The sequence below is a fragment of the Pseudomonas sp. SORT22 genome (assembly GCF_018417635.1).
Classification (GTDB): domain Bacteria; phylum Pseudomonadota; class Gammaproteobacteria; order Pseudomonadales; family Pseudomonadaceae; genus Aquipseudomonas.
In genome coordinates this window covers 4740654-4971339 of the sequence record NZ_CP071007.1, presented here as the reverse complement: position 1 = coordinate 4971339, position 230686 = coordinate 4740654, and the positions used below count along the sequence as shown (strand labels likewise).

General features: G+C 63.3%; 203 protein-coding genes and 1 pseudogene (1 of these 204 running past the window's edge). 105 read left to right on the top strand and 99 right to left on the bottom strand.

Features of this window, described 5'->3' with window-relative positions; translation table 11 throughout:
* Positions 1-47 precede the first annotated feature (47 nt).
* Entirely contained in the window at positions 48-1196 is a 1149-nt protein-coding gene (locus JYG36_RS22760; protein WP_093388096.1) for a pyridoxal phosphate-dependent aminotransferase, read from the top strand.
* Positions 1184-1975: an amidohydrolase gene (locus JYG36_RS22755; RefSeq protein WP_213602364.1), complete on the top strand. Its 792-nt coding sequence runs from the start codon at positions 1184-1186 to the stop codon at positions 1973-1975. The genes JYG36_RS22760 and JYG36_RS22755 overlap by 13 nt, the downstream gene beginning before the upstream one ends.
* Before the next feature lie 75 nt (positions 1976-2050).
* Here the strand turns inward: JYG36_RS22755 and JYG36_RS22750 are convergent, their stop codons facing one another.
* The gene (locus tag JYG36_RS22750; RefSeq protein WP_213602362.1) at positions 2051-4606 is read right to left on the bottom strand and encodes a PepSY domain-containing protein; all 2556 of its coding nucleotides are present in this window, start codon (positions 4604-4606) and stop codon (positions 2051-2053) included.
* A 104-nt stretch (positions 4607-4710) separates the two neighbouring features.
* Positions 4711-7002 carry a TonB-dependent receptor gene (locus JYG36_RS22745; RefSeq protein WP_045196234.1) on the bottom strand — a complete coding sequence of 764 codons (2292 nt, stop codon included), beginning with the start codon at positions 7000-7002 and terminating at the stop codon, positions 4711-4713.
* Positions 7003-7218: 216 nt separating this feature from the next.
* Between JYG36_RS22745 and JYG36_RS22740 the strand changes: the two genes are divergently transcribed.
* From JYG36_RS22740 to JYG36_RS22730, 3 genes are read left to right on the top strand one after another with little or no spacing between them, the layout of a single operon-like run.
* A complete protein-coding gene (locus JYG36_RS22740; protein ID WP_213602360.1) occupies positions 7219-7899 on the top strand; it encodes a Fe2+-dependent dioxygenase in 681 nt (226 codons plus the stop codon).
* Between the two features lie 3 nt (positions 7900-7902).
* A complete protein-coding gene (locus JYG36_RS22735; protein ID WP_093388102.1) occupies positions 7903-8661 on the top strand; it encodes a tetratricopeptide repeat protein in 759 nt (252 codons plus the stop codon).
* Between the two features lie 30 nt (positions 8662-8691).
* The gene (locus JYG36_RS22730; RefSeq protein ID WP_213602358.1) at positions 8692-9252 is read left to right on the top strand and encodes a hypothetical protein; all 561 of its coding nucleotides are present in this window, start codon (positions 8692-8694) and stop codon (positions 9250-9252) included.
* 83 nt (positions 9253-9335) lie between these two features.
* Here the strand turns inward: JYG36_RS22730 and JYG36_RS22725 are convergent, their stop codons facing one another.
* Positions 9336-10499: a type III PLP-dependent enzyme gene (locus JYG36_RS22725; RefSeq protein WP_036993923.1), complete on the bottom strand. Its 1164-nt coding sequence runs from the start codon at positions 10497-10499 to the stop codon at positions 9336-9338.
* A gap of 648 nt (positions 10500-11147) precedes the next feature.
* On the opposite strand from JYG36_RS22725, the gene JYG36_RS22720 reads away from it, so the two are divergent.
* From JYG36_RS22720 to JYG36_RS22710, 3 genes are all read left to right on the top strand, one after another.
* On the top strand, positions 11148-11636 hold the full coding sequence (locus JYG36_RS22720) for an RNA polymerase sigma factor (RefSeq protein ID WP_045196243.1): 489 nt from the start codon (positions 11148-11150) through the stop codon (positions 11634-11636).
* Positions 11637-11653: 17 nt separating this feature from the next.
* Positions 11654-12628 carry a FecR family protein gene (locus JYG36_RS22715; protein ID WP_213602356.1) on the top strand — a complete coding sequence of 325 codons (975 nt, stop codon included), beginning with the start codon at positions 11654-11656 and terminating at the stop codon, positions 12626-12628.
* Positions 12629-12736: 108 nt separating this feature from the next.
* Positions 12737-15175 (top strand): TonB-dependent siderophore receptor, encoded by a 2439-nt coding sequence (locus JYG36_RS22710; RefSeq protein WP_045196248.1) that lies wholly within the window; start codon positions 12737-12739, stop codon positions 15173-15175.
* A 45-nt stretch (positions 15176-15220) separates the two neighbouring features.
* On the opposite strand, the gene JYG36_RS22705 is transcribed toward JYG36_RS22710, so the two are convergent.
* The 4 genes from JYG36_RS22705 to JYG36_RS22690 are packed head-to-tail and all read right to left on the bottom strand — an operon-like array spanning position 15221 to position 18657.
* Positions 15221-16375: an osmoprotectant ABC transporter ATP-binding protein OsmV gene (locus tag JYG36_RS22705; protein ID WP_195885715.1), complete on the bottom strand. Its 1155-nt coding sequence runs from the start codon at positions 16373-16375 to the stop codon at positions 15221-15223.
* Complete coding sequence (locus JYG36_RS22700; RefSeq protein WP_045196252.1) at positions 16372-17019, bottom strand: ABC transporter permease; 648 nt, start codon at positions 17017-17019, stop codon at positions 16372-16374. Before JYG36_RS22700 ends, JYG36_RS22705 begins: the two co-directional genes overlap by 4 nt.
* A 1-nt stretch (position 17020) precedes the next feature.
* A complete protein-coding gene (locus JYG36_RS22695; protein ID WP_045196254.1) occupies positions 17021-17929 on the bottom strand; it encodes a glycine betaine ABC transporter substrate-binding protein in 909 nt (302 codons plus the stop codon).
* A 14-nt stretch (positions 17930-17943) separates the two neighbouring features.
* On the bottom strand, positions 17944-18657 hold the full coding sequence (locus JYG36_RS22690) for an ABC transporter permease (protein ID WP_045196256.1): 714 nt from the start codon (positions 18655-18657) through the stop codon (positions 17944-17946).
* 449 nt (positions 18658-19106) lie between these two features.
* Here JYG36_RS22690 and JYG36_RS26870 point away from each other — a divergent pair, with 449 nt between their 5' ends.
* The 3 genes from JYG36_RS26870 to JYG36_RS22675 all read left to right on the top strand — a co-directional run bounded on the left by JYG36_RS26870 (position 19107) and on the right by JYG36_RS22675 (position 21270).
* On the top strand, positions 19107-19268 hold the full coding sequence (locus JYG36_RS26870; protein WP_249744450.1) for a type II toxin-antitoxin system RelE/ParE family toxin: 162 nt from the start codon (positions 19107-19109) through the stop codon (positions 19266-19268).
* Positions 19252-19581 carry an XRE family transcriptional regulator gene (locus JYG36_RS22680; RefSeq protein ID WP_093388115.1) on the top strand — a complete coding sequence of 110 codons (330 nt, stop codon included), beginning with the start codon at positions 19252-19254 and terminating at the stop codon, positions 19579-19581. The genes JYG36_RS26870 and JYG36_RS22680 overlap by 17 nt, the downstream gene beginning before the upstream one ends.
* A 105-nt stretch (positions 19582-19686) precedes the next feature.
* Complete coding sequence (locus JYG36_RS22675) at positions 19687-21270, top strand: peptide chain release factor 3 (protein ID WP_093388118.1); 1584 nt, start codon at positions 19687-19689, stop codon at positions 21268-21270.
* A gap of 42 nt (positions 21271-21312) precedes the next feature.
* Here JYG36_RS22675 and JYG36_RS22670 read toward each other — a convergent pair whose 3' ends face one another.
* From JYG36_RS22670 to JYG36_RS22605, 14 genes are all read right to left on the bottom strand, one after another.
* Complete coding sequence (locus JYG36_RS22670) at positions 21313-24750, bottom strand: dermonecrotic toxin domain-containing protein (protein ID WP_213602352.1); 3438 nt, start codon at positions 24748-24750, stop codon at positions 21313-21315.
* 95 nt (positions 24751-24845) lie between these two features.
* Positions 24846-25925: a polyamine ABC transporter substrate-binding protein gene (locus JYG36_RS22665; protein WP_213602350.1), complete on the bottom strand. Its 1080-nt coding sequence runs from the start codon at positions 25923-25925 to the stop codon at positions 24846-24848.
* A gap of 55 nt (positions 25926-25980) precedes the next feature.
* Complete coding sequence (locus JYG36_RS22660) at positions 25981-26322, bottom strand: cupin domain-containing protein (RefSeq protein ID WP_213602348.1); 342 nt, start codon at positions 26320-26322, stop codon at positions 25981-25983.
* A gap of 31 nt (positions 26323-26353) precedes the next feature.
* Positions 26354-27760, bottom strand: a complete 1407-nt coding sequence (locus JYG36_RS22655; RefSeq protein ID WP_213602346.1) for an NAD(P)/FAD-dependent oxidoreductase — start codon at positions 27758-27760, stop codon at positions 26354-26356.
* A gap of 61 nt (positions 27761-27821) precedes the next feature.
* Positions 27822-28631, bottom strand: a complete 810-nt coding sequence (locus JYG36_RS22650; protein WP_093388127.1) for an AraC family transcriptional regulator — start codon at positions 28629-28631, stop codon at positions 27822-27824.
* 144 nt (positions 28632-28775) lie between these two features.
* Complete coding sequence (locus tag JYG36_RS22645; RefSeq protein ID WP_045196272.1) at positions 28776-29744, bottom strand: peptide ABC transporter ATP-binding protein; 969 nt, start codon at positions 29742-29744, stop codon at positions 28776-28778.
* A complete protein-coding gene (locus JYG36_RS22640) occupies positions 29744-30712 on the bottom strand; it encodes an ABC transporter ATP-binding protein (protein WP_045196592.1) in 969 nt (322 codons plus the stop codon). The genes JYG36_RS22645 and JYG36_RS22640 overlap by 1 nt, the downstream gene beginning before the upstream one ends.
* Before the next feature lie 10 nt (positions 30713-30722).
* A complete protein-coding gene (locus JYG36_RS22635; protein WP_045196274.1) occupies positions 30723-31652 on the bottom strand; it encodes an ABC transporter permease subunit in 930 nt (309 codons plus the stop codon).
* A 10-nt stretch (positions 31653-31662) separates the two neighbouring features.
* A complete protein-coding gene (locus JYG36_RS22630) occupies positions 31663-32673 on the bottom strand; it encodes an ABC transporter permease subunit (protein ID WP_036993941.1) in 1011 nt (336 codons plus the stop codon).
* A gap of 74 nt (positions 32674-32747) precedes the next feature.
* Positions 32748-34343, bottom strand: a complete 1596-nt coding sequence (locus tag JYG36_RS22625; RefSeq protein ID WP_045196276.1) for an ABC transporter substrate-binding protein — start codon at positions 34341-34343, stop codon at positions 32748-32750.
* 72 nt (positions 34344-34415) lie between these two features.
* Positions 34416-35741: an OprD family porin gene (locus tag JYG36_RS22620; protein ID WP_213604478.1), complete on the bottom strand. Its 1326-nt coding sequence runs from the start codon at positions 35739-35741 to the stop codon at positions 34416-34418.
* Between the two features lie 225 nt (positions 35742-35966).
* Positions 35967-37559, bottom strand: a complete 1593-nt coding sequence (locus JYG36_RS22615) for an ABC transporter substrate-binding protein (protein WP_213602344.1) — start codon at positions 37557-37559, stop codon at positions 35967-35969.
* 254 nt (positions 37560-37813) lie between these two features.
* Positions 37814-39439 (bottom strand): ABC transporter substrate-binding protein, encoded by a 1626-nt coding sequence (locus JYG36_RS22610; RefSeq protein WP_045196280.1) that lies wholly within the window; start codon positions 39437-39439, stop codon positions 37814-37816.
* Between the two features lie 314 nt (positions 39440-39753).
* Positions 39754-40473, bottom strand: coding sequence for an SIMPL domain-containing protein (locus JYG36_RS22605; RefSeq protein WP_093388139.1), 720 nt, complete (start codon positions 40471-40473; stop codon positions 39754-39756).
* Between the two features lie 202 nt (positions 40474-40675).
* On the opposite strand from JYG36_RS22605, the gene JYG36_RS22600 reads away from it, so the two are divergent.
* Both JYG36_RS22600 and JYG36_RS22595 read left to right on the top strand, forming a co-directional pair.
* Positions 40676-41932 carry an ATP-binding protein gene (locus JYG36_RS22600; protein ID WP_045196284.1) on the top strand — a complete coding sequence of 419 codons (1257 nt, stop codon included), beginning with the start codon at positions 40676-40678 and terminating at the stop codon, positions 41930-41932.
* A complete protein-coding gene (locus tag JYG36_RS22595) occupies positions 41932-42492 on the top strand; it encodes a response regulator transcription factor (RefSeq protein WP_010223415.1) in 561 nt (186 codons plus the stop codon). The genes JYG36_RS22600 and JYG36_RS22595 overlap by 1 nt, the downstream gene beginning before the upstream one ends.
* A 59-nt stretch (positions 42493-42551) precedes the next feature.
* Here the strand turns inward: JYG36_RS22595 and JYG36_RS22590 are convergent, their stop codons facing one another.
* Positions 42552-42743 (bottom strand): hypothetical protein, encoded by a 192-nt coding sequence (locus JYG36_RS22590; RefSeq protein ID WP_213602342.1) that lies wholly within the window; start codon positions 42741-42743, stop codon positions 42552-42554.
* A 14-nt stretch (positions 42744-42757) separates the two neighbouring features.
* Positions 42758-44398, bottom strand: a complete 1641-nt coding sequence (locus JYG36_RS22585; RefSeq protein WP_213602340.1) for a phospholipase — start codon at positions 44396-44398, stop codon at positions 42758-42760.
* A 182-nt stretch (positions 44399-44580) separates the two neighbouring features.
* On the opposite strand from JYG36_RS22585, the gene JYG36_RS22580 reads away from it, so the two are divergent.
* Together JYG36_RS22580 and JYG36_RS22575 are read left to right on the top strand one after the other, a co-directional pair.
* Positions 44581-45522: an AEC family transporter gene (locus JYG36_RS22580; protein WP_093388147.1), complete on the top strand. Its 942-nt coding sequence runs from the start codon at positions 44581-44583 to the stop codon at positions 45520-45522.
* Positions 45523-45574: 52 nt separating this feature from the next.
* Positions 45575-46948 carry an amino acid permease gene (locus tag JYG36_RS22575; RefSeq protein ID WP_045196293.1) on the top strand — a complete coding sequence of 458 codons (1374 nt, stop codon included), beginning with the start codon at positions 45575-45577 and terminating at the stop codon, positions 46946-46948.
* A 22-nt stretch (positions 46949-46970) separates the two neighbouring features.
* Here the strand turns inward: JYG36_RS22575 and JYG36_RS22570 are convergent, their stop codons facing one another.
* The 6 genes from JYG36_RS22570 to gatC all read right to left on the bottom strand — a co-directional run bounded on the left by JYG36_RS22570 (position 46971) and on the right by gatC (position 52134).
* Positions 46971-47348 (bottom strand): carboxymuconolactone decarboxylase family protein, encoded by a 378-nt coding sequence (locus JYG36_RS22570; protein WP_045196295.1) that lies wholly within the window; start codon positions 47346-47348, stop codon positions 46971-46973.
* 10 nt (positions 47349-47358) lie between these two features.
* Entirely contained in the window at positions 47359-48402 is a 1044-nt protein-coding gene (locus tag JYG36_RS22565; protein ID WP_045196297.1) for a calcium/sodium antiporter, read from the bottom strand.
* Positions 48403-48464: 62 nt separating this feature from the next.
* Positions 48465-48836, bottom strand: coding sequence for a septal ring lytic transglycosylase RlpA family protein (locus JYG36_RS22560; RefSeq protein ID WP_093388150.1), 372 nt, complete (start codon positions 48834-48836; stop codon positions 48465-48467).
* Positions 48837-48921: 85 nt separating this feature from the next.
* A complete protein-coding gene (gene gatB, locus JYG36_RS22555) occupies positions 48922-50367 on the bottom strand; it encodes an Asp-tRNA(Asn)/Glu-tRNA(Gln) amidotransferase subunit GatB (RefSeq protein ID WP_045196301.1) in 1446 nt (481 codons plus the stop codon).
* Between the two features lie 11 nt (positions 50368-50378).
* The gene (gene gatA, locus JYG36_RS22550) at positions 50379-51830 is read right to left on the bottom strand and encodes an Asp-tRNA(Asn)/Glu-tRNA(Gln) amidotransferase subunit GatA (protein ID WP_213602337.1); all 1452 of its coding nucleotides are present in this window, start codon (positions 51828-51830) and stop codon (positions 50379-50381) included.
* Positions 51831-51846: 16 nt separating this feature from the next.
* Positions 51847-52134, bottom strand: coding sequence for an Asp-tRNA(Asn)/Glu-tRNA(Gln) amidotransferase subunit GatC (gene gatC / locus JYG36_RS22545; RefSeq protein WP_045196305.1), 288 nt, complete (start codon positions 52132-52134; stop codon positions 51847-51849).
* Between the two features lie 202 nt (positions 52135-52336).
* On the opposite strand from gatC, the gene mreB reads away from it, so the two are divergent.
* The 8 genes from mreB (at position 52337) to tldD (ending at position 63479) form a co-directional block, all read left to right on the top strand.
* Positions 52337-53374, top strand: a complete 1038-nt coding sequence (mreB, locus tag JYG36_RS22540) for a rod shape-determining protein MreB (protein WP_008371426.1) — start codon at positions 52337-52339, stop codon at positions 53372-53374.
* A gap of 215 nt (positions 53375-53589) precedes the next feature.
* The gene (gene mreC, locus JYG36_RS22535) at positions 53590-54609 is read left to right on the top strand and encodes a rod shape-determining protein MreC (protein ID WP_502937494.1); all 1020 of its coding nucleotides are present in this window, start codon (positions 53590-53592) and stop codon (positions 54607-54609) included.
* Positions 54609-55097: a rod shape-determining protein MreD gene (mreD, locus tag JYG36_RS22530; protein ID WP_045196310.1), complete on the top strand. Its 489-nt coding sequence runs from the start codon at positions 54609-54611 to the stop codon at positions 55095-55097. The genes mreC and mreD overlap by 1 nt, the downstream gene beginning before the upstream one ends.
* 35 nt (positions 55098-55132) lie before the next feature.
* On the top strand, positions 55133-55735 hold the full coding sequence (locus JYG36_RS22525; RefSeq protein WP_093388159.1) for a Maf family protein: 603 nt from the start codon (positions 55133-55135) through the stop codon (positions 55733-55735).
* Between the two features lie 80 nt (positions 55736-55815).
* The gene (rng, locus tag JYG36_RS22520) at positions 55816-57273 is read left to right on the top strand and encodes a ribonuclease G (protein ID WP_045196314.1); all 1458 of its coding nucleotides are present in this window, start codon (positions 55816-55818) and stop codon (positions 57271-57273) included.
* Positions 57274-57361: 88 nt separating this feature from the next.
* On the top strand, positions 57362-61177 hold the full coding sequence (locus JYG36_RS22515; RefSeq protein WP_213602335.1) for a YhdP family protein: 3816 nt from the start codon (positions 57362-57364) through the stop codon (positions 61175-61177).
* Positions 61178-61185: 8 nt separating this feature from the next.
* The gene (locus tag JYG36_RS22510; RefSeq protein ID WP_045196318.1) at positions 61186-62037 is read left to right on the top strand and encodes a carbon-nitrogen hydrolase family protein; all 852 of its coding nucleotides are present in this window, start codon (positions 61186-61188) and stop codon (positions 62035-62037) included.
* Between the two features lie 2 nt (positions 62038-62039).
* A complete protein-coding gene (gene tldD / locus JYG36_RS22505) occupies positions 62040-63479 on the top strand; it encodes a metalloprotease TldD (protein WP_093388168.1) in 1440 nt (479 codons plus the stop codon).
* Positions 63480-63521: 42 nt separating this feature from the next.
* Here the strand turns inward: tldD and yjgA are convergent, their stop codons facing one another.
* Positions 63522-64043, bottom strand: a complete 522-nt coding sequence (gene yjgA / locus JYG36_RS22500) for a ribosome biogenesis factor YjgA (protein WP_045196322.1) — start codon at positions 64041-64043, stop codon at positions 63522-63524.
* A gap of 108 nt (positions 64044-64151) precedes the next feature.
* Here yjgA and pmbA point away from each other — a divergent pair, with 108 nt between their 5' ends.
* From pmbA to JYG36_RS22470, 6 genes are all read left to right on the top strand, one after another.
* A complete protein-coding gene (pmbA, locus tag JYG36_RS22495; RefSeq protein ID WP_045196325.1) occupies positions 64152-65498 on the top strand; it encodes a metalloprotease PmbA in 1347 nt (448 codons plus the stop codon).
* A 118-nt stretch (positions 65499-65616) separates the two neighbouring features.
* Entirely contained in the window at positions 65617-66018 is a 402-nt protein-coding gene (locus tag JYG36_RS22490) for a FagA protein (protein WP_082075425.1), read from the top strand.
* The gene (locus JYG36_RS22485; protein ID WP_213602333.1) at positions 66011-67387 is read left to right on the top strand and encodes a class II fumarate hydratase; all 1377 of its coding nucleotides are present in this window, start codon (positions 66011-66013) and stop codon (positions 67385-67387) included. Before JYG36_RS22490 ends, JYG36_RS22485 begins: the two co-directional genes overlap by 8 nt.
* A 27-nt stretch (positions 67388-67414) precedes the next feature.
* Positions 67415-67876 carry a DUF2753 family protein gene (locus JYG36_RS22480; protein WP_093388174.1) on the top strand — a complete coding sequence of 154 codons (462 nt, stop codon included), beginning with the start codon at positions 67415-67417 and terminating at the stop codon, positions 67874-67876.
* Position 67877: 1 nt separating this feature from the next.
* A complete protein-coding gene (locus JYG36_RS22475; protein WP_213602331.1) occupies positions 67878-68489 on the top strand; it encodes a superoxide dismutase in 612 nt (203 codons plus the stop codon).
* 11 nt (positions 68490-68500) lie between these two features.
* Entirely contained in the window at positions 68501-69394 is an 894-nt protein-coding gene (locus JYG36_RS22470) for a ZIP family metal transporter (protein ID WP_045196335.1), read from the top strand.
* 14 nt (positions 69395-69408) lie between these two features.
* Here JYG36_RS22470 and JYG36_RS22465 read toward each other — a convergent pair whose 3' ends face one another.
* The 10 genes from JYG36_RS22465 to JYG36_RS22420 form a co-directional block, all read right to left on the bottom strand.
* Positions 69409-69681, bottom strand: a complete 273-nt coding sequence (locus JYG36_RS22465; protein ID WP_045196337.1) for an HPr family phosphocarrier protein — start codon at positions 69679-69681, stop codon at positions 69409-69411.
* A 20-nt stretch (positions 69682-69701) separates the two neighbouring features.
* Positions 69702-70556, bottom strand: coding sequence for an RNase adapter RapZ (gene rapZ, locus JYG36_RS22460; protein ID WP_045196339.1), 855 nt, complete (start codon positions 70554-70556; stop codon positions 69702-69704).
* A gap of 2 nt (positions 70557-70558) precedes the next feature.
* The gene (gene ptsN / locus JYG36_RS22455; RefSeq protein ID WP_045196342.1) at positions 70559-71023 is read right to left on the bottom strand and encodes a PTS IIA-like nitrogen regulatory protein PtsN; all 465 of its coding nucleotides are present in this window, start codon (positions 71021-71023) and stop codon (positions 70559-70561) included.
* Positions 71024-71035: 12 nt separating this feature from the next.
* Positions 71036-71344, bottom strand: a complete 309-nt coding sequence (gene hpf / locus JYG36_RS22450; protein ID WP_010223385.1) for a ribosome hibernation-promoting factor, HPF/YfiA family — start codon at positions 71342-71344, stop codon at positions 71036-71038.
* Positions 71345-71425: 81 nt separating this feature from the next.
* The gene (locus tag JYG36_RS22445; RefSeq protein WP_045196344.1) at positions 71426-72919 is read right to left on the bottom strand and encodes an RNA polymerase factor sigma-54; all 1494 of its coding nucleotides are present in this window, start codon (positions 72917-72919) and stop codon (positions 71426-71428) included.
* Between the two features lie 179 nt (positions 72920-73098).
* A complete protein-coding gene (lptB, locus tag JYG36_RS22440; protein WP_038996944.1) occupies positions 73099-73824 on the bottom strand; it encodes an LPS export ABC transporter ATP-binding protein in 726 nt (241 codons plus the stop codon).
* The gene (gene lptA, locus JYG36_RS22435; RefSeq protein ID WP_045196347.1) at positions 73825-74349 is read right to left on the bottom strand and encodes a lipopolysaccharide transport periplasmic protein LptA; all 525 of its coding nucleotides are present in this window, start codon (positions 74347-74349) and stop codon (positions 73825-73827) included.
* The gene (lptC, locus tag JYG36_RS22430; RefSeq protein WP_045196349.1) at positions 74336-74911 is read right to left on the bottom strand and encodes an LPS export ABC transporter periplasmic protein LptC; all 576 of its coding nucleotides are present in this window, start codon (positions 74909-74911) and stop codon (positions 74336-74338) included. The genes lptA and lptC overlap by 14 nt, the downstream gene beginning before the upstream one ends.
* Before the next feature lie 8 nt (positions 74912-74919).
* Positions 74920-75444: a KdsC family phosphatase gene (locus JYG36_RS22425; RefSeq protein WP_045196351.1), complete on the bottom strand. Its 525-nt coding sequence runs from the start codon at positions 75442-75444 to the stop codon at positions 74920-74922.
* Positions 75445-76419 (bottom strand): KpsF/GutQ family sugar-phosphate isomerase, encoded by a 975-nt coding sequence (locus JYG36_RS22420; RefSeq protein WP_045196353.1) that lies wholly within the window; start codon positions 76417-76419, stop codon positions 75445-75447.
* 244 nt (positions 76420-76663) lie between these two features.
* Here JYG36_RS22420 and JYG36_RS22415 point away from each other — a divergent pair, with 244 nt between their 5' ends.
* From JYG36_RS22415 to JYG36_RS22350, 14 genes are all read left to right on the top strand, one after another.
* Positions 76664-77473 carry an ATP-binding cassette domain-containing protein gene (locus JYG36_RS22415; RefSeq protein ID WP_045196354.1) on the top strand — a complete coding sequence of 270 codons (810 nt, stop codon included), beginning with the start codon at positions 76664-76666 and terminating at the stop codon, positions 77471-77473.
* A complete protein-coding gene (gene mlaE, locus JYG36_RS22410; protein ID WP_045196357.1) occupies positions 77473-78270 on the top strand; it encodes a lipid asymmetry maintenance ABC transporter permease subunit MlaE in 798 nt (265 codons plus the stop codon). The genes JYG36_RS22415 and mlaE overlap by 1 nt, the downstream gene beginning before the upstream one ends.
* A complete protein-coding gene (gene mlaD / locus JYG36_RS22405) occupies positions 78270-78737 on the top strand; it encodes an outer membrane lipid asymmetry maintenance protein MlaD (RefSeq protein WP_010223376.1) in 468 nt (155 codons plus the stop codon). The genes mlaE and mlaD overlap by 1 nt, the downstream gene beginning before the upstream one ends.
* Before the next feature lie 9 nt (positions 78738-78746).
* Entirely contained in the window at positions 78747-79397 is a 651-nt protein-coding gene (locus JYG36_RS22400; protein ID WP_045196359.1) for an MlaC/ttg2D family ABC transporter substrate-binding protein, read from the top strand.
* Complete coding sequence (locus JYG36_RS22395; RefSeq protein ID WP_213602329.1) at positions 79394-79699, top strand: STAS domain-containing protein; 306 nt, start codon at positions 79394-79396, stop codon at positions 79697-79699. Before JYG36_RS22400 ends, JYG36_RS22395 begins: the two co-directional genes overlap by 4 nt.
* Positions 79700-79814: 115 nt before the next feature.
* Positions 79815-80054 carry a BolA family protein gene (locus JYG36_RS22390; protein ID WP_010223373.1) on the top strand — a complete coding sequence of 80 codons (240 nt, stop codon included), beginning with the start codon at positions 79815-79817 and terminating at the stop codon, positions 80052-80054.
* Positions 80055-80077: 23 nt separating this feature from the next.
* A complete protein-coding gene (gene murA, locus JYG36_RS22385; RefSeq protein ID WP_010223372.1) occupies positions 80078-81343 on the top strand; it encodes a UDP-N-acetylglucosamine 1-carboxyvinyltransferase in 1266 nt (421 codons plus the stop codon).
* Positions 81344-81450: 107 nt separating this feature from the next.
* On the top strand, positions 81451-82086 hold the full coding sequence (gene hisG / locus JYG36_RS22380) for an ATP phosphoribosyltransferase (RefSeq protein ID WP_213602327.1): 636 nt from the start codon (positions 81451-81453) through the stop codon (positions 82084-82086).
* Positions 82087-82221: 135 nt separating this feature from the next.
* Positions 82222-83547 (top strand): histidinol dehydrogenase, encoded by a 1326-nt coding sequence (gene hisD / locus JYG36_RS22375; protein ID WP_213602325.1) that lies wholly within the window; start codon positions 82222-82224, stop codon positions 83545-83547.
* Between the two features lie 2 nt (positions 83548-83549).
* On the top strand, positions 83550-84596 hold the full coding sequence (gene hisC / locus JYG36_RS22370; RefSeq protein ID WP_093388186.1) for a histidinol-phosphate transaminase: 1047 nt from the start codon (positions 83550-83552) through the stop codon (positions 84594-84596).
* A gap of 106 nt (positions 84597-84702) precedes the next feature.
* A complete protein-coding gene (locus tag JYG36_RS22365; RefSeq protein ID WP_213602323.1) occupies positions 84703-85353 on the top strand; it encodes a FadR/GntR family transcriptional regulator in 651 nt (216 codons plus the stop codon).
* Positions 85354-85368: 15 nt separating this feature from the next.
* Positions 85369-86652, top strand: coding sequence for a CynX/NimT family MFS transporter (locus JYG36_RS22360; RefSeq protein ID WP_213602321.1), 1284 nt, complete (start codon positions 85369-85371; stop codon positions 86650-86652).
* Between the two features lie 88 nt (positions 86653-86740).
* A complete protein-coding gene (locus JYG36_RS22355; RefSeq protein WP_093387155.1) occupies positions 86741-87211 on the top strand; it encodes a nuclear transport factor 2 family protein in 471 nt (156 codons plus the stop codon).
* Positions 87212-87250: 39 nt separating this feature from the next.
* Positions 87251-87550, top strand: a complete 300-nt coding sequence (locus JYG36_RS22350) for a GIY-YIG nuclease family protein (protein WP_045196374.1) — start codon at positions 87251-87253, stop codon at positions 87548-87550.
* Here JYG36_RS22350 and yejK read toward each other — a convergent pair.
* On the bottom strand, positions 87531-88538 hold the full coding sequence (gene yejK, locus JYG36_RS22345) for a nucleoid-associated protein YejK (RefSeq protein WP_045196375.1): 1008 nt from the start codon (positions 88536-88538) through the stop codon (positions 87531-87533). The genes JYG36_RS22350 and yejK overlap by 20 nt on opposite strands.
* Before the next feature lie 408 nt (positions 88539-88946).
* Here yejK and JYG36_RS22340 point away from each other — a divergent pair, with 408 nt between their 5' ends.
* Positions 88947-89228 (top strand): HU family DNA-binding protein, encoded by a 282-nt coding sequence (locus JYG36_RS22340; protein ID WP_009398256.1) that lies wholly within the window; start codon positions 88947-88949, stop codon positions 89226-89228.
* Between the two features lie 51 nt (positions 89229-89279).
* Here the strand turns inward: JYG36_RS22340 and rlmF are convergent, their stop codons facing one another.
* The 5 genes from rlmF to JYG36_RS22315 all read right to left on the bottom strand — a co-directional run bounded on the left by rlmF (position 89280) and on the right by JYG36_RS22315 (position 95652).
* Positions 89280-90242: a 23S rRNA (adenine(1618)-N(6))-methyltransferase RlmF gene (rlmF, locus tag JYG36_RS22335; protein WP_093387145.1), complete on the bottom strand. Its 963-nt coding sequence runs from the start codon at positions 90240-90242 to the stop codon at positions 89280-89282.
* A 101-nt stretch (positions 90243-90343) separates the two neighbouring features.
* A complete protein-coding gene (locus JYG36_RS22330) occupies positions 90344-93190 on the bottom strand; it encodes a valine--tRNA ligase (RefSeq protein ID WP_213602319.1) in 2847 nt (948 codons plus the stop codon).
* Positions 93191-93325: 135 nt separating this feature from the next.
* Positions 93326-93673 (bottom strand): hypothetical protein, encoded by a 348-nt coding sequence (locus tag JYG36_RS22325; protein ID WP_045196382.1) that lies wholly within the window; start codon positions 93671-93673, stop codon positions 93326-93328.
* A gap of 5 nt (positions 93674-93678) precedes the next feature.
* Entirely contained in the window at positions 93679-94107 is a 429-nt protein-coding gene (locus JYG36_RS22320) for a DNA polymerase III subunit chi (protein WP_093387140.1), read from the bottom strand.
* A 51-nt stretch (positions 94108-94158) separates the two neighbouring features.
* The gene (locus tag JYG36_RS22315; RefSeq protein WP_045196387.1) at positions 94159-95652 is read right to left on the bottom strand and encodes a leucyl aminopeptidase; all 1494 of its coding nucleotides are present in this window, start codon (positions 95650-95652) and stop codon (positions 94159-94161) included.
* A gap of 280 nt (positions 95653-95932) precedes the next feature.
* On the opposite strand from JYG36_RS22315, the gene lptF reads away from it, so the two are divergent.
* Both lptF and lptG read left to right on the top strand, forming a co-directional pair.
* Complete coding sequence (lptF, locus tag JYG36_RS22310; RefSeq protein ID WP_045196390.1) at positions 95933-97048, top strand: LPS export ABC transporter permease LptF; 1116 nt, start codon at positions 95933-95935, stop codon at positions 97046-97048.
* Positions 97041-98102 (top strand): LPS export ABC transporter permease LptG, encoded by a 1062-nt coding sequence (gene lptG / locus JYG36_RS22305; protein ID WP_045196392.1) that lies wholly within the window; start codon positions 97041-97043, stop codon positions 98100-98102. The genes lptF and lptG overlap by 8 nt, the downstream gene beginning before the upstream one ends.
* Positions 98103-98154: 52 nt before the next feature.
* On the opposite strand, the gene JYG36_RS22300 is transcribed toward lptG, so the two are convergent.
* The 12 genes from JYG36_RS22300 to arcD (JYG36_RS22245) form a co-directional block, all read right to left on the bottom strand.
* Complete coding sequence (locus tag JYG36_RS22300) at positions 98155-98643, bottom strand: RDD family protein (RefSeq protein WP_093387135.1); 489 nt, start codon at positions 98641-98643, stop codon at positions 98155-98157.
* 97 nt (positions 98644-98740) lie between these two features.
* On the bottom strand, positions 98741-98953 hold the full coding sequence (locus JYG36_RS22295; RefSeq protein ID WP_007931076.1) for a cold-shock protein: 213 nt from the start codon (positions 98951-98953) through the stop codon (positions 98741-98743).
* Positions 98954-99301: 348 nt separating this feature from the next.
* Complete coding sequence (gcvT, locus tag JYG36_RS22290; RefSeq protein WP_213602317.1) at positions 99302-100426, bottom strand: glycine cleavage system aminomethyltransferase GcvT; 1125 nt, start codon at positions 100424-100426, stop codon at positions 99302-99304.
* 28 nt (positions 100427-100454) lie between these two features.
* A complete protein-coding gene (locus JYG36_RS22285; protein WP_195885742.1) occupies positions 100455-101831 on the bottom strand; it encodes an L-serine ammonia-lyase in 1377 nt (458 codons plus the stop codon).
* A 100-nt stretch (positions 101832-101931) separates the two neighbouring features.
* Complete coding sequence (gcvP, locus tag JYG36_RS22280; protein WP_213602315.1) at positions 101932-104787, bottom strand: aminomethyl-transferring glycine dehydrogenase; 2856 nt, start codon at positions 104785-104787, stop codon at positions 101932-101934.
* Positions 104788-104796: 9 nt separating this feature from the next.
* Positions 104797-105180 carry a glycine cleavage system protein GcvH gene (gene gcvH, locus JYG36_RS22275; protein ID WP_045196405.1) on the bottom strand — a complete coding sequence of 128 codons (384 nt, stop codon included), beginning with the start codon at positions 105178-105180 and terminating at the stop codon, positions 104797-104799.
* Positions 105181-105454: 274 nt separating this feature from the next.
* Positions 105455-106963 carry a transcriptional regulator GcsR gene (gene gcsR, locus JYG36_RS22270; RefSeq protein WP_093387118.1) on the bottom strand — a complete coding sequence of 503 codons (1509 nt, stop codon included), beginning with the start codon at positions 106961-106963 and terminating at the stop codon, positions 105455-105457.
* Between the two features lie 145 nt (positions 106964-107108).
* On the bottom strand, positions 107109-107474 hold the full coding sequence (locus tag JYG36_RS22265; RefSeq protein ID WP_213602313.1) for a DUF5064 family protein: 366 nt from the start codon (positions 107472-107474) through the stop codon (positions 107109-107111).
* A 54-nt stretch (positions 107475-107528) separates the two neighbouring features.
* Entirely contained in the window at positions 107529-108458 is a 930-nt protein-coding gene (arcC, locus tag JYG36_RS22260; RefSeq protein WP_093387115.1) for a carbamate kinase, read from the bottom strand.
* Positions 108459-108588: 130 nt separating this feature from the next.
* Complete coding sequence (locus tag JYG36_RS22255) at positions 108589-109599, bottom strand: ornithine carbamoyltransferase (RefSeq protein WP_045196413.1); 1011 nt, start codon at positions 109597-109599, stop codon at positions 108589-108591.
* Between the two features lie 78 nt (positions 109600-109677).
* On the bottom strand, positions 109678-110934 hold the full coding sequence (gene arcA, locus JYG36_RS22250) for an arginine deiminase (protein ID WP_045196415.1): 1257 nt from the start codon (positions 110932-110934) through the stop codon (positions 109678-109680).
* Between the two features lie 33 nt (positions 110935-110967).
* On the bottom strand, positions 110968-112395 hold the full coding sequence (arcD, locus tag JYG36_RS22245) for an arginine-ornithine antiporter (RefSeq protein ID WP_045196417.1): 1428 nt from the start codon (positions 112393-112395) through the stop codon (positions 110968-110970).
* A gap of 442 nt (positions 112396-112837) precedes the next feature.
* On the opposite strand from arcD (JYG36_RS22245), the gene arcD (JYG36_RS22240) reads away from it, so the two are divergent.
* On the top strand, positions 112838-114265 hold the full coding sequence (arcD, locus tag JYG36_RS22240; protein WP_045196419.1) for an arginine-ornithine antiporter: 1428 nt from the start codon (positions 112838-112840) through the stop codon (positions 114263-114265).
* 31 nt (positions 114266-114296) lie between these two features.
* On the opposite strand, the gene JYG36_RS22235 is transcribed toward arcD (JYG36_RS22240), so the two are convergent.
* The 9 genes and pseudogenes from JYG36_RS22235 to gap form a co-directional block, all read right to left on the bottom strand.
* A complete protein-coding gene (locus JYG36_RS22235; RefSeq protein ID WP_213602311.1) occupies positions 114297-115652 on the bottom strand; it encodes a CoA transferase in 1356 nt (451 codons plus the stop codon).
* Between the two features lie 49 nt (positions 115653-115701).
* On the bottom strand, positions 115702-116457 hold the full coding sequence (locus JYG36_RS26865; protein ID WP_371128687.1) for a methyl-accepting chemotaxis protein: 756 nt from the start codon (positions 116455-116457) through the stop codon (positions 115702-115704).
* A gap of 102 nt (positions 116458-116559) precedes the next feature.
* Positions 116560-117630: pseudogene (locus tag JYG36_RS26860) on the bottom strand (PDC sensor domain-containing protein); the annotation flags it as partial.
* A gap of 298 nt (positions 117631-117928) precedes the next feature.
* A complete protein-coding gene (locus JYG36_RS22225) occupies positions 117929-118354 on the bottom strand; it encodes a YbaN family protein (RefSeq protein ID WP_045196600.1) in 426 nt (141 codons plus the stop codon).
* Between the two features lie 60 nt (positions 118355-118414).
* Positions 118415-119029 carry a biliverdin-producing heme oxygenase gene (locus tag JYG36_RS22220; RefSeq protein ID WP_093387105.1) on the bottom strand — a complete coding sequence of 205 codons (615 nt, stop codon included), beginning with the start codon at positions 119027-119029 and terminating at the stop codon, positions 118415-118417.
* A gap of 134 nt (positions 119030-119163) precedes the next feature.
* Positions 119164-121758 carry a TonB-dependent receptor gene (locus JYG36_RS22215; RefSeq protein ID WP_213602309.1) on the bottom strand — a complete coding sequence of 865 codons (2595 nt, stop codon included), beginning with the start codon at positions 121756-121758 and terminating at the stop codon, positions 119164-119166.
* 119 nt (positions 121759-121877) lie between these two features.
* On the bottom strand, positions 121878-122840 hold the full coding sequence (locus JYG36_RS22210; protein WP_093387096.1) for a FecR family protein: 963 nt from the start codon (positions 122838-122840) through the stop codon (positions 121878-121880).
* A 93-nt stretch (positions 122841-122933) separates the two neighbouring features.
* On the bottom strand, positions 122934-123446 hold the full coding sequence (locus JYG36_RS22205; RefSeq protein WP_093387092.1) for an RNA polymerase sigma factor: 513 nt from the start codon (positions 123444-123446) through the stop codon (positions 122934-122936).
* 84 nt (positions 123447-123530) lie between these two features.
* Positions 123531-124532 (bottom strand): type I glyceraldehyde-3-phosphate dehydrogenase, encoded by a 1002-nt coding sequence (gene gap, locus JYG36_RS22200; protein WP_045196433.1) that lies wholly within the window; start codon positions 124530-124532, stop codon positions 123531-123533.
* Positions 124533-124801: 269 nt separating this feature from the next.
* Here gap and edd point away from each other — a divergent pair, with 269 nt between their 5' ends.
* The 10 genes from edd (at position 124802) to JYG36_RS22150 (ending at position 136555) form a co-directional block, all read left to right on the top strand.
* On the top strand, positions 124802-126628 hold the full coding sequence (edd, locus tag JYG36_RS22195) for a phosphogluconate dehydratase (RefSeq protein ID WP_213602307.1): 1827 nt from the start codon (positions 124802-124804) through the stop codon (positions 126626-126628).
* A complete protein-coding gene (locus tag JYG36_RS22190; RefSeq protein WP_093387076.1) occupies positions 126625-127578 on the top strand; it encodes a glucokinase in 954 nt (317 codons plus the stop codon). The genes edd and JYG36_RS22190 overlap by 4 nt, the downstream gene beginning before the upstream one ends.
* Before the next feature lie 40 nt (positions 127579-127618).
* Complete coding sequence (locus JYG36_RS22185) at positions 127619-128317, top strand: response regulator (protein WP_045196602.1); 699 nt, start codon at positions 127619-127621, stop codon at positions 128315-128317.
* On the top strand, positions 128298-129755 hold the full coding sequence (locus JYG36_RS22180) for an ATP-binding protein (protein ID WP_283817154.1): 1458 nt from the start codon (positions 128298-128300) through the stop codon (positions 129753-129755). The genes JYG36_RS22185 and JYG36_RS22180 overlap by 20 nt, the downstream gene beginning before the upstream one ends.
* Before the next feature lie 145 nt (positions 129756-129900).
* Positions 129901-131160 carry an ABC transporter substrate-binding protein gene (locus JYG36_RS22175; protein ID WP_093387067.1) on the top strand — a complete coding sequence of 420 codons (1260 nt, stop codon included), beginning with the start codon at positions 129901-129903 and terminating at the stop codon, positions 131158-131160.
* 89 nt (positions 131161-131249) lie between these two features.
* A complete protein-coding gene (locus tag JYG36_RS22170) occupies positions 131250-132158 on the top strand; it encodes a carbohydrate ABC transporter permease (RefSeq protein WP_045196443.1) in 909 nt (302 codons plus the stop codon).
* Positions 132151-132996 (top strand): carbohydrate ABC transporter permease, encoded by an 846-nt coding sequence (locus JYG36_RS22165; RefSeq protein ID WP_045196445.1) that lies wholly within the window; start codon positions 132151-132153, stop codon positions 132994-132996. Before JYG36_RS22170 ends, JYG36_RS22165 begins: the two co-directional genes overlap by 8 nt.
* 5 nt (positions 132997-133001) lie before the next feature.
* Positions 133002-134156: an ABC transporter ATP-binding protein gene (locus JYG36_RS22160; protein WP_045196447.1), complete on the top strand. Its 1155-nt coding sequence runs from the start codon at positions 133002-133004 to the stop codon at positions 134154-134156.
* A 54-nt stretch (positions 134157-134210) separates the two neighbouring features.
* Positions 134211-135557, top strand: coding sequence for a carbohydrate porin (locus JYG36_RS22155; protein WP_045196449.1), 1347 nt, complete (start codon positions 134211-134213; stop codon positions 135555-135557).
* Positions 135558-135700: 143 nt separating this feature from the next.
* The gene (locus tag JYG36_RS22150) at positions 135701-136555 is read left to right on the top strand and encodes a D-hexose-6-phosphate mutarotase (protein WP_213602304.1); all 855 of its coding nucleotides are present in this window, start codon (positions 135701-135703) and stop codon (positions 136553-136555) included.
* Here JYG36_RS22150 and hexR read toward each other — a convergent pair.
* Positions 136548-137408, bottom strand: coding sequence for a DNA-binding transcriptional regulator HexR (hexR, locus tag JYG36_RS22145; RefSeq protein ID WP_176794343.1), 861 nt, complete (start codon positions 137406-137408; stop codon positions 136548-136550). The two genes, JYG36_RS22150 and hexR, sit on opposite strands and share 8 nt — an antisense overlap.
* A 213-nt stretch (positions 137409-137621) precedes the next feature.
* On the opposite strand from hexR, the gene zwf reads away from it, so the two are divergent.
* The 5 genes from zwf to JYG36_RS22120 all read left to right on the top strand — a co-directional run bounded on the left by zwf (position 137622) and on the right by JYG36_RS22120 (position 142155).
* Positions 137622-139091 (top strand): glucose-6-phosphate dehydrogenase, encoded by a 1470-nt coding sequence (gene zwf / locus JYG36_RS22140; protein ID WP_195885756.1) that lies wholly within the window; start codon positions 137622-137624, stop codon positions 139089-139091.
* Positions 139078-139791, top strand: coding sequence for a 6-phosphogluconolactonase (gene pgl / locus JYG36_RS22135; protein WP_213602302.1), 714 nt, complete (start codon positions 139078-139080; stop codon positions 139789-139791). The genes zwf and pgl overlap by 14 nt, the downstream gene beginning before the upstream one ends.
* 17 nt (positions 139792-139808) lie before the next feature.
* Entirely contained in the window at positions 139809-140483 is a 675-nt protein-coding gene (locus JYG36_RS22130; RefSeq protein WP_213602300.1) for a bifunctional 4-hydroxy-2-oxoglutarate aldolase/2-dehydro-3-deoxy-phosphogluconate aldolase, read from the top strand.
* A gap of 173 nt (positions 140484-140656) precedes the next feature.
* Positions 140657-141388 (top strand): monalysin family beta-barrel pore-forming toxin, encoded by a 732-nt coding sequence (locus JYG36_RS22125; protein WP_213602298.1) that lies wholly within the window; start codon positions 140657-140659, stop codon positions 141386-141388.
* 56 nt (positions 141389-141444) lie between these two features.
* Positions 141445-142155 (top strand): monalysin family beta-barrel pore-forming toxin, encoded by a 711-nt coding sequence (locus tag JYG36_RS22120; protein ID WP_213602296.1) that lies wholly within the window; start codon positions 141445-141447, stop codon positions 142153-142155.
* A 66-nt stretch (positions 142156-142221) separates the two neighbouring features.
* On the opposite strand, the gene JYG36_RS22115 is transcribed toward JYG36_RS22120, so the two are convergent.
* From JYG36_RS22115 to JYG36_RS22085, 7 genes are all read right to left on the bottom strand, one after another.
* On the bottom strand, positions 142222-143580 hold the full coding sequence (locus JYG36_RS22115) for a coiled-coil domain-containing protein (RefSeq protein ID WP_213602294.1): 1359 nt from the start codon (positions 143578-143580) through the stop codon (positions 142222-142224).
* Between the two features lie 4 nt (positions 143581-143584).
* A complete protein-coding gene (locus tag JYG36_RS22110) occupies positions 143585-145024 on the bottom strand; it encodes a DUF6384 family protein (RefSeq protein WP_213602291.1) in 1440 nt (479 codons plus the stop codon).
* Positions 145024-146163 carry a hypothetical protein gene (locus JYG36_RS22105; protein ID WP_045196463.1) on the bottom strand — a complete coding sequence of 380 codons (1140 nt, stop codon included), beginning with the start codon at positions 146161-146163 and terminating at the stop codon, positions 145024-145026. The genes JYG36_RS22110 and JYG36_RS22105 overlap by 1 nt, the downstream gene beginning before the upstream one ends.
* A gap of 158 nt (positions 146164-146321) precedes the next feature.
* The gene (gene leuA / locus JYG36_RS22100; RefSeq protein ID WP_093387016.1) at positions 146322-147995 is read right to left on the bottom strand and encodes a 2-isopropylmalate synthase; all 1674 of its coding nucleotides are present in this window, start codon (positions 147993-147995) and stop codon (positions 146322-146324) included.
* A gap of 311 nt (positions 147996-148306) precedes the next feature.
* The gene (locus JYG36_RS22095; protein ID WP_093387011.1) at positions 148307-149131 is read right to left on the bottom strand and encodes a M23 family metallopeptidase; all 825 of its coding nucleotides are present in this window, start codon (positions 149129-149131) and stop codon (positions 148307-148309) included.
* A gap of 3 nt (positions 149132-149134) precedes the next feature.
* Positions 149135-150514 carry an exodeoxyribonuclease VII large subunit gene (gene xseA / locus JYG36_RS22090; RefSeq protein ID WP_213602289.1) on the bottom strand — a complete coding sequence of 460 codons (1380 nt, stop codon included), beginning with the start codon at positions 150512-150514 and terminating at the stop codon, positions 149135-149137.
* Positions 150515-150634: 120 nt separating this feature from the next.
* Positions 150635-151519, bottom strand: a complete 885-nt coding sequence (locus JYG36_RS22085) for a LysR family transcriptional regulator (RefSeq protein WP_213602287.1) — start codon at positions 151517-151519, stop codon at positions 150635-150637.
* 102 nt (positions 151520-151621) lie between these two features.
* Here JYG36_RS22085 and JYG36_RS22080 point away from each other — a divergent pair, with 102 nt between their 5' ends.
* From JYG36_RS22080 to guaA, 4 genes are all read left to right on the top strand, one after another.
* Positions 151622-152404, top strand: coding sequence for a sulfite exporter TauE/SafE family protein (locus JYG36_RS22080; RefSeq protein ID WP_502937491.1), 783 nt, complete (start codon positions 151622-151624; stop codon positions 152402-152404).
* An 18-nt stretch (positions 152405-152422) separates the two neighbouring features.
* Positions 152423-152980, top strand: a complete 558-nt coding sequence (locus tag JYG36_RS22075) for a sugar ABC transporter ATPase (protein WP_045196470.1) — start codon at positions 152423-152425, stop codon at positions 152978-152980.
* 85 nt (positions 152981-153065) lie between these two features.
* Positions 153066-154535, top strand: coding sequence for an IMP dehydrogenase (gene guaB, locus JYG36_RS22070; RefSeq protein WP_045196472.1), 1470 nt, complete (start codon positions 153066-153068; stop codon positions 154533-154535).
* 126 nt (positions 154536-154661) lie between these two features.
* Positions 154662-156239, top strand: a complete 1578-nt coding sequence (gene guaA, locus JYG36_RS22065; RefSeq protein ID WP_045196475.1) for a glutamine-hydrolyzing GMP synthase — start codon at positions 154662-154664, stop codon at positions 156237-156239.
* Positions 156240-156304: 65 nt separating this feature from the next.
* Here the strand turns inward: guaA and JYG36_RS22060 are convergent, their stop codons facing one another.
* The gene (locus tag JYG36_RS22060; RefSeq protein WP_213602284.1) at positions 156305-159232 is read right to left on the bottom strand and encodes a membrane-targeted effector domain-containing toxin; all 2928 of its coding nucleotides are present in this window, start codon (positions 159230-159232) and stop codon (positions 156305-156307) included.
* A 210-nt stretch (positions 159233-159442) separates the two neighbouring features.
* Between JYG36_RS22060 and JYG36_RS22055 the strand changes: the two genes are divergently transcribed.
* From JYG36_RS22055 to tadA, 3 genes are all read left to right on the top strand, one after another.
* Positions 159443-162058 (top strand): membrane-targeted effector domain-containing toxin, encoded by a 2616-nt coding sequence (locus JYG36_RS22055; protein WP_213602282.1) that lies wholly within the window; start codon positions 159443-159445, stop codon positions 162056-162058.
* A gap of 130 nt (positions 162059-162188) precedes the next feature.
* On the top strand, positions 162189-163565 hold the full coding sequence (locus tag JYG36_RS22050) for a multicopper oxidase family protein (RefSeq protein ID WP_213602280.1): 1377 nt from the start codon (positions 162189-162191) through the stop codon (positions 163563-163565).
* Positions 163565-164047 carry a tRNA adenosine(34) deaminase TadA gene (gene tadA / locus JYG36_RS22045; RefSeq protein ID WP_093386979.1) on the top strand — a complete coding sequence of 161 codons (483 nt, stop codon included), beginning with the start codon at positions 163565-163567 and terminating at the stop codon, positions 164045-164047. The genes JYG36_RS22050 and tadA overlap by 1 nt, the downstream gene beginning before the upstream one ends.
* 24 nt (positions 164048-164071) lie before the next feature.
* Here the strand turns inward: tadA and mltF are convergent, their stop codons facing one another.
* Complete coding sequence (gene mltF, locus JYG36_RS22040) at positions 164072-165532, bottom strand: membrane-bound lytic murein transglycosylase MltF (RefSeq protein WP_045196482.1); 1461 nt, start codon at positions 165530-165532, stop codon at positions 164072-164074.
* A 246-nt stretch (positions 165533-165778) separates the two neighbouring features.
* On the opposite strand from mltF, the gene purL reads away from it, so the two are divergent.
* Both purL and JYG36_RS22030 read left to right on the top strand, forming a co-directional pair.
* Positions 165779-169678 carry a phosphoribosylformylglycinamidine synthase gene (gene purL, locus JYG36_RS22035; protein WP_093386975.1) on the top strand — a complete coding sequence of 1300 codons (3900 nt, stop codon included), beginning with the start codon at positions 165779-165781 and terminating at the stop codon, positions 169676-169678.
* 3 nt (positions 169679-169681) lie between these two features.
* Positions 169682-169993: a YqfO family protein gene (locus JYG36_RS22030; RefSeq protein WP_213602278.1), complete on the top strand. Its 312-nt coding sequence runs from the start codon at positions 169682-169684 to the stop codon at positions 169991-169993.
* A 91-nt stretch (positions 169994-170084) separates the two neighbouring features.
* Here JYG36_RS22030 and nagE read toward each other — a convergent pair whose 3' ends face one another.
* The 9 genes from nagE to tatA form a co-directional block, all read right to left on the bottom strand.
* On the bottom strand, positions 170085-171752 hold the full coding sequence (gene nagE, locus JYG36_RS22025; protein WP_093386962.1) for an N-acetylglucosamine-specific PTS transporter subunit IIBC: 1668 nt from the start codon (positions 171750-171752) through the stop codon (positions 170085-170087).
* 12 nt (positions 171753-171764) lie between these two features.
* Positions 171765-174305: a phosphoenolpyruvate--protein phosphotransferase gene (gene ptsP / locus JYG36_RS22020; protein ID WP_213602276.1), complete on the bottom strand. Its 2541-nt coding sequence runs from the start codon at positions 174303-174305 to the stop codon at positions 171765-171767.
* A 19-nt stretch (positions 174306-174324) separates the two neighbouring features.
* Positions 174325-175347, bottom strand: a complete 1023-nt coding sequence (locus JYG36_RS22015; RefSeq protein WP_195885772.1) for an SIS domain-containing protein — start codon at positions 175345-175347, stop codon at positions 174325-174327.
* Positions 175337-176434, bottom strand: a complete 1098-nt coding sequence (nagA, locus tag JYG36_RS22010; protein WP_195885773.1) for an N-acetylglucosamine-6-phosphate deacetylase — start codon at positions 176432-176434, stop codon at positions 175337-175339. The genes JYG36_RS22015 and nagA overlap by 11 nt, the downstream gene beginning before the upstream one ends.
* Before the next feature lie 10 nt (positions 176435-176444).
* On the bottom strand, positions 176445-177176 hold the full coding sequence (locus tag JYG36_RS22005; protein ID WP_123565693.1) for a GntR family transcriptional regulator: 732 nt from the start codon (positions 177174-177176) through the stop codon (positions 176445-176447).
* A 195-nt stretch (positions 177177-177371) separates the two neighbouring features.
* The gene (locus tag JYG36_RS22000) at positions 177372-177728 is read right to left on the bottom strand and encodes a hypothetical protein (protein WP_249744376.1); all 357 of its coding nucleotides are present in this window, start codon (positions 177726-177728) and stop codon (positions 177372-177374) included.
* A gap of 65 nt (positions 177729-177793) precedes the next feature.
* Entirely contained in the window at positions 177794-178573 is a 780-nt protein-coding gene (tatC, locus tag JYG36_RS21995) for a twin-arginine translocase subunit TatC (RefSeq protein WP_093386934.1), read from the bottom strand.
* The gene (gene tatB, locus JYG36_RS21990) at positions 178573-178851 is read right to left on the bottom strand and encodes a Sec-independent protein translocase protein TatB (RefSeq protein WP_045196499.1); all 279 of its coding nucleotides are present in this window, start codon (positions 178849-178851) and stop codon (positions 178573-178575) included. The genes tatC and tatB overlap by 1 nt, the downstream gene beginning before the upstream one ends.
* Complete coding sequence (gene tatA / locus JYG36_RS21985; protein ID WP_213602274.1) at positions 178851-179075, bottom strand: twin-arginine translocase TatA/TatE family subunit; 225 nt, start codon at positions 179073-179075, stop codon at positions 178851-178853. The genes tatB and tatA overlap by 1 nt, the downstream gene beginning before the upstream one ends.
* A gap of 143 nt (positions 179076-179218) precedes the next feature.
* Between tatA and gspK the strand changes: the two genes are divergently transcribed.
* Entirely contained in the window at positions 179219-180184 is a 966-nt protein-coding gene (gene gspK / locus JYG36_RS21980) for a type II secretion system minor pseudopilin GspK (protein ID WP_213602272.1), read from the top strand.
* A gap of 24 nt (positions 180185-180208) precedes the next feature.
* On the opposite strand, the gene JYG36_RS21975 is transcribed toward gspK, so the two are convergent.
* Positions 180209-182257 carry a PhoX family protein gene (locus JYG36_RS21975; protein ID WP_093386927.1) on the bottom strand — a complete coding sequence of 683 codons (2049 nt, stop codon included), beginning with the start codon at positions 182255-182257 and terminating at the stop codon, positions 180209-180211.
* Between the two features lie 237 nt (positions 182258-182494).
* Here JYG36_RS21975 and JYG36_RS21970 point away from each other — a divergent pair, with 237 nt between their 5' ends.
* The 12 genes from JYG36_RS21970 to gspN are packed head-to-tail and all read left to right on the top strand — an operon-like array spanning position 182495 to position 193135.
* Positions 182495-184126, top strand: coding sequence for a bifunctional UDP-sugar hydrolase/5'-nucleotidase (locus JYG36_RS21970; RefSeq protein ID WP_213602270.1), 1632 nt, complete (start codon positions 182495-182497; stop codon positions 184124-184126).
* Entirely contained in the window at positions 184123-184548 is a 426-nt protein-coding gene (locus JYG36_RS21965; RefSeq protein WP_093386916.1) for a pilus assembly protein PilZ, read from the top strand. Before JYG36_RS21970 ends, JYG36_RS21965 begins: the two co-directional genes overlap by 4 nt.
* Positions 184549-184551: 3 nt before the next feature.
* Entirely contained in the window at positions 184552-186504 is a 1953-nt protein-coding gene (gene gspD, locus JYG36_RS21960; protein ID WP_213602268.1) for a type II secretion system secretin GspD, read from the top strand.
* A 5-nt stretch (positions 186505-186509) separates the two neighbouring features.
* A complete protein-coding gene (locus JYG36_RS21955; RefSeq protein WP_213604470.1) occupies positions 186510-187958 on the top strand; it encodes a GspE/PulE family protein in 1449 nt (482 codons plus the stop codon).
* Positions 187959-187961: 3 nt separating this feature from the next.
* Entirely contained in the window at positions 187962-189164 is a 1203-nt protein-coding gene (gspF, locus tag JYG36_RS21950) for a type II secretion system inner membrane protein GspF (protein WP_213602266.1), read from the top strand.
* A 14-nt stretch (positions 189165-189178) separates the two neighbouring features.
* The gene (gspG, locus tag JYG36_RS21945) at positions 189179-189613 is read left to right on the top strand and encodes a type II secretion system major pseudopilin GspG (RefSeq protein WP_093386906.1); all 435 of its coding nucleotides are present in this window, start codon (positions 189179-189181) and stop codon (positions 189611-189613) included.
* A gap of 2 nt (positions 189614-189615) precedes the next feature.
* Positions 189616-190050, top strand: a complete 435-nt coding sequence (locus JYG36_RS21940; RefSeq protein WP_213602264.1) for a prepilin-type N-terminal cleavage/methylation domain-containing protein — start codon at positions 189616-189618, stop codon at positions 190048-190050.
* Positions 190047-190415 carry a type II secretion system protein GspI gene (locus tag JYG36_RS21935; RefSeq protein WP_045196520.1) on the top strand — a complete coding sequence of 123 codons (369 nt, stop codon included), beginning with the start codon at positions 190047-190049 and terminating at the stop codon, positions 190413-190415. Before JYG36_RS21940 ends, JYG36_RS21935 begins: the two co-directional genes overlap by 4 nt.
* A complete protein-coding gene (locus tag JYG36_RS21930; RefSeq protein WP_045196522.1) occupies positions 190412-190999 on the top strand; it encodes a prepilin-type N-terminal cleavage/methylation domain-containing protein in 588 nt (195 codons plus the stop codon). The genes JYG36_RS21935 and JYG36_RS21930 overlap by 4 nt, the downstream gene beginning before the upstream one ends.
* Positions 190999-192108, top strand: coding sequence for a GspL/Epsl periplasmic domain-containing protein (locus tag JYG36_RS21925; RefSeq protein WP_213602262.1), 1110 nt, complete (start codon positions 190999-191001; stop codon positions 192106-192108). Before JYG36_RS21930 ends, JYG36_RS21925 begins: the two co-directional genes overlap by 1 nt.
* On the top strand, positions 192105-192491 hold the full coding sequence (gene gspM / locus JYG36_RS21920) for a type II secretion system protein GspM (protein WP_213602260.1): 387 nt from the start codon (positions 192105-192107) through the stop codon (positions 192489-192491). Before JYG36_RS21925 ends, gspM begins: the two co-directional genes overlap by 4 nt.
* Positions 192488-193135: a type II secretion system protein N gene (gspN, locus tag JYG36_RS21915; protein WP_213602258.1), complete on the top strand. Its 648-nt coding sequence runs from the start codon at positions 192488-192490 to the stop codon at positions 193133-193135. The genes gspM and gspN overlap by 4 nt, the downstream gene beginning before the upstream one ends.
* A gap of 13 nt (positions 193136-193148) precedes the next feature.
* Here gspN and JYG36_RS21910 read toward each other — a convergent pair whose 3' ends face one another.
* The 4 genes from JYG36_RS21910 to JYG36_RS21895 all read right to left on the bottom strand — a co-directional run bounded on the left by JYG36_RS21910 (position 193149) and on the right by JYG36_RS21895 (position 200632).
* Positions 193149-197621 (bottom strand): hemagglutinin repeat-containing protein, encoded by a 4473-nt coding sequence (locus tag JYG36_RS21910; RefSeq protein WP_213602256.1) that lies wholly within the window; start codon positions 197619-197621, stop codon positions 193149-193151.
* A 28-nt stretch (positions 197622-197649) separates the two neighbouring features.
* The gene (locus tag JYG36_RS21905; RefSeq protein WP_502937489.1) at positions 197650-199347 is read right to left on the bottom strand and encodes a ShlB/FhaC/HecB family hemolysin secretion/activation protein; all 1698 of its coding nucleotides are present in this window, start codon (positions 199345-199347) and stop codon (positions 197650-197652) included.
* A 151-nt stretch (positions 199348-199498) separates the two neighbouring features.
* Entirely contained in the window at positions 199499-200056 is a 558-nt protein-coding gene (locus tag JYG36_RS21900; RefSeq protein WP_045196533.1) for a L,D-transpeptidase family protein, read from the bottom strand.
* Between the two features lie 21 nt (positions 200057-200077).
* The gene (locus JYG36_RS21895) at positions 200078-200632 is read right to left on the bottom strand and encodes an NUDIX hydrolase (RefSeq protein WP_213602252.1); all 555 of its coding nucleotides are present in this window, start codon (positions 200630-200632) and stop codon (positions 200078-200080) included.
* Positions 200633-200766: 134 nt separating this feature from the next.
* On the opposite strand from JYG36_RS21895, the gene JYG36_RS21890 reads away from it, so the two are divergent.
* The 5 genes from JYG36_RS21890 (at position 200767) to purT (ending at position 203938) form a co-directional block, all read left to right on the top strand.
* The gene (locus JYG36_RS21890; protein ID WP_213602250.1) at positions 200767-201366 is read left to right on the top strand and encodes a CoA pyrophosphatase; all 600 of its coding nucleotides are present in this window, start codon (positions 200767-200769) and stop codon (positions 201364-201366) included.
* 43 nt (positions 201367-201409) lie between these two features.
* Positions 201410-201934, top strand: coding sequence for a gamma carbonic anhydrase family protein (locus tag JYG36_RS21885; protein WP_045196537.1), 525 nt, complete (start codon positions 201410-201412; stop codon positions 201932-201934).
* On the top strand, positions 201934-202137 hold the full coding sequence (locus tag JYG36_RS21880; protein ID WP_045196539.1) for a DUF1289 domain-containing protein: 204 nt from the start codon (positions 201934-201936) through the stop codon (positions 202135-202137). Before JYG36_RS21885 ends, JYG36_RS21880 begins: the two co-directional genes overlap by 1 nt.
* A gap of 63 nt (positions 202138-202200) precedes the next feature.
* Complete coding sequence (locus tag JYG36_RS21875; RefSeq protein WP_093386864.1) at positions 202201-202668, top strand: 7-cyano-7-deazaguanine/7-aminomethyl-7-deazaguanine transporter; 468 nt, start codon at positions 202201-202203, stop codon at positions 202666-202668.
* 88 nt (positions 202669-202756) lie between these two features.
* Positions 202757-203938, top strand: coding sequence for a formate-dependent phosphoribosylglycinamide formyltransferase (purT, locus tag JYG36_RS21870; RefSeq protein ID WP_213602248.1), 1182 nt, complete (start codon positions 202757-202759; stop codon positions 203936-203938).
* Positions 203939-203997: 59 nt separating this feature from the next.
* Here purT and JYG36_RS21865 read toward each other — a convergent pair whose 3' ends face one another.
* From JYG36_RS21865 to JYG36_RS21855, 3 genes are all read right to left on the bottom strand, one after another.
* Complete coding sequence (locus JYG36_RS21865; protein WP_213602247.1) at positions 203998-205302, bottom strand: MFS transporter; 1305 nt, start codon at positions 205300-205302, stop codon at positions 203998-204000.
* Positions 205303-205569: 267 nt separating this feature from the next.
* Positions 205570-206784: a transporter associated domain-containing protein gene (locus JYG36_RS21860; RefSeq protein WP_213602246.1), complete on the bottom strand. Its 1215-nt coding sequence runs from the start codon at positions 206782-206784 to the stop codon at positions 205570-205572.
* A gap of 13 nt (positions 206785-206797) precedes the next feature.
* On the bottom strand, positions 206798-207610 hold the full coding sequence (locus JYG36_RS21855) for a cytochrome C assembly family protein (RefSeq protein WP_045196549.1): 813 nt from the start codon (positions 207608-207610) through the stop codon (positions 206798-206800).
* A 196-nt stretch (positions 207611-207806) separates the two neighbouring features.
* Between JYG36_RS21855 and ffh the strand changes: the two genes are divergently transcribed.
* From ffh to JYG36_RS21825, 6 genes are all read left to right on the top strand, one after another.
* A complete protein-coding gene (gene ffh / locus JYG36_RS21850) occupies positions 207807-209183 on the top strand; it encodes a signal recognition particle protein (RefSeq protein ID WP_038996825.1) in 1377 nt (458 codons plus the stop codon).
* Between the two features lie 238 nt (positions 209184-209421).
* A complete protein-coding gene (gene rpsP, locus JYG36_RS21845; protein ID WP_028942918.1) occupies positions 209422-209673 on the top strand; it encodes a 30S ribosomal protein S16 in 252 nt (83 codons plus the stop codon).
* A gap of 5 nt (positions 209674-209678) precedes the next feature.
* Positions 209679-210215 carry a ribosome maturation factor RimM gene (rimM, locus tag JYG36_RS21840; RefSeq protein ID WP_093386845.1) on the top strand — a complete coding sequence of 179 codons (537 nt, stop codon included), beginning with the start codon at positions 209679-209681 and terminating at the stop codon, positions 210213-210215.
* 3 nt (positions 210216-210218) lie between these two features.
* The gene (trmD, locus tag JYG36_RS21835) at positions 210219-210971 is read left to right on the top strand and encodes a tRNA (guanosine(37)-N1)-methyltransferase TrmD (RefSeq protein ID WP_045196554.1); all 753 of its coding nucleotides are present in this window, start codon (positions 210219-210221) and stop codon (positions 210969-210971) included.
* Between the two features lie 43 nt (positions 210972-211014).
* Positions 211015-211365 carry a 50S ribosomal protein L19 gene (gene rplS / locus JYG36_RS21830; protein WP_038996821.1) on the top strand — a complete coding sequence of 117 codons (351 nt, stop codon included), beginning with the start codon at positions 211015-211017 and terminating at the stop codon, positions 211363-211365.
* Between the two features lie 95 nt (positions 211366-211460).
* On the top strand, positions 211461-211868 hold the full coding sequence (locus tag JYG36_RS21825) for an acyl-CoA thioesterase (RefSeq protein WP_045196557.1): 408 nt from the start codon (positions 211461-211463) through the stop codon (positions 211866-211868).
* Positions 211869-211942: 74 nt separating this feature from the next.
* Here JYG36_RS21825 and JYG36_RS21820 read toward each other — a convergent pair whose 3' ends face one another.
* Complete coding sequence (locus tag JYG36_RS21820; protein WP_093386840.1) at positions 211943-213739, bottom strand: cation:proton antiporter; 1797 nt, start codon at positions 213737-213739, stop codon at positions 211943-211945.
* A 76-nt stretch (positions 213740-213815) separates the two neighbouring features.
* Here JYG36_RS21820 and xerD point away from each other — a divergent pair, with 76 nt between their 5' ends.
* From xerD to JYG36_RS21790, 6 genes are all read left to right on the top strand, one after another.
* Positions 213816-214712, top strand: a complete 897-nt coding sequence (xerD, locus tag JYG36_RS21815) for a site-specific tyrosine recombinase XerD (RefSeq protein WP_213602245.1) — start codon at positions 213816-213818, stop codon at positions 214710-214712.
* A 150-nt stretch (positions 214713-214862) separates the two neighbouring features.
* The gene (gene dsbC / locus JYG36_RS21810; protein ID WP_045193700.1) at positions 214863-215591 is read left to right on the top strand and encodes a bifunctional protein-disulfide isomerase/oxidoreductase DsbC; all 729 of its coding nucleotides are present in this window, start codon (positions 214863-214865) and stop codon (positions 215589-215591) included.
* Between the two features lie 79 nt (positions 215592-215670).
* Entirely contained in the window at positions 215671-216975 is a 1305-nt protein-coding gene (locus JYG36_RS21805) for a homoserine dehydrogenase (RefSeq protein WP_093386830.1), read from the top strand.
* 105 nt (positions 216976-217080) lie between these two features.
* A complete protein-coding gene (gene thrC, locus JYG36_RS21800; protein WP_045193698.1) occupies positions 217081-218490 on the top strand; it encodes a threonine synthase in 1410 nt (469 codons plus the stop codon).
* Between the two features lie 89 nt (positions 218491-218579).
* A complete protein-coding gene (locus tag JYG36_RS21795) occupies positions 218580-222176 on the top strand; it encodes a transporter substrate-binding domain-containing protein (protein WP_502937485.1) in 3597 nt (1198 codons plus the stop codon).
* An 84-nt stretch (positions 222177-222260) separates the two neighbouring features.
* Positions 222261-223481 carry an EAL domain-containing response regulator gene (locus tag JYG36_RS21790; protein ID WP_213602244.1) on the top strand — a complete coding sequence of 407 codons (1221 nt, stop codon included), beginning with the start codon at positions 222261-222263 and terminating at the stop codon, positions 223479-223481.
* Positions 223482-223488: 7 nt separating this feature from the next.
* Here the strand turns inward: JYG36_RS21790 and JYG36_RS21785 are convergent, their stop codons facing one another.
* On the bottom strand, positions 223489-224151 hold the full coding sequence (locus JYG36_RS21785; RefSeq protein WP_045193697.1) for a response regulator: 663 nt from the start codon (positions 224149-224151) through the stop codon (positions 223489-223491).
* Between the two features lie 138 nt (positions 224152-224289).
* Here JYG36_RS21785 and JYG36_RS21780 point away from each other — a divergent pair, with 138 nt between their 5' ends.
* The gene (locus tag JYG36_RS21780) at positions 224290-224586 is read left to right on the top strand and encodes a DUF3509 domain-containing protein (RefSeq protein ID WP_093386810.1); all 297 of its coding nucleotides are present in this window, start codon (positions 224290-224292) and stop codon (positions 224584-224586) included.
* 159 nt (positions 224587-224745) lie between these two features.
* Here the strand turns inward: JYG36_RS21780 and JYG36_RS21775 are convergent, their stop codons facing one another.
* Entirely contained in the window at positions 224746-225633 is an 888-nt protein-coding gene (locus JYG36_RS21775; protein WP_093386805.1) for a TIGR02285 family protein, read from the bottom strand.
* 44 nt (positions 225634-225677) lie between these two features.
* Positions 225678-226877: a CaiB/BaiF CoA transferase family protein gene (locus JYG36_RS21770; protein ID WP_093386800.1), complete on the bottom strand. Its 1200-nt coding sequence runs from the start codon at positions 226875-226877 to the stop codon at positions 225678-225680.
* Between the two features lie 130 nt (positions 226878-227007).
* Between JYG36_RS21770 and JYG36_RS21765 the strand changes: the two genes are divergently transcribed.
* From JYG36_RS21765 to JYG36_RS21755, 3 genes are all read left to right on the top strand, one after another.
* The gene (locus tag JYG36_RS21765) at positions 227008-227547 is read left to right on the top strand and encodes a YaeQ family protein (protein ID WP_045193694.1); all 540 of its coding nucleotides are present in this window, start codon (positions 227008-227010) and stop codon (positions 227545-227547) included.
* A gap of 54 nt (positions 227548-227601) precedes the next feature.
* The gene (gene recJ / locus JYG36_RS21760; protein WP_093386795.1) at positions 227602-229311 is read left to right on the top strand and encodes a single-stranded-DNA-specific exonuclease RecJ; all 1710 of its coding nucleotides are present in this window, start codon (positions 227602-227604) and stop codon (positions 229309-229311) included.
* A gap of 117 nt (positions 229312-229428) precedes the next feature.
* Positions 229429-230535, top strand: a complete 1107-nt coding sequence (locus JYG36_RS21755; RefSeq protein WP_195885800.1) for an NADH:flavin oxidoreductase/NADH oxidase — start codon at positions 229429-229431, stop codon at positions 230533-230535.
* 85 nt (positions 230536-230620) lie between these two features.
* On the opposite strand, the gene JYG36_RS21750 is transcribed toward JYG36_RS21755, so the two are convergent.
* A protein-coding gene (locus tag JYG36_RS21750) for a type II toxin-antitoxin system HicB family antitoxin (RefSeq protein WP_093386790.1) crosses the window boundary here: on the bottom strand, positions 230621-230686 show its 3' portion. It continues 267 nt past the right edge of the window; only the last 66 of its 333 coding nucleotides appear in the window; its start codon lies off the right edge, out of view; it ends in the stop codon at positions 230621-230623.

Below are 230686 nucleotides of genomic sequence, written 5' to 3'. Positions count from 1 at the left end.
AGACCGCGCCGCCTCGAGCCGGATAGTGCTGCAGGAAAGAGGGCTCCATGATCAGTAGCAAGTTGCCGAACGTCGGCACTACCATCTTTACCACCATGTCCCAGCTCGCCGCGCAAACCGGCGCCTTGAACCTGTCCCAGGGTTTCCCCGATTTCAACGGCCCGCAAGCATTGCTCGATGCGGTCGGCCGGCATGTCAGTGCCGGGCACAACCAGTACAGCCCCATGACCGGCTTGCCGGCCTTGCGCCAGCAGGTGGCGAACAAGATCGCCCGCAGCTATGGCGTCAGCGTCGATGCCGAGCATGAAGTGACCATCACCCCGGGTGCCACCGAAGCGATCTTCTGCGCCATCCATGCAGTGATCCGCGCAGGCGACGAGGTCATCGTCTTCGATCCCAGTTACGACAGCTATGAGCCCTCGGTAGAGCTGGCCGGCGGGCGTTGCGTGCATGTGCAACTGAGCGATGGCGAGTTTGCCATCGACTGGCAGAAGCTCACCGACGCCCTCAGCCCGCGTACGCGGATGATCATCCTCAACTCGCCGCACAATCCTAGCGGCGCCTTGATCAGCCGAGATGATCTGGACAAGCTGGCGCTGTTGATCGCCGACCGCGATATCTACCTGATCAGCGACGAAGTCTACGAGCACCTGGTGTTCGACGGTGTACAGCACGCCAGCGTATTGGCCCACGAGGCGCTGTATCAGCGTGCATTCGTGGTCAGCTCGTTCGGCAAGACCTACCACGTCACTGGCTGGAAAACCGGTTATGTGGTGGCGCCAGCAGCACTCAGCACCGAGCTGCGCAAGGTCCACCAGTACGTCAACTTCTGCGGCGTGACCCCGCTGCAATGGGCGCTGGCCGATTTCATGGCCGCGCACCCCGAGCATGTCGAAGAGCTGCCGGCCTTTTACCAGGCCAAGCGCGACCTGTTCTGCGAATTGCTCACGCCTTCGCGATTTCAGTTCAAGCCCACCCCGGGTACGTACTTCCAGTTGGTGGATTATTCGCACATTCGCCCGGATTTGAACGACGTCGAGATGTCGCTGTGGCTGACCCGCGAGCATGGCGTGGCGACCATTCCGGTGTCGGTGTTCTACCAGCAACCCATCCCCGCGCAGCGCCTGGTGCGCCTGTGCTTTGCCAAACGCGAGGAGACGCTGCGTCAGGCAGCGGAAAAACTATGCGCGATCTGAGTAGCCTGCCCAACCTGAACATTGCGTTGGTGCAGACCAGCCTGGCCTGGCACGACCGCCTGGCCAACTACGAGCATTTCGAAGGCCTGCTGGAACAGGCTCGTGGCGCCGACCTGATCATCCTCCCGGAGATGTTCACCACTGGTTTTTCCATGGACTCCGAAAGCCTCGCCGAGCCCGAGAACGGCCCGACCTACAAGTGGCTCAAGAGCCAGGCCAAGAAGCTTGATGCAGTGGTTACCGGCAGCGTGATCATCCAGGCTGCCGACGGCAGCCACCGCAACCGCTTGCTGTGGGCGCGGCCCGATGGCGAGATCCTGTACTACGACAAGCGCCACCTGTTTCGCATGGCCGGCGAGCACAAGCACTACACCCCGGGCGAACGCCAGGTGCAGTTCGAGCTCAAGGGCTGGCGGGTACGGCCGCTGATCTGCTACGACCTGCGCTTCCCGGTGTGGAGCCGCGATGCCCAGGACACTGACCTGCTGCTGTACACCGCCAACTGGCCGGCCGCCCGCCGCCAGCACTGGAACCGCTTGTTGCCGGCGCGGGGCATCGAGAACCTGTGTTATGTCGCCGCGGTGAACCGCGTGGGCACCGACGGCAAGGGCTTTGCCTATACCGGCGACAGCCAGGTGCTGGATTTTCAGGGCGAGAGCCTGCTCAGTGCAGGCGAGGCGGACGGGGTGTTTACCGTGGTGCTCAGTGCGGCAGACCTGGCGGCCTATCGCACGCGGTTCCCGGCCAACCTGGATGCCGATACCTTCGAGCTGCATTGACCCTCATCGCAGGTCAAACCGCTCCCACACCAAACCTGTAGGAGCGGGCTTGACCCGCGATGAGGCCCTCAAGGCTTAGTACACATCCCGCCGATACCGCCCCAGCTCGATCAACCGCTCAACCTCGACAGCCCCGAGCACCTCGTTAAGTACCTCATCAACGCCACTGGCCATGCCCTGCAAACTGCCGCAGATATAGATCGATGCACCCTGGTCGAGCCAGCGTCGCAGTTCTGTCGCCTGCTCGCGCAAGCGGTCCTGCACGTAGACCTTGTGGCTCTGATCGCGGGAAAAGGCCAGCTCCAGCCGGGCCAGATCGCCGCTGCGCTGCCAGCCTTGCAGTTCATCCCCACAGAGGAAGTCATAGGCCTGGTTGCGTTCACCGAACAGCAGCCAGTTGCTGCGCTCGCCGGCCACAATGCGGCCCTTGAGCAGGCTGCGCAGCCCGGCTAGCCCGGTTCCGTTGCCGATCAGGATCATCGGCGTGGCCGGCGCCGGCAGGTGGAAACCACTGTTGCGGCGCAGGCGCAGGCTGACACTGTTATCCACAGACAGATGCTCGGTCAGCCAGCCTGAACCCAGGCCGAGGCTGCCGTCAGGGTGGCGTTCCTGGCGCACGATCAGCTCCAGCACGCCGTCACTGGCGATCGAGGCAATCGAGTATTCCCGTGCTGCCAGCGGGATCAATGCATCGACCAATGCCTGCGCATGCAGGCCGACCAGGTGCTCACGGCTCTTGGGCAACTGCCGGCTGGCCAGGGCTTGCAACAGACTCTCTTGCAGGCCATCGACCTGCACGGGTGTTTCGCCATCAAGGCCCAGGCCCTTGAGAAACTGCTCAAGACTGTGGGCGCTGTTACGCGGCAGGATCTCCACCAGGTCTCCAGCTTCCCACTGCGCAGGTTGCTCAGGCCTGAGGCCGAGCAGATACACCGCCGAACCCTGACTGCCCGGGTTCATCAGTTCGCGACTGATCAAGGTCCAGTTGGCAAATTCGGGTGCCTGCCAGGCCGCTGGTGGCGTGCTGCCAGTCAGTTGTGCGAGCTGTTGTTGCCAGTGTTGCAGGGCCGCAGGGTCAGCGCTGTCGACTTCAACCGGGGCGAAGGCGCTGGTGGCGCCGCGTTCGCCGAGCCAGGCCTGCAAGCGCCGGGCAAAGCCACAGAAGTGCGGGTACTGGCGGTCGCCCAGGGCCAGCAGGGCATAGTTGAGGTTGCCCAGCGCCCAAGGCTGTCCAAGCACCTTGCGCTCGAAAGCGCGAGCGCTGTCGGGGGCTTCGCCGTCGCCGAAGGTACTGACGACGAACAGCGCTTGCCGAGCCTGGTTGAGGTCCTGTTCGGTCAGCTCAGCCAGGGGGCGGACCTGTACCGCGACGCCGGCAGCCTGCAGTTGCCCGGCGCTTTGCCAAGCCAGTTGCTCGGCGAAGCCGCTCTGGCTGGCAAAGCCCACCAGCCAGCCGTGGTCCTGCCCGTTCGACGGCGCGAAGTTACCTCGCGCGGCACGCACCTGGCGCTTTTTACGGCGGCGATCGAGGTACAACAGCCAGCCGGTGACGAAGAACAGCGGCATGGTCAGACTGGCGATGGTCACCACAATGCGCCCGGTCAGGCCAAAGTAGCTGCCCACGTGCAGGGCGTAGACGCTGGCCAGCAGTTGCGCCTTGAACGACTTGTCGGCATAGCGCTCGTTGCTCTTCACCTGGCCTGTGGCCGGGTCCAGGTTGAGGGTGTTGAGGGCGCGCTCGTGTTCGGCGCCTTCAAGCAGATAAAAGATCATCGCCGGTTGCCCGCCAGCTGGCGGCAGGCGCAGGTTGTAGCTGCTCATACCGGGGCCGGCGGCAGCTTGCAGGCTGGCCCAGACGGCGTCGTAGTCGACCACCAGCGGCTTGGCGTCTTTACCTGCGCCACCACCAGCACGTCCGCCGCGGCCTTCGCCGCGCTTGTGTTGCTGGCCAGCGGCCGGGCTGTCGGCGAGCAGCTTGTTCAGGCCTTCGCGGTACCACTCGTAGCTCCAGAACAGACCGGTGAGGGCAAACAGCAGGTAGAACAGCAGGCACCAGGTACCGGCCACGGCGTGCAGGTCCCAGTTGAAGGCGCGGCCTTTCTTGGCCCAGTCCAGGGTCAGCCAGGTCCGCCAATTCAGCGCCTTGCGCGGCCAGCGCAGATACAGGCCGGACAGGCAGAAGAAAATCAGCATCAAGGTACAGGCGCCGGTGATCTGCCGGCCGGTGTCGCCCATGGCCAGAAAACGGTGCAGTTGCAGCATCAGGTCGAAAAAGCCCTGGCCGGCGACGTCGCCCTGCAGCTTGCCGGTGTAAGGGTCGGCATAGCGCATCAAGCCCCGGCGTTCGCCCGGGGGAGGGGTGAAGAAGACCCGCGCCGCCTTGTCGTTGTCGGCCTGGACCCAGAGCATGGCGACCTTGTCACCCTGTTCGGCCTCGATCCTGCGCACCAGCTCGGGCATTGGCAGCACGCCTTCCTGGCGTACTTCGACGGTGAGCACATCAGGGTTGAACAGCTCCAGCAGCTCATCCTGGAACGACCAGATGGCACCGGTAATGCCCATCAGTGCCAGCACCAGGCCTGCGGTAATACCGAAGAACCAGTGCAGTTGAAACAGGGATTTCTTCACCACATCAATCACCTTGTCGTGTCGCAAATGCGAATGCGACGCACATTATGCCTTGATACACAAAAGCCCCGTTCACCTAAATGAACGGGGCTTGCCAGTCAGCTCACTCAGAAGTGGAAGCTGGTGGTCAGCAGGGCAGTGCGCCCGGCGGCCTGGTTGGCGTAGTGGGCAGCGTAGGCTTTGTCGTAGTACACCTCGTTGGTGAGGTTTTGTACGTTCAACTGCAGGTCGACGTTCTTGGTCAGCTTGTAGCTGGCCATAGCGTCGTAACGCCAGTAGGAATCGACCATCACGGTGTTGTTGACGTTGCCGAACACGTCATCGACGTAGAAGGCACCGCCGCCGACGGTCAGTTTCGGCGTGACGTTGTAGGTAGTCCACAAGGTCAGGCTGTTGTTCGGCGTGTTGGGCATCTGGTTGTCGTTGTTCGGGCTGTCGACAAACACGCCGCCGACGTTCTGCTTGCCCCCATCGATCAGCTTGGCATCCATGTAGGTGTAGCCGGCGAAGACCTGCCAGTCGTTGGTCAGCTTGCCGGTGGCGGTCAGTTCCAGACCGTCAACCCGGCTCTTGCCGACGTTCTCGTAAGTGTTGGTGCTGACCAGAACACGAGCGTTCTCTTTTTCGGTACGGAAGATTGCTGCGGTGAGGGCCAGGCGTTCGTCCAGCAGGTTCCACTTGGTGCCGATTTCGTAGTTGGTGGTTTCTTCCGGCTTCAGGTCACTGGTGGTGGTGGCGGTCAGCAATGGATTGCCGTCGCTGCCTTCACCGAGCGATGCACCGGCGGGGGTCGCCGAAGTCGCGTAGGAAATGTACACGCTACCATTCTCGGCCGGCTTCCAGGTCAGGCCCAACTGGCCGGTGACGAACTCGCTGGTGTCTTCGGTCTTGAAGCTGGTTGCGCCGCTGGCGATTTTGGTTTTGGCCTTGGTATCGAAGTGGTCGTAACGCAGGCCCATGGTCAGCAACCAGGCCGGGTCCAGTTCCAGGGTGTCGGTCAGGTAGATGGCGCGGGTGTTGCTGGTGGTATCGGCGCCAGCCAGAGTGCGGCTAACGGTGCCATCCCAGGCTTCGTTCGGGTTCGGATCGGTGAACGAGGTGCAGACTCCAGAGATCTGTCCGGTGGCGCTGCTGCAGTTGCCCGAGGCAAAGCCGGTGACGTTGTAGCCGGTCTTGACCGAGGCTTCGCGGCTCAGTTCGATACCGGTCGAGAAGTTGTTCTTGAAGCCGCCGATGTAGACCTCGCCGAACAGGTCGGTCTGGTTGGTGGTGGTGCGGGTGTTGGCCACGCGGTTGTTCGGACGGCGCCAGACTTCACCGTTGAGGATGTTGCCCTTGCTGTCGTCCGGCTGGCTAAAGATGTAGTCCTGCAGGGTGTTGCCATGGCGCAGGGTGTTCTTGATCGTCAGCGCATCGCTCAGGTCGTGCTCGAGGGCGATGGTGGTGATGTCGGCGCGGCTCTTGTAGAAGTCGCGGCCGACCAGGCCATAGAAGTTGTCGCTGTCACCGCCATCGGTCGGTTTGTCCGGGTTGGCCGAAGTGCGGTTGGCGGAGCTGCCGGATTTCAGGCTGTAGGGGATGCCCGAGTCAGGCAGGTCATCGCTCTCCATGTGGTAGTAGTCCAGGCTCAGGCGGGTGTCGGTACCCAGGCCGAAGACCAGCGACGGTGCCACGCCCCAACGGTCGTAGTTGACCTCGTCGCGGCCGGCGACGTTGCTTTCGTGGCTCATCAGGTTAAGGCGGAACGCGGCGGTGTCGAGGAACTGATAGTTGCCATCGAAGGTGTAGCGTTTGGTCTGGTCCGATCCCCAGGTGAAGGCACCATCGGTGGAGTTGCCCAAGTGCGCGCGCTTGCTCACCAGGTTGATGGTGCCGCCTGCTGCGCCGCGGCCACCGATGGCCGAGTTGGGGCCCTTGGCCACTTCGACCGATTCGATGGCGAAGATTTCCCGGGTTTGCGAGCCGGTGTCGCGAACGCCATCCAGGTACATCGAGCTCTGCGAGTCGAAACCGCGAATGAACGGACGGTCGCCGGACGGGTTGCCACCTTCGCCGGCACCCATGGTGATGCCCGGCACGGTACGCAGGGCGTCCTGCAGGTTAAGGGCGTTGGTGTCCTTGATCACTTGCTGGGGGACCACCGTCACTGTGCGCGGAATATCTACCAGCGGCGCGGTGTACTTCTGCGAAGACGCGCGTTCGACCTTGTAGTCAGTGCTGGCGGTTTCGGCCTGGCCGGTGACGCTGGTGGCATCCAGGGCGATGGCACCGTCCTTGGCAGGCTCGGCATCGGCGGCAAATGCCAGGTGCCCGGCGGAGGTCGCGGTGAGCGCTACACCAATGGCGCAGGTGAGCAAGCGTGGTGAACTGACAGCGGTTGGCACGTAGTGACGCGGCATGGTGGTCCCCTTCCCCAGGTTTTTAGGCCGCGAAATATAATGTAAACAAATATGAGTAACAATTGAGAAGAATTGCTATTTGTGCGGAATTTACAATCTTTACAATTTGTGACTGGCGGTTTTTCCGTGCTGAAACGTCCCACCTGCCGAAAGGGCTTGTAGAGAGTCAATGGGAATCAATACCATTGACGTCTTTCACCTTCAGGTGCCCGCGCCATGCTGCTACATATTTCCGGCCTGTTTTCCACCGAGGAGGTCCAGCGTATTCGCCAGGCGCTGGAGCAGACTGAATGGGCCGATGGCAAGATTACCGCGGGCTACCAGTCGGCCAAGGCCAAGCACAACCTGCAACTGCCCGAAGGCCATCCACTGGCCAAGGAAATCGGTACGGCGCTGATCGAACGCCTGTGGCAGCACCCGCAATTCATGTCGGCGGCTTTGCCGCACAAGGTGTTCCCGCCGCTGATCAACTGCTATCGCGAAGGCGGCAATTTTGGCTTTCATATCGACAACGCCCTGCGCCAGCCCCGTGGAAGCCACGAGCGGGTGCGCACCGATCTGTCCTCGACACTGTTTTTGAGCAATCCCGAGGACTACGACGGTGGTGAGCTGGTGATTCAGGATACTTTTGGCGTACAGCAGGTGAAGCTGGCGGCAGGGGACCTGGTGCTGTATCCAGGCACCAGCCTGCACAAGGTCAACCCGGTGACCCGCGGCGCGCGTTACGCGGCGTTCTTCTGGACCCAGAGCCTGGTGCGCGAAGACAGCCAGCGCGCGCTGCTGTACGAAATGGACCAGGCTATCCAGCAGCTGGGCGCCGATGTGCCGGATCACCCGGCGCTGATCCAGTTGACCGGCACCTACCACAACCTGTTGCGCCGCTGGGTCGAGGTCTGAGCCATGACCTTCGCCTTGCGTAATCGCCAGGAACTGGACAGCGAACAGTTCGCCCAGATGCTCGAACACAGCCCGGCCAAGGCGGCCCAGGCACTGCTGGCTGCAGCCGGGCAGGACATTGTCGAGGCGCAGGTGCTGCTGGGGCAGATCCTTCTTGACGGTCGCGGCATCGAGCAAGACCCGGTTCTGGCCCGGCGCTGGTTCGCGATTGCCGCCAGCCGTGGCAGCGCTATGGCGCACAACATGCTCGGGCGCTGCCAGGAGCATGGCTGGGGAGGGCAGGCTGATGTGTCGGCTGCGGCCAGGGCCTATTGTCAGGCTGCTGAAATGGGGCTGGACTGGGGCCTGTACAACTACGCCAACTTGCTGGCTACTGGCCGTGGGGTGGCTCAGAACCATCCCTTGGCATTGCTCTGCTATCGACAGGCCGCACACCTGGGCCATGCCAAGTCGATGAACCTTTATGGGCGTTATCTGGAGCAGGGGCTGGCCTGTGAGCGGGACGTTGGCCAGGCGCAAGAATGGTATCGCCGCTCTGCCGAGGCAGGTGATTTTCGCGGGCAATTCAGCTATGCCACGGTGTTGGTCGAGAGCAATCAGCTTGATGCAGCATTAGCCTGGTTCGACACCGCGCTGCGAGGCGGCAATCTGAATTTCCTGCGCAGTAGCGTCTGCACCCTGCGGCAGGTTCAGGATGAGCGTTTGCTGCCTGTCCTGCGAGCCTATGAGCAACGGCTGACGTTCATGCAACTTCACCCTTAGCAAAGCCTTCGACGACTTTCCAGGGAATCAATGCAGCCTGCCCTGCTCACGACGGAACGCCTAAGCTCAATGTGCCTGCCCGATATTTTAAAGGACTTGAGAATGGTGGATCTTGTTGATAAATCGTTTATCGCTACCCTGTATTCAACCAAAGCCGGCCGTTCAGGACAGGTTGGCATCAGTGCACAACGTACCGAGTTTGATTTTGCAGAAAGTGGCTGGCTACAGATAGTGGGGCATGGGCTGCGGGTACGGCCGATCGATTTTCATTTTCAGTTCGTTGAAGATCAAGGTGACCGGATTCATTACGACATTACCTGCGCATCCAGGGTCGATGGTTACCTGGGGAAGAAGCTGGGCAGAAGTAGTGGGGGCTATCTCGGCTTGTACGGTAAAAACGAAATTACCTTCTTCTGGAAAGTTCAGCCGCACGCAGAGTGGTACGGTCAGCAAGAACGCCACTTCATCCTGCGTGACTATGAGGGTCACGAGATAAAGAGCTACGACAGGAATCGGGATGGCGACAGGTATTTGAATGCATATGAAGGTGCGCCATTGAGCTTCGCGGTCAGGATTAAGGAAGTCCTGTAGACCGTGCTCACGCATTGATAACCCCGATCACGCAGATGATGACCAGGGGAGCCCGGGGGCAATGATGCCCCCGGTTTTTTGTGTTACAGGTAGTAGGCTTTCAGCGGCGGGAAGCCGTTGAACTCCACCGCGCTGTAGCTGGTGGTGTAGGCGCCGGTCGACAGCCAGTACAGGCGGTCGCCGATGGCCAGGTTCAGCGGCAGGCCGTATTTGTAGTGCTCGTACATGATGTCGGCGCTGTCGCAGGTGGGGCCGGCGATCACTACTTCTTCCATCTCGCCTTTCTTCTCGGTCCAGATCGGGAACTTGATCGACTCGTCCATGGTTTCGATCAGGCCGGAGAACTTGCCGACATCGGTGTACACCCAGCGCTCGACGGCGGTACGCGATTTACGCGCCACCAGCACTACTTCACTGACCAGGATGCCGGCGTTGGCGATCAGCGAACGGCCTGGCTCGAGGATGATTTCTGGCAGGTCGTCACCGAAGTCTTCCTTGAGGAAGCGGATGATTTCCTCGGCGTAGGTTTCCAGGCTGTTGGTGCGGGTGATGTAGTTGGCCGGGAAGCCGCCACCCATGTTGATCAGCTTGAGCTCGATGCCGTCTTCTTCTTTCAGGCGCTCGAAGATCACCTTCACTTTGGCGATGGCTGCATCCCAGACGCTGATGTCGCGCTGTTGCGAGCCCACATGGAACGACACGCCGTAAGGCACCAGGCCCAGGTCGCGGGCGAGGATCAACAGGTCCATGGCCATGTCGGTCTGGCAGCCGAACTTGCGCGACAGTGGCCAGTCGGCGGTGGTCGAGCCTTCGGTGAGGATGCGTACGTAGACTTTCGAGCCCGGGGCGGCCTTGGCGATGTTGCGCAGGTCGGCTTCGGAGTCGGTGGCGTACAGGCGCACGCCCTTCTCGTAGAAGTAGCGGATGTCCTTGGACTTCTTGATGGTGTTGCCGTAGCTGATGCGATCGGCGCTGACACCGCGGCCCATCACTTTGTCCAGCTCGTAGATCGAGGCGATGTCGAAGCTCGAGCCTTTTTCCTTGAGCAGGTCGATGATCTCAACGGCCGGGTTGGCCTTGACCGCGTAGTAGACCTTGGCGAATTCGAAACCGGCGCGCAGGTCGTCGTAGGCCTGGCTGATCATCTGCGTGTCGATGAGCACGAACGGGGTTTCTTGCTTGTCGGCGAAGGCCTTCATTTTCTGGAAGGTATCGCGCGCGAAGTAGTCTTCGACCTGAATCGACATGCTTAGGGACTCCATGGGCAAACTGAAAAAATAAGTGGCTGCAACTGAACGTCCTCCGTATCCCCACTTTGGTTCGCCTACTTCCCAAGGCATGTCGCCGAAAGCAAAAAGGTCAACCGTGCGTGATGAAGCGAGCTACGGGTGACCTTGCTGTCTCGTCGTCAGTACTTGAGCCGGATGGATCGTTTCCAGCATGGACGTTCGGCGCGAACTTTAGGACCTGAGGGGCTCGAGATCAACAAAAAATGTCGCGTTTTTGCACACGTCCGTCGCCCCGGGCTGGCCAGCCACTTTCTAACCGACTCAGGTAAACAGTAGATGTTCAATTTGATGACAAAAGCGTTAAAAATACCGGTATACGCCGGGATCTATCGTAGAACACGCAAATGGATGCAATAGTCAAAGTTGGTGGCGAAAGTACGGGAAAAGGCGGTAACTTTGGCGGGCAATGAGGTGACGGCGTAACCATGAATCGAAGGCTGGCCGTTCATATTTTTTTCCGCTCTGGCAGCCGATTATCTACACACATTTTCGTGATTTTTTTTCCGCTCGAACGCTTCGTCGGCAGTGGTGATCTTCGATTGCCGGCCTTAATAAGAAACATTACTATTCGCGCCATTCCTCATCGCCTGCGAAGAGCTGTGCATCGTGTCGCGACACAAAGGCTTTCTCGACCACTACCATGAGCTGATCGGCACCTGGACGCGCAAATTGCGCAGTCGTCAGCAGGCCGAGGACCTGGCGCATGATGCGTTTGTGCGGGTACTGGAAAATGACCAGGCGGGGGTCGAACAACCGCGCGCCTATTTGCACCAGACCGCACGCAACATTGCCGTGGACGGTTACCGCCGTGAAGACCGCCGCCAGGCCCTGGAGCAGGACGCCTTCGAGCCGGGCATCGACGCCAGCGGCGATCCCGAGGCCTACATGAATGCCGTGGAACTGGCCGACAGCGTCGAACGGGCCTTGGCCGAACTGCCGCTCAACTGCCGGCGGGTGTTCATCTGGCAGAAGCTCGAAGGCCTGACCCAGGCCGAGATCGCCGAGCGCATGGGCTTGACCAAGAACATGGTCGAAAAGTATATGATCCGCACGCTCCGGCATCTGCGTGAGCACCTGGATGTGTCGACGAGATGAGTCAGGCGAATGTTTTCATGAATCAGCAGGCGTGCCCGTGCGGCAACGAGACCGTGCGCGAGCAGGCAGCCCAGTGGTTTGCCCGCAGCCGCGATGGCGCGCTGGCGCCGGCGCAACAGGGCGAGTTGCAGCGCTGGCTGGCCGAGCACTCGCAGCATCAAGCTGAATTCGATCTGCTGGGCACGCTCTGGGGCGCTGCCGGGCAGGTCCCGCGTGCGCGGCTCGAAGCGCTGTGCCAGGCCGATCCGGTCAGCCAGTTGCCGCGTCGACGCTTTATTCGCCAGGCGCTGGCGGCCGGCGTCGCGACCCTGGCGCTGGGGTTGGGCTGGTTTGGCTGGCAGCAGCATCAACTTAATTACCAGGGCCAGCTGCAAACCGCCCTGGGCGAGCGGCGCCAACTCGACCTGCCGGATGGCTCACAGCTGGAGGTCAACGGTCGTACGCAACTGGTCGTGCAATTCAGCGCCGGTCAGCGGCATATCCAGTTGCGCCAGGGCGAGGTGATGTTCAGCGTCGCCCACGACAGCGCGCGGCCCTTCGTGGTCAGCACCGACAACGGCACGGTAACCGTGACCGGCACTCGTTTCGATGTGCGCCAGGACCCGGAGCAAACCCGTGTGGCGGTCGAAAACGGCTCGGTGCGGGTTGAAGGTCGCGATGCTTCCAAGGCTTTGCTGAGCGCAGGCCTGGGGGCGCATATCGATGCTCGCGGCCAGGTGGCGGCACCCTATGCGGTAGATACCGCAGCTGTGACCGCCTGGCGCAAGGGCAAGCTGGTGTTCAACGACGCGCCGCTCAGCGAGGTGGTCAAGGAAGTCTCGCGCTACCGCGAGCAGCCCCTGCGTGTCGCCCCTGGCAAAATTGCCGCGCTGCGCCTGAGCAGTACCTTCAACGCCGACGACACCGACGCCTTGCTGCGGGCGCTGCCGAGCATCCTGCCGGTGGCGATCAAGGCCCATGCCGACGGCTCCCGCGAAATAATCGCAAAATAAATTCAGGTTTTTTTCCAGTTGTTCGTCTTCCTGGCCAACTGCAACTGCCAAGCATTTCCATTTGCATGGCATTGACATTTATATGGACCCTCAGGACCTCTCGACGACGTGAACAACAACAACGTTTCCCCGCGTTCTTCCCGCTGGTTGCCCCTGGCCCTGGCACTGGCTGTCAGTGGCGGTATCGCCAGCACTTATGCCGCCCCGGCACCAGCCAGCATCCAGATCCAGGCCCAACCGCTGGCTTCGGCCTTGAGCCAACTGGGCCAGCAGACGTCGCTGCAACTGTTCTTCAGCCCCGAGCTGGTGGCCGGCAAGCAGGCACCAGCGGTCTCCGGCAACCTGCAACCGGAAGAGGCGCTGCGGGCGTTGCTTGAGGGCAGCGGCCTGACTTATGAAATTTCTCAGGGCACCGTGGTCCTGCACCCGGCGCAAAGCGCCGGCACCCTGACCACCGGCAGCCTCGAGCTGGCACCCACCGACGTCAAAGTCGTCGGTGACTGGCTGGGCAGCGCCGAAGAAACCGTGGTCCACAACCATCCCGGTGCGCGTACCGTGGTGCGCCGCGAGGCGATGATCGAGCAGGGCGCCTTGAACGTACGCGATGTGCTGCGCGGCGTGCCGGGTGTGCAGGTGCAGGACTCCAACGGTACCGGCGGCAGCGACATCGCCCTGAACGTTGGTGTACGCGGCCTGACCTCACGGCTGTCGCCACGCTCCACGGTATTGATCGATGGCATTCCGGCAGCCTTTGCGCCTTACGGCCAGCCACAACTGTCGATGGCGCCGATCTCGTCCGGCAACCTCGACAGCATCGACGTGGTGCGCGGTGCTGGGTCCGTGCGCTACGGCCCGCAGAACGTCGGCGGGGTGATCAACTTCGTCACCCGGGCCATTCCCGAGAAAGCCACCGGCGAGCTGTCGACGACGATGGAAACCTCCCGTCATGGCGGCTGGAAGCACATCGAATCGGCCTTCCTCGGCGGCACTGCCGACAATGGCCTGGGTGCGGCGCTGCTGTACTCCGGGGTCAACGGCAACGGTTATCGCAGCAGCAACAACGACAACGATATCGATGACGTGTTGCTCAAGACCCATTGGGCGGTGACCGACAGTGACGAATTCTGGCTCAACTTTCATTACTACGACGCCAAGGCCGACATGCCCGGCGGCCTGACCCAGGCCCAGTTCGACGATGATCCGTACCAGTCCGACCGCGACTACGACACCTTCAGCGGCCGGCGCAAGGACGTGTCGTTCAAGTACCTGCGCCAGATCGACGACGTCACCCAGTTCGAAGTGCAGACCTACTACACCGACAGCTTCCGCGGCAGCAGCATCGCTGCCCGTGACCAGAAGACCCTGTCGTCGTACCCGCGCAGCTACCACACCTTCGCCATCGAGCCGCGGCTGTCGCGGATCTTCTTCGCAGGCCCGACCACTCAGGAAGTCAGCGTTGGTTACCGCTACCTGAAAGAAGCGATGCACGAGCAGTCGACCCGCCTGGCGCTGATCAACAATGTCCCGACCGTGACCCCAGGCTCCGACGGCCATGTCTTCCAGGACCGCACCGGTGGCACCGAAGCCAGCGCCTACTACATCGATGACAAGATCGATGTCGGCAACTGGACCATCACCCCGGGGATCCGTTTCGAGCACATCAACACCGACTGGCATGAGCGCCCGGTGCGTGGTACCAACGGCGTGCCGGTGCAGGAAAAGAACCGCAGCGTGACCAGCAACGAGCCGCTACCGGCGCTGAGCGTGATGTATCACCTGTCGGATGAATGGAAGCTGTTCGCCAACTACGAGACCTCGTTCGGCAGCCTGCAGTACTTCCAGCTCGGCCAGGGTGGCAGTGGCGACCAGACCGCCAACGGCCTGCAGGCCGAGAAAGCCAAGACCTATGAAGTCGGCACCCGCTACAACAACGGTACCTGGGGTGGTGAGCTGACCGCGTTCTACATCGACTTCGATGACGAGTTGCAGTACATCAGCAACGACATCGGCTGGACCAACCTTGGCGCCACCAAGCACCAGGGTATCGAAGCCTCCATGCACTACGACCTGTCGGGGCTCGACCCGCGTCTGCAGGGCCTGAGTGCCAATGCCGGGTTCACCTACACCCGGGCCACCTATGAAGGCGAGATCCCCGGCTTCAAGGGCCGTGACTTGCCGTTTTATTCGCGGCAAATCGTCAATGCCGGGCTGCGCTATGAGATCAATCGCTGGACCTGGAACCTCGATGCCTACGCTCAATCGAAACAACGCGCACCGGGCACCGGCATGAATGCCGACGGCAGCTTCAACGGCAATTACATCACCGAACCGAGTGCCGATGGCCAGTACGGCGACATTCCTGGTTACGTGACCTGGGCGGCGCGCGGTGGTTATGACTTCGGCAAGGAGCTGTCGAACCTCAAGCTCGCGGCCGGGGTGAAGAACATCTTCGACAAGCAGTACTACACCCGCTCCAGCGACAACAACTCGGGGATCTACCTGGGCGAGCCGCGCACCTTCTATGTGCAGGCCAGTGTAGGTTTCTGAGGCCTGATCCCGGGGCAAGTCGGGTCGCCGCGATGCTTTTCAGCGTTACGCGACCGCTTCAGCCGGCGACACAATGCTGGTCTTGCCCCCCCGCGACCGCCCCGAGCTCAGGTAAGCGGCGATCGATTCCTGGGTCACTTCGCCGAGGAACACCTGCTCGGCGTCCAGCACCGGCAACCATGAGCGATTGAACTCGTACATCCGCGACAGCAGGATGCGCAGGTGCTCATCGTGCGAGGCGGTGGCGTTGAAGGTGCGCAGAAAATCAACGCAGCTGCCTTGCTGGCGATGCAGGTCGCGACGACGCACGTAACCCATGGCCTTGTTCTGCCCATCGGTGACCACCACGTAGCGGCGGTCATGTTCGTCCATCAGCTCCAGGGCGTCGGCCACTGGCGTTTCCGGGCTGACCGACGGCGCGTTGTCGGCGGCGTCTTCGGCACGCACCAGCAACAGGCGCTTGAGGGTGCTGTCCTGGCCAACGAAGTTGCTGACGAAGTCGTCGGCAGGGTGCGCCAGCAGGGTGTCCGGGTGGTCGATCTGGATCAGCTTGCCGGCACGGAAAATCGCAATTTTGTCACCCAGCTTGATCGCCTCGTCGATGTCGTGGCTGACCATGATCACGGTCTTGTTCAGCGCCCGCTGCATCTCGAAGAACTCGTTCTGGATCATCTCGCGGTTGATCGGGTCGACCGCACCGAACGGCTCGTCCATCAGCAGCAAGGGCGCTTCGGCGGCCAGGGCGCGGATCACGCCGATACGCTGTTGCTGGCCACCGGACAACTCACGCGGGTAGCGTTGCAGGTATTGCTTGGGCTCGAGCTTGATCATGCTCATCAACTCGCGGGCGCGCTCGTGGCATTTTTGCTTGTCCCAGCCGAGCAGGCGCGGGACCACGGTGATGTTCTCCTCGATGGTCATGTTGGGGAACAGACCGATTTGCTGGATAACGTAGCCGATGCGCCGGCGCAGGGTCACTTCATCAAGGCCGGTGGTGTCTTCGCCGTTGATCAGCACCTTGCCCGAGGTCGGCGCAATCAAGCGGTTGATCATTTTCAGCGTGGTGCTCTTGCCGCAACCGGAGGGGCCGAGGAACACGCAGATCTCGCCTTCGTTGACGGTCAGGCTGACCGAGTCGACGGCTTTGACGTCTTTGCCGTTGGCGTGGAAGGTCTTGCTGAGGTTCTGAAGTTCGATCATGGGCGCAGTCCTTTTGGAGTCAGGGAGCGTTGCAGGGCTTGCAGCAGCAGGTCGGCGAAGATGGCCAGGAGGCTCACCAGCACGGCGCCGACCAGCAGCATCGACATGTCGCTGCGGCTGATGGAGGTGAGGATGAGCACGCCCAGGCCACCAGCGCCGATGGTCGCGGCGATGGTCATGACGCCGATGTTCATGACCACGGCGGTGCGCACCCCGGCAAGGATTACCGGTACGGCGATGGGCAGCTCGACCATGCGCAGGCGCTGGCCGAAGGTCATGCCGATGCCGCGGGCGGCTTCACGAATACCCGGTTCGACATTGGTCAGGGCCAGGTAGGTGTTGCGCAGGATCGGCAACAGCGAATAGAGGAACACCGCGGTGATCGCCGGCAGCGGCCCCAGGCCCTGGCCGAACTTGGAGTAGAACGGCAGCAACAGGCCGAACAGGGCGATCGAGGGGATGGTCAGCAGCACCGTGGCGCTGGCCTGCAGGGGGCCGGCGAGGGCCGGGAAGCGGGTCATGAGGATGCCCAGCGGTACGCCGAAGACAATCGCCAGGCTGACGGCGATGCCGACCAGGGTGATGTGCTGCCAGGTCAGGTGCAGTACCTGGGCCCAGTCGAGGTGGGTAAAGGTATCGAGCATGTTATGGCTGCTCCTGTGCAGGTGGATGCTGGCGCAGGTACTCGGCGGCGACTTTGCCCGGGCTCTGGTGTTCGACATCGACCTTGGCGTTGAGCTGGCGCATGGTCTCGTCGTCGAGCTGCTCGGCCAGCGGTTTGAGCAGGCTGGCCAGTTGCGGGTTGGCGTCGAGCACGGCCTTGCGCACTACCGGGGCTGCGGTGTAGTCGGGGAAGTAGTGCTTGTCGTCTTCCAGCAGCTTGAGGTCGAAGGCGCTCAGGCGCCCGTCGGTGGTGTACACCAGGCCACTGAACACCTGGCCGTTGCGCAGCGCGGTGTAGACCAGGCCGGCGTCCATCTGGCGGATGTCGCGGCGGGTCAGTTGCAGGTCGTAGGTTTCGGTCAGGCCCACCAGGCCGTCGGGGCGGTTGGCGAACTCGGTGTCCAGGGCCACCACGTGGGTGCGGTCCTTCTCGTCGCGCAGCACCTGGTTCAGCTCACTGATGCTGTTGACCTGCGGGTACTGGTCGGCAACCTTGCGCGGCAGCGCCAGGGCGTAGGTGTTGCTGAACTTCGACGGTGTCAGCCAGATCAGGTCTTTTTGCGCATCCAGCTCCTTGACCCTGGCGTAGGTGGCCGCTGCGCTGGGCATGCGTTCGTCGATATGGTTGTAGGATACCAGCGAAACACCGGTGTATTCCCAGACCATGTCCAGCTGCCCGGTTTCGTGGGCGCTGCGGGCCAGGTTGCTGCCCAGGCCGCCGGTGATGCGCACGTCAAAACCATGCTGGTTGAGGTACTGGGCGGTGATTTCAGCCAGTACCGTTTGCTCGGTGAAGACCCGCGCACCGAGGCGGATCACAGGTTTGTTCGCGGCCTGGGCAAATCCTGCGAACAGCAGGGCCGCGCCCAACAACAAGGCGATTCTTTTCATGACAGTTCCTTCGCTTAGTGGGCCAGGCCGCGTTCAAGCCAACGGCGGCTGGACTGCGCCACCAGGGCGTCGAGCAGCAGGGCGAGCAGGGCGGTGCAGGCAGCGCCAAGCAGCAGTTGCGGCTGATTGTTCAGGGCAATGCCGGGGAAAATCAGGCTGCCCAGGCTGTTGGCGCCGATCAGGAACGACAGCGGTGCGGTACCGACGTTGATCGCCAGGGCCACCCGCACACCGCCGACGATGATCGGCACGGCGTTGGGCAACTCGACACGCCAGAGGGTCTGGCCCGGGGTCATGCCGATGCCGGTGGCGGCTTCCTTGAGCGAGGCGGGTACGTTTTTCAGGCCTTCGTAAGTGTTACGCACGATTGGCAGGAGGGAAGCGAGGAACAGCGCGAAGATCGCGGGACCGGCGCCAATGCCCAGGAAACTCAGGGCAATGGCCAGAACGGCCAGAGGGGGAATGGTGTTGCCAATGTTGAAAAACTGCATGAAGCGTTCGGCGCGGTCGACCCGGTGCGGTCGACTCAAGGCAATCCCGGCGGGTATGCCCACGGCTAACGCCGCCACCATCGACAGCAACACCAGCATCAGGTGCGCTTGCAGGTAGAACCACAAATCGGCGCGGTAGTGCGCGATCGTATCGATGCCGATCCAGTGGATCAGCAGGGCCAGGATGACGAGCACGAAGGCACATCCCATCAGCCCCTTGCCATAGCTTTTAGCCACAGGCGGACTCCTTTTGTTGTCGGCGAACACACTCCCGTGGCGGCCACCATTCCAGGCGGCAGGCAGTGTGATCGCGATAAGCAGCGCGTTGTCCGGAAACGGAGCGGAACACGCCATAAGCGAAGCCTCGTCAGGCTCGTAGTGCCGGTGAAACCAACCCTGACGAACGGTCATGACCGATTGCGTATCAGGGCAGTGGACGCCTCCACAGCCGTAAAGGTTCCCATCTGAAGCGGCATTTGGCCAGCGTTAATCCCTGAGACGCGAGGCGCTTCGCACCAGAAAACTGGTCATTTCCTCCCTGGCACCAGTGATACGTCTGCTATCCAGCCGTCTGTCATGAAGCTCAGCATTGCCGTGGAAAAGTTCATGATAGTCGCTTGAGGGAATATTCCTCTGGAGGTATTTTGTTGTCATGGTCAATCAGCTTTTGTGCCGAGTTTCGGCGGGTGGCTTTTGCGTTCGATCCCAAGCGTCGCGCCGTTATCCTGGTTGCGGGTGACAAGGCTGGAGTCAGCCAGAAACGGTTTTATCGAAATTTTATTCGGCGCGCCGATGAGCGCTTCGACAGGTATCTGTCAGGAGGTGAGGAGCATGTCCAAAACACTTGATGATGTCATCAACAGCCTTGCGCCCGAACGAAGGGCGCGTGTCGAACAACGCGGGCGTGAGTTGATCCGCGAGGAAATGACCCTGCAGGCGTTGCGCAAACAGCTGGAGTTGACTCAGGAAGGAATGTCCAAGCGGCTGGAGGTAGGTCAGGCGAATATTTCCAAGATTGAAAAACGTAGCGATATGTTGATCTCGACTCTGCGTAGCTATGTCGAGGCAATGGGTGGAACACTCGAGCTGGTTGCACACATGCCAGACCGCGGGCCTGTCACTCTTGAGGGCTTCACTGAAAATTTGCCTGGACACAAGTAGCCTACACTTCGTTTCGCGCGACAGGCGGAGGTCTCAGGCTTTGGTCCCCGTTCGACTTCGGGTATGATACTGGCCCTTTTTGAATCACCTGCCAGGCGATTTCCCATGACCAACCAGGCCGCCGAAGTCGCGAAACGCCGCACCTTCGCCATTATTTCCCACCCCGATGCGGGTAAGACCACCATCACCGAGAAGCTGTTGCTGATGGGCAAGGCGATTGCCGTTGCCGGTACGGTGAAATCGCGAAAGTCCGACCGCCATGCCACCTCCGACTGGATGGAAATGGAGAAGCAGCGTGGTATCTCCATCACCACCTCGGTGATGCAGTTCCCCTATCGCGAGCACATGATCAACCTGCTCGACACCCCGGGCCACGAAGACTTCTCGGAAGATACCTACCGCACCCTGACCGCCGTCGACTCGGCGCTGATGGTGCTCGACGGCGGTAAGGGCGTCGAGCCGCGGACCATCGCCCTGATGGACGTCTGCCGGCTGCGCGACACGCCGATCGTCAGCTTCATCAACAAACTCGACCGTGACATCCGCGACCCGATCGAACTGCTCGACGAAATCGAAGCGGTATTGAAGATCAAGGCAGCGCCGATCACCTGGCCGATCGGTTGCTACCGCGACTTCAAGGGCGTGTATCACCTGGCCGGCGACTACATCATTGTCTACACCCCGGGCCATGGCCACGAGCGCACCGAGGTGAAGATCATCGAGAAGCTCGACTCCGATGAAGCCCGTACCCACCTGGGCGACGAATACGAGCGCTTCCTCGAGCAGCTGGAGCTGGTACAGGGCGCCTGCCACGAATTCGACCAGGACGAGTTCATGCGCGGCGAGCTGACCCCTGTGTTCTTCGGTACCGCGCTGGGCAACTTCGGTGTCGACCATGTGCTCGATGCCGTCGTCGACTGGGCGCCACGCCCGCTGCCGCGCGAGGCCAACGAGCGCGCTGTCGAGCCGACCGAAGAGAAGTTCAGCGGTTTCGTGTTCAAGATCCAGGCGAACATGGACCCCAAGCACCGCGACCGTATCGCCTTCATGCGTATCTGCTCCGGCCGTTACGAAAAAGGCATGAAGATGCGCCATGTGCGCACCGGCAAGGACCTGCGTATCGGCGATGCGCTGACCTTCTTCTCCTCCGAGCGTGAGCAACTGGAAGAGGCCTGGGCCGGCGACATCATTGGCTTGCACAACCACGGCACGATCCAGATCGGTGACACCTTCACCGAAGGCGAGGCCCTGGGCTTCACCGGTATTCCGCACTTCGCCCCGGAGCTGTTCCGCCGCGTGCGCCTGAAAGACCCGCTCAAGTCCAAGCAACTGCGCCAGGGCCTGCAGCAGCTGGCCGAAGAAGGCGCGACCCAGGTGTTCTTCCCCGAGCGCAGCAACGACATCATCCTCGGCGCCGTCGGTGTGCTGCAGTTCGATGTGGTCGCCAGCCGCCTGAAGGAAGAGTACAAGGTCGAGTGTGCCTACGAGCCGATCACCGTCTGGTCGGCGCGCTGGATCAGCTGCGAGGACAAGAAGAAGCTTGAGGAATTCAAGAACAAGGCCGTGGAGAACCTGGCCATCGACGGCGGTGGTCACCTGACCTACCTGGCCCCGACCCGGGTCAACCTGGCGCTGATGGAAGAGCGCTGGCCGGATGTGAAGTTCCGCGCTACCCGCGAGCATCATTGATTGCCCGACCCCGCCGCTTCTGGGTGGCGGGGTCGCCTCCTTTCAAGGGTGCATTTCTGCGCCCAACCGGTAGATCAGCAATGCCAGGCTGTCGGCATTGAACAGCATGATCTGCGCGCGTTTTTCGCTGTCACTCAGGAACACCTGACGAGCTTGCTGCAGATCCTGCGCGCCGGTGATCTTCAGGATCAGTTTCTTGCCTTTGCGATCGCTGCGACGCAAGTCGCGCAGCCTGCCAGTGTCTTCATCGTACAACGTGAACAACTTGTTCATCGGCGTCATGGCGCTGAAGCCGCTTTCGTGGGCGCGTTCCAGCCAGGCGCGCTCGGGGCCGGGGATCAGCCAGTCGGCGTACGGGGCAACACCCAGGGTGTAGGTGATGTCGCGGGTCTGGCAGGCCAGGTGAGACAGTTCATGCAGCAAGGTAAAGGCGCGGGTGAGGTTGGCGGCTGCCGGCTGGGCGTATCGGCGTTGTAGCGGCAACTGGTTGATGGTCGGGTTGTCGAAGAAGGCGTCGAGCAGAAAGATCTGCCGGCTGCGGTCGGCCGGGTTGACGAAGGCGCTGGCATCGATAGGCGCACCGACTCTGCTGCCCATGACATAGCGAGTCGAATGGGCGGGTGAGTAATTACGCGACAACAGCAGCGTCAGCAGTTTTTCTATCGGCCTGCTGACTTGCAGCAGAAGTGTGTCGGATACATCCGCGACGTTGAAGAAGTCCCTGAGGACCCTGGCCGTTTGTAGGGGTAGCTGGCGGGCTGTGGTGCGGCTGATGTTGAAGTGGCAGTTCACCAGGTAGGTTACTGCAGTATCGTGCGCTTCGCGGATCAGGTTGCCGCGATAAGGGTTTACGCGCTGGATCTGTGGCATGCCAACTGCGAGTATCGCGATCTGTTCCCGGGAGACGACCCGACGGGTATGGCGGCCGCTGAGGTCGCTCAGCACACCGCCGGCTTCGACCGGTTGCGGGCGTTCGGGCGCCGGGCTGCTCTCCTGATTTTTCCAGAACTTCTCCAGCGATTCGACCCCGACGGCGTCTTTGCCAACCAGCAGGCCCTGCACCAGCGCCGCGCAGAGTTCGGCCAGTGACTGGCTCCAGTTGCTGCGGTCGGCTTTTTCCAGGGTTTGCAGCACACTGGTTTCGGTCTGGAAAATACCCAGCAGCGTGCCCAGCCTGCCCGGCAGAAACAGGCTGGCTTGCAACCACAGCTGACCGAGCAGGTTCTTCAAGGTTTGCCAGCGCGCCTCTTCGAGGGTCACCAGCTGGGCGTGGGCCATGTCCTGGAGCATCTGGGCGTTATCCACGAACAGTTGCTTGAACAGGTTGCCCGCGATCGGACGCCAGGCCAGGGTGATGGGGCCGGGGCGAGAAAACGGCAGGTCGAAATCCGATTCCACACTAAATGGCAGGTGTGGCTCTTCAAAGCCGCCGCGCCCATAGCGTTTGCGCATCTGCGCTGGCATACGCCCGAGCAGCAAGGCCTGCAACGCTGGCGTGGTCCTGATCTTTTTCAGCAGGTCACGGCTATCGGCAAATTGCCGATAGGCCTGGCGGCTGTCGTAAGGGCTGTACAGCACCAGCGGGCCCGCCTGCTGATTGCCGATCAGGTACAGGCCAGGCACCTGGTCCGGTTCAAGCCCGCTATCGGCCACCAACAGCAGTGGTGTCATGTGCTGTGTGCGGTCTTCTGGCAGTTCCAGTACCTGGGTAACCGTCTGTAGCGCTGCGCCATCGAGCTCGCCCTTGAGGCGGGCACGCCAGGCCGCTTCGAGCATTTGCCCGGGCAGTTGCCGGCAGAAGGTTGCCAGGCGCCGGGCATAGTCGGGGTCGTGTTCGGCGAATTTCTGCTGCAGCAGGCGCTGGTAGTGGCCGCCAATATCCAGCGCCTTGGCCACCTTACGAACGTATTGGCTGCGCAAGGTGGGTGGCAGCAGCTCACCCTTCTGGTCGGTCACCAGGGTGATTGCGTTGTCCCAGTCGCGGTAATGATCGAGCGCATAGTCAACCAGGGACTGGCGATGGCGCACGTAGCTGGCCGGCAGTGACAAGGGGATTTCCCCGGGCAGTGGCGGCGCAGTGATCCAGCGGTTGGTGGTGACCTGGATATCTTCAGGCCGGTAGTGGCCGGGGCCGAAATCCTGGTCCAGGCGCTGCTGCAGTTGTTCGCGGGCATAGGTGTCGATTTCGGGGATATCGAACAGGTAATCATCGTTTGCGCCCAGCAGGTTGCTGGCCAACACGCGTAAGTAGGCATGTTGATCTTCTGCCGAGGCCTGGCGCAGCCACTCGGGTGCATGGGCTGCAACAGCCTCTGCCCTGGCGCGATCCTGCAGGTCGCGCAGGGTTGCGCCAATGGCATCGGTTTCGCTGATATAGCGGTTGAAGGCCTTGACCACGTTGCCCGGCAGGCGCGCAGCGATGGCCCGGTCGTACAGGGCCAGAATCCGCGCCCGCCGAGAGGGCAGCGCAGCAGGCGCAAAGGCAACGCCCAGGCGTTCGGCCAGCGTGCTGAGCAGGGCCAGCAGTTGCTCCTGGTAGTCTTGGCTCAGTTGCCCGTCGCGCACCAATACTGCTTGCAGTTGCCCGCGAAGGTGCTGGCGCAAGCGTCTGGCGCTATGGCCGAGCAAGGCCGGCGGGAGCAACGGTAAGGGGGTCGGCAGTTCAGCCGCGGTGGTGGCGCTGGCACGCCATTGGCTGTTATCGGCGGGGTGCCAGATCAGTTCGAGCAGCGACAGGACCGGGGTACTGCGGCCCTCCGGTTGCACGCTGATGGCGTGCAGGGGAGGGGCTTTGTGCAGAAAGCTGGACAGTTCGTGCTTGAGCAGTGCCCGGGTGACTGAGCTGAGGCTCGGGCGCTGGGCGAGCATGGCCTGGTATTCCTGGGCCAATTGTCCGACCTGGGTTTGCATCGATTGCGCATCCAGGCTGGCGTTGCCGAGGGTGCGGGCAAGTTGCTGCAATGTGGCGGTCGAGGGCGCTGCTTGCTGGGTGTGCAGGGGGGCGGCCTGGTCGGCAAGGCGATCATTGATCGTCAACATCAGGCTGTCGAACAGCGGCGCAGCCAGCAGATTGACCTGAAAATCCACAGCAGGTTGGCGCTGCAGTAACTGCTGTTGCGCCTGTGGTGCGTAACGCAGCACTGTTGCCATCAGCGCAGGTTGATCCTGCAGGCCCAGCAGCGTCTGCTTGGCCTGGCGCCGATCGGCAAAGCGTTGCAGGCCGATGTCGGGGTTGTAGATGAACACTTCGGGCCAGTCGGCGCGGCTGAGCAGAAAGGTGGTGTCCAGGGCTATGGCCTGGCCATCGCCAGTCACCGCATCCAGGCGGTCGACGCGCAGCGCCGGGTCGTCGCCCAGTCGTTGCAGGGATTGTCGTTGCGCGGCGCTCAGCGGTTGCCTGGCGTCGAGGTGCTCGAGGTGACGCAGATAACCTGCGCGCAGGGCATCAGGATGAAAGTAGGGCAGGTTGGCCAACGGCATGAAAGTGTCCCGGCGGTACAAGGCAGCCGGGGGCCGATCCCCGCGGCAATCACTGGAGATTGCCGCGGGTAAGCAGGGCCGGGGCGTTACTTATATCAATTGCCGGCCTTGATGCTGGTCCAGATGCGCGTGCGGATGCGGTCGATCTTGGCCGGCATCGCCTCCAGGGCGTAGAGCTTGCCAAGCATCTCGTCGCTCGGGTAAATCATGGTATTGGCCTTGAGCGCCGGGTCGACCAGGGTGTCGGCCTTGAGGTTGCCGTTGGCGTACTGCACATGGTTGCTGATGTTGGCCATCACCTCGGGCTGCAACAGGTAGTTCATGTAGGCGTAACCGGCTTTTTCGTCCGGGGCATCAGCCGGCATGGCGACCATGTCGAACCACATCGGCGCGCCTTCCTTGGGAATCGAGTAGCCGACCTTCACGCCGTTGTTGGCTTCTTCGGCGCGGTTCCTGGCTTGCAGCACGTCGCCGGAGAAGCCCACCACCACGCAGATATCGCCATTGGCCAGGTCGCCGGTGTACTTGGAGGAGTGGAAGTAGCTGATGAACGGGCGCACCTTCATCAGCAGCTCCTTGGCCTTGTCGTAATCCTCGGGCTTCTGGCTGTGGTGTGGCAGGCCCAGGTAATTGAGGGCGATAGGTAACAGTTCCGGGCCGTTGTCGAGCAGCGCCACGCCGCAGCCTTTCAGCTTGCTGATGTACTCGGGCTTGAAGATCAGGTCCCAGGAATCCAGCGGGGCGTTGTCGCCGAGCACCGCCTTGACCTTGTCGATGTTGTAGCCGATCCCGGTGCTGCCCCACAGGTAAGGGAAGCCGTACTGGTTGCCCGGGTCGTTGACCTCCAGGGCCTTGAGCAGCACCGGGTTGAGGTTCTTCCAGTTGGGCAGCTGGGTCTTGTCCAGTTGCTTGAGCGCCTTGCCCTGGATCTGCCGGGCCATGAAGTGGTTGGAGGGGAACACCACGTCGTAGCCGGAGTTGCCGGTCATCAGCTTGCCGTCGAGGGTTTCGTTGCTGTCGAACACGTCGTAGGTCGGCACGATGCCGCTGGCCTGCTGGAAGTTCTTCAGGGTGTCGGGGGCGATGTAGCTGGACCAGTTGTAGATCTTTACCGAGTCGGCCGCCTGGGCGACGGAGGCGGCCAGCAACACAGGTGCGAAGAGCAATGGGCGCATGTCTGGATTCCTTGCTTGGTCTGTTTTTTATCGAAGGAGGCAGGCGATCAAATGATCAGAAAATCAGCACATAGGTTTTGCGCACGGTCTCCTGGATGTCCCAGGTGCCGGTGCTGTTGGCCGGCAGCATGATCGCGTCGCCGGCTTCGATGGTCAGCGGCTCGCCGCCATCCGGGGTGAAGGTGCAGCGGCCCTTGATGAAGTGGCAGAACTCCTGCTGGACGATCTGCCGGCGCCAGCGCCCCGGGGTGCATTCCCAGATGCCGGTTTCGACGCCGTCGCTGCGCTCGACGCTGGTGACCGAGGCGATCGAGACCGGCTCGCCGAGTGGCACCGCCACCGGGTTGGATTCGACCAGGGTGACACTGTCGGTGTTCTTGAACTGGGTAATGCTCATAGCGGTGGATCCTGTGCAGGGGTTCAAAAAGTCAGCGCATGAAACCTTCCATGAAGTCCGCTACGCCGCTGGCCAGGCGTCGGCGCCAGGGGGCGCTGGCCGGGTTGGCGAGGGTCTGGTCTTCATGGACGAAACTCTTGATGATCGCGTTGTAGCCCAGCCAGCGGCAGGGTTCCGGCTCCCAGCCGGGCAGGCTGTGCAGGGCGCGGTCGTGGCTGGCCCAGGGCTGCTCGGTGAGCGGGCTGCGCCGCTCGAGGATCAGCTCGGCCAGGGTCCGCCCGCCGAGGTTGCTGGCGCCAACGCCTTCGCCGCCATAGCCGCCGGCCAGGGCGATGCCCTGTTTGCGGTCGCAGAACATGTGCGGCTGGAAGCGCCGGGCCATGCCCAGGTTGCCGCCCCAGGCGTGGGTGATCCTGACCTTCTGCAACTGCGGGAACAACTCGCCGAACAGGTAGCGGCGCAGTTCGATTTCGCTGTCGGTGAGGTCGAAGTTGTCGCGCAGGCGGCCGGCAAAGCGATAGCCGCCGCGGGCGCCGAACACCAGGCGGTTGTCCAGGCTGCGCTGGCCATAGGTGACCTGGCGGCTGTTCTCGCTGAAGGCCCGGCCATGGTTGAGGCCGATCTGCTCCCAGACCTGTTCGGGCAGTGGCTCGGTGGCCACCAGCAGGCTTTGCACCGGCATCTGGTAGCGCCCCAGCGGCGGCAGGTTGACCGAGTAGCCTTCGACTGCTGGCACCAGCCACTGGCATTTGATCCGTGCCTGCAAGGTGCGTGCTTCACCGGCGCGCCACTGGGTTACGGGGCTGTTCTCATAGAGCTTCACACCCATGGCCTCTACCGTGCGGGCCAGGCCGCGCACCAGTTTGGCCGGCTGGATTGTGGCGACATTGGGGTTGAAGATCGCGCCATAGGGGCGGCTGATACGCAACTGCGATGCCAGCTCATCGGGGCTTAGCCAGCGGTAGTCGGCTTCGTTCAGGCCCTGCTTGTAGAGCTTGTTCAGATACGCGCGCAGGCTGGTTTCCTGCTCGGGGTAGCGCGCGGCGCAGTACAGCACGCCGCCCTTGCGGTAGTCGCAGTCGATGCCTTCGCGTTCGAGCACCTGGGCCACTTCATCGGGAATGCCGTGCAACAGGTCATAGGCGGCGCGCCGCTGCTCGGGCGTGCTGCCGGCGAGCAGGCGGTCTTCACCGAGCAGGTTGCCCATCAGCCAGCCGCCATTGCGTCCGGAGGCGCCGAAGCCCGCAATCTGCGCTTCGACGATGGCGATGTTCAGCTGTGGTGCCAGGCGCTTGAGGTAGTAGGCGGTCCACAGCCCGGTGTAGCCAGCGCCGATGATGCAGACGTCGACGTCCAGGTCCTGTTGCAGCGCCGGGCGTGCGCTCAACGGCTCATCGAGTTGGTCCATCCACAGGCTGATACTGCGCCATGCCAGCATTGTTCGGCTCCACATCGGTAACGGTCTGTGGCGATCCTAGAAGCTTGCGGGGCGCTGTGTCTTACGTGCGTGCACGCAGAGAATTCTGCTTCACGTAGGCCTTGGGCGACAGGCCGGTGTGCTGGCGGAAACTTTTGTAGAACGCCGACAGCGAATTGAAACCGGCAGCAAAGGCCAGCTCGTCGATGCGTGCAACCGTGGCGGTGGCGCCGAGGCTGGTGAGCAGGTGCTGCAGGCGTGCCTGGTTGACGTAGCGGTAGAAGCTCTGGCCGAGCACCTGGTTGAGCAGGTAGGAGATCTGGTTGCGGCTGTAGCCGCTTTCGCGGGCCACCCGTTGCAGGTCGAGCTCCGGGTCGAGGTAGGGCTGCTGGCGCTGGAAGTACTGCTCCAGGTCCTGGGCCATGAAGCTCAGTTGGCGTGGTGACAGGCCCAGGCGGCTGGCGGCCGGGCGCAGGTCATTGTGGCCAGTGTCCTGGCTGGGCGCGCGGACCAGCGAGGCGTACTCGTTGACCCGCCAGATCAGGCCGTCGCGCACGGTGATCGCTTCGCTGGCCTGGAACGCCACCAGGCCTTCGCCACCGCGCAGGGTGACCTGGTACTGGATGAAGGCGGTGCAGCCATCGACGCGGATGCGGTCGCTGTGGACGATGTCTTCACCGGCTTCGCGGGGCATGCTCACACGCACGTATTCGCGCAGCTCATCGAGGTGCAGGACGCGGTTCTGGAAATAGTCGTTGTACTGGATATCGGGGTGATACAAGGCCATGACCCCGTCGAGGTCGCGATGCTTCCAGCACAGGTGGTAGCGCAGGACGGTGGCGGCGGTTTCCGGGGTTTGCTCCGGGCCGTCGGGGATAGGGTCTGGGGTCATTGCTGGATAGTGATGGAGGGGCCAATCGCGGGTCAAGTCGAGGCGTCGCACCGCCGCTCCCACACAGTGCGCTGTGGGAGCGGCGGTGCGACGCCTCGACTTGACCCGCGTGCGCTGTGGGAGCGGGCTCGACCCGCGATGCGGTTACAGGAACTGCTCGGCGTAATGGCACGCCACCTGCCGCGTCCCCACCTGCCTGAACGCCGGTTCCTCGGCAGCACAGCGCTCGGTGGCATACGGGCAGCGTTTGTGGAAGGCACAGCCAGGCGGCGGGTTCAGCGGGTTGGGCAGCTCGCCGGAAATCTTGATCTTCGGCTTCAGCGGGTCCGGATGAATGGTCGGCGTGGCCGACAGCAAAGCCTGGGTGTAAGGGTGCAGCGGCTTGCTGTAGATGTCCTCCTTGGGGCCCATTTCCGCCGGCCGGCCCAGGTACATCACCAGCACCTGGTCTGCCACGTGGCGCACTACCGCGAGGTTGTGGGAGATGAACACGTAGGCAGTGTTGAACTCCTTCTGCAGGTCCATGAACAGGTTCAGCACCTGGGCCTGGATCGATACGTCGAGGGCCGACGTCGGCTCATCGGCCACCAGTACTTTCGGTTGCAGCATCATCGCCCGGGCCAGGGCGATTCGCTGGCGCTGGCCACCGGAAAACATGTGCGGGTAGCGCTGGTAATGCTCGGGGCGCAGGCCGACCTGTTGCATCATCGCCTGGACCTTCTCGCGCCGCTCGGCGCGGGTCAGGTTGGTGTTGATCAGCAGCGGCTCACCCAGCTGGTCGCCGATCTTCTGTCGCGGGTTTAGCGAGGCGTACGGGCTCTGGAAGACCATCTGCACGTCCTTGCGCAATTGCTTGCGCTCGGCCTTGTTGGCGCCGGCGACTTCCTGGCCGGCGATCTTCAGCGAGCCGGACGAGGGCTCTTCGATCAGGGTCAGGGCCCGGGCCAGGGTCGACTTGCCACAGCCGGACTCGCCGACCACGGCCAGGGTCTTGCCGGCTTCCAGTTCGAACGACACGCCGTTGAGTGCGCGCACCAGGGCATGGCCCTTGAACAGGCCACGGGAAACTTCATAGTGACGGGTCAGTTCACGGGCGGTAAGGACGACGGTCATTACGCCACCTCCTGGTTCAGCGGGTAGAAACAACGCACCTGGCTATGGGCCTGGGGATCGAGGGTAGGTCGTTGCCGGCGGCAGTTTTCCTGCACGTATGGGCAGCGCGGCGACAGCAGGCAACCTTGAGGGCGGTCATAGCGGCCGGGGACGATGCCCGGCAGGGTCGCCAGGCGCTCGGCGCCTTCGCTGTGCTCGGGAATCGCCGCCAGCAGTGCTTCGCTGTAGGGGTGGGCGGGGACGTCGAACAGTTCCGGCACCTGGCCGACTTCCACCGCTTGGCCGGCGTACATCACGCACACCCGCTTGGCGGTTTCGGCGACCACGGCGAGGTCGTGGGTGATCAGGATCAGCGCCATGTTCTGCTCTTTTTGCAGGTTCAGCAGCAGCTCCATGATCTGCGCCTGGATGGTCACGTCGAGGGCGGTGGTCGGTTCGTCGGCGATCAGCAGCTTGGGTTCGCCGGCAATCGCCATGGCGATCGCCACCCGCTGGCTCATGCCACCGGAAAGCTGGTGCGGGTAGGCGTCCAGGCGGCTTTCGGCGCCGGGGATTTCAACCTTCTTGAGCAGCTCCAGGGCACGCTGGCGGGCCGCCTTGCCGCGCAGGCCAAGGTGCTGGCGCAGCACTTCCTCGATCTGGAAGCCTACGGTGTAGCTGGGGTTGAGGGCGGTCATCGGGTCCTGGAAGACCATGGCCATATCCTTGCCAACCACCTTGCGCCGTTGCCGGCCGCTGAGCTTGAGCATGTTGGTGCCATCGAAGGTCAGGGCATCGGCGGTGATGCGCCCGGGGGCGTCGATCAGGCCCATCAGCGCCATCATGGTCACCGATTTACCGGAGCCCGACTCGCCGACGATGGCCAGGACCTCACCTTCATCGACCGTCAGGTCCAGTCCATCGACCACCGGTACCGCATTGGCGTCGCCAAAGCGCACGTTCAGATTGTTGATTTGCAGAAGTGACATGGCGATCTCCTCAGGCGGCATTCTTGAGTTTCGGGTCCAGCGCGTCGCGCAGTCCGTCACCCATCAGGTTGATTGCCAGCACGCTGAGCAAAATGGTCAGGCCAGGCAGGCTCACTACCCACCAGGCGCGTTCGATGTAGTCGCGGGCCGAGGCCAGCATGGTGCCCCACTCGGGGGTTGGCGGCTGCACGCCAAGGCCGAGAAAGCCCAGGGCGGCGGCGTCGAGGATTGCCGAGGAGAAACTCAGGGTGGCCTGCACGATCAGCGGCGCCATGCAGTTGGGCAGCACGGTGACGAACATCAGCCGGGGCAGGCTGGCACCGGCCAGGCGCGCGGCGGTGACGTAGTCGCGGTTCAGTTCGCCCATCACCGCGGCGCGGGTCAGGCGCACATAGGACGGCAGCGAGACGATGGCGATGGCGATCACGGTGTTGATCAGGCCAGGGCCGAGGATGGCGACAATCGCCACGGCCAGCAGCAGCGAGGGCAGGGCCAGCATCACGTCCATCAGGCGCATGATCGACGGGCCGAGGATGCGCGGAAAGAACCCGGCCAACAGGCCGAGGAAGATCCCCGGAATCAGCGAGATCACCACCGATGACAGGCCGATCAGCAGCGACAGCCGCGAGCCCTGGATCAGCCGCGAAAGCAGGTCGCGGCCGAGCTCGTCGGTGCCGAGGATGAACTGCCAGTTGCCGCCTTCCAGCCACACCGGCGGGGTCAGCAGAAAATCACGGTACTGCTCGCTGGGGCTGTGCGGCGCCACCCAGGGGGCGAACAGTGCGCAGAACACGATCAGGCTCATGAACATCAGCCCGGCGACCGCGCCCTTGTTGCGTGAAAAGGCCTGCCAGAACTCCTTGTACGGCGAGGGGTAAAGCAGGCTCTGGTCGACAGCGGTGGCCGGGGTGGTGACAGATTTTGCAAGTGGGGTAGTCATGACGAGGCCCTCAGCGCTGATGACGGATGCGTGGGTTGGCCAGGCCGTAGAGGATGTCCACGACGAAGTTGACCAGGATCACCAGGCAGGCAATCAACAGGATGCCGTTCTGTACCACGGGGTAATCACGGGCGCCGATGGCTTCGATCAGCCACTTGCCGATGCCCGGCCAGGAAAAAATGGTTTCAGTCAGTACCGCACCGGCGAGCAGGGTGCCGACCTGCAGGCCGAACACCGTCAGTACCGGGATCAGCGCGTTGCGCAGGCCGTGCACGAACACCACCCGGGCCGGCGACAGGCCCTTGGCGCGGGCGGTGCGGATGTAGTCTTCGCGCAGCACTTCGAGCATCGAGGAGCGGGTCATGCGCGCGATCACCGCCAGCGGAATGGTGCCCAGGACAATGGCCGGCAGGATCAGGTGCATCAGTGCATCCTTGAAGGCGCCTTCTTCGTCGCTGAGCAGGGTGTCGATGAGCATGAAGCCGGTTTTCGGCTCGATGTCGTAGAGCAGGTCGATGCGCCCGGACACCGGGGTCCAGCCCAGGCTCACGGAGAAGAACATGATCAGGATCAGGCCCCACCAGAAGATCGGCATCGAGTAGCCGGCAAGGGAGATACCCATGACCCCATGATCGAATAATGAGCCACGCTTGAGCGCGGCGATGACCCCGGCCAGCAGGCCGATCACCCCGGCAAAAAACAGCGCCGCCATGGCCAGTTCCAGGGTTGCCGGGAACAGTGCGAGGAACTCGGTCCAGACGCTTTCGCGGGTGCGCAGCGATTCGCCGAGGTCACCCTGGGCGAGCTTGCTGACGTAGTCCAGGTACTGTTCGGGCAGCGGTTTGTTCAGGCCCAGTCGCTCCATGGCCTGGGCGTGCATTTCCGGGTCGACCCGCCGTTCACCCATCATGACTTCAACCGGATCGCCGGGTATCAGCCGTATGAGCGCAAACGTCAGCAAGGTGATGCCGAAGAAGGTCGGGATCAGCAATCCCAGTCGCCGGGCAATAAAACTAAACATCTTCTGGAGTACCTCATCAGCCGGTCAGGCATGCCCGCCGGCACCCGCGTGGGGCGCCGGCGGTCGTTCTTGTTCTACTTCACCTGGGTAGTGGCGAAGTTGTTATTGGTGAGGGGGTTGATGTGGTACCCCTCAACGTTGTTGCGCATGGCGGTAAACATTTGCGGATGGGCCATGCTGATCCACGGTTGATCTTCATCGTACACCGCCAGGGCCTTTACATAGAGCGCTGCACGCTCATTGTTGTCGGTAACCTCGCGGGCCTTGGTGATCAACTGCTGGAAGGTTTGATTGCACCAGCGCGCATAGTTCTCGCCGCTTTTCACCGCGTCGCAACTAAGCAGCGGGCTGAGGAAGTTGTCCGGGTCGCCGTTGTCGCTGGCCCAGCCGGTCGAGACCATGTCGGCTTCGCCCTTCTTGGCCCGGCGCAGCATCTCGGCCCATTCCATCACGCGGATATCGACGGTCAGGCCGATCCTGGCCAGGTCCGCCTGAAGCATTTCAGCGCTCAGGCGCGGGTTGGGGTTGGTCGGGCCGCCGCCGTTGCGGGTGAACAGGGTCAGCACCGTGCCTTCGGGCACGCCGGCTTCCTTGAGCAGGGCGCGGGCCTTGTCGAGGTCACGGGGCGGGTTCTGGTTGTCGGTGTTGTAGCCGATCATGCTCGGCGGGTAAGGGTTGACCGCGACCAGTGCGTTGCCCTTGCCGAACAGCTGGTCGACGTGGGTCTGGCGGTCGAAGGCGATGTTGATGGCTTTGCGCACGCGCACATCGCTCAGGTACTTGTGTTCGGTGTTGAGCGAGATGTAGCCGGTGGTCAGCGCTTCCATCTCGGCCACTTTCAATTTGGGGTCGGCCTTGATGCTGGGGATGTCATCGGGCTTGGGGTACAGCGCCACCTGGCACTCGTTGGCCTTGAGCTTTTGCAGGCGCACGTTGTTGTCGTTGGCAATGGCGAAGATCAGCGCGTCGGCCGGTGGCTTGCCACGGAAGTAGTCCGGGTTGGCCTTGTAGCGCACCTGGGCGTCCTTGTTGTAGCGCTGGAAGATGAACGGGCCGGTGCCGATCGGCTTGTTGTTGAGGTCGCCGGTCTTGTTGGCCTTGAGCAACTGGTCGCCGTATTCGGCGGAGTAGATCGAGGTGAAGGCCATGGCCAGGTCACGCAAAAAAGGCGCTTCGGGCCGGGTCAGGGTGAAGACCACAGTGTGCTCGTCGGTCTTCTCGACGCTTTTGAGCAGGTCCTTGAAACCCATGCTCTCGAAGTAGGGGAAACCGATGCTGGTCTTGTTGTGCCACGGGTGATTAGGGTCCAGCTGTCGTCGGAAACTCCACAGCACGTCGTCGGCATTCATCTCGCGGGTAGGGGTGAAATAGTCGGTGGTGTGGAACTTGACCCCTTCGCGCAAGTGGAAGGTGTAGGTCAGGCCGTCATCGCTGATGTCCCAGCGCTCGGCCAGGGCCGGCTGGATATCGGTGGTGCCCGGGCGGAAGTCGACCAGGCGGTTGAAGATGGCCTCGGCCGAGGCGTCGGCGGTTACGGCGGTGGTGTACTGGACGATATCGAAGCCTTCCGGGCTGGCCTCGGTACACACCACCAGCGGCTTGGCTGAGAGGCCCGCCGCAGTACTCAACAGGACGGCTGCCAGGGCAGCCTGTAGCGGTAGCAGTTTCATGAAACCTCCTGCAATCGATTAACCAGAGTAGCCGTCCCGGCCGATTCGGCGAACCGACCGGGAAACCGCGTTCTAGAGGAAGTTGAAGGGAATGGTGGTGACAATCCGCAGCTCGTCCAGGCTACCGTCGATCTGGGCCTTGCTGGCCCGGTGCGCGGTGTAGGTGGCACGAATGGTGGTGTCCTTGAGCGAGCCGCTCTGCACCGCATAGGTGGTGCCGATGCCCCACTCGTAGTGGTTCTCGCCGTCCAGGCCACGCACGTCGTAGCCGCTGCCGGTGTAGTGGGTGCCGTCGATGCCCCAGCCGCGCGCGTTATAGAGGTTGAACTTGAGGCCCGGCACGCCGTACTGGGCCATGTTCAGCACGTAGGCGATCTGCATCGATTTTTCGTTCGGGCCGTTGAAGTCCGAAAGCAGGGAGTTGGCCAGGAAGATCGCGTTGGTGTCGTGCAGGTAGTCGAAGTACTCGTTACCGTTGACCTGCTGGTAGGAGAAGGTCAGGTTGTGGGCCTGGTGGGTCAGGCCGAACGACAGGCTGTAGGTGTCGTTGTCGATGTCGCCAAGCTTGCTTTGGCCTTCATCCTTGGTCTTGTAGTAGTTCAGGCCGGTGGTCAGGCTCAGCACCGCGCTGTCGCCCAGCTCATGGCTGGCGCCGAAGTAGTACTGGTTCCACAGGTCTTCGACGTTGGACACGTAGAAGCTGGTTTTCAGGCTTTTCAGCGGCTGGTAGTTCACACCGGCAATGTTGACGTGATCGGCTGAAAAGGCGCGATCACCGTACTCGGCAACGAATTTGCTGGTGCCCTGTTCGGTCCGGTTCGAGAGCCGGTCGAAGGTGCCGACATCAAACGACAGGTTGTCGAATTCTTCGCTGTGCAGGCTCACACCTTCGAAGCTCGACGGCAAGGCGCGGTTGCCGATGTAGGCCAGTACCGGGGTGTCCATCGATTGGCGGCCGGCGGTCAGGGTGGTGTTGGACACCCGCGCCTTGACGTTGGCCAGGCCCATCTTGCTCCACTGGCCGATGACATCGCCGTCGCTGTGGGTCAGGGTGCGGTTGTTCGGCCCGGCCACCGCCGCGCGGCCACGCTCCAGGGCGATGGCGTTGTAGACGGCGACCTCGGTGCTGAAGCCGAAGGTACCTTCGGTAAAGCCCGAGGTGTAGTTGAGGATGGTGCCCTGCACCCAGTTGTCACGGCTGTGGGTGTCGTGCTGGCTGCCGTCGCTCTTGTAGTACTTGAACAGCGGTGCGCGGGTGGCGCGTTCGCGGCCATACCAGTTGCGGGTCGAGCCGGACAGGCTCTGGCCTTCGATGAAGCCCTTGGCTTCACTCTGGGCGCTGGTGGCTTTGACGCTGACCGGAACATAGTCCTGGCTGGCGGGTTCGGCCTGGGCCATGGCTGACAGACCACTGAGGGACAGTGCCAGTACTGCGGTTTGGGTTCGTCTCAAGGTAAAGCTCCCTTTTCTTTTCTTCTTTTTAGTTACCGCCTGGCATTGTGAGCTGGGCGTCTTGCCGGTTGGAACAAGGGTTTGCAATCGTTTGCTGCAAGGCAATCGGGCATATTCAGGCTGAGTTCGCCCGCGAAGGCGCTGCACGCCCCCGAGGGAGAAAGCGGTTTTTTATTCGGTACTGACGCCTGAGAAGTTGTTGCGCCCGAAAGGGCTTACCTTGAAATCCACGACCTTGGCACTGAGCGGCTGGTTGACCGTCGAGTGGGCGATCGGGGTGATGGGCAACTGTTGCCTGAGGCGCTGCTGCGCCTGCTGGTAGAGCAGGGTGCGTTGCTCGCGGTCGGTGATGGTCTTGGCTTTCTTGACCAGCGCGTCGTACTGCGGGTCGCACCACATGGAGTAGTTGTTGCTGCCTATCGCGTCACAGCTGTACAGGGTGCCCAGCCAGTTGTCCGGGTCGCCGTTGTCGCCGGTCCAGCCGATCAGCGAGATGTCGTGTTCACCGTCCTTGGTGCGCTTGAGATATTCGCCCCACTCGTAGCTGACGATTTTCACTTTGAGGCCGACCTTGCCCCAGTCGGCCTGGAGCATTTCGGCCATCAGCTTGGCGTTGGGGTTGTACGGGCGTTGCACGGGCATGGCCCAGAGGGTGATTTCAGTGCCTTCCTTGACCCCGGCGGCCTTGAGCAGTTCGCGGGCCTTTTGCGGGTTGTAGCCGGCATCCTTGATGCTGTCGTCGTAGGACCACTGGGTCGGCGGCATGCTGCCCACCGCCAGTTGCCCGGCCTCCTGGTACACCGCCTTGACGATGGCCGGCTTGTTCACCGCCATGTCCATGGCCTGGCGTACTTCGAGCTGGTCGAAGGGTTTGTGCTGAACGTTGTAGGCGATGTAGCCGAGGTTGAAGCCGGGTTTTTCGATGACCTGCAGCTTGGGGTCGCTCTTGAGTGCATCGAGATCGGCCGGGCGTGGATGCAGGGTGACCTGGCATTCGTTCTTGCGCAGTTTCTGGATGCGCACCGAGGGGTCGGTGTTGATCGAGAAGATCAACTGCTCGATCTTCACCTGGCTCGGGTCCCAGTAGTCCTTGTTGCCGCGGTAGCGGATCTGCGAGTCCTTCTGGTAGCGCTGGAACACGAACGGGCCAGTGCCGATCGGCTTCTGGTTGATGTCGCTGGGGCGCCCGGAGGTCATCAGTTGCTCGGCGTATTCGGCCGAGAGTACGGCGGCAAAACTCATTGCCAGATTCTGCACGAAGGCGGCATCAATGCTGTTGAGGGTGAAGACCACAGTCATCGGCGCGGTCTTTTCGATGCGGGCGATGTTCTTGTCCAGGCTCATGCCGACGAAGTAGGGAAATTCGGTGGGGTAGGCCTTGCGAAACGGGTGTTCGCGGTCGAGCATGCGATTGAAGGTGAACAGCACATCGTCGGCGTTGAAGTCGCGACTGGGGGTGAAATCCTTGTTGCTGTGGAACTTGACCCCTTCTCGCAGGTGGAAGGTGTAGGTCAGGCCGCCGTCGGACACCTCCCAGCTTTTTGCCAGGGCCGGTTTGACGGCGGTCGCGCCGCGTTCGAATTCCACCAGGCGGTTGTAGATCGGCTCGGCGGCGTCGTTGTCGGTGGCGCTGGTGTATTGGGCGGTATCAAAACCGCCGGGGCTGCCTTCGGAGCAGAACACCAGGTTCTTGGCCAGGCCCGCAGGGGCCTGGGCGAGCAGGCCGAAGCCCAGCAGCGCTGCATAGATTGGAGTGTGGCGCATGACGATCCCTTCTCTCTTGTTGTTTTTTTCGCGGTCCATGGCGCACAGCCATACGAATCGCGCCGACTCTGCTGCACCCTTGACGGTAGAGCCATCAAAGCGCTGCAGATAGGTGCGATTACGCAGAGGTGTGTAGGAGGTATCCGATAGGGCGTGCGACGGTTCCGTGTCGATGCGCTAGCGGCTGACCTGCCAGGCCATCAGGCTGCGGCCCCGGCTGCCGTGTGGCGTCGCGGGGCCGAGCCAGATGGCTGCTATTTGGTCACGCTGACCCCATAGAAGGAGTTCAAGCCAAACGGGCTGATCTTGAAGTCCTGTACGGTTGAACGCATAGGTTGATACACCGTCGAGTGAGCGATGGGTGTCATCGGAACCTGTTCTTTGAGGATGTGTTGCGCTTGCTTGTACAGCTCGGTGCGCTTGGCCTGGTCGGAGGTGGCCTTGGCTTGCTTGACCAGGTCGTCGTACGGCTTGTAGCACCACTTGGAGAAGTTGTTGCCTTCCAGGGCATCGCAGCCAAACAGGGTGCCCAGCCAGTTGTCCGGGTCACCGTTGTCACCGCTCCAGCCAATCAGCATGGCGCCGTTCTCGCCGCCCTTGGAGCGCTTGATGTACTCGCCCCACTCGTAGCTGACGATCTTGGCCTTGATGCCGATCTTGGCCCAGTCCGATTGCAGCATCTCGGCCATCAGCTTGGCATTGGGGTTGTACGGGCGTTGCACCGGCATGGCCCAGAGGTTGATCTCGGTGCCTTCCTTGATGCCGGCTTCCTTGAGCAGCTGCTTGGCCTTCTCGGGATCGTACTTGGCGTCCTTGATGGTGGTGTCGTAGGACCACTGGGTCGGCGGCATGGCGTTGACCGCCAGCTGGCCGGCGCCCTGGTACACCGAGTCGATGATCTGCTGCTTGTTTACCGCCATGTCCAGCGCTTCGCGAACCTTGAGCTGGGCCATCGGGTTGGGCTCGTTGCTGCCCTTGATCTTGTCCATCACGTTGTAGGCGATGTAGCCGAGGTTGAAGCCGGCCTGGTCAGGCATCTTCAGGTTCGGGTCGTTTTTCAGTGGCTCGATGTCGGCCGGGCGCGGGAACAGGGTGACCTGGCACTCGTTCTTTTTCAGCTTCTGCATGCGCACCGAGGCGTCGGTGGTGATGGCGAAGATCAGGTTGTCGATCTTCACATCCTCAGGCTTCCAGTAGTCCTTGTTGCCCTTGAAGCGGATCTGCGCGTCTTTCTGGTACTTGCTGAACACGAACGGGCCGGTGCCGATCGGCTTTTGGTTGATGTCGGCGGGCTTGCCCTGCTTGAGCAACTGGTCGGCGTATTCGGCGGACTGGATCGAGGCGAAGCTCATGGCCAGGTTCTGGATGAACGCAGCGTCGACGCCGTTGAGGGTGAACTTGACCGTGTGCTCGTCGAGCTTTTCGACCTTGGCGATGTTCTTGTCCATGCCCATGTCGGTGAAGTACGGGAACTCGGTAGGGTAGGCCTTGCGAAACGGCATGTCCTTGTCGAGCATCCGATTGAAGGTGAACAGCACGTCGTCGGCATTGAAGGCGCGCGTCGGCTTGAAGAATTCGGTGGTATGGAACTTGACCCCTTCGCGAAGGTGGAAGGTGTAGGTCAGGCCATCGTCGGAAATGTCCCAGCTGGTCGCCAGGCCCGGGATCACTGCGGTGCCGCCACGCTCGAACTGGCTCAGGCGGTTGAAGACGGTCTCGGCTGAGGCATCGAAGTCGGTTCCGGTGGTGTACTGGCCCGGGTCGAAGCCCGCGGGGCTGCCTTCGGAGCAAAACACCAGGTTAGTCGCCGCAAGGGCGGAGGGTGCGCCGGCTAGCAAGCCTGCGCCGACCAGAAACGGAATGACCGCGTGTTTGAGCATGGTGGCCTCATTGTTGTCATTTTTGATTTGAGGGGGCCTTGTGAGCCGACCTGCGGATACTTATGCAGGCCCCATACCCAATGCAACACTCAAAGGGATGGGTGACGGTAAACAGTGGGACGAACGTACAGGAATGTCGCATCCGTATAATTTTTTACGGAGTTGATCGTTTGCGAGGGGGTGTTTCAGGTTGTTTCGAAGACGTTGTCTCACTATCGAGTCAGTCTTTGCACTAATTTGGGGCGCGAGGTGCTACAAGTAACAGGGTTCGCGACAGCCGAAACTGCCGCGAACCAGCAGAAAAGTAACGCGGCTTACTGCATCTGGACTTCAATGGTGCCATCGGCACTCATGGTCACGTCGGTGGTGCCGGCTTCGATTTCCGGAGCGGGCGCTGCGTCTGCGGCCATGCCGGCGGCTTTCATCATCATCGGTGCGCTACGGGCATAAGGATGCGGGTAACCGCTGCTGTTGAGGTTCAGGTTGACCACTTTGTAGCCTTTGCCGCCCAGGGCTTCGGTGGCCAGTTGGGCACGGGCCTTGAAGGCGTTGACGGCATCCTTGAGCAGGTCGTCTTCGCTGGTTTTGCGCGTGGCCGGGGCGATGGAGAAGTCCATGCCGCCCATTTTCAGGTCCTGCAGCAGGGTGCCGGTGAGTTGCGACAGGGCCGGGAAGTTGGCGCTTTCCAGGCGCAGCTCGGCGCGTTCGCGCCAGCCGGTGATCTTCTGGCCCTTGTTGTCGTAGATCGGGTAGCTGTTGCGGCTGCCCTGGCTGATCTTCACATCCTTGACTTCGCGCGCCTGTTTCACCGCCTTGTTCATGGTCTCGGTGATTTCAGTGGCCAGCTTGCCCGGGTCGGTATTCTGCGCTTCGCTGTACAGGGTCACGACCATCAGGTCGCGGGCCACTTCCTTGCTGACTTCGGCGCGCAGCGAAATCTGGTTGTAGCGCGGGGCCTCATCGGCCAGGGCCGGAAGGCTGGCTAGCAAGCTGGTGGCCATCGCCAGGGCGGCGCTGCTGCGGGTGATCGACATGTATGACTCCTTGAAAGTGTGGCGCGGGCACTGAACACAAGCAGTGCACGCTGGCCCATGAGACTGGCAACAGTGTAGTGAGGTTCAAAATGGCCATCATTGTTATGTAAAAAAGTGTGGCGCTTTGCCGCATCACTGCAGACCAGGCCGCAGCTTCGGTATACTCGCGACGATTCGCCTGGAGCACTCATCAGGAGAGCTCATGCTCGCCCCCGTACAAATGCTGTCTGCAACCCGTCAGAACCTCTGGCGCCTGACCTTCATCCGCATCCTGGTGCTTGCCGCCCAGGCCGGCTCGGTCGGTGTCGCTTACTGGACCGAACTGCTGCCGCTGCCGTGGCTGTCGCTGGTCATCACCCTCGGCCTGTCGATGCTGCTGTGCGCGTTCACGGCCCTGCGCCTGCGCCTGACCCTGCCGGTCACCGAGCTGGAATATGCCTTCCAGCTGGCCTGTGACCTGCTGATCCACAGTGCCTTGCTGTATTACTCGGGCGGTTCGACCAACCCCTTCGTGTCCTATTACCTGGTGCCGCTGGCCATTGCCGCGGTGACCTTGCCCTGGGTCTATTCGCTGATCCTCTCCGGTATTGCCCTGGCCGCCTACAGCTTGCTGCTGGTGCAGTTCTATCCGCTCGAGACCTTCCCCATGGCCCGGGAGAAGATGCAGGTCTACGGCATGTGGCTGAGTATCGCCCTGGCAGCTGCGGTGATTACCTTCTTCGCCGCGAAGATGGCCGAAGAGTTGCGCCGCCAGGAGCAACTGCGCGCCGAACGCCGAGAGGAGGGCCTGCGCGACCAGCAACTGCTGGCCGTGGCTACCCAGGCCGCTGGTGCTGCCCATGAGCTGGGCACGCCCCTGGCGACCATGAGCGTATTGATCAAGGAAATGCGCCAGGATCACAGCGACCCGCTGCTGCAGGAAGACCTGGCGGTGCTGCAGGACCAGGTCAAGCTGTGCAAGGAGACCCTGCAGAACCTGGTGCGTGCTGCTGAAGCCAACCGGCGCCTGGCGGTCGAGAACCAGGAAGTGACCTTCTGGCTCGACGAAGCGCTCAACCGCTGGCACCTGATGCGCCCCGAGGCCAGTTACCGCTTCCAGCGCCTGGGCCAGGGCAATGTGCCGCGCCTGGCGCCGCCGCCGGACCTCACCCAGGCCTTGCTGAACCTGTTGAACAATGCCGCCGATGCTTGCCCGGACGACCTGGAAGTGCGCCTGGACTGGGACGCTCAGGACATGGTGATCAGTATCCGCGACCACGGCCCGGGCGTGCCGGCAGCGATTGCCGAATCGATCGGCAAACCCTTCTTTACCACCAAGGGCAAAGGCTTCGGCCTGGGCCTGTTCTTGAGCAAGGCCAGCGTGACCCGTGCTGGCGGCTCGGTAAAACTCTATAGTCATGAAGAAGGCGGTACGCTCACCGAGCTGCGCCTGCCGCGTGACGCGCGAGGAGATGTGTGATGAGTGATGAAATCCAGGTTGAAGGCGAAGAGCTGCCGCACCTGCTGCTGGTTGACGACGACGCTACCTTTACCCGGGTAATGGCCCGGGCCATGAGTCGCCGCGGCTTTCGCGTGAGCACCGCAGGTTCTGCCGAAGAGGGCCTGAAAATCGCCCAGGACGACGTGCCGGACTATGCCACGCTGGACCTGAAGATGGATGGCGATTCGGGCCTGGTACTGTTGCCCAAGCTGCTGGAGCTGGACCCGGAAATGCGCGTGGTGATCCTCACCGGTTACTCGAGCATCGCCACCGCGGTCGAGGCGATCAAGCGCGGTGCCTGCAACTACCTGTGCAAGCCGGCCGACGCCGACGATGTGCTGGCCGCGCTACTTTCCGAGCACGCCGACCTCGACAGCCTGGTGCCGGAAAACCCGATGTCGGTGGACCGCCTGCAGTGGGAACACATCCAGCGCGTGCTGACTGAACATGAAGGCAATATCTCCGCCACCGCCCGGGCCCTGGGCATGCACCGGCGGACCTTGCAGCGCAAGCTGCAAAAGCGCCCGGTTCGGCGCTGATTGACTATCGCGGGGCAAGCCCGCTCCTACTGTAGGAGCGGGCTTGCCCCGCGATCAATTTATTTGCCGCCGAGGATCGTTCGATCCACCCGCACTGCCAGTTGCCCGGCCCCGGGCGCGGCATCGAATACCACCTTGCCGCTTTCAGCCAGCTTGGCCCGACCCACCACCACGCCATCGCGCAGCAGCTCCAGGGGTACATCCTTGAGGGACTGGCCCGACGCCAGCTCAATGTTCAGGGTAATGCTCATGAGTGATTTCCTTATCACGGCTGTTGATCGATATAGGTCGTGGTGCCCGCATCCAGCGAGGCGATCAGTTCCGGCGAGCCGCCGCGGAACTGGCGGAACAGATTGCGCGATACCGACTTGCCGGAGGTATCCAGCGGCACCGTCAGGGTCGGTTGGAAACGCTCGGTCAGTTCGGCGTAGTCGCTCCACGGGCCAATGTAGGACTCGTTGAAACCGTTGACCACGCTCACCGCATAACGCACGGCATGGCCGGGCAGCCAGTTGGGCTGGCTCGGTACCTGGGTTTGCCAGCCGTCGGCGTGAATGCTCGGGGCGCTGGCAGGGGCATCGAGGTAGCCGGTGGGTTTGTTCGGGCTGTAGTCCTTGAGCAGCAGGTAGGTACTCCAGCCCCACCAGTTGTCGATCTGCGCCGGGTCATTGAGGTTGTTGACGTCGGCGCGGCGCATCAGCTTGCCGTTGCGCAGGGTAAACAGTGGGGCGAAGTTGCCTGGCACCTGTCCTTCCACGGCAGCTTGCAAGTCAGCGGCGATGCGCAGCGCACCATAGGCTGTCGGCGCCGGCAGGTTGCCGGTGTCGAATGCCTGGAAGATCTCATCGGCAGACTTCTGCACCGCCAGGCCCACCTGTTTGCGGTTGGCGACGTCGATGCTGTCGAAGTAGCGCTTGTCGCCATAGCCGCGCCAGGTATCGCCCTGGGCATTGCGCAGCACCAGGCCGTACTTGCTGTCTTCATCGTGCATGAAGCGCGAGATCAGCGAGCCGAGATCGGCCGGGGTGACGTTGTCCTTGATCGCCTTGCGCGGTACCCGCACGTGGCCGGCGGAGAACAGGTCAGTGAGGAAGTGGTCGGCGAAGGCGTTCATCGCGTAGGCCAGTTCCAGCTGCCCGTCATCGCCGCTGGCGCGAGCTTTCACGGCCTGGCGCAAGGCGGCGGTATGGCCGGCGACATACGCCAGCAGCGCCCATTCACCGAAGTGGTCCCAGTTGCTGGCGGCCAGCTTGAGATAGCGACCCAGGGGGAACATCGGCGAGACGAAACTGCCGCCGCCGGTGATCTTGTTCCACTCTTCCGAGAGGGTGTCGCCCAACTGGTCGTAGGCTTCATGAGGCTGGCGACCGTCTTTGATCGCCTGGTTGGCGGCGGCGATTTCCCGCTGCATGACCGCGAGGATCTTGCCGGCTTCTTCCCGGGAGGCGGGAAGCACGGCCAGCGAATCAAAGGCGGCGGCAAAACGTTCAACGCGTTCTTCGGCTGTGGCGCCATCGGCAATCGGCCGCTCGGGAATGCCATAGAAATCACCACCCAGGGCGACGATCTGGCCGTAGCTTAGGCTCAGGCCATTGGCCAGGTGCAGGGCGACTTTCCAGGCCGGGATCGGCGCGCTGTCGTGGCTGAAGCGCAGCAGGGTGTTGTCGCCGATGGCGGTGTGTTCGCCGCCTTCGAAGCGCAGTACCGGCTTGCCACTGGCAGGCGGTTTGGCCGCCAGGCCAAGGCGGTGGTATTTGATCGTGTGATGGCCGTCGAGCACCAGCACCAGGCGGGCGTCAGGGCCGGGAATGTTGATGCCGCTGACGCTGAACAGGGCGTCGAGGTCGGCGACCACGGTGGTGGCGAGCGCCTTTTGGGCGTGCAGTCCAGTTTGCATACCTGACATATTCAACTCCTTTGAGATGTCATGGATTTACCTGAATAACTGTATGTATGTACAGTTGTTTCGATCATATCCAAACCATTTCCTACGTCAACAACTCTTTTTTCTTACACAGGAATACGATTCATCAATCGGTGGCTGACGTATCATTAGCCCCCTAACGACAGCCATCGGGACCACCCTGCATGCTCGCCCTCTTTATCCAGACGCTGAACATCACGGCGCCGGTGTTCGCCATGCTGTTCATGGGCGTGCTGCTCAAACGCATCAAGGCCATCAACGATGGCTTCATCCACACCGCCTCGTCGCTGGTGTTCAACGTGTGCATGCCGGCTCTGCTGTTTTTGGGGATCTACCACGCCGACCTGACGGCGGCGGTCAAGCCCGGGCTGCTGGTGTTCTTCGTGGTCGCCACCCTGGGCAGTTTTGCCCTGGCCTGGGGCTTCGCCCTGTGGCGCTGCCCGCGTGAAGACCGCGGCATCTACACCCAGGGCGGCTTTCGCGGCAACAACGGGGTTATCGGCCTGGCACTGGCGGCAAGCATGTATGGCGATTACGGCATTTCGCTGGGGGCGATCCTCGCCGGCCTGGTGATACTGCTGTACAACTCGCTGTCGTCGGTGGTGCTGGCGGTGTACAGCCCGAGCATGAAGTCCGACCCCTGGAGCATCTGCAAGAGTATCCTGCGCAACCCGCTGATCATCAGCGTGCTGCTCGCCACGCCCATGGCCTACGGGCAAGTGCCGCTGCCCAACTGGTTGCTGACCTCCGGTGATTACCTGGCGCAGATGACCCTGCCGCTGGCATTGATCTGCATTGGCGGTACCCTGTCGCTGGCGTCACTGCGCGAAAGCGGTGGCCTGGCGGTCAGCGCCAGCCTGGTGAAGATGATCTGGTTGCCGGTGATCGGCACCCTGGCGGCCTGGCTTTGCGGCTTTCGCGGCGCGGAGCTGGGTATCCTGTTCCTGTACATCGGCAGCCCGACCGCCGCGGCCAGTTATGTGATGGCCCGCGCGGCCAACGGTAACCATGAACTGGCCGCCTCGATCATCGTAATTACTACGCTGATGGCCGCCATAACCACGAATATCGGCATTTTCCTCTTGCAGTGGGGCGGCTGGATCTAGATTCTGTGCCGACAATAAAGCCAACACTGCCTTCCACCTTCAAGGACATTTCATGCAAGAACAGAACCCCCCAGAGCGATTACAGCGCGGGTTGAAGAATCGCCATATCCAGTTGATTGCCCTGGGTGGCGCCATCGGTACCGGCCTGTTCCTGGGTATTGCCCAGACCATCCAGATGGCCGGTCCGGCCGTGCTGCTGGGGTATGCGATTGCCGGCCTGATGGCGTTCTTTATCATGCGCCAGCTGGGCGAGATGGTGGTCGACGAGCCGGTAGCCGGCAGCTTCAGCCACTTTGCCCACCGCTACTGGAACGAGTTCGCCGGTTTTGTTTCCGGCTGGAACTACTGGGTGGTCTATGTGCTGGTCGGCATGGCCGAGCTGACGGCCGTGGGTATCTACGTGCAGTACTGGTGGCCGGACTTCCCGACCTGGGCGACGGCGGCGATCTTCTTCGTGGTGATCAACCTGATCAACCTCACCCAGGTGAAGGTCTACGGCGAAATGGAGTTCTGGTTCGCCCTGGTCAAGGTCATCGCCATCGTCAGCATGATCGGCTTTGGCGCCTGGCTGCTGGCCAGCGGCAATGGCGGGCCGGACGCCAGTGTCGCCAACCTCTGGCAGTACGGCGGCTTCTTCCCCAATGGCTTCAGCGGTTTGCTGATGGCCATGGCGGTGATCATGTTCTCCTTCGGCGGCCTGGAATTGGTCGGTATCACCGCTGCCGAAGCCGACAACCCGCGCCACAGCATTCCGCGTGCCACCAACCAGGTGGTCTATCGCATCCTGATTTTCTACATCGGCGCCCTGGCGGTGCTGCTGTCGCTGTACCCGTGGCAGAAGGTGGTGCAGGGCGGCAGCCCGTTCGTGATGATCTTCCACAACCTGGACAGCAACCTGGTAGCGACCATCCTCAACGTGGTGGTACTGACCGCCGCGCTGTCGGTGTACAACAGCTGCGTGTACTGCAACAGCCGCATGCTGTTCGGTCTGGCCAGCCAGGGTGACGCGCCGCGTGCGCTGCTCAAGGTCAACCGCCGTGGCGTGCCGCTGACGGCCCTCGGTGTTTCTGCCCTGGCCACCGGCTTGTGCGTGCTGATCAACTACCTGATGCCGGGCGAAGCCTTCGGCCTGCTGATGGCCCTGGCGGTTTCGGCGCTGGTGATCAACTGGGCCAGCATCAGCATTACCCACCTTAAATTCCGCCGCGCCAAGCAGGCGTCGGGCGAGTCGACCTTCTACAAGAGCTGGGGCCACCCGGTGACCAACTACCTGTGCCTGGCGTTCATCGGGCTGATTCTGGTGGTGATGTACCTGACCCCGCCGATCCGCATTTCGGTGATGTTGATCCCGGCCTGGATCGCCACCCTGGGTGTGGCGTTCTGGCTGAAGAAGAAAAGTCAGAAGGCCGTCGTCGTCAGCAACTGACGGCCTTGGCGCAAGTGATCGATCAGCTCTGCGGGTAGCTGTCGATCACTTCCTGGGCGGCGCGAAAGGCATCGACCGCTGCCGGCACGCCGGCGTACACCGCGCAGTGCAGCAGCGCCTCGCGAATTTCCTCGACCGTACAACCGTTGTTCAGGGCGCCACGCACGTGGCCCTTGAGCTCCTGCGGGCATTTGAGTGCGGTGAGGGCGGCGAGGGTGATCAGGCTGCGGGTTTTCAGCGGCAGGCCTTCGCGGCTCCAGACGCTGCCCCAGGCATGTTCGTTGACGAAGTCCTGCAGCGGCTGGCTGAAGTCGGTGGCATTGCTCAAAGCGCGATCGACGAAGGCATCGCCCATGACCTGGCGGCGAACCTGTTCGCCGGATTTGTTGTTGTCGCCCATGTTGTTTTCCTTAGTGTTGGCGGCGCCAGGCACGCAGGGTGGTGTACAGCAGCAACGCCCCCAGTGCTGGCAATGCGTAGAACAGCATCAGTTTTTCAAGTCGGCTGGCCAGCGGCATGCCGGTGGTGAAGGCCACCACATGCAGACCATAAGCCAGATACAGGCAGAGGAACACCAGCCCTTCGGCGCGGGTCACCCGGTAACCGGAGTAGAACACCGGCAGCGCCAGCACCGCGACCCCGAGCATCACCGGCAGGTCGAAGGCCAGGGCATTGGGCGAGATCGACAGCGGCTCGGGGGCGACCAACGCGGTCAGGCCGAGCACCGCCAGCAGGTTGAACAGGTTGCTGCCGATCACGTTGCCCACGGCGATCTCCCGCTCGCCACGCAGGGCGGCGATCAGCGAGGTGGCCAGTTCCGGTAGCGAGGTGCAGACCGCGACCACAGTCAGGCCGATGACCCGCTCTGACAGGCCCAGGTCTTGCGCCACCTCTACCGCTGCCTCCAGCAGCAGATGACCGGCCAGGCTGAGCAGGCCAAGCCCGGCCAGCATCAGCAGCACACTACCGAGCCAGAACCGGCCGCCACGCTGCGGGCGCGGTCCGGGGGACGGGTAGGTGCGCGCGTGGTGGCGGGACTGGTGCCAGAGGATCGCCAGGTAGCCGAACAGGCCACACAGCAGCAGGGCTCCTTCCAGGCGCCCGAGCAGTTCGTTGAAGGCCAGCAGGTACACCGCCAGGCTCGCGGCGATCATCAGCGGGATATCCAGGCGAACCAGCTGGCGCGAGACCCGCAGCGGGATGATCAGCGCGGCCAGGCCCAGGGTCACGAGAATGTTGAAGATGTTACTGCCGATCACGCTGCCGACCGCGACATCCGGCGCGCCGGTGTAGGCCGCCTGCAGGCTGACGGTCAGTTGCGGCGCGCTGCTGCCGAATGCCACTAGGCTCAGGCCGATGATCAATGGCCGCACTTGCAGGCTGGCGGCCAGGCGCAGGGCGGCGCGCACCAGCAGTTCGGCGCCGGCGATCAGCAACAGCAGGCCGATGCTCAACTGCAGCAGGCTGAAAGTGGGTAAAGCGGCCAGGTCGAAAATGGTCGGGCTCCGGGGTCAGGTCAATCGCTGAGACTTTGTACCCGTACGCGCGCGGTTCCGCTACGGATCATCCCGAGTTTATCCGCGGCGGCGCGCGACAGGTCGATCAGCCGGCCACGGGTATGCGGGCCGCGGTCGTTGATGCGCACCACGACGCTGCGTTCGTTGTTGAGGTTGGTGACCTTGACCCGCGTGCCGAAGGGCAGGCTGCGGTGGGCGGCGGTCATGCCGTGCTGGTTGAAAGGCTCGCCACTGGCGGTGCGCTTACCGTGGTGACGGGAGCCGTAATAGGAGGCGGTGCCGGTCTTGTCGTAACCGCGGGGGTCGATATCGTGGCTGGCGCAGCCGGCCAGCAGGGTGAAAAGCGCGAGTGCGCTGAGGGGACGCCACATGTATGCAGATGCTCCGTAGGGTGGCCATCGCGGGTCAAGTCGGTGCGGCGCCCCGACTTGACCCGCGATTTAGCAGGCGACGCGATTACCCTTCGAGCTTGCTCTTGAGCAATTGGTTCACTTGCTGCGGGTTGGCCTTGCCTTTGGAGGCTTTCATGGCCTGGCCGACGAAGAAGCCGAACATCTTGCCGCGCTTGGCTTCATCCGCAGCGCGGTATTGCTCGACCTGCTCGGCGTTGGCGGCCAGCACTTCGTCCAGGACCTTCTCGATCGCACCGCTGTCGGTGACCTGCTTGAGGCCCTCGGCTTCGATGATCTGGTCGGCATCGCCGTCGCCGGCGGCCATCTTCTCGAACACCACCTTGGCAATCTTGCCGCTGATGGTGTTGTCGAGGATGCGCTTGAGCATGCCGCCCAGGTGCTCGGCAGTGACCGGCGACTGGTCGATTTCCAGGCCCAGCTTGTTCAGCAGGCTGCCCAGCTCGACCATGACCCAGTTGGCGGCAAGCTTGGCGTCGCCGCACACACCGACCACTTGTTCAAAGTAGTCGGCCTGTTCGCGGCTGGTCGCCAGGACGTTGGCGTCATAGGCCGAAAGGCCGAACTGGCTCTGGAAGCGCTCACGCTTTTGCGGTGGCAGTTCCGGCAAGGTGGCGCGCACCTCTTCAAGGAAGGCGCTTTCGATGACCACCGGCAGCAGGTCCGGGTCGGGGAAGTAACGGTAGTCGTTGGCTTCCTCCTTGCTGCGCATGGAGCGGGTCTCGTCCTTGTTCGGATCGTACAGGCGGGTTTCCTGGATGACCCGGCCGCCGTCTTCGATCAGCTCGATCTGGCGCTGCACTTCGGTGTTGATCGCGCGCTCGATGAAGCGGAACGAGTTGACGTTCTTGATCTCGCAGCGGGTACCGAACTCGGCCTGGCCCTTGGGGCGTACCGAGACGTTGCAGTCGCAACGCAGCGAGCCTTCGGCCATGTTGCCGTCGCAGATGCCCAGGTAGCGCACCAGGGCGTGGATGGCCTTGACGTAGGCCACGGCCTCCTTGGCGTTGCGCATGTCCGGCTCGGAGACGATCTCCAGCAGCGGGGTGCCGGCGCGGTTGAGGTCGATGCCGGTGGAGCCGCTGAAGTCTTCGTGCAGGCTCTTGCCGGCGTCTTCTTCAAGGTGCGCACGGGTGATGCCGACGCGCTTGACCGTGCCGTCTTCGAGGGCGATGTCCAGGTGGCCCTTGCCGACGATCGGCAGTTCCATCTGGCTGATCTGGTAGCCCTTGGGCAGGTCGGGGTAGAAGTAGTTCTTGCGCGCGAACACGTTGTGCTGGCCGATCTCGGCATCGATGGCCAGGCCGAACATGCAGGCCATGCGCACCGCTTCCTGGTTGAGCACCGGCAGTACGCCGGGCATGCCCAGATCGATCAGGCTGGCCTGGGTGTTCGGCTCGGAGCCGAAAGTGGTGGCGCTGCCGGAGAAAATCTTCGACTGGGTGGCGAGCTGGGTGTGAATCTCCAGCCCGATGACAACTTCCCATTGCATGTGGTGATCCCTCAGAAGCCGTTAGGTGCGCGAGTGTGCCAGTCAGTCACTTGCTGGTAGCGGTGCGCGACGTTGAGCAGGCGGCCTTCGTGGAAATACGGTGCCAGCAGCTGCACGCCAACCGGCAGACCATCGACGAAACCGGCCGGCATCGACAGACCTGGCACGCCGGCGAGGTTGGCGGTGATGGTGTAGAAGTCTTCCAGGTACTCGGCGACCGGGTCGTTGTTCTTGGCGCCGATCTTCCAGGCCGGGTTTGGCGTGGTCGGGCCGAGGATCACGTCGACGTCGTTGAACGCCGCCATGAAGTCGTTCTTGATCAGGCGGCGGATTTTCTGTGCCTGCAGGTAGTAGGCATCGTAGTAACCGGCTGACAGGGCGTAGGCCCCGACCATGATCCGGCGCTGTACTTCAGGGCCGAAGCCTTCGCCGCGGGAGCGCTTGTACAGGTCGGTGAGGTCGACCGGGCTCTCGCAGCGGTAGCCGAAACGTACACCGTCGAAACGCGACAGGTTGGACGAGGCCTCCGCCGGGGCGATCACGTAGTAGGCCGGGATGGCGTGCTGCATGTTCGGCAGGCTGATTTCCTTGACCACCGCGCCGAGCTTTTCCAGCTCCTTGACGCTGGCCTGGACCAGGTCGGCGATGCGCGGGTCGAGGCCGGCACCGAAGTATTCCTTCGGCAGGCCGATGCGCAGGCCCTGGAGCGAGGCGTTGAGGCTGGCGCTGTAGTCCGGCACCGGTTCGTCGATGCTGGTGGAGTCCTTGGCGTCGAAACCGGCCATGCCTTGCAGCAGCAGCGCGCAGTCTTCGGCAGTGCGGGCCAGCGGGCCGGCCTGGTCGAGGCTTGAGGCGTAGGCAATCATGCCCCAGCGCGAAACCCGACCGTAGGTCGGTTTCAGCCCGGTCAGGCTGGTCAGCGCTGCCGGCTGTCGGATCGAACCACCGGTGTCGGTAGCGGTGGCGCCAGGCAGCAGGCGCGCGGCAACCGCGGCCGCCGAGCCACCAGACGAACCGCCCGGCACGTGTTCGAGGTTCCACGGGTTTTTCACCGCGCCGTAGTAGCTGCTCTCGTTGGCCGAACCCATGGCGAATTCGTCCATGTTGGTCTTGCCCAGGGTCACGGCGCCAGCTTCGGCCAGCTTGCTGACCACGGTGGCGTCGTACGGCGCCTTGAAGTTGTCGAGCATCTTCGAGCCGCAACTGGTGCGGATGCCCTGGGTGCAGAACAGGTCCTTGTGGCCGATCGGTGCACCGAGCAGGGCGCCGCTCTCGCCGGCGGCGCGGCGGGCGTCGGCGGCCCGGGCCTGGCTGATGGCCAGGTCTTCGGTGACGCTGATGAAGCTGTTGATTTGCGGGTCGAGCAGGTTGATGCGCGCCAACAGGGCGCGGGTCAGCTCTTCGGAAGAAAACTTCTTGTCGGCGAGTCCGCGGGCGATCTCGGCCAGGGTCAGTTGATGCATGGCAGGCTCTATTCCCTTACTCGATGACTTTCGGAACCAGGTACAGGCCGTTTTCCGTCGCCGGGGCGATGGCCTGGTAGCTGTCGCGATGGTTACTTTCTGTTACCACGTCGGCGCGCAGGCGCTGGGTGGCTTCCAGAGGGTGGGCCAGTGGCTCGATGCCAGTGGTGTCGACCGCTTGCATCTGGTCGACCAGTCCCAGAATACTGTTCAGGGCATCGGTAGTGCGTGGCAGATCGGCTTCATTCAGGCCCAGTCGGGCCAAATGAGCGATCTTTTCCACGTCGCAGCGTTCAAGCGCCATGGGGATCTCCTGGGAAAACAGAAACGGATTTGCTCCGCGATGAGGAACATGCTGGCAGTATTACGGTCATAAGGCCGCGATCATGTGCAGGCTTGCTCGGAAAAACCGCCAATTTAACATATTGGTGCCTTGCCCAAAATCCCCGCCGTTGTTAGAGTTTGCCGCACTTTTTTACCCACGCGTTGCCTAGGGTCACTTTCCCATGTTCAAGAAACTGCGTGGCATGTTTTCCAGCGATCTTTCCATCGACCTGGGCACTGCCAACACCCTTATTTACGTGCGTGAGCGCGGTATCGTCCTGAATGAGCCATCGGTTGTGGCCATTCGTACTCACGGCAACCAGAAAAGTGTCGTCGCTGTCGGTACCGAGGCAAAGCGCATGCTGGGCCGTACGCCTGGCAACATTGCTGCCATTCGTCCGATGAAAGACGGCGTGATCGCCGATTTCAGCGTTTGCGAAAAAATGCTGCAGTACTTCATCAACAAGGTTCACGAAAACAGCTTCCTGCAGCCAAGCCCGCGGGTACTGATCTGCGTGCCGTGCAAATCGACCCAGGTCGAGCGCCGGGCCATTCGTGAGTCGGCGCTGGGCGCCGGTGCCCGTGAAGTGTTCCTGATCGAAGAGCCAATGGCCGCCGCCATCGGTGCCGGCCTGCCGGTCGAGGAAGCCCGCGGTTCGATGGTCGTCGATATCGGTGGTGGTACCACTGAAATCGCGCTGATCTCCTTGAACGGTGTGGTCTACGCCGAATCCGTACGAGTCGGTGGCGACCGTTTCGACGAAGCCATCGTCACCTACGTGCGCCGCAACTACGGCAGCCTGATCGGTGAGTCCACCGCCGAGCGCATCAAGCAGGAAATCGGTACCGCCTATCCGGGTGGCGAAGTTCGTGAAGTCGATGTCCGCGGCCGCAACCTGGCCGAGGGCGTGCCACGTGCCTTCACCCTGAACTCCAACGAAGTGCTGGAAGCGTTGCAGGAATCCCTGGCGACCATCGTCCAGGCGGTCAAGAGCGCCCTGGAGCAGTCGCCGCCGGAGCTGGCTTCGGACATCGCCGAGCGTGGCCTGGTGCTGACCGGTGGTGGCGCCCTGCTGCGCGACCTCGACAAGCTGCTGGCACAGGAAACCGGCCTGCCGGTAATCGTCGCCGAAGACCCGCTGACCTGCGTAGCTCGCGGTGGTGGCCGTGCCCTGGAAATGATGGACAAACACACCATGGACCTGCTCTCCAGCGAATAAGCCGGAGCCCGCAGTTCACGCCGCCCGGTTTACAGGTAGTGCCCACAGTGCTACCTGTATGTGCTGGGCTGACGTCCGTGTGGGCGTCGTTTTCCGTCAATCCGCAAGCAGGCCGGTGCGTTGCCGTATGAATGACCTCTTGAATCGTCGTCCACGAGGAGCGGCCCATTAAACCGCTTTTCGCCAAGGGCCCTTCGCTGGGCGTACGCCTGCTCGTGCTGGTTGTGCTGTCGATCACCCTGATGGTGGTCGACGCGCGCTTCACCCTGCTCAAGCCAATGCGTAGCCAGATGGGCCTGGTGCTGATGCCGTCCTACCTGGTTACCGATCTGCCCCAGCGCGTGTGGCAGGGGGTTGCCAGCCAGTTTGGCAGCCGTACCGAACTCGCCGCTGAAAACGAAAAACTCAAGACCGAAGCCTTGCTCCTGCAAGGTCGCCTGCAGAAGCTGGCGGCCCTGACCGAGCAGAACGTGCGCCTGCGCGAGTTGCTCAACTCCTCGGCGCTGGTCAACGAGAAGGTCGAAGTTGCTGAGCTGATCGGCGTCGATCCCAATCCTTTCACTCACCGGATCCTGATCAACAAGGGCGAGCGCGATGGCGTGGTCCTCGGTCAGCCGGTGCTCGACGCGCGTGGCCTGATGGGCCAGGTGGTCGAACTGATGCCCTACACCTCGCGGGTACTGCTGCTGACCGACACCACTCATAGCATTCCGGTGCAGGTCAACCGCAACGGCTTGCGGGCAATTGCCAGCGGTACCGGCAACCCCGAGCGCCTCGAACTGCGCCATGTAGCCGACACCGCCGACATCAAGGAAGGCGACCTGCTGGTCAGCTCCGGCCTCGGCCAGCGCTTCCCGGCCGGTTACCCGGTGGCCACGGTCAAGGAAGTGATCCACGACTCAGGCCAGCCGTTTGCCATTGTCCGGGCGATTCCGACCGCTGCGCTCAACCGCAGCCGTTACTTGCTGCTGGTGTTCACCGATAGCCGCTCGCCCGAGCAACGTGCCAGCGATGCCGCGATTGCCCAGGAAGAGGCTGATCGCCAGGGCCTGCCCGCTTCGGCGGCCGCGCCTGCGCCTGGCAGCGCCCCGGCTGCACCGGCTGCGGCCACCCCGGCGCCGGCTGCCACGACGCCAGCCGCACCGGCAACCAGTGCCCATCCGCCCGCCACGGCAGCCCCCGCAGCCCCTGCTGCGGTTCCCGGCGCGCCAGTCATTACCCGGGAGAGACACTGATGGTAAGCACCCGCAGCCGTAATGGCTGGGTCATCTGGCTGAGCTTTCTGATCGGCATGCTGCTCAGCGTGTCGCCCATGCCGCAGTTCGCCGAAGTGTTCCGGCCGATGTGGCTGGCCCTGTTGCTGGCCTTCTGGACCCTGGCCGTGCCGCACCGGGTCGGGATGACCACTGCATTCGTCCTCGGCCTGGCTGAGGATGTGCTGTATGGCACCTTGCTGGGGCAGAACGCCCTGGTGCTGACCCTGATCACTTTCCTGGTGCTGTCGTTGCAACAGCGCCTGCGGATGTTCCCGATGTGGCAGCAGAGCCTGGTGATCCTGGTGATTTTCGGCCTGGCCCAGTTGATCCAGCTGTGGCTCAGCGCCCTGACCGGCAACCGCTTGCCGACCCTGGCGCTGATCTGGTCGGCGGTCATCAGCGCCTTGCTCTGGCCGTGGATCAGCTATGGCCTGCGTGGTCTGCGCCGACGCCTGAGCATCAACTGAGCACTCACATTCAACGCTGACAGGGAGACGTCAAGATGACCCTGCTGTACCTGGCCTCTGGCTCGCCACGCCGCCGTGAGTTGCTGACCCAGATCGGTGTTCCCTTTACTTCGCTCAGTGCCGCGATCGACGAGACGCCGCTGCCCGCAGAGGCTGCAGCAGCTTACGTCGAGCGTCTGGCGCGGGAGAAAGCGTGCGCTGGCCTTGCGTCACTACCCGAAGGTAGCGAGGGCCCGGTAGCAGTGCTGGGCGCCGATACCGCCGTGGTGCTCGAAGGTCGAATTCTCGGTAAACCGCAAAACCGCGAAGATGCCCTGGCCATGCTGGCAGCCCTGTCCGGGCACGAGCACCAGGTAATGACGGCGGTGGCCGTGGCCGATCATCAGCGTTGCCTGAGCGTCAATGTCACAAGCCGTGTGCGGTTTCGCCCCATCAGTGCCGAGGAAGCCGAGGCCTACTGGGCCAGCGGCGAACCTGCCGACAAGGCCGGAAGCTACGCCATTCAGGGCCTGGGGGCGGTGTTCGTGCAGCGCCTTGAAGGCAGCTATTCGGCCGTGGTCGGCCTGCCCTTGAACGAAACCGCCGAACTGCTCGGTCAATTCGCCATCCCCTGCTGGCAGCGTCTGCCGGCCTGTTGAGCGAGGATTAGCCAGAACTGCCCTAGCCAGTCGCCCGCGAGCGATCCATGATTACTGAAGTCCTTTGACGAGAGCCTGCCATGAGTGAAGAGATTCTGATCAACATCACACCGATGGAATCACGCGTGGCGGTGGTGGAGAACGGTGTACTGCAGGAGGTGCATGTCGAGCGCACCCAGCGCCGTGGCATCGTCGGCAACATCTACAAAGGCAAGGTGGTGCGGGTACTGCCGGGCATGCAGGCGGCCTTCGTCGACATCGGCCTGGACCGTGCGGCGTTCATCCACGCCTCGGAAATCTCCCTGCGCGAAGGCTCGTCGGTCGAGAGCATCAGCGCCCTGGTGCACGAAGGCCAGAGCCTGGTGGTGCAGGTGACCAAGGACCCGATCGGCTCCAAGGGCGCGCGCCTGACCACCCAGCTGTCGATCCCGTCGCGGTACCTGGTGTACATGCCGCGCACCAGTCATGTCGGTATTTCGCTGAAGATCGAAGACGAAGCCGAACGCGAGCGCCTCAAGCAGGTGGTGACTGACTGCATCGCCCAGGAAAATATCCAGGATGCCGGTGGTTTCATCCTGCGTACCGCCGCCGAAGGCGCCGGGGCCGATGAAATCCTCATGGACATCCGCTACCTGCGCAGGCTCTGGGAGCAGATCGGCGCGCAGATCAAGACCGTTGGCGCGCCGACCGAAATCTACGAAGACCTCGGCCTGGCCCTGCGCACTCTGCGCGATCTGGTTAACCCGAAAATCGAGAAGATCCGCATCGATTCGCGGGAAACATTTCAGAAAACCACGCAGTTTGTCGCCGAATTGATGCCGGAAATCGCCGATCGTCTGGAACACTACCCGGGCGAGCGACCGATCTTCGACCTCTACGGCGTCGAAGACGAGATCCAGCGCGCCCTGGACCGCAAGGTGCCGCTCAAATCCGGCGGTTACCTGGTAGTCGACCCGGCCGAGGCGATGACCACCATCGACGTCAATACCGGGGCTTTTGTCGGCCACCGCAATCTTGAAGAGACCATCTTCAAAACCAACCTCGAGGCGGCCACCGCCATTGCCCGGCAACTGCGCCTGCGCAATATCGGCGGGATCATCATCATTGACTTCATCGACATGGAAGATGAAGAGCACCAGCGCCAGGTACTGCGGACCCTGGAAAAACAGCTGGAGCGCGACCACGCCAAGACCAACATCATCGGCATCACCGAGCTGGGCCTGGTGCAGATGACCCGCAAGCGCACCCGCGAAAGCCTCGAGCAGGTACTCTGTGAGCCCTGCTATTGCTGCCAGGGCCGGGGCAAGCTGAAAACCCCCGAGACCGTCTGTTACGAAATTTTCCGCGAGATCCTCCGCGAAGCCCGCGCCTACCAGGCTGAAGGCTACCGGGTGCTGGCCAACCAGAAAGTGGTCGACCGCCTGCTGGATGAAGAATCGGGTAACGTTGCCGAACTTGAAGCCTTCATTGGTCGAACCATTCGCTTCCAGGTCGAGTCCATGTATTCCCAGGAACAATATGATGTGGTGCTCCTCTGACTCGGTCTGAACAACATTGCGCAGTGCGCCGGCTGGCAAACCGCCGGGTTGCGGCCATAGTTAAGGCACGATCTGGAGGGCCACAGGCATGGAACGACTGATGCGCGTTCTCGGCGCCTTGACCCGCTGGGGGTTGGGCATCAGTGCCTTGCTGGCGGTGTTGGTGGCGCTTTATGTCAGTCTCGGCCGGCAGTTCATCCCGCTGGTGGCCGAGTACCGTGCCGAGGTCGAGGACAAGGCCGAGCAAGCCTTGGGCCTGCCGGTGCATATCGGTGCCCTGGAAGGGCACTGGAGCGGCCTGGCGCCGATCGTGCGGGTACGCGATATCCAGGTCGGCGAAGGGCCCAGTGCCCTGCGCCTGGACGGCGTCAGGCTGGTGCCGGACCTGTGGGCCAGCCTGGTCGAGCGCCAGGTGCGCCTGGCCAACCTCGAAGTTGGCGGCCTGCAACTGAGCCTGCGCGAGGACCAGAACGGCGCCTGGGCCCTGGAAGGCCTGCCGAAAAAAGACGACAAACCACTCGACCCCGAGCAACTGCTCAAGCAGATCCAGGTGGTGTCGAAAGTCACCGTGGTCGACAGCCAGGTGACTCTGGAGCCGTTCCAGCGCGAACCCATGACCCTCACCTACGTCAGCCTCGGCCTGCAGACCGGCAGTGTGCGCCAGCGCCTGGACGCGCGGCTGACCCTGCCCGATGGCCAGCCACTGGCGATGAGCCTGCGCAGCCGGATTCGCCCCAGCCAGTGGCGCGACGGTGAAATCGATGCCTACCTGAGCCTGCCGCAAAGCGACTGGGCGCGCTGGCTGCCGCCACGCCTGCTGGGCCAGTGGCAGGCCACTGAGCTGCGCGCCGGTGGCGAGCTGTGGCTGAACTGGGGCAAGGGCCAGTTGCAAAGCGCGGTGGTGCGCCTGAATGCGCCAGAGCTGCGCGGCAATCATGCCGAACGCAAGCCCGTGCAGATTGACAACCTGGCCCTCAATGCCTGGTTCCAGCGCGGCGACAAGGGCCTGGAGGTGCTGGTCGACTCGCTGGCCATGAGCCTGGGCAAGACCCGCTGGGAATCCCATGTGCAGCTCAAGCAGACGGCCGCGACCGAGTCGAGCGAGGAAACCTGGGCGATCCAGGCCGACCGTCTCGACCTGACCCCGGTTACGCCGCTGATCGACGCCCTGGCGCCGCTGCCGGAAAAACTCATGGCCGTGGTCGATGGCCTCAAGGTCACCGGGGCCTTGCGTAACGTGCGCCTGGATGTGCGGCCTAAAGCCACCGGCGACCAGCGCCTGAGTTTTGCTGCCAACCTTGAGCGGGTTGGCTTTGACGCCTATCACGGTGCACCGGCTGCCGGTAATGTCAGCGGCAGTATCAGCGGTGACCTCGGCCAGGGCGAACTGCGCCTGGATACCGATGCCTTCATGCTGCACCTGTACCCGATCTTCGAGAAACCCTGGCATTACCAGAAAGCCAACGCACGCCTGACCTGGCGCCTGGACCAGGAAGGCTTCACCCTGATCGCGCCGTACCTGAAGGTGCTGGGCGAGGAGGGCAAGATTGCCGGCGACTTCCTCATTCGCCTGCTGTTCGATGAAACCCGTGAAGACTACATGGACCTGCGCGTCGGCCTGGTCGACGGCGATGGCCGCTACACCGCCAAGTACCTGCCCGAAGTACTAAGCCCGGCGCTGGATGAATGGCTGCGCACGGCGATCCTCAAGGGCGCGGTCGATGAGGGTTACTTCCAGTACCAGGGCTCGCTCAACCACGGCGCCTCGGAGCAGGCCCGCAGTATCAGCCTGTTCTTCAAAGTCCATGACGCCGCCCTGGATTTTCAGCCCGGCTGGCCTCAGGTGCAGAAAGTCGCCGGTGACGTGTTTATCGACGACGATGGTGTGCGCATCAAGGCGCAAAGCGGACAGTTACTCAATACTCAGGTACGCAACGTCGAGGTCAACATTCCCCATGTTGCCGCCGGTGAACACAATCACCTGTACCTGGACGGCGAATTTGACGGCGGGCTTGGCGACGGCCTGAAGATCCTCCAGGACGCGCCTATCGGCACCGGGCCGATGTTTGCCGGCTGGGAGGGCGAGGGCGATCTCAAGGGCAAGCTCAAGCTGGATATTCCCCTGGCCAAAGGCCAGCAACCCAAGGTGGTCGTTGACTTCAATGTTCGCGATGCACGGCTGAAGATCGCTTCACCTGCCCTGGAACTCCATCAGCTCAAGGGTGACTTGCGCTTTGACTTCGACAAAGGCTTGAGCGGCGAGAACATCAGTGCGCGGGCTTTCGACAAGCCGATCACCGCGCAGATCTTTGCCGAAGGCAAGCCCGGGCAGATGCAGACCCGCATCAACGCCAAAGGGCAGATGCCGCTCAAGTCACTGACCGACTGGCTGCAGGTCAAACAGGCCCTGCCGCTTTCCGGGGAGCTGCCTTACCAGTTGCAGGTCAGCCTGGGCAGCCGCGACAACACCTTGACTGTCGATTCCAGCCTCAAGGGCCTGGCGGTGGATTTGCCCGCGCCGTTCGGCAAGGCCGCCAACGAGACCCGCAACAGCCAGTTCAGCATGGGCCTGCAGGGGCCGGAGCGGCGCTTTAATGTCACTTATGCCGACGTTGCCAAGGCCATCTACGCCGCGCCCATGGACAAGCTCGACCAGGGCCGCGGTGAACTGCTGTTCGGCGCCGGTACCGCACAGTTGCCGCCTGGCCAGGGCCTGCGTGTGCGCGGTCGCCTGGCCGAGCTGGACCTGGAGCCCTGGCAGAAGCAGTTCGAGCGCTTTGCCGGCAACGACCCGGGTGGCAGTGCCAAGCAGACGCTGCGTGGCGTCGACCTGAGTATTGGCCAGCTCAAGGGCTTTGGCCTGAACCTGGCGCAGGCGGTGGTGCGTGTCGATCGCGGTGGCAACCTCTGGGTCGTGCGCCTGGACAGCAAGGAAGTCATCGGTAATGCGCGGATCCCGGATGCCAAGGGCGCGCCAATGGTGATTAACCTGCAGACCATTCACCTGCCGGCCGCCGACCCCGCCGAAGCGTCTTCCGATGACGGCCCGGACCCGATGGCCAGTATTGATCCGCGCAAGATTCCGGCCGTTGATCTTTCCATCGACAAGCTGTTCCGTGGCGATGACCTGCTCGGCAGTTGGGCGGTCAAAGTTCGTCCGACTGCCAAGGGCATCGCCCTCAATGACCTCGATGTCAGTGTCAAAGGCCTGCAGATCGACGGTAATGGCGGTTGGGAAGGGGCGCCAGGGGCGAGCAGCAGTTGGTACAAGGGCCGTCTGGAAGGCAAGAACCTGGCGGACATCCTCAAGGCTTTCAATTTTGCGCCAACCGTCACCAGCCGGGACTTTCGCCTGGATGTCGACGGCCGCTGGCCCGGCTCGCCAGCCTGGGTCGGCCTCAAGCGCTTCTCCGGCAGCCTCGATGCCGCCTTGCGCAAAGGCCAGTTCGTCGAAGTCGAAGGTGGCGCCCAGGCCCTGCGCGTGTTCGGTCTGCTCAACTTCAACTCGATTGGCCGGCGCCTGCGTCTGGACTTCTCCGACCTGCTCGACAAGGGCCTGAGCTACGACCGGGTCAAAGGCCTGCTGGTGGCCAGTGAAGGGGTGTATGTGACCCGCGAACCGATCACCGTCACCGGCCCCTCCAGCAACCTTGAGCTGGACGGCACCCTGGATATGGTCCGTGACCGGGTCGACGCCAACCTGCTGGTGACCCTGCCGGTGACCAACAACCTGCCGATTGCCGCGCTGATCGTCGGTGCGCCGGCCATCGGCGGGGCGCTGTTCCTGGTTGATCGCCTGCTCGGCGACCGGGTGGCGCGCTACGCCAGCGTGCATTATCGCGTCGAGGGTCCGTGGAAAGAGCCTAAGATAAGCTTTATCAAACCTTTCGAAAAATCACGCTAGGAGCCGGGATGAAGTCAGCGGTTATCCAGATGGTCAGCCAGAGCGACGTTCTGGCCAACCTGGTGCGCGCCCGGCAACTGCTTGAGCAGGCAGCCGCAGGCGGTGCACGGCTTGCCGTGCTGCCGGAGAACTTCGCTGCCATGGGCCGGCGCGACAGCGCCGCAATCGGCCGCGCCGAAGCGCTGGGCGAAGGCCCGATCCTGCCCTGGTTGAAACAGACCGCCCGTGACCTCAAGTTATGGATAGTGGCCGGGACCTTGCCGCTGCCGCCGGTCGGCCAGGCCGAAGCCAAGGCCCATGCCTGCTCGTTGCTGATCGATGAGCACGGTGAGCAGGTGGCGCGCTACGACAAGCTGCACCTGTTCGATGTCGATGTCGCCGATAACCGTGGCCGCTATCGCGAATCCGATGACTACGCCCATGGCGGCCAGGTAGTGGTCGCCGATACCCCGGTCGGGCGCCTGGGCCTGAGCGTCTGCTATGACCTGCGCTTCCCCGAGCTGTACAGCGCGCTGCGCGAGGCCGGGGCTGAGCTGATCAGTGCGCCGTCGGCCTTCACCGCCGTGACCGGTGCCGCGCACTGGGAAGTGTTGATTCGCGCGCGGGCGATTGAAACCCAGTGTTATGTCCTGGCCGCGGCCCAGGGCGGAACTCACCCGGGGCCCCGGGAAACCTATGGCCATGCGGCGATCGTCGACCCCTGGGGGCGCATCGTCGCCGAACAGGCCAGCGGCGAAGCCGTGCTGCTGGGCGAACGTGACAGCAGCGAACAGGCGTCCATCCGGGCGCGGATGCCGGTGACCTTGCACCGGCGCTTTTTCTCGCAGGACGCCTTGCGGCCTGCGCACACCTCGGAGTGACTATGAGCGAGATGTTATCCACTGTCAGCGAACACCTGCTGGCGCCGGGCGGCCTGACCCTCGACAGCCTGCAGTCAGTGCTGGGCGAGCTGGCCGGGCCAGGCATCGATGCCGCCGACCTGTACTTCCAGGGGCAGATTTCCGAATCCTGGGCGCTGGAAGACGGCATCGTCAAAGAAGGCAGTTTCAACCTCGACCAGGGCGTGGGCGTACGTGCCCAGTCCGGCGAGAAGACCGGTTTTGCCTACAGCAACGCCATCAACCTCGAAGCCCTGACCTCGGCGGCCCGCGCCGCGCGCTCGATTTCCCGTGCCGGGCAGAACGGCAGCGTGCAGGCGTTCAACAGCCAGGACGTTACCCAGCTGTATGGCACCGACAATCCGCTTGAGGTCATCAGCCGAGCCGACAAGGTCGAGCTGCTCAAGCGTGTCGACGCCGCCACGCGCAAGCTCGATCCGCGTATCCAGCAAGTCACCGTGAGCATGGCCGGGGTCTGGGAGCGCATCCTGGTCGCCGCCGCCGATGGCAGCCTGGCCGCCGACATTCGCCCGCTGGTGCGTTTCAACGTCAGTGTCATCGTCGAGCAGAACGGCCGTCGCGAGCGCGGCGGTCACGGTGGCGGCGGGCGTACCGACTACCGCTATTTCACCGACGAACGGGTCATGGGCTATGCCCGTGAGGCCCTGCGCCAGGCGCTGGTCAACCTCGAAGCCATCCCGGCGCCGGCCGGTACCCTGCCGGTGGTGCTCGGCTCCGGCTGGTCGGGCGTATTGCTGCACGAAGCGGTCGGCCATGGCCTGGAGGGTGATTTCAACCGCAAGGGCAGTTCGGCCTACAGCGGCCACATGGGCGAGAAGGTGGCTTCGAGCCTGTGCACCATTGTCGATGACGGCACCCTGGAAGGTCGTCGCGGATCACTGAGCGTCGATGACGAAGGTACCCCGACCGAGTGCACCACGCTGATCGAGAACGGCATCCTCAAGGGCTACATGCAGGACAAGCTCAACGCCCGCCTGATGGGCATGGCCCGCACCGGCAACGGCCGACGCGAATCCTACGCGCACCTGCCGATGCCGCGCATGACCAACACCTACATGCGTGCCGGCGAAAGCGACCCGGCAGAAATCATTGCCTCGGTGAAAAGGGGTATTTACTGCGCCAACCTCGGCGGTGGCCAGGTGGACATCACCAGCGGCAAGTTCGTGTTCTCCACCAGTGAGGCGTACCTGATCGAAGACGGCAAGATTACCGCGCCGGTCAAAGGCGCAACCCTGATCGGCAACGGGCCGGAAGCCATGAGCCGGGTATCGATGGTCGGCAACGACCTGTCGCTGGACAGCGGTGTCGGTACATGCGGCAAGGATGGTCAGTCGGTGCCGGTAGGCGTTGGCCAGCCGACCCTGAAGATCGATGCGATCACCGTCGGTGGCACCGGCGCTTGAAGATGAAACCGGGCAGGCAGGGCGCCTGCCCGTGTGCGGGGTTCAACGCAGGCCGCGTTGGACCTCGTCGAGTTCGCGGATGTACTTGAAGATCTTGCGGCTCGCGCTTGGCGGCTTGTTGCGCGCCAGCTCGTGCTGGGCCTGGCGGATCAGCGAGCGCAGTTGCTGGCGATCGGCATCGGGGTATTCCTGGACGAACTTCTCCAGGACCTCGTCGGTACCATCGATCAGCCGGTCACGCCAGCGCTCAAGGTTGTGGAAGCGCTCGTTGTATTGGCGCGAGGAGGCGTCGAGCTGGTCAAGCAGGGCATTGATCGCGTCGATGTCCTGGTCGCGCATCAGCTTGCCGATGAACGACTTGTGACGCCGTTTGGCCTCGTTCGCGGTGTGCCGCTTGTGCTCTTCCAGGGCCGCGCGCAACTCGTCGGTCAACGGCAGTTTGGCCAGGGTATCGGGCTTGAGCAAGGTAAGGCGCTCGCCCATCTCGACCAGCGCCTGCATTTCGCGCTTGACCTGGGTTTTGCTTTTTTCGCCGTCAAAGGCGGTGTCGTAAGAATCAACCATGGGGGCAGTCCGCTGAGAATCGCCGCCATGATAACCAGTCGGGGGCCGCTTGTCCGGTCCGGTCGTAGATTGACCCGCGCCGAACGCAGAATTTGAGTGGAGAAAACCATGAGTGCAGTCCAGAGCGTAGGTCCGCAGGCCCTGCCGGCGTTGCAGGAACAGGTCGAACAGATCATTGCCGAAGCCCGGCGCCAGGGTGCCAGCGCCTGCGAAGTGGCGGTATCGCTGGAGCAGGGGTTGTCGACTTCGGTGCGCCAGCGTGAAGTCGAGACCGTCGAATTCAACCGTGACCAGGGTTTTGGCATCACCTTGTACGTGGGCCAGCGCAAAGGCTCGGCGAGCACCTCGGCCAGCGGCAGCGAGGCGATCCGGGAAACCGTCGCCGCCGCCCTGGCAATTGCCAAGCACACTTCCGAAGACGAGTGCGCCGGGCTTGCCGATCCGGCGCTGATGGCCCGCGAGCAGGCGGATTTCGACCTCTATCATGCCTGGGACATCACCCCTGAGCAGGCCATCGAAAAGGCCCTGGAGTGCGAAGCCGCAGCTTTCGATGCCGATGCGCGGATCAAGAACGCCGACGGCACCACCCTCAACACCCACCAGGGCTGTCGCGTGTATGGCAACAGCCATGGCTTTATCGGCGGCTACGCTTCGACCCGGCACAGCCTGAGCTGCGTGATGATTGCCGAAGCCGACGGGCAGATGCAGCGCGACTACTGGTATGACGTCAATCGCCAGGGCGAATTGCTCGCCGACCCGCGCAGCATCGGTATCCGCGCTGCGCAACGGGCAGCCAGCCGCCTGGGCGCGCGTCCGGTACCCACCTGTGAAGTGCCGGTACTGTTCTCGGCCGAGCTGGCAGGGGGGCTGTTCGGCAGCTTCCTTTCGGCGATTTCCGGCGGCAACCTGTACCGCAAGTCTTCGTTCCTCGATGGTGCCATGGGCCAACGGCTGTTCCCGACCTGGCTGACCCTGGACGAGCGCCCGCACCTGCAGCGTGCCCTGGGCAGCGCCGCGTTCGATGGTGACGGCCTGGCCACCTATGCCAAGCCATTCGTTGAAAACGGCCAACTGGTGTCCTACGTGCTGGGTACCTATTCCGGGCGCAAGCTGGGCTTGCCGAGCACCGCCAACGCCGGCGGCGTGCACAACCTGTTCGTCACCCATGGGGTCGAAGACCAGGCTGCCCTGCTGCGGCGCATGGGTCGTGGACTGCTGGTTACCGAGCTGATGGGCCATGGTCTGAACATGGTCACCGGCGACTACTCGCGCGGTGCTGCAGGCTACTGGGTAGAAAACGGCGAGATTCAGTTCGCCGTTCAGGAAGTGACGATCGCCGGTAATATGAAGGATATGTTCCAGCAAATTGTCGCGATTGGTAATGATCTGGAAACCCGCAGCAATATTCACACAGGCTCGGTGCTGATCGAGCGGATGACCGTCGCGGGCAGTTAACGCCCGGTGTTGCTCCCCCTTCGAAGCCCGGCCATGTGTCGGGCTTTTTGTTTTTCTTTTTTCATTTTGTTGAACTGATTCTGATTATCACTTAATAATGAATATCATTATCTAGGCGATGATGTTCATGAAACCAGTCCTCCACGAATTGCCCTACCTGGAAAACTGGCGCTGGCTGAGCCGGCGCATTCGCTGTGCACTCGATCCGGACGAGCCGCGCCTGATCGAGCACTACCTCACCGAAGGCCGTTACCTGGTGTGTTGCACCGATACCAGCGCCTGGACCATCGCCTTGACTTCATTCCGCCTGCTGCTGGACACCGCCTGCGATCGCGCGCTGCCCTGGCATTGGCGCTGCCTGTGCCTGGACCAGGCCTGGCGGCCGCTGCTGGAGCTGCGCAACCTCGATCGGCGCGAAAACAACCAGCGCTGGCAGCCCTTCGCCCTGCAACTGGCGAACTGCGTACTGCTGCCTTCGATTTCCTACGATGAACTGATGCAAGGACTTGATGATGAGTAATACCCGTATCGAGCGCGACAGCATGGGTGAACTGCTGGTGCCAGCCGAGGCCCTGTATGGCGCCCAGACCCAGCGCGCGGTAAACAACTTCCCGATCAGCCAGCAACGCATGCCGACCCAGTTCATTCGCGCACTACTGCTGGCCAAGGCTGCTGCGGCCAAGGCCAATATCGAGCTCAAGCAACTGGAGCAGGCCCGCGGCGAGGCGATCGTCAAAGCCGTGGAGCAGTTGCTGGCCGCTGACTTCATGCAGCATTTCCCGGTGGATATCTTCCAGACCGGCTCCGGTACCAGTTCGAACATGAACGCCAACGAGGTGATCGCGACCCTGGCCAGCCGCGTGCTGGGCGATACGGTCAACCCCAACGATCACGTCAACTGCGGGCAAAGCAGCAACGACATTATCCCCACCACCATTCATGTCAGTGCCGCGCTGGCCCTGCACGAGCAGTTGCTGCCGGCGCTGCAGCATCTGGTCAAGGTGATCGACGCCAAGGCCGAGCAGGTGCATCCGTTCATCAAGACCGGCCGCACCCACCTGATGGATGCCATGCCGGTGCGCATGAGCCAGGTGCTGGGTGGATGGTCGGCGCAAGTCAAGGCGGCCATTGCTCATCTGCAAGCCACCTTGCCAAGCCTGCAAGCCCTGGCCCAGGGCGGCACCGCCGTGGGCACTGGCATCAATGCCCATCCTGAGTTCGCTGCGCGCTTCAGCCAGCAACTGACAGCGCTTACCGGCGTCGAATTTGTTCCGGGGCACAACCTGTTCGCCTTGATTGGTTCGCAAGACACCGCTGTGGCGGTATCCGGCCAGCTCAAGACCACCGCTGTGGCACTGATGAAAATCGCCAACGACCTGCGCTGGATGAACTCCGGGCCGCTGGCCGGCCTGGGCGAAATCGAGCTCGAAGGCTTGCAGCCGGGCTCTTCGATCATGCCAGGCAAGGTCAACCCGGTAATCCCGGAAGCGACTGCCATGGTCGCCGCGCAGGTGATCGGCAACGACGCGACCATCGCCGTGGCCGGGCAGTCGGGCAACTTCGAACTCAACGTGATGCTGCCGATTATTGCCCAGAACCTGCTCAGCAGCATCGAGCTGATGGCCAATGCCAGCCGCTTGCTGGCCGACAAGGCGATTGCCAGCTTCACGGTCAATGAACCCAAGCTCAAGGAAGCCCTGGCGCGCAACCCGATTCTGGTCACTGCCCTGAACCCGATCATCGGCTACCAGAAGGCTGCCGAAATCGCCAAGACCGCTTACAAGCAAGCCCGCCCGATTATCGACGTAGCCCTCGAAAACACCGACCTGCCGCGCAGCCAGCTTGAAGCGCTGCTCGATCCGGAAAAGCTCACCGCCGGCGGGATCTGAGCCGGCCCACCGCTCTGGAGGTTTGTCATGCAGCACTGGAAACGCACCACCGAAATTGCCAACCGCCTGTTCGAACAGGGCGAGTTGGTCGATGCCCGCGAGTTGTATCTGCAAGCCCTGGCGCTTGCCCAGGTGTTGTTCGAACGCTGGCATGACGCCGACGAAGCGGTGGCCGTGTGCGTCATCGCCCACCACAACCTGGCTGACCTGCACCTGCGGCTGAATCAGCCGCAGGAAAGCGCCGAGTACCTGTGCGCCATTCACCAGCGGTTGTTGCAGACCGCCCAGGACCCGCGCATGGCGCCGATACTGCGCGAAGCTGCGTTGCGCCACAGCAGCAAGACCTACACCGAGTTGCTGAGCTTCATCAGCGAGTACGGCCAGTACCCCCGTACCGAACGTCTGCTCTACCGGCACGAGCCGCAGCCGGCCCTGCATGCCGGCCAGGAAAGCGCCGCGCCTTCAGTCCTACAATATGGAATCCAGTGATATGCCTTATACCTTGCCTGCATTGCCTTACGCCTACGATGCGCTGGAACCGCACATCGATACCCAGACCATGCAGATTCACCACAGCAAGCACCACCAGACTTACATCAACAACCTCAACGCGGCGGTCGAAGGCAGCGAGTATGCCGAGTGGCCGGTGGAAAAACTGGTGGCCAGCGTCAAGCAACTTCCGGAAAAATTGCACAACGCGGTAATCAACCAGGGCGGCGGTCACGCCAACCATTCGCTGTTCTGGACCGTGATGTCGCCCCAGGGCGGTGGCCTGCCACAAGGCGCTGTGGCCAAGGCCATTGATGAGCAATTGGGTGGCTTCGAGGCGTTCAAGGACGCCTTCACCAAGGCTGCGCTGACTCGCTTTGGCAGCGGCTGGGCCTGGCTGAGCGTGACCCCGGCCAAGACCCTGGTGGTTGAAAGCAGTGGTAATCAGGACAGCCCGCTGATGACCGGCAATACGCCAATCCTCGGCCTGGACGTCTGGGAGCATGCTTACTATCTGCTGTACCAGAACCGTCGTCCGGAATACATCAACGCCTTCTACAACGTGATCGACTGGTCCGAGGTAGAGCGTCGTTACGCAGCTGCGCTTGTGTGAGTCGCAGCGCAATGCGTTCGGATGTAATGTCGATTGCCGGCGTGCGGCTGTTTCGCCTGGCGCTCGGTACCCTGTTGCTGCTGGTCGGCTTCGCCCTGCTGGTGGCCCAGGGTATCGCCTGGCTGGACCTGGAGCCGCGCATGTTACGGGCGCTCGAAGGCGGTGCGCTGTGCGCCCTGGGTACGGCCTTGGGCGCGGTGCCGGTGCTGGTGATCCGCAACATGCCAGTGGCGTTGGCCGATACCTTGCTGGGCTTTGGTGCCGGGGTGATGCTGGCGGCCACGGCCTTTTCGCTGATCATTCCCGGGCTGGATGCCGCCCAGGCCATTGGCCTGGGTAAATGGGGCGCCGGTGGTTTGGTCAGCTTCGGCTTGCTGTTCGGGGCCTTCTGCCTGTACCTGGTCGACCTCAAGGTGTCCGGTGCATCGCCCGAGGCCCTGGTCGGCACGCCGCAGCAACCGGTGATCGCCGCGCGGATCTGGGTGTTCGTCATTGCCATCATTGCCCATAACATCCCCGAAGGCATGGCCATTGGCGTGTCTGCCGGTGGTGGCATGCCCGATGCCGACAGCCTTGCCATGGGCATTGCCCTGCAGGATGTGCCGGAAGGCCTGGTGATCGCCCTGGTGTTGGCAGGGGCGGGGATGGCCCGCTTCAAGGCGTTTCTGATTGGTGCGGCTTCTGGTCTGGTCGAGCCGCTGGCAGCGGTGGTGTGTGCCTGGCTGGTGACCGTGGCAGAGTTGTTGCTGCCACTGGGCTTGGCGTGTGCTGCCGGGGCGATGTTGCTGGTCGTGACCCAGGAAATCATTCCCGAGTCGCGCAGCAATGGCCATCACCGGCTAGCCAGCCTGGGCCTGTGCATCGGCTTCTGCCTGATGATGGTGATGGATACGGCGCTTTCGTGAGAAAACGGGGGCGGTTACTCGCCCTCGTCGAAGTAATTGTTGATCAGTTCGATCAGGGCGTTGAGTGCATCATCGTCCTGCTCGCCCTCGGTGTGCAGATGAATGGCGGTGCCCTTGCCGGCCGCCAGCATCATGACCGCCATGATGCTCTTGCCATCAACCAGGGATTGCGGATTACGCCCAACGCGAACCTGGCAGGGAAACTTGCCCGCAACGCCAACGAACTTTGCCGCTGCCCGGGCGTGCAGCCCCAGCTTGTTGATGATGGTGATTTCTTTTGCGGGCATCGAGGCGCTGGTCCTGTGGGCTAGAGGTCGCGGTGGCGAACCTGGACATTCTTTAACGATTGTTGCAGTAACTGGCCCAGACGCTCGGTCAGGTACACCGAACGGTGGTGGCCACCCGTGCAGCCAATGGCAATGGTGACATAGGCACGGTTGCTGGCGGCAAAGCGCGGTAACCACTTGAGCAGGTAGCTGGAGATGTCCTGGAACATGTCCTCGACATCCGGCTGCGCAGCCAGGTAATCGATCACCGGTTGCTCCAGGCCCGAATGGTCGCGCAGTTCCGGCTTCCAGTAAGGGTTGGGCAGGCAGCGCACATCGAACACCAGGTCGGCATCGACCGGCATGCCGCGTTTGAAACCGAAGGATTCGACCAGGAAGGCCGTACCGGGCTCCGGCTGGTTGAGCAGGCGCAATTTGATCGAGTCACGCAACTGATACAGGTTCAGGTTGGTGGTATCGATCTTCAGGTCGGCGAGGTCGGCAATCGGCCCGAGCAGCTCGCTTTCGACTTCGATCGCTTCGGCCAGCGAGCGTTCGTTGTTGGTCAGCGGGTGGCGGCGGCGGGTTTCCGAGAAGCGCTTGAGCAATGTTTCTTCATCGGCATCCAGGTACAGCACATCACACTGGATGTGCCGGCTACGGGCGTCCTCAAGCAGCTCGGGAAAGCGCGACAAGTGGCTGGGCAAGTTGCGCGCGTCAATCGAAACGGCCACCTTGGGCTGCATCAATTCCGTGTTGATCAGGGCGCTTTCGGCCAGTTGCGGCAGCAAGCCAGCAGGCAGGTTGTCGATGCAGTAGTAGCCGTTGTCCTCAAGTACATCGAGGGCGGTACTCTTGCCGGAGCCAGACCGGCCGCTAACGATGATCAAGCGCATGTTCAATGCCCGTTCTGTACGTCCAGTACGACCTGGTACAAGGCTTCGTTACTGGTGGCCGCACGCAGTTTTTCGCGTACGTCCTTGCTATCGAGCATGCTGGCGATCTGGCGCAGCAGCTCCAGGTGCGCATCGGTAGCCGCTTCCGGGACCAGCAGTACGAACAGCAGGTCGACCGGGGCGCCATCGATGGCGTCGAAATCGATAGGGGCGTCAAGGTGCAGCAGCGCGCTGACCGGCGACTCACAGCCCTTGAGGCGGCAGTGGGGAATGGCAATGCCGTTGCCGAAGCCGGTGGAGCCCAGTTTCTCCCGGGCGATCAAGGCTTCGTACACGATCTGGGTGTCCAGCTCGGGCACTTCTCTGCCGATCAGATTGGCGATCTGTTCGAGCGCACGCTTTTTACTGCCGCCCGGCACGTTCACAAGGGAACGGCCGGGGGTCAGGATGGTTTCAAGTCGGATCATGGATGAGGGGGATCAGCGGGCCGCTGCACCTTGCAGCAGGCTTTGCTGTTTTTCCTTGTGTTTTTTCAGTTGGCGGTCGAGCTTGTCGGTCAAGGCATCGATCGCTGCATACATGTCTTGGTGTTCGGCATTTGCAACCACTTCGCCGCCGGGAATGAACAGCGTCGCTTCAATCTTCTGCTGCAGCTTCTCGACCTTCATGATTACCGTCACATTGGTAATCTTGTCGAAATGCCCCTCCAGTCGTTTCAATTTCTGCTCGACGTACTCACGCAGGGGCTGAGTAACTTCTACATGCTGTCCACTGATATTGACTTGCATACAGCTTCTCCTTTGTTGCCGGTGCATAAGAGGCAGGTATTGCGCCTGCCACTGAACTGCGGTGGCACACCTCAGGAGCCGTTACATCAATCGCTTGCGCTCGCTCGACGGTGCGATGCCGAGGGACTCGCGGTACTTGGCGACGGTGCGACGTGCTACCTGGATGCCTTGTGCCTCCAGTAAACCAGCGATCTTGCTGTCACTCAATGGCTTTTTCTGATTTTCCGCTGCAACCAGTTTCTTGATGATCGCGCGGATCGCCGTGGACGAGCATTCGCCGCCTTCGGAGGTGCTGACGTGGCTGGAGAAAAAGTACTTCAGCTCGTAAATTCCGCGCGGCGTGTGCATGTATTTCTGCGTGGTCACCCGGGAAATGGTCGACTCGTGCATGCCCACCGCTTCGGCGATGTCGTGCAGCACCAGCGGCTTCATCGCCTCGTCACCGTGATCGAGGAAGCCGCGCTGGTGCTCGACGATCTGGGTGGCGACCTTCATCAGGGTTTCGTTGCGGCTTTGCAGGCTCTTGATGAACCAGCGCGCCTCCTGCAACTGGTTGCGCATGAAGGTGTTGTCGGCGCTGGTGTCGGCGCGACGGACGAAACCGGCGTACTGCGGGTTGACCCGCAGGCGCGGGACCGCTTCCTGGTTGAGTTCGACCAGCCAGCGCTCGTTGTCCTTGCGCACGATCACGTCGGGCACCACGTATTCGGCTTCGCTGGACTCGATTTGCGAGCCCGGGCGCGGGTTGAGGCTCTGTACCAGTTCGATGACCTGGCGCAGCTCGTCTTCCTTGAGCTTCATGCGGCGCATCAGCTGGCTGTAGTCGCGGCCGCCGAGCAGGTCGATGTAGTCGCTGACCAGACGCTGGGCTTCGGCCATCCACGGGGTACGCGGCGGCAGCTGGCGCAGTTGCAGCAACAGGCACTCGCTGAGGTTGCGCGCGCCGATGCCGGCGGGTTCGAATTGCTGGATACGGTGCAGCACGGCTTCGACTTCATCCAGCTCGATGTCGAGCTCGGGGTCGAAGGATTCGCAGACTTCTTCCAGGGTTTCGTCGAGATAACCCTGGTTGTTGATGCAGTCGATCAGGGTCACGGCGATCAGCCGGTCGGTGTCGGACATCGGTGCCAGGTTGAGCTGCCAGAGCAGGTGGCTCTGCAAGCTTTCGCCAGCCGAAGTGCGGGTGGTGAAGTCCCACTCGTCATCGTCGTTGCTGGGCAGGCTGCTGGCGCTGGTCTGGTAGATGTCTTCCCAGGCGGTGTCGACCGGCAACTCGTTGGGGATGCGCTCGTTCCACTCGCCCTCTTCGAGGTTGTCCACCGTTGGGGCGGTCTCCTGGAAGCTGGTTTCCTGAACGTCGGCGACGGGTTTGCTCTCGGCGTTGTCGGCCATCGGGTCGCTGTTGTCGAAGTCGTCGCCTTCTTCCTGGCGCTCGAGCATCGGGTTTGATTCCAGCGCTTCCTGGATTTCCTGCTGGAGGTCCAGGGTAGAAAGCTGGAGCAGACGTATGGCCTGTTGCAACTGCGGGGTCATCGTCAGTTGCTGGCCCATTCTTAGGACGAGCGATGGTTTCATGGCAGGGGCTTAACACCTTATTTGCCGGCGCACATGCGCCATCCACTACAAGGGCACCGAAGCGCCAACTTTAAGCAAATTATATGCCTGAAATTGCAGCGTTTGCCTAGAGCGCCGTAACAATTAAGCCATTATCTGGCTTGTTTACGAGCGCTCCGGCAGCGCCTTACACCTTGAGCCTACAGGCGGAACTCATGGCCGAGGTAAACCTCTTTGACCAGGTCGTTGGCCAGGATGGTCTCTGCATCGCCTTCGGCGATCAGTTGGCCATCGTTGACGATGTAAGCGGTTTCGCAGATATCCAGGGTTTCACGGACGTTGTGGTCGGTGATCAGAACGCCAATACCCTTGGCCTTCAGGTGGTGGATGATCTGCTTGATGTCGCCGACCGAAATCGGGTCGACACCGGCAAAGGGTTCGTCGAGCAGGATGAACTTGGGCGCGGTGGCCAGGGCGCGGGCAATCTCGACGCGGCGGCGTTCACCACCGGAGAGGCTCATGCCGAGGTTGTCGCGGATGTGGCTGATGTGGAACTCCTGCAGCAGGCTTTCCAGCTCTTTGCGCCGGCCATCGCGGTCCAGGTCCTTGCGGGTTTCGAGGATCGCCATGATGTTGTCGGCCACCGACAGCTTGCGGAAGATCGAGGCTTCCTGCGGCAGGTAGCCGATACCGGCGCGGGCGCGGCCGTGCATGGGCTGGTGGCTGACATCGAGGTCGTCGATCAGGACGCGGCCCTGGTCGGCCTGGACCAGGCCGACGATCATGTAGAAGCAGGTGGTCTTGCCGGCGCCGTTAGGGCCGAGCAGGCCGACGATCTGGCCACTGTCGATCGACAGGCTGACGTCGCGGACCACTTGCCGGCTCTTGTAGCTCTTGGCCAGGTGCTGGGCTTTGAGGGTTGCCATTTACTCGGCCTTCTTCTTCGGCTGGATCACCATGTCGATACGCGGACGCGACTCGGTGACTTTGCCACCGCGACCGGCGGTAGCGATCTGTTTCACCGTGTCGTAGACGATTTTCTCGCCCTCGGTGGTGTTGCCTTCGTTGATGACCTTGGCGCGGTCGATCAGGACGATGCGGTTTTGCGGCGCATTGTACTGGATGGTCTTGCCGTAGCCCTGCATCTTGTCTGGCTTGGCGGCGCTCTGCTGCTGCTCGAAGTAGGCCAGGTTGCCCACCGAGGTCACCACGTCGATGTCGCCACCGGCGGTACGGGTGATGGTCACGGTGTTGCCTTTGATCATCATCGAACCCTGGGTGATGATCACGTCACCGGTGTAGGTGGCGATGCCTTTTTTGTCGTCCAGTTGAGCGTGGTCGGCCTGGATGCGGATCGGCTGGTCACGGTCGTTCGGCAGGGCCCAGGCGCTCGCGCTTCCCAGTGCTGCGCTCAGGCTGAGCAAAAAGGGGAGGGTTTTAACGAGCCTCATACTGTCCTCTTACGTTGGACAGCAGGTCCATCCTGCCGTCTTTCAAATACGCTTTCATTCCATTGCCCGTAGTGACGCCACCGGCGCCGTCGATTCTAACGGCTTGCTCGGTTTGCGCATATTGCTTCTGCGGGAATACCGTCATGCGGCTGCTGGTAATGATCATGGTGCGGTTCTTTTCGTCGGTGCGGGCGACCCTTACCGAATCGATCAGTTCGACTTCGCTGCCGTCGGGGTTGACCTCGCCGCGCTCGCTCTGCACGTGCCACGGATATGTGGTGCCGCGGTACATCTGCAGGTCGGGCTTGGTCAGCAGGGTGACTTCGCTGGCCTTGAGGTGCTCGACCTTGTCGGCTGTCATCTCGTACTGCATCTTGCCATCAGGCAAAAACTGCACGCTGTGGGCGTTCACCGCGTAATAGTCGATGGCGCTCTGGTCCGGCCCGGCAACCGGCTTGTTGTCGAGGAAGCTCTCGGGGCTGATGTTCCAGTAGCCGACCGCCACCAGCAGGGCGGCGATCACACTGAACAGCGCAATGTTGCGGATTTTCTTACTGAACATGTGTCGCTCTACAGGTAATGGGCGTTGGCCGCGTCGAGGTTGCCCTGGGCTTGCAGGATCAGTTCGCAGAATTCGCGGGCTGCACCTTCGCCGCCACGTGCCAGGGTTACCCCGTGGGCGTGCTCGCGGACGAACGCGGCAGCATTGGCCACCGCCATGCCCAGGCCGACCCGGCGGATTACCGGCAGGTCAGGCAGGTCGTCGCCCAGATAGGCGACCTGTTCATAGCTTAGGTTGAGCTGGCCAAGAAGCTCGTCCAATACCACCAGTTTATCTTCCCGGCCCTGGTACAGGTGAGGAATGCCGAGGTTCTTTGCCCGGCGCTCGACCACCGGGGTCTTGCGACCGCTGATGATCGCCGTGGTCACGCCCGAGTTCATGAGCATCTTGATGCCCTGGCCGTCGAGGGTGTTGAAGGTCTTGAATTCGCTGCCATCTTCGAGGAAGTACAGGCGACCGTCGGTGAGCACGCCGTCTACGTCAAAAACCGCCAGTTTGATGGCCTTGCCGCGCTGGAGCAGGTCCTGGGTCATTTACATCACTCCCGCACGCAACAGGTCGTGCATGTTCAGGGCGCCGACCGGGCGCTCGTCCTTGTCGATCACCACCAGGGCGCTGATCTTGTGGTCTTCCATGATCTTCAGGGCTTCGGCGGCGAGCATCTCGGCGCGGGCGGTCTTGCCGTGGGCGGTCATGACTTCTTCGATGAGGGTCTTGTGCACGTCGATATTGCGATCGAGGCTGCGGCGCAGGTCGCCGTCGGTGAAGATCCCGGCCAACCGTCCGTCGGCTTCGAGCACCACGGTCATGCCCAGGCCCTTGCGAGACATTTCAAGCAGCGCGTCCTTGAGCAGGGTGCCGCGTTGCACCTGCGGTAGCTCGTCGCCGGCGTGCATGACGTTCTCGACTTTCAGCAGCAGGCGTCGGCCGAGGGCGCCGCCGGGGTGCGAGAAGGCGAAATCTTCAGCGGTAAAGCCGCGGGCCTCGAGCAGGGCGATGGACAGGGCGTCGCCCAGCACCAGCGCGGCGGTAGTCGAGGAGGTCGGTGCCAGGTTCAGCGGGCAGGCCTCCTGGGCAACGCGGGCGTCGAGGTTGACCTCGGCGGCCTTGGCCAGGGGCGAATCGGGGTTGCCGGTGAGGCTGATCAGCTGGATACCCAGTCGCTTGATCAGCGGCAGCAGGGTGACGATCTCGGCGGTGGAGCCCGAGTTGGACAGGGCCAGGATCACGTCGTCGCGGGTGATCATGCCCATGTCGCCATGGCTGGCTTCGGCCGGGTGAACGAAAAACGCCGGCGTACCGGTGCTGGCCAGGGTCGCGGCGATCTTGTTGCCGATGTGCCCCGACTTGCCCATGCCGACCACCACCACCCGGCCCTTGCTGGCCAGGATCAGCTCGCATGCCTTGACGAAATCGGCGTCGATGTGGGCCAGCAGGCCCTCAACCGCCTCGAGTTCGAAACGGATGGTGCGCTGCGCGGATTGGATCAGGTCGCTGGATTGGCTCATGTCGAAAATCGGATTGCCTGATGAAAAGGCGGCGATTATAGCGGTAATGGGCGAAAGCCTCACCTTGTGATTGTCATACATTCGCCCGGTTGGCTTAACCATAGCTGAACAAGCACTTCGGCGGCCTTGGGGCGGCCCTATCAGCGGTGCTATAGTTCGCCGCTGTTCGGCCCGCTTGGTGCGTGCGTGCCTCCACGAAGGGGGCGCGCGTCTGAGTGAGAAGGCTGCATCGCAAGGAGTCTAGATGAGCGTTGATAACGCCTACGCGGTCGAATTGAAGGGCGTTTCCTTCAAGCGCGGTTCGCGCAGCATCTTCAATAATGTCGACATACGCATTCCCCGTGGCAAGGTTACCGGCATCATGGGGCCTTCCGGGTGCGGCAAAACCACGCTGCTGCGGCTGATGGGTGCACAACTGCGCCCGGCCAGTGGCGAGGTCTGGGTGGCCGGGCAGAACCTGCCGACCCTGTCGCGCAGTGACCTGTTCGATGCCCGCAAGCAGATGGGCGTGCTGTTCCAGAGTGGCGCGCTGTTCACCGATCTCGATGTGTTCGAGAACGTCGCCTTCCCGTTGCGCGTGCATACCCAGCTGTCTGACGAGATGATTCGCGACATAGTCCTGATGAAACTCCAGGCTGTTGGCCTGCGTGGCGCCATCGAGCTGATGCCCGACGAGCTATCCGGTGGCATGAAACGTCGTGTGGCGCTGGCCCGGGCGATTGCTCTGGATCCGCAAATCCTCATGTACGATGAACCGTTCGTCGGCCAGGACCCGATTGCCATGGGCGTGCTGGTGCGGCTGATCCGCCTGCTCAACGATGCCCTGGGCATCACCAGCATCGTGGTTTCTCACGACCTGGCCGAAACCGCCAGCATCGCCGACTACATCTACGTGGTCGGTGACGGCCAGGTATTGGGGCAGGGCACGCCGCAAGAGCTGATGGGCTCCGACAACCCGCGCATTCGTCAATTCATGAAAGGCGATCCGGATGGCCCGGTGCCCTTTCACTTTCCTGCGCCGGATTACCGCGCCGATCTTCTGGGGAAGCGTTGATGCGCAGAAAATCCTTACTCGAACGTATTCGTCGCTTTGGCCGATCGGCCATCGACGTGCTGGCCATTCTCGGCCGCTCCTTCCTGTTCCTGCTGCATTCGCTGGTCGGGCGCAGCGGCACCGGCGGCGGCTTTCAGTTGCTGGTTCGCCAGCTCTATTCGGTTGGCGTGCTGTCGCTGGCGATCATCGTCGTGTCCGGTGTGTTCATCGGCATGGTCCTGGCCCTGCAGGGCTTCAGCATCCTCACCAAGTACGGTTCGGAGCAGGCGGTGGGGCAGATGGTCGCCCTGACCCTGCTGCGTGAACTGGGCCCGGTGGTTACCGCGCTGCTGTTCGCCGGCCGTGCAGGCTCGGCGCTGACCGCCGAAATCGGCAACATGAAGTCCACCGAGCAGCTGTCCAGCCTGGAAATGATCGGTGTCGATCCGCTCAAGTACATCGTCGCGCCGCGGCTGTGGGCCGGTTTCATCTCGCTGCCGTTGCTGGCTTTGATCTTCAGCGTGGTCGGTATCTGGGGTGGTTCGTGGGTGGCTGTGGACTGGCTGGGTGTTTACGAGGGCTCGTTCTGGGCCAACATGCAGAACAGTGTTTCCTTTACCGACGATGTGCTCAACGGGGTGATCAAAAGCCTGGTGTTTGCCTTCGTCGTGACCTGGATTGCCGTATTCCAGGGTTATGACTGCGAGCCCACTTCAGAAGGGATCAGTCGTGCCACCACCAAGACCGTGGTCTATGCCTCATTGGCAGTCCTGGGTCTGGACTTTATTCTGACCGCCTTGATGTTTGGAGATTTCTGATGCAAAACCGCACCCTGGAAATCGGTGTCGGCCTGTTCCTCCTGGCCGGGATCCTGGCGCTGATCCTGCTGGCCCTGCGCGTCAGCGGCCTGTCGGCGAGCCCGAGCAGCGACACATATAAACTTTATGCCAACTTCGACAATATCGCCGGTTTGACGGTCAGAGCTAAAGTGACCATGGCCGGTGTGACCATCGGCAAGGTCACTGCCATCGATCTGGATCGTGACACCTTCACCGGTCGGGTGACGCTGCAGCTGGAAAAACGGGTCGATAACCTGCCTGTCGATTCCACTGCATCTATCCTCACCGCAGGGCTGCTCGGCGAGAAATACATCGGTATCAGCGTGGGCGGAGAAGATGCGGTGCTCAAGGATGGTGCAACCATCCACGACACCCAGTCGGCGCTGGTACTGGAAGACCTGATTGGCAAGTTCCTGCTCAATACCGTTGGCAAAGAAGCTAAATAAGGAGTTTCCATGATTTCTATCCTGCGACGCGGCTTGCTGGTGTTGCTGGCAGCACTGCCGCTGATGGCCAGTGCAGCTGCTCTGTCACCCAAGCAGGTGATCGAGAAGACCACCACCCAGTTGCTGGCTGACCTGAAAGCCAACAAGGAGCAATACAAGGCCAACCCGAGCGCCTTCTACGATGCGCTCAATGCCAACCTGGGGCCGGTCGTCGATGCCGATGGCATCTCGAAAAGCATCATGACCGTCAAGTATTCGCGCAAGGCTACCCCGGCGCAGATGCAGCGCTTCCAGGAAAACTTCAAGCGCAGCCTGATGCAGTTCTACGGCAACGCCCTGCTCGAGTACAACAACCAGGGCATTACCGTCGGCAACGAGAAGAAGGACGGCGACGACCGTGCCAGCGTCGACATGAGCGTCAAGGGCAACAACGGTGCTGTCTATCCGGTGTCCTACACCCTGACCAGGCTCGACGGCGAGTGGAAGGTGCGTAACGTCATCGTCAACGGCATCAACATCGGCAAGCTGTTCCGTGACCAGTTCGCCGACGCCATGAACCGCAACGGCAACGACCTGGACAAGACCATCGACGGCTGGGCGGGCGAAGTGGCCAAGGCCAAGGAAAGCACCGAGCAAGCGGCCGAGAAGCAAGGGCAATGAGCGACAGTGTCGTGACCATGAGCGAGCCAGGCGTATTGAGCCTGGCCGGGGTGCTCGACTACCGCAGCGGGCCGGCCTTGCGCAAGCAGGGCAAGGCCCTGATTGCGGCGTGCAAGGCCCCCGGGCTGGTGCTCGATTGCGCGCACGTGGAGAAGTCCAGCAGCGTCGGCCTGTCCCTGCTGCTGGCCTTCATGCGCGACGGCAAGGCGGCCGGCAAGGCCGTCGAGGTTCGCGCCATGCCCCAGGACATGCGGGAAATTGCCGAGGTTTATGACCTTGACGAGGTGCTGGCCGGTCAATGACTGCCAGCCAGTGACTGGCCCCTCTGTCAGAGTCTCCGATTACGGGGTTCGCAGGCGAGGGGCTTTTTTGTATGATGGCCGACCCGCGCGCAAAGGGCGCCGATTGAGGTTGAGCATGCAGGCCGTAGAAGTTAAGAACTTCCTTGAAGAAAAGTTGCCGGGAACCCGGGTCGAAGTTGAAGGCGAAGGCTGCAACTTCCAGTTGAACGTGATCAGCGACGAATTGGCGGCCCTGAGCCCGGTCAAGCGTCAGCAGCAGATCTATGCTCACCTTAACCCGTGGATCACCGATGGCAGCATCCATGCGGTAACCATGAAATTTTTCAGCAGCGCAGCCTGGGCTGAGCGCACCTGAGCCAACTTGGCGGCGAGACTCTAATGGACAAACTGATTATTACTGGCGGCGTTCGCCTCGATGGCGAAATCCGTATTTCCGGGGCAAAGAACGCTGCCCTGCCGATCCTGGCGGCCACCTTGCTCTGCGATGGCCCGGTCACCGTTGGCAACCTGCCGCACCTGCACGACATCACCACGATGATCGAGCTGTTCGGCCGCATGGGCATTGAGCCGGTGATCGACGAGAAGCTCTCGGTCGAAATCGACCCGCGTACCATCAAGACCCTGGTCGCGCCGTACGAGCTGGTGAAAACCATGCGTGCCTCGATCCTGGTACTGGGCCCGATGGTCGCCCGTTTTGGCGAAGCCGAAGTGGCCCTGCCTGGCGGTTGCGCCATTGGTTCGCGTCCGGTCGACCTGCACATCCGCGGCCTTGAGGCCATGGGCGCGAAGATCGAAGTCGAAGGCGGCTACATCAAGGCCAAGGCCCCAGAAGGCGGCCTGCGTGGCGCGCACTTCTTCTTCGATACCGTCAGTGTCACCGGTACCGAGAACATCATGATGGCTGCAGCCCTGGCCAAAGGTCGCAGTGTGCTGCAAAACGCCGCGCGCGAGCCGGAAGTGGTCGATCTTGCCAATTTCCTCAACGCCATGGGCGCGAAAGTCCAGGGCGCTGGTACCGACACCATCACCATCGATGGCGTCGAGCGCCTGGGTTCGGCGACCTACCGGGTCATGCCTGACCGTATCGAGACCGGTACCTACCTGGTTGCCGCTGCCGTGACCGGCGGTCGCGTCAAGGTCAAGGACACCGATCCGACCATCCTCGAAGCCGTCCTTGAAAAACTCAAGGAGGCCGGCGCCGAAGTTACCACCGGTGAAGACTGGATCGAGCTGGACATGCATGGCAAGCGGCCGAAAGCCGTCAACCTGCGTACCGCTCCGTACCCGGCGTTCCCGACCGACATGCAGGCGCAGTTCATCTCGCTCAACGCCATTGCCGAAGGCACTGGCGCGGTAATCGAGACGATCTTCGAAAACCGCTTCATGCACGTCTACGAGATGCACCGCATGGGTGCCCTGATCCAGGTCGAAGGCAACACTGCCATCGTTACCGGGACCAAGACCCTCAAAGGCGCTCCAGTGATGGCCACCGACCTGCGGGCTTCGGCCAGCCTGGTGCTGTCGGCGCTGGTTGCCGAAGGCGATACCCTGATCGACCGCATTTACCACATCGACCGTGGTTATGAGTGCATCGAAGAGAAACTGCAGATGCTCGGCGCCAAGATCCGCCGCGTGCCGGGCTAGTCTGTGAGTGGCGCAGGGACGCGCCAGCCAATTGCTGCACCGAATTGAATGCGGTCGGGCCTGTTAGCGCCCGGCCGGCTGTAGCCGCATAAGGACCGACGTTTCCCATGTTGACCATCGCGCTATCCAAAGGTCGGATTCTCGACGATACCCTGCCGCTGCTGGCGGAAGCCGGTATTGTGCCGACCGAAAACCCGGACAAGAGCCGCAAGCTGATCATCCCGACGACTCAGGAAGACGTGCGTCTGCTGATCGTGCGCGCCACCGACGTGCCGACCTACGTCGAGCATGGTGCCGCCGACCTGGGCGTGGCCGGCAAGGACGTGCTGATGGAGTACGGTGGCCAGGGCTTGTACGAGCCGCTGGACCTGCAGATTGCCCAGTGCAAGCTGATGACCGCCGGCAAAGTCGGCGCTACCGAGCCCAAGGGCCGTCTGCGCATCGCCACCAAGTTCGTCAACGTCGCCAAGCGCTACTATGCCGAACAAGGCCGTCAGGTCGATATCATCAAGCTGTATGGTTCGATGGAGCTGGCGCCGCTGATTGGCCTGGCCGACAAGATCATCGACGTTGTCGACACCGGTAACACCCTGCGTGCCAATGGCCTGGAACCCCAGGAACTGATTGCCACCATCAGCTCCCGGCTGGTGGTCAACAAGGCTTCGATGAAGATGCAGCACGCCCGCATCCAGAGCCTGATCGACACCTTGCGCCAGGCTGTCGAATCGCGACACCGCGGCTAAGACTTTCTACCTCCTGCGCGCGGCCTTCGCTGTCGCGCCCGTCTATCCGCGTCATAGCCAATTTTCTCGGGTGCCCGCGCGGATGGACTGGTAGCTTAGGGCGCCTGAGCATTCGCCATTTATGAGGCCCTCGCTATGACCACGTCCACTGCAATCGCCCGACTCAATGCCGCTGACCCGGATTTCGCCCGACATCTGGATCATCTGCTGAGCTGGGAAAGTGTCTCTGACGACGCGGTCAACCAGCGCGTACTCGACATCATCAAGGCCGTGCGCGAGCGTGGCGATGCGGCGCTGGTGGAGTTCACCCAGCGCTTTGATGGCGTGCAGGCGACTTCGATCGACGACCTGATCCTCGGTCGCGAGCGCCTGGAACTGGCCCTGACCCGCATCACCCCGGCCCAGCGCGAAGCCCTGGAAAAAGCCGCCGAGCGCGTGCGCAGCTACCACGAGCGACAGAAGCAAGACTCCTGGAGCTACACCGAAGCCGACGGCACTGTGCTTGGCCAGAAGGTCACGCCGCTGGATCGTGCCGGCCTGTATGTGCCGGGCGGCAAGGCGTCGTACCCGTCATCGGTACTGATGAACGCGATTCCGGCCAAGGTCGCCGGCGTTGGTGAAGTGGTCATGGTGGTGCCGACCCCGCGTGGCGAGGTCAATGAGCTGGTGCTGGCCGCCGCTTGCATCGCCGGTGTCGACCGGGTTTTCACCATCGGTGGCGCCCAGGCGGTTGCCGCCCTGGCCTATGGCACCGAAAGCGTGCCGCAGGTCGACAAGGTGGTCGGCCCGGGCAACATTTATGTCGCCACCGCCAAACGCCATGTGTTCGGTCAGGTCGGTATCGACATGATTGCCGGCCCGTCGGAGATTCTCGTGGTCTGTGACGGCCAGACCGATCCGGACTGGATCGCCATGGACCTGTTCTCCCAGGCCGAGCACGACGAAGACGCCCAGGCGATTCTGGTCAGCCCCGACGCCGAATTCCTCGACAAGGTCGCAGCCAGCATCGACAAGTTGCTGCCGACCATGGAGCGCGCCGAGATCATCAAGACCTCGATCAACGGCCGTGGTGCGCTGATCCAGGTGCGCGACATGCAGCAGGCCATGGACGTTGCCAACCGCATTGCCCCTGAGCACCTGGAGCTGTCGGTCGCCGACCCGCAGGCCTGGCTGCCGCAGATTCGCCACGCCGGCGCGATCTTCATGGGCCGCCACACCAGCGAAGCCCTGGGCGATTACTGCGCAGGCCCCAACCACGTACTGCCGACTTCCGGCACCGCGCGCTTCTCGTCGCCGCTGGGGGTGTATGACTTCCAGAAGCGTTCGTCGATCATCTTCTGCTCCGAGCAGGGCGCTTCCGAGCTCGGCCACACTGCCTCGGTACTGGCCCGTGGCGAGTCGCTGACCGCCCACGCCCGCAGCGCCGAATACCGCATCCTTGCCGACAAGAAGGGGAACTGAACATGAGTAAATTCTGGAGCCCCTTCGTCAAGGACCTGGTGCCTTACGTGCCGGGCGAGCAGCCAAAGCTGGCCAGGCTGGTCAAGCTCAACACCAACGAGAACCCCTACGGCCCGTCGCCCAAGGCGCTGGAAGCCATGCGCGGCGAACTCAACGACAACCTGCGCCTGTACCCGGACCCCAACAGCGACCTGCTAAAGCAGGCGGTAGCGGACTACTACGGTGTGCAGGGCAACCAGGTGTTCCTCGGCAACGGTTCGGATGAAGTGCTGGCGCACATCTTCCATGGCCTGTTCCAGCACGATGCGCCGTTGCTGTTTCCGGACATCAGCTACAGCTTCTACCCGGTCTACTGCGGCCTGTACGGCATCCCGTTTGAAGCGGTGGCGCTGGACGAGCAATTCCAGATCCGGGTCGCTGACTACCGCAAGGCCAACGGCGGGATCATCTTCCCCAACCCCAACGCGCCGACCGGTTGCCTGCTGGCCCTGGAGGCCATCGAGCAACTGCTCGAGGCCAACCCCGACTCGGTGGTGGTGGTCGATGAAGCCTACATCGACTTTGGCGGCCAGACCGCCATCAGCCTGGTGGATCGCTACGACAACCTGCTGGTCACCCAGACCCTGTCCAAGTCGCGTTCGCTGGCCGGCCTGCGGGTAGGCCTGGCGGTCGGCCATCCGGACCTGATCGAGGCGCTGGAGCGGATCAAGAATAGCTTCAACTCCTATCCACTGGACCGTATGGCGATTGTGGGTGCGGCGGCGGCGTTCGAGGACCGTGCCTACTTTGAAGAAACCTGCCGCAAGGTGATCGACAGTCGCGAGAAGGTGGTCGCTGAACTCACTGCCCGTGGCTTTGAAGTACTGCCCTCGGCAGCCAACTTCATCTTTGCCCGGCACCCGCAGCAGGATGCCGCCGAACTGGCAGCGCGCCTGCGCGAGCAGGGGGTGATCGTGCGTCACTTCAAGCAGGCGCGGATCGCCCAGTTCCTGCGCATCACCATTGGTACCCCGGAGCAGAATCAGGCGTTGCTCGATGCGTTGAACTGATAGAGCACAGTCCTTGTCGCGGGGCAAGTCGAGGCGTCGCGACTTGCCCCGCGATGGATTTTACCGGTAACCTCCCTCTCTCAAATTCATCCGATGATTGGATGTCATGACCTTCCTGATCAAACGCTCCCTGGTCGAACAAGCGGTCGAGCAACTGCGACAACGGGTTGCCAGCGGCGCCTGGACGGTGGGCCAGCGCCTGCCCACCGAGCCGGAACTGGCTGCTGAGCTCGGCATCAGCCGCAACACGGTGCGCGAAGCCATGCGTGTGCTGGCTTTCAGTGGCCTGGTCGAAGTTCGCCAGGGCGATGGTAGTTACCTGCGTACCGCCGTCGACCCGTTGCAGGCCCTTCAGGCGCTGTCACGCTGCGACCTGGAGCAGGCGCGGGAAACCCGCCATATCCTTGAAGCCGAGGCCATTGGCCTGGCCGCGCTGCGCCGCAGCGAAGAAGACCTGCAAGGGCTACGAGAGGCCCTCAAGCACAGCAGTGCGCATTTTCACGACGACCTGGAGCAATACATCGGTTGCGACCTGGTGTTCCACCAGCGCCTGGTGGATGCCGCGCATAACCCGGCGCTGAGCGAGTTGTATCGCTACTTTTCCGGGGTGGTGGCGGCCACCTTGCATCACAACCTGAGCCACGCTCCCCGCTGCCAGCTTGTGTTCGACCTGCACGGGCAGATTCTCGATGCCATCGAACAACGCGATCCGGACAAGGCCAAGGCCCTGAGCCGGACCCTGATCAACGAATCCTGACCTTGCGAGACTGCCATGGGCGATGAAACAACCCGAACTGCGGCGCCGGCCAACGGGCCGGAGCTGGAAGAACTGCTGATCGACGCCGAAGCCGACGACGAACAAGTGCAACAGCAACCGGTGCTGCTCAAGCGCCCGTGGCTGTTGCTGCTCGGCCTGGTGCTGGTGGCGCTGAACCTGCGTCCGGCGTTGTCGAGCATGGCGCCGCTGCTGGGCCAGGTCAGCGACAACCTCGGCTTGAGCGCTTCCCAGGCGGGCCTGCTGACCACCTTGCCGGTGCTTTGCCGGGGCTTGTTCGCGCCACTGGCGCCGGTGTTGGCGCGACGTTTTGGCAGTGAGCGGGTCATTCTCGGCATCCTTCTGGTACTGGCTGCGGGGATTGCCGTGCGCAGCGCCTTTGGCAGCACCGGGGTATTCGTCGGCAGTATCATGGCCGGGGCTAGCATCGGTGTGATCGGCGTGCTGTTGCCGGGCATCGTCAAGCGCGACTTCCCCAAGCATGCCGGGACCCTGACCGGCGTCTACACCATGGCCTTGTGCCTGGGCGCGGCAATGGCTGCGGGCGCCACCGTGCCCCTGAGCGAGCGCCTGGGCGACAGCTGGTCGCTGGGCCTGGGCTTCTGGTTGATCCCGGCCTTGCTGGCGGCGCTGATCTGGCTGCCCCAGGCCCGCCAGGGCCACGGCGCCCACAATGTGGCCTACCGTGTACGCGGCCTGCTGCGCGATCCGCTGGCCTGGCAGGTCACCCTGTACATGGGCCTGCAATCGTCGCTGGCCTATATCGTTTTCGGCTGGCTGCCGTCGATCCTCATCGGTCGCGGCCTGAGCCCGACCCAGGCCGGGCTGGTGTTGTCCGGCTCGGTGATCGTGCAGTTGCTCAGTTCGCTCAGCGCGCCGTGGCTGGCGACCCGTGGCAAGGACCAGCGCCTGGCCATTGTGGTGGTCATGCTCATGGCCCTGGCCGGCTTGTTCGGCTGCCTGTATGCGCCGCTGGAAGGCCTGTGGGGCTGGGCCATTGTCCTGGGGCTGGGGCAGGGCGGTACCTTCGCCCTGGCATTGACCCTGATCGTGCTGCGTTCCAAAGACGCTCACGTCGCCGCCAACCTGTCGAGCATGGCCCAGGGCATCGGTTACACCCTGGCATCGATGGGGCCATTCGCGGTCGGCCTGGTGCATGACCTGACCGGCGGCTGGAACGCGGTGGGCTGGATCTTTGCCGTGCTGGGCATCGGCGCCATAGGCTTTGGCCTCAAGGCCGGGCGCAACCTGCATGTGCAGGTGGTCAGCGAGCGGGTTTGAGCAGACATTCGCCAGGCAAATGCCCATAGCTTTTTGCCACTTCAGCGGACTATGGTGCAGGTCTATTGCCATGAACCGGACCTGCACCATGAGCGACGCCAATACTGCCCTGATCACCCGCTTCTACCAGGCTTTCCAGCGCCTGGACGCCGAAGCCATGGTCGCCTGTTACAGCGACGATATCGTTTTCAGTGACCCGGTCTTCGGTACTTTGCGCGGCAAGGATGCCGGTGACATGTGGCGCATGCTCACCACCCGCGCCAAGGACTTTACCCTGACCTTCGACACGGTACGCGCCGACGAGCGCGCTGGCAGCGCCCGCTGGGTCGCCCGCTACCTGTTCAGCCAGACCGGCCGCACCGTGGTCAACGACATCCAGGCACGCTTTGTGTTTCGGGACGGCAAGATCTGCGAGCACCACGACAGTTTCGACCTGTGGCGCTGGGCACGTCAGGCCTTGGGCACCACGGGGGTGCTGCTGGGCTGGTCGCCGCTGGTCCAGGGCAAGGTGCGCGCCCAGGCGCAGAAAGGCCTGCGGGCGTTTCAGGCGGGGCGCTGAGGCGCTAAGCTGTGCGCTTTGCCGTTGATAGTCACTAACGTGTCCGAGCCCATTGCCCAACCACCGAACAAACCCTGGTACGTCTACCTGGTACGCGCCGCCAATGGCTCGCTGTACTGCGGGATCAGCGACAACCCGGAGCGGCGCTTCCAGGCCCACCAGAAGGGCCAGGGGGCACGCTACTTCAGCACCAGCCCGGCAGTGGCTTTGGTCTATGTCGAGGCCTGGCCCGACAAAACCAAGGCGCTGCAACAGGAGCGGCTGGTGAAAAAGCTGCGCAAGAGTGCCAAGGAGGCGCTGGTGGCCTCCTGGGCGGGGCTCAGTCCTTGCGACGCTTGAGCTGATCGGTCAGTTGCGTCGGCAGGCCTTTGATGATCAGGGTGCCGGCTTCCTCGTCGTACTCGACCTTCGAGCCCAGCAAGTGCGCTTCAAAGCTGATCGACAGCCCTTCGGCACGGCCGGTGAAGCGGCGGAACTGGTTGAGCGTGCGCTTATCGGCGGGGATTTCCGGCGACAGGCCGTAGTCCTTGTTGCGAATATGTTCGTAGAAGGCCCGTGGGCGGTCTTCATCGATCAGCCCTGAGAGCTCCTCGAGGGTTACTGGCTCGCCGGCCTTGGTCTGGCTGGTGGCGTAGTCGACCAGGGTCTGGGTCTTCTCGCGGGCGGCTTCTTCGGGCAGGTCTTCGCTTTCGACAAAATCGCTGAAAGCCTTGAGCAGGGTGCGGGTCTCGCCCGGGCCGTCGACGCCTTCCTGGCAGCCGATGAAGTCGCGGAAGTACTCCGAGACCTTCTTGCCGTTCTTGCCCTTGATGAAGGAGATGTACTGCTTGGAGGCCTTGTTGTTCTGCCACTCGGAAAGGTTGATGCGCGCGGCCAGGTGCAGCTGGCCCAGGTCCAGGTGGCGCGACGGGGTCACGTCCAGCTCGGCGTTTACCGCCACGCCTTCGCTGTGGTGCAGCAAGGCGATCACCAGGTAATCGGTCATGCCTTGCTGATAGTGGGCGAACAACACGTGGCCGCCGACCGACAGGTTGGACTCTTCCATCAGCTTTTGCAGGTGCTCGACGGCGACGCGGCTGAAGGCCGTGAAGGTGCTGCCTTCGTCGAGGTATTCCTTGAGCCAGCCGCTGAACGGGTGGGCGCCGGATTCTGCGTGGAAGAAGCCCCAGGCTTTGCCCTGTTTGGCGTTGTAGCTATCGTTGAGGTCGGCCAGAAGGTTTTCGATGGCACCCGACTCGGCCAGTTCCGAGTCGCGGGCGTGCAGCACGGCGGGGCTGCCATCGGGTTTCTTGTCGATCAGGTGGACGATGCAATGACGGATCGGCATGGGATTCTCGGTTGAAAATGGGCGGTGCTGGCCGCGTTGCAAAGTCGCCAAGTGTACCTCAGCACAGGGGTGATTCAGCGGCCAGATGTTGGCAGATATGTCGGTTGTTTATTTTTTGTTCAAATTTTTGCGTTTTTTCGCGCAAACCCCCGAAAAACCTGCACATTTGCCCTGTGGGAGGCGGATATTTATCTATTCCTGTGGTAGTTTTGCCCGGTCTTGCGCCCCGTGTGTGGCGCATTGCTGGCAGACCGCTCGCGTCACGTCGAACCAAACGTCGTTTTACGTATCTACATACGCGATTGACGTGGCTGTAACACCGGACCGCCGGATCCCCCGCAGGTCTGGCTCGATGACTGACGTAGCACTCTGCATACTCACTGAATTTGATAGGGAAGGAACACCACCATGGCATTGACCAAAGACCAACTGATCGCCGATATCGCTGAAGCTATCGACGCGCCAAAAACCACCGCGCGTAACGCTCTGGAGCAACTGGGCCAGATCGTTGCTGATCAACTGGAAAATGGCAGCGAAATCACCCTGCCAGGCATCGGCAAACTGAAAATCACCGAGCGTCCTGCCCGTACCGGCCGCAACCCTTCGACTGGCGCTGCCATCGAAATCGCTGCCAAGAAAGTCGTCAAGTTCGTACCAGCCAAAGTGCTGACCGACGCTGTAAACAAGTAATTGTAAACAGCTCGACAAAAGCCGCGTCCGGGTTGCCCGGACGCGGTTTTTTTATGACTGGGTTTTGCTCCAGCGCTGCTGGCGCCAAGCCTGGCGCGCTGCGGCGTCCTGGAAGGTCCAGGCGATCATGCGGCTCTGTTTCTGCCCCTGGCCCATCTCCACCACCCGCTGTTCGGCCGCCCCGGCCTTTTTCAGCGCGGCCTGGATGCCGGGCAGGTTGGAGGCTTTCGATACCAGGCTGGTGAACCACAGCACCTGCTGGCTCAGGCTGACGCTCTCGGCCACCAACTGGCTGACGAAGCGGATCTCGCCGCCTTCGCACCACAGTTCGTTGTTCTGCCCGCCAAAGTTCAGCACCGGCAGCTTGCGCTTGGGATCGGCCTTGCCCAGTGCCCGCCATTTGCGCTGGCTGCCGCGGGTGGCTTCTTCGCGTGAGGCGTGGAAGGGCGGGTTGCACAGGGTCAGGTCGAAGCGCTCGTCGCTTTTGAGCAGCCCCAGCAGGATGTGCTTGCGGTTGCCTTGCTGGCGCAGGCTGATGGCCTTGCCCAGGCCGTTGGCCTGGACGATGGCGCCGGCCGCAGCCAGTGCCGTGGCGTCGATGTCTGAACCGAGAAAGCGCCAGCGGTAATCGCTGTTGCCCAGCAACGGGTAGATGCAATTGGCACCGACGCCGATGTCCAGGGCCTGGACCTGCGCGCCACGGGGTATTTCGCCGCCGTTTTCGTCTGCCAGCAAGTCGGCCAGCACGTGTACGTAGTCGGCCCGGCCGGGGATTGGCGGGCACAGGTAGTCAGCCGGGATGTCCCAGTGCTGGATACCGTACTGGGCCTTGAGCAGGGCGCGGTTGAAGACCCTGACGGCATCCGGGTTGGCGAAGTCGATGCTCGGCTTGCCGTGGGGGTTGGTGATCATGAACTGGCCCAGCTGCGGGCTGCTCTTGATCAACTGGGGGAAGTCGTAGCGGCCCTGGTGGCGGTTGCGCGGGTGCAGGGTCGGTTTGTTGGTTGTGGTCATGTTGAGGTCCGGTGCAAAGCATCGCGGGTCAAGCCCGCTCCTACAGAGACTTCTGTGGGAGCGGGCTTGACCCGCGATGGCATCACTGAGGTCAGCGATCGTTACAAGGCGGCAATCCGCGCATGCTGCTCGGTGAAGTTGGCCAGGGCCTGTTCGGCTTCAGCCAGCTTGGCGCGTTCCTTGTCGATCACCGCAGGCGGTGCCTTGTCGACGAAGGCGGCGTTGGACAGCTTGCCGCCGACGCGCTGGACTTCGCCCTGCAGACGCTGGATTTCCTTGCTCAGGCGAGCCAGCTCGGCGTCCTTGTCGATCAGCCCGGCCATCGGCACCAGTACTTGCAGATCGCCGACCAGGGCGGTGGCGCTCAGCGGCGCCTCGTCCTGTTCGCCGAGCACGGTGAAGGACTCGATCTTCGCCAGCTTCTTCAGCAGCGCTTCGTTTTCCTGCAGGCGGCGCTGGTCTTCGGCGCTGGCGTTTTTCAGGAACAGTTGCAGTGGCTTGCCCGGGCCGATGTTCATTTCGCCGCGGATGTTGCGCACGCCGAGCATCAGCTCCTTGAGCCATTCGATATCGCCTTCGGCAGCGGCATCGATGCGGCTTTCATTGGCCACTGGCCATGGCTGCAGCATGATGGTCTTGCCTTGCGCGCCGGCCAGCGGCGCCAGGCGCTGCCAGATTTCTTCGGTGATGAACGGCATGAACGGATGGGCCAGGCGCAGTGCCACTTCCAGTACCCGGACCAGGGTGCGGCGAGTACCACGGGCGCGTTCGACCGGGGCGTTCTCATCCCACAGGACCGGCTTGGACAGCTCCAGGTACCAGTCGCAATACTGGTTCCAGATGAACTCGTAGAGCGCCTGGGCGGCCAGGTCGAAGCGGAACTGGTCGAGCTGGCGGGTGACTTCGGCTTCGGTGCGCTGCAGCTGCGAGATGATCCAGCGATCAGCCAGCGACAGCTCGTAGGCTTCGCCGTTCTGGCCGCAGTCTTCGCCCTTGTCCAGAACATAGCGCGCAGCGTTCCAGATCTTGTTGCAGAAGTTGCGGTAGCCTTCGACGCGGCCCATGTCGAACTTGATGTCGCGACCGGTGGAGGCCAGCGAGCAGAAGGTGAAGCGCAGGGCGTCGGTGCCGTAGCTGGCGATGCCTTCCGGGAACTCGGCCTTGGTCTGCTTGGCGATCTTCTCGGCAAGCTTTGGCTGCATCATGCCGCTGGTGCGTTTTTCCAGCAGTTCGTCCAGGGTGATGCCGTCGACGATGTCCAGCGGGTCAAGGACGTTGCCCTTGGACTTGGACATCTTCTGGCCCTGGCCATCGCGCACCAGGCCGTGCACATACACGGTCTTGAACGGTACCTGCGGGGTGCCGTCCTCGTTCTTCACCAGGTGCATGGTCAGCATGATCATCCGGGCAACCCAGAAGAAAATGATGTCAAAGCCGGTGACCAGCACGTCGGTGGAGTGGAACTTCTTGAGGAATTCGGTCTGCTGTGGCCAGCCCAGGGTCGAGAAGGTCCACAGGCCCGAGCTGAACCAGGTGTCGAGCACGTCGTTGTCCTGGTTCAGGACCACGTCGGCGCCGAGGTTGTGCTTGCTGCGCACCTCTTCTTCGCTACGGCCGACATAGACCTTGCCGGATTCGTCGTACCAGGCCGGAATACGGTGACCCCACCACAGCTGACGGCTGATGCACCAGTCCTGGATGTCGCGCATCCAGGAGAAGTACATGTTTTCGTACTGTTTGGGCACGAACTGAATGCGGCCGTCTTCGACGGCAGCAATCGCAGGCTCTGCCAGCGGCTTGGTCGACACGTACCACTGGTCGGTCAGCCACGGCTCGATGACGGTACCCGAGCGGTCGCCTTTCGGCACTTTCAGGGCGTGGTCGTCGACGCTGACCAACAGGCCGGCGGCGTCGAAATCGGCAACGATCTGCTTGCGCGCAACGAAGCGGTCGAGGCCTGCATACTGGGCCGGCAGGGTCGCGTCGATACTGTCGTTGACGCTGCCGTCGAGGTTGAACACCTGGGCGGCCGGCAGGACGAAGGCGTTCTTGTCGAAGATGTTCAGCAGCGGCAGGTTGTGGCGCTTGCCGACTTCATAGTCGTTGAAGTCGTGGGCCGGGGTGATTTTCACACAGCCGGTACCGAACTCAGGGTCGCAATAGTCGTCGGCGATGATCGGGATACGGCGGCCAACCAGCGGCAGCTCGACGAACTTGCCGATCAGCGCCTTGTAACGCTCGTCTTCCGGGTTCACGGCAACGGCGGCGTCGCCGAGCATGGTTTCCGGGCGCGTGGTGGCGACGATCAGGTAGTCCTTGCCGTCGGCAGTTTTGGCGCCGTCAGCCAGCGGGTAGCGCAGGTTCCACAGGTGACCCTTCTCGTCGTGGTTTTCCACTTCGAGGTCGGAAATCGCCGTGTGCAGCTTGGTGTCCCAGTTGACCAGGCGCTTGCCGCGGTAGATCAGGCCGTCTTCATGCAGGCGCACGAAGGCTTCTTTCACTGCTTCCGAGAGGCCGTCGTCCATGGTGAAACGCTCGCGGCTCCAGTCGACCGACGAGCCCAGGCGGCGAATCTGGCGGCTGATGTTGCCACCGGACTGATCTTTCCATTCCCAGACCTTTTCCAGGAACTTCTCGCGGCCCAGGTCGTGACGGTTCTGGCCTTTGGCTTCGAGTTGACGCTCGACCAGCATCTGCGTGGCGATACCGGCGTGGTCGGTACCTGGCTGCCACAGGGTGTTGCGGCCCTGCATGCGGCGGAAACGGATCAGGGCGTCCATGATCGCGTTGTTGAAGCCATGACCCATGTGCAGGCTGCCGGTGACGTTCGGCGGCGGGATCATGATGGTGTAGGAATCGCCCGCGCCTTGCGGAGCGAAATAATTCTCGGACTCCCAGGTGTTGTACCAGGAAGTTTCAATGGCGTGCGGCTGGTAGGTCTTATCCATGCGCGGCGGGACCCTTAGGCATTTATTCAGGAAAGCCGGAGAGTATAACGAAGCCGCAAGCTTCAAGCGACAAGCTGCAAGCTCAGAGCGCCGCACGGCTCTTGCAGCTTGTCGCTTGAAGCTTGTTACTGCTTTTTATTGGTTGAGCAGGCGCTCGAGCCTGGCATCGAGGCGGCGCTTGATTTCGCTTTCGATATGCGGGGCGAAATCGTTGATCACGTCCTGCATGATCAACTGGGCCGCCGCGCGTAGCTCGGCGTCCAGGTGCAGCAGGGTTTCCTGGCGCTTGGCCTGCGGGTCGGCTGGCGCTTCAGGCGCCGGCTGCGGCGCTGCTTCGGCCTCTTCGAGCAGCAGCGGGATCTGCTCCTCGACGGTGTCGGTCAACAGCGGCGGCTCAAGGGATGCATCGCCAAGCAGCTGGCGGATCGACTCCAGGTCGTCCAGCAGGTGCGCGGATTGGGGCAGGGGAGTGGGTTTGTCCATCGTCTTCAGAGTCGCTGTAAGCGGTGATCTTGCAGAGCATAGCCCTGTTCGCGGTAGAAACGGAAACTCTCTCGGGCCGCCTGACGAATCGCCGGCTCTTCGACCACGATCTCGGCGATCCGGGCAAAGCGGGAAGCGAACGCTGGCACCTTGAGGTCAAGGTTGATCAGCAGGTCCTGGTGGCTGCCGGCATCATCGCCAAGGCCCAGAGCGACGCTGCCCTGCGGGTTGTCTTCAGCCGCGTCGTGGGGCACGAAGGCCTCGCCCTTGAACGCCCACAGGCGCGCGTCCAGTTCATCGCGCTGGGCGGCGTCGCTGCAATGCAGGTAAACCCGGTGCCCCAGGCGCCAGGCCTTGTCGCACAGTTTGCAGGCGAAATCCAGGCGCGCCGAGGGCGCGGCGCTGGGCAATATGTAGAAATCGACTTTGCTCATGGTCTGCCTGCCGGCCGGCTACGCCCCAAGGCGCAGACGGCCAGCGTCGCCTCAGGCGTTGGCGCGATCGAGCAGGTACTGGGTCAGCAGTGGAACCGGGCGGCCAGTGGCACCCTTGTCCTTGCCGCCGCTGATCCAGGCGGTGCCGGCGATGTCCAGGTGAGCCCAGTTGTAAGCCTTGGCAAAGCGCGACAGGAAGCAACCGGCGGTGATGGTGCCGGCTTTTGGCCCGCCGATGTTGGCGATGTCGGCGAACGGGCTGTCGAGCTGTTCCTGGTATTCGTCGAACAGCGGTAGCTGCCAGGCGCGGTCGTCGGCGCGCTTGCCGGCGTCGAGCAGTTGCCCGACCAGGTCATCGTTGTTGCCCATCAGGCCCGAGGTGTGGCTGCCCAGGGCGACGATGCAGGCGCCGGTCAGGGTGGCGATGTCGATCACTGCCTGAGGCTTGAAGCGCTCGGCGTAGGTCAGGGTGTCGCACAGCACCAGGCGGCCTTCGGCGTCGGTGTTGAGGATCTCGACGGTCTGCCCGCTCATGGTCGTGACGATGTCGCCAGGACGGGTGGCGCCGCCGCTCGGCATGTTCTCGGCGCAGGCCAGCAGGCACACCAGGTTGATCGGCAGTTGCAGCTCGAGCACGGCGCGCAGGGTGCCGAAGACGCTGGCGGCGCCGCCCATGTCGAACTTCATTTCATCCATGCCGGCGCCGGGCTTGAGGCTGATGCCACCGGTGTCGAAGGTGATGCCCTTGCCCACCAGCACGAAAGGCTTCTCGCTCTTTTTGCCGCCCTGGTAGTTGAGCACGATCAGGCGTGGCGGCTGGTCGCTGCCCTGGCCGACGGCGTAGAAAGCGCCCATGCCCAGGTCCTTGATCTTCTTCTCGTCCAGCACCTCGACCTTGAGGCCCTTGAATTCCTTGCCCAGGGCCTTGGCCTGTTCGGCCAGGTAGCTTGGGTGGCAGACGTTCGGTGGCAGGTTGCCCAGGTCGCGGGTGAAGCCCATGCCGTTGGCGATGGCAACGGCATGCTTGACCGCGCGCTCGACATCGCTGGCACCGGCCTTGGCGCTGAGCAGGGTGATTTTTTTCAGGGCGCGAGGTTCGGCTTTCTTGCTCTTGAACTGGTCGAACACGTACTGGCCATCGAGCAGGCTCTCGGCCAACAGGCGGGTCTTGCCATAGAAAGCATCGCGGCCGGCAACCTTGACGTCGTCCAGGGCCAGAGCTGCGTCGCTGCCGTTCAGCCCCTTGAGCACTGCCAGCACGGCGGCAACGACCTTGCGCCAGCTGCGATCACCCAGCTCGGCATCCTTGCCGGTACCCACCAGCAATACGCGCTCGGCCTTGAGGTTTGGCAGGCTGTGCAGCAGCAGGGTCTGGCCGACCTTGCCGGCCAGGTCGCCGCGCTTGAGCACGCTGGCCAGGGCACCGCCGGTGGCTTCGTCGATGGTTTTGGCGATGGCGCCGAGTTTGCCGCCTTCAGCCACTGGCAGGACCAGGGTGGCGGTTTTCAAGGATGCTGCGGCTACGCTTTTTACAACCAGTTCCATGTCAGGTTCCCCGAATGATCTGTCGATGCGCGTTGTCTATGCAGGCGCGGTCGTGGCCGCGTGGTCGCGTACCAGTGCTAAAGCCCCCAGTTTGAGCCTGCTTCGCCCGCCCTGACAACCCCGAGATGAAGCATTGTGCGGCGCCAAGTGACAGGCACGGCCAATCACAGGATAATGCGCCAACTTTTACCCGGGTTCGCTCTGGCGAGCGGGCTACTATCTTGGCTGTTATGGATTTCTTGTTCGGCTGTCCGAGCCTGACAACCCAGGAGTGTCTGGTTTGATCGTCTTTCGTTATCTGTCCCGCGAGGTCCTGGTGACCTTGAGTGCCGTCAGCGCTGTGCTGCTGGTCATCATCATGAGTGGGCGCTTCATCAAATACCTGGCCCAGGCGGCCCAGGGCGTGCTCGACCCGAGCGTGCTGTTCCTGATCATGGGCTACCGCCTGCCGGGCTTCCTGCAGTTGATCCTGCCTCTGGGGCTGTTCCTCGGTATCCTCCTGGCCTATGGCCGTTTGTACCTGGAAAGCGAGATGACCGTGCTTTCGGCCACCGGCATGAGCCAGCAGCGGTTGCTGGGCATGACCATGGCGCCGGCGGCACTGGTGGCCTTGCTGGTAGCCTGGCTGAGCCTGAGCCTGGCGCCCCAGGGCGTTACCCAGGTCGCACAGATCATCAACCAGCAGGACGCCCTGACCGAGTTCGACACCCTGGTGCCGGGCCGCTTCCAGACCCTGCGCGATGGTTCACGGGTTACCTATACCGAGCAACTGTCGGAAGATCGGGTCAACCTTGGCGGCGTGTTCATTTCCGAGAAGCGCTTCAACCAGGACAAGACCAAGGACCGCGGTCCGTCGGTACTGGTGGCGGAAAAAGGCCACCAGCAGGTCAACCCCGATGGCAACCGCTACCTGATCCTGGAAAACGGCTACCGCTATGACGGTAACCCTGGCCAGGCTGATTACCGCGCAATCAAGTACGACACCTACGGCGTGCTGTTGCCCAAGCCTGAAGTCAGTGAAGAGATCACCGAGCGTGAAGCCATCCCGACCTCGCAACTGATTGGCAGCAAGGGCCTGCGCGAGCGTGCCGAGCTGCAGTGGCGCCTGTCGCTGCCGTTGCTGGTGTTCATCGTCACCCTGCTGGCGGTGCCACTGTCGCGGGTCAACCCGCGCCAGGGCCGTTTCCTCAAACTGCTGCCGGCGATTCTTCTGTATATGGCGTACCTGACAATGCTGATTGCCGTGCGTGGCGCCCTGGAGAAAGGCAAGCTGCCGATCGGCCTGGGTATCTGGTGGGTCCATGGCCTGTTTCTGTTGATCGGCCTGGGGCTGATGTACTGGGAGCCGTTGCGCCTCAAGCGCGCCGCTCGCCGTGCGGAGGTGGCCCATGGTTAAGCTCGACAGTTACATCGGCAAAAGCGTGCTGATGGCGATCCTCGCCGTACTGGGCATCATTCTGGGCCTGGCTTCGCTGTTCGCCTTCATCGATGAAATGGGCGATATCACCGACACCTACACGCTGATGGACGCCGGCAATTTCGTCTTGCTCACCGCACCGCGGCGGCTCTACGACATGCTGCCGATGGCTGCCCTGATCGGCTGCCTGATCGGCCTGGGGAGCCTGGCCAGCAGCAGCGAGCTGACCATCATGCGCGCCGCCGGCGTGTCGATCGGGCGGATCGTCTGGGCGGTGATGAAGCCGATGCTGGTGCTGATGCTGGCCGGTATCCTGATTGGCGAGTACCTGGCCCCGGTCACCGAGAACAAGGCCCAGGCCGACCGTTCCCTGGCCCAGGGCGGTGGTGAGGCGCAGAGCTCCAAGCGCGGCATGTGGCACCGCCAGGGTGACGAGTTCGTGCACATCAACTCGGTGCAGCCCAACGGCTTGCTCTACGGCGTGACCCGCTATCGCTTCGACAACGAGCGGCACATGCAGACCTCGAGCTTTGCCCGCCGTGCCCAGTACAAGGAAGATCACTGGCTGCTCAGCGACGTGACCACCACCTATTTCCGCGGCGATCACACCGAAGTCATCAAAACGCCTGAAGAACGCTGGGACGTGTCGGTCACCCCGCAGTTGCTCAATACCGTAGTGGTCGCACCAGAATCACTGTCGATCACCGGTCTTTGGGATTACATCCACTACCTGTCCGACCAGGGCCTGAACAACGCCCGGTACTGGCTGGCATTCTGGACCAAGGTGCTGCAGCCGATGGTCACTGCGGCGCTGGTGCTGATGGCCATCTCCTTCATCTTCGGTCCGCTGCGCTCGGTGACCCTTGGTCAGCGGGTGTTCACCGGGGTGCTGGTGGGTTTTGTGTTCCGCATCGCCCAGGACCTGCTCGGGCCTTCCAGCCAGGTGTTCGGCTTCCCGCCGTTGCTGGCGGTGGTGCTGCCGGCGGCGATCTGTGCGGTGGCCGGGTTGTGGATGTTGCGGCGCGCCGGATAAATTGCCGCAGACAAGAAAAAGCCGACCTCAGGGTCGGCTTTTTTGTGCGCGGTTATTTTTTGCGCTTGGGAATTCGCACCAGTTGAGTGTCGGAGTAGATGTCGTGCCAGCTGCGCTTGCGCTTGTCGAACAACGCCCAGATAAAACCCAGGCCCAGGCACAACCACGAGCCGATCGATACGACAAAACGCAGCAGTGCCTGCCACAGGCTGATGGCGCTGCCGTCGGCATTTTGCACACGGATGCCCCATACCTGCATACCCAGGGTCTGGCCGCCGTGGGTCCAGAACTTGGCGAAAAAGCCGAACAGGGCGAACAGCAGGATGGTCGACAGCAACGGGTCGCCATCCAGGGCGCCGGCCTCGGTCAACTCGCGCATGCGCGCTTCCCCGATGAAAGCCATCTGGATCATCTTGTAGGCACCGGCGGTGACGATCAGCAACGCGGTGCACAGCAAAAAGTCATAGAACATGGCGGCCAGGCGGCGGCCAAGGTCGACAGGGGGAAATTCACCTTCGGGCTGTAACAGCTGCTTGGGCACTGGCGAGGCCCTCCTTGCGCAAAACGCCCATTCTACGGAATTGCGCGCACAAAAAAGCCCCTGCTGTTGCCAGCAGAGGCTTCTTTGTTGATGAAGATCAGCCTTCGGCTTGAACTTCGTCAGCCTGCATGCCTTTCTGGCCCTGCACGGCGATGAAGGTGACTTTCTGACCTTCTTTCAGGCTCTTGAAGCCGTTACCCTGAATAGCGCGGAAGTGTACGAACAGATCCGGACCGCTTTCTGGAGTGATGAAACCAAAACCTTTCTCGTCGTTAAACCACTTGACGGTACCGCTCTGACGTTGGGACATTGTCTTATTTCCTTTGAAACTTAGAATTAGTAACAGCTTCTTCCAAATGAAAGAGTACTGGGCTGGGTTGCAGGAAAGTAAGAGACGTCGAACGGGTGTAGCAAACATCAGAGCTACTGCCCAGGTCACGAACCATAGCGACCCATGCAAACACAGTGCACAGACAATACGCTAACTTTGAAGACAAAAACAAGCCCTGCAGACCGCCGCCGCTGTGCCTTTTAGCCGCCGTTCGGTCGATTTTTTCCGGCTCATTCCAAGCATTGTCGCAACGCTTTTCGAAAGTTATAAAAAGCGTTCGAATTCGAAAATCCGAACGCTTCATGACACGTTGTTTCAAGTATCGATTCAGCCGCGATAATAGCGTTGGGCAACGAAGGGCATCTTGCTCACTTTCATCGCCACGCGCTTGCCGCGCACGATCGCCCACACTGGGGTTTCCAGTGCGCTGTACGCGGCATCGAGGTACCCCATCGCCACCGGCGCATTCAATGTCGGGCCAAAGCCGCCACTGCAGATGCTGCCGATAACCGTGCCTGACTGGTCAACGATCTCGGCGCCTTCGCGCACCGGTGTGCGCTCCTGCGGCAACAGGCCCACGCGCTTGCGCGCAACCCCGCTTTGCTGCTGGGCGAAGATCGCCTCGGCACCGGGGAAGCCGCCGGCGCGCTGGCCATCGGCACGGCGCACCTTGGAGATGGCCCAGAGCAGGCTGGCTTCGATGGGCGTGGTCTGGGTGTTCATGTCGTGGCCATACAGGCACAGGCCGGCCTCCAGGCGCAGCGAGTCGCGTGCGCCCAGGCCGATAGCCTGGACTTCGGGTTCGGCCAGCAGGCGGCGCGCCAGCTCTTCGGCTTTCCCGGCCGGCACCGAAATCTCGAAACCGTCCTCACCGGTGTAGCCCGAGCGGCTGACAAAACAGTCTGCGCCCAGCAGTTGTACCGGCTGGAACTGCATGAAAGTCATCTTCGTCACGACGGGTGCCAGGCGCTCGAGCACCTTCACCGCCGCCGGCCCCTGCAGGGCCAGCAGGGCGCGCTCCTCGAACAGTGGCTGGATCTGGCACTGATCGCCGATATGTTTGCGCAAATGGGCCAGGTCTTGCTCTTTGCAGGCCGCGTTGACCACCAGGAACAGTTCGTCGTTGCCCAGGTTGGCGACCATCAGGTCATCGAGGATGCCGCCGTGTTCGTTGGTGAACATGGCATAGCGCTGCATGCCCACCGGCAGGTCAATGATGTCGACCGGCACCAGGGTTTCCAGGGCCTTGGCTGCAGCGGCGCCGCTCAGGCGGATCTGGCCCATGTGCGAAACATCGAACAGGCCGGCCTGCTCGCGGCTGTGCAGGTGTTCTTTCATCACTCCCAGCGGGTACTGGACCGGCATGTCGTATCCGGCGAACGGCACCATGCGGGCGCCCAGTTCCAGGTGCAGGGCGTGCAGCGGGGTCTTGAGCAGTGTTTCGGTGGACATTGATGACTCCTTGGGGCTTGAGAGGGTGTCAGCATTCGATGATGTTGACGGCCAGACCGCCGCGGGCGGTCTCCTTGTATTTGCTTTTCATGTCGGCGCCGGTCTGGCGCATGGTGCGGATGACCTTATCCAGCGAGACGAAGTGCTGCCCGTCACCGCGCAGGGCCATGCGCACCGCGTTGATGGCCTTGACCGAACCCATGGCGTTACGCTCGATGCAGGGCACCTGGACTAGCCCGCCGATCGGGTCGCAGGTCAGGCCCAGGTTGTGTTCCATGCCGATTTCGGCGGCGTTCTCGACCTGCTGCACCGTGCCGCCCATCACCTCGCACAGGGCTCCGGCGGCCATCGAGCAGGCAACGCCGACTTCGCCCTGGCAGCCGACTTCGGCACCGGAGATCGAGGCGTTCTCTTTATAGAGGATGCCGATGGCGGCGGCGGTGAGCAGAAAACGCACCACGCCGTCGTCATTGGCGCCCGGGATAAAACGCATGTAGTAGTGCAACACTGCCGGGACGATACCGGCGGCGCCGTTGGTCGGCGCGGTGACCACGCGCCCGCCAAAGGCGTTTTCTTCGTTGACGGCCAGGGCGTAGAGGTTGACCCAGTCGAGCACCGACAGCGCGTCGCGCAGGCTCGCCTCCGGGTTGCTGCACAGCTGGCGGTACAGTGCGGCGGCGCGGCGTTTGACCTTGAGCCCGCCAGGCAAGATACCTTCGTTGCGACAACCGGCAGACACGCAGTCCTGCATGACCTGCCAGATGTGCAACAGGCCGCTGCGGGTGTCGCTTTCCGGGCGCCAGGCGGCTTCGTTGGCCAGCATGACCTGGCTGATCGACAGGTGCTGCGCGGTACAGTGGCCAAGCAGCTCCTTGGCGGTCTTGAACGGGTAGGGCAGCACGGTGCTGTCTTCGACGATGCGATCGGCGCCGGCGGCGTCCTCGTCGACCACGAAACCACCGCCCACCGAGTAGTACTCGCGGCTGCGAATCTGCAAGCCGGCGGCGTCAAAGGCACGGAAGATCATGCCGTTGGGATGGAAGGCCAGGGGTTTGCGGATCATCGCCAGGTGCTGCTTTTCAACGAAGTCGATTGCATGCTCGCCGAGCAGGTTGAGCCGGCCGCTGCTGCGGATGGCCTGCAGGCGTGCGGGGATGCTTTCGGTGTCGACGCTGTCCGGGTGTTCGCCTTCAAGGCCGAGCAGTACGGCCTTGTCGCTGCCGTGGCCTTTGCCGGTGGCGCCGAGCGAGCCATAGAGCTCGGCCTTGACGCTGACTGTAGCGGCCAGCAGGCCGTCGCGACGCAGGCCTTCAGCAAAACGCGCAGCGGCGCGCATAGGGCCTACGGTATGGGAACTGGAGGGGCCGATGCCGATCTTGAACAGGTCGAAGACGCTTAGTGACATGGTCGTACCCTCGTTGTGATGAAGGCTGTCGCGGGGCAAGCCCGCTCCCACAGGGAATGAGGGGCTCACTGTGGGAGCGGGCTTGCCCCGCGAAGAGGCCTCAGACGTCCTGATAGCTCTCGATCGACGGGCAGGCACACACCAGGTTGCGGTCGCCGAACACGTTGTCAACGCGGCCGACCGGGGGCCAGTACTTGCCTTCGACCAGCGACGCCAGCGGATACACCGCCTGCTCGCGGCTGTACGGGTGGCTCCACTCACCGGCGATTTCGGCGGCAGTGTGCGGGGCGTTCTTCAGCGGGTTGTCGTCCTTGTCCAGGCTGCCGCTTTCGACTGCGCGAATCTCTTCGCGGATGCGGATCATCGCCTCGCAGAAGCGGTCCAGTTCTTCTTTAGACTCGCTTTCGGTCGGTTCGATCATCAGCGTGCCGGCCACCGGGAACGACATGGTCGGGGCGTGGAAGCCGAAGTCGATCAGGCGTTTTGCCACGTCATCGACACTGATGCCGCTGCTGTCCTTGATCGGGCGCAGGTCGAGGATGCACTCGTGCGCCACCAGGCCATTGCTGCCGGTGTACAACACAGGATAGTGCTCTTCCAGGCGGCGGGCGATGTAGTTGGCGTTGAGGATGGCCATTTGCGAGGCACGCTTGAGCCCGGCGCCCCCCATCATGCGGATGTACATCCAGGTGATCGGCAGGATGCTGGCGCTGCCGAACGGTGCGGCGCAAACCGCGCCCTGCTTGTTGTCCATGTGCGCATGGCCCGGCAGGAACGGCGCCAGGTGCGATTTGACGCCGATCGGGCCGACGCCCGGGCCGCCACCGCCGTGGGGGATGCAGAAGGTCTTGTGCAGGTTCAGGTGCGAAACGTCGCCGCCGAACTTGCCCGGGGCGCAGAGGCCGACCATGGCGTTCATGTTGGCGCCGTCGATGTACACCTGGCCGCCGTTGTCATGGATGATCGCGCAGATCTCGCCAATGGCTTCTTCGAACACGCCATGGGTCGAGGGGTAGGTGATCATCAGCGCGGCAAGGTGCTCGCGGTGTTCGATGGCCTTGGCGCGCAGGTCGTCGATGTCGACGTTGCCGCGGGCATCACAGGCGGTGACCACCACGCGCATGCCGGCCATGTGCGCGGTAGCGGGGTTGGTGCCGTGGGCCGAGGACGGGATCAGGCAGATGTCGCGGCGCGCTTCGCCACGGCTCTGGTGATAGGCGCGAATCGCCAGCAGGCCGGCGTATTCGCCCTGGGAGCCGGCGTTGGGCTGCAGCGACACGGCGTCGTAGCCGGTGGCGGCGCAGAGCATGGCTTCCAGCTCGCTGGTCAGTTGCTGGTAACCCTGGCTCTGCGCGGCCGGGGCGAACGGGTGCAGGCTGCCGAACTCGGCCCAGGTCACCGGGATCATTTCGCTGGCGGCGTTGAGCTTCATGGTGCACGAGCCCAGCGGGATCATGGTGCGGTCCAGCGCCAGGTCCTTGTCAGCCAGGCGGCGCAAGTAGCGCATCAGCTCGGTTTCGCTGTGGTAACGGTTGAACACCGGGTGCTCGAGAATCGCCGACTGGCGCAGCAGCGTGCGTGGCAGTTGTGCCTGAACGCTGGCGGCGAGAGCGGCGAAGTCCGGGCTGGCCTTGCCCGCGGCGAACAGCTGCCACAGGGCTTCGACGTCGGCCTGGGTGCTGGTTTCATCCAGCGACAGGCCCAGGCGCTGGGCGTCGATCTGGCGCAGGTTCAGGCGTTGGCCGCGGGCCTGGTCGTGCAGAGCGGCGGTGCTGCTGCCGGTGGCCAGGGTCAGGGTGTCGAAGAAGTGTTCCACTTCGACCTGTACACCCAACTGTTGCAGGCCGGCCTTGAGGATCGCGGTCAGCGCGTGGGTACGCTCGGCGATCTGCTTCAGGCCCTGAGGGCCGTGGTACACGGCGTACATGCTGGCGATGTTGGCCAGCAATACCTGGGCAGTGCAGATGTTGCTGGTGGCTTTCTCGCGGCGGATATGTTGCTCGCGGGTCTGCATGGCCAGGCGCAGTGCGGTCTTGCCGAAGCGGTCGATCGACACGCCGACCAGGCGGCCGGGCATGTCGCGCTTGAATGCATCGCGGGTCGAGAAGAAGGCGGCATGCGGGCCACCGAAGCCCAGCGGTACACCAAAGCGCTGGGCGCTGCCGATGGCCACGTCGGCGCCGAATTCGCCCGGCGGGGTCAGCAGGGTCAGGGCCAGCAGGTCGGCCGCCACGGCGACCAGGGCATTGGCCGCGTGGAAGCGCTCGACCAGCTCGCGGTAGTCGAAGACTTCACCACTGCTGGCCGGGTATTGCAGCAGGGCGCCGAAGAAGGCGCTGACATCGCTCAGCTCACGCTCGTCGCCGACGACAACCTCGATACCCAGCGGTTCGGCACGGGTGCGCAGCACGTCCAGGGTTTGCGGGTGGCAATGCACCGAGGCGAAGAAGGCGTGGCTGCCCTTGTTCTTGCTCAGGCGTTTGCAGAAGGTCATGGCTTCGGCAGCGGCAGTGGCTTCGTCGAGCAGGGAGGCGTTGGCGATCGGCAGGCCGGTGAGGTCGCTGATCAGGGTCTGGAAGTTCAGCAGCGCTTCCAGGCGGCCCTGGGAAATCTCTGGCTGGTAAGGGGTGTAGGCGGTGTACCAGGCCGGGTTTTCCAGCAGGTTGCGCAGGATCGGCGCCGGCGTGTGGCAGTTGTAGTAACCCTGGCCGATGAAACTCTTGAACAGCTGGTTGTTGCCGGCGATGGCCTTGAGCGAGGCCAGCGCCTGGGCTTCGCTTTGCCCGGCGCCCAGCTCAAGGACGCTGGTGCCCTTGATGCTGTCGGGGATGACCGCGGCGCTCATGGCCTCCAGCGAGTCAAAACCGAGGGTGGCGAGCATGTGCTGCTCGTCGTGCTGGCGCGGGCCGATGTGGCGGGCGATGAATTCGTTGGCAGTGCCGAGGTTGATGGTCATGGCGGTTCCTCAGGCGTCAGCGTTGGCTTTGATCAGGCGGTCGTAGGCGTCCTGGTCGAGCAGTTGCGCGACGGCGCCGGCGTCGGCGGGGATGAAACGGAAGAACCAGCCTTCACCCAGCGGGTCTTCGTTGACCCGTTCGGGGTTGCCTTCGAGCTGGTCGTTGACCGCTACCACTTCGCCGGTCAGCGGCATGTACACGCCGCTGGCAGCCTTGACCGATTCGACGGTCGAGGCTTCGGCGCCTTGCTCGTAGCGTTGCAGCTCTGGCAGTTGCACGTAGACCACATCGCCCAGGGCGTTCTGGGCGAAGGCGGTGATCCCGACGGTGACGCTGCCGTCAGCTTCGCTACGCAGCCATTCGTGATCTTCGGTAAAACGCAACTCGCTCATGGAAACTCCTCAAGGGCCGCAGGGGACGGCTGTGGGCATGGCTCAGGTGAGCCCAGGGATGGGTAATGCCATAGCAATATTGCGGCCATATCTAAAATATCGTTTTAAAACAAATAGTTAGATAATTTACGGGAAGAGAATACATAACCGGTGTAGCGAAATCGCTACACCTAGGGGTGAGAAAAAAAGCTCAAGTGGATCAGAACCTTGCACTGTGGCCCTGAAACTGTGCTGTATCGATATCGTTACGATGTAGTGATTTCGCTACAGTTGTTCAGGGCTTGGCCGGGATGCCGTACTTGCGCAGGCGATGGGCGATGGCGGTGTGCGAGGTTTGCAGGCGGCTGGCTAGCTGGCGGGTCGAGGGGTAGCTGCTGTAGAGCTTTTCCAGCAGGTTGCGCTCGAAGTCTTCCACGGCCTGTTCAAGGCTGTCGACTTCAGCGTCATGGCCGCGAGCCACCGAGGTGCCGGCAATGTCCAGGTCGCCGATGTCCACCAGGCTGCTTTCGCTGATGGCCGCGGCGCGGAAGATCACGTTCTGCAGCTGGCGCACGTTGCCCGGCCAGCGGTTGCCCAGTAGCGCCGGGTAAGTGGCCGGGGCCAGGCGGCACAGCGGGCGCTGGATCTGGGTGCAGGCCTGCTGCATGAAGTAGCGCGCCAGCAGGAGGATGTCCTGGCCACGTTCGCGCAACGGTGGCACCTGCAGGTTGAGCACGTTCAGGCGGTAGAACAGGTCTTCGCGAAAGGTGCCCTCGGCGACCATTTTTTCCAGGTCGCGGTGGGTGGCGCTGAGGATCCGTACATTGACCTTGACCTCGCGATCACCGCCGACCCGGCGAAAGCTGCCATCGTTGAGAAAACGCAGCAGCTTGGCCTGCAGGTACGGTGACATCTCGCCGATCTCGTCGAGGAATACCGTGCCCTGGTTGGCCAGTTCCATCAGCCCCGGCTTGCCGCCACGTTGCGCGCCGGTAAAGGCACCGGGGGCGTAACCGAACAGCTCGCTTTCGGCCAGGTTCTCCGGCAGCGCCGCACAGTTGAGGGCCAGGAAGGGCGCACTGTGACGGCTGCTGATGGCGTGACAGGCGCGGGCCACCAGCTCCTTGCCGGTGCCGGTTTCACCGTTGATCAGCAGCGGCGCGTCCAGAGCTGCAACGCGCAGGGCGCGGGCCTTGAGGGTGCGGATCGGCGGGGAGTCGCCGAGCAGGGCATCGAAGCCCTCGGCGTGATCATGGTGCAGTGCCGACAGCCGTTCGCCGATGCGGTTGGGCTGGTACAGGGTCAGCAGGGCGCCGGCGTTGGTGATCGGCGTGGCGTCGAGCAGCAGGGTCTGGCCGTTGAGGGTCACTTCGCGCAGGGGCAGGTGAAAGCCCTGTTCGATCAGCGCTTCGAGCAAGCCCGGGTCGCCAAACAGATCGGCCACCGAACGGTCGGACGGTTCCTGCCCGCACAACGCCACCAGCGCCGGGTTGGCCAGCAGCACGTGGCCGGCGCTGTCCAGGGCCAGCACCGGGTCGCTCATGGCCGCGAGCAGGGCATCGAGCTGCAGGTGACGGCGCTGGCCGGGGAGGATGTCGACCACTTGTACGGTTTGCACGCCCTGCACGTTGAACAGCGCGTCGTGCAGCTCTTCGAGCACGTGGGGGCTGAGGGTCGGGGCGTCGATGTAGACGTTCGGCGGCACCATCTCCACGGCGTCCAGGTTGAGGTTGCGGGCGCCGAGCAGGGCCAGCACTTCCTGGGTGATACCGACACGGTCGATGAAACTGACGTGGATGCGCATGGGGGAGGGGGTCAAGGCTGCCGAAGGCGGCCAGTATGCTGTTCAGCGCAATCGCGGGGCAAGTCGGTTCGCCGCACCGCCGCTCCTACCTGGGTGAGAGCGGCGGTGCGGCGAACCGACTTGCCCGGCGATGAGGCCGGTAGGGCTATTCGAAGTGCTCGGGATTGACCGGGTCGCCCGACTTCACCTCCAGCTTCTCGCGAATGTCCTCGAACATCAGGTCGTAGATCTTGTGCCCTGAGCCCAGGCTCTCGAATTTCTTCGGCGACGGCATGTAGCTCTGCGCCTTGCGCGTGGCAACACTCAGGAAGCTTGGCAGTACCTCTTCCTTGCTCAGGAAGAACTTTTCCTCCACGGTCTTGCCTTCGATGCTCCCATGCATGTGGAAATCAATGCCGTGTTTGTTGGCTTCCCGGACTACTGCGTACTCGATATTCAGGTCGTAGCTGTGATCAGCCTTGTTCAGCGCAGTGCGCTCGATATGCACGTGACCGGGTTTGAACTGGGCCATGATGGAATCCTCCGCAAAGGTGAAAACGGCGGGCCCTGGGCCCGCCAACTGCATTCAACGGTAGCTGATTCCCGGCTTGGCGGTGGAAACCCGGGTACCGGCCGTACCCTTGACGATATCCTCGATGTCGGCCAGAGAACCGATGACCGCCACTTTGCCGGTGTGGCGTGCAAAGTCGCAAGCGGCCTGGACTTTCGGGCCCATGGAGCCTGCGGCAAAGCCGAGGCGTTCGAGCTCGTCCGGGTGCGCCTGGGCAATCGCCTTCTGGCTCGGCTTGCCATAGTCGATGAACGCCGCGTTGACGTCGGTGGCGATCACCAGCAGGTCGGCTTCGAGCTGTTCGGCCAGCAGCGCCGAGCACAGGTCTTTGTCGATCACCGCCTCGATGCCCTTGAGCTTGCGGTCGGCGTCATACATGGTCGGGATACCGCCACCGCCGGCGCAGATGACGATGCTGCTCTTTTCCAGCAGCCATTTGATCGGGCGGATCTCGAAGATGCGCTTGGGTTTCGGGCTGGCGACCACACGGCGGTATTTGTCGCCGTCGGCCTTGACCACCCAGCCTTTCTCTTTGGCCAGGCGCTCGGCGTCTTCTTTGCTGTAGACCGGGCCGATGAACTTGGTCGGGTCTTTGAAGGCCGGGTCGTTGGCGTCCACTTCGACCTGGGTCAGGAGGGTGGCGAACGGTACTTCGAAGTCCAGCAGGTTGCCCAGCTCCTGCTCGATGATGTAGCCGATCATGCCTTCGGTTTCGGCACCGAGCACGTCCAGCGGGTAGGCTTCATCAGGTTTGTAGGATTGCGCCTGCAACGACAGCAGGCCGACTTGCGGGCCATTGCCGTGGGCGATGACCAGCTCGTTGCCCGGATGGATCTTGGCGATCTGCTCGGCGGCAATGCGGATATTGGCGCGCTGATTGTCTGCAGTCATGGGTTCGCCACGGCGCAGCAGGGCGTTGCCGCCCAATGCAACAACGATACGCATGATGATGTCCTTCTAGAAAGGGAGATGCCACCCTGTAGGAGCGGGCTTGCCCCGCGATGGCGGTGCATCTGCTGCACCGCGGTGACGCTATCGCGGGGCAAGCCCGCTCCCACAGAGACTGGCAGCTGGATTACAGGTCAGCCAGGGTCGACACCAGGATCGCCTTGATGGTGTGCATGCGGTTTTCCGCTTGCTCGAAGGCGATGCAGGCTGGCGACTCGAACACGTCGTCGGTCACTTCAATGCCGTTGGCCAGGTTCGGGTACTGCTCGGCGATCTGTTTGCCGACCTTGGTGTCGGAGTTGTGGAACGCCGGCAGGCAGTGCATGAACTTGGTGCGCGGGTTGCCGGTGGCTTTCATCAGCTCGGCGTTGACCTGGTACGGCAGCAGTTGCTGGATGCGTTCGCCCCAGGCTTCAACCGGCTCGCCCATCGATACCCAGACGTCGGTGTGAATGAAGTCGACGCCTTTGACCGCAGCTTTCGGGTCTTCGGTCAGGGTGATGCGCGCGCCGCTTTCTTCCGCGTATTTCTTGCAACGGGCGACCAGGTCATCGTGCGGCCACAGCGCTTTTGGCGCGCAGATACGCACGTCCATGCCAAGCTTGGAGCCGACCAGCAGCAGCGAGTTGCCCATGTTGTTGCGCGCATCGCCCAGGTAGGCGTAGCTGATCTCATGGATCGGCTTGTCGGCGTGCTCACGCATGGTCAGCACGTCGGCGATCATCTGGGTCGGGTGGTATTCGTCGGTCAGGCCGTTGAACACCGGTACGCCGGCGAACTTCGCCAGTTCTTCGACGATTTCCTGCTTGAAGCCACGGTATTCGATGGCGTCATACATGCGCCCGAGTACCCGGGCGGTGTCCTTCATGCTTTCCTTGTGGCCGATCTGCGAGGAGTTCGGGTCGATGTAGGTGACGTTGGCGCCCTGGTCATAGGCAGCTACTTCGAAGGCGCAACGGGTGCGGGTCGAGGTCTTCTCGAAGATCAGCGCAATGTTGTTGCCTTTGAGGTGCTGCTGCTCGGTGCCGGTGTACTTGGCACGTTTCAGGTCGCGGGACAGGTCCAGCAGGTAGCGCAACTCGCGAGGGGTGTGGTGTTCCAGGCTCAGCAGGTTACGGTTGTGGATGTTGAACGCCATGATGTTTCTCCTGTTCTTGTGAACGGAAAGCGGTAATCGGCCCGCCTGCACCGGCAGGTGCAGGCGGTTGATGGTCGTTTAGTAGTCGATAGGGTCGCGCACGATCGGGCAGGTCATGCAGTGACCGCCGCCGCGGCCACGGCCCAGTTCGCCGGCGCTGATGGTGATGACTTCGACGCCTGCCTTGCGCAGCAGGGTGTTGGTGTAGGTGTTGCGGTCGTAGCCGATGACCACACCTGGTTCAACCGCCACCACGTTGTTGCCGTCGTCCCACTGCTCGCGTTCGGCGGCGAAGCTGTTGCCACCGGTCTCGACCACGCGCAGTTTCTTCAGGTTCAGCGATTCGGCGACCACGTCGAGGAACGTCTTGTTCTCGCGGCGCACGTCCAGGCCGTATGGCTTGCTGCTGTCCGGGCGAATGACGAACGGCACGATTTCCTTGACCACTTCCGGGAAGACCGTGACCAGGTCGCGGTCGCAGAAGCTGAACACGGTGTCCAGGTGCATCGCGGCACGGGATTTCGGCAGGCCGGCGACCACCACTTTTTCCACCGCGCCTTTGGCAAACAGCGATTGCGCCAGTTGGCCGATGGCCTGGCGCGAGGTGCGCTCGCCCATGCCGATCAGGACCACGCCATTGCCGATCGGCATGACGTCGCCGCCTTCGAGGGTGGCCTTGCCGTGGTCCTGGTCCGGATCGCCGTACCAGATTTCAAAGTCGGCCGCGGTGAACTCGGGGTGGAACTTGTAGATGGCGGTGGTCAGCAGGGTTTCCTGACGTCGCGCCGGCCAGTACATCGGGTTGAGGGTCACGCCGCCGTAGATCCAGCAGGTGGTGTCGCGAGTGAACTGGGTGTTGGGCAGTGGGTCGAGCAGGAAGCTTGAGTGGCCCAGGTAGTCGCGGTACATCTTGATCACGCCGGCGCCTTCACTTTCCGGCAGGTCTTCACCGGCCACGCCGCCGATCAGGAATTCGGCCAGTTTGCGCGGCTCAAGGCCTTCGAGCCAGCTGCGCACTTCGTTGGTCAGGCCGACACCGACGGTGTCCGGGGTGATCTTGCGGTCGAGGATCCATTTCAGCGCTTCGGGGTTCTGGATGGTCTCGGTCAGCAGGTTGTGCATTTCCAGCACTTCGATGCCGCGCTCACGCATTTTGGTGACGAAGTCGAAGTGGTCGCGTTTGGCCTGGTTGACCCAGATAACGTCATCGAACAGCAGTTCGTCGCAGTTGCTCGGGGTCAGGCGCTGGTGCGCCAGGCCAGGGGAGCAGACCATCACTTTGCGCAGTTTGCCGGCTTCGGAATGTACGCCGTACTTAACTTTATCCGTGGACATGGTTCATTTCCTCCAAGTTGCGAAAACGGGTGGTTACAGAGTCAGGAAGCCGTCGTACAGGCCATAGGCAGCCACCAGGGCACCAATGACTACGGCGGCGAAGATCAGCTTCTCCACGTTGGTAAAAATCGGTTGGCCGACCTCGCGCTTGGCCTTGGCGAACAGGATCACGCCAGGGGCATACAGCAGGGCCGAGAGCAGCAGGTATTTGACGCCGCCGGCATACAGCAGCCAGACCGCGTAGAGCAGGGCGATGGCGCCGATGACCAGGTCTTTCTTGCGTTCGGCCAGGGCCTGTTCGTAGGTTTCGCTGCGTACCGCGAGCAGGAAGGCATAGGCCGCCGACCACAGGTAAGGCACCAGGATCATCGAGGTGGCGAGGTAGATCAGCGACAGGTAGGTACTGGCCGAGAACAGGGTGATGACCAGGAAGATCTGCACCATGGCGTTGGTCAGCCACAGGGCGTTGGCCGGCACGTGGTTGGCGTTCTCGCGGCGCAGGAACTCCGGCATGGTGTGGTCTTTGGCGGCGGCGAACATGATCTCGGCGCACAGCAGTACCCACGACAGCAGGGCCCCGAGCAGCGAGATGATCAGGCCGACGCTGATCAGCACCGCACCCCAGTGGCCAACCACGTGCTCAAGCACGGCGGCCATCGACGGGTTCTGCAGCTTGGCCAGCTCCGGTTGGGTCATGATGCCCAGCGACAGCACGTTGACCAGCACCAGGAACAGCAGCACGGTGATGAAGCCGATGACCGTGGCCTTGCCGACGTCCGAGCGTTTTTCTGCCCGGGCCGAGAAGATGCTCGCGCCCTCGATGCCGATGAACACCCAGACGGTGACCAGCATCATGTTGCGCACCTGGTTCATCACGCTGCCCAGGTCCGGGTTCATCGAGCCCCAGATGTCAGCGGTGAAGATATCCAGCTTGAAGGCGAACAGGGCGATCAGCACGAACAGCGCCAGCGGTACGACCTTGGCTACGGTGGTGACCAGGTTGATGAAGGCCGCTTCCTTGATCCCGCGCAATACCAGAAAGTGCACGGCCCAGAGCAGCACCGAGGCGCCAATGACGGCTGCCGGAGTGTTGCCCTCGCCAAAGATCGGGAAGAAATAGCCGAGGGTGCTGAACAGCAACACGAAGTAACCGACGTTGCCCAGCCAGGCACTGATCCAGTAGCCCCAGGCTGAAGAAAAGCCCATGTAATCGCCGAAACCGGCCTTGGCGTAGGCGTATACCCCGCCGTCCAGGTCAGGCTTGCGATTGGCCAGGGTCTGGAACACGAAAGCCAGGGTCAGCATGCCGATGGCGGTGATGCCCCAACCGATCAGAACAGCGCCTACATCAGCACTTGCGGCCATGTTTTGCGGCAGCGAAAAGATCCCGCCGCCGATCATCGAGCCGACAACAAGTGCAACCAGCGCACCAAGTCGTAGTTTTCCGGGAGCGTCTGACATTGAATAACTCCGTACCAGGAGAAGAGATGACGCTAGAATAAATCCAGCGGCGAAGTCATTAGCTGATTCAGGTCAGTTCATGAGGACATTCCATTGCAGATCAATGACTGAAACAGCCTCCCGGAGTCTGCCGATCGCAGTACTGCAAGCCTTGTCAACTGGCACCTCCATGGCGTTTTAGAGCAATCGCTCTTGCGGGGCTGCGAGAATTGAAGCTAGTCCGTTTTGGGCGAATCGCAAATTTTCCCTGAGAATTTTTCTTATTAGCTTGAAGAAGCGCGAATTGTGCACAAAACTCACCGTTTAGTTCGTCAGGCATAGACGCGCTAGTTATGAGCAGAAAGCGCTTAGTGGTTTAATATATATAGACGCTTAGAGTCAGATTATATTTAACTCAGGGTGTACCACTGGCGTTACAAACACGAGACAGAAGGGGATCTGCATGTCCGAACCTGGACAGAAATTACGCCTGGGGGCGTTGATCGCCTTGGTGGTCGGCTCGATGATCGGCGGCGGGATCTTTTCGCTGCCGCAAAACATGGCTGCGCGTGCCGACGTCGGCGCCGTACTGATCGGCTGGGGCATCACCGCGGTGGGCATGCTGGCCCTGGCCTTCGTGTTCCAGACCCTGGCCAACCGCAAGCCGGAGCTCGACTCCGGCGTGTATGCCTATGCCAAGGCCGGGTTTGGCGAGTACATGGGCTTTTCTTCGGCTTGGGGCTACTGGATCAGCGCCTGGCTGGGCAACGTCGGCTACTTCGTGCTGTTGTTCAGCACCCTGGGCTTCTACTTCCCGGTGTTTGGCGAGGGCAACACGCCGATCGCCATCGCCTGTGCCTCGCTGCTGTTGTGGGCCGTACACTTTTTGGTGCTGCGCGGCATCAAGGAGGCGGCGTTCATCAACCAGGTGACCACCGTGGCCAAGATCGTGCCGTTGGTGATGTTCATCGTCATCGCCGCGGTGGCCTTTCGCGCCGACATTTTTACCCGGGACATCTGGGGCCTGAGCAACCCGAAATTCGGCGGCGTGCTCGACCAGGTGCGCAACATGATGCTGGTGACGGTGTTCGTGTTCATCGGCATCGAGGGCGCCAGCGTCTACTCCGGGCGGGCGGCGAAGCGCTCGGACGTCGGCAAGGCCACGGTGATCGGCTTTATCGGTGTGCTGGCCTTGCTGGTGCTGGTCAACGTGCTGTCGCTGGGGGTGATGACCCAGCCGGAGCTGGCGGCCTTGCAGAACCCGTCACTGGCGTCGGTGCTCGAACATATCGTCGGGCCCTGGGGCGCCTTGCTGATCAGTATCGGCCTGGCGGTATCGCTGCTGGGGGCGCTGCTGTCATGGGCCTTGCTGTGCGCCGAGATCCTCTTCGCCACCGCCCGCGACCAGACCATGCCGCGCTTTCTGGCCAGGGAAAACGCCAACCACGTGCCGGCCAATGCGCTGTGGCTGACCAACGTGATGATTCAGCTGTTCTTGCTGATCACCCTGTTTTCCGCCGGGACCTACACCAGCCTGATCTACCTGGCCTCGTCGATGATCCTCGTGCCGTACCTGTGGTCGGCAGCCTATGCGGTGTTGCTGGCGGTGCGCGGCGAGTCGTATGAAGGCCACCCCGGCGCACGGCGCAAGGACCTGCTGATTGCCGGTATCGCGCTGATCTATGCGATCTGGCTGCTGTATGCCGGTGGGCTGAAGTACCTGCTGCTGTCGGCGCTGCTGTACGCGCCGGGGGTGATCCTGTTTGCCCGGGCCAAGCACGAGCAGGGCCAGGCGCTGTTTACCACCTGGGAGAAGCTGATCTTCGCCGCCGTGCTGGTGGGCGCGGGTTTGGCGGCCTATGGCTTGTACAGCGGGATGTTGAGCCTTTAATCAGGGCTGGCGCAGCCTATCGCCGGCACATTCACCAACAGGCAGCAGCAGAACCCAGCTCACAAGCCCCCTGCTGCCAATCCAACGGTGCCCCTTCGACCAGCAGCGGCGCCTTCAGCCGCTGCGCCAGCCCCCAGGGCGTCTGCTCCAGCTGCGGGTTCAGATCCGCTGCCGTCTCAGCCTGTAACGGCAAATCCGCTGCCAGCGTCCCCTGATCGATCAACAGCTTTGCCGTGCGCGCCAGCGACAGGCGCAGGGTTGCCCCGCAACCGCTGCCCAGGCGTTCGCTGTAGGCCTTGATCGCCGCAGCCGCCATCAGGTACCCGGTGCCATGGTCCAATGCCTGCACCGGCAACGGCACGGGCTTGTCGGCCTGTTGCCAGCGCATGCCTTCACAAGCGATGCCGCAGCTCATCTGTACCAGGCTGTCGAAGCCCCGGCGCTGTTGCCAGGGGCCGCTCCAGCCGTAGGCGTTGAGGCTCACATCGATCAGCCCGGGGTTGAGCTGGCGGCGCTGTTCGCTGGCATACCCCAGTCGTTCGAGGGCATCGGCGCGGTAACCATGCAGGAGAATATCGGCTTCACTGAGCAGGCGTTCAAACACCCGTCGATCATCCCCATCGTGCAAGTCCAGGCGCGCACAACGTTTACCCAGGGTCACCTCGGCAACCACCGCCGGTTCCTCCCAGCCTGGCGGGTCGATCCGCAGCACCTGCGCGCCGAAGCCTGCCAGCAGGCGACTGGCTGTGGGGCCGGCGAGGATGCGGGTCAGGTCCAGCACCTTGACCCCGGCCAGAGGTCGGACGGCGTTACCGGTCCAGCGTCTTTTTGTAAAGGCTGGAGCCCGTTGGTGATGAATCAACGGCTCGGCATTCACTGCCAGGCCCTGAGGATGGGCCGACCATTCGGACCAGTTGCGCATTTGCGCGGCGCAACCGCCAGCGGTGACTATCGCGCTTTCCAGCTCACGTGCGCGCCAGCGCGCAACCAGATCAGCCATGTGTGCGCGGTCAGCCGCACGGCCCACTACCTTCTGGGCGGCGGCGCGATGATGAGCTGCGTTGGTATGCAGGCGAATCCAGCCATCCTCGGCGCGGTAGTCACCGGCAATCGGGTCCCACAAGGGCGGTGTGCTCCAGCCTTGCGGGCGCAGGCTGGTGGCGAACCAGAACGAGCTCAGGCGGCGGTCAACTTCAACGCCAGGCTGTTGCTCAAGCTGGCGCTGCAGCAGTTCGGCGATTGCCAGGCCACAGGCGGCAATGCTGCTGGCAAGCTCGGTGACGGCGAAAGTCGAAGGCAGGGCGCCGTTGCCGCGAAAGCGCAGGCTATTGCGCAGTGCCGTTGGCAGCTGCAGTTCGGCGACAAGGGTGTCGAGTAGCGCGGTCATCAATGGCCCTCCAGCAGAAGGGCCATTGCAGACCATCAGCGGCGCCAGGTCAAACCCGGAACTGATCCATCAAGGCCATCTGCTGCGACGACAGGGTGTTGAGCTGGCTGCTCACCTGCGCCGATTCCGCGGCCTGGCCGGTCAGGGTTTCGGTTACCCCGCGGATCGCCGAGACGTTGCGGTTGACCTCTTCGGCCACCGCGCTCTGCTGTTCGGCGGCACTGGCGATCTGCAGGTTCATGTCGCTGATCACCGTGACCGCCTCGCTGATCTTGTCCAGCGCCTGCACCGCCTGGTGGATCTGCCCGGCGTTTTCCTGGGCCTTGCCGTGGCTCGAATGCATGGTCGCCACCACCTCGCGGGTGTTGCTCTGGATGCGCTCGATCACCTGGCGGATTTCTTCGACCGAGTCCTGGGTACGGCGCGCCAGGTTGCGTACTTCGTCGGCAACCACGGCAAAACCACGGCCGCTTTCACCGGCGCGGGCGGCTTCGATCGCGGCGTTGAGCGCCAGCAGGTTGGTCTGCTCGGCAATGCTGCGGATCACCTCCAATACCGAGCCGATCTGTTCGCTGTTCTGCGCCAGGGTTTCCACTTCGCCAACGGCTTTGCTGACCTGTTCGGCGAGTACAGTGATGTCGCGGGTGCTGCGCTCGATGATCGCCATGCCGTCCTTGGCCGAACGGTCGGCACCGCGGGCGGCGTCGGCGGCACTGGCGGCGCTGTTGGCGACGTCGTGGGCGGTGGCGCTCATCTCATTGGAGGCGGTGGCCACCTGGTCGATCTCGCGAAACTGCACCTGCATGCCTTCGCTGGTGCGCTGGGCAATTGCCGAAGACTGGTCGGCAGTGGCCCGGGCCTGGGTGATGCTCTGTTTGATCTGGGCGATGGTCGGCTGCAGTTTGTCGAGAAAGCGGTTGAAGCCGCCGGTCAGCCGCCCCAGCTCGTCCTTGCGCGCATAGCGCAGGCGCTGGGTGAGGTCGCCGTCGCCGCTGGCGATGTCTTCGAGCATGCTCGCTACGCTGTTGAGCGGGCGGGTCACGCCGGTGGCGGTCAGCCACATCAGCAGCAGGCCGCCGAGGCCGGCCAGGGTGGCGAACAGCACCACTTTGAGGGTACCGCTGGTGCGGGCCTCTTCAAGGGTCGCCTGCAGGCTGATGGCATCGGCCAGCAGTACCTGCTTGGGCAGGTCGATAAGGATGCCCCAGGGTTTACTGTCGGCAATCGGCTGCACCGGATTGACGGCGCGGATGGTATCGCCTTGTTCAAGGATCAGTGGCTGGTTGCCGGCGAGCTTCTGCAGCGCCTGCTGGCCGTCCTGGTCGATGGCCTTGCCGACCTTGCCGGCATCATTGCTGTTGGCCGCCAGCAAGCCGCTGGGGGCGACGATCATCAGGTGGCCGGCGCCGTTGAACAGCTCCTGCTGGGCCTTGGCGGCAGCCGCCTGCAGGGCATCGAGGGAGATATCCACACCGGCCACGGCGATCACTTTGCCGTTGTGCAGCAGCGGCATGGTGATGCTGGTCATCAGCATCTGCTTGCCGCCGACGGTGTCGGAGTAGGGCTCAAGCAGGCAGGAGCGCGCGCTGTTGCGCGAGCAGGTGTACCAGACGTTGTAGGGCGTGCCGCTGAGATTGATCTCGGTCTTGTTCAGGTCGACATCGCTGATCACAGTGTTCAGCGCCTGACCCTGGGCGCGGCTCCAGTAGCTGGCAAAGCGCCCGCTCTCGTTGCTCAGGCGTTTGGCGTCGTTGGCAAAGGCACTGTCGCCGCCGTCCAGGCCGTCGGCCTCGAAGGCCAGCCACACGCCCAGCACGTCGGGGTTGCGCTTGAAGCTGGTGGCCAGGCTCTGGTTGATCGCTTCACGCAGGTCGCCAGCGCTCAGGCCGCGCTCGCGAGCCAGTTGCTGTAAGTCCTGGACCTGGTCGGCGAGGGCGGTGATGACGGTCTGGCTGTCGCTGAAAGTACGCCGCAGCATCTCGGCCTTTTCGCCGGCGCGGGCCTGCAGCAGGGCCTGGACATTGCGGGTGAGCATGGTGGTGCTGGCGTCGCCGACCAGCTCATCGCTCTGGTGCGATTGATACAGGTTGATACCGACGACGAGTGCGACCACGCCAAGCAGGCAGAGGCCGGAGAGCAGGACGATTTTCAGGCGGATCGAGAGCGTGTCGAACATGGACGTACTCGCTAAAAGGCAGGCCGGTAGAGGACCGAGCCACGGGCGGGCTCGATTCGCTACATCCTTTTAGCGATAACAGTTCATCGGCCTTATAGCCTTAGCCATGAGTGCTCGCCGATGAACGGTCGGCAAGGCTCAAGGGCGCGGTTTCTGGCCGCGACCAGATCCACAGGTTACCCAGGCTCATGCCGGCGATGGCGAGAAACACCGGCCAGCGGTGCTCGAGAAACACCAGCATCAGGCCAGCGCACAGTAGCATGCTGACAGTGGCGCTGACCTTGGCCCGGCGCTGGATTACCTTGCCGTTGCGCCAGTTGCTGAGGATCGGCCCGAACAGCCGGTGGTTTTCCAGCCAGGCGCTCAGGCGCGGCGAGCTGCGGGTGGCGGCCCAGGCGGCGAGGAGGATGAACTCGGTGGTGGGCAGGCCGGGAATCACGATCGCTACCAGGCCGATGCCCAGGCTTACGTAAGCCAGCAGGCCGAAGAGCAGGCGCGAGAGTTTTGAAGCGGCTGGGCGGGTCATGGGCTTGTCGGTGTGCACGGGCAAGGCCCGGTTACCACGAGGGTAACCGGGTACGGCGCATCAGGCCAGTTCGGCTTTAGGCGCAGTTGCGTAAGCGTGTTTGAGCAGCTCGGTGAAACGCTCGAAGGCGGCCACGGCGCCTTGCTCGGCCTTGGCTTCTTCTTCGGCGCTCAGTTCCAGGCCGTCGAGGATGCGCGTGAACTGCTTCCAGCCTTCAGCGCGGCCACCGGCCGGCTCGCCCAGGTGACGGGCACCGAAGCTGTCCGACAGGCCCAGGCCGACGGCACGCTTGATCAGGAAGGCGGCGCCGAGCTTGGAGCCTTCGGAGACGAAGATCCAGCCCATGGCTTCACCCAGGCTGGGGTTTTGCAGGGCGCCGGCGAAGTCGGCGGGGATCTCGGTGTTCAGGTCAGCCAGGTCCAGGCCGGCCTGTTCGGCGCGGCAGCGTGCGGCGAGGTCAGGGACGATGGCGATCAGCGCCGGGTCGGTGTACAACGCCTTGAGCTCGGACTGGAACAGGTACTGGGCAACCACGAAGCGGGCGAAGCTCTCGCGGGTTTCGAACGGCGCGTGGGATTTGACCAGGGCGTCCAGCTCGGTGTGCGGGGCGTGGGTCAGCTGATTCAAGCGTTGCGAGCGCAGGCTGGCGCGTTCGGCGGTGGTAGCGGCGGTCATGGTGATTCCTTGCGAAATGGGCGTGCCTGATGACTAGACGAATGAGAAGACGCGGGACAGTAAAAAAACCTCACCTGTGGGGGGGCCGCATTTGCAGCCCATCGCGGGTCTAGCCCGCTCCCACAGGTTCGCGGTCAGATGTCCCAGACCAGGTTGATGGCGAAATTACGGCCTGGCATGGTCAGGCGGTCGAGGTTGGCGGGGGCGGTCACCGCCGCTTCACCGAGGCCGTCGTAGCCGCGCACGTCATCCCACTGCCAGTACTTCTTGTCGGTCAGGTTGTAGAGGCCGGCGTTGACGGTGATGTCATCGCTGACCTTGTAGAACCCGGTCAAGTCGAGTACGCCGTAACCCGGGGTGCGGAACTGCTTGCTGGTGCCGTCGGGGGCGAAGAAGGTGGTGTCGTCGACGCGATCCTTGCGCTTGACCAGGGTCCAGCTCAGCAGCGCGCCGTATTGCTCTTGCTCGTAACCCAGGCCCATCACGGCGGTCAGCGGGTTGACGCTGTTGAGCGGCTGGCCGGTGTCGTCGTTGCGGCCATGGGCGTAGGCCAGCGAGCCCTGGGTGTAGAGGCCGTGCGGCGCACCGAAGGCGTCGAGGTTCAGGCGGCCCTTGAACTCGGCACCCTTGATGGTGGCGTGCTTGATGTTGTTGGCTTCGAAGGTCTGGCCGAGGTTGCTGCCCTGCACGGCGTCTTCGTTGATGAAGTCGCGGTACTTGTTGTAGAACACCGCGACATCGAAGTTACCCGCTTCGAAGTTACCGCGCAGGCCGGTCTCGTAGCTCTTGCTCTTTTCCGGTTCGAGGTTGGAGTTGCCGCGCACGCTGTAGCCCAGGCCCGGGTTTTCGAAGCGGCCATACAGCGCCTTGGCGGTCGGCGTGCGGAAGCCTTCGGCGTACTGGCCATACCAGGTGTAGTTGTCGTTGAAGGCGTAGGTCAGGCCGAACTTGGGCGAAACCCGATGCCATTTCTTCGCATCGTCATCAACCGGGTCGGTAGGGCTGGCGCCAACCCCACGCAAGAACTCGTCGGTCATGTGCGGCTTGAGTTCGGTGTAGTCGTAGCGCGCGCCCGGCAGGAAGGTCCACTGGTTCCAGCGGATTTCATCCTGGGCGAACAGGCTGTAGGTGTTGACGGTCGGGTCAGGGAAGTCGCTGACCAGTGCCTGGCTGTCACTGGCGCTGATCTGGCCGATGAAGCGGCAGGCGCCGCCGACGTTCAGGCAGGTGCCAGTGCCGCTGCGCGAGCCGGTGACCTTCTGGTGCTTGAGGGTGGTGCCGTAGGTCAGCAGGTGCTCGGTGGCGCCGATGCTGAAGGCCTTGTCCAGCTGGGCGTCGAACACCCACTGGCGGTCCTTGTAAGTGGTCTGGCGGTCACGGAACACCTGGCGACCGGAGGCGAAGTAGAGCTCTTCGGTACGCTGGTCGGTCTTGCCGATCTGGTAGTTCAGGCTCCACTTCATGTTGTCGGCCAGCACGCTACCGAGTGCGAATTCGTGGTTAATGCCGAAGCGCTCGCGGGTCACGGTGTCGTTGCCGGTGCGGTCGCGGTACGAGTTCATCGCGCCGAAGCCAGGAATGAACGGCCCGCCCACGGCGCTTTTCTGTTTGAGGTCGCGGTCGTCCTTGTAGTTTTCATAGGTGAAGGCCAGGCGTGCGTCGTCGGCGTAGTTCCAGCCGGCCTTGGCGAGGATGTTGGTGGTGCGCACATCTTCCGGGTTGGCGGCGGTGCGCGCCAGGCCGGTGCCGCCGTGGCTGCTGTAGGACTCGGTTTCATGGCCGTTGCGCTGGCTCAGGTGCAGCAGGCCGTCGAACTCGCCCTGGCGGCCGGCAACGGTGGCCGAGTTCAGCCAGCTCTCATCTGCCGAGCTGTAGCCGGTCTTCAGGCGTGCGCCGACGTCCTGGCCGGGCTTGATGATGTCGTCGGGGTCGAGGGTGAAGTAGCTGACCGCGCCGCCAATGGCGTTGCTGCCGTACAGCACCGAGGCCGGGCCACGGAGGATCTCCACGCGCTTGACGATTTCAGGGTCGACGTAGTTGCGCTGGGTCTGGGCGTAGGGGCCGAAGAAGAAGCTGTCGGGGATCGACACGCCGTCGATCTGGGTCAGCACCCGCTCGCCGTCGATACCGCGGATGTTGTAGCCGTTCAGGCCGCTGCGCTGGCCGGTGCCGCTGACCGAAACGCCAGGCTCGTAACGCACCAGTTCCTTGATGTTGTTGACGTTCTGGCGGTCGAGTTGTTCGCGGGTCTGCACGCTGACGGTGCTCGGCACCTGGCTGACGTCCTGGGCGCTGCGGGTGGCGCTGACGGTGATCTGCTGCAGGGCGATGGCCTTGCCGGCGCTGCGTTCGATCACCACGTTGGCGCTGCTCAAGGTGCGGTAGCTCAGGCCGGTGCCGGCCAGCAGGCGCTGCAGGGCGGCCTCAGGCTTCAGTGAGCCATGCACGCCCGGTGAGGCGACGCCTTCGGCCAGTTCGGCAGAGAAGCCCACTTGCCAGCCGGTGACCGAGGTAAAGGCATTGAGCGCCGATACCAGCGGCTGCTGGCCGATGGCGAAGCGATAGTCGCCCATGCGCGGGGCACTGGCCTGGGCCGGCTCCGCGGCCAGCGCCGGCAGGCTGCAGGCGCCGCTGGCGAGCATGGCCAGGGTCAACAGGGAGAGCGTGCAACGCTGCAGGCCGGGGGTACGTGAAGTGGCTGAAGATCGACGAGTGAAACCAGTGGACATCGAAAGCGCTCCCTGTCGCGCAAATGTTATAGGTGCTGGCTGATTCAAAAATAAGAATCAGTTGCATTGGCTATAACGAGACGTAACAGCGTCAGGGATCGCGTAAAAAAACTTTTGCCTCAGTTGAGAATCACCAGCGCCGGGTACTCGTGCAACTGCGCCGAGGTGATGTGGGCCAGGGCGCGCAGGGTTTCCAGCGGCTGGTCGAGGCGGTAGTTGCCGGTGACCGCGACGTTCGCCAGCTGTTCGTTGCCGTTGATGATCCACCCCGGGTAGTAGCGGCGCAATTCGGCCAGTACCTGGTTCAGCGGGCAGTTTTCGAACACCAGCCGGCCCTGGACCCAGGCCAGGTCTTTTTGCGCATCCAGACGCCCGCGCTGGCCAAAGCCATTGGGGCCGACGCTGATGCTGTCGCCCGCCGACAGGCGAATGCGCTGGTCGCTGCTGGCCTGCAGGTCGACATCGCCGCGTTGCACCCGCACCTGGGCTTCGCCGTTGAGGTAGCGCACGGCAAAGTCGGTGTCGCGCACACTGGCGCGCAACGGGCCGGCTTGCAGCTCCAGGGGCGGTTGGGCGCCAGCGGGAATCTCGAAATAGGCCTCGCCCTGCAGCAGCCGGGCAACCTGGCGGTTGTCGCGCAGGTCGCTGGCAAAGGCCGAATTGGTGTTGAGCAACACCTTGGAGCCGTCGTCCAGTTGCAAGCGCTGGCGTTCACCGACCACGGTCAGGTGATCGGCCTGCAGGCGCACCGGCAGGTTGCCGACGGTGAAAATCCCCACCAGCAGCACAGCGGCTGCGGCCAGGGGCTTGTAGTGCGGGCGGATGCGTGAGCGCAGGCTGCGACGCTGCACCTGGTGCAGTTGCCCGGCTGCCTGGCGCAAGGGCGCGCCGTTCCAGATGGCCTCGGCCTCGACATAGGCGCGGGCATTGGCCGGGTCAGCCTCGAGCCAGGCTTCGAAGGCCTGGGTGTCTTCGGCGCTGGCACATTGCAGGCGGATCAGCCAGTCCAGGGCCTGGTCCATGGCCTGGTCACTGGCAGCTTGGCCAGGCGGCGCGGGGCGAGGAGGGGGACTGTCGGTCACGGGTGGGTCCTTGGCGGGGCTGGCGCTTTTTGCGAATGATCCGGGGTATCCATGGGGATGGCAAGGTTTTAGCTGCGATCCACGACGGGCTGTTTACTTCAGCCGGTCGGCTACCCCTACACAGATGGCCATGATCAGTTTCAGTTCCTTCTGAACCGTGCTCGCCGACACTTTCAACTGTTCGGCGATTTCCAGGTAACTGGCGCCGTGCAGGCGGCTGAGGATGAAGATGCGTTGCTGGCGCTCGGTCAACTGGGCGAGGCTGACGCTCAGGCGCTTGAGCAGTTGTTCGGCGTGGGCGGCGTCTTCGGCGCTGCTGCTGGGCGCGGCGACGTTGTGCAGAATTTGCTCGGGCACGTCCTCGACCAGGTTGCGCGACTGCGCCCGGCGCGCGCGCAAGTGATCAAGGGCGAGGTTGCGCGCAGTCTGGAAAACGAAGGGTTCCAGGTGCTCGATGGGGCGTTCGCCAAGGGCACGGGTAACCCGCAGGTAAGTCTCCTGCAACAGGTCTTCGGCAGTGCTGGGGTTATCCACCATGCGCTGCAGGGTGCGCAGCAGGCTGACCCGCTGGGCGAGGAAAACGACGTTGAACTGGGACTGACTCACAGCGGTACCCGACCATGGCGTGGCGAATGATAATGCTTATCATCAACGCTTTGGTCAAGTACTGCCTCCTGCGAGGTTGTGATCCTAGCGGGCGTTGCACAGTGCCAGGCAGTTATCCAGCATGCGGTTGGAGAAGCCCCATTCGTTGTCGTACCAGGCCAGTACCTTGAGCATGCGCCCGTTGGCGCGGGTGTGGTTGGCGTCGAAAATCGACGACAGCGGGTTGTGGTTGAAGTCGCAGGACACCAGCGGCAGGCTGTTGTAGCCCAGTACCTTGGAGTGCCGGCTGGCCTCCTTGAACAGCGCGTTGACGGCCTCGGCCGTGGCCTCGCGCTCAAGATTGACGGTAAGGTCGACCAGCGACACGTTGATCACCGGCACCCGCACGGCCATGCCGGTGAGCTTGCCGGCCAGTTCCGGCAGCACCAGGCCCACGGCTTCGGCGGCGCCGGTCTTGCTCGGGATCATCGACTGGGTTGCCGCACGGGCGCGGTACGGGTCGCTGTGGTAAACGTCAGTGAGGCTCTGGTCGTTGGTATAGGCGTGGATGGTGGTCATCAGCCCCTGCTCGATGCCGAACTCGCGGTGCAGCACCTGGGCCAGCGGCGCCAGGCAGTTGGTGGTGCACGAAGCGCTGGAGATGATCTGGTGCGAAGGGCGCAGGATGTCATGGTTGACCCCGTACACCACGGTGGCATCCGCGCCCTTGGCCGGCGCCGAGATAATGACTTTGCCGGCCCCAGCAGTAAGATGGGCGGCGGCCTTGGCGCGTTCGGTGAATAACCCGGTGCATTCGAACACCACATCGATGGCCTCGGCTTTCCACGGCAATTCCGCCGGGTTGCGGATGGCGCTGACGGCGATGCGGTCGCCGTTGACGGTAATACTCTCGTGATCGGATTCAACCGTGGCAGCAAAGCTGCCGTGGACGCTGTCGTATTTGAGCAGATGGGCATTAATCGCGCTGTCGCCCAGGTCGTTGATGGCGACGACCTGCAGGTCCTGACGGTAGCCTTGGGTATAGAGTGCGCGAAGGATGTTGCGGCCGATGCGGCCAAAGCCATTGATTGCGATACGAAGGGTCATGGAGCTACCTCTGGCAGACCGGGTGAAGCCCGTGGCAATTGAAGTTTTGCTTCACTGCATCTGATTTTGTTGTTGGAATTACAAGATTATTCGTAAAAAAATAGAAAACAAGCCTTTTTGCTGGCAATATTTTATTCAATCTACAACGAGCGATCGGCCAAACCGTCCCTCCCGCAACGCATCGCCCCTGCCCTTGAGCCTAGGCCGCGATCGTTGATAAGGGAAACCGCCGCAGAGGTCGCAACCACCGATAGCCTGGAGTCCAGTACATGCATCCGCGCATTCTTGAGGTCACCCAACGGCTGATCGCCCGCAGTCGCCCCACCCGTGAACGCTACCTTGAGCTGATTCGCGGGGCCGCCAGCGACGGGCCGATGCGCGCCAAGCTGCAATGCGCCAACTTCGCTCACGGTGTCGCCGGTTGTGGCAGCCAGGACAAAGACAGCCTGCGGATGATGAACGCGGCCAACGTCGCCATCGTCTCGGCCTACAACGACATGCTCTCGGCGCACCAGCCTTACGAGCATTACCCCGAACAGATCAAGCAGGCGCTGCGCGAAATCGGCTCGGTCGGCCAGTTCGCCGGCGGCGTGCCGGCCATGTGCGACGGCGTCACCCAGGGTGAGCCGGGCATGGAGCTGGGCATCGCCAGCCGCGAAGTGATCGCCATGTCCACCGCCATCGCCCTGTCGCACAACATGTTCGACGCGGCGCTGATGCTCGGCATCTGCGACAAGATCGTCCCCGGCCTGCTGATGGGCGCGCTGCGCTTTGGCCACCTGCCGACCGTTTTCGTCCCCGGCGGGCCGATGCCGTCGGGCATCTCCAACAAGGAGAAAGCCGATGTGCGCCAGCGCTACGCCGAAGGCAAGGCCAGCCGCGAAGAGCTGCTGGAATCGGAGATGAAGTCCTACCACAGCCCCGGCACCTGCACCTTCTACGGCACCGCCAACACCAACCAGCTGTTGATGGAAGTGATGGGCCTGCACCTGCCGGGCGCCTCCTTCGTCAACCCCTACACGCCGCTGCGCGATGCCCTCACTGTCGAGGCTGCGCAGCAGGTCACGCGCATGACCAAGGCCAGTGGCAGCTTCATGCCGCTGGGCGAGATCGTCGACGAGAAATCCCTGGTCAACTCCATCGTCGCCCTGCACGCCACCGGCGGCTCGACCAACCACACCCTGCACATGCCGGCGATTGCCCAGGCCGCCGGCATCCAGTTGACCTGGCAGGACATGGCGCAGCTTTCGGAAGTGGTGCCGACTCTGTCCCACGTCTATCCGAACGGCAAGGCCGATATCAACCACTTCCAGGCTGCCGGTGGCATGGCCTTCCTGATTCGCGAGCTGCTCGATGCCGGTTTGCTCCACGAAGACGTCAATACCGTCGCTGGCCACGGCCTGCGCCGCTACACCCGGGAGCCGTTCCTTGAGGCCGGCAAACTGGTCTGGCGCGAAGGCCCGCAGGCCAGCCTCGATGAGACGATCCTGCGCCCGGTGGCCCGGGCGTTCTCGCCCGAAGGTGGTCTGCGGGTGATGGAAGGCAACCTCGGTCGCGGGGTGATGAAGGTGTCCGCCGTCGCCGCCGAGCACCAGGTGGTCGAAGCCCCGGCACTGGTGTTCCATGACCAGCAAGCACTGGCCGATGCCTTCCAGGCCGGCCAGCTTGAGCGTGACTTCGTCGCCGTGATGCGCTTCCAGGGCCCGCGCTGCAACGGCATGCCCGAGCTGCACAAGATGACCCCGTTCCTCGGCGTGCTGCAGGACCGGGGCTTCAAGGTCGCGCTGGTAACTGACGGGCGCATGTCCGGTGCTTCGGGGAAAATCCCCGCAGCCATTCACGTCTGCCCCGAAGCCTTCGACGGCGGCCCGCTGGCGCGCTTGCGTGACGGCGATATCGTCCGCGTCGATGGCGTCGCCGGCACCCTGACGGTGAAACTCAGTGCCGCAGAGCTGGCCGATCGTCAACTGCCCGCCGCGCCGACCGGCAACGACCTGGGTTGCGGCCGCGAGCTGTTCGGCTTCCTGCGTACCGCCCTGAGCCCGGCCGAGAAGGGCGCCAGCGCCTTCACCTCGGCGCTGGAGACACTCAAATGAAGCGTGCACTGGTCGGCGATATCGGCGGCACCAATGCACGCTTTGCCCTTTGGGAAGACAACCGCATGCACGCCGTGCAGGTCTTTGCCACGGCCGACTACACCAGCCCGGAACAGGCCATCGGCGCTTATCTGGCCGCCCAGGGCCTGGCCCGCGGCGAGCTGGGCGCAGTGTGCCTGGCGGTGGCCGGGCCGGTCGATGGCGACGAGTTTCGCTTTACCAACAACCACTGGCGCCTCAGCCGCGAGGCGTTCTGCAACACCTTGCAGGTCGAGCGCTTGCTGCTGATCAACGATTTCACTGCCATGGCCCTGGGCATGACCCGCCTGCAGGCGGGCGAGTACCGCAGTGTCTGCCAAGGCGCGCCGGATCCAGGCCGCCCGGCGCTGGTGATCGGCCCGGGCACCGGCCTTGGCGTCGGCACTTTGCTGAGCCTGGGTGACGAGCGCTGGATGGCGCTGCCGGGCGAGGGCGGGCATGTCGACCTGCCGGTGGGCAATGCCCGCGAAGCGCAGATACATCAGCAGATCGCCAACGAAATCGGCCATGTCAGCGCCGAGACCGTGCTCAGCGGCGGCGGCCTGTTGCGCTTGTACCAGGCCATCTGCGCCCTCGATGGCCAGCCTGCGCCATTGCAGAGCCCGGCGGCGATCACCGACGCGGCGCTGGCCGGTGAGCCGGTTGCCCTGGCGGTGATCGAGCAGTTCTGCCGGTTCCTTGGCCGGGTGGCGGGCAACAACGTGCTGACTCTTGGCGCGCGAGGCGGGGTGTTTATCGTCGGCGGCATCATTCCGCGCTTTGCCGAGCTGTTCCTGGCCAGCGGCTTTGCCGCCAGTTTTGCCGACAAGGGCTGCATGAGTGGCTACTTCAAGGATGTCCCGGTATGGTTGGTGACCGCCGAATTCTCCGGCTTGCTCGGGGCTGGCGTGGCGTTGCAACAAGCCGGTTGAGCGGTGGAGCAAGGAGTGATTCGTGAGCAAGTCGATACTGATGGTCGACGACGACCAGGACATCCGTGAACTGCTGCAGGCCTACCTGAGCCGCGCCGGTTTCAGCGTCCAGGCGGTGGCCGACGGCCGTGGCTTTCGCCAGGCCCTGGACGCCAGCGACTGCGACCTGGTGATCCTCGACGTGATGCTGCCCGACGAAGATGGCTTCAGCCTGTGTCGCTGGGTGCGCCAGCATCCGCGCCTGGCGCAGGTGCCGATCATCATGCTCACTGCCAGCTCCGACGAAGCCGACCGGGTTATCGGCCTGGAACTGGGCGCCGATGATTACCTGGGCAAACCCTTCAGCCCGCGCGAACTGCAGGCGCGGATCAAGGCGTTGCTGCGCCGTGCCGGTTTTGGCCAGGAGCGCAGTGGCGGTGACGTGCTGGCCTTCGATGACTGGCGCCTGGATACCATCAGCCATCGGCTGTTCCACCGCGACGGTGAAGAGGTGATTCTGTCCGGCGCCGATTTTGCCTTGCTCAAGCTGTTCCTCGATCACCCGCAACAGATCCTCGACCGCGACACCATCGGCAACGCCACCCGTGGCCGCGAGCCGATGCCGCTGGACCGCATCGTCGACATGGCGGTCAGCCGCCTGCGCCAGCGCCTGCGTGACACCGAAAAGCCGCCACGCTTGATTCGTACCGTGCGCGGCAGTGGTTACTTGCTGGCGGCCAATGTTGCGCCTGCGCACTGACGGGCGCTGGCGCCTGCCGCTGCCGCGCTCGCTGCTGGGGCGCATGCTGCTGTTGACCTTGCTGGTAGTGCTGCTGGCGCAAGCGCTCTCGAGCCTGATCTGGCTGTCGCAACTGCGCGCCAGCCAGATGCAAGGCCTGGTTGCCAGCGCCCGTAGCCTGGCCCATTCGATGAGTGCCAGCGTCAGTTATTTTCGTTCGCTGCCGGTCGCGTACCGGCCGATGGTGCTCGACCAGTTGCGCAGCATGGGCGGCACCCGTTTCGTCGTGTCCCTCAACGATAAACCCCTGGACATGCAGGTACTGCCCGCCACGCCGCGCAAGGCCGCGGTGATCGATGCCGTCGGCGAGGTGCTGCACCAGCGCCTGGGGGCGCAGCTGGAAATTTCCATCCAGTTCGTCAGCCCGCAAGACCTGCGAATCTTCAACAGCGGCCTGAAACTCGATGAGCTGCCGCGCTCCTGGGCCCACTATGCGCTGACCCTGGAGCCGATCAACCCGCCGGTGCTGGTGACCCAGATCCACCTCGCCGAAGACGAATGGCTGTACATTGCCTCGCTGCTGCCCGAGCCCTATACCAGCCTCGAAGAGCAGGGTCTGCCCAGCCAGCAGCTGTGGTTCATCGTCCTCACCAGTTCGTTCCTGCTGCTGTTCATCGGCCTGCTGGTGCACTGGCAGAGTCGCCCGCTCAAGCGCCTGGCCCTGGCTGCGCGGGAGATGTCGCTGGGCGCTGATGTCGAGCCGGTAACCGAAGGTGGCGGCAGCGAAGTGGAGGAGGTGGGCCGCGCCTTCAACGCCATGCGCGAACGCATCAGCCGCTACCTGACCGAGCGCAGCCAGTTGTTCAGCGCCATCTCCCACGACCTGCGCACACCGATCACCCGTTTGCGCTTGCGGGTCGAGCTGCTCGATGACGAGCAGTTGCAGGCCAAGTTCGGCCGCGACCTCGATGAGCTGGAGATGCTGGTCAAGGGCGCGCTGCAGTGCGTGAAGGACACCGACATCCACGAGAACATCGAGCGAATCGACCTCAATCAGGTGCTCGAATGCCTGGTCGAGCCGTACCTGGGCAGTGGCCAGATCACCCTCGAAGGCCGGGCCCTGGCGCCGTATCCGGGCAAGCCGCTGGCGCTCAAACGCTGCATCGGCAACCTGATCGACAACGCCTTGAAGTACGGCGAGCGCGCCCACCTGCGCATCATCGACAGCGACAGCGGCTTCGTCCTGCAGGTCGATGACGAAGGCCCGGGCGTGCCCGAGCAGCGCCAGGAGCAGGTGTTCGAGCCGCACTTTCGCCTGGCCGGGCAGCAGCAGGGCTATGGCCTGGGCCTGGGTATTGCGCGCAACATCGCCCACAGCCACGGCGGCGAGGTGAGCCTGCGCAACCTGCGTGAAGGGGGCCTGCGGGTGACCTTGAGCCTGCCGCGCAGCAATGACTGACACCCTCATTCAGGCGAATGTCACCAACTGGTGACATTCGCGCATCCCTTCGTTACCTGCAGCCCCCGTGCCGCTGGTTAGACTCCGATGCAAGCGCAAGCACCACGACTTGCACCTGCATAACAACAAGAAAAGGTTTCTCTCGATGAATGCGATCAATCGCCTCGCCGCTGTCATTTCCCTCGCCTCCTTGTTGCCCCTCAGTGCAATTGCCGCCAACGGTACCGTTGAAGTCACTCACTGGTGGACTTCCGGTGGTGAAGCCGCAGCGGTGAAAACCCTCAAGGAACAAGTCGAGAAAGACGGCTTCACCTGGAAGGACAACGCCGTCGCCGGTGGCGGTGGCGCCGCGGCCATGACCGTATTGAAAAGCCGCGCCGTGGCCGGCAACCCGCCGGGCGCTGCCCAGATCAAGGGGCCGGACATCCAGGAATGGGGTGCGCTGGGCCTGCTCACAGAACTCGACGATGTCGCCAAGGCCAACAACTGGGATGCCCTGCTGCCGAAGAAAGTCGCGCAGATCATGCAGTACGACGGCCACTATGTGGCGGTGCCGGTGAACATTCACCGGGTCAACTGGCTGTGGATCAACCCGCAGGTGTTCGACAAGGCCGGGGCCAAGGTGCCGACTACCCTCGATGAGCTGTTCGTTGCCGCCGACAAGCTCAAGGCGGCCGGTTTCATCCCGCTGGCCCATGGCGGCCAGCCGTGGCAGGACAGCACGGTCTTCGAAGACCTGGTGCTGAGCATTCTCGGGCCCCAGGGTTATCACCAAGCCTTTGTCGAACTGGATGAAAGCACCCTGACCGGCGAGAAGATGGTCGAGGTATTCAAGACCCTGCAACGCCTGGGCACCTACATGGACCCCAACCGCGCCGGGCGTGACTGGAACATTGCCGCCGCCGAGGTCATCAACGGCAAGGCCGGCATGCAGATCATGGGCGACTGGGCCAAGAGCGAGTGGACCGCCGCCGGCAAGGTGGCGGGCAAGGACTACCAGTGCGTGGCCTTCCCCGGTACCCAGGGCAGCTTTGCCTACAACATCGACTCACTGGCGATGTTCAAGCTCAAGAACGAGGACGACATCAAGGCTCAGAACGACCTGGCCAAGGTCGCCCTGGAGCCGCAGTTCCAGACCGTGTTCAACCAGAACAAGGGCTCCCTGCCGGTACGCCAGGACATGGACATGAGCCAGTTCGACGCCTGTACGCAAAAGTCGGCGGTGGACTTCAAGGAAGCGGAAAAAGGCGACGGCCTGCAACCGAGCATGGCCCACAACATGGCGACTTCGCTGGCGGTGCAGGGGGCGATCTTCGATGTCGTCACCAACTTCTTCAACGACCCCAAAGCCGACCCGGCGACAGCGGTCAAGCAGCTGAGTTCGGCGATCAAGTCGGCCAAGTGATGGGCTGATGTGGGGGCGGCCTTTCGGGCCCTTCGCGGGGCAAGCCCGCTCCCACAATACCCGCGATTGCCTCCACACGAGATATCCTGATGAGCACTGTTGCCACACTCAACAAGGCCTCACCCCTGGACGCCCTGCAGCGCTGGTTACCGAAACTGGTGCTGGCGCCAAGCATGCTGATCGTCCTGGTGGGCTTTTACGGCTACATCCTCTGGACCTTCGTCCTGTCCTTCACCAACTCAAGCTTCATGCCCAGCTACAAATGGGTGGGCCTTGCGCAGTACGCACGGCTGATGGAGAACGACCGCTGGTGGGTGGCGAGCAAGAACCTGCTGCTGTTCGGCGGCATGTTCATCGCCATCAGCCTGGTGATCGGCGTGCTGCTGGCGGTGCTGCTCGACCAGCGCATCCGCCGCGAAGGCTTCATTCGCACCATTTACCTGTACCCCATGGCGCTGTCGATGATCGTCACCGGCACCGCCTGGAAGTGGCTGCTCAACCCCGGCCTGGGCCTGGACAAGATGCTTCGCGACTGGGGCTGGGAAGGCTTTCGCCTGGACTGGCTGGTGGACCCCGACCGGGTCGTCTACTGCCTGGTGATCGCCGCCGTGTGGCAGGCCTCGGGCTTTGTCATGGCGCTGTTCCTGGCCGGCCTGCGCGGCGTCGATCAGTCGATCATCCGCGCCGCGCAGGTCGATGGCGCCAGCCTGCCGAGCATCTACCTGCGTATCGTTTTACCGAGTTTGCGCCCGGTGTTTTTCAGCGCGCTGATGATCCTTGCGCACATCGCCATCAAGAGCTTCGACCTGGTCGCGGCGATGACCGCAGGCGGCCCGGGCTATGCCTCGGACCTGCCGGCGATGTTCATGTACTCCTTCACCTTCAGCCGCGGGCAGATGGGCATGGGCTCGGCCAGCGCGATCCTGATGCTCGGCGCGATCCTGTCGATCCTGGTGCCTTACCTGTATTCGGAACTGAGGAACAAGCGCCATGACTAGGTCCCTCGCTCCCCGCTCGTTGAGTTTCAGCCGCCTGGCGATTTACTCGACCCTGATCCTGGCCTGCGCGCTGTACCTGATCCCGCTGGTCGTGATGCTGCTGACCAGCTTCAAGTCGCCGGAGGACATCCGTACCGGCAACCTGCTGAGCTGGCCCGAGGTAATCACCGGCATCGGCTGGATCAAGGCCTGGGATACGGTCGGCGGCTACTTCTGGAACTCGGTGAAGATCACCGTGCCGGCGGTGGTGATCTCGACCCTGCTCGGTGCGTTGAACGGTTACGTGCTGTCGATGTGGCGCTTCAGGGGCTCGCAGCTGTTCTTCGGATTGCTGTTGTTCGGCTGCTTCCTGCCGTTCCAGACCGTGCTGCTGCCGGCCTCGTTCACCCTAGGCAAGCTGGGCCTGGCCAGCACCACCAGCGGCCTGGTGCTGGTGCATATCGTCTACGGGCTGGCCTTTACCACGCTGTTTTTCCGCAACTACTACTGCAGCGTGCCGGAGGCGCTGGTGCGCGCGGCGCGGCTCGATGGCGCGGGGTTCTTCACCATCTTCGGGCGCATCCTGCTGCCGATGTCGGTGCCGATCATCATGGTCTGCCTGATCTGGCAGTTCACCCAGATCTGGAACGACTTTCTCTTCGGCGTGGTGTTCGCCAGTGGCGATGCGCAACCGATCACCGTGGCCCTGAACAACCTGGTCAACACCAGTACCGGGGTCAAGGAATACAACGTCGACATGGCGGCGGCGATGATCGCCGGGTTACCGACCCTGTTGGTCTATGTGCTGGCTGGCAAGTATTTCCTGCGCGGGCTCACGGCCGGCGCGGTCAAGGGGTAAACACAATGGCAACGCTTGAACTGCGCAACGTCAACAAGAGCTACGGCAGCGGCATGCCGGACACCCTGAAGAACATCGAGCTGTCGATCGACTCCGGCGAGTTCCTGATCCTGGTCGGGCCGTCCGGCTGCGGCAAGTCGACCCTGATGAACTGCATCGCCGGCCTTGAACAGATCAGCGGCGGGGCGATCCTGGTGGATGATGCCGACATCAGTGGCATGAGCCCCAAGGACCGCGACATCGCCATGGTGTTTCAGTCTTACGCGCTGTACCCGACCATGAACGTGCGCGACAACATCGCCTTCGGCCTGAAGATGCGCAAGATGCCCGCCGCCGCCATCGATGAAGAAGTGGCGCGGGTGGCCAAGCTGCTGCAGATCGAGCACCTGCTGGCACGCAAGCCCGGGCAACTGTCCGGCGGCCAGCAGCAACGCGTGGCCATGGGCCGGGCGCTGGCGCGGCGGCCGAAGATCTACCTGTTCGACGAGCCGCTGTCCAACCTCGACGCCAAGCTGCGGGTGGAGATGCGCACCGAGATCAAGCTGATGCACCAGCGCCTGAAGACCACCACGGTGTACGTCACCCACGACCAGATCGAGGCCATGACCCTGGGCGACAAGGTGGCGGTGATGAAAGACGGGCTGATCCAGCAGTTCGGCACCCCACAGCAGATCTACAACGACCCGGCCAACCTGTTCGTCGCAAGCTTCATCGGCTCGCCACCGATGAATTTCATTCCCCTGCGCCTGCAGCGCAAGGACGGGCGCCTGCTGGCCCTGCTCGACAGTGGCCAGGCGCGTTGCGAGCTACCCTTGGGGTTCAATGTCGCGGGCCTGGAGGAGCGTGAAGTGATTCTCGGCATTCGTCCCGAACAGATCGCCCTCGCCCCGGCCCAGGCCAACGGCTTGCCGAGCATTCGTGCCGAGGTGCAGATCACCGAGCCCACCGGGCCGGACCTGCTGGTGTTCGTCACGCTCAACCAGACCAAAGTCTGCTGCCGCCTGGCCCCGGATGTGCCAACCCAGGTCGGCGACACCCTCAACCTGCAGTTCGACCCGGCGCGGGTGCTGCTGTTCGATGCCGCCACGGGTGAGCGCCTGGGTGTTGCCGCACCCGCGCAGACAAGTCAGGACAATGTCGCCCAATTCAAGGGCCGCTGAATTCGTTATAGAACGTAGAAACCCATCGAGAACAATAAAACGAGGAAACAAGGGATGGATCACTTCAAGCGTATCAAGCCGCTGGCGCCGCTGACCCTGCTGGCGGCCCTGGGCGTCAGTTGCGGGGCGCAGGCGGCCGGCGCCTTTGCCCCGGAGTCGAAATGGATGAGCGGCGACTGGGGCGGCACCCGCACCGAATTGCTGGAGAAGGGCTACGACTTCACCCTCGATTACGTCGGCGAGGTGGCCGGTAACCTCAATGGTGGCTACAACGACGACAAGACTGCCCGTTACAGCGACCAGTTCGCGCTCGGTGCGCACCTGGATCTGGAGAAGATCTTCGGCTGGCACGATGCCGAGTTCAAGCTGGCGATCACCGAGCGTAGCGGGCGCAACCTGTCCAACGACCGCATCAGCGACCCGCGTGCCGGCCAGTTCAGTTCGGTGCAGGAAGTCTGGGGCCGTGGCCAGACCTGGCGCCTGACGCAGATGTGGGTCAAACAGAAATATTTCGATGGCGCCCTGGATATCAAGGTCGGCCGTTTCGGTGAAGGCGAGGACTTCAACAGCTTCCCCTGCGACTTCCAGAACCTGGCGTTCTGCGGCTCGCAGGTGGGTAACTGGGTTGGCGGCATCTGGTACAACTGGCCGGTCAGCCAGTGGGCCATGCGGGTCAAGTACAACATCACCCCGGAGTTCTTCGCCCAGGTCGGCGTGTATGAGCAGAACCCCTCCAACCTTGAGACCGGCAACGGCTTCAAGCTCAGCGGCAGCGGCACCAAGGGCATGATCCTGCCGGTGGAGCTGGTCTGGTCGCCGCAGGTCAACGGCCTGCCGGGCGAGTATCGCCTGGGTTACTACTACAGCACGGCCAAGGCCGATGACGTCTATGACGACCTCAATGGTCAGCCCCAGGCATTGACCGGCGCCGCCTTCAAGTCGCATTCGAGCAAGCATGGCTGGTGGGTGGTGGCCCAACAGCAGGTCACTACGCACAACGGTGATGCCAACCGTGGCCTGAGCCTGTTCGCCAACTTCACCGTGCACGACAAGGCCACCAACGTGGTCGACAACTATCAGCAGGTGGGCATGGTCTACAAGGGCGCCTTCGATGGCCGGCCCAAGGATGACATCGGCTTTGGCGTGGCGCGCATCCACGTCAACGACGATGTGCAGGACAGGGCAAAACTGCTCAACCAGCAGAGCGGTATCGCGGATTACAACGACGCCGATTTCGTGCCGATCCAGAAGACTGAGTACAACGCCGAACTGTACTACGGCTTCCACGTTACCAACTGGCTGACCGTGCGGCCGAACCTGCAGTACATCAAGAGCCCGGGCGGGGTGGATGAGGTGGATAACGCGCTGGTCGCCGGGTTGAAGATTCAGTCGTCGTTCTGAGGCGATATGTTGTAAATTTACGCATATTGCGACCGCTGTGCGGTCGATCGCTGGCAAGCCAGCTCCCACATGGATTGCGCAGAACCTGTGGGAGCGGGCTTGACCCGCGATGAGGCCCTCACTAACAACAAGAGTTTCCCGCCATGCCAGAGCACCCGCTACAACGTTTCTTCACTTCGCAGAGGCCCAGGCCGACCTTCGAGTGGGAGCGTTACCAGCAGCGCGATGTGCTGATCATCGATCACCCGCAATGCCAGGCAGTATTCAGCCGTCAGGGCGCGCAGTTATTGCACTTCCAGCCCCAGGGCGAGCGCCCCTGGCTGTGGTGTGCGGCGCAGTGGCCGCAAGTCGGCGCCATCCGCGGCGGCGTGCCGGTGTGCTGGCCCTGGTACGGCCGACACCCCAGTGAAGACATGTGGCCGGCCCATGGCTGGGCGCGCCTGCTTGACTGGAAGCTGATCGACAGCAGTGAAGACGAAGACGGCGTGACCCTCAAGTGGCGCTTGCAGCTGTGCGACTGGCAGGTCGACCTGCTGGCCAAACTGGGCAAGCGCATGGAGCTGCAGCTCAGTACCGAACACCAGGACAGCCAGCCTTGTCAGTTGAGCCATGCTCTGCTGGCCTACTGGCGTATTAGTGACGTTTCCGAGATAGCGCTGTCTGGGCTAGAAAACATTGAGGGTTACGACCGTTTGAACCGTCAGGCCTGCCGGCAGAAGGGCGCCTTGAAGGTCCATGGTGGTTGCCAGCGGGTATTCCCCAATGCGGCGACCCTGCAGTTGCACGACCCGGCCTGGCAGCGCCAGTTGTGCATCGATACCGGTGACAGCGAGGACACCGTGGTCTGGCACCCCGGCAGCCGGCCGTTGATGGGCGTCAGTGGCAGCGAAACCCTGGGCTTCGTCTGTGTCGAGGCGGCCAGCGGCAGCAGTGACAGCCTGAGCCTGGCGCCGGGTGAGCAAGCACACCTGCGGCTGCAGGCGCACTTGCTCAGTTGAGTTCGTCGTCGATCGGGTAGCGGCTGGCGTTGAGGCTTTCCTTGATCTTGCGCAGGTGCGGCTGGAAATCGACGCCGCGGCGCAGGGTCATGCCGGTGGCCAGCACGTCGAGCACGGTCAGCTGGATGATCCGCGAAGTCATCGGCATATAGATGTCGGTGTCTTCCGGCAGCGGGATGTTCAGGCTCAGGCTGCTGGCCTTGGCCAGTGGCGAGTCGGCGGCGGTCAGGCCGAGTACCGAGGCGCCGTTTTCCCGGGCCAGGCGCGCGACTTCGACCAGCTCGCGGGTGCGTCCGGTGTAGGAGATGATCACGAACAGCTCGCCGGTGTGGGCCACCGAGGCCAGCATGCGTTGCATCAGCACATCGGCATGGGCTGACACTGCCAGGTTGAAACGGAAGAACTTGTGCTGGGCATCCAGCGCCACCGGCGCCGAGGCTCCAAGGCCGAAGAAGTGGATCTGCCGGGCCTGGATCAGCATGTCGACGGCGCGGCTGACCAGTTGTGGATCAAGTTGCTGGCAGGCACTGTCCAACGAGGCGATGGCGCTGCCGAAGATCTTTTGGGTGTAGGAGGCCGGATCATCATCGGCCTCTACCGCCCGGCTGACATAGGCGGCGCCACTGGCCAGGCTCTGCGCCAGTTGCAACTTGAGCTCGGGGTAACCGCTGACGCCGAACGAGCGGCAGAAGCGGTTGACCGTCGGCTCGCTGACCTTGGCGGCCTGGGCCAGGGCGGCAATGCTGAAGCGGGTGGCTTGCTGGGGGTTGAGCAGGATGACTTCGGCGACTTTGCGCTCAGCCTTGTTCAGCTCTTCGAGGCGGCCCTGGATCTGCTCCAGGAGGTTTCGCACGCGGTCCATGGGTGTTTTCCTTGGGTCGTTGAGACAGCCGGCTGGCGACAGCAGCGGGCTTTTGACACGGTGGCCTATCGTACTGATGGCATGGTTGGCACACCACTTGAATCTGTCCATTGAGTAAAATGTTGTGGTTTTTACTACATTATTCCTTGAAAACTGCGATTGAAAACGGTATTTCTACGTCAACTTGATAAAAGAACCAACATCATGGCTTCGATCAGCGTTGAACCCTGCACCTTTGCCCTGTTTGGCGCCCTCGGCGACCTGGCCTTGCGTAAGCTGTTCCCGGCGCTCTACCAGCTCGACCGGGCCGGCCTGCTGCACGCCGATACCCGGGTGCTGGCCCTGGCTCGCGAGCCGGGCAGTGTCGCTGAGCACCTGGCGTCGATCGAGGCGCACCTGCAGGAGTTCGTGCCTGCCGGGCAAATAGAGGCGCCGGTACTGCAGCGCTTTCTCGCCCGCCTTAGCTACCTGCACGTGGACTTTCTCAAAGCCGAGGACTACCAGGCGCTGGCTGAGCAGGTTGGCAGCGATAGCCAGCTGATTGCCTATTTCGCCACCCCCGCGGCGGTGTATGGCGGCATCTGCGAGAACCTCGACAAAGCCGGCCTCAGCGCCCGTACCCGGGTAGTGCTGGAAAAGCCCATCGGCCATGACCTGGAGTCTTCACGGCGGGTCAATGACGCTGTGGCCCAGTACTTTCCGGAAAACCGCGTTTACCGCATCGACCATTACCTGGGCAAGGAGACGGTGCAGAACCTGATTGCCCTGCGCTTTGCCAACAGCCTGTTCGAAACCCAGTGGAACCAGAACTCGATCTCCCACGTGGAGATCACCGTTGCCGAAAAGGTCGGCATCGAAGGGCGCTGGGGCTATTTCGACAAGGCCGGGCAATTGCGCGACATGATCCAGAATCACCTGCTGCAGCTGCTTTGCCTGATTGCCATGGACCCGCCCAGTGACCTCTCTGCCGACAGCATCCGCGACGAGAAGGTCAAGGTGCTCAAGGCCCTGGCGCCGATCAAGGGCGAGGGCCTGAGCACCCAGGTGGTGCGCGGCCAGTACATTGCCGGCTACAGCGAAGGCAAGCCGGTGCCCGGCTACCTGGAAGAAGACAACGCCAACGCCCAGAGCGACACCGAAACCTTCGTCGCCCTGCGTGCCGATATCCGCAACTGGCGCTGGGCCGGGGTGCCCTTCTACTTGCGCACCGGCAAGCGCATGCCGCAGAAGCTGTCGCAGATCGTCATCCACTTCAAGGAAACCCCGCACTACATCTTCGCCCCGGAACAGCGCTTACAGATCGGCAACAAGCTGATCATCCGCCTGCAGCCGGATGAAGGCATCTCGCTGCGGGTGATGACCAAGGAACAGGGCCTGGACAAAGGCATGCAGCTGCGTAGCGGGCCCTTGCAGCTGAATTTTTCCGACACCTGGCGTAGCGCGCGGATCCCCGATGCCTACGAGCGGTTGTTGCTGGAAGTGATGCGCGGCAATCAGAACCTGTTTGTGCGCAAAGACGAAATCGAATACGCGTGGAAGTGGTGCGATCAGCTGATCGCCGGCTGGAAGCAGTCGGGCGACGCGCCCAAGCCCTATGCCGCCGGTTCCTGGGGACCGATGAGCTCGATTGCACTGATTACCCGCGATGGGAGGTCCTGGTATGGCGATATCTGAACTGCAACTGCCGGCAAACGTCGCGGCACATGAATTCACTGCCCCTGCGCTGTTGGCCGAAGGCTTGGCCAAGGATGTGGCTGCTCGCCTGAATGCGGCGATTGCCGACAAGGGCCAGGCTACCTTGGTCGTCTCCGGCGGCCGCAGCCCGGTGGCGTTCTTCGCCGCACTGCTCAAGCAGCCGCTGGACTGGTCGAAGGTACTGGTGACACTTGCCGATGAACGCTGGGTACCGGTGGAACATGCCGACAGCAATGCCGGCCTGCTCAAGCGCCACCTGTTGACTGGCCCTGCTGCCAAGGCGCGGTTCCTCAGCCTCTACCGTGCTGCTGGCAGCCTTGACGCCGCAGCGCTGGAAGCCGACCAGGCCCTGGCCGAACTGCCAGGGATCGACGTTCTGGTACTGGGCATGGGCGACGATGGCCATACCGCCTCGCTGTTCCCCAACAGCCCGAACCTTGCCGAAGGTCTTGATCCGAACAGCGCCCGCCGTTGTCTGCCGATGCTGGCGCCGAGCGTGCCGCATCAACGCCTGAGCATGACCCGCGCGCTGCTGGCGAGCGCCGGTTTTACCGCCTTGTCGGTGCAAGGTGCGGGCAAACTCGCTACCCTGCGCGCCGCACTGGCGGGCAATGACCTGGCCGAGATGCCGATTCGTGCCTTCTTACAAGACCCTCTGGATATTTACTGGTGCCCATGAGCCAAGGATCCGCCGTTATGACCACGCATGAACTGAAACAGCCGGGAGCTTCCATGGCCGACAAGATTGCCCGGATCGATCAGATCTGCACCCAGGCGCGCATTCTGCCGGTGATCACCATCGCCCGGGAAGAAGACATCCTGCCCCTGGCCGACGCCCTGGCGGCCGGTGGTATCAAGACCCTGGAAGTGACCCTGCGCTCCTCCCATGGCCTCAAGGCCATCCAGGTCCTGCGCGAGCAGCGCCCCGAGTTGTGCATCGGCGCGGGCACGGTCCTGGACCGCAAGATGTTTGCCGCCGTGCAAGCGGCCGGCGCGCAGTTCGTGGTCACCCCGGGCATCACCCAGGATTTGCTCGAGGCCGGCGTCGACAGCAACATCCCGCTGCTGCCAGGTATCAGCACGCCGTCGGAAATCATGCTGGGCTATGCCCTCGGCTACCGGCGCTTCAAGCTGTTCCCGGCCGAAATCAGCGGCGGTGTAGCGGCGATCAAGGCCTATGGCGGCCCGTTCGGCGACGTGCGTTTCTGCCCCACCGGCGGGGTCAACCCGGGCAATGTGAAACAGTACATGGCCCTGGCCAATGTGATGTGCGTGGGCGGTACCTGGATGCTTGACAGCAGCTGGATCAAGAATCACGACTGGGCCCGTATCCAAGCCTGCAGCGCCGAGGCCCTGGCACTGCTGGACTGAAACCGAATTCGTTGTGTGCTACACGGCTTTGAGGTGCGCTTGGTCGGCGCACCTTTTTTTTTGCCGGTGATATTTCGATGCAGCTGGCGTTGTAGGGAAGGGCGTCCGGCTGTCGCGATTGTCGACCGCGCCGTACGGTTAAGAGGCTGCACGACTTTTAACTGAGGTGCGTTATGCAAGAAGAAGTACATGAAGCCATCGGCTTCCCGCTCAAGAGCGGGTCGTACGAAATTGAACGCTATCTGATTGGCGATCGAAATTTCAATCGAGGCTGCTGGGTGAACGGGCAGTCAATCTACGGCGAAGTCAGCTTCAAAGGGCGTAAATGGCCGACCATCAGCCGGCCGGTTTTTGCCTATCTGGCCTATGTTGATACGCGAGTGATACAGGCTACAGGCGATCAGGGCATAGAAGTCACCGCTGCCCAGGGGCATCACCTTTGGTTCTTCAAGGGCACGGCAAAAGACTGTTCCGTGGCACCGGCGATTGATCAGGTCAATGCGTTTTCCAATCTTCAAACCGGGATGAATTCCGAGCAGGCCTGGGCACCTGCACGGCCGAAAAAACAATCGTTACTCGTCCCGGGTAGTGCGACCTACTTGGTTTATCAGGTAGCACTGGTCTATGCCCATCGCGTATTCGGTGCTGCTGACACTATCGGTGGCCTGTTCAGCTCCAATCATGCGTGCGTCGTGCGCACGGGTGGGAAAAACGACTTGATACTGCTTACTTCGGTGGCAACCAGTCGGCTTTGTGCCAACGAGCAGGTGCAAGGCGCGCAGCCGCCTCTGTCCAGAGACGACCTGTTCAAATTGATACTGCTCGATAACTACTCCACGGCTGGCGATGCCCGCGCCTGGAGTTTTGATATGGACGCTCTTGTGGATCCACGAAAACGCTACTGATCAACAGGCGTACCTGGATATTACCGACGACACCCGTTTCGACAAGGAATTCACCGATGAATAAGCAACCGGAAATACGCAACTTGCCTTTCATAGAGAGCGACTACGAAATTGATCACTACTTGTTTGCAGAAGGCGCATCCAATTATGGATGCTGGGTAAATCGCGACACCGTGAAAGGGCACGTCAACTACCTGGGCTCCTCTTGGGATGTTGAGACGCGAGCCATCTTCGCCTACCTGGAATACCTCAGGCCGCTGGTTAACAAGCTCAGTGTCGAGCAGACGTTCAAAGTGACTACCCAGCAAGGGATGAGCAAAAGTTACGCAACCGCCATCTCGAAAACCTACGGCGCCGGGATAAAGTTAGGGGCGATCAGGTTGGGGGCGGAGATTACTGAGTCCAGTGTCTACGGTGAGACCTTTTCCGAGTCCAGCACTGACGAGTGTTCATTGTCGGTTCCTGCCCATGCGACGAACTATGTATATCAAGTCAACATGGTCTATGCGAACAAGATGCTGGGGGGCGGTAAGTTTAAACTGGCGGCGGACAACAATATTGTCGATCTGGTCGTTGACGAGTTTCAACGCGTAACACGCGAGGACCTGATCTTTCTCACCTCGTTTGCCACCCAGAAAATTGTCATGTTGCCTAGTGACGCGTCGATCAACCCCTACAGTTGGGAGCAGATCAAAAAGTCGGTTCTGTTTGAAGGTTACCAGCACTATAACGAAGAGCAGGGTGAAATCGGTTTCTGGAGTTTCTGACTACCTCAAAGACTGATGGCCAGCATGCCGGTCACGCCTGAAATACGGGCAAGACCGGCATAGCACTTAGAAGCTGTCGCTGGTGCTGAAGCTGCCACCACCGCTGCTGCTGGAGGTGGAGAAGTCACTGGCGCTTGAGCTTGAGCTCGAACTCGAACTGCTGGAGCCGGAGCTCGACCAGCTGAATGACGTAGAGCTGCTCGACGAAGAACTGCGCGGCACCAGGCGCCGACCACTTTGCAGCACGGTTTCCAGGGCGTGCAGGCTGAGGTCGCGGGTCATGTAATCGGTCAGCAGGCGCTCGATGCTCAAGGTCGTGTTGTAGGTGTAGTCGCTGTCCCGGTAATAGTCGGTGCGCAGCGCCCGCTCCAGTTCCTTGGCTCGCTCATAATTGTGCAGGGCGCGGTCATGCTCCTCGCGCAGCTTCGGCAAACGGTCCTGGACGTCACGCAGGCGCGGGTACAGTTCCTTGAGCTGGGCGGCGATCTTGTCGTCGTTGCTGTCCGGGGTCTTTTGTACTTCGACCAGCAGTTGCTCGATGGTTTGCGCCTGCAGGCGCTCGGTGATGTTCTGGCGGATGCGCAGGTAATGCGGGTCCTGCTTGCCGGCAAAATTGGCCAGTTTCAGGTGCTGCTCGTTGGCCCGGGCCTTGGCGGCGACGATGTGCTTGTTCAGGGTGACGTCTTCGCGGCTCAGCGGGTCCATGCCTGCGGTTGTGCGCGCCTGGGCAAGTTGCTGCTCGATTGCCTCCTGCAACCCGGCTATCAGGCTCAGGCGCTCACCTTGCAGCTCTTCGTTGCGGGTCTGCATGGCCCGCAGGATCAGCTCGTTGTTGCGGTTGCCGGCAAAGTTGACGCGCTTGGCAAGCTTGTTGTCGAGCCAGCGGTGCAGAAAGTTGTGGCGGTACTGCTCAGTGCCGTAGTCGCGCTTGAGCAGGTGGTAGTAGATCGGGTTGGCGCTGTAGGAGGGTAGCTTGTCGACGCACTCCTGGCGGATTTCCTGGTAGCCGGTATTGGCTTCAGTGTTGGCCTCTTGCGCGGCCAGCAACTGCTCGGCCAGCTCACACCAGGCCGGTTCGAGTGCCAGTTGCTGCTTGACCTGGCGGTCGATGCTTTCAATCTGGCTGCGCACCGCGTGCTGGGCGGCCAGCGACTCGGCGATATCGGTTTCGAGCCGGGCAAGTTCGGCGCGCGATTGCGCTTCGGCGTCCTGGCGTGCCTGCAGTTGCTGCAGGGTGTCCTGATCGAGGGCCGGGCGATGTTCAAGCTTGAGTGTGGCGATGTTGCTCAGGCGGGTGAGAATGTCCTGTTCCAGGCGCGCTTCCTGACTGCTCAGGGCCGACAGCAACTGCTCGGCGCTACGCAGCAAGGCCTCGCAACTGCGAGCGTTTTGCGCCACGGTGCCGGTGAGGGTAGAAGGGGTCATGTGTTCACCAGTCCATGATCATGTCAGGGTTGCCCGTGGTGCGCTGATTGAAGCGCAGGGTCAGCGAGTTGGCAGCCTTGCTGCCCATCATGCGGTTATCGACATGGCCATCGTCGAGCTTGTCCGCTTTGACCTTGAGGTATTCGGCCTGGCTGACGCGCACGGCGAACAAACGAGCCCAGCGCTGCTTGCCGGTTTCGGCGCTGGTAACCGGCACTTCAGTGCTGATGCCGCCAGCGTCGGTGGCCTCGACCACCAGGAACCAGCTCTTGCCCTTGTCGGTGTCTTCGCCGCGGTTGCAGCCGGCGGGGTCGTAGCAACGTTCGACCCCGGACTTGATCCCGGTGCGGTCGACGATCTGCACAGTCAATGGCACGGCGGCAAAGTCGAGCATCCGCTTGAGGTGCTCGAGCTGATAACGGGCCTGGAGGACGTTCTGCTCATGCAGGCTATTGTTGGCTTGTGCCAGCAGCGCTTGCAGTTGCGCGCGGTCACCGGCGGCCAGCGGCATTGCTTGCAGGCGCTGCTGCAACTGATCGCGCAGGGTGCTCTGTTCGAGCCAGTAGGCGATGCGCTCGATCTCAAGATCCAGTTTGGCCACTTGCTGGCTGGCCGCTTTGAGCGTATCGCCATCGTTAACCTGCAGCAGTTGCCGGTCAGCCGATTCGGCAAGCGCCTTGAGCGTGGGGAACGGCGTCAGGCCTTCGAGGTAGGCTGGCATCGCCAGGAGCCTGGCGAGGTTATCGCGCTGCGGGTAGATACCCTCTACCGTGGTAAAGGCTGCGCGGGCCGAGGAAACGGCCTTGCGGGCCTGCTCGATCTGCGCCTCGTGCATCGTGACCAGGTTTTTGACGTTGTCGCGGTTGGTCTTGTTGACGAACTGCGGCACATCGCTGGCAAAACTCTGGTCCAGCGGCGGCAAGGTTTGCCGGACCTGATCGAGGATGCGGCTGACGGCGGCATCGGGCTGAGCCTGCGCCTTTTGCTGCCACTGCCTGAGCTGCTCGTGCTTGAGCTGGATGTCAGCGCGCACGTCTTCATCATGGCGGCGCAGGTCACGGGCGCTGTTTTCGATTTCGACGGTAATGCCGCTGTCATGGACAATACGTGTGCACTGGGTGATCAGCGCCGCGGCGATGATCGCCAGGACCAGCTTGAACAATTGGCTGCGCGCCATCGACGCCTTGCTCAGCAGCTTTTGCCGCCAGCTCAGCGGTGGTGCCTCGAACATCAGGCGGCGGGCGAAGAAGTCACGCACGCCTTGTTCGATCAAGGCCTCATCGAAAGCGATGTTGTGGCTTTGGTAATAGGTCCGGATGCGCGCCGCAACTTCCGCGCGGCGCTTGGGCAGGTCCAAGTGTTCCTGGACCTGCATCTGCTGGTGGCGCAATTCGTCGACGAACGCCATCGCTCCGAGCTGTTCGGAGAGTGGAATACTGCTCATCAGGCCGCCTTGCTGAGCAGTGCGGCGAACTTACGCTTGGAGTCCTCGACCGCAGCGGCGATGTCGCGCGATGCGTTGCTCGACTCGGCCCGGTAGGTTTCGGTCAGGCTGTGCATGTCGTTCTGGAACGACAGCGTGGCATCGGCTAGGGCGCGAACCGAATCGACCTTGATGGTCGAGCCGTAGCTGGCCTTGACCGCAGCTTCAAGTTGCTGGTTGCCGGTAGTGCCCAGGGCTTCGAGGCCCTTGCTGATGCCATCGGTGGTGGCATTGAGGGTATGAGTGGCTTCGGCCAGGCCGCTGTTGGCGGTGAACGAGACCGCAAGGCCGGTGAGTACCACCTCGTTGGTCGAGAAGAACGAGACCATGCGTTGGTACTGGCGCTCCTTGATCACGTGCACCTGGTTGATGCGGGCGAAGACCATCTCGGCGGTGTTGTAGCCGACCTTGAGGTCGTCGGCGATGTCCTTGACGATCTGGTAGCGCTTGTCTTCATCCTGCAGGGCGCGCACGGCTTCATCGCGGCGCAGCTCAAGGGCGGAGCGCTGGGCAGGCTCGGCCGACTCGGCTGCGGCGACTTGCTGGTTGGCTTCGTTAAGCTCGACCGTGCGCTGCTCCAGGGCCTGGCCGGCAATCGCCAGCACTTGCTGGGCCTCGACCTCGGCGGCTTTCATGGCCATGCGAAAATCCAGGTAGGACTCGAGGATCACCGTCTCGCGGCTGATCTGGTCGTTGGCCGACTTGCACACTTGCAGGTAGTTGTCGCGAATGTCGTTGAAGCGGCTGGGGATCGAGCCACGGCGTACATTCATCCACGCCAGCTTGAGTTTTTCCATGCTGTCCAGGCGCCCGTCGTCCATCCAGCCGGCCATGGCGGCGGCGTCTTCGCGGATCGAGGTAAAACTCTGGGTGATGTCCATGAAGCGGGTGGAAATGTCCATGCCCTCGATCTGCTCGCGGACCATGCTGTTGAAGGCGGTGGCTTGCTGCAGCACGGCGGCGATCGAGGTGACCTTGCTGCTGTCGTATTGCGCCACACGGTCGAGCAGTACCAGTACCGGAGCGTCCTGGACCGGACGAACGAGGTTGATGCCGATGGTGCGCAGGCCGCTCAGTGCCCGCTCGAGGTAGTTGCTCATCGAGTGTCCTTTCATGATGTGCGCGCAGCGCAAGGTAAAGCGAGGAGGGGAGTATACCGGGGGTTGCCGGCAAGCTGACCGACGATTTTTATTGCACGCAAACGAAAGTGCCCGCCTCCGGAGGGAGGCGGGCACTCGGTTGCAGCTCAGTTCAGGGCTCAGGCCGCCTTGGCTGCCTGCTGGCTCAGCGAACGGTTCAGTGCACTGAACAGCGCCTTGAAGCTCGCGGTGGTGATGTTTTCATCGATACCCACGCCGTGCACCGGACGACCACCGGCCACGCGCAGTTCGATGTAGGCCGCGGCCTTGGCGTTGGTGCCGGCGCCGATGGCGTGCTCGTTGTAGTCCATGATCTCGACGGCGACCGGCAAGCCGGCCACCAGGGCTTCAAGGGCGCCGTTGCCCTTGCCGCGCCAGTGCAGGGTGGTTTCGCCTTCACCGGCAACTTCCACTTCCACCGCGCTGTGGCCGTTCTCTTCCTGCAGGCGATGGCTGACCAGCGCGTACGGCGCGTTGGCCTGCAGGTACTCGCGGTGCAGCAGCGAGTGGATCTGCTGGGCGGTCATCTCCAGGCCCAGGCGGTCGGTTTCACCCTGAACCACCTGGCTGAACTCGATCTGCATGCGCCGTGGCAGGCTGATGCCGTATTCCTGTTCGAGCAGGTAGGTGATACCGCCTTTGCCCGACTGGCTGTTGACGCGAATCACTGCCTCGTAGCTGCGGCCGATGTCGGCCGGGTCGATCGGCAGGTACGGCACTTCCCACTTGGCATCGTCTTTCTGCTGGGTGAAGCCTTTGCGGATGGCGTCCTGGTGCGAGCCGGAGAATGCGGTGTGAACCAGGTCGCCGACATACGGATGACGCGGGTGCACCGGAATCTGGTTGCACTCCTCGACCACCTTGCGCACGCCGTCGATGTCGGAGAAATCCAGCTCGGGGTCGATGCCCTGGGTGTAGAGGTTCAATGCCAGGGTCACCAGGTCGACGTTGCCGGTACGCTCGCCGTTGCCGAACAGGCAGCCCTCGACACGGTCGGCGCCGGCCATCAGGCCCAGCTCGGTGGCGGCAACGCCAGTACCACGGTCGTTGTGGGTGTGCAGGCTGATGATAACGCTGTCACGACGGTTGACGTTGCGGCCGAACCACTCGATCTGGTCGGCATAGATGTTCGGCGTCGAGACTTCGACGGTGGCCGGCAGGTTGAGGATGATCTTGTGTTCAGGCGTTGGGTTCCACACCTCGATCACTGCATCGCAGACTTCCTTGGCGAACTCGAGCTCGGTGGCGCTGAAGGTCTCCGGCGAGTACTGGAAGGTCCACTGGGTTTGTGGCTGCTGGGCGGCATATTTGACGAACAGCTTGGCCGCGTTCACGGCGATGTCCTTGACGCCTTGCTTGTCCTGGTTGAAGACGATGCGGCGGAACGACGGGCTGGTGGCGTTGTACAGGTGGACGATGGCCTTTTTCGCCCCGCGCAGCGATTCGAAGGTGCGCGCGATCAGGTCTTCACGGGCCTGGGTCAGCACCTGGATGGTGGTGTCGTCCGGGATGTGGCCATCTTCGATCAGGGTGCGAACGAAGTCGAAGTCGGTTTGCGAAGCGGACGGGAACGAGGCTTCGATTTCTTTTACGCCAACGCTGACCAGGGTCTTCCAGAAGCGCAGTTTCTTCGCCGCATCCATGGGCTCGATCAACGACTGGTTGCCATCGCGCAGGTCCGAGCTGCACCAGATCGGCGCCTGGGTGATGGTCTTCGAAGGCCAGGTGCGGTCCGCCAGGTTGACGGTCGCAAAGGCGCTGTATTTTTTCGAAGGGTCTTTGAGCATGGTCATGAAAGCAATCCTTGAATGTGCGGCCTTGAAAGGGGCCCGCCGAACGAAAACGAGATGAAAAGGCGAGGCGACGCGATTCAGCTTGGTAGTCGTGCACTGACCAGGCAGAGGCTGCGGTGTTGACGAAGCAGGATGAGGGTCTGAAAGGTTTTCATGGCTTCAACCCTAACCAGTGGGGTTAAAGATGGCAAGCCTTGCGAGAAAATTGAGATAAATGCTTAAAAAACCAGTTTTGTCGAGATTTTATGGCGATTTATAAATAAAAAGACCGCGCCAGTTGCGCGGTCTTTTTGAATGGCGCAAGCCAGGCCTCAGGGCTGGAAAGCGCCGATGAAGATCGCCGGATCGACCCGCGCATCATTGAGGCTGACGTTCCAGTGCATATGCGGGCCGGTGGCGCGGCCGGTCGCGCCGACGCGGCCAACCACGGCGCCGCGGCTCAGTTGCTGACCGGGCTTTACGTCGATCTTCGACATATGGCAGAACATGCTGATAAAGCCCTGGCCGTGGTCGACAAACACGGTGTTGCCGTTGAAGAAGTAATTGCCGATGAGGATTACCTTGCCGTTGGCCGGGGTCTTGATCGGCGTGCCGGCGGGTACGGCGAAATCCAGGCCGGCGTGCGGGTTGCGTTCTTCGCCATTGAAGAAGCGGCGCACGCCAAACTTGCTCGACAGCGGGCCGTTGACCGGCTTGTCGAGAATCAGGTTGCTCGGCAGGGTGGGGCTGAAGCTGCGGTAGGCCTTGATCTGCTCGGCCAGCTCGGCGTCGATGCGCTTGAGGTCGGCAGGGTCGGGGTTGACCTGGCGTTTGTTCTTCAAGGTGATGCGCTGTTCCGGGTACTTCTTGCTGCCCACGTTGAAGCTAAGGGTACGGCTGCCCTGGGTGAGCTGCGCGGTGCCGGGCTTTTGCGTCAGTGGCAGGCCGACGATGGCCAGCCAGGTGTCCTGTTCCCGGACCACCAGCACTGGCTTGCCATCAAAGCGCGCGCTGGGTGGCGTGGCGGCCGGGCCCAGGTCGACGACGGCGACGCCGCCGGGTACCGGCTTGTTCAGTTGGCGGGTGATGTAGCTGGCCTGGGCGCTGCTGGCGAACACCAGGCACAGGAGCAACAGCGGGGCAAATAGACGCGGCATGGTTCAGTCCAGTAAAGAGAGCGTGACCGGGGTCAGGTGGTTGTCTTCGACCCGCACCAGCAACTCGCCCTCGCCCAGGCGGGCGGTCAGGCGCTGGCCGTTGTGGGTCTGGGCGGCGTTGCGGATGGCCTGGCCGCGCTCGTCGAGCAAGATACTGTAGCCACGGCCCAGGGTCGCCAGCGGGCTGACCACGTGCAGGGTCTGGACCTGCGCCTGCAGACGCTGGCGACGGTCCTTGAGGGTCTCGCGCATGGCGCGCGGCAGGCGTTCGGCGAGGCTGTCCAGGCGCTGCTTGAGCAGGGTCAGGGTGCGCCCGGGATGTTGCGCGGCCAGGCGCGTGTCCAGGCGGGCGAGGCGCTCGCGGCGCTGATTCAGGCGCTGCTCGAAGGCGCGGCGCAGGCGCATGTCCAGGTCGTCGAGGCGCTGGGCCTGCTGGCGCAGGCGCTCGCCCGGGTGGCGCAGGCGCCGGGTCAGGCTGTCCAGGCGCAGGCGATCGTGCATCAAACGGCTCTGGATGCGTAGCAGCAGGCGGCGCTTGAGGCTGTCGATGCGCCGCTGCAGGTCGCTGCTGTCCGGGGCCAGCAGTTCGGCGGCGGCAGACGGCGTCGGGGCGCGCACGTCAGCGACGAAGTCACTGATCGAGACGTCGGTTTCATGGCCAACGGCGCTGACGATCGGCGTCTGGCAGGCGGCGATGGCGCGGGCCACGGCTTCTTCGTTGAAGCACCAGAGGTCTTCCAGCGAGCCGCCACCGCGGGCCAGGATCAGCGCGTCGAAGCCGCGACTGTCGGCCAGTTGCAGGGCGCGGACAATCTGGTTGATGGCTTCGCGGCCTTGCACGGCAGTGGGGATCAGGGTCAGCTCGACCTGCGGCGCACGGCGGCGGAACACGCTGATGATGTCGCGGATCACCGCGCCGGTGGGCGAGCTGACGATGCCGATGCGCTGCGGGTGAGCGGGCAGGGCGCGCTTGTTTTCGGCACTGAACAGGCCTTCGGCGCCGAGCTTTTCCTTCAGCGCTTCGAAGGCCAGGCGCAGGGCGCCGTCACCGGCCGGCTCGACAGTATCGAGGATCAGTTGATAGTCGCCACGGCCTTCGAACAGCGAGACCTTGCCGCGCACCTTGACCGCCAGACCGTCGCGCAGGGCCTGGCGCACCCGTGCGGCGTTCTGGCGGAACAATGCGCAGCGCACCTGGGCACCGCTGTCCTTGAGGGTGAAGTAGACATGACCGGAGGCCGGGCGGGCGAGGTTGGAGATCTCGCCTTCGACCCAGACATTGCGGAACACGTCTTCCAGCAGCACCCGGGCGCGGCCGTTGAGTTGGCTGACGGTCAGGACTTCGCGGTCCAGGCCGAGTCTTTCGAAGGGGTCTTTGATCATGGGCTGCATCATAAAGGAATGTTGCACAGGTGTCGGCATGTAGGAGCGGGCTTGCCCCGCGATGCGATCTGGCTGACCGTACCTGATCGCGGGGCAAGTCGGGTCGCCGCACCGCCGCTCCTACCGGTCCTGCATGCAGTTCAAGAATCCTTGCACCAGCGCTCCGGCATCGCGCCGATACGCCAGCGCCACGGTGCTGTTGCAGTCTTCATCGGCCAGTGTCACGAACTTCACCGTCGCCGGCGCAAGGTCCTGCATGCAGCGCGGTAGCAACGCCACCCCGAACCCGGCCTGGATCAGCTGCAGTTGTGTGGTTTTGCGCGACACCACCCGCGCAGCCCGGGGGAAGAAGCCTTCACGCGAACACAGCTGAGCAGACAGGTAGCTCAAGCCGCCACGCTGACGGTGAGGGATGGAGATAAAGGCTTCTTCATGCAACTGCGCCAGATGCACGCTGCTTTCCCCGGCCAGCCGATGATCCTGAGCCACTGCCAGTAGCAAGGGTTCCTCGAACAGCGCCTGCACACATACGTCCTCGTGCTGACGCAGCACCGGCAGGCGCAGCAGGCCCACTTCCAGGCGACCTTCGGCCAATTCCTCAAGCTGCGCCTCGGAGGACTGCTGGGCGATCTCCATGGACACCCCCGGGTTGTCATGCAGATAGCCACTGAGCCGCGCCAGCAACTGCCCGCTCAGCGGCACGGTGCTCGAGTGACTCAGGCGCAGGCTGCCGCGCACACCCTGGCCGACCTCACGGGCCAGGCGTTGGGCCTTTTCCAGGTCCACCAGCAAGGTCCGCGCCCGCGGCAAAAAGGCCTGGCCCGCAGCGGTGAGGCGCGGCAGGCGGGCGGTGCGCTCGAACAGCAGGGTGTCGAGTTGCGACTCCAGCTCCTTGACCTGACGGCTCAGCGCCGACTGGGCGATGAACAGCCGCTCGGCCGCAGCACTGAAGCTGCCGCTCTCGGCAATTTCGACGAAGTAACGCAACTGGCGGGTGGAGATCATTGTAGCTATGCCGTTTCAAGATGACTGATTAGGTAATTGCATATTAGTCGGCATGGCTAGTGGCTGGCTAAAGTTTCTACACCTCCACTGGTGAAGACCGTCATGCTTTCCACCCTGTTTGCCCAATTACCGTTTACCCCGCTCGACTGGTTGCCGATCCTGTTGGGTATTGGCGCCGCCTATGTCGTCTTCGGCATCGCCGGCTTCGGTACCGCGCTGGTGGCCGGCCCGGTGCTGATCAACTTCATGCCGCTGTCGCGGATCATTCCGTTGCTGGTGCTGCTGGATTTCGTCGCCGCCTTCGGCAACTGGTTGCCGGCGCGCAAAGACGTGGCGCGCCCGGAGCTGATGCGCCTGCTGCCATGCATGGCGCTGGGCTGCACCTTTGGCGTGGTGTTTCTGCTCAACCTCAAGTCCGACGTGTTGCTGTTATTGATGGGGCTGTTTATCAGCGCTTATGCCCTCTACAGCCTGGCGGTGAAGGTCAAGCCGGCGCAGCTGTCGGCGGCCTGGTCGGTGCCGATGGGGGCGGCGGGCGGCCTGTTCGGTGCCTTGTTCGGCAGCGGCGGCTTTCTCTATGCGCTCTACCTCAACGCCCGGTTGCCCTCCAAGGAGCAGGCGCGGGCGACCCAGAGCGCGCTGATCAGTTGCAGCACTGTGGTGCGCCTGAGCCTGTTCCTGATCGCTGGCGTATATGCCGACCTGCCGCTGTTGCTACTGGCCCTGTGCCTGGCGCCGATGATGCTGGGCGGTGTGTACCTGGGCCGGCGCCTGACCCTGAATATGTCGCGTGAGACCTTCGTGCGCCTGGTCACCTGGCTGGTGCTGGCCAGCGGCATTGCCCTGATCGGCCGCTACCTGAGTGAGGTAAACTGGCATCTTTGAACCTGTTTGGCCGCTGTGATGACAAACCAGAGCATTATTGTCCCGAAGATTTCCACCGTCCCCGTCCATGAGGCCCGCGCCCGGGCGATCCTGCGCTGGCTGGTGCGCGAGAAAGTCATTGAGGAGCAACTGAGCACCTGCGGCAGCACCGGTAGCCGTATGGCCTACGCCATCGCCGAGGGCGCACGCAAAGTCGTCGAGCGGCCCGAACTGCTGCCGTTCGGCCAGCCGGTCAACGGCCTCGAGGTGATCACCAAACGCTGCATCTATACCCCCACCGATGGCTTTCTCGAAGAAGCCGGCTGCGCCGAGTGCCGCAAGGAAGTCGGCGTGGCGCTGTTCGAGAGCCTGGAAGACTGGATGCCCGGGCGCACGGAAAACTTCGTTTGCCCGCTGTGCGGCCATGAAGACGACATCAACGGCTTTCTGTTCCTGCAACCCTGTGCGTTTTCCAACCTCGGTTTCATCTTCAATAACTGGACTGCGGCGGGGTTCAGGCAGGGTTTTCTGGATAACTTCGCCGATTGGCTGGACCAGCCGGTGGCCGTGGTGCAGGTAAGCCGCGAAGGTAACTGACCGAAGGCCCATCTTTGCATTGAGCGAAGGGCACTGGATGAGTATAATGGCGCGCTTCCATTTTTCCCGCCCGGGAGCCCCCGCGATGCTGCGTATCAGCCAAGAAGCCCTGACCTTCGACGACATTCTCCTAGTGCCTGGTTATTCAGAGGTGCTACCCAATGAAGTCAGTCTCAAGACCCGTTTGACCCGTGGCATCGAGCTGAATATTCCGTTGGTTTCCGCCGCCATGGATACCGTGACCGAAGCCCGCCTGGCCATTGCCATGGCCCAGGAAGGCGGCATCGGCATCATCCACAAGAACATGACCATCGAGCAGCAGGCTGCCGAAGTGCGCAAGGTCAAGAAGTTCGAGGCTGGCGTGGTCAAGGACCCGATCACCATCGAGGCTGACGCCACGGTCCGTGACCTGTTCGAACTGACCCGGCTGAACAACATCTCCGGCGTTCCGGTGCTGCACAATGGCGACCTGGTCGGCATCGTCACCTCCCGCGACGTGCGCTTCGAAAACCGCCTGGACGCCACCGTCCGTGAAGTGATGACGCCTAAAGAGCGCCTGGTCACGGTCAAGGAAGGCGCCGACAAGAACGAAGCCCGCGAGCTGCTGCACAAGCACCGCATCGAGCGCGTACTGATCGTCGACGACAAATTTGCCCTCAAGGGCATGATGACCGTCAACGACATCGAAAAAGCCAAGGCCTACCCGCTGGCCAGCAAGGACGACCAGGGTCGTCTGCGTGTTGGTGCTGCGGTCGGTACCGGTAAAGACACCGGTGATCGCGTGTCGGCGCTGGTTGCTGCCGGCGTTGACGTGGTGGTGGTCGACACCGCTCACGGTCACTCCAAGGGCGTGATCGATCGCGTTCGCTGGGTAAAAGAGAACTTCCCGCAGGTTCAGGTCATCGGCGGCAACATCGCCACCGGCGCTGCGGCCAAGGCCCTGGCCGAAGCCGGCGCTGACGCCGTCAAGGTCGGTATCGGCCCGGGCTCGATCTGCACCACCCGTATCGTCGCCGGTGTCGGCGTGCCGCAGATCAGCGCCATCGCCAATGTTGCCGCGGCCCTCGAAGGCACTGGCATCCCGCTGATCGCCGATGGCGGTATCCGTTTCTCCGGTGACCTGTCCAAGGCCATCGTAGCCGGTGCCTCGGCAGTGATGATGGGTTCGATGTTCGCCGGTACCGAAGAGGCTCCGGGCGAGATCGAGCTGTTCCAGGGCCGTTCCTACAAGGCTTACCGCGGCATGGGCTCGCTGGGCGCCATGTCCCAGGCCCAGGGTTCTTCCGACCGTTACTTCCAGGACTCCTCGGCCGGTGCCGAGAAGCTGGTTCCGGAAGGTATCGAAGGCCGTGTGCCCTACAAGGGCACCCTGACCGCGATCATCCACCAGCTGATGGGCGGCCTGCGTTCCTCGATGGGTTACACCGGCAGCGCCAACATCGAAGAAATGCGCACCAAGCCCGAATTCGTGCGCATCACCGGTGCCGGCATGGCCGAGTCCCACGTGCATGACGTACAGATCACCAAAGAAGCGCCAAACTATCGGGTCGGCTAACGCCTCCAGCGGCAAGTGACAAGCTTCTAGCTCCAAGCGGTAGTTGCTCTGCAGCGGCTACCGCGTAATTCCCGAACAACTTGCGGCTTGCAGCGTGAAGCTTGCAGCTGCATCAGAGATTGAGTCATGGCCCTCGACATTCACGCTCACCGCATCCTGATCCTCGACTTCGGTTCCCAGTACACCCAGCTGATCGCTCGCCGCGTGCGCGAAATCGGCGTGTACTGCGAACTGCACCCGTTCGACATGGACGATGAAGCGATTCGCGAATTCGCCCCGCGCGGCATCATCCTCGCCGGCGGCCCCGAGTCCGTGCACGAAGCCAACAGCCCACGCGCGCCACAGGCGGTCTGGGACCTGGGCGTACCGGTATTCGGTATCTGCTACGGCATGCAGACCATGGCCGAACAGCTGGGCGGCAAGGTTGAAGGTTCCGAGCTGCGTGAGTTCGGTTATGCCCGCGTCGACGTAGTCGGCAAGAGCCGCCTGCTCGACGGCATCGAAGACCACGTTGACGCCGATGGCGTGTTCGGTCTGGATGTGTGGATGAGCCACGGTGACAAGGTCACCCGCATCCCGGAAGAATTCCACATCCTGGCCAGCACCCCGAGCTGCCCGATCGCCGGCATGGCCGACGACACCCGTGGCTACTACGGCGTGCAGTTCCACCCGGAAGTGACCCATACCAAGCAGGGCGGTCGCATTCTTTCGCGCTTCATCCTCGACATCTGCGGTTGCGAAGCGCTGTGGACCCCGTCGCACATTGCTGAAGACGCCATTGCCCAGATCCGCGCCCAGGTCGGCAGCGACAACGTCCTGCTCGGCCTGTCCGGCGGCGTTGACTCCTCTGTGGTTGCAGCGCTGCTGCACAAGGCCATCGGCGACCAGCTGACCTGCGTATTCGTCGACAACGGCCTGCTGCGCCTGCACGAAGGCGAGCAAGTGATGGCCATGTTCGCCGAGAACATGGGCGTCAAGGTAATCCGCGCCAACGCCGAAGAGCAGTTCCTCGGCAATCTGGCCGGCGAAGCCGACCCCGAGAAGAAGCGCAAGATCATCGGCCGCACCTTCATCGACGTGTTCGATGCCGAGTCGAGCAAGCTGCACAACATCAAGTACCTGGCCCAGGGCACCATCTACCCGGACGTGATCGAGTCGGCTGGCGCCAAGAGCGGCAAGGCCCACGTGATCAAGTCGCACCACAACGTCGGTGGCCTGCCGGAAGAGATGAACCTCAAGCTGGTCGAGCCGCTGCGCGAGCTGTTCAAGGACGAGGTTCGTCGCCTTGGCCTGGAGCTGGGCCTGCCGTACGACATGGTCTACCGTCACCCGTTCCCGGGTCCGGGCCTGGGCGTGCGCATCCTCGGTGAAGTGAAGAAGGAATACGCCGACCTGCTGCGTCGCGCCGACCACATCTTCATTGAAGAACTGCGCAAGGCCGACTGGTACCACAAGGTCAGCCAGGCCTTCGTGGTGTTCCAGCCGGTGAAATCGGTCGGTGTGGTTGGTGACGGCCGCCGTTACGCCTGGGTCGTGGCCCTGCGTGCGGTCGAGACCATCGACTTCATGACCGCGCGTTGGGCGCACCTGCCTTACGAGCTGCTGGAAACCGTCAGCGGCCGGATCATCAACGAGATCGAAGGCATCTCCCGCGTCACCTACGACGTGTCGAGCAAGCCGCCAGCGACCATCGAGTGGGAATGATCCTGCTGCGTGAACCGCTGTAGCGCTTGAAGCAAACGCCCCGACTTGTCGGGGCGTTTGTTTTTTCAGGCTTGAGTCAGGCCCGTGAGTTTGAGCGCCGAGACCAGTTCGCGCAGGTCTTTGAAGCGATGGTTGTGGACGCGGGGCCAGGGCCGGTCGATTGAGACCTGGTCCTCGGTGATGTGGATGACGGTGCGCACGATTGAGCGGTCGTTGCTGCGATGAAACAGTAGAGTCTGATCACCCTGCTGCTCGATCAAGAACATGCCGACCCGCGGCAGGCGGGTTTCGTGCAGGGTTGTCAGATCGGCTGCCCACGACCCCGGAGTTACGATGCGCAGCACCAGGTCATTCTTGACGAAGCGTGGCGCCTGGCCTTTGGACAGGTCGCCAAACCGGCCTTCATCGACAAACAGGCCGACGGTGGTCCCTGCTTCGGCATCGGCTACCCGCAGGCCAATTGCCTGGTTCAACTCGCTGAGCCCTGGCACCTGCTCGAAGGTGTTGGCGTGGGACTCTCCTACCAGCGCAATCCAGCGCCCCGGGCTTTGCTGTTCTACAGCACTGATGATTGAAGTGGCATAGCGATTCATCATTTCGATGCGCAGGGTGCCCTTCGGGTCTGCCAGGCCCGTCTGACGGTAGCTGGCCATGCAGTCGATGGCCTGGATGCGCAGGTGGTTGCGCTGGGCGGCCTTGACCAGGTTGAGGAAAGTGAACTGGCCTGACGGGTCGGTTCCGAACCCGCTATCGAGGCTTTTCAAGTACTTGTTCAAGCCCGGGGGCATCTTCCCGGTGCGCATGAAAATGTCCAGGTCGGCCTGATGGAAGTCGGTCAGCAGATGTTCCATGTACAGCGTGCGGACTTTCTGCTTGGCTAGCACCTCCATGTTCTCGATCAGGAACTTCTTGCTCGCAATCGAGCTGTGACGCTCGCCAATCACCAAACCTTCGGCGCGCTGAAACACCTCCTGGAAAATCGATTTGGGCGTGGCGCTGGCCGCCAGCGTGGGAATCTCTACTCGGGGCTGCACCTGCACTGTACGAAAATACGAGCGGCTTTCCTCCGCTAATTGCGTGCGTATCCGGGTGAATGATTCGGCGGCAGCGTTGAGTTCGGGATCGTTCATGACGATATAGCCTTTGAGTAACTGATCGCCCGGGTTGTTGGCGGCGCTCTCCAGCTTCGCGCGTAACTCGACCGGTACTTCATAGGGCGATAGGGGCAGTACGACGGGTGTTTGCGCTGCCGCGCTGGACCCCCAGGGATGTTTGCTCCAGAACTTGCCACCCCCTTGCAGGCCGGGCTTGGGCAGCAGTTCCCACTGGCCATTGGCGTTGAGCCTCACGGGCTGGCTGCGGTAGAACGCGTACGGGTTCTGTTCATCGATGATCACCCAGGTTTTCATTTCGCCAACGTAGCACACCGCATAAGGATCCCCGTTGAGGGTGATGTAGGTCTGGCCTTCGAGCAGATAGGTGCCGCGCAGGTTGCCTTCCAGTTGTGGGCGTTGCCCATCGACAATCACGTTGGCAATCGGCTGCTCCAGAGGCAGATCGATTATCTCCGGCAGGGGACGGGCTTCACTGGCGAAGGGCGGTCGAGGTGTGCGTATGCCGCTGGCGCTGCGTTCGGCTTCAAGTGGATCAACTACTTCAGCGACTTCGGCGGCTGCGCCGACGCCAAATACCAGGGTGGCGTCGAAGGCGGCACTGACTGCGCTGACGATGGCGCCAGTGACACCGGCCTTGCGTTCTGCGGTGGTGTCGCCGTTCACCGCCTGGTCGATGTTCAGTCCCAGGCTGGCCAGGTCCGCACCGACCACTGCCAAAGCCACTGGCCAACACACTGCACCGATGACACCAAAGGTGTTGGTAAAGGCATTGAGGTAACCGATCCACATCTGTTTGCGCAGTTCGCTGTTCGAGCGCAGCGCCGTGTCGGCGTCGGCATACATGCGTTCGCGGGCCTGGTCGCGCAGGTAGCTGAACAGATCTCCGGCGATTGGCCGGTCGAGCTGATTGATCAACGAATGGTCAGCATGACCGTAACTGGATACCAGTAGCTCGATAAGGCTGTTCAGGCCGACGCCCGAGCCCCGTGGCGGGTGGACCGACAACGGGAAGTGCGATTCGAAGCGCGCCCGGCTGGCCAGGTCGGTACAGGCCTGTTGCAGCACCCAGATGTGCAGGTCGTTGTTGGTTTCGAAGCTGTGCAGGGCGGTTGTTTCTCCGGGCATATAGACAAACTGATGACCTTCAGGGGAGACAATGCGCACGATGTCGCTGGCCAGGTAGCCGCCTATGTCGAAGGTCCGAACACTCCAGCCCTGCGCCGCCTGCACCTGATCTGCCAGTTGCTTGCGGGTGATCGGGGCACGCAAGTCGCCTGCCACTGCCTTGAAGATCGCCTGGCAGTGCTGCGGGTACAGCACGCCGCTTTGATAGTCCTCATACGCCTTGGCGAGGAAGTTGACCTTGGCCATCAGGCGAAAATCATCGGCATGGGCTTGCCAGAAGGCATCGAGCCGGTGGTTGAACAGCGTGCTGAAGTCGATCTGCCAGAACTCATTGAGCACATCCTGGCCCAGCATGCGAATTTCATTGGTTTCGTTGAAAACCGGGCTGTGTGGCCCGGCTCGGTAAAAGCCACCATCCTGTTGCAGCAGATCGCTGTTGTCCTGGTCGTGGCTGTTGAAACGGCGCATGACCAACTGTGGCAAGGTCATCGATTCAAGCGGTGGGCCGTAATGCTCCCAGCCGGTGAAGCTTCGTGTACTGCTTACCGCGCCAGCGAAGCGGTGCCAGTAAATGGTGTCTGGCTCTGGAGTCTGTCCGGTGTGCTTGAGCAGCAAGTTGCGGGCAACTTCACGGGCCATTTCCCACATGTCGGGGCATTGAGTCACCAGCGTGGAGGCGATGGTGTCGAGCGCTTGCTTCTGGCCTTGGCTGGAGGCCAGCGAATCGGAATGGACATTTAATTGATAGGGCATGTGCATCTCCTTGCAGATGAATGCCCATTGAGAAAGCCTGCGTCATACCTGCTGCCATAGGTATTTGTTGTTACAACGAAATGGATTTTTCTGACGTTACACCGAGCCGTTTCCCTGTCTAGCTGATGGCCGCCGGGAATACTTATGTAGTACCGCTCGCATCGACGCACGACCCAGGCTGAGGGTTTCTTGTGCAACGGAACTCATGTCATGGAACATTCGCAACCTGATGATCAGTCCACCCTGCAACTGGCGGCGGTTCGTGCGTCGCTGCGCCAGCTTGCCGAAACGGTGGTCAACGCCTTCCCGGACCTGCATGCCAGCGCCGGCGACGCAGCGGCGCAGCTGCTGGCCACACAAGCCAACCTGCACGCTGATCCGGACAGGATCTACTGGAACCGTTTCTCTCACGCTGCCAGCAACAGCCGCAGCTTTACAGGCTGGGAGCACTATGGAACACCTGATCAGTCCTTGACCTTGACCGAACTGGTCATGCGCCGCTTTCGCGTCAGTGACCAGGACAATGCCGACCTGCTGCTGTTGTACGGCGGTTTCTACACCGAGGGAGCAGAGGCGAGGCGCTTCGATGAAAGCAATGAAGTGCGACTGGACCCGCAAAAGGTCCTCAACGCCTTGTGGGAGATGGACTTTGGCGCCAGGTTCCAGCGCCAGCGAACGGCGTTCTGGGTCGAGCACGGTGCTGATGTGCGCGCGCTCAGCAAGCTCACTTACCTCGCGCAAGCGTTGCAGGCAGGCCTCGGCGGACAACTGAACGAGCAGCAGTTGCAACTGGTGTTCGACGCTGTCGGCTTTGACAGCAGCGTTGCTGCCCATCTGCAGCATTTTGAACACGTACAGCAACCTGCTGCCGGCACTCAGCTTGCGACCTTGAGCCTGGCCGGGCAGGCGTCGTCGGCGCTGGTGTGGTTGCAGGGGCCGGGGGCGCAGCATGTGCTCTATATGCCCGGTGCGGTGCCGTCGTTCCAGGCTTTCAGTAGCCAGCAGGAGCTGGCCAGATGGCTGTTTGGCTGGCTGCAGGTGGCCGTCAGCCGCGAGCAATTGTTGGCTTATTTCGCCAGTGATGCGCAGCAGGTGCAGAGGTTGCGTGAGCAACTCGCCTCTTGGGCGCAAGGCTCGGTCGAGGCTTTTGCCGCTCAGGTGCAGCGTGCGCCGATCAACGGCGAGGTCTTCACCTGGATGCGCGACAACGCCCGGCAGCACATGGAACTTGAAACCGATGCGGCCCTGCGTACCAATGCCGAACTGCGTGCGCAATTGTGGGTGGGTTACCTGGGCGTGGCCTCGCGCCTGCTGGGCGCCGTAGCGCCGGCGGGTTGGCCGTTGGCATTGCTGGCGGTGGCAACGGGCACTGCCAGTCTTGCCTTGAACGTCGAGCAGGCGGTCGATGGCGACAATCCCGAGGAGCGGCGGGCGGGTGTGCTTGGGGCGATTCTTGCCGGTGTCGAGGTCTTGCTCAACCTGCCATTCCTGCTGCCGCTGGGGCGTGGCGCGGCGCAAGCGCTGGGCCAGCTTGAAAGCAACCAGATCATTGACGTACCCGAGGCTTTCAGCGGCATCAAACAAGGTGTCAGTACCCTGGCGGATGGTGCCCAGTACATCGAACTTGAGGGTGTGCCCTATCGGGTTCGATATGACCAGGCCTTGGGCACCTGGCTGATTGTTCCGGAAGACAATCCCTTCGCGTTCAATGGGGTAGTGCCCGTGCGGCTGGACGAGCAGGGGCAGTGGGTTGTGCTAGACGCCGCCTGCCTGCGCGGGGGCGGCCAGTGCCTGGGCGGGCTGACCCCCGAAGTACCGGCTGCGCCCATGGATTATTCGTACTTCGAGGCCGAACCTGGCAGCTATGAAGTCCCGGAACCGTCCCGGCCCGCTGTGCGGGAGCTCATCAGTGCAAACAATCGGCGGGCGATCGGCGGTGATTACTACGACCCCGCGTCGCCACTGATGGAGGTGCGTGACAGCCTGCAGCAGATCCGGCAGCAATTGCGCACGGATGCCGAGCGGTTTTTCACCCGGCTGACCCTGCCCAGCTTCAAGATTCAGCCGCCAGCGGCCGCTATCAGCCCGCAGCGGGCATTCATCGAGCTGTTCGACGAGCATGCCGGCGTGGTCATTGGCGAATCCCACGCTTCGATCGCCAGCAAACGCTGGCTGCTGGAAAACCTCACGCCCCTGTATGCCAAGGGCGTGCGCACGCTCTATCTTGAGCACCTGATGACCGACCTGCACCAGGCGGATCTCGACCTGTTCCATCGCAGCGGGCGCATGACTACGCAATTGCGGCGCTACCTGGACCGTCTGGATCTTGGCCATCGCACCGACAGCGCCGGCCGCTATAACTTCCTGGAGCTGGTGCGCAAAGCCCGGGCCAACCGAATCAGGGTGCGGGCCTTGGATTGCGTCGCCAGTTATCACCTGGAAGGCCTCGACCTGGAGCAGCCGGGCAATCCGCTGCGCCAGAAAGTCATGAACTACTATGCCAACCGGGTTATTGGCGCCACGCAAGGCGAGGCTGACGCCGGCAAATGGATCGCGCTGGTCGGCAACACCCATAGCAACCTGTACAAACGCGTGCCAGGCCTGGCCGAGCTGCAAGGGGTGCCGGGCTTGCGCCTGGTCGATGCCGGGCCGGGGCAGGCCAGCGGCATTACCCTGGATGCGGGAGAGTACTATCTGCCGAGCATGGGCAGGCCCGACGGTATCGTCCAGGGCGATCTACGCCTGGCACTGCAAACCCAGGATCAGCCCGTTGCCTTTCGCGACGCCATCACTGCGCCGCCAGGGGTTATAAGGCCGGGAACCTAGGCCCTGCGGCAACTCTTCACTTAATATTTCTCAATTGCAGGTGTATCGTATTCGCCCTTCATCGCCGGTACCTTGGCACTTTGCCGCCAGGTGCCGGCATGTTGTTCCTGCGATGTGAGGTACCTGCTGCATGTCCTTTACCCGGCGACAAATTCTCGGTGGCCTGAGCGGCCTGGTGGCGATTGGCCTTGGCGCCGGTGGCGCATCGCGGTACTGGCTAGGAAGGACCGATCCGGATGCCGGGCATGACTACGAGCTGATCGCCGCGCCGCTGGATGTCGAGCTGGTCTCCGGCTTCAAGACCGAGGCCTGGGCCTTCGGCCCGTCGGCGCCGGGCACCGAGTTGCGGGTGCGCCAGGGCGAATGGCTGCGGGTGCGTTTCATCAACCACCTGCCAGTGGCCACCACCATCCACTGGCACGGCATCCGCCTGCCGCTGGAAATGGACGGCGTGCCTTACGTCTCGCAACTGCCGGTGTTGCCGGGCGAGTACTTCGATTACAAGTTCCGCGTACCGGATGCCGGCAGCTACTGGTACCACCCGCACGTCAACAGCTCCGAAGAACTCGGCCGCGGCCTGGTCGGCCCGCTGATCGTCGAGGAGCGCGAGCCCACCGGCTTCCAGCACGAACGCACCCTGAGCCTGAAGAACTGGCACGTCGACGAGCAGGGCGCTTATCTGCCCTTCAGCATCCCCCGTGAAGCTGCCCGTGGCGGCACCGCCGGCCGGTTGATTACCATCAACGGCCAGGCCAACGCCGTGGTCGAGATGCCTGCCGGGCAGATCGTGCGGGTGCGTCTGCTCAACCTCGACAACACCCTGACGTATCGCATTAACCTCAAAGGCAACTTTGAGGCGCGGGTCTACGCCCTGGACGGCAACCCCATCGTTCCGCGCCCGCTGGGCAAAGACTACTGGCTGGGCCCGGGCATGCGTATCTGCCTGGCGATCAAGATGCCGCCAGCCGGTGAAGAACTGTCATTGCGCGATGGCCCGGTGCGCCTGGGCACCCTGCGTTCGGTAGCCAGCAGCGAAGCCCCGGGCGACTGGCCGCCGGCGCTGCCGGCCAACCCGATCGCCGAGCCGGACCTGGCCAACGCCGAAAAGCTCAACTTCAATTTCGAGTGGGTCGGCTCGGTTTCGGTAAATACCGACAACGGTAAGCCGCCGAGCCTCTGGCAGATCAACGGCAAGGCCTGGGACATCACCGACAAGACCTGCGCCGACCGGCCGATTGCTACGCTGCAAAAGGGCAAGAGCTACATCTTCGAGCTGAAGAACATGACCCAGTACCAGCACCCGATCCACCTGCACGGCATGAGTTTCAAGGTGATCAGCTCGAACAAGCGCAAGATCGAGCCGTATTTCACCGACACTTACCTACTGGGCAAGAACGAGCGCGCACGGGTGGCGCTGGTGGCGGATAACCCGGGTACCTGGATGTTCCATTGCCACGTGATCGATCATATGGAAACCGGCCTGATGGCCGCGATCGAGGTGGCCTGATGCGTCAGCCGCAGATCATCGATCGCAGCCGCGACCAGCAATTCATGCGCCTGGCGCTGGAGCTGGCGGCGCAAGGCGCGGCCATGGGCGAAGTGCCGGTGGGCGCGGTGCTGGTCCAGCACGGCCAGGTGATCGGCCGTGGCTTCAACTGCCCGATCAGCGGCAGCGACCCCAGTGCCCATGCCGAGATGGTCGCCATCCGCGCCGCCGCCCAGGCCGCGAGCAACTACCGGCTGCCCGGCAGCACCCTGTACGTGACCCTGGAGCCGTGCAGCATGTGCGCCGGGCTGATCGTGCATTCGCGGATCAACCGGGTGGTGTACGGCGCGCTGGAGCCAAAGGCCGGCGTGGTGCAGAGCCAGGGGCAGTTCTTTACCCAGGGCTTTCTCAACCATCGGGTGCTATTTGAGGGTGGGGTATTGGCAGAGGAGTGCGGAGCGATTCTGTCCGAGTTCTTCAAGGCGCGCCGGGCCAAGGCCTGAGGTGGCCTTGCCCCGCGAAACAGTTCAGAGTGGCGGGGTCTGCTCGGTCGGCTTGGTCTTGTTCACGCCGGGCACGTGCAGGTTGCTCTCGGCCACCTGGCTGCCTTCAAGCTGCGGCTGGGTCACCCAGGTGAGGATGTCGTAGTAGCGGCGGATGTTGGCGACGAAGTGCACCGGCTCGCCACCGCGGGCATAGCCGTAGCGGGTCTTGCTGTACCACTGCTTCTGCGACAGGCGCGGCAGCATCTTCTTCACGTCCAGCCACTTGTTGGGGTTCAGGCCTTCGCGCTTGGCCAGCTTGCGCGCATCGTCCAGGTGGCCGCTGCCGACGTTGTAGGCGGCCAGGGCGAACCAGGTGCGGTCCGGCTCCTCGATGCTGTCATCGAGCTCGGATTTGACGTACATGAAGTACTTGGCACCGCCGCGGATGCTCTGCACCGGGTCCAGGCGGTTGGACACGCCCATGGCCTGGGCGGTGCGCTGGGTCAGCATCATCAGGCCGCGCACGCCGGTCTTGGAGGTGACCTCGGCCTGCCACATCGACTCCTGATAGCCGATTGCGGCCAGCAGGCGCCAGTCGACCTGTTCCTTCTTGGCCGAGGCCTGGAAGGCCTTCTCGTAGCGCGGCAGGCGTTGCTGCAGGTGCTGGGCAAAGGTATAAGCGCCTACATAACCCAGTACATCGACGTGGCCGTAGTAGCGATCTTTCAGACGCTGCAAGGTGCCATTCTTCTGCACCTTGTCGAGAAATTCGTTGATCTCGTTGAGCAGGCTGTTGTCTTCGCCGGCTGCCACCGCCCAGCGCTGGTCACGGGCATCGCCGAGGTCGAAAGCCACCCGCACCTTGGGGAAGTAGACCTGGTTCATTGCCAGTTCATTGGAGTCGACCAGGGTCAGGTCGATCTGCCCCTCATCGACCATGCGCAGCAGGTCGACCACCTCAACTGCGTCAGATTCTTCGTATTCGAGCGCCGGATACTGCTTTTTCAGCTCGGCCATCTGCTCGGCGTGGGTGCTGCCCTTGAGCACCATGATCTTCTTGCCGACCAGGTCCTTGGCGTCGGTGGGCCGTGGACGGCCGTTGCGGTAGATGATCTGCGGGGTGACTTCCAGATACGGGTGTGAAAAGCGCACCTGCGACTTGCGCTGTTCGCTGCTGACCAGGCCGGCCGCTGCCAGCACCGGGCCGGACGGCTGGCCGAGCTGGTTGAACAGGTCGTCGAGATTGTCGGCGGTCTCGATCTTCAGCTCTACGCCCAGATCGTCGGCGAAACGCTTGACCAGCTCGTACTCAAAGCCGGTTTCGCCGTTGCGGTCCTGGAAGTAGGTGGCCGGGCTGTTGCGGGTAATTACGCGCAGCACGCCGTCTTCCTTGACACGCTCGAGGGTGCTGGGTTTTTCAACACAGGCACCGAGCATCAGGAAGAGTCCGGTTGCGATGAGCCATCTGGCGCACCGCTGGCGCAAAGCGGTTTGGGCGAACATAGGTTGCAGTATACGCAAAGGACCGGCCGCGCCATATCTCGACAACGGTTTGCTTGTCTGCTAGCGATCTTTGCGTTAAAGGCAAAATGCAGGGCAAAACCGGCGGTTTTTTTTGACCCCCGAGTCCGCTTTGCCGGGCCGACATGCGGAGGTGCTGCAATGCTGTGTTTCGGGTGCCGGAAGCGCCGGAATTAGGCTAGAATGCACGGCCTCTAAGCACACCCCCTTCCTGAGGCTGTCCCGACGATGTTGATCCTGCGCGGCGCTCCTGCCCTTTCTGCCTTTCGCCACGGTAAGTTAATCGAGCAACTGAGCCAGAAAGTCCCCGCTGTTAGTGGTTTGTATGCTGAATTCACGCATTTCGCCGAGGTTGACGGCGATCTGAGTGCCGACCAACAGCAAGTGCTCGCGCGCCTGCTCAAGTACGGCCCGAGCGTACCGGTCCAGGAGCCAAGCGGGCGCCTGTTCCTGGTGGTTCCGCGTTTCGGCACCATCTCGCCCTGGTCGAGCAAGGCCAGCGACATCGCTCACAACTGCGGCCTGGAAAACATCCAGCGCCTGGAACGGGGCATTGCCTACTACGTCAGCGGTGAGCTGAGCGACGCCGACGCCGCCATCGTTGCCGACATCCTCCACGACCGCATGACCCAGCTGGTGCTGGCCAAGCTTGAAGAGGCCGCCAGCCTGTTCAGCCACGCCCAGCCCAAGCCGCTGACCGCTGTCGACATTCTCGGCGGTGGCCGCGCCGCGCTGGAGAAAGCCAACGTCGAGCTGGGCCTGGCCCTGGCCGAAGACGAGATCGATTACCTGGTCACCAGCTTCCAGGGCCTCAAGCGCAACCCGCACGACATCGAACTGATGATGTTCGCCCAGGCCAACTCCGAGCACTGCCGCCACAAGATCTTCAACGCCAGTTGGGATATCGACGGCCAGAGCCAGGAAAAAAGCCTGTTCGGCATGATCAAGAACACCTACCAGATGCACAACGAAGGCGTGCTGTCGGCTTACAAGGACAACGCCTCGGTGATCGTCGGTTCTGTGGCCGGGCGTTTCTTCCCGAACCCTGAGACCCGCCAGTACGGCGCGGTGCAGGAGCCGGTGCACATCCTGATGAAGGTCGAGACCCACAACCACCCGACCGCCATCTCGCCGTTCTCCGGCGCCTCCACCGGTTCCGGCGGCGAAATCCGTGACGAAGGCGCTACCGGCCGCGGTGCCAAGCCCAAGGCCGGCCTGACCGGTTTCACCGTTTCCAACCTGCGCATCCCGGGCTTTGAACAGCCATGGGAGCAGGCCTACGGCAAGCCGGACCGCATCGTCACCGCCCTCGACATCATGGTCGAAGGCCCGCTGGGTGGCGCCGCGTTCAACAACGAATTCGGCCGTCCGGCGCTGACTGGCTACTTCCGCACCTTCGAGCAGTCGATCAACACCCCGCACGGTGAAGAAGTTCGCGGTTACCACAAGCCGATCATGCTGGCCGGTGGCCTGGGCAACATCCGCGAAGACCACGTGCAAAAGGGCGAGATCACCGTCGGCGCCAAGCTGATCGTGCTCGGTGGCCCGGCCATGCTCATCGGCCTGGGTGGCGGCGCGGCTTCGTCGGTCGATACCGGCGCCAGCTCCGCTGACCTCGATTTCGCCTCGGTGCAGCGCGAGAACCCGGAAATGGAACGCCGCTGCCAGGAGGTCATCGACCGTTGCTGGCAGCTGGGTGACAACAACCCGATCGCCTTCATCCACGACGTCGGCGCCGGCGGTATTTCCAACGCCTTCCCGGAACTGGTCAACGACGGTGGCCGCGGTGGCCGCTTCGAACTGCGCAACGTGCCCAACGACGAGCCGGGCATGGCCCCGCACGAGATCTGGAGCAACGAATCCCAGGAACGCTACGTGCTGGCGGTCAGCGCTGGCGACTTCGAGCGCTTCCAGGCCATCTGTGAGCGCGAGCGTTGCCCGTTCGCGGTGGTCGGCGAGGCCACTGCCGAGCCGCACCTGACCGTGACCGACAGCCACTTCGGCAACACCCCGGTCGACATGCCGCTCGACGTGCTGCTGGGCAAGCCGCCGCGCATGCACCGTTCGGTGACCCGCGAAGCGGAGCTGGGCGATGATTTCGACCCAAGCACCCTGGAACTGAACGACTCGGTCGAGCGCGTCCTGCGCCACCCGGCCGTGGCCAGCAAGAGCTTCCTGATCACCATCGGCGACCGCACCATCACCGGCCTGGTTGCCCGCGACCAGATGGTCGGCCCTTGGCAGGTACCGGTGGCCGACTGCGCCGTCACCGCCACCAGCTTCGACGTCTACAGCGGTGAAGCCATGGCCATGGGCGAGCGTACCCCGCTGGCCCTGCTCGACGCCCCGGCGTCCGGGCGCATGGCCATTGGCGAGACCCTGACCAACCTGGCTGCCGCGCACATCGGCAAGCTGTCCGACATCAAGCTGTCGGCCAACTGGATGTCGGCTGCCGGCCACCCGGGTGAAGATGCCCGCCTGTACGACACCGTCAAGGCTGTCGGCATGGAGCTGTGCCCGGAGCTGGGCCTGACCATTCCGGTGGGCAAGGACTCGATGTCGATGAAGACCAAGTGGAGCGAAGAGGGCGTTGACAAGAGCGTCACCTCGCCGATGTCGCTGATCGTCAGCGGCTTCGCCCCGGTGCTCGACGTACGCAAGACCCTGACCCCGCAACTGCGTATGGACAAGGGCGAGACCGACCTGATCCTGATCGACCTGGGCCGCGGCAAGAACCGCATGGGCGCCTCGATCCTGGCCCAGACCCACGGCAAGCTGGCCGCCGTAGCGCCGGACGTCGACGACGCCGAAGACCTCAAGGCCTTCTTCGCCGTGATCCAGGGCCTGAACGCCGACGGCCACCTGCTGGCCTACCACGACCGTTCCGACGGTGGCCTGCTGACCACCGTGCTGGAAATGGCCTTCGCCGGCCACTGCGGCCTGGACCTGGAACTGGACACCCTGACCAGCAAGCGCGAAAAAGTCGCCGCCATCCTCTTCAACGAAGAGCTGGGCGCGGTGATTCAGGTGCGTCAGGACGCTACTCCGGACGTGCTGGCGCAGTTCAGCGCAGCCGGCCTGGGTGAAGACTGTGTCGCGGTGATCGGCCAGCCGATCAACAACGGCGAAGTGCTGATCAAGCTGGCCGGTGAAGAACTGTTCAAGGGCGACCGCCGCCTGCTGCAGCGCCAGTGGGCCGAGACCAGCTACCAGATCCAGCGTCTGCGCGACAACGCCGACTGCGCCGACCAAGAGTTCGACGTGCTGCTGGAAGAAGACAACCCCGGCCTGAGCGTCAAGCTCGGCTTCGACGTCAACCAGGACATCGCCGCGCCGTACATCAAGAAGGGCGTGCGTCCGCAAGTGGCAGTGCTGCGCGAGCAGGGCGTCAACGGCCAGGTCGAAATGGCCGCAGCCTTCGACCGCGCCGGCTTCAACGCCATCGACGTGCACATGAGCGATATCCTTGCCGGTCGCGTCGACCTCAACGACTTCAAGGGCCTGGTGGCCTGCGGCGGTTTCTCCTACGGTGACGTGCTCGGCGCCGGTGAAGGCTGGGCCAAGTCGGCGCTGTTCAACGCCCGTGCCCGTGATGCCTTCCAGGGCTTCTTCGAGCGCAGCGACAGCTTCACCCTGGGCGTGTGCAACGGTTGCCAGATGATGTCCAACCTGCACGAGCTGATTCCGGGCAGCGAGTTCTGGCCGCACTTCGTGCGTAACCGCTCCGAACAGTTCGAAGCCCGTGTGGCCATGGTCGAAGTGCAGAAGTCGAACTCGATCTTCCTTCAGGGCATGGCCGGTTCGCGCATGCCGATCGCCATCGCCCACGGTGAAGGCCATGCCGAGTTCGCTAGCGAAGAAGCCTTGCTCGAAGCCGACCTGTCCGGTTGCGTGGCCCTGCGCTTCGTCGACAACCACGGCAAGGTCACCGAAAGCTACCCGGCCAACCCGAACGGCTCGCCGCGCGGGATTACCGGCCTGACCAGCCGCGACGGTCGCGTCACCATCATGATGCCGCACCCTGAGCGGGTCTTCCGTGCCGTGCAGAACTCCTGGCGTCCGGATGACTGGAACGAAGACGCGGCGTGGATGCGCATGTTCCGCAACGCCCGGGCGTGGGTGAACTAAGGGGTGTACAAGCTCGCCTTCTTCGTCCCGCCAAGCCACGTGGAGGTGGTCAAGGCCGCTGTGTTCGCCGCCGGTGGCGGGTGCATCGGCAACTACGACTGCTGCGCCTGGCAGGTGTTGGGCCAGGGCCAGTTCCGTCCGCTGGACGGCAGTCAGCCGTTCCTCGGGCAGGCGGGCGTGGTCGAGCAGGTCGAAGAATGGCGGGTTGAGCTGGTGGTGGCCGACGAGCTGATCGGCTCGGTGGTCGCTGCCCTCAAGCTCAGCCACCCTTATGAAACCCCGGCTTATGAGGTCTGGCAGCTAGCGGACTTCTAAGGATCTCATCGCGGGTCAAGTCGGGTCGCCGCACCGCCGCTCCCACAGTGGGAGCGGCGGTGCGACGCCTCGACTTGCCCCGCGATGCTTTTCAGCCCTGCAACGCCTGGCTCAAGGCAGCAGCACGCTTGCCCAGCAACAAATGCCAGGTCCCGTCCGCCAGCGGACTCACCCCCTGGCACCCCAGCGCCAACAGGCGCTCGCGCGTCACTTTGCGCGCATCCTTGAGCTCGACCCGCACTCGGGTCAGGGCCACGCAATCGACCTTCAACAAGTTGTCCTTGCCACCCAATGCACTGAGCCAGTCTTCAGCGGCCATGCTTTCGCTCGCCTCGGCTTTCACTTGCGGCTGTTCGACGACATTCGCCAGGGCATGGGGCAGCTGGTTGCGAATCTCGTCGGCAATGGTGTCGGCCAGCGGCCCGACCACCACCTGCAGGCTACCGCCGGAACCCGGACGTACCACGGCCATGGCCCCGAGGGTTTTCAGCATGCCATCGTGGGCCAGGCCGCGGTCATTGAGCAACAGGCGCAGGCGTGTGGTGCAGGCGTCTACCGAGAGCAGGTTGGCGGCACCGCCGAGAGCATCGATGTAGCGCTTGCCGCGTGGTGCGCTAGCGTCCTGGACTGGAGCTTCTTCGCTGGGCTGGTCTTCGCGGCCCGGGGTTTTCAGGTTGAAGCGGCGGATACAGAAGTCGAAAACGAAGTAGTACACCAGCGCATACAAAAGCCCGACCGGGAACACCATCCAGCCATTGGTCGAGCGGCCCCAGCCCAGGGCCATGTCGATGGCGCCACCGGAGAAGGTAAAGCCCAGGCGGATATTGAGCAGGTCGCACAGGGCCATGGCCAGTCCGGTGAGCACGGCATGGATCAGGAACAGCAGCGGCGCGAGGAACATGAAGGCGAACTCGATCGGCTCGGTAACGCCGGTCAGCGCCGAGGTCAGGGCCATCGACAGGAGGATGCCGCCAATCAGTTTGCGCCGCCCCGGCAGGGCATGGCGGTACATGGCCAGGCAGGCGGCGGGCAGGCCGAAGATCATCATCGGGAACATCCCGGCGAGGAATTGGCCGGCCCGGGGATCGCCGGCGAAATAGCGGCTGATGTCGCCGGTTACCGTCAGGCCATTGGCACCTTCGAAACTGCCAAAGACGAACCACACCAGATTGTTGAGGATATGGTGCAGGCCGGTGACGATCAGCAGGCGGTTGAACACGCCGAAGAAGAACGCGCCGATGCTGCCGCTGTCGAGCAGCAGTTGGCCGAGGCTGTTGATGCCGTTCTGCAGGGGCGGCCAGATCAGGCCGAACAGCAAGCCCAGGCCCACCGCCGATAAACCGGTGGCAATCGGCACGAAACGCCGGCCACCGAAGAAGGCCAGGTACTCGGGTAGCTTGATGTCCTTGAAACGGTTGTACAGCGCACCGCCGAGCAGGCCGCACAGAATCCCGGCGAGCATGCCCATGTCGATGTGCGGGTCGATGACCTTGAGGGTCGAGACCAGCACCAGGTAACCAATGGCCCCGGCCAGGCCCGCGGTGCCGTTGTTGTCGCGGGCAAAGCCGACGGCAATGCCGATGGCGAAGATCAGCGCCAGGTTGGCGAAAATCGCGTTGCCGGCATCGTGGATCAGGGCGATGTCCAACAGGTCGGTGTCGCCCAGGCGCAGCAGCAGGCCGGCAATCGGCAGGATGGCGATGGGCAGCATGAGGGCGCGGCCGAGCCGTTGCAGGCCCTGGATGAAGTGCTGGTACATGGTGCGCTCCGGTTATTGTTCTGTGCTGAGTGGGGAGTGGCGGTGGTGTAGCGGGCGTGCGGCGAAATCGCGGCAGGCCTGGCGCACCGCGCGGGCGCTGGACAGGCCCAGCAGCTGCTGGCTGAAGGTGCGGCATTCACTGCTGTCGAGCTGGCGCACGCGCTCCTTGATCTCGCCGACCTGCGGGGCGCTGACCGACAGCTCGCTGACCCCGAGGCCGACCAGCACCGCGGTGGCCAGCGGCTCCGAGGCCAGCGCGCCGCACACCCCGACCCAGCGGCCATGGCGGGCAGCGCCCTGGCAGGTCAGGTCGATCAGGCGCAGCAGCGCCGGGTGCAGGGCGTCGACGCGGGCAGCCAGACCCGCGTGGTCACGGTCCATGGCCAGGGTGTACTGGGACAGGTCGTTGGTACCGATCGAGAAAAAATCGGCGTGTTCGGCCAGGCGCTCGGCGAGCAGGGCGGCGGCCGGAACTTCGATCATCACCCCAAGTTCGGCGCGCTGGTTGATGCCCAGTTCGCTGGCCAGGCGGTCCAGGCGCTGGCGGATATCCAGCAGCTCATCGACCTCGCTGACCATCGGCAGCATGATCCGGCAGCGGGGCTGCGGGTTGACCTGCAGCAGGGCACGCAATTGCAGGTCGAGCAGCTCGGGGCGCACTTGGCCCAGGCGAATGCCGCGCAGGCCGAGTACCGGGTTGGCCTCGTGGGGCAGGGGCAGGTAGTCCAGTTGCTTGTCGCCGCCGACATCGATGGTACGGATGATTACCGGACGATCGCCCATGGCGTCGACTACCGCCTGGTAGGCGCTGAGTTGCTCTTGTTCATCCGGGGCGGTGTGGCGGTCGACGAAGAGGAATTCGGTGCGCAACAGGCCGACGCCGTCGGCACCCAGGTTCAGGGCCTGGGCAGCTTCGGCCGCCGAGGCGACATTGGCGGCAACTTCGATCAGGCGCCCGTCACGGGTCTGGGCGCTGCCCTGGGCGGCGGCTTGTTGCTGTTGGCGGCGTTGCTGCTGTTGCTGGCGAAGCTGCGCGACTTCGGCCAGGCGTTCGGCGTCTGGCGCGGTTTCCAGCCGGGCCTGCTCGCCGTCCACCACCAGCACCTGGCCGGCCTGCAGGTTCAACAGCTCCGGGCCCAGGGCAACCAGGCACGGCAGGCCGCGGGCGCGGGCGAGGATGGCAACGTGCGAAGTGGCGCCCCCGGCGACCATGCACAGCCCGGCCACCGCGTGCTTGTCGAGCAGCAGCAGGTCCGAGGGCGTCAGTTCATGGGCGGCGACAATCGCCGAGGGTGGCAACTCGAGTTCGCGGCTTTCGCCGAGCAGGGTGCGTAATACCCGTTGCTGCAAATCCTGCAGGTCGTTGGCGCGCTCGGCCAGCAGCGGCTTGTCGAGGGCTTTGAGGATCGCGCACTGGGCGTCGATGGCCTGGCTCCAGGCGTGGCTGGCGGCAATGCCCTGGTCGATGCGCTGACGTGCAGCGTCGATCAGTGACGGATCGTCGAGCAGTGCCAGGTGCGCTTCGAAAATGGCTGCAGCATCACCTTGTTGCAGCTGTTTCAAGTCGCCTTCAATGGCGGCTTTGACGCTGACCAGTGCGGCGTCCAGGGCCTGGTGCTGCGCAGCGGGCGTATGGCCGCCCGGGTCTGGCGGCAGGCGTATCCCGTCCAGACGCGCCAGCGGGCCACAGGCCAGGCCCGGCGATGCGCAGACACCGTTGAGGATGCCGGGCTGCAGGTTGGCGACGGGTGTGGCCTGAGCACTGATGGCAGGGGCGGCATGCTGTTCGCCGACGCTCGCGGTGGTGACTGCTGCCAATAGTGCCTGCAGCGCCTGCGCACTGTCGGCACCGCTGCAAACAATTTCAACTTCATCCTGCTCGCCGACACCCAGGCCCATGATCGCCACCAGGCTGTTGAGCGCGGCGACCTGGCCGTTGAAGTGCAGCTCGGCGCGGCTGCCAAAGCCCTGGGCAGTCTGGCGCAGCAGCGCCGCAGGGCGCGCGTGCAAGCCGCCGTGATGAGCGACTCTGGCGCTGCCGCGCACGGTTTCGCCGCTGCTGGCTGCTTTGCCTGCAGCGATGCTGGCATTGGGGATGACATCCAGCAGCGGCGCACCCAATGCCACCGAGCGAGTGGTGCGCGGCAGCAAGCGGTAGTCGCTGCTGTTGCTGAGGATCATCACCGTGATCAGGCTGGTGCAGTGTTGCGCCACCAGGTCGAGGTCAAAGCGGATCAGCGGCTGGCCACGTTCGACCCGTTCGCCGTTGGCCACCAGTGCTTCGAAGCCGCGGCCCTGCAGCTGCACGGTATCCAGGCCGATGTGCATGAGGACCTCGGCGCCGTTGTCGGCGCGCAGGGTCAGGGCGTGCAGGGTTTTCGCCAGGTGGATGACGGTGCCGGCGCAAGGCGCCTGCAGGCAGTCGTTGAGCGGGTCGATGGCGATGCCGTTGCCCAGGGTGCCGCCAGCGAACACCGGGTCGGGCACCTGGTCGAGCGGCAATAGCGGGCCTTCGAGGGGGGCATGGAGGGTGATGTTCTTGTTGTTGGGCATGCGCAAGGTCCTCGGTGCCTCAGTGAGTTCGGGTCACTTTGCTCAAGTGACGGGGCTGATCCGGGTCCATGCCACGCGCCTCGGCCAGGCCTGCGGCCATGACATAGAAGCTCATGATCGCCAGCAGCGGATCGAGGCCCGGGTGGGCGGCGCAGCTTAAGGTCAGGTTGCGCTGGGGGATGTCCGCCGGCGCCGCCAGCAGCACCTTGGCGCCACGCTGGCGCATGTCTTCGGCCAACTGCAACAGGCCGGCCTGCTCGACGCCACGAGGCGCCAATACCAGCAACGGGTAATGGGCATCGATCAGCGCCATCGGGCCATGACGCACCTCGGCGCTGCTGAAGGCTTCGGCCTGGATCGCCGAGGTTTCCTTGAACTTGAGCGCCGCTTCCTGGGCGATGGCAAAGCCGGCGCCACGGCCGATGACCATCAGCCGCTGGCAGTCGCGCAGTTGCTCGATGGCCAGGCTCCAGTCTTGTTCGGCGGCTTCACGCAGTTGCCCGGGTAGAGCCAGGCCGGCGTCGAGCAGCGCCGGATCCTGCTGCCACTGGGCGACCAGGCGGGCGCTGGCGCTGAGGGTGGCGATAAAGCTCTTGGTCGCGGCAACGCTCAGCTCGGGGCCGGCGCACAGCGGCAGGTGATACTGGCAGGCCTGCTCCAGCGGTGAGTCTTCGGCATTGACCAGCGCCAGGGTGGTGGCGCCGCGTTCGCGCAGGGTGCGCAGGCTGTCGACCAGGTCCGGGCTCTGGCCCGACTGGGAAAAGCCCAGGGCCACCTGGCCGCGCACCTGCAGGGGCGAGTTCTGCAGGGTCACCACCGACATCGGCAGCGAGGCCACCGGCAGGCCAAGCTGCTGCATGGCCAGGTAGGCAAAGTAGCTGGCGGCGTGGTCCGAGCTGCCGCGGGCGACCGTCAGGGCAACCTGCGGCGCGAGGCTGCGCAGCTGTTCGGCGACGCTGGCAATACGCGCGTCGCAGCGCTGCAACTGGGTCTGCACAACGTTGGCCGCGGCCAGGGCCTCGGCAAGCATCTTAGAGCTCAAGGTGTTCTCCTTCGACCATTACGCCGATCAGGTTGAGGTTGCGATCCAGGCTCACGGCGTCGGCCCAGCTACCGGGCTGCAGGCGCCCGCGCTCTTGCAGGCCGAGGTAGTCGGCGGGGAACTGCGACAGGCGCTGGGAGGCTTCGGCCAGGGGCAGGCCGATCTTCACCAGGTTGCGCAGGGCCTGGTCCATGGTCAGGGTGCTGCCGGCCAGGGTGCCGTCGGCCAGGCGCACGCCGCCCAGGCATTTGGTCACGGTGTGGCTGCCAAGCTTGTACTCGCCATCGGGCATGCCCGCGGCGGCAGTGGAATCGGTCACGCAGTACAGGCAAGGAATCGAGCGCAGGGCTACGCGGATGGCGCCGGGGTGCACGTGCAGCAGGTCGGGAATCAGCTCGGCAAAGCGCGCATGGGCCAGGGCCGCGCCGACGATGCCCGGCTCGCGGTGGTGCAGCGGGCTCATGGCGTTGTACAGGTGGGTAAAGCTGGTGGCGCCGGCTTCCAGGGCTGCCACGCCTTCTTCGTAGCTGCCCAGGGTGTGGCCGATCTGCAGGCGCACGCCGCGCTCGCTCAAGGTGCGGATCAACGGCAGGTGGCCGGCGACTTCCGGGGCGATGGTGATCACCTTGATCGGTGCCAGGGCCAGGTAGGCGTCGACCTCTTCGAGCAGCCCCAGGTGGGCGAAGTTCGGCTGCGCGCCGAGCTTGCCGGGGTTGATGTACGGGCCTTCCAGATGCACACCGAGGACCCGCGCGCCGTCGCTGCGCGGTTGGCGAACGTACTCGCCGAGGGCGCCGAGCACCTGGGTAAGTTCTTCCTTCGGCGCGGTCATGGTGGTGGCCAGCAACGAGGTGGTGCCGAAGCGCACGTGGGTGCGGGCAATGGTGGCGAACGCCTGGGCGCCCTCCATGATGTCGCTGCCACCGCCGCCATGCACGTGCAGGTCGATGAAACCGGGCAGCAGGTAGGGCAGATCGTTGCCCTGCGGGTCGCAGGGCTGGCCGTCGATGGCGGCGACGCGGCCGTCACGCAGCAACAGGCGTCCGCGTACCCAGCCCGTCGGGGTGAGTATGTTGTGTTCGCTCATGGGGGCTCCGCTAGCGTCGCAGCTCGGCGACAAAGTCGTAGTAGTCGTCGCGACAGTAGGTGTCGGTCAGTTCGATGGGGGTGTTGTCGTCGAGGTAGCCGACCCGGGTCATCAGCAGCATGGCGGTGCCGGGTTCGATGCCGACCCGCGCCGCCAGCTCGGCGCTGGCATTGATCGCGCGAATATGTTGCAGGGCGCGCACCACCGGCTTGCCGATCTGGTCGAGGTACTGGTACAGCGAATCGCCGATAGCCTCGGGGTTGCCCAGCAAGCGCGCGGGCAGGGTGCTGTACTCGACGGCCATGACGATGTCATCGGCCTTGCGCAGGCGCTTGAGGTGCACCACCTGTTCGTTGGGCGACAGGCCCAGGCGCACCAGCTCATCGGCAGACGGCGCATCGACGCTACGCTCCAGCCACTGCGAACTGGGCGTGAAGCCCTTCATACGGAGCATTTCGCTGAAGCTCGACAGCCGCGAGAGTGGTTGTTCCAGGCGCGGGGTAATGAAGGTGCCGGAGCCCTGGATACGGCGGATCAGGCCTTGTTCGAGCAGTACTTCCAGGGCCTTGCGTGCAGTCACCCGGGAGATATCCAGGGCTTCGCTGAGGCTGCGTTCCGACGGCAATGCCTGTTCGGCTTTCCATTGCCCGGCATGAATGGCCTGTTCCAGGTTGCGCGCCAACTGAAGGTACAAGGGAGTGGCCAGAGTGTCGTCGGGGCGCAGGGCGGTCAACGGAGGCATGGCGGTAGCTTCAGGTGGCGAGTGGTATTAAAAATTTAATACCACTTGAATACCACGTCAATACCACTTGTCAGCCTGTTTCATTTTGCGTCGTCATCATTCGACTCAACCTCAGACTGCTGGCCAGCCAGGGCTTGTCGTGCCGCCTGTTCGATAAAATCGAATACGTGGGCGGGAACCGTGTATTGAAACTGCTTACGCCTGTGCCTGGACATGACACCGCCATTGGTCGGCCTTACGGATGTATATCCCGTTGGGTGTTGAGCGCAGGGCATCTTCGAATGCTTCGGCGGGGATCTTCGGCAGCGCCTGGGCCAATAGCGCAAGGTTGATCCCTTCGTGCTTCAGGGCAAACAGCGCATGACCCAGCAAGTCGTTGGCCGCAGGCGCAATGGCGGCGGGTACGGCCAAGGTGGTACCGATTTGCTGGATACGCGTAACCGGCTGAACGACAGCCGGTAGCTGCAGCGGTACTACCGTCAGTTGAAGCTGCTGATGAAGATGGGCGTAGCCAACCGCTTGCATGCCGGAAATCCTGTTTTTCGGTTTCAAAGGCCAGGATTTTCTTCACTGGCCCATGAAAATCTTCAGATTTCTCGAGTATGCCGATTTTTTCTTTAGTTGCCAGGCTCATTTGAGGCCTGAAGGCTGACTGGCATTGTGCGCTGTTCTTTGCGCTCGACCGCCGCACAGGCCAGCAAACCGACCTCAAACAAGATCCACATCGGCACCGCCAGCAGGGTTTGCGAAAACACGTCCGGCGGAGTCAGGAGCATGCCGACGACGAAGCAGCCGACGATCACGTAAGGGCGACTTTTGCGCAGGGTACCGACGTCGGTGACCCCGGCCCAGACGATGATGAAGGTCGCCACCGGGATTTCGAACGCCAGGCCAAAGGCCAGGAACAGGGCAAGAATGAAGTCCAGGTACAGGCCGATGTCGGTCATCATCGCCACGCCATCCGGGGTGACGCTGGCAAAGAAGCCGAACATCATCGGAAAGACCACGAAGAAGGCGAAGGCCATGCCCGAGTAGAACAGCACGATGCTCGACACCAGCAGCGGCAGGGCGATGCGCCGTTCCTGGCGGTACATCGCCGGGGCAATGAAGCTCCAGGCCTGGTGCAGCAGCACCGGCATGGCGACGAACAGCGCCGCCATCAGGGTCAGTTTGAACGGCGCGAGGAACGGCGAGGTGACGCTGGTGGCAATCATGCTCGCGCCTTCGGGCAGATAGCGGCGCAGCGGTTCCGAGACCTGGGTGTACAGGGTCTGGGCAAACGGCAACAGGCCGAGGAATACCACGGCGATGGCCAGCAGGCAGCGCACCAGGCGCCTGCGCAGTTCGCGCAGGTGAGCGGTGAGCGGCATGCCGGGGTCTTGGCTTGCTGTGTTCATCAGGGGTTTCCGCTGGTTGGGCTGTGGTCCGGCTGCAGGCTGACGCCGCGGCGCAGGTCCTGTTCAAGGCGCTGCAAGGGCAGGGCATCGAGTTCCTGGCTCAGGGCCTGGGTGTCCAGTTCGCGCTCGACCTGGGCCTTGATCGAGGCCATGGCGCGCTTGGCCTGGCCCAGGCCGCGGCCCAGGGTGCGCGCCGCCGCCGGCAGGCGCTCGGGGCCAAGCACCAGCAGGGCGACGATGGCCACCAGCAGCAGTTCGGTAAAACCGACTTCGAACATCAGCGCTGGTGTTCCGCTTGCTGCACGCTGTCGGCCTGCAGCGGCGCCTGGGGTTTGACCGGGCTTACGGCTTCGTCCGTGGCCGGGCCGTTGCCCATGGATTTGCGAAAGCCCTGGATCGCCTCGCCGACATCCGCACCCAGGCCCTTGAGGCGCTTGGTGCCGAACAGCATGAACACGATCACCAAGACGATAAGCAACTGCCAGATCCCGATACCACCCATGAAAAATGCTCCAAGCTCATGAAAAAGAAGGCCTTATCCTGCCTGCGCTTTGTGACGCAAAAGTGACGTGCAGCTGTATTTGCCATGTGCCTGCAACATCCGTTGTGTTGACTGACGGCTCATTGGCTAGGGATGTGCAGTTCATGGGTGCGAAGCGGCAACAAGGAGCGGCGCTGTTGATGGTGCTGGTGGTGCTGGCGATGCTCGCAGGCGGCCTGACCTGGCTGGTGCAGGACGGCCGCCAGCAGATCGACAGCGTGCGCCTGGTGCAGCAGCGGGTGCAGGCCAGGGCCATGGAAACCGCCGGCCTGGCGTTTGCCGAGCAGGCCCTGAAAGACCCGGCCTGGCGCGCCAGCCCGCTGTTCTGGCAGGCGCTGCGCGGGCAGCCGCTGTCTTATGCCTTTGCCGGCGGCTCGGCGGCCTTGCGCATCCGCGACCTGCACAGCTGTTTCAACGTCAACGCGCTGATTGGCGAAGAGAGCGAACGGGCCGCACGGCAATTTCGCTACCTGCTGGGCGATGACATGGCCGCGCAACGCTTGACCGATGCCCTGGCCGACTGGATCGACAGCGACGGCCAGGCCCGGCTCAGCGGCGCCGACAGCGACCAGTACCTGCGCCAGTCACCTGCGCGCCTGGCGGCCAACCAGATGATGGTCGACATGAGTGAGCTGAACCTGCTACTTGAGCCCGATGCCAGCCGCCAGCAACGCTATCCACAGTTGTGCGCGCTGCCGCAGACCAGCGGCTGGCGGCTGAATGCCAATGCCTTGAGCCTGGAGCAGTTGCCATTGCTTGAAGCGCTGTACGAAGGGGAGGTGTCACGTTCGCTGCTGACCCGGATCATCACCGGCCGGCCTGCTGGCGGTTATCACGATGCGGGTGCGTTGCGCCAGGCACTGGGGGCGATGGACGACGCAACATTCGCACGGTTGAGCGAAGGCTTGCTGCTCAACAGCGGTGACTTTGCCTTGCAGCTGGAATTCGAACAGGACGGGCAGAAGATGCGCAGCGAGTTTCAACTGCGCGCACGCGGGATCGTGCAGTGGCACGCGCTGGTGCCGGTCCAGCAGGTGCAGGTGATCAGCCGCTCGCCGCAACCCTGGTAAGGGCTGCGCCGAGCGAGGCTTGGGTTACACGCCGATTTCACCGCCATCGGCACGCTGGATCACCACGGTCGAGGCCCGTGGCCGCACCTTGGTGCCGGCCGCGGTAACGGCAGTGGCGACGTCGGTAGACGGCCAGTTGTCCGGGTGCTGGATGTTGACGAAGATCGACTTGTTGTCGGGGGTGAAGGCAATGCCGGTGACTTCGCAGCCGTTGGGGCCGACGAAGAAGCGGCGCAGGTCGACCTGGTTCTTGGCGTTGACCGGCACCTGCTTGCCCGCGGCATCGACCAGGTCGGTGGGGATCACCGCCAGCATCTGGTCGTTGGTGTAGTCGGTCAGGGTTTTTTCACCGTTGTCGGTCTGGAACCAGAGGATGCCGCGGCTATCGAAGCTCATGCCGTCGGGGCTGGCGAACTGGTTGAGTTCGGTCAGGCCCGAGCGGTTGATGTCGGCAGTGCCGGCGGCGTTGGCGCCAAACACGAAAATATCCCAGCTGAAGCTCAACTGATCGTCGCTGTCGTGCCAGCGGATGATATGGCCGTGGCGGTTCGGCCCGCGCGGGTTGGCGGCATCGACCTTGGCCGCGGTGCGTGCGCTGTTGTTGGTCAGGGTCAGGTACACGTCGCCATTGAGCGGGTTGACCGTGGTCCATTCCGGGCGGTCCATCGGTGTTGCGCCGAGGGCGTCGGCAGCGCCGCGGGTGTTGAGGATGATCCCCGGCAGGTCGCCGTAGATCGAGCCCAGGGTCTTGCCGCTGCTGGTCGGGGTGTTGACGTCGAGCAGCAGCCACACGCCCGAGCCGTCGGCATTGAAGCGGGCGACGTACAGCTTGCCCTGGTCCATGTACTTGTTGCCGGTGGCCAGGCGGTCGGCCGGGTTGGCATCGGCGGCTTCCCACAGCGCGCTGGAGACGAATTTGTACAGGTACTCGTTGTTGGAGTCGTCGCCCATGTACCAGACCAGCGGCTTGCCCACCACCGGCAGCCCCGGGCAGCAGCCCTCGTGGCGGAAGCGCCCGAGCGCGGTGCGTTTTACCGCAAGGGTATTGGCCGTGTACGGATCGATCTCGACGATGTAGCCGTAGGTGCTGGCTTCGTTGCGGAAGTCCTCGGTGGCGCTGGCGCCGCTCGGGGTGACGTTGAAGCGGCTGAATTCACCGTCCACTTCGCTTGGGTCACCGGCGACGCTTTCCCACTTGTAGTTACCGGCCTTGGTGCCGACGCCAATGCGCTTCTGGTCGGCCGGCAGGGTGGCGCTGGTGTTGACGAAAATCCCCGGCCAGTTCTCTTCGCAGGTCAGGTAGGTGCCCCACGGGGTGTAGCCGTTGCCGCAGTTGTTGTTGGTGCCGCGGGCCTGGGTGCCGTTTTTCGAGAAGCGCGTCTTGACGTGCTCGCTGCCGCGCAGGGGGCCTGCGATGTTCATCACCGTGGCGGTGGTGAAGCGGCGGTTGAGCGGGTCGTTGTCGACCACCTGCCAGCGGCCGCTGACTTTCTTCAGGCGGATCACCCCGGCGCCATGGGCGTTGATTTCCTTGCGCACTTCCTCGACCGGGCGCTTGCCGCTGCTGTCGCTGGTCGGGCCGTTGGGGTGCAGGGCGTCGGCGTCGATGTATTCGTGGTTGATCGCCAGCAGACCGTCTTCGGAGCTGCCGTTGATGGGGAAGAAGTGCATGCCGTCATGGTGCATGCCCACCGAGTTGGCCTGGTCGGCGGCGGTGTTGCTACCGTCGGCTTTCCACGGGTTGGCGCTGCTGTTCAGCGGCGTGCCCCAGGGCGCCAGGACGTAAGCAGTGTAGCCGGCGGCGACCACGCAGGCGTCGGTGCGCGAGCCTGGGATTGAAGTGAAGCCGAGCTTCAGTTTCGGCGGGGTTGGCGGCTCGACTACGGGTTCATCGTCATCCGAGTCGCTGCTGTCGAAGCAGCCCGTCAGGCCAGTCCCGGCAATCATCGCGATCGCGGCGCCCAGGCCACCGCGTACCACGCTGCGGCGGCTCAGGTAAGACTCCAGAACGCTGTCCATGGGCAGGTTGCCACTCTGGTTGCGGTTCAGGTTGTCGCCGGTGTCTCGACTCATCAGTTCAGTTCCTTTTGTTCAATGATGCGGCGTGAAAGAAACCGGGACTTTAGTGAGCAAGTGTGATGATTGATTGGCAGTTTTGTTAAAAGGCGTTGAAGGAAATAAATCGTTACCACCTGATTTGCCTGAGGTTTTGCCCTGGCTGTCGATTAACTGCCATCAAACTGTAATCCAGGCGCCCCAATATCCCGGCCCGACAACCAACAAGCGCGAAGGCGACGGGACAGGCTGAACATGCACAGACGGGAAGTGTTGAACTGGATCGGCGTTGGCGCTGCGGCGCCGCTGCTCACGGCCTGCGCGGGCCTGGGCGGGACGTCGGCCGGCAACGACGCGGCGCTCGATGTGCTGTATTTCGCTGACACCCTCGATGCCCGCCAGGCCGGTAAACCGGTGGTCCCGGCCACGCGCCTGGGGCCGGTCACCCACCTCGGCCAGGCGCCCTGGATGACCGGCGCCAGCGCCCGCCAGGCCCGCGCCGAACTCAACCCGCTGCTCGACGCCAGCCTCGCCGATGGCGTGCGCACCGGCGGCTACGCGGTGCTGGCGGCCTTGCTCGAGCAACTGCGCCAAGGCGCCGGGACTGACAATTGCCTGACTCTGGAAAACGGTCAGGGCTGGAATGGCAGCGGCCTGGCCTATCTGACCCAGGGGGGTAGCGGTGTTGAAGGCAGCCAGTTGCTGGCCAGTGACGTGCGGGTCAGCAGCGATGAGCGGGTGCTGTGGCCGCAGCGTTGCACCGGCCTTTATCGGCAATATGGCAAGCCCGTGCTGGGCGCTGGCCTGGCTGCGGAGCAGGCCACCGCGCTGGGTGCTGCAGCCTTTACAGTGTTTCGCCGTGGTGGTGTGCGGGTCGCCGTGGTCGGCATCACCGACCCCTATGCCCAGGACCAGAAAGCCTCGCTCAAGCAGTGGTACCAGTCGCTGCTGCCGGCCTTCGAACAAGCCCGCGGGCAGGCAGACCTGGTGATCGCCCTGGCCGATGTCGGCACCGGCCCCGGCCTGTGGCTGGCCGAACGCCTGAGCGATGCCGACTTGCTGCTGTGCGCCCGTGGCCAGGACTTCTGGCCTGAGCCGGTGACCGTGCTGCAAGCCAGCGGCAAGCGCGTGCCGGTGCTGTTCGCTGGCAATCGCGCTTGCGGCGCCTTCCAGGTGCGCTGCCAGCGAAGCGCTGGGGAATGGCAATTCAGCGCGCATTTTCATCCGGCCTTCGAAAGCAGCCTTACCCCTGGCGCCCAGGCCCGCGTCGCGCAGATCCGTGGTGTGCTGGCGCAGCAACGCGCCGGTCACGCCGCCTGGCTCGATCAACCCCTGGCGCGCGCACCGCAGGCACTGTGGCGCCGTGATACCCGCGGTGGCAGTTGGGACCGCCTGCTGCACCTGGCCCTGGCCGCCGACAGCGGCTACCCGGTGTTGCTCCCGGGCCTGCGCTACGACAGCCCCCTGGCTGCCGGCCAGGCCATCACCCGCGAACACCTGATCAGCCTGACCGGCAGCTACCCGGCGCCGGTGGTCGAGGCGCCTGCGCGGCAAGTCGAGCAGGTGCTGGAAAACGCCGCCGAGCAGTTGTTCGGTGACCCGCTATTGCTCGACAACAGCCAGGACCTGCCGCGCTGGCTGGGCCAGCCCTGGCAGTTGAGCTACAGCCCGAGCGGCAAGCGCGTCTCGGGCTTCAGCGAAACCCAGGGGCAGTGCCGCACCTTCGGCCTGCAGTACGCCTCCAGCAGTGGCGAGCCGCTGTGGCAACGGGTCGAGGCCTGGCTGGCGCAGCAGCCGACCGACTGGCAATTGCCAGCGTTGCAATTGCCGCAGCTGCGCTATGTCCAGGGCCATCCCGGTTGGCATCCCCGTGAGTTGAGCGCGTGATCCGCGCCTCGCGCCTGTTCAGCGGCGCGCTGCTGACCCTGGCCGCCTGGCTTGCCGCCCAGTGTGTTTTGCAGCTCAGCCGCACGCCGCTGCCGGCGGTGGCCGATGTGCCGCAAGCAACGCCTTTACCGGGCCTGATGGTCGGCCATTGGCAGGCCCAGGCCGACAGTGGTGAGGTGCCGCTGACCCGTTTACCGCTGGAGTACCTGGGCGGCCTGCGGGCCGTGCCGCTCAGCGCCACGGTGGTGGTGCTGCGTTACGGCCAGGCCACGCGCAGTATGCGCCGTGGCCAGCGCCTGGCGCCGGGCATCGTGCTGGAGAGCATCGATGACCAGGGCCTGATTTTCGACAACCAGGGGCGGCGCGAACGCCTGCCCTGGCCGCCACGGCCTGCCGTGACCGGCTTCAAGCGCCAAGGATGAATGATGATCGCAAGACTCTGCCTGGCCAGCGTGCTGAGCCTGGGCCTCAACCTGGCCTGGGCCGAAGAGCCGGTGGCGCTGGATGACAACGAGACGCCGTTATACGAAGTCAATTTCGTCGACACCGAGCTCAGCGAGTTCATCGACAGCGTCTCGCAAATTACCGGCACCACCTTCATCGTCGATCCACGGGTGAAAGGTAAGGTCACCGTGCGCACGGTCGATCGCCATGACAGCGACGCGATCTACGACATCTTCCTGGCCCAGTTGCGCGCCCAGGGTTTCGCCGCCGTCGACCTGCCCAACGGCAGCGTCAAGATCGTCCCCGACCAGGCCGCGCGGCTTGAGCCGGTACCGGTGGAGACGGCGGGCAAACCGGCGCAAGGCAGCGACGGGGTCGCCACCCGTGTGTTCAATGTACGCAACGCCGCCAGCGAGCAATTACTGGGCATCCTCAAGCCGCTGATCGATCCCCGGGTCGGGGTGATCACCCCGTACCCTGCGGCCAACCTGCTGGTGATCACCGACTGGCGCAGCAACCTGGAACGCATCGACAGCCTGCTGCTGCAGCTCGACCAGGTCAGTGACGAGCCGATGCAGGTGATGCCGCTGCAGCATGCCAGCGCCAACGACACCAGCAAGTTGATCAGCCAGTTGCTGGCCCGCGAGCAGGGCGCCGACAGCGCCCAGGTGGTGGCCGACCCGCGCAGCAATGCGTTGCTGGTGCGCGGCAGTGCCGACAGCCGTGAGCGGGTGCGCGCCTTGTTGGCGCAACTGGACCGCCCCGGCGATAACCTGCGCAGCTCCAACACCCAGGTGATCTACCTGCGCCACGCCAATGCCAGCGAAGTGGTCAAGGTGCTGCGCAGCCTCAGCCAGGACACCCTGCCAGCCGCCAACGGCGAGGGCGGCAAGGACGACAAGGCGCCGATGCCGGTGAGCAGCTCGGGGATTCGCCTGGAATATGAAGAAGGCACCAACGCCGTGGTCATGGTCGGCCCCGACAGCGAGCTGGCGGCGTATCGCAACATCGTCGAGCAACTGGACGTGCGCCGCGCGCAGGTGGTGGTCGAGGCGATCATTGCCGAAGTCTCGGATTCACGCGCCGAAGAGCTGGGGGTGCAGTGGCTGTTCGCCGATGAGAAGTTCGGCGCCGGTACGGTCAACTTCGGCAGCAGCGGCCCGAGCATCGCCGCCATCGCCGGGGCTGCAGCGGGCAAGGACAACGCCGCGCTGGCCAAGCTGCTGTCAGGCACCAACGGCCTGACCGCAGGCTTTGGCAACTTCGGCGGCGGTTTCAACTTCGCCGTGCTGGTCAATGCGCTGAAGAGCAAAAGCGGCTTCAACCTGTTGTCGACGCCAACCCTGCTGACCCTGGACAACGCCGAAGCGTCGATCCTGGTCGGCCAGGAAGTGCCCTTCGTCACCGGCTCCGTGACCCAGGACAACACCAACCCGTACCAGACCATCGAGCGCAAGGAAGTCGGGGTCAAGCTGCGCATCAAGCCGCAGATCAACATCGACAACACCGTGCGCCTGGACATCGTCCAGGAGGTCTCGTCGATTGCCGACAACGCTTCGGCCAGCGATGTGATCACCAACAAGCGCGAGATCAAGACCAAGGTCATGGTCGAGGATAACGGCCTGGTGATCCTCGGCGGGCTGATCAGCGACGAGGTCACCTCGAGTAATCAGAAAGTGCCGTTGCTCGGTGATATTCCCTGGCTGGGGCGGCTGTTCAGTTCCTCCGGCCACCAGGGCGTGAAGCAGAACCTGATGGTGTTCATTCGCCCACGCATCCTGCGCGACGGCCCGAGCCTGGCCAGCCTGAGCACCGAGAAATACCGCAACCTGCAGCAGGACACTGCCCTGAAGCTGCCGGCCATCAGCGATGACGGCAAGCTGTTGCAGGCCTTTCCGGCCAGCCGTCAGCGCCTCGACGAGGGTGTCTGGTGATGGAGTTGTTGCCCTATCGCCTGGCCCGCCAGGCCGGCCTTGCCGTGGCGCCTTTGGCGACGGGCTGGAGCCTGTGGCTGCGCAGCGATGCCGACAGCGACCAGTTGCAGGAACTGCTGCGCGTGCAGGGTCAGCCGGATGAAGTCTGCCACCTCGACAGCGCCAGTTTCGACAGCCGCCTGGGGCAGTTGTACCAGGCCGGTGAAGGCGCCACCGCCGCGCTGATCGAGGGCATCGGTGAACAGGTCGACCTCGACGGCCTGATGAGCGAAATGCCGCGCATCGAAGACCTGCTCGAAAGCGACGACGAAGCGCCGGTGATTCGCCTGATCAACGGCCTGTTTGCCCAGGCCTTGCGCCTGCAGGCCTCGGACATTCATATCGAGACCTTCGAGCAGAGCCTGGTGGTACGTTTGCGCATCGACGGCCACTTGCGCGAAGTGCTGCGCCCGCCGCGCGCACTGTCGGCGATGCTGGTGTCGCGGATCAAGGTCATGGCCCGCCTGGACATCGCCGAGAAACGCCAGCCTCAGGATGGGCGCATCACCCTGCGCGCAGCCGGGCGAGAGGTGGACGTGCGGGTCTCGACCCTGCCCGGTATCCACGGCGAGCGGGTGGTGATGCGTGTGCTCGACAAGCAGGCCAGCCTGCTGGCGCTGGTCAACCTCGGCATGCCGGCAGCGGTGGAGCAGGGCTTGCGTGGCTGCCTGGCGCGGCCCAACGGTATCGTCCTGAGCACCGGGCCGACCGGCTCGGGCAAGACCACCACGCTGTACGCCAGCCTCAATAGCCTCAACGATGGCAGCCGCAACATCCTCACCGTCGAAGACCCGGTCGAGTACGCCATCGCCGGCATCGGCCAGACCGCCATCAACCCCCGCGCCGGGCTGACCTTCGCCACCGGCCTGCGGGCGATCCTGCGCCAGGACCCGGACGTGATCATGCTCGGCGAAATCCGCGACCGCGAGACCGCGCAGATCGCCGTGCAAGCCAGCCTCACCGGCCACCTGGTGCTCTCGACCCTGCACACCAACAGCGCCGTGGGGGCGGTGACGCGCCTGCGTGACATGGGTATCGAGCCGTTCCTGATCGCCTCGTGCCTGCGTGGGGTCATGGCCCAGCGCCTGGTGCGGCGCCTGTGCAGCTGTGCGCGGCCGCAACCCTTGCAGGCGGCTGAGCGGCAGCTGTGGCCGGAGCTGGCGGAGCTGAGCGAGACCTTCCATGCCGTCGGTTGCGAGCAGTGCCAGAGCAGCGGCTATCGTGGCCGCCTCGGTCTGTACGAATTCATCGAGCTGGACGCCGGGCTGATCGCCCTGCTGTACGACGGCGCCAGTGAAGTGGCCATGCACGAGCATCAGGCCGGGCGCCGCCAGAGCCTTGCCGGCATGGCCAGCGAGTGCCTGCGCCGCGGCGATACCAGCCTCGCCGAAGTGCTGCGCGCGGTGCAGGGCTAACCCATGCCGACCTTTCGTTACCAAGCGGTCGACCTCAGCGGCCGGGCACGCAAGGCCAGCATCCAGGCCGACAGCGAGCGCCATGCCCGCCAGCTGTTGCGTGGGCAAGGGCTGTTCACCCGGCAGTTGCAACGCCACGATGCGGCCACTCAACAGCCGCGCCGCCAGCGGGTCAACCGCGCCCAGTTGTGCGAGCTGACCCGGCAACTGGCGACCCTCACCGGCGCCGGCATTCCCTTGGTGGATGCCCTGGCGACCCTGGAGCGGCAACTGGTGGAACCGGCCCTGCGCAACCTGCTGGTGGCGGTGCGCGGATCGCTCGCCGAAGGCCTGAGCCTGGCCCGCAGCCTGGCGCGCCAGGGCGGCCTGTTCTCCGGGTTGTACTGCGCACTGGTCGAGGCCGGCGAGCGTTCCGGGCGCCTGGCGCAAGTGCTGGAGCGTCTGGCCGAGCACCTCGAACAGGTTCAACGCCAGCAGCACAAGGCACGTACGGCGCTGATCTATCCCTGTGTGTTAATGGGGGTGTCGCTGGCGGTGGTGGTTGGCCTGATGACCTTCGTGGTGCCCAAGCTTACCGAGCAGTTCGCTCACTCCGGGCAGAGCCTGCCGTGGATCACTTCGCTGCTGATCGGTATCAGCGACCTGCTGGTGTTGCTCGGGCCCTGGTTGCTGCTCGGCACTGTGTCGGCCTCGCTGCTCGGCGCCTGGCTGTTGCGCCGCCCGCACTGGCGTTTGCGCCGCGACGACCTGCTGCTGCGCCTGCCGCGGATCGGCAACTTGCTGGCGGTGCTGGAGAGCGCGCGGCTGTCGCGCAGCCTGGCGATTCTATGCGGCAGCGGCGTACCGCTGCTCGAAGCCCTGCAAGTGGCCACCGCCACGGTCAACAACCGGCACATCCACCTGGCCCTGCAACGGGTCAGCAGCGATGTGCAGGGCGGGGTCAGCCTGCACCGGGCGCTGGATGCCAGTGGGCACTTCCCGCCGTTGCTGCTGAACATGGTCGCCAGTGGCGAAGCCAGCGGCACCTTGCCAGACATGCTCGAACGGGTCGCCGACAACCAGGAGCGTGGCTTCGCCCGCCAGGTCGACAGCGCCATGGCCTTGTTCGAGCCGCTGATGATCCTGGTGATGGGCGCGGTGGTGCTGTTCATCGTCCTCGCCGTGCTGTTGCCGATCATGCAGCTCAACCAGGGCCTGACACTTTGAAAAGGAGCAAGACCATGCACAGCCCACGCACGCGTCAACGCGGTTTTACCTTGATGGAAATCATGGTGGTGATCTTCATCATCGGCCTGTTGATCGCCGTGGTCGCTCCGAGCGTGCTCGGCAGCCAGGACAAGGCCATGAAGCAGAAGGTCATGGCCGACCTGTCGACCCTGGAGCAGGCGCTGGACATGTACCGTCTCGACAACCTGCGTTTCCCTTCGGCCGAGCAGGGCCTGGCGGCGCTGGTCAGCAAACCGACGGCAGAGCCGCTGCCGCGCGCCTGGCGCGCCGACGGTTACATCCGCCGCCTGCCGCAGGACCCCTGGGGCACTGCCTATCAGTACCGCGCCCCCGGCCAGCACGGGCGCATCGATATCTACTCGTTGGGCGCCGACGGCGTCGAGGGCGGCGAAGGTATCGATGCCGACCTGGGTAACTGGAACCTTTAAGGATGCGCAACGAGCGTGGTTTTACCCTGCTGGAGATGCTTGTGGTGCTGCTGATCGCCGGGCTGATGAGCACCTTGAGCATTGCCTGGCTCGACAGCGGCAAGGCGCCGGTGCAGCAGGCCCTTGAGCGCCTGGCCGGAGCCAGCCGCCAGCAGGCTGAGCTGGCGCTGCACGGGGGCGAGATTCGCGGCTTGCGCTGGAATGGCAGCCGCCCCGAATTTGTCCGCCGGGTCGCCGAGCGCTGGCAGGTCGAGCCCGTCGATTTCGCTGACTGGCCGGCAACGCTGCACGCCGACTGGCCTGCCAGCCGCGAGCCACGCCTGGTGTTCACGCCCTCCGGGGTTGCCCGCAGCGCCACCTTGAACTGGCATTGGCCCGAAGGCACCCAGCGTTGGCAATGGAGCAGCGCCGGCCAGTTGCACAGGACGCCGCTGTGAAGCGCGCACAACGCGGCTTCACCCTGCTTGAGGTGACGGTGGCCCTGGGGATTGCCGCCGCCCTGGCAATCATGACCAGCCAGGTGTTGCGCCAACGTCTGGCGGTGCAGCAGAGCGTGCAGCACCACCGCCTGGGGGTGTTCTGTGCGCGCGAGCTGCAGGCGCGGTTTGCCGTCGAGCGGTTCTGGCCGCTGCAAAGCAGCGCCGCCGGGCAATTGCAGCAAGGCGATGGCCAGTGTCACTGGCAACTGCAGTTGACCTCGACCGGCGTGCGCAACCTGCGCCGAGGGCAATTGCACCTGTTTGCCGACCGAGACGGGCGCGATCCGCTCGGCCAGTACCGTATCTTTCTGGTGCGCCCATGAAGCGCCGCCAGCAGGGCCTGACCTTGCTTGAACTGCTGGTGGCCCTGGCCCTGACCGCGGTGCTGGGGATCTTGCTGGCGGCGCTGGTCAATGCCTGGGCCGGTATGCGCGAGCGCTTGCAGCAACCTGCCCCGGGCTCGCCGGTGCTGGATTTCTGCCTGGCCCTGGAGCGGCGTTTCGACTCCACGGTGTTGCGCCAGCTCTATGAGCAACGTCTGCCCCTGGCGATCAACTGGCTCGACTGGCAACCCGCCACCCTGCAGTTGCAATGGGTGGCCCGCAGTGCCTGGCCGCAAGCCGAGGGCGGCTCGCGCCTGCAGCGTCAACGCCTGAGCTACGACGCACGCGGGCAACGCCTGCTGCTGGAAACCTCGTCCGACCTGTATGCGGTGGGTAAGCCTCAATGGCGTCAACGTGAACAGCTCGATCAGGTCACGGCGCCAAGCTTTGCGTTTTTTCAATCGGGCCGCTGGCTGGCCTTTCCTTCTGCCGAGCGGTCCGCCCCGGATCGCGGTGTGCGCCTTGAGTTCAAGCGTGATGGAGCACCTTATGTCTGTACCTTCGCCCTGCCGGAGGCACCCTGATGAAATGGCTTGAACGCTGGCAAACACCACGCGAAAGCAACTGGTTGCTGCTGCGCCCTGGTGTGGGGCAAGCGCCCTGGAGCTGGTTGCGCCTGGCCGACGGCAGGCGCGAAGCCGGCGAGGGCGAACCGCCCAGCCCGGACGGCGCGCGCGTGGCGCTGATTCTGCCCGGTAACCACTGCAGCCATAGCCAGCTTGCGGCGCCGCCGGGGCTCAAGCGTGATGAGTGGCCTTTGCTGCTTGAAGAGCGTTTGCTGCAACCGGCCGAGTCGATTCGTTGTGGCTGTGTTTCACGTCAGGGCAATCAACTGGAGCTGGTCAGCGTCGATCAGGCTTTGCTCGAACAATGGTTGGGCCAGTGCGCCGACTGGGGCTTGAGCGTCGAGCGCTGCTGGGCCGAGTTTCAGTTGCTGGCAGACACTCCAGCGGGTACCGCCCTGTGCTGGCAGCGCAGCCCGGACCTGCTGTTGCTCAAGGGGGTAACCGAACTCTCACGCCAGCATTGGCTGGCCTGGCCGACGCTGCTTGGATCGAACTTGCCGGCTCCCTGGCCAAGCCTGCAACCCGAAATGTTTGAAGCGGCCTGGCCAGCGCGGTTGGCCGCGTTGGAGCCTTTGCCCAGCCTGTTTGCTCTGCACCCGGCGCGGCAGATGCGGCTGCGCGTTGCCATGGCTCCCGGGCAATGGCGCCTGATGGCCGCCTGCGCGCTGTTGGGGCTGGTCTGCAGCGGCCTGTGGCTGGCCCAGCAATGGCGCCAGAACGAGGTCTACAAGGCGCAAGTGGTGGCGGTCACCGGGCCGGTCACTTCACCTCGCCAGGCAGCCCAGCTCCTCAAGCGTCAGCGCCAGGCCGAGGCGGATCGCCACTTGCGCCTGCGTCAGATCGAGCAGTTGCAGATGGCGGTGCAGCAATGGTTGCAGGCACAACCCGGTTGGCATGTCAGCGCCAGTGGCTTTGACGGACAACGCTGGACCCTGCGCCTGCGTGGCGACCAGGCACCCGAGGCGGCAACCTGGCAGGCCATCGCCCGGCAGGTTGGCGTGGCGGTTGCAGCAAGCACGGGCGAAGGCCAACTGCAACTGGTGTTCGACCTGGGAGCTGTCTCATGAGTGCATGGCTGCAGCGCCGCTGGTTGATGCCGGCAGCCTGGGTGATGGTAGGCGTATTGCTTGTCACCTTGATCGTTCGTGAAGGCACGGCGCGCTTGCAGGACGCACGGCAGTGGCAAGCCCTGGCCCGCTCGGCGGCCAGCCTGCAGGTGCAGACGCGCTTCAGTGCCGAGCAACTGCAGCAATCGGCGCAGGCACACAGTATTGCCCTCAATGAAGTGCTGGCGGAAAACCACAGTTGGCAGATCAAGGGCCGTGCCGCCGATGAGCAAGGTGTGCAGCGCTGGCTACTGGCTGTACAGCGCGAAGGCGTGCGCCCGCTGCGCTGGTCGCTGGAGCAGGGCGAGTCAGGTATGAGCTTCGAGCTGGAGTTGCAACAATGAAGCGCGCGGGCGGGTTCGCCCTGGTGTTCGTGTTGAGCCTGTCGGCCGCTTTGCCGGCGAACTGGCTGCTCGCACCCGTTGCCGCCGAAGGCGTCTCCGGCAGCCTCTGGCAAGGCCAGGCGCAACGGCTGGGGCAGGTGGGGCCGGTCGCTTGGCACTGGCAGCCCTGGCGTCTGCAGGCGCAGGTCGAGCTTGGGTTCCAGGGGCAAAGCTGGCAGGTACAGGTCGCTGGCTGGCCGTGGAACTGGCGGGCGGCAGTAGAGCCAATGCAGCCTACACTCACGACGCCTTCGTCCTATCGGCTGACGGGTGAGTGGAGCGGGCGGATCGACGTGCAGGGCAGCGGTCGACAGTGTCGAGGCAGCCAGGGCGAGATCAGTGTCGACGGTCTGGCCATGGACGCGCCCTGGGCGCTGCCCTTGGGGGCGGGCCATGTGCGCATTGATTGCTCGGCAGGCATGCATCTGCTGGCGCGGTTGCAGTTGCAGGGGCAGCATCAGGCCGAGCTGGATGCCGACCTACTCGCCCGGCGCGCGAAGCTGCAGGGCGAGATGACACCGGGTACCGCCCTGTACCCGGTGTTGCTGGCGGCCGGCTGGCTCAAGGCGGATGCAACCGGCATCAGCCGCACCCTCAAGTGGTGACCGGCAGGCGGCCTCAGCGCGGCTTGCTGCCCTCCGTTATGCTCGAGGCCAGACTGGTGCTGCGATCATGCCCGCTGGTGCGCAGGAAACCGAGGTCCAACGGCTTTTCTCCTGCGTTGCTGTTGGCGCCGGAGCCGTAGACATCGATCAGGCCGCTGACCAGGTCGACCGGTGCGTTCGAGGCGTTGATGCCCACCTGGCGATAGTAATCGCGCCCCTGCACGTTCTGCTCGGTGACGGCGGCACCGCCCAACTGCACCTTGCCCTTGTTCGCTTGCAGGCTGGCGCCGGAGAGGCGCACGGCGCCGCCGACCTCAAGGTCGATGCCGTCGCGGCCGTTGAGCGCGCTCTGGCTGGCGACGGTGTCGCGCTGGGTGTGCTCGACCTTGAGGGTGAAGGTGGGTGAGGTCTTCGGGTCGACTTTCTGCAACGCGCCGCCGACCGGTTTACCGACCTTGTCAGCCAGCGGGCCGGCCACCGCGTTGGCGGCGTTGATATAGCCCTGTGGGTTCTTTTCCTGGCTCAAGCGCGCATCCACCTGCACGTTCAACTGATTGACCCGGTCCTGGCGGCTGGCGACGTGCAGGTCGCCGCCGACCTGGCCGTCGATGCGCCCGGCATCCAGGCGCACACCGTCAAGGCGCGTGTCGCTCAGGCTGGCCAGGCTGATCTGGCCGGCGCGCCATTGGCTGTTGGCGAAGGTGAGATTGTCGGCGTTGTCGATGTTCACCTGCCCGCGGGCATACAGCCCGCGTTTGGCCTCTTTCGACGTCGCCCCTGGCGCGGCGTTGAGGCCGGCACCGGCGGTGATGTCGAGGTTGTTGCGCCGTTCGCTGCTGCCTGCGGCCTCGATCAGCACGCCGCCTTCGCTGGCGCTGATGGCGACCCGGTTTGCCGAGGCCTTGACGCCTTGCAGCGTCAGCGCATCGTCCTGACTGGCGGTGCTGCTCAACAGCAGTTGCTCCCTGGCAAACCAGTTGGCCCCGCTGGCCGTGGTACTGGCTTCATCGACCCGGCCCGTGCCGAAGTGGCCACCCAGGCCACCGCCTTTGCCATTGCTGGTGCTTTTACCGAGCAATTCCAGGCCGCCGCCGATGTTGCTGCCTTGAGCCTTGTGGGTATCAGTGGCAGCGCTGACTTTCAGCGCACCCGCGCTTTGCAGCTCGATATCGGCGACCTTGGCCGCGCTGCTGCCGATGCGTCCACCCACAAGCTCGAGGGCACCATCGGCCTGCAGTTGCACTTTGCCTTTGGCGTCTATCTCTACCACGCGGGCCTGGGTATCGAGACTGTCCAGTTTGCTCTGGTCAAGGTAGCCGCGAAACTCCAGGGCACTGCCCGCCGGTGCGTTGCCTGCCTTGAACCAGCCGTTGCCGTCGAGTTTGTTCAACTGTTGGCGCTGTTGATCGTTGGCCTGGGCAAGGCTCAGGTCACCCTTGGCCGTTATTTCAAGCGAGCCGTCGCCGGCATTGAAGCGCGTGCCTTCGTACAGGCCATCACTGCCCAGTTGCACCTGGATGCCGGTTTGCCCATAGAGGCTGCCAGGGCGTGCGGTTTGCGTGCTGTTGTCGGTCAGCAGCGAGCCACCCTTGCCGGAAAGACGCAGGTTGATATCGCTGCCGGTGCTGGTTTCGACGCGCACCGCAGCGTCCACATCCAGGCGCTCGACACCTGTGCTGGTGCTGTCCTGGGCGGCGACGAAGCGGTGGTTTTGCGCCTGGATCGACAAAGGCCCCTGGCTGGCCCGGTACTGGGTGCCGGCATCGTCGAGGCTGCCGGCCTTGAGGTTGATACGCTGGCCCGTGAGTTCGGTGACCTGCGCGGTGCTGCTGCGCGTGGTTTGCTCGCGATTGAGGTGTTTGAACTCAAGATCAGCGCCCAGCGTTGGCGGGGCCAGGGCGTCTTCGATTGATGCCTGCTGGAAGCGACTGGCTTCTTTACCGGTAACCAGGTTCTCCACCGGGCGGGTCAGGTCCTTGTACACCAGGCTGGCGCCGAGGCTGGCTTGCCAGTGGGTCTGGGTCTGTTTTGATTCGCGGGTATCGTCGACGGCGCGATTGTCCACGCTGCCGGCCTGCAGCTCCAGCGACCGGCCAGCTGTCAGGCGGGCAGCCTCGTTGACCAGCGTGTCGGCAGTCACGCGCAGATCGCCAGTGGCGCTCAGGCTGCTGCGTTGCGCCTGGCTTGCGCGTTCATCGACCTCCTGGCGCCTGTAGTAGCCTTCGAAGGCGCTGCCAACAGCATCGATGCCGCCACTGACCCGCAGGCCGCCGCCACTTTCGCCGGTGGTGGTCTGCTGCGACTGTAGCTCGCGAGCTGCGCTTACGGTGACAGTGCGACCATCCAACTGAAGGTCACCGGCGAGCGCCTCAATGCTGGAGCCCGTGATGTCGATGGCTTTAGCACTTTCGAGTGCAACGCCTGCGCCCTTGAGCTCGCTGGCAACCTGCTTGAGGTGGGATGCCTGCGTGTCGGTGTTGACCACGGCGTAACCCACCGAAGCCGTGTACTGGTGCGAGTCGGGCTTGCCGTCGATGGCGTCCTGGGTCTGGCTGGCATTGGCAGTGAAGCCCTGTTGCCGGTTTTGTTCGCTGACGGTCTGCAGTTGTTCGGCACTGCGCACATCGATGGCGTTTTGCGCCTGCAGGTGCAATTGCTTGCCGGCCTGAAGCCTTGACCCGATCACCTGCAGGTCATCGGCGCTGGCCAGGCGCAGGTTGCTGGCAGAGGCCAGGTCGCTGCTCAGCACTTGCTGGCGGTGTTCCTGGCGCTGGCTTTTCTCGGCGATCAGGCCGAACAGTTTGCTGTCGCTCTCGCGTTGCTCGACGCTGGACGCATTGTGTGTCGCTTCGACCGACAGCCGGGCTTTTTCACTGAGCAACAGTGCATCGCCTTTGGCTTGCACCTTTGAGCCTTTGATTTGCACCTGGTCAGCCACCACGGTCAATGCACCTTCAGCCTGAAGGTTACTGGCACTACCCTGTTGGCCCTTGGCTTCGGTCTGGCCGTTCTTGCCGAAGAAGCTGCCGGAGACCAGGTCGCCACTGTAGTTGCGGGTGTTTTCGTCGTTGCTCAGTGCGATGCTGGCGACCTCCAGCTTGCCGGCCTTGAGGTTCATGTCGCCGGCGCTGCTCAGGGCGCTGCCCAGTATCTGCGTGTTGCCTTTGGACGCCAGGGAAACCTGCTGGCCGGACAGAACACTGGCCTTGACGCTTTCCTGGTAGCTGTTGCTGTCCTTGTCACCGCGCCACAGGTGTTTGCGGTGGCGGATTTTTTCATCGACCTGCAGGCTGTCGACGCCGGCGCTGATGGTCAGGTTCTGGCCCGCCTTGACCGACAGGTCGCCACCGGCCTCGACGCTGGCGGCGACCATGCGCAGGTCGCCGCCCGCCTGCAGGTTGATGTCCTGGCTGGCCTTGATCTGGCTGCCGACCTGTTGGCGCTCGGTGCGGGTGCTTTCGCGCTCGTAGGTTTCGGTGGTGATGAGCCCCCACTTTTCTTTGCGGTTCTGCTGTTCGCGGCTGATGTTTTCCCGAGCCTGGGCATTGAGGGTGAGGTTCTTGCCGGCCTTGATGTTTACCTGTTGCGCCTGGGCGCGTACGGCGCTGATCTCCAGGGTGCCGGCAGCGTCTATGGCGATCCCGTCGCGGGCTTGCAACTGGCTGCTGGCCATGCGCACACCGGCGCCCGCCGCGGTGCTGAGGATACGGATGCGCCCGGCTTGCATGGCGCCAAACAGGCTGGCATCGATACTGCCAGCCGGCGCCGCCAGGTGCTCGATGACCTGGCCGTCGGTGGCGTCGATGCGGTTGCGCCCGACCACCAGGCTCAAGTCGTCGCGCGCCGCGAGCGCGCCGCGGCTGTCGATGCGTGGGGCGATCAGTTCGAGAGCTCCGTAGTGGTTGCTCTGGCCGACGCCGAGGACCTCCAGGGTGCCGCTGGCGGTACGGGTATCGAGGTACTTGAGGCGCTGGTCTTGCAGCTCGACCGTACCGACCAGAAAGCCTGCACGGGTGGTGTTGATGAAGCTGCCACCGTTGAGGGTGATGCCATTGGGGTTGGCCAGGATGTAGTCGGCCGGGCGACCGAAGATTTCCTGTGGGCCGGCAATGCGCGAGGCGTTGCGGCTGATCACTTCATTGAGAATGGTCGAGGCGGCCTGGCCCTGGAACTGCGGGTTGGCGGCCAGGGCGCCGGCCAGTTGCGATTGCCCGGCCTGCAGGGCGTTGTTCAACACCAACCCGGATTTGTTGACGTTGTAATCGAGAAACTGGTTGTGCGACAGGCCACTGGCGTTGGGCGCGACGATATCGATCACCGGCACGCCATGCCGATCGGTGATCAGCGGCGTACCGGCAACCCCGGCTGCCGCTTGCAGGCCGTTGGCGGCAAGGCCAATGCCCGGGCTCATCAGACTCAAGGCGATTATCCAGCGCAGGCGATTGAGCCTGCGCCGTTGTACAGCGGGGGAGGGCGTCTTGGGCATCACGGTCTTCTCTTTTTTGTTGTGGACTTCAGATGTTCAGTACCCACTCCAGCAGCCAGTAGCCGGGCTCCAGGTCCTGGCGGCGGGTGTTGCTGGCGTGCAGCGCGCGTTGGTAGTCAAGCTTGAGCAGGCTGTCGGGCAGGCTAAGTTCAAGGCCGGCATGGGCGCCGGCCAGGCGCTGTGCGGCGCGGCCGTGGTCGAATTTGCTCCAGCCCAGGTCCAGGCCCAGTTGCGGGCGAATCACTAGCCCGGCGGGCAGGTTCAGGGCCAACGGCTGGCTCAGGGTGTTGCGCCACGCGGCGCCGCTAGCACCAGCCGCCACCTGTTGGCGAAAGCCGCGCACGGCACTGTTGTCGCTGAGCAGCAATTGCTCGACTGCCGGCAGAGCGTCGGCGCTGTACTGCAGGTTCAGTTCGCTCTGCCAACGCCAGGGCCAGGCCGGGTCACGGCCCTGGCGCAGGTGCAGGGCGCTTGCGCGGTACTTGCGAAACTGCGGCTGCGGCGCGTTGCTGGCCAGCGGCGCAGTATCGGCGCCAAACCAGTCCAGGCCCTGGGCAATGCCCAGGTAGGCACTCCACAGGTTGGCGTCGAGCCACAGCAGGTTCAGGCCTGCTTCCAGGCTGGTAAGGGTCGGGCTTTGCACGTGCAGGCGTTGCCCGGCCAGGCGGTTGTCCAGGCGCTTCTGGTCCAGGCGCAGGCTGGCGCTGAGCAGCCCGTGCTGGTTGCGCCACAGGTTGCGTTCAAGGCTCAGGCCGTAGAACCCGCTCTGGCCACTGCTGCGCTCGCGCCGGCCCGGCAGTTGCGCCTGGTACTGCAGCTGGTTGAGGTTGAGCGCGTAGGTCCAGGGGCCGTAGGGAATGCTGTAGTACAGGCCGTAGCCGCGGCTGTAACTGGCGCCGGAACCGAGCGTCGAGGTAAGCGACAGCTGGCTGTAGTCATTGAGTTGCAACGGGCTGTCCAGGGTCAGGCTGGCGCCGACCCGCTCGCGCCCGGTCAGTTCGCTGCCGCGGTTGTCGAAGCTGCTGCCCAGGCGCCAGCGCGGGTTGATCTGCCGCGGCGTGATGAGGATGCGGGTGCCGCCTTGCAGCTCGCCGGGCAGCAGGTCGGCGCCCAGGTCGAAGGCCCGCAGCCGGTTCAGCTGGTCCATGCCCTGTTCCAGTTCGCTCAGGCGCAAGGGCTGGCCGAGCAGGGACGGGAATGCGCTGTGCAGTGACAGCGGCAAGTCGGGGTCGGCCAGCTCGATCGACTCGACAAAGCCCTCGACGACCTCGATGTCCAGAGTCGCGCCTGCTTGCGGCGGCTGGCTCAGGTAGGGGCGGCTGGTCAGGTAGCCGGCTTGCACATACTGCTCGGTGATGGTTTTGAGGATCAGGTTGATCCGTGCCACGTCCATGCATGGCGTCATCAGCGGTCGCACGCTGGCTGCCAGCTCTGCCGAGTCGAGTTGCCGGTTGCCAGCCAGGCGCACGCCGTTCAGCGGCCAGCAGGGCGAGGCCTCGGTGGCGGCTGGTGCTTGGCTGGCCGGTTCGGCCAATTCATCGCCACGTTGCAGCTTGCGCAGGCGTTGACGTTGCTCGAGTTGTTCCAGTTGCAGACGCTGTTCGCGTAGCGGCTGAATGCCCAGGTGTTCATGAGCACTGGCGGGACGCACCATCAACAGCACAACAAAGAGGGCCGAAGGCCGGATGACAAGGCGTGCAGCGACAATGCTGAGTGAACAGGGCATGCAGTAGCGTCCAGGTGGTATCCAGATGCGTGGATTCTATGGACGCTACTATTCGAATAGATGCGCTACCGAGCCGGTAGACGAGTAGGGCCGAAGCCTGAGTTGCGAGGGAAGCTTCCGACGTGCTTGCCGGAAGCGCCTTAAGGGGCGATCAGGGGCGGATCTCGATCATGGTGCCGTCCGGGACCATGTTCCACACTTCACGCATGTCGCGGTTGGTCATGGCGATGCAGCCTTCGGTCCAGTCGAGGGTGTGGAAGACTTCTTCCGGGTATTCCTCGCTCAGCGGCGTGCCGTGGATCATGATCATCCCGCCCGGCGGAACGCCTTCACGACGGGCGCGGGCGGCGTCGGTGATATTCGGGTAGGACACGTGCATGGCCAGGTTGTAGCGGTCGCTCTGCTTGCGCCAGTCGATCCAGTAGAAGCCTTCGGGGGTGCGCTTGTCGCCTTCGCGCAGCTTGGCGCCCTTGGGTTGCTTGCCCAGGGAGATGCGGTAGGTTTTCAGCGGCGTGCCGGCGCTGATCAGCTGTAAACGACGTTCGGACTTGATCACCAGGATCTTGTCGATCAGCGCAGGCTTGGGCGCTTGCGGTTGCAGTGGCGAAGGCGCGGTCTGGTCGACCGGCCGGGTGATGATGGTTTCGGTGAAACCCGCCTGGGACATCGAAGCCACACTGAGGCAGAAAAGGGCAAGCAACCAGCGCATGAAACGATATCCCTGAAAAAGCTAGGTGTTGGGTGACGAGACGAGCATGGGTGACAGGCATTCATTGCCGATCGGGAAGCGCTGCTCGATGCGGTCACGATAATAGCATTCTAGGGTACGACTGACGGTGCGGAAAGCCAGCTCGTCCCACGGGATTTCACTTTCGTCGAAAAGCCGCACTTCCAGGCTCTCGACGCCGACGGCAAAGTCCAGGTCGGCAAGCTCGGCGCGAAAGAACACGTGCACCTGGTTGATGTGCGGCAGGTCGAACAGTTGGTAGAGGCTCATGCCGCCTACGCGGGCGCAGGCTTCTTCATCGGTTTCCCGGCGCGCGGCCTGTTCGATGGTTTCTCCGTTCTCCATGAACCCGGCGGGCAAGGTCCAGTAGCCCCGGCGCGGTTCGATGGCGCGGCGGCACAACAGCACCCGGCTGCCACAGGTCGGCAGCACCCCGGCGACAATGTTGGGGTTCTGGTAATGAATGGTCTGGCAGTGATCGCAGACATAGCGCAGGCGGGTATCGCCCTCGGGAATACGCTGAATCACCTGATTGCCGCACGCACTGCAGAATTTCATGCTTTTATTCCTGTTAGGTGCGCCTATCTTGGCGCCACTGTCCCTGCGGCCGCAAGCCGGATCGTCGCCGGGACTTGGGCGGCCCGCGGCTTTGGTGCATCATGCACGACAGGCTTTGGAATCGAGAGAGAGCAATGCTGGACGAGCTACTTCGCCGCGTGAGCAGTCATACGCCGAGTACCCTGGAGACGGACCGACGTTTTCCCGAGGCCGCTGTGTTATTGCCCATCACCCGCAGCGAAGAGCCGGAGCTGGTGTTGACCCTGCGCGCCAAGGGCTTGTCGACCCACGGCGGCGAGGTGGCCTTCCCCGGTGGTCGCCGCGATCCGGAAGACCCCGACCTGATCTTCACCGCCCTGCGTGAAGCCGAAGAAGAAATCGGCCTGCCGCCGGGCCTGGTGGAGATCATCGGCCCGTTGAGCCCGCTGATCTCGCTGCATGGGCTGAAAGTGACGCCTTTCGTCGGCCTGATTCCGGATTTTGTCGAATACCACGCCAACGACGCCGAGATCGCTGCGGTGTTCACCGTGCCGCTGGAGTTCTTTCGCCAGGACCCGCGTGACCATACCCACCGTATCGATTATCAGGGCCGCAGTTGGTACGTGCCCAGCTACCGCTATGGCGAGTACAAGATCTGGGGGCTGTCGGCGATCATGATCGTCGAGCTGGTCAACTTGCTTTACGATGCCAACATCAGCCTGCATCAGCCGCCTGAACGCTTTACCCCCATTTGAGCGGGACCACCCGCCAGCCACGCCGCACCGTGAGGATCCACGCATGAAATACCGTCTGGGCGACCTGCGGGTCGAAACCCATCCGCGCAGCTGGGTTGCGCCGACTGCCACGCTGATCGGCAAGGTACGCCTGCAGGCCGGCGCCAACGTCTGGTTCGGCGCGGTGTTGCGCGGCGATAACGAGCTGATCGACATTGGCGAGAACAGCAACGTCCAGGACGGCACGGTGATGCACACCGACATGGGCTCGCCGCTGACCTTGGGCAAGGGCGTGACCGTCGGCCACAACGCCATGCTTCACGGCTGCACGGTCGGCGACCACAGCCTGGTCGGCATCAACGCGGTGATCCTCAACGGTGCGCGGATCGGCAAGTACTGCATCATCGGCGCCAACGCGCTGATCCCCGAAGGCAAGGAAATACCTGACGGCTCGCTGGTGATGGGCTCGCCGGGCAAGGTGGTGCGCGAACTGACCGAGGCGCAAAAGAAGATGCTTGAAGCCAGTGCCGCCCACTACGTGCACAACGCCGAGCGTTATGCCCGCGACCTGGCCCCGCAGGAGGATTGATGAGCACGCCTGAACGCCCGGTGGCCTCGCCCTGTGTGCAGATCTGCGCGCTGGATGACGCCGATATCTGCACCGGCTGCCAACGCAGCGCCGCTGAAATCACCCGCTGGGGGCGGATGGACAACAGCGAGCGGCGCCAGGTGCTCAAGCTGTGCCACGAGCGCGCGGTCGCGGCCGGGCTGATCTTCAGCGTCGGCGCATGATCCGCCGCTTGGCCGCCGGCAAGCGCTGCAGTACCCTGTAGCGCTTACCCAGCGGTCGATCCCATGTTCTTTCTGATTGCCTATATCAGCAGCGTAGTGCTGATCAACTACGCCTTCTCCAGTGCCCCGCACCTGGACGTCATCTGGTCCGCCTGGGGCGGGCTGGTGTTCATCCTGCGCGACATGGTCCAGACCCGCTTCGGCCACGGCGCGCTGCTGGCCATGCTGGCGGCCCTGGTGCTGTCCTACATCACCTCGGAGCCGGCCATCGCCCTGGCCAGCGCCACTGCCTTCGCGGTGTCCGAGCTGATCGACTGGCTGGTGTTCACCATCACCAAGCGGCCGCTGCACGATCGCCTGTGGCTGAGTTCGGCGCTGAGCATTCCGATCGACACCTTTATCTTCTTCGGCATGATCGGCGCCCTGACCCCGGCCGTGGTCGGCACCGCCATGGCCTCGAAATTCGCCGGGGTCACCGTGGTCTGGCTGGCCATGGCCTGGCGCGCGCGCAAGCGGGTGGTCACCGGCTGAGCACGGTTCATGTAAAATGGCGCTCCTTTTCACCGGGTTGCACCGAGTACGGGGCGGCCCAGGATGTTCTTCCCTCTGAGGACCTGAAATGACCCGTATCGGAACCCCATTGTCGCCGACCGCGACCCGCGTACTGCTCTGTGGCTGCGGCGAGCTGGGCAAGGAAGTGGTGATCGAGCTGCAACGCCTGGGTGTTGAAGTGATTGCCGTGGACCGTTACGCCAATGCCCCGGCCATGCAGGTGGCCCATCGCAGCCACGTGATCAACATGCTCGACGGCGCCGCCCTGCGGGCAGTGATCGAGGCCGAGAAGCCGCACTACATCGTCCCGGAAATCGAAGCCATTGCCACCGCGACCCTGGTCGAGCTGGAAAACGAAGGTTTCACCGTGGTGCCGACCGCCCGCGCCGCGCAATTGACCATGAACCGCGAAGGCATCCGTCGCCTGGCCGCCGAAGAGCTCGACCTGCCGACCTCGCCGTACCATTTCGCCGACACCTTCGAGGAATACGCCAAGGCCGTCGACGACCTCGGCTTCCCGTGCGTGGTCAAGCCGGTGATGAGCTCGTCGGGCAAGGGCCAGAGCCTGCTGCGCGGCACTGACGACGTGCAAAAGGCCTGGGACTATGCCCAGGAAGGCGGGCGTGCCGGCAAGGGCCGGGTGATCATCGAAGGCTTTATTGATTTCGACTACGAAATCACCCTGCTGACCGTTCGTCATGTCGGCGGCACCACCTTCTGCGCGCCGGTCGGCCACCGTCAGGAGAAGGGCGATTACCAGGAGTCCTGGCAGCCGCAGGCGATGAGCCCGGTGGCCCTGGCTGAATCCGAGCGGGTGGCCAAAGCGGTGACCGAGGCGCTGGGCGGCCGCGGCCTGTTCGGTGTCGAGCTGTTCGTCAAAGGCGACCAGGTGTGGTTCAGCGAAGTCTCGCCACGTCCGCATGACACCGGCCTGGTGACCCTGATCTCCCAGGACCTGTCGCAGTTCGCCCTGCATGCGCGGGCGATCCTGGGCTTGCCGATCCCGCTGATCCGTCAGTTCGGCCCGTCGGCGTCGGCGGTGATCCTGGTGGAAGGCCAGTCGCAGCAGACCGCCTTCGCCAACCTCGGCGCTGCCCTGAGCGAGCCGGATACCGCCATTCGCCTGTTCGGCAAGCCTGAGGTCAACGGCCAGCGGCGTATGGGCGTATGCCTGGCTCGCGACGAGTCGATCGAAGCCGCCCGGGCCAAGGCCACCCGTGCTTCGCAGGCGGTCAAGGTAGAGTTCTAAGCAATCGCGGGGCAAGCCCGCTCCTACACCGGTAGGAGCGGGCTTGCCCCGCGATGATTTTACAGCTCCGAGTGGCGCGTCTCTTTCAGGCACAACACCGCAATCAGGCTCAGCACAGCTGCCGCCGAGACATAGCCGCCGACCCAGCTCAAACCGCCCATGACCACCAGCTTCTGGGCAAAGAACGGTGCCGCCGAGGCGCCGACGATCCCGCCCAGGTTGTAGGCTGCCGACGCCCCGGTGTAACGCACGTGAGTGGGGAACAGCTCAGGCAGCAAGGCGCCCATCGGCGCAAAGGTCACGCCCATCAAAAACAGCTCGATGGCCAGGAACAATGCCACCCCCGTGGTCGAACCCGAGGTCAGCAGCGGCTCCATGGTAAAGCCCGAGGCAATGGCCAGCACAGCGCCGACAATCAGCACCGGCTTGCGCCCGTAACGGTCGCTGAGCCAGGCCGACAGTGGCGTGGCCAGGGCCATGAACAGCACCGCGAAGCACAGCAGGCCGAGGAAGGTCTCGCGACTGTAACCCAAGGTCGAGACGCCATAGCTGAGCGAGAACACCGTCGAGATGTAAAACAGCGCATAGCACACCACCATGGCCGCCGCGCCCAGCAGGGTGGGGGCCCAGTACTGGGCGAAGAGCTCGACCACCGGCATCTTCACCCGCTCGTGGCGAGCCACGGCCTTGGCGAAGACCGGGGTTTCTTCGAGCTTCAGGCGCACATACAGGCCGACCATCACCAGTACGGCGCTGAGCAGGAACGGAATGCGCCAGCCCCAACTGCGGAATTGCTCATCGGTCAGCAGCATGGCCAGGGTCAGGAACAGGCCGTTGGCCGCCAGAAAACCGATCGAAGGGCCTAGCTGCGGGAACATGCCGAACCAGGCGCGCTTGCCCCTGGGCGCGTTCTCGGTGGCCAGCAACGCCGCGCCGCCCCATTCACCGCCAAGTCCAAGCCCCTGGCCGAAGCGCAACACGCAAAGCAGGATCGGCGCCCAGGCGCCAATGCTGTCGTAGCCAGGCAGCACGCCAATCAAGGTGGTACACACACCCATCAGCAGCAAGGATGCGACCAGGGTCGATTTACGGCCGATACGGTCGCCAAAGTGACCGAACAGCGCCGAACCCAGGGGCCGGGCCAGGAAGGCGATGCCGAAAGTAAGGAACGCCGAGAGCATCTGCGCGGTGCCGGAGGTCTGCGGGAAGAACACCGGGCCGATCACCAGCGCCGCCGCAGTGGCGTACACGTAGAAGTCGTAGAACTCGATGGCGGTGCCGATGAAGCTGGCGGTGGCAACCCGTGCCGGCGAGTTGCCGGGGCTGGCCTGGGCGGTTTCGGGGTAGGTGCTGCTGGTGGTCATGCGATTATCCCTGTCAGTCGAGAGCTCCATGGGCATCGCCGCCGGCCGGGTACGAACAGGCAGGCACGGGCGTGCGCCGAAGCGAATTGTTATGGTCGCGTGACGAAACATACGCCCGTTGGGGATGGGGGCGGGCGCGGGCAAGGCTCGGGGTGTGAGCCAGTACCGCTGGTGCGCGCAATGTTCAGTCAGGCTGACTGGCCGTGTGACGCCGGTGCGGGTAGCGGGCGAGACGGCTGGGGCTGGGTAAGCGTGTGGCCAGTATAGCTAGCGCTTGAGCGTCCAGACCAGTATGCGGCTGGCACAATTGTCCTCGGTTTCGAGGATTTCCAGGCGATAACGGCCGATTTTCAGGCACACGGCGCTTGCCGGGATGCTTTCCAGGGCTTCGGTGACCAGGCCGTTGAGGGTCTTCGGCCCGTCGCTGGGCAGGTGCCAGCCCAGGGTGCGGTTGAGCTCGCGGATCGACACGTTGCCTTCGATGACAAAGCGCCCGTCGGCCTGGGGGTGGATATGCGGGTTGTCGAGGCTGTGTTCGTCTTCGAACTCGCCGACGATTTCTTCGAGGATGTCTTCCAGGGTGACGATGCCCAGTACTTCACCGTACTCGTCGACCACCACGCCCAGGCGCCGCTGCTGTTTGTGGAAATTCAGCAATTGCAGCTGCAACGGGGTGCTTTCCGGCACGAAATAGGGTTCGTAGCAGGCCGCCTGCAGAGTTTCGCGGGTCAGTTCGGCCTTGGGCAGCAGGTGGCTGATCAGCTTGGTATTGAGGATCGCCTCCACCTGGTTGATGTCGCTGTGGTAGACCGGCAGGCGGGTGTGGCGGCTGATGATCAACTGCTCGATGATTGCCTCGATCGGCTCGTCGAGGTTGATGCCGTCGACATCGTTGCGCGGCACGAGGATGTCGTTGACAGTGATTTTGTCCAGCGCCAGCAGGCTTTCCGGCAGGTTCAGGCGCTGGTCGGCATCCGGCTCGTCGGCGGCGTAGCTGTCGCTGTCGTCGTTGTCGTGCAGCGCTACCGCATGGCTTTGCACCCGGAACGGGCGTAGCAGCACCCGCGCACAGCCATCGAGCAGCCAGGCTACCGGCTGCAGCAGTTTGAGCGGCACTTTGAGCAAGCTGTTGCCCAGGCCGATGAAAGCCTGCGGGTTGCGCCTGGCCAGCTGTCGCGGCAGGTATTCGGCAACGATCAAAAGCACGGCGGCGGCGCCCAGGCCGGCCAGCCAGAAACCGTGCTCGCCGCTGTAGCGCTGGCCCAACAGGCAGGCCAGGGCCAATACCAGCAGCTTGCCCAGGGTCGAGCACAGCACCAGGGCCTGAGGGGTTACGGCAAGTTCGGGGTGCTCGCCGGTCTGCGGGTTGCGCCGGCCACCGTTGAGTTGCTGCTGGGCGGCGTCCACTGCGGTGAACAGCGCCGACCACAGCAGTGCCAGTGCCAATACGCCGAGTAGCGGTCCTAACGGCAGAGCGTCCATTTACCTGTGCCCGTCAGATATGCAGGATGAATTCGCGTACCAGCTTGCTGCCGAAATAGGCCAGCATCAGCAGGCAGAAGCCGGCCAGGGTCCAGCGGATCGCCTTGTGCCCGCGCCAGCCGAGGCGGGTGCGGCCCCACAGCAATACGCTGAAGACGATCCAGGCCAGGCACGCCAGCAGGGTTTTATGCACCAGGTGCTGGGCGAACAGGTTGTCGAGGAACAGCCAGCCGGACAGCAGTGACAGCGACAGCAGGCCCCAGCCGGCCCAGAGGAAGCCGAACAGCAGGCTTTCCATGGTTTGCAGCGGCGGGAAGTTCTTGATCAGCCCGGAGGGGTGCTTGTGCTTGAGCTGGTGATCCTGCAACAGCAGCAGCAGGGACTGCACCACGGCGATGGTGAACATGCCATAGGCCAGGATCGACAGCAGGATATGCGCGAGGATGCCCGGCTCTTCGTTGATCAGCGGCACCGTGCCCGACGGCGCGAACTGGGCGATCAGCGCCGTGGCCATGCCCAGCGGGAACAGCAACAGCAGCAGGTTCTCCACCGGTATGCGCAGGCAGGCCAGCAGGGTCAGGGCGATCACCGCGGTGGCGATCAGGCTGGCGGCGCTAAAGAAGTCCAGGCTCAGGCCCAGGGGCGTGAGCAGTTGCCAGAACAGCGCAGTGCCCTGGGCAATGACCGCCAGCGCGCCAAGCAGGCCGAGCAGGCGTTTGTCGGCCTTGGTGCCCTGGGCCAGGCGTGAGCCTTGATAGAAGGTCGCGGCGGCATACAGGCAGGCGGCGATGAGATTGGGTAGCAAGCTGGGTGACAAGGGGAGCATAAGTCCTGTTAGGCAAGCCCGAAAGGGACTGAGTTTGGCATAGATCGCGCCCGCCTAGGAAGACTGCCAGCCGACGGCATGGTGTGCGCTGGGCCAAGTCTTCGTTATAATCGCCGGCCTGCCCCTGCCCAAGGCCGGCCGAATACGCCAGAGGCAGCTGATAAACCTCGGTTCTACAGAGCCCGAAAGGATCACCATGTTTGAAAACCTGACCGACCGTCTGTCACAGACGCTGCGCCATGTCACCGGCAAGGCCAAGCTGACCGAAGACAACATCAAAGACACCCTGCGTGAAGTGCGCATGGCGTTGCTCGAGGCTGACGTCGCCCTGCCGGTGGTCAAGGATTTCGTCAACAAGGTCAAGGAGCGTGCGGTCGGCACCGAGGTGTCGCGCAGCCTGACCCCGGGCCAGGCGTTCGTGAAGATCGTCCAGGCCGAGCTTGAAGGCCTGATGGGCGCCGCCAACGAAGACCTGGCGCTCAACGCCGCACCGCCTGCGGTAGTGCTGATGGCCGGTCTGCAGGGCGCGGGCAAGACTACCACCGCCGGCAAGCTGGCGCGCTTCCTCAAAGAGCGCAAGAAAAAGACCGTGATGGTGGTCTCGGCCGACGTCTACCGTCCGGCGGCGATCAAGCAGCTGGAAACCCTGGCGGGCGACATCGGCGTGACCTTCTTCCCGTCGGATATCAGCCAGAAGCCGGTGGCCATCGCTGAGGCGGCGATCCGCGAAGCCAAGCTCAAGTTCATCGACGTGGTCATCGTCGACACCGCCGGCCGTCTGCACATCGACGCCGAAATGATGACCGAGATCAAGGATCTGCACGCTGCGGTCAAGCCGATCGAGACGCTGTTCGTGGTCGACGCCATGACCGGCCAGGACGCCGCCAATACGGCCAAGGCGTTCGGCGATGCGCTGCCGCTGACCGGGGTGATCCTCACCAAGGTCGACGGTGACGCCCGTGGCGGTGCCGCGCTGTCGGTGCGCGCCATTACCGGCAAGCCGATCAAGTTCATCGGTATGGGCGAGAAGAGCGACGCGCTCGAGCCGTTCCACCCCGACCGTATCGCTTCGCGCATCCTGGGCATGGGCGACGTGCTCAGCCTGATCGAGCAGGCCGAACAGACCCTCGACAAGGACAAGGCCGACAAACTGGCCAAGAAGCTGAAGAAGGGCAAGGGCTTCGACCTCGAAGACTTCCGCGACCAGCTGCAACAAATGAAGAACATGGGTGGCCTGGGCGGCCTGATGGACAAGCTGCCGAGCATCGGCGGCGTCAACCTGGCCCAGATGGGCAGCGCCCAGGGCGCCGCCGAGAAGCAGTTCAAGCAGATGGAAGCGATCATCAACTCGATGACCCCGGCCGAGCGCCGCGACCCTGAGCTGATCAGCGGTTCGCGCAAACGCCGTATCGCCCTTGGTTCCGGCACCCAGGTGCAGGACATCGGCCGTCTGATCAAGCAGCACAAGCAGATGCAGAAGATGATGAAGAAGTTTTCTGCCAAAGGCGGCATGGCCAAGATGATGCGCGGCCTGGGTGGCATGATGCCCGGCGGCGGCATGCCCAAACTGTAACCCTATTCGCATCGGCGGCCTGGAAACGGGCCGACGATCGGACTCCCGCCCCGGCGGGAACAACGCAGCCTTTATATAGAGGCTGTACGAAGCGCAGATCTGCAGGCTGTCCTTTTTACCTGGCGTAAAAAGGCATTTGCAAAAGTCCGTGTATTCCTTGAGAATATGCGGCCTTTCGGGCACCCGTGTGCCCGCTGTGCATTATGATTTGCAGCACCGACTACAGGAACGATGTTCAATGCTAACCATCCGTCTTGCCCGTGGTGGCTCTAAAAAGCGCCCATTCTACACCCTGACCGTGACCGACTCGCGTAACCCGGTTACCGGTTCGCACATCGAGCAGGTTGGTTTCTTCAACCCTATCGCTCGTGGCCAGGAAGTTCGCCTGTCCGTTAAACAAGACCGCGTTGCTCACTGGCTGAGCGTTGGCGCACAGCCATCCGAGCGCGTTGCAAAACTGCTGAAAGATGCTGCTAAGGCTGCTGCCTGAATAGTATGAGCGCGACGCCAGAAAAAGCTGATGACCTGATCGTCGTTGGCAAGATTTTTTCGGTTCACGGCGTTCGCGGCGAGGTAAAGGTCTTTTCCTTTACCGATCCGATTGAAAACCTGTTGGATTACCGTAACTGGACGCTTCGGCACGAAGGGAAGGTAAAACAGGTCGAGCTGGTCAGTGGCCGTTCCACTCAAAAGGACCTGGTCGCCAAGCTCAAAGGCCTCGACGATCGTGATGAAGCCCGTCTTCTGAGCGGTTATGAGATTTGTATCTCGCGTAGCCTTTTGCCCAACCTGTCTGCCGACGAGTACTACTGGTACCAGTTGGTGGGTCTGAAAGTCATCAATCAGGACGAACAGCTGTTCGGCACGATTGATCACCTGTTGGAGACCGGCGCGAACGATGTAATGGTGGTCAAGCCCTGCGCGGGCAGCCTGGATGATCGAGAACGCCTGTTGCCCTATACCGAGCAATGCGTGTTGAAGATCGACCTGGTTGCAGGCGAAATGAGGGTCGAATGGGACGCGGACTTCTAAGCAATGGCCAGCCTGCGCGTAGACGTCATCACGCTGTTCCCCGAGATGTTCTCGGCCATCAGTGAGTACGGCATTACCAGCCGTGCGGTGAAACAGGGGTTGTTGCAACTGACCTGCTGGAACCCGCGGGACTACACCACAGATCGTCACCATACGGTAGATGATCGGCCGTTTGGCGGTGGTCCGGGCATGGTGATGAAGATCAAGCCTCTGGAAGACGCCCTGGTGAATGCCAGGCAGGCAACCGGAGAGGCGGCAAAGGTGATTTACCTGAGCCCACAAGGCCGCAAGCTGACTCAGTCGGCGGTCAAAGACCTGGCGAAGCACGAATCGTTGATTCTGATAGCCGGTCGATATGAAGGCATCGACGAGCGCTTTATTGAAGCTCATGTCGATGAAGAGTGGTCGATTGGAGACTATGTCCTGTCTGGCGGCGAGCTGCCGGCGATGGTCCTGATCGATGCGGTTACACGACTGCTGCCTGGAGCTTTAGGGCATGCGGACTCGGCGCAGGAAGATTCCTTCACCGATGGTCTGCTTGATTGCCCGCACTACACCCGACCTGAGGTGTATGCGGATCAGCGTGTTCCCGACGTGTTGCTTAGTGGCAACCATGCACACATCCGGCGATGGCGTTTACAGCAGTCCCTTGGGCGGACCTATGAACGACGCGTCGATCTTCTGGAAAGTCGCTCACTTTCTGGAGAAGAGAAGAAGCTGCTGGCGGAATACCTCCGTGAGCGGGACGATAGTTAACGTATCGATGGTAAATCCAGCTGATTTACCTTAGGAGCACAGCATGACCAACAAAATCATTCTTGCACTCGAAGCAGAGCAGATGACCAAAGAGATCCCGACCTTTGCCCCGGGCGACACCATCGTCGTTCAGGTGAAAGTGAAGGAAGGCGATCGTTCGCGTCTGCAGGCTTTCGAAGGCGTTGTCATCGCCAAGCGTAACCGTGGTGTGAACAGTGCTTTCACTGTTCGCAAGATCTCCAACGGTGTTGGCGTTGAGCGTACTTTCCAGACCTACAGCCCGCAAATCGACAGCCTGGCCGTGAAACGTCGTGGTGACGTGCGTAAAGCCAAGCTGTACTACCTGCGCGACCTGTCCGGTAAAGCCGCTCGCATCAAGGAAAAACTGTCCTGAGGACAGCTTGACCGGTGGCTACGGCCACCATGCGAAAAAAGCAGCCTTCGGGCTGCTTTTTTGTTGTCTGAAATTTGTCGTCCAATGTGAAGCCCATGACCTCCAGAGAGCAGGAAATCGAGCGCCGCACCGAACTGTCGGTGACCCGCGTGACCAAGGCGGTATTCCCGTCCACCACCAACCACCACAACACCCTGTTCGGCGGCACCGCGCTGGCCTGGATGGACGAAGTCTCGTTCATTGCTGCCACGCGTTTCTGCCGCTTGCCGCTGGTAACGGTGTCGACCGACCGTATCGACTTCAAGCACCCGATTGCCGCCGGCTCCATCGTCGAGCTGGTCGGGCGGGTGGCGACAGTGGGTAACACCAGCCTCAAGGTCGAGGTTGAAGTGTTTGTCGAAAGCATGAGCTGCGACAGTCGCGAAAAGGCCATCCATGGCCTGTTCAGCTTTGTCGCCATCGATGAAGACAAGCGCCCGGTGCCGGTGCTGCCCGGGTTCTGACCATCCTGTAGGAGCGGGCTTGCCCCGCGATAATGTGTAGACTTCACCGGCCTTATCGCGGGGCAAGCCCGCTCCTACTGCGGCTGAATCAACGCCACCAGTGTCCACCCAGGCCCGGGCTTGAGCAGGCTGTCGGGCCCGAACACATGCACCCAGCCACTGCCATCGCGGGCAAACAACGGGTTGGCCCGCTCGCCATGCAGCGCCTGGTAGTCCGCCCAGCCGAATGCCTCGGTCAGGTGCGTGCTGTACAGCTCGGCGCCATTGTTCAGTAATCCGGCCAACTGCCCGTAGGTCAGCGGCTGGCTTCCCAGTGTCTGCCCGCGGTGCTCATCGCTGGCGCGGTGCTTGTCGCTGCGCTTGGCCTCAAGGCCACTGGCCAGGACAAACAGCCGCTGCGGGCCAAAGTCGTGGCGAAAGCGCGTGCAGGCCAGGGTGTTGAGCTCACCTGCCGGTGACAACCCGAGCAAATGCCCCAGGCCTACCAGGTCCAGGTGGGCATCGGCATGCTGCGAGGCGGGGTGGCCGAAGTAGGTTGGCAAGCCATCCATGCGTGCCGCGCGGATGTTCTCCCAGCTGGAATCGGCCAGCAGCACCCGGCAATCGAGCTGTTGCAAAGCCTTGGCCACAGCGCGGGCCGGCGGGTTGGCGCCGACGATCAAAAAACCGCTGGGGGCAGGTTCGGCAACCTTGAGCAGGCGTGCCAAGGGCCGCGAAGTGGCGCTCTGCAGCACCACGGTGCCGATGATCACCGCGAAGGTCAATGGCACCAGCAGCAGTGCGCCTTCATGCCCGGCTTCATCCAGGCGGATGGCAAAGATCGCCGACACCGCGGCGGCAACGATGCCGCGCGGGGCGATCCAGGCCAGCAGGGCGCGTTCGCGCCAGTTCAATTGCGAGCCGAAGGTCGACAGCGCGACGTTAAGCGGCCGGGCCACGAACTGAATGATCAGCAGCAGGGCCAGCACCGCCGGGCCCAGGCCGATCAGGGCATTGAGGTCCAGGCGCGCGGCCAGGAGGATGAACAGCCCGGAGATCAGCAGCACGCTGAGGTTCTCCTTGAAGTGCAAAATCTGTCGGACATCCACGCCCTTCATGTTGGCCAGCCACATGCCCATGAGGGTGACCGCCAGCAGGCCCGACTCATGCATCACCTGGTTGGCACCAATGAAAATCCCCAGCACCGCCGCCAGCGACGCCAGGTTGTGCAAATACTCCGGCAGCCATTGGTGACGCATCACCTGGCCGAGCAGCCAGCCGCCGGCCACGCCGAACGCGCTGCCGCAGACAATCACCCCGGCAAAGGTCACCAGGCTGTGGCTCAGGCCGTCGCCGGCGGCGCTGGCGATGATGAAGCTGTAGACCACCACCGCCAGCAGCGCGCCGATCGGGTCGATAACGATGCCTTCCCAGCGCAGGATGTTGGCGATCGTTGCCTTGGGCCGTACCACCCGCAGCATCGGCACGATCACCGTCGGCCCGGTCACCAGGGTCAGGGTGCCGAACAAGGTTGCCAGCAGCCAGTCGAAGCCCAGCAGCCAGTGGGTGGCCAGGGTGATTACCAGCCAGGTCGACAGCGCGCCGAGGGTGACCATGCGCTGCACCACGCTGCCGATGTCTTTCCATTGCGACAGGTGCAGGGTCAGGCTGCCTTCGAACAGGATCAGCGCCACCGCCAGCGACACCAGCGGCATCAGCAATGGGCCGAACAGTTCCTGCGGGTCGAGCCAGCCGAGCAACGGGCCGGCGAGGATGCCGCTGAGCAGCAGGAAAAGGATCGCCGGCAGCTTCAGGCGCCAGGCCAGCCATTGGCAGCACAGCGCTGCCAGACCTATCCCGCCAAATGCCAGCAATATCTGTTGTTCGTTCATTCGGGCTCCCTATGCCGGCAGTGTTATGGAAGACTAGCGGCAATTCGTCGTTTTCGTCGCTTGCCGCAGAGTTGTCATGCCCGCTATTGAACATCCGCTTATCGATCAGTTCCTGGACGCCCTGTGGCTGGAGAAGGGCCTGGCCGACAACACCCGCGATTCCTACCGCAGCGACCTGGCGCTGTTCAACGGCTGGCTCACGGAGCAGGGCGTCGAGCTGCCCGATGCCGGGCGCGAACTGATCCTCGATCACCTGGCCTGGCGCCTGGAGCAGGGCTACAAGCCACGCTCGACCGCGCGTTTTCTCTCCGGGGTGCGAGGCTTCTATCGCTACCTGTTGCGGGAAAAACTGATCGGCATTGACCCGACCCTGCAGGTGGAAATGCCGCAACTGGGGCGGCCATTGCCCAAATCCCTGTCGGAAGCCGACGTCGAAGCCTTGCTGCAGGCACCGGACCTGAGCGAGCCGATCGGCCAGCGCGACCGCGCCATGCTTGAAGTGCTGTATGCCTGTGGCTTGCGTGTCACCGAACTGGTCAGCCTGAGCCTCGATCAGGTCAACCTGCGCCAGGGCGTGCTGCGGGTGATGGGCAAGGGCAGCAAGGAGCGCCTGGTGCCCATGGGTGAAGAGGCGGTGGTGTGGATTGAGCGCTACCTGCGTGACGGCCGTAACGAACTGCTCGGCGGGCGTCCCAGCGATGTATTGTTCCCCAGCCTGCGCGGCGAGCAGATGACCCGCCAGACCTTCTGGCACCGAATCAAACACCAGGCGCTGGTGGCCGGTATCGACAAGAGCCTGTCGCCGCACACCCTGCGCCATGCCTTCGCCACTCACCTGCTCAACCACGGCGCCGACTTGCGCGTGGTGCAGATGCTGCTCGGCCACAGCGACCTGTCGACCACCCAGATCTACACCCATGTGGCCCGCGCGCGGCTGCAGGAACTGCATGCCCGGCATCACCCGCGCGGCTGAGCGCTGATCGAACATTGCGTGCATCGCCCGCAGTCGGTCTGTGCTGGCATCTGTGGTAGGCTTGTGCGGTTTGCATCAAGGGCCGTGTAATCGCCGTGGTTTAAGCACGTGCGTCCAGCTTACGGCCCCCGTCCGCCCTCAGGAGTTCCCATGCGCGTGACCCAGATTTTCGCCGCCGCCGCCCTGGCGCTGGTCAGCACCTTTGCCGCTGCCGCCGACAACGCCGAGCAGGCGATCCGCAAGACCCTGCAGTCCCTGGAACTGGGCGTGCCGGTCGATAGCGTTGCCAGCAGCCCGCTCAACGGCCTGTATGAAGTCAAGCTTGAAGGCGGCCGCGTGCTGTACGCCAGCGCGGATGGCCAGTTCGTCATGCAGGGCTACCTGTTCCAGATCCAGGACGGCAAGCCGGTCAACCTGACCGAGAAGACCGAACGGCAGGCCATCGCCAAGACCATCAATGCCATTCCAGCGGCCGAGATGGTGGTTTATCCTGCCAAGGGCGAAACCAAGTCGCACATCACCGTGTTTACCGACACCACCTGCCCGTACTGCCACAAGCTGCACGCCGAAGTGCCTGAGCTCAACCGTCGCGGTATCGAAGTGCGCTACGTCGCCTTCCCGCGTCAGGGCCTGGGTTCGCCGGGTGACGAGCAGTTGCAGGCGGTCTGGTGCTCGAGCGACCGCAAGGCGGCGCTGGACAAGATGATCGACGGCAAGGAAATCAAGGCCGCCAAGTGCGCCAACCCGGTCGGCAAGCAGTTCGCCCTGGGCCAGTCGATCGGCGTCAACGGCACGCCGGCCATCGTCCTGGAAAACGGCCAGGTGATTCCGGGCTACCAGCCGGCGCCGCAAGTGGCCAAGCTGGCCCTGGCCAAGTAATTCAATCGCAAGCCGTTGCCTTGGGGTGACGGCAGTTTCACGATCGGCTGCCAGCCGGTCGTTTCATGGGGAGTTCACAGTGAAACCGGTCAAAGTAGGCATCTGTGGGTTGGGGACCGTCGGTGGCGGTACCTTCAATGTACTTCAGCGTAACGCCGAGGAGATCGCCCGCCGTGCCGGGCGTGGTATTGAAGTGGCACAGATTGCCATGCGTTCGCCAAACCCGAATTGCCAGATTACCGGTACCCCCATTACCGCTGATGTGTTCGAGGTCGCAACGAACCCGGAAATCGACATTGTCATCGAGCTGATCGGCGGCTACACCATTGCCCGCGAGCTGGTGCTCAAGGCCATCGACAACGGCAAGCACGTGGTCACCGCCAACAAGGCGCTGATTGCCGTGCACGGCAACGAGATCTTCGCCAAGGCCCGTGAGAAGGGCGTTATCGTCGCCTTCGAAGCGGCTGTGGCCGGTGGCATCCCGGTGATCAAGGCGATCCGTGAGGGCCTGTCGGCCAACCGTATCAACTGGGTGGCCGGGATCATCAACGGTACCGGCAACTTCATCCTCACCGAAATGCGTGAAAAAGGCCGTGCGTTCCCCGACGTGCTGGCCGAAGCCCAGGCCCTGGGTTACGCCGAAGCCGACCCGACCTTCGACGTCGAAGGCATCGATGCCGCGCACAAGCTGACCATCCTGGCGTCCATTGCCTTTGGTATCCCGCTGCAGTTCGACAAGGCCTACACCGAAGGCATCACTCAGCTGACCACCGCTGACGTCAACTACGCCGAAGCGCTGGGTTATCGCATCAAGCACCTGGGCGTGGCCCGCAGCACTGCCAACGGTATCGAGCTGCGTGTGCACCCGACGCTGATCCCGGCCGACCGCCTGATCGCCAACGTCAACGGCGTGATGAACGCCGTGATGGTCAACGGTGATGCTGCCGGTTCGACCCTGTTCTACGGTGCTGGCGCCGGCATGGAGCCTACCGCTTCGTCGGTGATTGCCGACCTGGTCGATGTGGTTCGCGCCATGACTTCTGATCCGGAGAACCGCGTACCGCACCTGGCCTTCCAGCCCGACTCGCTGTCGGCCCACCCGATCCTGCCGATCGAAGCCTGCGAAAGCGCCTACTACCTGCGCATCCAGGCCAAGGATCACCCGGGCGTGCTGGCCCAGGTGGCGAGCATCCTTTCCGAGCGCGGCATCAATATCGAATCGATCATGCAGAAGGAAGTCGAGGAACAGGACGGCCTGGTGCCCATGATCCTGCTCACTCACCGAGTGATCGAGCAACGCATGAACGACGCCATCACCGCCCTGGAAGCCTTGCAGGATGTGGTCGGCAACGTCGTGCGTATCCGCGTCGAACAACTCAACTGACAACTGCGGCAAGCGGCAAGCGGCAGGCGGCAAGATCACAGCGGGACTGCGGTGACTTGCAGCTTGAAGCTTGAAGCTTGAAGCTCAAACCGAAGGTTTGCAAAAATGCGCTACATCAGTACCCGCGGCCAGGCACCGGCCCTGAACTTTGAAGACGTGCTGCTGGCCGGTCTTGCCAGCGACGGCGGCCTGTACGTGCCGGAAAACCTGCCGCGTTTCACCCAGGAAGAAATCGCTTCCTGGGCCGGCCTGCCCTACCACGAGCTGGCCTTCCGGGTGATGCGCCCGTTCGTCACCGGCAGCATCGCCGATGCCGATTTCAAGAAGATTCTCGAAGAAACCTACGGCGAGTTCGCCCATGCCGCGGTTGCACCGCTGCGTCAGCTGAACAGCAACGAATGGGTGCTGGAGCTGTTCCATGGCCCAACCCTGGCGTTCAAGGACTTCGCCCTGCAACTGCTCGGCCGCCTGCTTGATCATGTGCTGGCCAAGCGTGGCGAGCGCGTGGTGATCATCGGCGCCACCAGTGGTGATACCGGTTCCGCCGCCATCGAAGGCTGCCGCCGTTGCGACAACGTCGATATCTTCATCCTCCACCCGCACCAGCGCGTGTCGGAAGTTCAGCGCCGGCAGATGACCACCATCTTCGGCGAGAACATCCACAACATCGCCATCGAAGGCAACTTCGACGACTGCCAGGAAATGGTCAAGGCCAGCTTCGCTGACCAGGGCTTCCTCAAGGGCACCCGCCTGGTGGCAGTGAACTCGATCAACTGGGCGCGGATCATGGCCCAGATCGTTTACTACTTCCATGCAGCCCTGCAGTTGGGCGGCCCGGCGCGTTCGGTGGCGTTCTCGGTTCCGACCGGCAACTTCGGCGACATCTTCGCCGGCTACCTGGCGCGCAACATGGGCCTGCCGATCAGCCAACTGATCGTCGCCACCAACCGCAACGACATCCTGCACCGCTTCATGAGCGGCAACCAGTACGTCAAGGAAACCTTGCACGCAACCCTGTCGCCGTCCATGGACATCATGGTTTCGTCGAACTTCGAACGCCTGCTGTTCGACCTGCACGGTCGCAATGGCGCGGCTATCGCCGGGCTGATGGACAACTTCAAGCAGGGCGGCGGTTTCAGCGTCGAACAGGATCGCTGGACCGAAGCGCGCAAGCTGTTCGATTCGTTGGCGGTCGATGATGCGCAAACCTGCGAAACCATCGCCGACGTCTTTGCCCAGACCGGTGAGGTGCTCGACCCGCACACCGCGATCGGCGTCAAGGCCGCACGCGAGTGCCGCCGCAGCCTGGACACGCCGATGGTGGTGCTGGGCACTGCGCACCCGGTCAAGTTCCCGGAAGCGGTGGAGAAGGCCGGTGTCGGCAAGGCTCTGGAACTGCCGGCGCACCTGACTGACCTGTTCGCCCGCGAAGAGAAGTGCACGGTACTGGCCAATGACCTGAAAGCCGTTCAGGCTTTCGTCAGCCAGCACGGTAATCGCGGCAAACCGCTCTGATCGACTGATCGGCACAACAAAGCCCGTCTCTGACGGGCTTTTTTATTTCTACACTGGCAATGGTTTGCAGCAACGGATCAAGGGTATCAATGAGCACCGGACATCGACGCACAACAGGGCTGTTGCTGGCCTGCCTGTTCTGGCTGGGTATCGGGCCCTGGGCCCAGGCCGCCCAGAGCCTGCCCTTTACCCTGGTACCGCCGTTCACCGAGCTTGGGCCGATGCCATTGACCGCGGCCCAGCAACAATGGCTGGGCCCGGCGCGGGTGTTGCGGGTCGGTATCTCGTTTGCCGACTACGAGCCGGTGGACATCACCATCGACCGCAACCGCTACCAGGGCATCAGCGCCGACTACCTGAGCCTGGTTGCCGAACGCCTGGGGGTGAAAACCCAGGTGCTGGCCTTCGCCAAGCGCGAGGAGGCGATCGAGGCCTTGCGCCATGGCGACATCGATGTCCTGACCAGCGCCAACGGCTTTGAACGCAGCGTGGCGGGCCTGGCGTTCTCCGACGATTACATTCCGGACCGCTCCATGGTCGTGGTGCGTGGCGGCGCGTCGGTGCCGCCAAAGTCGCTGGCGGGGAAGAAAGTGGTCCTGCTCGACGGTTATGCCGACACCCGGGTCATGCACCAGGTTTATCCCGACAGCCAGGTGCTGCTGGCGCCCAACCTCAGCAGTGCCCTGGAGGCGCTCAATCAGGGTGAAGTGGATGCGTTTGTCGGCAACGAGATCATCATCCGCGCCTTCAACGCGCTGCGTCCGTACCTGGGCCTGCAGGTGGTCGGCCCCAGCGCCTTGCCGCCGATTGGCTTCGCCTTTGCCGTGCGTGCCGAAGACCGGCTGCTGCAGGAGATGTTCAACCAGGCGCTGGCCAGCATCGAGGAGTCGGTGCGCCGCGAAATTCTTGGCCGCTGGACCTCCGGCCTGGGCTCGGACGTGGCTCATCACCGGGTCGAGCTGAGCGTCGCCGAGCGCCGCTGGATCGCCAGCCATCCGCGGGTGACCGTGGTTGGTAGCCAGTATCCGCCTTACCTGTTCCGCACTCGCCAGGGCGCCTGGGTGGGGCTTAACAGCGATGTGCTGGCGACCATTGCGCAGATGACGGGCCTGCAGTTTGACTATGCGCCGTCCGAATCGATTGCCCAGAGCCTGGAGCTGCTCAGGAGCGGGCAGGCCGACATGAGCACAACCCTCAGTGAAACCGCGGAGCGCCGCGAGTTTCTCGGGTTCACTCATTCCATTGGCGGGCAGAGCTGGGTGTTCATCGTTCGTGCGCCGCAACTGGGCCTGGCGTCGCTGGACGAACTGGCCGGGCAGACCCTGGCACTGCCGGCGCAGCATGCGCTGGAGAGCACCCTTCGCGAGGATCACCCGGGTATTCGCCTGTTGTTGGTGGACTCGCTGGAGCAAGCCCGGGAAAAGGTCCGCAACGGCGAAGCCCTGGCCACCATCGACAGCGAAATCGGCGCCTACAGCGTGATCGGCAACGACCCGGTGCTCAAGGTCGGGCGTGGAGTCGAGGGCAAGTGGGCACCGGACCGGTTCTCGGTACGGCGCAGCGCTCCGGAGCTGGAAAGCATCCTCAACAAGGCCCTGGAAGCCTTCCCGGTCGCCGAGTTGCGTGCCGTGCGCATGAAGTGGCTGGGCGCGCTGGCGCCGCCAGCGCCGGCCTGGCAGCGGATTGCGCCGTGGATCTACTGGACCGTGGCGGCGGCGGTACTGTTCGGGCTGGTGTCGCTGGTCTGGAGCAGTCGCTTGCGCGCGCAGATCAACCAGCGGCAGAAGGCCGAGCAAGCCCTCAACGACCAGTTGGCGTTCAAGCGCGCACTGCTCGACGGAATCCCCAACCCGATCTACGTGCGCGACCTGGAAGGGCGGCTGATCACCTGCAACAAAAGCTACGAACAGGCCTTCTCGATGCGCCTGGAAGATGTCAAGGGCCGGCGGCTGACAGACATCGATGTCATTCCCGAGGCGCTGGCCAGGCAACTGCATGCCGATTACCTGAGCCTGCTCGAAGATCCGCAACCGGTGTTCGCGGACCGCTGTATCGAGTTTGAGGGCCAGCGCACCGATGCCTACCAGTGGACCGTGCCGTTCTACAGTGCCGACGGGCAGCTGCAAGGCCTGCTGGGGGGCTGGATCGACATCACCGAGCGCAAGCAACTGGAGGTGGCGCTGGTCGAAGCCCGGCAGCAGGCCGAGCAGGCCAACCAGGCCAAAAGTACCTTTCTGGCGACCATGAGCCACGAGATTCGCACGCCCATGGCGGTGATCATCGGCCTGCTCGAACTTGAGCGGGAAACCACCCTGGGCCGCGGCGAGCAACCGTCCCGGCGGCTGGAAACCGCCCATCAATCAGCCCGTGAGCTGATTGCGCTGATCGGTGACAGCCTCGACCTTGCCCGGATCGAGGCCGGCAGCCTGCAGCTCGAACCCCAGGCCCGGGCACTGGCGCCGTTTCTCAAGGCTATCGTCGAGCAGTTCCAGGCCCAGGCCCTGGCTCAGGGCCTGGACTTGCGCCTGCAACTGGCCAGCGAAGCAGAAGGGGTGTACTGGTTCGACCCGCTGCGCTTGCGCCAGGTGCTGACCAACCTGCTGGGCAACGCCCTGAAATTCACCCACCTGGGCCTGGTAGAGCTGCAGGTCAGCCGCACGGGCTGCGACAGTTTGCAGGGCATTGGCTTGCGCCTGTGTGTGCGTGACACCGGCATCGGTATCAGCAAGCAACAGCAGAGCGCGCTGTTCCAGCCCTTCGCTCAGGCAGGCGCGGGTGCCGAATATGGCGGCTCGGGCCTGGGCCTGAGCATTTGCCGGCAGTTGGTCGAGTTGATGGGCGGCAACATTGCCCTGCGTAGCGTGCCGGGCAAAGGTACCGAGGTCAGTGTCGAGCTGACCCTCGAAGCGCTGGCTGCCGAGCCTGTAGCGCCAGCGCCGACGCGTGGGCTGGCGGGCGGGCCGGCGCGGCGGATTCTGGTGGTTGATGACCTTTCGGCCAGCCGCTTGGTGCTCAGCCAGCAACTGGAATTCCTTGGCCATGAGGTGCTGGCTGTGGAGAACGGCCAGAGTGCTTTGCAGGCCTGGCAGGACGGCGATTTCGACCTGGTGCTCAGCGATTGCAACATGCCGGTGATGAACGGTTATGCGCTGGCCCGTGGCATCCGCCGCCTGGAACGCGACAGCCAGCGCCCAGCGATCGCCATCGTTGGCTGCACCGCCAACGCTATGAAAGAGGAGCGCGCCCGCTGCCTGGAGGCCGGCATGGATGAATGTCTGGTCAAGCCGGTTGCGCTGGCCCAGCTTGTCGCGGTGATCGACAGGCTGGCCGCGCGGCCCAGCTTCAGGATGGATACCCTGCAGAAGATGACCCAGGCCAACAATGCGGTACTGCGGCGCATGCTTGAGGAGTTGCGCAAAAACCTGCGGGAAGAGTCCGCTTTGCTCGCCTCTGCCGTCCAGACCCAAGGCTGGGAAGCCATTGGCGTGGCATTGCACCGCCTCAAGGGCGTCGCCTGCCTGATTGATGCGCTGCCCCTGGCGCAGGCGTGCGCGCAACTGGAAAAGGCCAGCCAGGTGCGCTCGACGCAGGCTGCCGACCCGGGATGGGCAGCATTGCAGGCGGCAATCGACCAGTTGAATCAGGACATTGAACAAGAGCTGTGGAAAATGTCACCTCAACTTTAGGACATGTCCTATGGGCGTCCTAGGTCAATTTTCCTAGAGTTGCACAGTGCTGTCGTTCAGATCGGCTACTGCGGGGAAATTTTCATGCACTCACTTAAGGTTCTGATTCTCGAGGATCATCCTTTCCAACTGATGGCCTTGCATCAGATGCTCAATGCCAATGGCGTCTTCGATGTGCTGACGGCGGAGTCGGTCGACGGCGCACGGCAGACGCTGTCCCGGCGCGGGCGGGTCGATATCGCCATCTGCGACCTGCACATGGACGGCCAGGACGGCCTGGAGCTGATCCGTCACCTGGCTGACAGCGGCCTGGCGGCGGCCTTGATTATCCTCAGCAGCGCCGAACGTGGTGTGCTCGATAGCGTTGCCGACCTGGCGCGACAGTTGGGCTTGCGGGTGCTCGGCAGTCTGCAGAAGCCGGCTTGCAGCGTGTCGCTGCACAAGTTGCTGCGCCGCTACCTCGACGAGCCCGGCGATTCGCCCCAGGCGCTCGCCGCACCGGCCCATGCCGAGCTGTTGGCCATGTCGCCCGCCGAGTTGGCGCAGAGCCAGGCGCAGTGGCAGGCCCATTACCAGCCCAAGGTGGGTTTCGACGGTGCCCTGGTCGGGGTGGAGGCGTTGGTACGCTGGCAACACCCAAGCCTTGGCTTGCTTAGCCCGGCGCAGTTCTTCCCCTTGATTGAAGGCGCCGGGTTGCTGGAGGCACTCAGCTGGCACGTACTCGACCAGGCCCTGGCATTCAGTGCCCAGGCCAGGCTCGCCAGTGGCCAGCCATTACCCGTGGCGGTCAACATCGCCCCGCTGATGCTCACCCGCGATGATTTCGCCGCGCAGGTCGTCGCGGCCCTCAAGCGCCATGACGTGCCGGCCAGCGCCCTGACCCTGGAGGTCATCGAAACCCACAGCTGCCAGCTCGACAGCAACCAGCTCGAAGGGCTGTTGCACCTGCGCATCCAGGGTTGCCAACTGTCGATCGATGATTTCGGCATGGGCGTGTCCAATCTGCAGCGCCTGCTCGAACTGCCATTCAGCGAGTTGAAACTGCCCAGCGAGTTTGTCCGGGGCATGGCCGATGATGGCCGTAAGGCGGCGGTGGTGGCGGGGGCGCTGATCATGGCCCGGCGCATGGACCTGAACGTGGTGGTCGAGGGCGTCGAGACGGTGGATGACCTGATGGCGATCAAGGCCCTGGGCAGCCCGATCATGCAGGGCTATTTCATTGCCCGGCCGATGGCGGGGCCGGACCTGCGCCGGTGGATGCTCGAGCGTGAGCCGGCCGAGGCCAGGCTGCGGCGCAGGGCGTGAACAGCCTTCAGCCCAGGCCGTGCTCCTGCAAATAGAGGTACAGCGCGGCGTCATTGGCCAGGCCCAGCTTGCGCATGGCACTGACCTTCTGGCTGCTTACTGTCTGCTTGCTGCGGTTGAGCAGGGTGGCGATTTGGCCGACCGTGTGGCCGCCGGCGAGCAGGCGGGCGACTTCCAGCTCGCGCGGCGACAACGCCGTCTGGTCGCGGGCCAGGTCTTCACGCACGGCGCCGTCCTGTAACAGCAACTGCTGCACCGAATCGGCCAGGTAAATCTTGCCGCTGCGCAGGCGGGCGATGGCCTGGGGCAATTCGTCGGCCAGGCTGGCCTTGCTCAGCAGGCCATTGACGCCCAGGGCCAGCATGGCCCGGAACAGCCCGGCATTGTTGAGCATGGTCACCACCAGCAGCGGCAACTGCGGATGGTGCCGGCGCAGTTGTTCGAGCAGCTTCAAGCCATCGTTCTGCTGCTCCAGCGGCATCATGAAGTCGGTCACCAGCACGTCGCATTCCAGGCTTTGCAGCAGGGTCGTGAGCTCCAGCGGGCCGCCGGCTTCGCCCACTACGCGAATGCCCGGAAGCTGCTCGAGCACGGCGCGCAGGCCGATGCGAAAGATCGGGTGGTCATCGGCCAGGATGATGCGCAGTTCACTGGGGGCAGGGGCTGTCACAGGCAGGCTCCGCTCAACGTGCTGGATTTCAATCTGTCATTTTTGCCGGGCATGCTGGGTAAAGGAAATCGCACTGAGAGAACTTTTCCGGCTGCCTCAGGGTCAGTGAAAGACCCCTTCTCGACAGGTAGGTGAACAATGAATGAGATGGAATGTATCAGATTGTTGCTTGGTCAAGCATTGGCACCGTACCGGGTCAGGCTGGTGCGCCTGAGCACCGGCTGTGATTTCGACCTGCGCCTGACCGACGAAACCAACCGCAGCGTGCTGCAGCGCACGGTCAAGCCCAGCCAGTTGCAGGACCAGCGCCTGCTGGTCGACCTGGTCGATGGCCTGCAGCGTGACCTGCTGATTGTAGAGGGCCGCCTGCAGCCTTGCGTCATCGCGGCGCAGCGCCATCTGCAGCAAGGCCGCTCGATCAGCGCCGGGGTGTGACGGAACCTTTGCCGGGCAAGGCAATCAGACCTAACAAGGACAGCTGATCGGGATTTTGCTCCGATGTCGTGAAGCTGTCGTGCGAAGCCCTATGGGCTTTTGTTTAGCCCCGGGCGGCCTCCCCACCGTTCGGGGTTTCTTTTTACCTGCGATCGGGCCTCAGGGGTGCTCGCCAAACAGGTGCAGGCTGTCGTGCAGGTACTGTTCGCGCATTTGCGGCGCCAGCCACTGGGCGTACAGGTCGGGCAAGGTGTCGTTGCGCAGCGGCAGTAGCAATTTGTTGATATGGCTGATGGCTTCGCGCCCCAGCGGCGTGTCGGAGCAGCCGACCCGCAGCAACTGGTACTGCTCGACTCCCTGGATCGGGTAGAAGGCATAGTCGTCGCTGGGCCAGCCTTGCTGTTGCAGCAGGTAGCGCACTTCCGGCCAGTAGCCGAGCACCAGTTGCAGGCGGTCATGCTGCTGCATTTGCAGCAGGCTGGTCACTGCGTCATTGCCGTAGTGGCGGCTGAGGGTAGTGTCGGGCAGGGTCTTGAGCAGTTCATCAACCGCCGGGCTGTAGCTGCGCTGGGCCACCACACCCAGCTTGAGCGCGGTACTGCCGAGCAGCGTCTGCAGGTCGACCTGCTGGTTGTGCAGGTAGGGGTCAAGCAGGTGCTGGTCCTTGCGCCGGACCACCAGGCCGCTGCTGAGCACGCCCAGGCTGGGGATCGAGAAATGCACATAGCGCGCTCGCTCCGGGGTCCACAGCAGGGTCGGGTCGCAGGTGAAGGTGGGCGCCTGGAGCATCTGGATGCCGCGGGCGCGGTTGACCCGGACGATGCTGTGATCGTATTCGGGCATCTGTTCGATCAGCAGCGGCAGCAAGCGGTCGATCACCCCCTGGCCCTTGCCGGTGCCTTCGAAAATGGTCAGCGGCGGCAAGTCGCGCAACAACCAGAACAAACGCTCCTTGGCCGAGGCCGGAGCGGGCAGGCCCAGGCAAAGCAACAGACCTAGCAACAGCGGCAATCCACGACGCATGCTCGCTTGCCAGTGATGGGTCATGTCCAGGTCTCCACCGTTGCCACGCAACTTGAGTAGTGCCGTGTTCAGACTGCGCCTTGCGTGCGTAGCCGGGCAATCGCTGCTGTGTCATAACCCAGCCCGGCCAGTACCTGCTCGGTGTGGGCTCCAAGCTCCGGCCCGACCCATTCGCTGGAGCCGGGGGTGTCCGAGAGCTTGGGGACGATCCCCGGCATCTTGAACGGCGTGCCATCGGGCAGCTTGGCTTGCAGGAACATCTCGCGGGCGAGAAATTGCGGGTCGCTGAACATATCTTCGGCACTGTAGATGCGGCTGGCCGGTACCTGGGCCTCATTGAGCACCTGCATCAGCGCATCCAGTGGCAAAGTCCGCGCCCAGCGGTCGATCACCCCGTACAACTCATCGCGGCGCAGGTCGCGGCCGTCATTGCTGGCGAGCGCCGGATCGTCGGCCAGGTCATTGCGGCCGATGGCCTGCATGAAGCGCTTGAAGATCGCATCGCCATTGGCGCCGATCTGCACGTGCTTGCCATCGGCGCTGGTGTGGATGGAGGAGGGGGTGATGCCGGGCATGATGTTGCCGGTACGCTCGCGGATAAAGCCGAACACGTCGAACTCCGGCACCATGCTTTCCATCATGGCGAAGATCGCTTCGTACAAGGCGACATCCACCACCTGGCCCTGGCCGCCGTTGACTTCGCGATGACGCAGGGCCATCAACGCCCCGATCACGCCCCACAAGGCCGCAATCGAGTCACCGATGGAGATGCCGGTACGCACCGGCGGGCGGTCCTCGAAACCGGTGATGTAGCGCAGCCCGCCCATGGATTCGCCGACGGCGCCGAACCCCGGCTGGTCTTTCATCGGCCCGGTCTGGCCGAAGCCGGACAGGCGCACCATCACCAGCTTCGGGTTGAGGGCGTGCAGCACGTCCCAGCCCAGGCCGAGTTTTTCCAGCACCCCGGGGCGGAAGTTCTCGATCAGGATGTCGGCTTCGGCCAGCAGCTTCTTGAGAATATCCAGCCCTTCGGCATGCTTGAGGTTGAGCGTGAGCGACTGCTTGTTGCGGGCCTGGACGAACCACCACAGCGACGTGCCTTCGTACAGCTTGCGCCACTTGCGCAGCGGGTCGCCGCCATCGGGCGACTCGACCTTGATTACCTCGGCGCCGAATTCGGCGCAGATGCGCGAAGCGAACGGGCCGGCAATCAGGGTGCCGAGTTCGATGACTTTGAGGCCGGCGAGAGGTTTGCTGGGCGTAGGCATGAGGCGTCCGTGGCAGCGGGTCAGGGCCCCCGTTTTTATCATAGCTGGGCGCGCCCAGATACTGCTGCGGCGCAAGGAACATGCGGATCGGTTAGACTGGGCGACTTTCCTTGCCGCAAGAAGCCCGTCCATGGCCCAGCCATCCACCACCTACAAGTTTGAACTGAACCTCACCGACCTTGACCGCGGTGTGTACGAAAGCGTCAAGCAGACCATCGCCCGTCACCCGTCGGAAACCGAAGAGCGCATGGCCGTGCGTCTGCTGGCCTACGCCCTGTGGTACAACGAGCAACTGTCTTTTGGCCGAGGTCTGTCGGACGTGGACGAAGCGGCGGTGTGGGAAAAAAGCCTGGACGACCGCATCCTGCACTGGATCGAAGTCGGCCAGCCCGATGCCGATCGTCTGACCTGGTGCTCGCGTCGCACCGAGCGCACCAGCCTGCTGGCCTATGGCAGCTTGCGCGTGTGGGAAACCAAGGTGCTGCCGGCGGTCAAGAACCTGAAAAACCTCAACATCGCCGCCGTGCCCCAGGAAGTTCTGGAAACCCTGGCCAAGGACATGCCGCGGGCGATCAAGTGGGACGTGATGATCAGCGAAGGCACGGTGTTCGTCACCGACGATCGCGGCCAGCACGAAGTCCAGCTGCAATGGCTGATGGGCGAGCGCTGATCGCGTGTCCTTTCTAGCCGAACATCCCTGATTGACGAGAAGCCCCAACGCCCCATGCGTATCGATCCCCGCCCGTTGCCGTCCACGTTGCCCTTTCTCGGCGACCTGCCACCCTTGCTGACCCGCCTGTATGCCGCCCGTGGCGTGCAATCGGCAGCCGAGCTGGATAAGAGCCTGGCGCGCCTGCTGCCTTACCAGCAGCTCAAGGGCATCGAGGCGGCAGTCGACCTGCTGGTGACGGCACTGGCAGAACGCCAGCGCATCCTTATCGTCGGCGACTTCGATGCCGACGGCGCCACCGCCAGCACCGTTGGCCTGCTCGGCCTGCGTCTGCTGGGTGCTGCCCATGTTGATTACCTGGTGCCCAACCGCTTCGAGTACGGCTATGGCCTGACTCCGGAGATTGTCGAAGTGGCCTTGCAGCGCCAGCCGCAATTGCTGATCACCGTCGACAACGGCATTTCCAGCGTCGAAGGCGTGGCCGCCGCTAAAGCTGCGGGATTGAAGGTCCTGGTGACCGATCACCACCTGCCTGGCCATGAGCTGCCGGCGGCCGACGCCATCGTCAATCCCAACCAGCCGGGCTGCGAGTTCCCCAGCAAGGCGCTGGCCGGGGTCGGGGTGATTTTCTATGTGCTGATGGCCTTGCGCGCGCGGTTGCGCAGCCTCGGTCACTACGACAACGCGCCGCAACCGAACATTGGCGAGCTGCTTGATCTGGTGGCCCTGGGCAGCGTCGCTGACGTGGTGCCGCTGGATGCCAACAACCGCATCCTGGTGCACCAGGGCCTGGAACGCATCCGTGCCGGACGGGCGCGGCCGGGGCTCAAGGCCATTCTTGAAGTGGCCCGCCGCGATCATGCGCGTATCACCTCCACCGACCTTGGCTTTATTCTTGGCCCACGGCTCAATGCGGCCGGGCGCCTGGACGACATGAGCCTGGGCATCGAGTGCCTGCTCAGTGACGATGCCAACCTGGCCCGGGAAATGGCCGGCCAGCTCGACGAACTGAACCAGGACCGCAAATCCATCGAGCAGGGCATGCAGCGCGAAGCCCTGGCCCAGCTCAAGGACCTGCCGTTGGAATCGATGCCGTTCGGCCTGTGCCTGTTCGAGCCGGACTGGCACCAGGGCGTGATCGGCATCCTTGCCTCGCGCCTGAAAGAGCGTTACCACCGCCCGACCATCGCCTTTGCCGATGCCGGCGACGGCATGCTCAAGGGCTCGGCGCGCTCGGTGCCGGGCTTTCATATTCGCGATGCGCTGGATGCCGTGGCGGCGCGCCATCCGCAGTTGATCAGCAAGTTCGGCGGCCACGCCATGGCCGCCGGCCTGTCGCTGCCGGCTGATAACTTTCCGGCCTTTGCCCAGGCCTTCGACGAAGAAACCCGTCGCCAGCTGCGTGAAGAAGACCTCACCGGCCGCTTGCTGTCAGACGGCACCCTGGCGGTCGAGGAGTTCCACCTGGAGCTGGCCCGGGCTTTGCGCAATGCCGGACCGTGGGGCCAGCACTTCCCCGAGCCGCTGTTCCACGGGGTGTTCCAGCTGGTCGAGCAACGGATCGTCGGTGAGCGGCACCTGAAGGTGGTGCTCAAGAGCGAATGCGGTTCGCTCAAGCTCGATGGCATCGCCTTTGGCGTCGACCGGGAAGTCTGGCCCAACCCCACCGTGCGCTGGGTCGAGCTGGCCTACAAGCTCGACGTCAACGAGTTTCGCGGCCAGGAAAGCGTGCAACTGATGATCGCGCATATCGAGCCGCGCTGATCTCACGGGGCAAAGTGGTCTAGGCTTCGAATGATGGGTCGAAGAACCTGCGGGGAAGATTCTGTAGTCGGCCGGTCAACTACCTGGAGCCTTACCACTTGATTTGAGAGGTGCCCCATGAGCCTGCTGCTTGAGCCGTATACCCTGCGCCAGCTGATCCTGCCCAACCGCATTGCCGTCTCACCCATGTGCCAGTATTCCAGTGTCGACGGCCTGGCCAATGACTGGCACCTGGTGCACCTGGGCAGCCGCGCGGTGGGTGGTGCCGGGCTGATTTTCACCGAAGCCACTGCCGTGACTGCCGACGGGCGCATTACCGCGCAAGACCTGGGCTTGTGGGACGACGCGCAGATCCCGGGGCTGCAACGCATCACCCGTTTCATCACCGCCCAGGGCGCGGTGCCCGGCATTCAGCTGGCCCATGCCGGGCGCAAGGCCAGCACCCATCGGCCGTGGCTGGGCAAGCATGGCAGCGTCAAGGTCGACGATGGCGGCTGGGTGCCAGTGGGGCCCTCGAAAATTGCCTTCGACCCGGAGCACACCGCACCCAGCGAACTGAACGAAGCGCAGATCGGCGAGATCATCCAGGCCTTTGTCGCCGCTGCCCGGCGCGCCCTTGAGGCCGGTTTCAAGGTGGTCGAAGTGCATGCCGCCCATGGCTACCTGTTGCACCAGTTCCTGTCGCCATTGAGCAACCAGCGCCGCGACCAGTACGGCAGCTGCTTTGAAAACCGCATTCGCCTGACCCTGCAAGTGACCGAAGCGGTGCGCGAGGTGTGGCCCGCCGAGTTGCCGGTGTTCGTGCGGCTATCGGCCACTGATTGGGTCGAGGATGGCTGGAACCCGGATGAGACCGTGGAGCTGGCCAAGCGCCTGCGCAAACTGGGCGTGGACCTGATCGACGTGTCCTCTGGCGGCACCTCGGTAAAAGCCGAGATCCCGACCGGGCCGGGCTATCAGACTCAGTTCGCGGCCAAAGTGCGGGAAGAGGCGGGGATCGCCACCGGGACGGTGGGCATGATCACCGACCCGATGCAGGCTGAAACCATCTTGCGTACCGCGCAGGCCGATATCATCTTCCTCGCCCGCGAATTGCTGCGCGACCCGTACTGGCCGCTGCACGCCGACGACGACCTGGGCGGCAACAAGGCGGTGTGGCCGGCGCAGTATCAACGGGCTACCAGCCGCGAGCAGCCGATACATGAGTCTGATTTACGCGATTGACTGAATGGCGAGCGCTTCGCGCTCGATCGCAGGCAAGCCAGCTCCCACAGGTTCGGCGTACATAAACCCTCTGTGGGAGCGGGCCTTAGGCATGTGCGGCCTGGCTCAACACATCGCTGACCCACTGGTTGATGCTCTTGTCTGCCAACTC

Coding starts and splice junctions, on each gene's coding strand:
- JYG36_RS22760 (WP_093388096.1), top strand. CDS start 48: ATGATCAGTAGCAAGTTGCCGAACGTCGGCACTACCATCTTTACCACC.
- JYG36_RS22755 (WP_213602364.1), top strand. CDS start 1,184: ATGCGCGATCTGAGTAGCCTGCCCAACCTGAACATTGCGTTGGTGCAG.
- JYG36_RS22745 (WP_045196234.1), bottom strand. CDS start 7,002: ATGCCGCGTCACTACGTGCCAACCGCTGTCAGTTCACCACGCTTGCTC.
- JYG36_RS22740 (WP_213602360.1), top strand. CDS start 7,219: ATGCTGCTACATATTTCCGGCCTGTTTTCCACCGAGGAGGTCCAGCGT.
- JYG36_RS22735 (WP_093388102.1), top strand. CDS start 7,903: ATGACCTTCGCCTTGCGTAATCGCCAGGAACTGGACAGCGAACAGTTC.
- JYG36_RS22730 (WP_213602358.1), top strand. CDS start 8,692: ATGCAGCCTGCCCTGCTCACGACGGAACGCCTAAGCTCAATGTGCCTG.
- JYG36_RS22725 (WP_036993923.1), bottom strand. CDS start 10,499: ATGTCGATTCAGGTCGAAGACTACTTCGCGCGCGATACCTTCCAGAAA.
- JYG36_RS22715 (WP_213602356.1), top strand. CDS start 11,654: ATGAATCAGCAGGCGTGCCCGTGCGGCAACGAGACCGTGCGCGAGCAG.
- JYG36_RS22705 (WP_195885715.1), bottom strand. CDS start 16,375: ATGATCGAACTTCAGAACCTCAGCAAGACCTTCCACGCCAACGGCAAA.
- JYG36_RS22700 (WP_045196252.1), bottom strand. CDS start 17,019: ATGCTCGATACCTTTACCCACCTCGACTGGGCCCAGGTACTGCACCTG.
- JYG36_RS22695 (WP_045196254.1), bottom strand. CDS start 17,929: ATGAAAAGAATCGCCTTGTTGTTGGGCGCGGCCCTGCTGTTCGCAGGA.
- JYG36_RS22680 (WP_093388115.1), top strand. CDS start 19,252: ATGTCCAAAACACTTGATGATGTCATCAACAGCCTTGCGCCCGAACGA.
- JYG36_RS22675 (WP_093388118.1), top strand. CDS start 19,687: ATGACCAACCAGGCCGCCGAAGTCGCGAAACGCCGCACCTTCGCCATT.
- JYG36_RS22670 (WP_213602352.1), bottom strand. CDS start 24,750: ATGCCGTTGGCCAACCTGCCCTACTTTCATCCTGATGCCCTGCGCGCA.
- JYG36_RS22665 (WP_213602350.1), bottom strand. CDS start 25,925: ATGCGCCCATTGCTCTTCGCACCTGTGTTGCTGGCCGCCTCCGTCGCC.
- JYG36_RS22660 (WP_213602348.1), bottom strand. CDS start 26,322: ATGAGCATTACCCAGTTCAAGAACACCGACAGTGTCACCCTGGTCGAA.
- JYG36_RS22655 (WP_213602346.1), bottom strand. CDS start 27,760: ATGCTGGCATGGCGCAGTATCAGCCTGTGGATGGACCAACTCGATGAG.
- JYG36_RS22650 (WP_093388127.1), bottom strand. CDS start 28,631: ATGACCCCAGACCCTATCCCCGACGGCCCGGAGCAAACCCCGGAAACC.
- JYG36_RS22645 (WP_045196272.1), bottom strand. CDS start 29,744: ATGACCGTCGTCCTTACCGCCCGTGAACTGACCCGTCACTATGAAGTT.
- JYG36_RS22640 (WP_045196592.1), bottom strand. CDS start 30,712: ATGTCACTTCTGCAAATCAACAATCTGAACGTGCGCTTTGGCGACGCC.
- JYG36_RS22635 (WP_045196274.1), bottom strand. CDS start 31,652: ATGACTACCCCACTTGCAAAATCTGTCACCACCCCGGCCACCGCTGTC.
- JYG36_RS22630 (WP_036993941.1), bottom strand. CDS start 32,673: ATGTTTAGTTTTATTGCCCGGCGACTGGGATTGCTGATCCCGACCTTC.
- JYG36_RS22625 (WP_045196276.1), bottom strand. CDS start 34,343: ATGAAACTGCTACCGCTACAGGCTGCCCTGGCAGCCGTCCTGTTGAGT.
- JYG36_RS22620 (WP_213604478.1), bottom strand. CDS start 35,741: ATGGCCCAGGCCGAACCCGCCAGCCAGGACTATGTTCCGGTCAGCGTC.
- JYG36_RS22615 (WP_213602344.1), bottom strand. CDS start 37,559: ATGCGCCACACTCCAATCTATGCAGCGCTGCTGGGCTTCGGCCTGCTC.
- JYG36_RS22610 (WP_045196280.1), bottom strand. CDS start 39,439: ATGCTCAAACACGCGGTCATTCCGTTTCTGGTCGGCGCAGGCTTGCTA.
- JYG36_RS22605 (WP_093388139.1), bottom strand. CDS start 40,473: ATGTCGATCACCCGCAGCAGCGCCGCCCTGGCGATGGCCACCAGCTTG.
- JYG36_RS22600 (WP_045196284.1), top strand. CDS start 40,676: ATGCTCGCCCCCGTACAAATGCTGTCTGCAACCCGTCAGAACCTCTGG.
- JYG36_RS22595 (WP_010223415.1), top strand. CDS start 41,932: ATGAGTGATGAAATCCAGGTTGAAGGCGAAGAGCTGCCGCACCTGCTG.
- JYG36_RS22590 (WP_213602342.1), bottom strand. CDS start 42,743: ATGAGCATTACCCTGAACATTGAGCTGGCGTCGGGCCAGTCCCTCAAG.
- JYG36_RS22585 (WP_213602340.1), bottom strand. CDS start 44,398: ATGTCAGGTATGCAAACTGGACTGCACGCCCAAAAGGCGCTCGCCACC.
- JYG36_RS22580 (WP_093388147.1), top strand. CDS start 44,581: ATGCTCGCCCTCTTTATCCAGACGCTGAACATCACGGCGCCGGTGTTC.
- JYG36_RS22575 (WP_045196293.1), top strand. CDS start 45,575: ATGCAAGAACAGAACCCCCCAGAGCGATTACAGCGCGGGTTGAAGAAT.
- JYG36_RS22570 (WP_045196295.1), bottom strand. CDS start 47,348: ATGGGCGACAACAACAAATCCGGCGAACAGGTTCGCCGCCAGGTCATG.
- JYG36_RS22560 (WP_093388150.1), bottom strand. CDS start 48,836: ATGTGGCGTCCCCTCAGCGCACTCGCGCTTTTCACCCTGCTGGCCGGC.
- gatB (WP_045196301.1), bottom strand. CDS start 50,367: ATGCAATGGGAAGTTGTCATCGGGCTGGAGATTCACACCCAGCTCGCC.
- gatA (WP_213602337.1), bottom strand. CDS start 51,830: ATGCATCAACTGACCCTGGCCGAGATCGCCCGCGGACTCGCCGACAAG.
- gatC (WP_045196305.1), bottom strand. CDS start 52,134: ATGGCGCTTGAACGCTGCGACGTGGAAAAGATCGCTCATTTGGCCCGA.
- mreB (WP_008371426.1), top strand. CDS start 52,337: ATGTTCAAGAAACTGCGTGGCATGTTTTCCAGCGATCTTTCCATCGAC.
- mreD (WP_045196310.1), top strand. CDS start 54,609: ATGGTAAGCACCCGCAGCCGTAATGGCTGGGTCATCTGGCTGAGCTTT.
- JYG36_RS22525 (WP_093388159.1), top strand. CDS start 55,133: ATGACCCTGCTGTACCTGGCCTCTGGCTCGCCACGCCGCCGTGAGTTG.
- rng (WP_045196314.1), top strand. CDS start 55,816: ATGAGTGAAGAGATTCTGATCAACATCACACCGATGGAATCACGCGTG.
- JYG36_RS22515 (WP_213602335.1), top strand. CDS start 57,362: ATGGAACGACTGATGCGCGTTCTCGGCGCCTTGACCCGCTGGGGGTTG.
- JYG36_RS22510 (WP_045196318.1), top strand. CDS start 61,186: ATGAAGTCAGCGGTTATCCAGATGGTCAGCCAGAGCGACGTTCTGGCC.
- tldD (WP_093388168.1), top strand. CDS start 62,040: ATGAGCGAGATGTTATCCACTGTCAGCGAACACCTGCTGGCGCCGGGC.
- yjgA (WP_045196322.1), bottom strand. CDS start 64,043: ATGGTTGATTCTTACGACACCGCCTTTGACGGCGAAAAAAGCAAAACC.
- pmbA (WP_045196325.1), top strand. CDS start 64,152: ATGAGTGCAGTCCAGAGCGTAGGTCCGCAGGCCCTGCCGGCGTTGCAG.
- JYG36_RS22490 (WP_082075425.1), top strand. CDS start 65,617: ATGATGTTCATGAAACCAGTCCTCCACGAATTGCCCTACCTGGAAAAC.
- JYG36_RS22485 (WP_213602333.1), top strand. CDS start 66,011: ATGAGTAATACCCGTATCGAGCGCGACAGCATGGGTGAACTGCTGGTG.
- JYG36_RS22480 (WP_093388174.1), top strand. CDS start 67,415: ATGCAGCACTGGAAACGCACCACCGAAATTGCCAACCGCCTGTTCGAA.
- JYG36_RS22475 (WP_213602331.1), top strand. CDS start 67,878: ATGCCTTATACCTTGCCTGCATTGCCTTACGCCTACGATGCGCTGGAA.
- JYG36_RS22470 (WP_045196335.1), top strand. CDS start 68,501: ATGCGTTCGGATGTAATGTCGATTGCCGGCGTGCGGCTGTTTCGCCTG.
- JYG36_RS22465 (WP_045196337.1), bottom strand. CDS start 69,681: ATGCCCGCAAAAGAAATCACCATCATCAACAAGCTGGGGCTGCACGCC.
- rapZ (WP_045196339.1), bottom strand. CDS start 70,556: ATGCGCTTGATCATCGTTAGCGGCCGGTCTGGCTCCGGCAAGAGTACC.
- ptsN (WP_045196342.1), bottom strand. CDS start 71,023: ATGATCCGACTTGAAACCATCCTGACCCCCGGCCGTTCCCTTGTGAAC.
- hpf (WP_010223385.1), bottom strand. CDS start 71,344: ATGCAAGTCAATATCAGTGGACAGCATGTAGAAGTTACTCAGCCCCTG.
- JYG36_RS22445 (WP_045196344.1), bottom strand. CDS start 72,919: ATGAAACCATCGCTCGTCCTAAGAATGGGCCAGCAACTGACGATGACC.
- lptB (WP_038996944.1), bottom strand. CDS start 73,824: ATGGCAACCCTCAAAGCCCAGCACCTGGCCAAGAGCTACAAGAGCCGG.
- lptA (WP_045196347.1), bottom strand. CDS start 74,349: ATGAGGCTCGTTAAAACCCTCCCCTTTTTGCTCAGCCTGAGCGCAGCA.
- lptC (WP_045196349.1), bottom strand. CDS start 74,911: ATGTTCAGTAAGAAAATCCGCAACATTGCGCTGTTCAGTGTGATCGCC.
- JYG36_RS22425 (WP_045196351.1), bottom strand. CDS start 75,444: ATGACCCAGGACCTGCTCCAGCGCGGCAAGGCCATCAAACTGGCGGTT.
- JYG36_RS22420 (WP_045196353.1), bottom strand. CDS start 76,419: ATGAGCCAATCCAGCGACCTGATCCAATCCGCGCAGCGCACCATCCGT.
- JYG36_RS22415 (WP_045196354.1), top strand. CDS start 76,664: ATGAGCGTTGATAACGCCTACGCGGTCGAATTGAAGGGCGTTTCCTTC.
- mlaE (WP_045196357.1), top strand. CDS start 77,473: ATGCGCAGAAAATCCTTACTCGAACGTATTCGTCGCTTTGGCCGATCG.
- mlaD (WP_010223376.1), top strand. CDS start 78,270: ATGCAAAACCGCACCCTGGAAATCGGTGTCGGCCTGTTCCTCCTGGCC.
- JYG36_RS22400 (WP_045196359.1), top strand. CDS start 78,747: ATGATTTCTATCCTGCGACGCGGCTTGCTGGTGTTGCTGGCAGCACTG.
- JYG36_RS22395 (WP_213602329.1), top strand. CDS start 79,394: ATGAGCGACAGTGTCGTGACCATGAGCGAGCCAGGCGTATTGAGCCTG.
- JYG36_RS22390 (WP_010223373.1), top strand. CDS start 79,815: ATGCAGGCCGTAGAAGTTAAGAACTTCCTTGAAGAAAAGTTGCCGGGA.
- murA (WP_010223372.1), top strand. CDS start 80,078: ATGGACAAACTGATTATTACTGGCGGCGTTCGCCTCGATGGCGAAATC.
- hisG (WP_213602327.1), top strand. CDS start 81,451: ATGTTGACCATCGCGCTATCCAAAGGTCGGATTCTCGACGATACCCTG.
- hisD (WP_213602325.1), top strand. CDS start 82,222: ATGACCACGTCCACTGCAATCGCCCGACTCAATGCCGCTGACCCGGAT.
- hisC (WP_093388186.1), top strand. CDS start 83,550: ATGAGTAAATTCTGGAGCCCCTTCGTCAAGGACCTGGTGCCTTACGTG.
- JYG36_RS22365 (WP_213602323.1), top strand. CDS start 84,703: ATGACCTTCCTGATCAAACGCTCCCTGGTCGAACAAGCGGTCGAGCAA.
- JYG36_RS22360 (WP_213602321.1), top strand. CDS start 85,369: ATGGGCGATGAAACAACCCGAACTGCGGCGCCGGCCAACGGGCCGGAG.
- JYG36_RS22355 (WP_093387155.1), top strand. CDS start 86,741: ATGAGCGACGCCAATACTGCCCTGATCACCCGCTTCTACCAGGCTTTC.
- yejK (WP_045196375.1), bottom strand. CDS start 88,538: ATGCCGATCCGTCATTGCATCGTCCACCTGATCGACAAGAAACCCGAT.
- JYG36_RS22340 (WP_009398256.1), top strand. CDS start 88,947: ATGGCATTGACCAAAGACCAACTGATCGCCGATATCGCTGAAGCTATC.
- rlmF (WP_093387145.1), bottom strand. CDS start 90,242: ATGACCACAACCAACAAACCGACCCTGCACCCGCGCAACCGCCACCAG.
- JYG36_RS22330 (WP_213602319.1), bottom strand. CDS start 93,190: ATGGATAAGACCTACCAGCCGCACGCCATTGAAACTTCCTGGTACAAC.
- JYG36_RS22325 (WP_045196382.1), bottom strand. CDS start 93,673: ATGGACAAACCCACTCCCCTGCCCCAATCCGCGCACCTGCTGGACGAC.
- JYG36_RS22320 (WP_093387140.1), bottom strand. CDS start 94,107: ATGAGCAAAGTCGATTTCTACATATTGCCCAGCGCCGCGCCCTCGGCG.
- JYG36_RS22315 (WP_045196387.1), bottom strand. CDS start 95,652: ATGGAACTGGTTGTAAAAAGCGTAGCCGCAGCATCCTTGAAAACCGCC.
- lptG (WP_045196392.1), top strand. CDS start 97,041: ATGGTTAAGCTCGACAGTTACATCGGCAAAAGCGTGCTGATGGCGATC.
- JYG36_RS22295 (WP_007931076.1), bottom strand. CDS start 98,953: ATGTCCCAACGTCAGAGCGGTACCGTCAAGTGGTTTAACGACGAGAAA.
- gcvT (WP_213602317.1), bottom strand. CDS start 100,426: ATGTCCACCGAAACACTGCTCAAGACCCCGCTGCACGCCCTGCACCTG.
- JYG36_RS22285 (WP_195885742.1), bottom strand. CDS start 101,831: ATGTCACTAAGCGTCTTCGACCTGTTCAAGATCGGCATCGGCCCCTCC.
- gcvP (WP_213602315.1), bottom strand. CDS start 104,787: ATGACCATCAACCTCGGCACTGCCAACGAATTCATCGCCCGCCACATC.
- gcvH (WP_045196405.1), bottom strand. CDS start 105,180: ATGAGCGAGTTGCGTTTTACCGAAGATCACGAATGGCTGCGTAGCGAA.
- gcsR (WP_093387118.1), bottom strand. CDS start 106,963: ATGCGCATCCACGTCAGTTTCATCGACCGTGTCGGTATCACCCAGGAA.
- JYG36_RS22265 (WP_213602313.1), bottom strand. CDS start 107,474: ATGGCCCAGTTCAAACCCGGTCACGTGCATATCGAGCGCACTGCGCTG.
- arcC (WP_093387115.1), bottom strand. CDS start 108,458: ATGCGTATCGTTGTTGCATTGGGCGGCAACGCCCTGCTGCGCCGTGGC.
- JYG36_RS22255 (WP_045196413.1), bottom strand. CDS start 109,599: ATGGCGTTCAACATCCACAACCGTAACCTGCTGAGCCTGGAACACCAC.
- arcA (WP_045196415.1), bottom strand. CDS start 110,934: ATGTCCACGGATAAAGTTAAGTACGGCGTACATTCCGAAGCCGGCAAA.
- arcD (WP_045196417.1), bottom strand. CDS start 112,395: ATGTCAGACGCTCCCGGAAAACTACGACTTGGTGCGCTGGTTGCACTT.
- arcD (WP_045196419.1), top strand. CDS start 112,838: ATGTCCGAACCTGGACAGAAATTACGCCTGGGGGCGTTGATCGCCTTG.
- JYG36_RS22235 (WP_213602311.1), bottom strand. CDS start 115,652: ATGACCGCGCTACTCGACACCCTTGTCGCCGAACTGCAGCTGCCAACG.
- JYG36_RS26865 (WP_371128687.1), bottom strand. CDS start 116,457: ATGCAGGTGCAGTTTCGCGAGATCGACCAGGTGGCCACCGCCTCCAAT.
- JYG36_RS22225 (WP_045196600.1), bottom strand. CDS start 118,354: ATGACCCGCCCAGCCGCTTCAAAACTCTCGCGCCTGCTCTTCGGCCTG.
- JYG36_RS22220 (WP_093387105.1), bottom strand. CDS start 119,029: ATGACCGCCGCTACCACCGCCGAACGCGCCAGCCTGCGCTCGCAACGC.
- JYG36_RS22215 (WP_213602309.1), bottom strand. CDS start 121,758: ATGTCCACTGGTTTCACTCGTCGATCTTCAGCCACTTCACGTACCCCC.
- gap (WP_045196433.1), bottom strand. CDS start 124,532: ATGACCCTTCGTATCGCAATCAATGGCTTTGGCCGCATCGGCCGCAAC.
- edd (WP_213602307.1), top strand. CDS start 124,802: ATGCATCCGCGCATTCTTGAGGTCACCCAACGGCTGATCGCCCGCAGT.
- JYG36_RS22190 (WP_093387076.1), top strand. CDS start 126,625: ATGAAGCGTGCACTGGTCGGCGATATCGGCGGCACCAATGCACGCTTT.
- JYG36_RS22185 (WP_045196602.1), top strand. CDS start 127,619: ATGGTCGACGACGACCAGGACATCCGTGAACTGCTGCAGGCCTACCTG.
- JYG36_RS22180 (WP_283817154.1), top strand. CDS start 128,298: ATGTTGCGCCTGCGCACTGACGGGCGCTGGCGCCTGCCGCTGCCGCGC.
- JYG36_RS22175 (WP_093387067.1), top strand. CDS start 129,901: ATGAATGCGATCAATCGCCTCGCCGCTGTCATTTCCCTCGCCTCCTTG.
- JYG36_RS22170 (WP_045196443.1), top strand. CDS start 131,250: ATGAGCACTGTTGCCACACTCAACAAGGCCTCACCCCTGGACGCCCTG.
- JYG36_RS22165 (WP_045196445.1), top strand. CDS start 132,151: ATGACTAGGTCCCTCGCTCCCCGCTCGTTGAGTTTCAGCCGCCTGGCG.
- JYG36_RS22160 (WP_045196447.1), top strand. CDS start 133,002: ATGGCAACGCTTGAACTGCGCAACGTCAACAAGAGCTACGGCAGCGGC.
- JYG36_RS22155 (WP_045196449.1), top strand. CDS start 134,211: ATGGATCACTTCAAGCGTATCAAGCCGCTGGCGCCGCTGACCCTGCTG.
- JYG36_RS22150 (WP_213602304.1), top strand. CDS start 135,701: ATGCCAGAGCACCCGCTACAACGTTTCTTCACTTCGCAGAGGCCCAGG.
- zwf (WP_195885756.1), top strand. CDS start 137,622: ATGGCTTCGATCAGCGTTGAACCCTGCACCTTTGCCCTGTTTGGCGCC.
- pgl (WP_213602302.1), top strand. CDS start 139,078: ATGGCGATATCTGAACTGCAACTGCCGGCAAACGTCGCGGCACATGAA.
- JYG36_RS22130 (WP_213602300.1), top strand. CDS start 139,809: ATGACCACGCATGAACTGAAACAGCCGGGAGCTTCCATGGCCGACAAG.
- JYG36_RS22125 (WP_213602298.1), top strand. CDS start 140,657: ATGCAAGAAGAAGTACATGAAGCCATCGGCTTCCCGCTCAAGAGCGGG.
- JYG36_RS22120 (WP_213602296.1), top strand. CDS start 141,445: ATGAATAAGCAACCGGAAATACGCAACTTGCCTTTCATAGAGAGCGAC.
- JYG36_RS22115 (WP_213602294.1), bottom strand. CDS start 143,580: ATGACCCCTTCTACCCTCACCGGCACCGTGGCGCAAAACGCTCGCAGT.
- JYG36_RS22110 (WP_213602291.1), bottom strand. CDS start 145,024: ATGAGCAGTATTCCACTCTCCGAACAGCTCGGAGCGATGGCGTTCGTC.
- JYG36_RS22105 (WP_045196463.1), bottom strand. CDS start 146,163: ATGAGCAACTACCTCGAGCGGGCACTGAGCGGCCTGCGCACCATCGGC.
- leuA (WP_093387016.1), bottom strand. CDS start 147,995: ATGACCATGCTCAAAGACCCTTCGAAAAAATACAGCGCCTTTGCGACC.
- JYG36_RS22095 (WP_093387011.1), bottom strand. CDS start 149,131: ATGCCGCGTCTATTTGCCCCGCTGTTGCTCCTGTGCCTGGTGTTCGCC.
- xseA (WP_213602289.1), bottom strand. CDS start 150,514: ATGATCAAAGACCCCTTCGAAAGACTCGGCCTGGACCGCGAAGTCCTG.
- JYG36_RS22085 (WP_213602287.1), bottom strand. CDS start 151,519: ATGATCTCCACCCGCCAGTTGCGTTACTTCGTCGAAATTGCCGAGAGC.
- JYG36_RS22080 (WP_502937491.1), top strand. CDS start 151,622: ATGCTTTCCACCCTGTTTGCCCAATTACCGTTTACCCCGCTCGACTGG.
- JYG36_RS22075 (WP_045196470.1), top strand. CDS start 152,423: ATGACAAACCAGAGCATTATTGTCCCGAAGATTTCCACCGTCCCCGTC.
- guaB (WP_045196472.1), top strand. CDS start 153,066: ATGCTGCGTATCAGCCAAGAAGCCCTGACCTTCGACGACATTCTCCTA.
- guaA (WP_045196475.1), top strand. CDS start 154,662: ATGGCCCTCGACATTCACGCTCACCGCATCCTGATCCTCGACTTCGGT.
- JYG36_RS22060 (WP_213602284.1), bottom strand. CDS start 159,232: ATGCCCTATCAATTAAATGTCCATTCCGATTCGCTGGCCTCCAGCCAA.
- JYG36_RS22055 (WP_213602282.1), top strand. CDS start 159,443: ATGGAACATTCGCAACCTGATGATCAGTCCACCCTGCAACTGGCGGCG.
- JYG36_RS22050 (WP_213602280.1), top strand. CDS start 162,189: ATGTCCTTTACCCGGCGACAAATTCTCGGTGGCCTGAGCGGCCTGGTG.
- tadA (WP_093386979.1), top strand. CDS start 163,565: ATGCGTCAGCCGCAGATCATCGATCGCAGCCGCGACCAGCAATTCATG.
- mltF (WP_045196482.1), bottom strand. CDS start 165,532: ATGTTCGCCCAAACCGCTTTGCGCCAGCGGTGCGCCAGATGGCTCATC.
- purL (WP_093386975.1), top strand. CDS start 165,779: ATGTTGATCCTGCGCGGCGCTCCTGCCCTTTCTGCCTTTCGCCACGGT.
- nagE (WP_093386962.1), bottom strand. CDS start 171,752: ATGTACCAGCACTTCATCCAGGGCCTGCAACGGCTCGGCCGCGCCCTC.
- ptsP (WP_213602276.1), bottom strand. CDS start 174,305: ATGCCCAACAACAAGAACATCACCCTCCATGCCCCCCTCGAAGGCCCG.
- nagA (WP_195885773.1), bottom strand. CDS start 176,434: ATGAGCGAACACAACATACTCACCCCGACGGGCTGGGTACGCGGACGC.
- JYG36_RS22005 (WP_123565693.1), bottom strand. CDS start 177,176: ATGCCTCCGTTGACCGCCCTGCGCCCCGACGACACTCTGGCCACTCCC.
- tatC (WP_093386934.1), bottom strand. CDS start 178,573: ATGAACACAGCAAGCCAAGACCCCGGCATGCCGCTCACCGCTCACCTG.
- tatB (WP_045196499.1), bottom strand. CDS start 178,851: ATGTTCGAAGTCGGTTTTACCGAACTGCTGCTGGTGGCCATCGTCGCC.
- tatA (WP_213602274.1), bottom strand. CDS start 179,075: ATGGGTGGTATCGGGATCTGGCAGTTGCTTATCGTCTTGGTGATCGTG.
- gspK (WP_213602272.1), top strand. CDS start 179,219: ATGGGTGCGAAGCGGCAACAAGGAGCGGCGCTGTTGATGGTGCTGGTG.
- JYG36_RS21975 (WP_093386927.1), bottom strand. CDS start 182,257: ATGAGTCGAGACACCGGCGACAACCTGAACCGCAACCAGAGTGGCAAC.
- JYG36_RS21970 (WP_213602270.1), top strand. CDS start 182,495: ATGCACAGACGGGAAGTGTTGAACTGGATCGGCGTTGGCGCTGCGGCG.
- gspD (WP_213602268.1), top strand. CDS start 184,552: ATGATCGCAAGACTCTGCCTGGCCAGCGTGCTGAGCCTGGGCCTCAAC.
- gspF (WP_213602266.1), top strand. CDS start 187,962: ATGCCGACCTTTCGTTACCAAGCGGTCGACCTCAGCGGCCGGGCACGC.
- gspG (WP_093386906.1), top strand. CDS start 189,179: ATGCACAGCCCACGCACGCGTCAACGCGGTTTTACCTTGATGGAAATC.
- JYG36_RS21940 (WP_213602264.1), top strand. CDS start 189,616: ATGCGCAACGAGCGTGGTTTTACCCTGCTGGAGATGCTTGTGGTGCTG.
- JYG36_RS21930 (WP_045196522.1), top strand. CDS start 190,412: ATGAAGCGCCGCCAGCAGGGCCTGACCTTGCTTGAACTGCTGGTGGCC.
- JYG36_RS21925 (WP_213602262.1), top strand. CDS start 190,999: ATGAAATGGCTTGAACGCTGGCAAACACCACGCGAAAGCAACTGGTTG.
- gspM (WP_213602260.1), top strand. CDS start 192,105: ATGAGTGCATGGCTGCAGCGCCGCTGGTTGATGCCGGCAGCCTGGGTG.
- gspN (WP_213602258.1), top strand. CDS start 192,488: ATGAAGCGCGCGGGCGGGTTCGCCCTGGTGTTCGTGTTGAGCCTGTCG.
- JYG36_RS21910 (WP_213602256.1), bottom strand. CDS start 197,621: ATGCCCAAGACGCCCTCCCCCGCTGTACAACGGCGCAGGCTCAATCGC.
- JYG36_RS21905 (WP_502937489.1), bottom strand. CDS start 199,347: ATGCCCTGTTCACTCAGCATTGTCGCTGCACGCCTTGTCATCCGGCCT.
- JYG36_RS21900 (WP_045196533.1), bottom strand. CDS start 200,056: ATGCGCTGGTTGCTTGCCCTTTTCTGCCTCAGTGTGGCTTCGATGTCC.
- JYG36_RS21895 (WP_213602252.1), bottom strand. CDS start 200,632: ATGAAATTCTGCAGTGCGTGCGGCAATCAGGTGATTCAGCGTATTCCC.
- JYG36_RS21890 (WP_213602250.1), top strand. CDS start 200,767: ATGCTGGACGAGCTACTTCGCCGCGTGAGCAGTCATACGCCGAGTACC.
- JYG36_RS21885 (WP_045196537.1), top strand. CDS start 201,410: ATGAAATACCGTCTGGGCGACCTGCGGGTCGAAACCCATCCGCGCAGC.
- JYG36_RS21880 (WP_045196539.1), top strand. CDS start 201,934: ATGAGCACGCCTGAACGCCCGGTGGCCTCGCCCTGTGTGCAGATCTGC.
- JYG36_RS21875 (WP_093386864.1), top strand. CDS start 202,201: ATGTTCTTTCTGATTGCCTATATCAGCAGCGTAGTGCTGATCAACTAC.
- purT (WP_213602248.1), top strand. CDS start 202,757: ATGACCCGTATCGGAACCCCATTGTCGCCGACCGCGACCCGCGTACTG.
- JYG36_RS21865 (WP_213602247.1), bottom strand. CDS start 205,302: ATGACCACCAGCAGCACCTACCCCGAAACCGCCCAGGCCAGCCCCGGC.
- JYG36_RS21860 (WP_213602246.1), bottom strand. CDS start 206,784: ATGGACGCTCTGCCGTTAGGACCGCTACTCGGCGTATTGGCACTGGCA.
- JYG36_RS21855 (WP_045196549.1), bottom strand. CDS start 207,610: ATGCTCCCCTTGTCACCCAGCTTGCTACCCAATCTCATCGCCGCCTGC.
- ffh (WP_038996825.1), top strand. CDS start 207,807: ATGTTTGAAAACCTGACCGACCGTCTGTCACAGACGCTGCGCCATGTC.
- rpsP (WP_028942918.1), top strand. CDS start 209,422: ATGCTAACCATCCGTCTTGCCCGTGGTGGCTCTAAAAAGCGCCCATTC.
- rimM (WP_093386845.1), top strand. CDS start 209,679: ATGAGCGCGACGCCAGAAAAAGCTGATGACCTGATCGTCGTTGGCAAG.
- trmD (WP_045196554.1), top strand. CDS start 210,219: ATGGCCAGCCTGCGCGTAGACGTCATCACGCTGTTCCCCGAGATGTTC.
- rplS (WP_038996821.1), top strand. CDS start 211,015: ATGACCAACAAAATCATTCTTGCACTCGAAGCAGAGCAGATGACCAAA.
- JYG36_RS21825 (WP_045196557.1), top strand. CDS start 211,461: ATGACCTCCAGAGAGCAGGAAATCGAGCGCCGCACCGAACTGTCGGTG.
- JYG36_RS21820 (WP_093386840.1), bottom strand. CDS start 213,739: ATGAACGAACAACAGATATTGCTGGCATTTGGCGGGATAGGTCTGGCA.
- xerD (WP_213602245.1), top strand. CDS start 213,816: ATGCCCGCTATTGAACATCCGCTTATCGATCAGTTCCTGGACGCCCTG.
- dsbC (WP_045193700.1), top strand. CDS start 214,863: ATGCGCGTGACCCAGATTTTCGCCGCCGCCGCCCTGGCGCTGGTCAGC.
- thrC (WP_045193698.1), top strand. CDS start 217,081: ATGCGCTACATCAGTACCCGCGGCCAGGCACCGGCCCTGAACTTTGAA.
- JYG36_RS21795 (WP_502937485.1), top strand. CDS start 218,580: ATGAGCACCGGACATCGACGCACAACAGGGCTGTTGCTGGCCTGCCTG.
- JYG36_RS21790 (WP_213602244.1), top strand. CDS start 222,261: ATGCACTCACTTAAGGTTCTGATTCTCGAGGATCATCCTTTCCAACTG.
- JYG36_RS21780 (WP_093386810.1), top strand. CDS start 224,290: ATGAATGAGATGGAATGTATCAGATTGTTGCTTGGTCAAGCATTGGCA.
- JYG36_RS21775 (WP_093386805.1), bottom strand. CDS start 225,633: ATGACCCATCACTGGCAAGCGAGCATGCGTCGTGGATTGCCGCTGTTG.
- JYG36_RS21770 (WP_093386800.1), bottom strand. CDS start 226,877: ATGCCTACGCCCAGCAAACCTCTCGCCGGCCTCAAAGTCATCGAACTC.
- JYG36_RS21765 (WP_045193694.1), top strand. CDS start 227,008: ATGGCCCAGCCATCCACCACCTACAAGTTTGAACTGAACCTCACCGAC.
- recJ (WP_093386795.1), top strand. CDS start 227,602: ATGCGTATCGATCCCCGCCCGTTGCCGTCCACGTTGCCCTTTCTCGGC.
- JYG36_RS21755 (WP_195885800.1), top strand. CDS start 229,429: ATGAGCCTGCTGCTTGAGCCGTATACCCTGCGCCAGCTGATCCTGCCC.